The sequence below is a fragment of the Cupriavidus pampae genome, assembly GCF_914271485.1.
Classification (GTDB): domain Bacteria; phylum Pseudomonadota; class Gammaproteobacteria; order Burkholderiales; family Burkholderiaceae; genus Cupriavidus; species Cupriavidus pampae.
The window spans coordinates 282,540-500,296 of record NZ_CAJZAG010000005.1 but is presented as its reverse complement, the minus strand read 5'-3'; the positions used below and the strand labels follow the sequence as shown (position 1 = coordinate 500,296).

Here is a 217,757-nt window from a genome sequence, read left to right as displayed (position 1 = left end):
CCCTTCCCATCCCGAACAGGACCGTGAAACAACTTTGCGCCGATGATAGTGCGGATTACCCGTGTGAAAGTAGGTCATCGCCAGGCTCTTATGCTCAGAACCCCTCAGCGCACTCCGCTGAGGGGTTTTGTTTTTTACGGCCGTCGTTATGGTCGTTATAGCCGTCGATAGGCCGCGAGCGGATTGCGTAGCATGCCGGCCATCGTCAGGCTCGAGGCCGGGTCGGCGAGGTTGACCATCTGCAGGTTATTGCGCAACTGCAGCCGGTTCAGGCATGAGTGCCTGAATTCGGGCTGAAAGAAATCATACCGATCGAACTTGTGGCGCAGCTCGGGATGCGCGGACTGATATTCGTACGCGGTAGCGGCAATCAGCTGCCAGAACTCCCGTTCACTGCAGACACCGTGCTCGACGAGCAGGTGATTCAAGTGGCGAAACACGCCGTCGAACACGTCGATAAACAGGCCGAGCAGCTTGTAATCCTCGGGCACATCGACCGCGAGTCGTGCGACGGCATTGGGCAAGATCGCATCCTTGTCGAGGATCGCGGACTCTTCGGCAATATCCTTCATGAATACGCGCGTAACGCGATGCTGCTCGAGCACCAGAATCAGGTTCTCGCAATGCGGCATGAACACGAGATCGTGCGCATAGAAGCAGTGCATCAGCGGTTCGAGATACGCGCGCAGATAGCTGCGCAACCAGGTGAGCGCCGGCATGCCCGAGCGACGGATCAACGCAGGTAGCAAAGCGTTGCCGGCTGGGTCCACATGCAGCAGCGCGGCCATCGTCATCAGTCGTTCCCCCTCCCTTAGCTTGCCGATCGGGCTTTCGCGCCAGAGTGCGGACAGCATTTTCTTGTATGGGCTATCGCTTTCGAGCGCCGCTTCGTAGTAGCGGTTGCGATAGCCGATCGAGGCAACCTCCCGCAGGATCGAGAAACCATAATCGCGCAGCGTGCCGTCCGCGGTGATCAGTCCGTGGAGATACGCGTTGATCGCCGGCGTTCCCGCCATGTAATGCGGCGATAGTCCTCGCATAAACCCCATGTTGAGCACCGAGAGCGACGTCTTGACGTAGCACTTCTCGGGGTGCGACGTGTTGAAGTACGTCCGCACCGACTGCTGGGCTGCATAGAGGTCGTCTCCATAACCGAGTGCGACGATATTGCGGTTTGCGACATCCGCGGCGAAAGCGATGCTGAGCTTGTTGAACCATTGCCACGGATGCACGGGCATGAACAGGTAGCGCGCCGGGTCGAGGTCCAGCTGCTGCAGCGTCTGGCGGTACGACGCCATGCGCGTGGCGCCGAGCTCGTGCGTCAGCAACTGGTCGTGGTCGAACTCGGGCAACGACGCGAAGTGCGCATGCTCGCGGTGCACCGCAAGCCAGATGATCGCGAAGCGCGAACCGGTTTCGGGCGCGTAGCTCCGGTACTCGTCCGCGTCGAACCCGAGGCGACCATTGTTGGCGACGAAACATGGATGGCCTTCGGTCATCGCCGCTTCGTAGACCTGATAGTCCTGCTCGACGAGTTCCTCCGCGGTGAGGTACGCGCGCGTGTGCTTGTAGGCCGCGCCGAACAGGGTGCTGCTGATCTCGTCGAGGTAGATCGGCAGCTTGTCGGCGGGAATGCCGAGCGTGCGCTTGAAGTCATTGACGAAGGTGAGCGCATCGAGGGGCTCGCCGATGTCGGGCAGGCGCTCGATCGACGTGGGATCGATGCGCCAGTGGTGCAGCGCCATGGTCTGCGCGCGGAAGCGGTAGTGGCGGTCGGCCGTGTCCGCATCGACGCGGTACGTGCGCCAGTTGCCGGCATCGGGCTTGCCGATTGGCGTGGGTGCGATGACGGACTCGTGTGCGAACTCCGCGAGGGCTTTGCGTACGAGCAACCGGTTGACTGTGGCCCAGACGCGCGGGTCGAGGTGATCGACGACGTGCTGCGGCGCGCGCGCGAGCCTGGCCTGCAGGGACACATCAGGTGGTGCATTCATGGGTAACGTCTCCAGAGAGGGATCGAACGAAGTCCGATCGGGTACAGAACGCCAGCCACGCGGTCTTGTGTGGCAGCAGGATCTGACGGTCATAGCGAAAGCCGACCGCGTGATTGAGGCGATGGACCTTTTCGTTGCGTGCGTCCGGTTCGACGATCACGCGCTGCGCGTCGAGCGTGTAGAGCGCGAAGGTCATGACGTGGCGCAGGATGTCGCGCGTGAAGTTGGCGATGCGCGCGACAGGTGGGCCGACCAGAAAGTGCATGCCGATGTCGCCCGGGTGCACCGCGTAGTGGCTGCCGATCGCATCGTGCGCGGGGTCGTAGAACTCGGCGATAAATGCCGGTTGTCCGTCGTACGTGCCGATGCGGGCGCAGCCGTGGCCCGCGGCGTGCTGATCGGCATAGAACTGCCGGGTAGCCGCGAGGGAGAGGTGCTGCATGTTCCAGTACCGCGCATAGTCCATGACGAACCACTGGTGCAACGTGGCGATGTCTTCATCAAGGCACAGGGGCCGGATCGAAAAGCGTGGATTGAGGGCCGCCCGCACCGGCGCGGGTGGCGCGTCGTGGAGGCAGGGGCTGGCGCACCAGCGGTCAGTTGGCATGCTCGGTCTGGCAAGAGGGGGCTGGCGACAGGCGCCGTCGCGTGGGGAAGATCAGGTGACTGGCCACCGCGGTGAGCAACAGGCCGGCTGCGGCGAGCAGGAATGGGCTCGTCATGCCGAGCTGCTCCACCACGTAGCCGGCGCAGAACGACGACAGTAGTACGCCGAGGTTCTGGAAGCCGTTGGCGATGCTGAAATCGCGCGCGTAGGCTTGCGGGGTGCTGATCCGGAACAACGTGACCTCGAGTTTGACGCTGACGCGGAACAACGCCCAGCCGTAGAGGCAGCGGCCAATCAGTATCGCTGTCGCCCACGGTGCCGCCTGCAGGACGAGTCCGACGCCGCCGAGTATCAGGTTGATCAGGGTGCCACTGAGGCCCGTTCGCTTCTGACGATCGAGCCATAGCGCCAGTAGCGCCATCAGGCCTGGAATCGCGAAGACCAGGCCCGTGAGCGTGCGATCGGCAATTCCCGTGGTGGTCTCCCAGTACACCGAGAAGAAGGGGCGGATCAGATAGGCACTGAAGTCGAACAGCAGCATCAGCACGCTGAGCCTGAGCACGCGCGGCAGGGTGCCGTGACGATGGCGCGACGACGAGGCCGTGCTGCCCAGCACACCGACGACCTTGCCGGCGCGTATCACGTGCAGGCACAACGCCATCTGCGCGAAGTCGCCGGCGGCCATGGCGAACAGGCAGGCATCGGCGCCGAATCGCTGCAGCAGCAGACCACCCGCCATCGCGCCGAAGATGCCGGCGAGGTGCACGACCACGGCGAGCAGCCCCACGGTGGCACTGTGGGTTTCCGCGCGTTCGACGCGCATCAGGTACGGAAACATCAGCAGGTAGCTGCTCTTGGTCATGAACATGAGCATCGTCACGGCCCAGAATGCGGCCACGGTTTCCGTCATGACGCTTGCCATCCCCAGCAGTCCCGCGAGGCCTTGCGTGACGAAGACCAGGTGCATGGTCTCGACGTGCCGTGCGACGCGCGCCCAGAGCGGCAACGTCACCATCACGGCGATGGAGATGGTGGCGATATAGGCGCCGACATGCACGGTGCTGGTAACGCCGTAGCGCATGGCGAAGAACTGCGGATAGAACGCGATGAGGATCGCGTCGCTGATCACGCCGCATGCGGACATGATGACGATGGCCAGGCGCAGGCTCATCGCGAGGAGGCGTCCAGCCGGTCGTCCTGTTCGACATGGAAACCAGCGCCATGCGCATCGGCGGGTGGCGTCACGGGCCGCGTTGCCGATGGCTCCATGCCGGTGGCTAGAGCGCCCATTCGCGTGAAGCCGCTGTCCGTGCGCGGCGCGAAATCCTGGAACGTGGTGCGCGCCTCGGCGCGATAGTGATCGACGCCGGTCAGTGCATGCAGCAGCCGTGCATTGCGATGGCAGGCGAGGCCGAGATCCGGATTGGTGATGCCGCCCTGAAAACCCGCGTTCTGCACGAAGATCTCGCTGCCTGCCAGATCGACCGCATAGTTGCTGCCCTGCACGTAGTGCCCTTGTGCGTCCCAGCGAATGCGTTCGCGAATGCCGCGCACGAACGGCGGGATGCGATGCGTGTAGCCGGTGGCCATGACGAGCCCATCGGTCAGGTGGCGATAGCGCTCGCCGAGTTCGTTATGGTGGAACGTGAGCGCAAACCGCTTGCCACTATCATCGACCGCGCAGGACGTCAGTCCCAGATTCGGCAGCAACTGCGTGCGCAGGCCCGGGCGATGACGCGTCTCGTCGAGGAGGTCGTAGATGCGATCGATCAGCGTCTTGTTAATGCCGCTGTAGACGGCACGTTGGCCTTCGGTGGCGCGCTGCTTCATGGCATCGCCAAGCCCATGGAAATGATCGATATAGGCGGGTAGCAACAACTCTAGCGTGAGCTTGGCCGTCTCCATCTGGAAGAAGCGCGGCGCGCGCGTGACCCAGTTGAGCGTATAGCCGTAGATATCGCACTCGCGCAGCAGGTCGTAGTACACCTCGGCGCCGCTCTGGCCGCTGCCGACGATGGTGATCACGCGTTGCTGCTGCAGCCAGGATTTATGCGCAAGATAGTGGGCGGTGTGCACGGGGCCGCGCGAGCCGGTGCGCAGGCCTTCGCAGCAGTCGGGCAGGCGCGGCTCGCTGCCGATGCCGATGACGAGCTGCCGCGTGCGATGGCGGAACGGCGTGCCGCTGTGCGTATCGACGCCGGTCACCACATAGCCGGGGATGGACGCGTCGTAGTGGATGTCAAGCACATTGCGTCGATACCGCACGTTGCGCAGTTGGGCGGCGGCCCACTTGCAGTAGCGGTCGTACTCCTGGCGCGTGAGGTAGTAGTTCTCGCGCACGTAGTACGTGTAGAGGCGTCCTTGCCGCTTGCAGAAGTTCAGGTAGCTAAAGCGGCTGGTGGGGTCGGCCAGCGACACCAGATCGGCGAGGAACGGGTTCTGCAGTGTGGTGCCATCGACGAGCATGCCGGTGTGCCAGCCGAAGGCTTCCTTCTTTTCCAGGAACAGGCTGCGCGTGCCCGGCAACGGATCGGCCAGGCAGGCGAGGCTCAGGTTGAACGGCCCGAGGCCGATGCCGATGAAGTCGTAAGGCGCTTCGTTGATCGAGGTGGTCATGATGGCTCGCGTGGTCAGGAGAATGAGAGCCGCGTATGTCGCGGCCGACATTCATCAAGACGAACGAGCGATCGGTTCCACCAATCCGAATTACGGAAGCGGGAGTGCGCCGAGCGCTTCGCGTGCATCCTGCAGGATGCAGCTCACCATGGCGGGCGAGATGCCGAGCCGCGTGGCGATGTTGCGTTGCGACTGGTCGTAGAAGTAATACTGCGTGAGTGCATCGCGCGTGCGTGGTGGCAGTGCGCGCATGGCATCGCGCAGACAACGCTCGCGTTCGCGCATGCTGGCGATGCGGTCCGGCGAGTTGGTGTCGAGCGGGGTATCCGCTTCAACGAAATCTGATGCGAATAAACGGCGCTCGAATTTCTGCCGCCGATACCCGTCGAGTGCGAGATTACGCACGACACGGCAGACGTAGCTCACTTCATGGAGCCATGGACCATCGGGAGTGTGGAAGAAGAGCTTGATGTAGGCGTCGTGTACGACGTCTTCCGCTTGCGACGCGCAGCCGAGAATGCGCGTGGCGATGTGCAGAAGCTGACGGCGGTGGCCGATGAAGATGTGTGCGATCGCTGCGTTGCCTGCTGGATGTCCAACATGAGTTGGCATGCGTGCTCCATGTGTCGGGCGATGGAGCGGGCAATGCTATGCCACCTTGCGCATGAAACCGCCGATGTCCTTGCCATCGGCGCGGCTAACCAGTGTGCGTGCCTAAATCAGATGTTAGTGCGCGGTGTTACCGCCGGTTCGATGGGCATCGCCGGACGTGTAAAAACTGCCGCGCAAGGTCTTCGTCGTATTGCCGTAACTCGCTGACGGGCTGCGATCAGCGATCGAACGCGATGTTCTGCGCGCGCAACCGGCGCATGCCGCTGTCGAGGTGCGCGCGTGCGCTGTCGGGGTCGCCGATACGCATCTGTTCGTAGGTGCGTTGCGCAATCTCGTGCGGGATGGATTTGAGTGCGCGGCCCGTGCTCATGGCCTTGAGTTGTACCTCGGCCGCGCGCTCCAGGTAGTAGAGATCGTCCCAGGCTTCGGCGATGGTCGGGCCGACCACCATCACGCCATGGTTCTTCAGGAACACGACATCGGCGGTGCCCATGGCTGCCGCAATGCGATCGCCTTCGGTCTCGTCGAGCGCGAGGCCGTTGTACTGCTCGTCGACAACGGTGCGGCCGTAGAACTTGAGCGCGGTCTGGCCCACCCATGCAAGCGGTGGGCCGTCGAGCAGCGCGAGCGCGGTGGCATTGGGCATGTGCGTGTGGAATGCCGCGCGCACGCGCGGCTGCGCGCGATGCAGCCGTGCGTGGATAAAGAACGCGGTGGCTTCCGGCTTGCCTTCGCCGGCGATGACGTTGCCGTCGTAATCGCAGATCAGCAGGTGCGAGGCGGTGATCTCGTCGAACGCGTAGCCAAACGGGTTCACCAGGAACAGATCGTCGTGGCCCGGCACCACCGCCGAGAAATGATTGCACACGCCTTCCTCGAAGCCGTGCTGCGCGGCGAGCCGGAAGCACGCGGCCAGTTCGATACGCGCCTGCTGCACGGCATCGGCGTCGAGGCCCGTGCGCGCGTGCATGCGCGAGGGGTTGGCGGAGGTCAGGGTGTGGGCCACGATGTGTTTTCCTTTTTTGATTACCAGTCGAGCGTTTTGAACAGGGTGGGGACCTCGTCGAGCGTACGCACGATCGCGTCCGGTGTGTAGTCGGGCAGCAGCTTGCGGCCGGTGCCGCGATCGACCCATACGCAGCGGAAGCCAATGTCGCGCGCCGCCGCGTGGTCGAGGTGGGGGCTCGCGCAGATATGCACGACGTCGTCCTTCGAGACACCGAGTTGCTCGTGAGCATAATCGAACAGGCGGCGATTGGGCTTGTAGGCACCGGCCTGCTGTGCGGTGATCACGCGGTCGATGTAGTGACCATTGCCGTCGGCGAGTTGCGCGACATTACCCGCGATGATGTCGTCGTCAGTGTTGGAAACGATGCAGGTACGGAAGCCCATCGCCTTGAGACGGCGCAGCGCGGGCACGACTTCGGGAAACGGCGGCATCGCCGAGATGCTCTGCGTCAGCACCGCGATATCGTCCGGCGCCGGTTCGAGGTCGAAGTCCTCGAGCGCGAGGCGCAACCCTTCGCCGGCCACCGTACGGAAATTGCGATGCGGTGGCAGTTGTTCGAGGCGATGCTCATGCCGGTCGTACACCTCGATCAGGCGTTCGGTATCGATGGATGCGGATGTGCCCTTGCTGTGCAGGATCGTGTCGACGGCTTTCCGCAAGCCTTCGTCCCACTGGATCAGCGTGCCGTAGCAGTCGAAGGTGAGCCAGTACGGGCGGTGTGTGTGTGGCAGGGACATGGTGAATCTCCGAGGGTCAGCGTTTGACTCGAAGCGTAAGCGGCGGCGCCTATATTGGAAAATTAAATTAAAATATGGACATCAGTTGATTATCAAATAAGAGAAGGATGCGTCATGTTCGACGATCTGGTGTTGTTGCGCACGCTGGTGTCGGTGGTAGACGAAGGCAGCTTTACGCGCGCCGGAGACCGCGTGCATCGTACGCAGTCGACGGTCAGCCAGCAGATTCGCAAGCTCGAGGAAGTGGTGGGGCGGCCGCTATTGGTGCGGGATCGTTCCGGGACGCAGGTCACGGCAACCGGGCACGGCGAGTTGCTGGCCCAGTACGCACGGCGTCTGCTGGCGTTGTCGCAGGAGGCCGCGGATGCGATGGCGAGCGATGGGCGAGTGTCGACGGTGCGAATCGGGGTGCCGGAAGACTTCGATGCGCGACGCATGTCGGCGATGTTGTCCGGCTTTGTGGCGGCGCGGCCCGAAGTCCGACTGGAAACCGTCGCCGGCATGAGTACCGATCTGCGACAGAAACTCGCGGGTGGGGAGATCGAGATTGCACTGGTCAAGCGCGAGCCGGGCAGCGGACCGAGCCTGGCTGCGTGGCCGGAGACATTGGTATGGGCGACGGGCGCCAACACCACCTGGGATCGGGATGAGAGTGGGGCGCAACCGGTGCCGCTCGCACTGTTCCCTCAGGGCTGCGTCTATCGGCAGCGCGCGATCCGTTGTCTCGACCAGGCACAACGACGCTGGCGCGCGGCGTTCGGCAGCCACAGCCTGACCGGGATTCAGGCGGCGGTGTCGTCCGGACTCGGCATTTCCGTATTGCCGACCACGGCGCTGTTGTCCGACCATCGCGTCTGCGAGGGCTTTCCGGAGCTCGCGCCGACCGAACTCGCGCTGCTGGCGGGGGATAGTGCCCTGAACAAGGGCCAGCGCTCGCTCGTCGACTTTCTGCGCGACGAGCTTGACCGGGGCGATCAGGGCAACCAAGGCCGTCAGTGACGCCCGCAGCGCATGCCGCGTGCCACACGTGGACTTTATTGATGAGCAGATTTGAACGATTTGTTCAGAAAATCCGGTGTCTCATGGATGATTGCGCGCCGCAAGCTGACGCGTAGCATGCATATGCGGTCATTTCGGCGGCTGCAACGACGTATTTCAACGAATTACACGCCAATTCCTCATAACCGAAGTTTTCCGCAAGCTGGTAGGATGGCGTGCTGCGAACATTTAGGCCAAGTGGAACATCTTTGGTCCAAGTGCCTCAAATGCTGCAGCGCCGCGAACAAGTGACCATCAGATTGGCCCGCCGGAGGGGGAGGGTCGATACGACATAGTCATTGAGGTCTTGTTCTGCGTGGCATACATTGCCGAAGGCGCATGCAACGGTAGCGGTGTCAGATACTGATGATGCCGCGCCGGCGCGAACTGCGAGTCGATGCCCACACCAGAACGGTGCACGAGCCTCGCGCATGGAACGGTAACACTCACAAGCCATGATCGAAGCCAATTTTTCTGAAAACGGGGAGCGGTTCGGCGCGCACCATGCGTGCCCGCGATGCGTACCACTCGAGGCCAGGGCACTGGCGAAAGCAGGGGTAATGGTCACGATCCGCTGATAGCCCGACCGTCATCGACCGGTCATGGGCATGGCTGTTGCTTCGTGCGGCAGCCATGCCCATGACTGGCTGCTCACTTGAAAGCGATGGGCCACGCTGCCCGCCCCAACCGTATTTGCGCGTAACCCCGTGCATGCGGTTCGGCACCGTGGACCACCCGCCTGGCGTATCGCACCAGGCTCCCCAATTCGATTCAGTTTCATCCTCGAGGAAATCGCTATGCAACCAATGCGCGCCAGGCGTGCTTTGATTCCGGCCATGTTGGGCATTGCCATCGCCGTGCTCAGCGCTTGTGGCAAGAAGGCCGAAGCTCCTGCACCCCAGACCCCGCAGGTTCAGGTCGTGACGCTCAAGCCGCAGTCGGTAACGCTGGAAACCCAGTTGCCCGGCCGGACCAATCCATACGCCATCGCGGAGGTGCGTCCCCAAGTGAACGGCATCATCCTCAAGCGGATGTTCAAGCAGGGTACGGACGTCAAGGCGGGACAGCAGCTGTACCAGATTGATCCGTCCACGTACGAGGCCACCTACAAGAATGCCGCCGCGACGCTTGAATCGTCGCGCCTGCTGGCGCAGCGCTACGGCCGGCTGGTCGGCGACGAAGCCGTCAGCAAGCAACAATACGCCGAGGCGCAGGCTTCCTACGAGCAGGCTCAGGCCGCGGTGGATCGCGCCAAGATCGACTTGAAATATACGAAGGTGCTGTCACCGATTACGGGCCGCATCAGCCGCGCGCTGGTGACCGAGGGCGCGCTCGTGACCAACGGCCAGACCACCGCGCTGGCCACGGTGCAGCAGCTCGACCCGATCTATGTGGACGTGACGCAGCCGTCGACGTCGCTGCTGCGACTGAAACGCGAACTGCAGGCCGGCCAGCTGGAGTCGGCAGGTGCGAACGCCGCCAAGGTCACGCTGTTCTTCGAAGACGGCACGTCCTATCCGGAACCGGGTCGCCTCGAATTCTCCGAAGTCTCGGTGGATGAAGGCACTGGCTCGGTGACGCTGCGCGCGGTGTTCCCGAACCCGCGTCATGACCTGCTGCCGGGCATGTTCGTGCATGCGCGCCTGCAGGAAGGCGTGCGCGCCAACGCGATTCTCGCGCCACAACGCGGCGTGACGCGCGACCTCAAGGGCACGGCGACCGCGCTCGTTGTCAATGACAAAGAGGAGGTGGAACTGCGTCAGCTCACCACCACGCGCACGATTGGCGACAACTGGCTGGTGACCGAAGGCCTGAAGGCTGGCGATCGCGTGATCGTCGAAGGCCTGCAGTTCGTGCGTCCGGGCGTCAAGGTCAAGGCCGTCGAAGCCTCGGCCACCGCGCCCGCTCCCGGCGGTGCATCCGCGCCTGCCGCAGCGTCCGCGCCCGCGGCCAAGTCGTGAGCGCGACCGCTAGCATAAGGATTCGCCATGTCTAACTTTTTTATCGAGCGGCCGATCTTCGCGTGGGTGATTGCGCTGGTGATCATGCTGGCTGGCGTGCTGTCGATTCGCGCGTTGCCGGTGAACCAGTACCCCGCGATCGCGCCGCCAACGATCGCCATCTCCGTGACCTACCCGGGTGCGTCCGCGCAGACCGTGCAGGATACGGTGGTGCAGGTGATCGAGCAGCAGTTGAACGGTCTTGACGGCCTGCGTTACATCTTCTCCGAATCGAACTCCGACGGCAGCATGACCATCACCGTCACGTTCGAGCAGGGGACCAACCCCGATATCGCGCAGGTGCAGGTGCAGAACAAGCTGCAGCTCGCCACGCCGCTGCTGCCGCAGGAGGTCCAGCAGCAGGGTATCCGCGTGACCAAGTCGGTGCGGAACTTCCTGGTGATCGTGGGTCTGGTGTCGACGGACAAGAGCACCACGCGTGAGGATCTGTCGAACTACATCGTGTCGTATCTGCAGGATCCGCTGTCGCGGACCTCGGGTGTGGGTGACTTCCAGGTGTTCGGCTCGCAGTACGCGATGCGTGTGTGGATCGACCCGACGAAGCTCAACAGCTTCCAGCTGACGCCGCTCGATGTGAGCAACGCAGTGCGTGCGCAGAACGTGCAGGTGGCTTCGGGCCAGCTGGGTGGCCTGCCTGCCATTCGTGGCCAGCAGCTCAACGCGACCATCATCGGCAAGACCCGTCTGCAGACCGCCGAGCAGTTTGGCGACATCCTGTTGAAGGTCAATACCGATGGTTCGCAGGTGCGGTTGCGTGACGTGGCCGATATCGGCCTGGGCGGTCAGGACTACACGATCAACGCGCAGTACAACGGCGCGCCGGCTTCCGGTATCGCCATTCGTCTGGCCACCGGCGCCAACGCGCTGAACACCGTCAAGGCGATTCACCAGACGCTGGGTCAGCTCGAAGGCTTTATGCCGCCGGGCATGAAGATCGTGTTCCCGTACGACACCACGCCGGTGATCGCGGACTCGATTCACGAGGTGATCAAGACCCTGCTCGAAGCCATCGTGCTGGTGTTCCTGGTGATGTACCTGTTCCTGCAGAACTTCCGTGCCACGCTGATCCCGACGATCGCGGTGCCGGTGGTGCTGCTGGGCACGTTCGGCGTGCTGGCCGCGTTCGGTTACTCGATCAATACGCTGACGATGTTCGGGATGGTGCTGGCCATCGGTCTGCTGGTTGACGATGCGATCGTGGTGGTGGAGAACGTCGAGCGGGTGATGGCCGAGGAGGGCCTGCCACCGAAGGAGGCGGCACGAAAATCGATGGGGCAGATCCAGGGGGCGCTGGTCGGTATTGCGCTCGTGCTGTCCGCGGTGTTCCTGCCAATGGCATTCTTCGGCGGCTCGACCGGCGTGATCTACCGGCAGTTCTCGATCACGATCGTGGCGTCGATGGTGCTGTCCGTGCTGGTGGCGTTGATTCTGACGCCGGCGCTGTGCGCGACGATGCTGAAGCCGATCGAGAAGGGCGACCACGGCGAGCACAAGAAGGGCTTCTTTGGCTGGTTCAACCGTGGCTTTATCAAGACGACGCAACGGTACGAGAGCGGTGTGAAGGGAATTCTGCGGCGCCGCATGCCGTTCCTGATCATCTATATCGCGATCGTCGCGGCGATGGCGTTCCTGTTCACGAAGATCCCGACCTCGTTCCTGCCGGAAGAAGACCAGGGCGTGCTCTACGCGCAGGTGCAGACGCCGCCGGGTTCCACGGCGGAGCGCACGCAGCAGGTGCTTGACCAGATGCGTGAGTATCTGCTGAAGGACGAAGGCGGGGTCGTGGAGTCGCTGTTCACGGTGAACGGCTTCAACTTCGCGGGCCGCGGCCAGAGTTCGGGTCTCGCATTCATTCTGCTCAAGCCGTTCAAGGAGCGTACGGGGGATGCCACGAGCGTGTTCGATCTGGCCAAGCGGGCACAGGCCAAGTTCTTCACGTTCCGCGATGCGCTGGCCTTTGCGTTCGCGCCACCCGCAGTGCAGGAACTTGGTAACGCCACCGGCTTCGACTTCTACATCCAGGATCAGGCCGGTCTCGGTCACGAGAAGCTGATGGAGGCGCGTAACAAGTTCCTGCAGCTCGCCTCGCAGAATCCGGCGATGCAGCGCGTGCGACCAAACGGGCTGAATGACGAGCCGCAGTATCTGCTCGACATCGACGACGAGAAGGCGCGCGCGCTGGGTATCTCGCTGGCCGACATCAACAGCACGGTGTCGATCGCGTGGGGTTCCAGCTACGTGAACGACTTTATCGATCGTGGTCGCGTGAAGCGTGTGTACGTGCAGGGCCGTCCGAACTCGCGTATGTCGCCGGAAGATCTGACCAAGTGGTTCATCCGCAATGGTCAGGGTGACATGGTGCCGTTCTCGGCGTTTGCGACGGGACACTGGGGCTACGGTTCGCCGAAGCTGCAGCGTTACAACGGTGTGCCGGCGGTGGAAATCCTCGGCGAGCCGGCAGCGGGCAAGAGTACCGGTGAGGCGATGAACGCGGTGGCGGAGATCATGAAGCAGATGCCGGCGGGTATCGGCTATTCGTGGACCGGTCTGTCGTACGAAGAGCGTCTGTCGGGAGCTCAGGCACCGGCACTGTATGCCCTGTCGCTGCTGGTGGTGTTCCTGTGTCTGGCGGCGCTGTACGAAAGCTGGTCGATTCCGTTCTCGGTGATGCTGGTGGTGCCTCTCGGCGTGGTTGGCGCACTGATGGCGACATTGCTGCGCGGCCTGTCCAATGACGTGTTCTTCCAGGTGGGTCTGCTGACAACAGTGGGCTTGTCCGCGAAGAACGCGATTCTGATCGTGGAATTCGCGAAGGAATTGCACGAGCAGGGCAAGGGGCTGGTCGAGTCCGCGATCGAGGCGTGCCGCATGCGTTTGCGGCCGATCATCATGACGTCGCTGGCGTTCGTGCTGGGCGTGTTCCCGCTGGCAGTGTCGACGGGTGCGGGCTCGGGTAGCCAGCACGCGATCGGTACCGGCGTGATCGGCGGCATGATCACCGCGACCGTGCTCGCGATCTTCTGGGTGCCGTTGTTCTTCGTCGCGGTGACGTCGCTGTTCAAGGGCCGCAGCAAGCCCAAGGATGACACTTCCCTCGAGAAGGGAGCCCTTTCATGAGAAAAACACTAGTTAGCCTTGCAGCCGGCGCCTTTCTGGCTGGCTGCAGCCTGATTCCGAAGTATGAGCAGCCGGCCGCGCCGGTGGATGCGGTCTATCCGACGGGTGATGCGTATCCCGCAGCCAATGGCAACAATACGGGCGGCGCGCAGGTGCCGTCGGCGGTCGAGCTTGGCTGGCGCGACTACTTCACCGACCCGCGGCTGCAGCGGCTGATCGAGGTCGCGTTGAAGAACAATCGCGATCTGCGGATCGCGGTGCTCAACATGGATGCATATCGCGCGCAGTACCGCATTCAGCGCGCGGAACTGTTCCCGGAGCTCGATGCGACCGGGCAGTACACGGCTCAGCGGGTACTGTCGCCGCTGTCGCAGTCAGGGCAGGGCATCGTCGGCAGGCAGTTTGGCGTGGCGCTTGGCGTTACCGCATGGGAGATCGATCTGTTCGGCCGCCTGCGCAGTCTGAACGAGGCCGCGCTGCAGACGTACTTCTCCAGCGCGGAGGCGCAGCGCAGCACCCATATCGCGCTGGTGGCCAACGTGGCCAATGCGTATCTGACGTTGCGCGCGGATCAGGAGCAGTTGAAGCTCACGCGCGATACGCTGGGGACGTATGAGCGGACGTTCAATCTGACGCGCCGCAGTTACGACGAGGGTATTTCGTCGCGACTCGATCTGCGTCAGGCGCAGACCAGTGTCGAGAATGCGCGGGCCACGCTGGCGCGTTATACGCGTCTGGTGGCGCAGGATGCGAATGCGCTGTCGCTGCTGATCGGTGCGTCGGTGCCGGGTGACCTGCCTGAGGGGCTGGCGCTCGACGACAAGCTGGTGGCGGAAGTGCCGGCGGGTTTGCCGTCGGATCTGCTGCGGAATCGGCCGGATATTCTGTCCGCCGAGTATCAGTTGAAGGCGGCCAATGCGGTCATTGGCGCGGCACGTGCGGCGTTTTTCCCGAGCATCAGTCTGACGGCGTCTGCTGGCACGGCCAGTCGGCAACTGTCGGGGCTGTTCGAGGGCGGGTCGGGTACGTGGCTGTTCAATCCGCAGATCAATGTGCCGATCTTCACGGCGGGCAGCCTGCAGGCCAGCCTCGACTACTCGCGGATCCAGAAGGACGTGACCGTGGCGCAGTACGAGCGCGCGATCCAGTCGGCGTTCCGCGAGGTGGCGGATGGGTTGGCGGCGCGGGGGACGTTCACCGAGCAGTTGCAGGCGCAGGTGCGATTGGTCGAGGCCAGCCAGGATTACTACAAGCTGGCGGATCAGCGGTATCGCACTGGCGTGGATAACTATCTGACGTTGCTCGATGCGCAGCGGCAGTTGTTCTCCGCGCAGCAGAACCTCATTACCGATCGCTTGAATCAGTTGACTGCTGAGGTCAATTTGTACAAGGCGTTGGGGGGTGGGTGGAATGAGACTGCTGCTGCCGCTGCTGGTGCGCCGGCGGGGTCTTGATGTGTTGGGGTGAGGGGATGCGTTTGTGCCCTCACCCCCGGCCCCTCTCCCCGAGGGAGAGGGGAGCAAAGATTGTAGGGGGGCTGCGCCCCCCTACGCCCCCGCTCTCTCACCCGCGCTTCCCGCGCTTCCCACGCTTCCCACGCTTCCCACGCTTCCCACGCACCGGCTTTCCTCGGGGAGGTGGAAGGTAGCAAACCGAACCGCAGCACGTTTTAACGCAGCAGCGTTGATTTGCCGAACAGACTTTCCAGCAGTTCCACCACGAGTTCCGCGGTCTGATTTTGGATGTCGCGGGCGGGGTTCAGTTCGAGTACATCGAGCGAGCCCAGCGCGCCGGTGTCCGCGATCATCTCCAGCGCGAGGTGGGTCTCGCGATAGGTTGGGCCGCCGCGTACCGGTGTGCCGACGCCCGGTGCGATCTGCGCATCGAGAAAATCCACATCGAAACTCACATGCAGGTGCGTGTTGGCGTCCACGCCGGCTAGCGCCTGGCGCATGGTTTCGCGCATGCCGTTCTCGTCGATAAAGCGCATGTCGAACGCGGGCAGGCCCAGTTGGCGCAGGCGGCGCTTCTCTTCAGGATCGACACTGCGGATGCCCACTTGCCGGATATCGTTCGGCTGCATCGCGGGTCGCTTGCCGGACAGCGTGGTGAGCGGCTCGGGGCCGTCGCCGCACAGGCAGGCGACTGGCATGCCGTGAATATTGCCACTGGGACTGGTGCTGCCGGTGTTGGCATCCGCATGCGCATCGAGCCAGAGCACCAGTAGCTGCTTGCCCGTTTCGCGGCAATGCCGCGCGGCCGCGCTGATCGAGCCGATCGCCAGGCAGTGATCGCCGCCCATCAGCAATGGCATACGCCCGTTTGCAAGAATTTCATACGCGCCGTTGAACACCGCGGCATTCCACGCCACGACTTCATCGAGGTGGCGCATGCCGTCGACCGGCGCTTCTCCCGGATTGCCCGGGCCGGTGAGATTGCCGAGATCGGTGACCTGCAACCCGTTGCGCGCCAGCGTGGCGGCAATTTCCGCCACGCGCAGCGCCTCCGGGCCCATCGACGTGCCGCGAATGCTCGCGCCCACGTCAGTTGGGGCACCTATCAGCTGAACTGGTTTCATGAACGCTCCTGTGCTGGCGATGGAATGATGGCAGGTCAATTCCATTTAAGGCGCTGGAGCGCAAAGTGTCAGGTTAGATGCGCGGCTATGGCATGACCGGCGGATGGTAGGGGAGCGTCATCGCCAGTGCCCATAGCATGAACAACACCAGCGGTGCATGCACGAGCAACTGTGTGAACGTGAAGCCAACCACATCCTTTGCGCGAATGCCGAGCACGCCGAGCAGCGGCAGCATCCAGAACGGATTGATCAGGTTCGGCAACGCTTCGGCGGCGTTGTAGACCTGAACGGCCCAGCCGAGATGGACGTGGAGTTCATTGGCGGCCTGCATCACATACGGCGCTTCGATGATCCACTTGCCACCGCCCGAGGGGACGAAGAATCCTAGTACCGCGGAATAGATGCCCATCACGGCCGAGAACGACTCGGTGGTTGCCATCGAGACAAACGCGGAGGCCAGGTGATGCGACAGTGTGGCACCGTCTCCGCCGGTGGCCTTGGTCAGGATAAACGCGATGCCGCCGTACAGTGGGAACTGGATCAGCACGCCAGCCGTGGACGGCACCGAACGCGCGACCGCGCGCAGGAACCGACGGGGGCGCCAGTTCAGCAGCATGCCGAGCATCAGAAACAGGAAGTTGTACGTGTTGAGGTTTGAAATGGCGAGGATCGGATCCTTGGTCGTGAACTCGCTGTAGAGCCATCCCGCACCAAGTGCGACCAGCAACAGGGTGAGCAGCGGGCTGTATTCGAGCCACTCGCCGGGACGTGTCGGTTTGGTGATGGCGTCATCGGTGTCGTCGAGGTCGACCCCCATGTCGGCCGCCGTGCGCGCGCGTGCGCCGGTCGGGGCCGAGAAGTACGCGACCACCAGCGAAGCAACGATCAGTACCCCGGTCATTACCATCGACTGCCACAGGAAAATCGTCTCCGAGAACGGGATCACTCCGGTGATATCGAGCAGCGACTTCGGCAGGCTGGCCGGATTGGCCTGCAACTGCGCAGCCGACGATGACAGTCCGAGTGCCCACGTGGCCCCCATGCCAAGGTACGCGGCCGCGCTGGCTGCGCGATAGTCCATGCGCAGATCGTTGCGGCGTGCGATCGCCCGCACGAGCAGGCCGCTGAAGATCAGACTGATGGCCCAGTTGACGAGCGATGTGCCGAGGCTGATCAGCGCGACAAACGCGACCGCGCCACGCGCCGTGCGCGGCAGCGAAGCGAGCCGTGCGATCAGCATCGAAGCAGGCGGCGAGACCGCGACCACATAGCCTGCGATGGCAACGACCGCCATTTGCATCGTGAACGGAATCAGGCTCCAGAAGCCGTCACCGAATGCGCGCGCCACGCCTTGCGCGGGTGCGCCGATCAGCATTGCGCCAATCGCCACGACGACGACCGCGATCGCCGCGAAGATGTAGGAGTCCGGGAACCAGCGTTCGGACCAGTCTGTGACCCTGATGGCAAGGCGCTCGAGGCCGCCGCGTGCGGATGGCTCGTACGGTGGGGCAGATAGCGATGTGTCTTTCATGGCAATTCCTCCTGGATGCGTGTCGATTCTCGTTCGGGGTTTGATCTCTCAGTTGTTGGCCTCGAAGCAGATCGCTGCTGCCGCGAGGTCTTCCAGTGCCGTCCCCACGGCCTTGAATACGGTGATCTCATCGTTCGATGTGCGTCCCGCGTGCGCACCGCGGCAGAGCGCGGTCAGGTCCGCGCGCACGTCTTCCGCGCGCAACATGCCGGCGGCGATCGGATGCAGCAGGTCGCCGGCCTTCATGGTGGCTTCCGCGGTATCCACGAAGACCGACGTGCCGTGGAAGCACGCGTCATCGGCTTCGCGCATCTGCGGTGTAAAGCCGCCGATGAGGTCGATATGGGTGCCTGGCGCAATATGCCGGCGCTCGATCAGCGGTACCGTGGAGAGCGTGGCCGAGGTGACGACATCCACCTCGCTCAGCACGTCTGCCACGCGTGCGGTCGTCCGCGCATCGATGCCTTCGGCACGCAGGCTTTGTGCCAGCCGTTGCGCCTGGGCGGCATCGATGTCCCAGATATGAATCTGCTCGATCGGCAGTACCGCGCGATAGGCATGCGGCAGCAGGCTGGCAACGCGACCCGCGCCGATCACGAGCAGCTTGCGGGCATCGGCGCGCGCGAGCATCGAGGCGGCCAGCGCGGAGGCTGCGGCGGTGCGGCGCGAGGTGATCTCGTTACCGTCGATCAGTGCCAGCGGCGCGCCAGTGGCCGCGTCATACAACAGGTAAGTCGAATGCAGTCCGGGCAGGCCGCGCCGCGTGTTGCCGGGGAAGATCGAGACGGTCTTTACGCCGATGTAGCGATCGCTCCAGGCCGGCATCAACAGCACGGTGCCTTCGCCCACGCTGTGGTTGTGGCGTAGCGGCACTTCGCATCCGGCGACGAACGCGGCGCGCAGCGACGGGATCAGCGTGGCGAAGGACAGGCGGGAGCGGGTGGTGTTGGCGTCGAGAATCAGCATGTCGTCGTAAGGGTCAGGAAAGAATCGGCACGGGCCACGGCATTGCGCGTCATGCGTCGAGGACCAGATCGCTGGTGGGGACCGCCTGGCAGGCGAGGCATGTGTCCGCATCGTCGGGCTCTTGCCCGTGCAGATGCCGCACCGAGCCGTTCAACACGGTGACCGCGCAACTCTCGCATTGCCCGACGCGGCAGCCGCTCGGCAGCTGCACGCCGTGACGCTCCGAGAAGCCAAGCAGCGAACCGTCCTCGGACTTCCACTCCAGTGCCAGATCGGATTTGGCGAAGCGCACCTGGTAGCGTTGTCCCGCCGCGAGCGTGACGGTGGTCGGTGAGCGGAACACCTCGCGCAGGATGTCGAAGCGTGGCACCCCGCGCGCGATCATGTCTTGCGCGAACGCATCCATCATCGCGGGCGGACCGCACATGTAGATCAGCGGGCGCAGCGCGAGCAGCGCGTCATCGATATGCGCGGCCGAGATGCGGCCGTGTACGTCGTAATCCTTGCCAGGTGCGTCGTCGGGCGTGGGATGCTCGTAGAAATCGATGACCGACAGCGACGGCAACGCCTGCCGCAGTGCGCCCAGGCGCTCGCGGAACGCATGCGCGGCGCGATTGCGGTTCGCGTAGAGCAGCACGATGCGCGGCGGCGCCTGCTGGTCTACGAGCGACTCGAGCAGATTGACGAACGGCGTGATGCCGATGCCGCCGGCCACCAGGACCAGTGGCCGACGCGACTCGCGTGGCATCACAAACGTGCCCGACGGCGCGCGCAGATCGACCACGTCGCCGATGGCGAGCGTGCCGTTGATATGGGTGGAGGCGATGCCGTCGACGCGCGTGCCGTCGGCCGCCATACCCGTCGCGCGGCGCACCGAGATGCTGTAGTGGCGGCGTCGGTCAATGGCGGCGGGACCCGTCAGCGAGTACGAACGCACAATTTCCGTGCCCGCGTTCGTGCGCATCCGGATCGTGATGTGTTGGCCGGGCGAGAAGTCGGGCAGCAGGCCGCCATCGAGCGCTTCCATGCGGACCGTCGTGACGTCGCTCGCTTCTTTCGCCAGTGCGGCCACGCGGAACGGGCGGAAGCCGTCCCACGCGCGGCGGCGATCGTAGGCGGGGTCCACTTCCACGCGGCACCGATAGGCGCGTAATGGCGTGGAGCCGCTGACAGGATCCTGACGTTCCCCGCCCACGAGTGCGTTGTAGTTGCTGTGGCGTCCGCCGAGCGTGTCATAGGCCCCCTGGCCCAGTGCGTCGCAGGCCTGCCACCAGCCGTATTCGCCGACGACCACGGCCGGGTGCAGCGCGGCGTCGATGCGCGCGGCAAAGGTCGCCGCGCCACCTGGTGTGGTCACGCGGACGAGATCGCCGGACTCGATGCCGATCGACATGGCAAGCTCCTGCGAGACATCGAGCGTGGGCCGCAAGGCGCGCCGCCGCAGCGAGGCGTTGCCACGATGCTGGCTGTGGCAGTAGTAGCCACTCTTGGCCGATGTCATGACGAGCGGGAAATCGGCATGATCGTCCGGCCGATGTTCGGCGTGGTCCGGGAGCGGTGCATAGCCATGGTCGAGCAGGCGCTGCGAGTAGAGCTCGACGAGGCCGGTCGGTGTCGCGAATGCCTTCGGCAGCGTGGCGTACTTGCGCTCGGCCGAAGCCATTGGCACGCGAATGCCTTCGGGGTGCGCGCGCAGGGCGGCGACGTCGACGTGCGCGGGCGCGAGCATGTGGTTCCATCCACGTTCGAGGCTGCCATCGAAGAACAGGGCGCCCATGCCGATGCGCGTGGCGAGGTCGAACACGATGTCGTTGTCGGCGCGCGATTCTCCGCGCGGAGTCACCATGCGTTGGCGCAGCTGGATCAGCTGATCCGCTTCCGCGGTGATCTCGAAACCGATGCGCAGGCCTTCGCGTTCCCACGGTGTATTGATCGGCAGGAACACGTCGGCATACTGCGCGCTTGGCGTCATGAACAGATCACAGTGCACGTGGAAGTCGAGCGCGCGCAGCGCGCGGTCGCCGAGTTCGACATCGGGCTGAGACAACAACAGATTGGTGCCGAACGCGACGAGCGTATCGACGCGATAGGGTTGGGCTTCAAGTACGGCATGATAGAAATCGCGTGCCGTGACCCAGCCGTGCACACCTGGCCCAAGCGGGCGCTCGTCGATGCCGAGTGCCTTCGCGTGCTGCGCGGCGGAGAGCAGGTCCAGGCCGTTGACGGCACGATGCGGCGGCTTGCCGTGGACGCGGTTGCCACCTTCCACGTCGAAGCTGCCGGTGAGTGCGTACAGGCACGCGATCGCGCGTTCGGTCTGCGTGGCGTTGTCATGCTGGCCCACCCCCGACCATGCGTGGTATGCGACGCGGCGTGCGGACGCGAGCAGGCTGGCCGCATGGCGGATATCGCCTTCGGGAATCCATGTCAGGCGCGAGGCGACGTCCACGGGATACTGCGCGCAGGCCCGTGCGTAGCGTTCGAACGCGGGTTCGCACGGGATGTCCTGGTCGCTGCCGGCGAGTCGAAGCGGAAACGTGCCACGCAGCGTGATGTGTTCGATATCCGCGGTGGGCGGAAACGTGACCGGCTGGCCGGCCACCGCGTCCCATGCGATAAACGTGTCGGCGTCCGCATCGGGAAGGCCGAGGTCGCGACCGCGCACGAACTGGCCGTTGTCGCCGCGCACGAGCAGCGCGCCATTGGTCCAGCGCCGCACGAATGCGAGGTCGAACGCGTTGGCTTCGATCAGCAGATTGGCGATGGCCATGGCCAGTGCCGCGTCGGTGCCGGGCTTGACGCGAAGCCACTGGTCGGCCTGCCCGGCGAGCGCCGTGCGGCGCGGGTCGACGACGATCATGCGCGCGCCGGCCGCGCGTCCCGCACCGATTGCCTCCGCCTGGGCCAGCCACGTGTTGGTCGGATTGTGGCCCCACAGGAGGATCAGCTCGGCCTGACGGTAGTCGGCCGTTGGAATGCCGCAGCCAAATGTGAATGCGTGCGCGAAATCCTTGTGCCAGTTGCAGATCTCGGTGGCGTAGATGATGTTGGGGCTGCCGTAGCCGCGCACGAACCGCTCGATCCAGTCGATGCTGTCGGTCAGCGGCGTACCGCTCGGCGTGGTGACGGCGAATGCCACGGACTCGGGGGCGCGCTGGCGCGCGGCGGCGAGGCGCGCCGCCACTTCGGTCAACGCCTCCTCCCACGAGATACGTTGCCAGCCCGGATCGGTCGCGCCCTTGGGTTGCGTCCGGCGCATCGGGTACAGCACGCGGTCGGCGCTGTGCACGAGTTCGGGCGCGGACTTGCCCTTGAGGCACATCGCCTTGCCGGTAGGGTGAGTGGGGTCCGGCCGTACCTCGACAAGCGTGTCGCCATCGACCACGTTGATCGTTCCGCACCGCGAACGGCACAACGTGCAGTACCCCTTCTTTTCCTCGACTGTCATTCCAGATCCGCTGCCCATGACTTGTTTCCGGCTTCGATGCTAGCTAGCATGGGCAGGTATTTCTAATTCATAGTTCTGAAATCGCAATATCGATTTTGTAGATGCTCCCCACCCTCAAGCAGATCCAGTACTTCGTGGCCATTGCCGAAACCGGGCAAGTCTCCCGCGCGGCACTTCGATGCCACGTGTCACAGTCGTCGATGACCACCGCGCTCAAGGGGCTGGAGGACATCGTGGGCTCGGCCTTGTTCACGCGTCACGCGTCGGGCGTACGGCTGACCGAGGCTGGCATCCGATTTCTGCGGCATGCGCAGCAGATCGAACAGTCGGTGCAGGAGGCTGTGACCGCGGCAAGCGTCCAGCCCGTGCCGCTGGCCGGCGAGGTACGTGTAGGCGTGACGGAGACCATCACCGCGTATGTGCTGCCGCGCCTGCTGCAGGCGGTCGAGCAGAAATTTCCGCGGCTCGAGTTGCAGATCGTCGAGCGGGAGCGTGACGATGTCGAGCGCGGCATTCAGGAGGGAGAGATCGATATTGCGTTGCTGCTGGTGTCGAACCTGCCCCAGATGGACCAGATCGGCTGCGAGACGTTGTTGCGCTCGCCCCGGCAGTTATGGGGCCATCCCGACCATCCGTTGATGCAGCGTGCCGAGATTCATCTGGCCGATGTGGCCCGGCACGACTACATCCTGCTGGACATGGACGAGCATATCTCCACGGTGATCAAGTATTGGGGGCAGTACGGCCTCGCTCCCGCCATCCGCTACCAAAGCTGCTCGATCGAGGCCGTGCGCAGCCTGGTGGCATCGGGACGCGGCGTGGCGATCCTGTCGGATCTCGTCTATCGCCCGTGGTCGCTGGAAGGGCAGCGCATCGTGCGTCGCGCACTCGCTGACCGCGTGCCATCGATGGACGTTGGTGTAGTGTGGAAGCAGGGGGCCGAAGCCAACGACACGGTGCGGATGCTGCGGGACTTCCTCGGGCTGGCGTTGCGGGAGATTGGTTGAGCGGAAAGCACGCCGGCTTTGTATCGTATTGTGTAACCAGCAAAAATTGAGTTAACAGGTTAATATCGGTGGCATCGGCTCCAGATCAAAGTTTGCGCGCATTGACTATGATGCGTGTCGATCGGAGCGAACGTACTACCTGCTGATAAGGAACCTGCCATGCTCAAATCGATTGTCTCTCTGCTGATTGCTTCGGCCTCGCTGGCCGCCGTGGCACCGTCGCATGCCGCACCGCCAGCCCCGTCGGAGGCCGGGGTGACGCAGTACCGCTCCGTAACAGTCAACGGTCTACGCATTTTCTATCGCGAGGCCGGTCCCGCGAATGCGCCGACCGTGCTGATGCTGCATGGCTTTCCGTCGTCGTCGCGTATGTTCGAGCCGCTGTTTGCGCGGTTGTCCACGCGCTATCACCTGATCGCCCCTGACTATCCGGGCTTCGGGCATAGCGATGCGCCCGCGGCGACGGAGTTCTCGTACACGTTCGACAACCTTGCGAAGGTTATGGACGGCTTTACCGAGGCGATCGGTGCGAACCGCTATGTGTTGTTCATGCAGGACTACGGTGGTCCGGTGGGCATGCGGCTTGCCGTGCAGCACCCGGAGCGCGTGCAGGCCCTGATCGTGCAGAACGCGGTGTCGCATGAGGATGGGCTGGGACCGCTCTGGGTCAAGCGCCGTGAATTCTGGGCGAATCGCGCTGCCAACGAGGCCTCGCTACGCGCGACGTTCCTCTCGCTCGAGACCACGAAGCAGCGGCATATCGGCACCAATCCGCATCCGGAGCGGGTCGATCCCGATCGCTGGGTCGACGAGTTCGCGTTTCTCTCGCGGCCGGGACAGCAGGATATTCAAGCCGATCTGTTCTACGACTATCGCAACAACGTGGCCAGTTATCCCGCGTGGGGCAAGTGGCTACGCGATCATCAGCCGCGCTCGCTCGTAATGTGGGGCAAGTACGATCCGTCGTTTCAGGTGGCCGAAGTCGCCGCGTTCCAGCGCGATGTGCCGAAGGCCGAGGTGCACGTCATCGACGGCGGCCACTTCGCGATCAACGACAAGCCTGACGAGATCGCGAAGCTGGTGGATGGGTTCTTGTCGCGAGGGAATTGACGTACGGGTTACGACAGGATGCCGTCGTTGACACGTACCGATTGTCCGTTGATCCATCCCGAACTGTCGCTGACCAGAAACGCCACGACCTCGGCAATATCTTCGAGCTCGGCCAGCCTGCCGAGCGGGGTCAGGCCATCGTTGGCGTAGATGCGTGCGCCGGTGCCGGTAGGCCCGGGCGCGACCGCGTTCACGCGGATACCGCGCGGCCCGAGTTCCTCCGACAGGCTGCGCGTGAGCGCTTCCACCGCGGCCTTGGAGGCGCAGTACGAGCCGTAACCTGCCGGCGACATACCCACCACGCTGGTGGAGATATTGACGATGCGGCCGTTGTCGCGCATGCGCTGCGCGGCCAGCTTGAGGCCGTTGAGCACGCCGCGCACGTTGATCGCGAACATCCGATCGAAGGTGAGTGCGTCGATGCTGCCGATCGGCAGATTGTTCATGAGGCCAGCGTTGTTGACGAGCACATCGACACCGCCGAATGCGGCAGCGGCTTCGTCGAACAGTTGCTCGAACACCTCCGGGCGCGAGACGTCGCCACGCACGGCAATTGCGCGACCACCGGCGGCGCGGATTGCCGCCACCACATTCATCGCGGCGTCGTCATCGGTGACATGGTTCACAACCACGTCGAGCCCTTGTTTCGCGAGCTTGCGCGCCATCGCGGCGCCAATGCCGCGGGATGCGCCCGTGACGATCGCGGTCTGTTGCGGAAAGCCGCTCATATAGGCGCTTTCCAATCGGGACGAGGCCATGGTTCACACCTTTAGGGCAGGGTAAGGGTGCGCTCAGGCTATGGCTTGGCGGCTGCGTCGGCTTTCGTATTCGCAACCCGGATTTCGCGTCCGAAACGCTTTGTGCAGCCGCATGACGGTCCGTATCGTACCCGGCGCGGACTTATCTGCTGCCGAGGTATGAGTACGGCACGCCAAGGCATGAGTTGGGGAAACCAAGGCAGAATGGCGCGGCGGCGGCGTCGCCGGTACCTTCGGATCATTGCGTTGGCATGGCCAGCGCGCGATGCGAACTACGGATACGACCCATGATTTCTGACATCACCGAAGCACCGCCGCGCGAGGGCGCGATCGACAGCGCGATCCACCGTACGCAGGACTGGCGCGACGTGCAGGCGGACGCGCGCGTCGTGGTGGCGCGCTGGACCGATGCCACACTGCTGGAACCGCGCGAGGTGTCTCACCCTGGACACGACGACCTGCATTGCATCGCGTTGACGCTACGCGGGGCCAACGTGCGGTTCGTCTCACGCGACCGCGTGCTGTGCGACGGGCGCGTGCCCGCGGGGATGATTCAGATCACCGCGCCAGGTACTCCTGTGCGCGTGACGTTTCAATCGGCCTACGACGTCCTGCATCTGTTCGTGCCGCAGAGCGTGCTGGCCCGTTGCTACGAGGCGCGCTTCGGCCACCCGCACGATGGCCCCATCGTGCTCGATGACCCGCGCCCGTTCGGCGATCCCGCAGTCGAACGGCTGGCTCAGGCGCTTGCACTCGCGCACGCGAACGATGCCAGCGTGAGCCATATGTTCTGCGAAAGCGTGACCACGGCGATCGTGGCGCGGCTGGTGGCGCAACACTTCTCGCAGGCGATGATGACGGGGCCGCTGCCATCGCGGCAGCTGTCGCCGTTGCCCCAGTGGCGGTTGCGCCGGGCGATCGAGTTTATCGACGCGCATCTGTCGCGGCCGCTGACGCTCGAGGAAATCGCGCGTAGCGTGGGCCTGACGCGCATGTACTTCGCCGCGCAGTTTCGGCGCGCTACGGGCGTGCGGCCGCAGGAATTCGTGCAGCGACGGCGCGTCGAGCTGGCGCAGGAAATCCTGCGACGCGAACAGTGCTCGGTGCTGGACGTGGCGATGCACTGCGGCTTCCGCTCGCAGGCGCATTTCACCACCGTGTTCAAGCGCTTCGTGGGCCGGCCGCCGCTGGTATGGCGCAACAGTGCCAGCGCCTCAGCGGTGTGATGGCGATCAGAACTGCTCTGCTTGACGTGTGAACAGCAGGCATGCCACGCTCGCTTGCATGGAGGTATGCATGTCATCGAACGTACATAAAACTCGTGGAGGTGTGCCCACTGCTATCGCGCGCGACGTCATCGACGCGTATCTCGAGACCGAGTACTGCGTGGGCGGTGATTTGCCGTGCGTGCTGAAGATCGGAGAACACTCGGCAACGCTCGCGGCGCTGCATCGCCAGCACGGCGCGCATTGCAGTGCATTCGTGACGGCGTGGAATCCTTACAGCGAGGCGGACTCGCCGGCACGGAACGTGGAGCGCCAACAAGCACTGATGACGGCGCTAGCCCAGCGGGGCTTAACCGGTGTACCGGGCATTGGCCAGCATCCGGACAATGGCTGGCCCGGTGAAGAGAGCTTGCTGGTGCCGGGGCTCGGTCTCGATGACGCCTGCGCGCTCGGCATGCGCTTCGGGCAGAACGCACTCGTCTGGAGCGCGGAGGACGCGGTGCCTCAGTTGATCCTGTTGCGCTAGCGCCCTGACGACTTCAGTCCGCGCCGAGACGTTTCAGCACGTCCTCCGCTTGCCGATTGCCCTGGGTTTGCGCGGTGCGCAGTGGTGTGTTGCCATGCCCGCCTTGATGATTCGGATCGGCACCGTGCGCAATCAGCGCCGGCATGATGTCGTAGCGGCCAAACAGCGTGGCGAACGTGAGAGCGGTCTCGCCGCTGTTGTTTTCCTGATTGAGATCGCAACGCGTGTCGAGCAGTACCTTGGCCGAAGCGAGCTCACCCTTGAACAGTGCCCCCATCAATGCGGTATTGCCGCTGTTGTCGCCAAGGCAGGCATCGGCACCGGCCTGCACCAGTTGCTGTACCGTGTCAGGGTGCCCGTTGTAGGCGGCCAGGATGATCGCCGTGAAACCGCGTGGATTGGCGCGATCGATCGGATAGCCAGCCTGTAGCAGGCTGTCGAGCACGTCCCAGCGACCCTGCCGCGCGGCGGCGAACCAATAGTCGTCGAACTGACTCACGCTGACACGCTCGCCGGGCACCAGCGGTGGTGCCTGGACGGGGGTGGAGCTGGCACAGCCGGCCAGCCACAGCGATACGCAGAACGCGGCGGCCGACAGCAGCAGGCGTGTTGGCGATGGCTTCATTGAGGGATGCGAAAGATGCTTTGAAAAAGCGGGCATGCCAGTCGGGGAGCGATCCGGTCATGCCCGCGCAAGGGATGTCGATCAATCGTCCGACAACTTGTCTGACAGCGCCTTGACCTTCGCGCTATCCGCGTTGAGTGCCTTGATCAGCCGCGCCCCGAGGCCGCTGTCGGCCTTGTTGAAATACGACAGCATCGTGTAGCGATTGGCCTCGTTACGCACGTTACGCAGATCGCCGGCCATCGCGGTGACCAGATCGGTCTTGTCCTGCTCCGACAGCGAGCGGAAGAACACGCCCGCCTGCTTGAACGGTTGCTTCTTGTCGATCGCGCGCTGCTGCGTGGTGCCGGAGAGCGGCAGGTTCGAGTACTTGTACTTCGCGTCCTGCGCGATCTCGGCAATCGTCGAGGGTTCGTAGTTGACCTCACCGGTGCGGCCGCTCGCGTTCATCGCGCCGTCTTGATTGTTGTTGCGCACGGGCACCACGGGCCGGTTGATCGGCAGCGAATTGAAGTTCGCGCCCAGCCGGTACATCTGCGTATCCGCGTACGAGAAACCACGACCTTGCAGCATCCGATCTTCCGAGAGCTCGATGCCGGGGACGAGCCGCGAGGGTGCAAAGGCGGATTCCTCGGTGCTTTCGAAATAGTTATCGGGCACGCGGTTCAGCACCATCGTGCCGACCTTGCGCTCGGGCACGCCCACCCATTCCTTGGTGTCGTCGAGCGCGTCAAAGTCGAACTGCTGCAGTTCGGAAGGCTTGAGCACCTGGATATACAGATCCCACTTGGGGAAGTCGCCCTTGCGGATTGCACCGTACAGATCGTTGGTGGTGAGATTCCAGTCCTTGCCGATCGATGCTTCGATCTCGTTCGGGCGCAGACCGTGAATGCCCTGCTGGCTCTTCCAGTGGAACTTGACGTAGTGCACCTCGCCGCGCGCATTGACGAACTTGAACGCATGCACGCCAAAGCCATCCATCTTGCGATAGGAATCCGGCATGCCTGCATTGCTGTACAGGTGCGTCAGCATATTGGTGGCTTCGGGCGTGTGCGCGAAGAAGTCGTATGCCAGGTCGGCGTCCTGCACACCGGTGACCGCGCTGGGCTTGTTCGCGTGCACGAAGTCCGGGAACTTAATGGCGTCGCGGATAAAGAAGATCGGCCAGTTGATGCCGACCATATCCCAGTTGCCCTGCTGCGTGTAGAACTTGATGGCGAAACCGCGCGGGTCACGCGCCTGCTCTGGCGAGCCGCGATAACCCATGACCGTGGAGAAGCGCACGAACACCGGTGTTTTGGTGCCGGGCGCAAACACTTGTGCCACCGACAAGTCGCTGAGATCGGCGCTCGGCACGAACTCGCCGAAGGCACCGGTGCCGCGCGCATGCACCACACGCTCAGGAATACGCTCGCGATCGAAGCGCTGGAGTTTCTCGATCAGGTGGGAATCCTGCAGTAGTACGGGGCCGTTCGGGCCCGCGGTCTGCGAGTTCTGGTTGTCGCCAACGGGAGAACCGTTGTCGCGCGTCATCTGCGCGTGGGCGAGCGGGATGGAAACAGCGAGCGGTGCGATGGCGAGGGAGATTGCGGCACGCAGTGATGTTCTTTTTCGGTTATGCATGAAGTGGTAGCTCGACGGGGACTCGACATTGGGAACGCTACGTCGTGCGACGGAGCAGAGGCAATGTAGTCCCGCATCGGGGGTTCACTCCAATACCGAATTCTAATCAGCGCGATAGCCGATGCCGCTCAGTGCGAACTCGACAATTGCAACACATTCGCGCCAATGCGCGGATCGATTGCACGATCCAGTTTTTCGGGGATCACGGTAACGGTGACCTCGAGCGAGCCGGTGCCGACCTCCATGGCAAGGATGTGGCCACCATAAGTGTCAAACTGCGAATCGCCTGCGACACCGTGCGCGTGGATCGAGGGCTTGCCACCTTTCCATGCAAGACTGCCGACTATGCTCGCCATTTCAACGTTGCGATAGGTCTTCGGGTTGAAGTCCTGCTTGCCCGCATCCCAGAAACCGAACGTGACGTTGGCGAAGCCGATCGCGGACAGGCTCGCGCTCGGCACGTTCTCGCAGATCGCGAATGCTTCGAGTTGCTCGAACACGTTGTCGCCCATACGTAGCACCAGCAGGTAGCCGGTGGGCGTCTTGATGTAGCGCGGCACGCTGTCGCGCGGGTAGTTGCGGTTGTCGGCGCGCGTATCGTGTGCGGCCTTGCATGCGGGCGTGCGGGCGTGCGGGCATCGGCGTGCGCGGATGTGGCGACGGTCAGCATGGCCGCGGATGCCAGCAGTGCGGCGGCGAGTCTTGAAGCATTGAACATGGTTGGGTCTCCGGTTGTTATGAAGTTATGAGATGCCGTGCGCGTCAATGCATCCAGCTGGCGGGCACAAGGATCAATTGCGGGAACAGTACGAACAGGAACATCAGCGCGGTCAGGCTCAGCAGGAATGGCCAGACGCCACCGATCACGCTGTCGAGGCTGCAGCGCGACGTGCCCGCTACGACGTTGAGCACGGTGCCGACCGGTGGCGTGAGCAACCCGATGGCGTTATTGAGCACGAACATCACGCCGAAGTAGACCGGATCGATGCCCGCCTTCGTGATCACTGGCATCAGGATCGGCGTCATGATCAGAATGGTCGGCATCAGGTCGAGCGCGGTGCCGACGATGATCACGAGCACCATGATGATGAACATCAGCAGGATCTTGTTGTCGATAAACGGCTCGAGCAGCATGGTGACCTGCGCGGGAATGTTCGCGATGGTGATGAGCCAGGCCGAGACCAGTGCGCAGGCCACGAGGAACAGCACGGTGCTCGAGGTCTTGGACGCGGTGACGATCAGCGACGGCAGCTCGCGCAGCTTCAGCTCGCCATAGACGAAGCGCCCGACCACCATCGCGTAGACCACGGCAACCACCGCGGCCTCGGTTGGCGTGAAGGCGCCGATCTTCATGCCGCCGATGATCACGATGGGCAGCACCAGTGCCCACACGCCTTCGCGCAGCGATTGCAGCAACTGGCGCGGCGAGAACGGCTGCACCGGGCCCAACGTCTCCTTGCGTGCGCAGAAGTACCAGGTGGCCGCGAGCGTAAGCGCCATCATCGCGCCCGGCGCAATGCCCGCGAGGAACAGCTTGGTGATCGAAATCTGCGCGACTACGCCGAACACGACAATGGCGATCGAGGGCGGGATGACGGGCGCGATAATGCCGCCCGCGGCGATCAGGCCCGCCGCGCGGGGTACGTTATAGCCCGCGTTGCGCATCATCGGGATCAGCAGCGCGGCCACGGCGGCGGTATCGGCGACCGCGGAGCCCGAGATGCTGGCCACCACGGTGGCCGCGATGATCGCCACATAGCCGAGGCCGCCGCGCACATGGCCGACCATGGCGTCGGCCACGCGCACGATGCGACGTGACAGGCCGCCCGCGTTCATGAGTTCACCCGCGAGCATAAAGAACGGCACCGCCATCAGCGGATAGTTGTTGACGCCCTCGAGCATGTTCTGCGCGAGGATCTGCGTGTCGAAGTTGCCGAGATGCAGCATCAGCGCGACACCCGATGCAAGCAGCGCGAAGGCAATCGGCATGCCGAGCGACATGGCGCCCAGCAGCGAGCCGACAAAGACAAAGATGGTCATGATGAGGCTCCCTCGCGGCTCATTCGCCGCTGGTGCCGGACTGCGGCACCAGTTCATGCTGCGCCATGCGGCCACTGACGAGACGCCAAAGCGAGTGCATCAGCATGGCGGCCATGCCAAGGCTGCAGATCAGCAGCGAGGCATAGACGATGCCGAGCGGCACGCCCGTGACCGGTGCGCGGTCATCCATGCCGATCTCGACGAGCTGCCAGGCGCCATGCGCCAGCAGCAGGCAACAGCCCAGCGCGCCGGCGTCGGCCAGCAGACGGCACACGCGCTGCGCGTTCTCGCCCAGGTGCGAGATCACGGTGGACATGCCGAGGTGCGCTTTGTCGTGCATGACCAGCAGCGCGCCAATCAGCGTGAGCCACATGAACAGGAAGCGCGAGGCCTCTTCGGAGAACGCGATGCCGGAGTTGAAGACATAGCGCAACACGACGTTGCCGAAGACGAGCACGATCATCGCGGACATCATCGCGACCATCAGCGCGCGCACGATGCGGACGGGTAGGGGATTCATGCGGTAACTCCTGAGGTAATGCGATAGACGCGCAGCGCGTTGTCGTGCCACACCGCGCGCGCAGTGGTCTCGGGCAGGCCTTCCAGCGCCACCGCAACGGTGGCCACGATTTCGGGCAGCGGCGCGCGCAGGCCGGAGACAGGCAGGTTGCTTGCGAACATGCAGCCCTCCGCGCCAAACAGCGCGAGCGCTTCGCGCATGACGGCGATGTTGCTGTCGCGCTGCCAACTGGCATGAGGCAGCCCGAACTCGGACAGCTTGAGGAAGACGCGCGGCAGACTGGACAACGCCGCCAGACCGCGACGCCAATGCGCGAGGCCCTCGGATGAACGATCCCACGGCAGGCCGGTGTGTTCGACTACCACGGTCAGGTCCGGCACCTCCGCGATGGCTTCAGCGGCTTCCTCGAGGTGCCAGTACGGCACGCGCAGGTCGTAGACGAGGTCGTGCTCGGCAAGCGCTTGCAAGCCGGCGCGCCAGCGCGGATCCTGAAGCGTGCCGGGCTGGCCGCGCAGCGCATCCATGGCCGCGATGCTGGCGGCGGTGCGCGGCTTCGATCGCACGCCGCGCACGAGCTGATAGGCAAGTTGCGCGCGCAGATCGTCGGCCAGCGTGGGGGACAGGAAGTCGGCATGGGCCACCACGGCGTTCGGAAAACCGGCGCGTTGGTGCGCTTTATGCAGCCACGCGGTTTCCGCCAGCGATTCGGCACGATCCCGCTCGGCTTCCACATGGACGGTGGCCGCCAGCGTCACGCCGGGTACCTGCCGCCAATGCGCGAGGTAGTCCTCGGTATCGAAGTCGCGTTGCAGCATCGCGTAGTCGCCGAGGAAGAATGCGTTGGCGTCGTAGCGGTCCTGCAGCCAGGGGTAATGGCCTTCGTCGAGGCGCCACAGATGGTGGTGCGTATCGACGATGGCGATTGGCAACGTTGGCATCATGGTCCTCGCTCAGCGCGGTGTTTCCATGGCGCGCAGCACGGCATCGCCGTTCTTCTGCACATACAACTGGCGCGTCTCATCGCGCACGACGGCGCGAATGCTGGCGACGTCGGGCTGCTCGTTGACCTGTACGCCCTTGGCGCGCAGCTGGGCGATCGCGGAGCGCTCGTTGTCGGCATTGAGCTTGCGCTGATAGCCGGCGGCCGCGGCGGCCTCCTCGAGCAGGATCTTCTGATACTCGGGCTTCAGCGCGTCGAATTTGGCCTTGTTCATCAGCACGACCAACGCGGTGTAGGCGTGCCGCGTCATCGAGACGTACTTCTGCACCTCGTACAGCTTGGCGGACACCATCAGCGTCGGCGGATTTTCCTGACCGTCCACCGCGCCCGACTCGAGCGCGCCGAATACTTCGGCGAATGGCATCGGTTGCGGGCTCGCGCCCAGCAACTGAAAGGCCTTGATATGCGAGGGATTGGGCGTGGTGCGGATCTTGAGCCCGCGAATATCTTCGGCCTTGTTGATCGGCCGCTTGTTGTTGCCGAGGCTGCGGAAGCCGATCTCCCAGAACGCCAGACCCTTGATGCGATGTGTGCCGAGTTCGTCGAGCAGCGAGCGGCCGACCGGGCCGTCGAGCGTGCGATAGGCGCTGGCGCCATCCTCGAACTGATAGGGCAGGTCCAGTACGTTGAGCTTCGGCACCAGGCCAGTCACGAACGGATTGCCGGTGGCGCCGATATCGATGGTGCCGCTGCGCACGCCCGTGACCAGCGTGGTGTCGTTGCCGAGCTGGCTGTTGGCAAAGACCTGAATCTCGACCTCGCCCTGCGTGCGCGTTTTCACCTGCTTGGCGAATTGCAGCGCAGCCTGATGCTGGGAATCGGACTCCGGTACGGTATGGGCAAAGCGCAGCTTGACGCTCTGCGCGAGGGTGGCGGTGCTGGCGGCGGACAATAGCGCTGCCAGCACGATGCTTGCGATCGTGGGTTTCATGGGTGTCTCCTGTGTTTTGATAGACGGCCCGGCTGTTGGGTGCCGGGCGCGTGAATGGCGTTACACCTTCACGTTGGCGTCCTTGACCACGCGCGCCCACTTGACGCGCTCGGTGGTGATGAATTCGGCGAATCGTGCCGAGGTGCCCCCGCCATCCTCAGCCCCGAAGCCCTGCAGCTTCGCCACCACGTCGGGCATCGCCATCACGCGGTTGAGGTCGGCATTCATGCGCGCGACCAGTGGTACTGACATGCGTGCGGGGCCGACCAGGCCGTACCAGGTGGCGGCATCGAAGCCCGGGTAGCCGGACTCCGCGACCGTGGGCACATTGGGATAGGCTCCCGCGCGGTGCGGCCGTGTCTGCGCGATCGCGATCGCCTTGCCGCCCTGCACCTGCGGTGTCGCCGACGTCATGGTCTCGAAGCTGAAGTCGATCTGGCCGCCGAGCAGGTCGGTAAGCAGCGGGCCCGAGCCGCGATAGGGCACGTGCAGGGCATCGACGCCCGCGCGCAGCTTGAACATCTCCAGCGCCAGATGCTGCGCGGCGCCAGTGCCGGACGAGCCGAACGTGATCTTGCCCGGGTTGGCGCGGCACAGCGCGACGACCTCGGCCAGCGTCTTGGCCGGGCCGCCAGTGCGGCAGATCAGCAGATTCGGCGTGACACCGACCAGCATGATGGGCGTGAAGTCCTTCTCCACCGAGTAGCCAATCTTCGGATAGAGGCTTGGCGCGATGGCGTGGTTGCTGATATTGGTCATCATCAGCGTGTTGCCATCCGCAGGCTGATGCGCCACGTACTCCGCGGCCACCACGCCCGCCGCGCCGGGACGATTCTCGACCATCACGGTCGTGCGCCACAACGCGGAGAGCTTTTCGGCGGCTACGCGGGCCATCACATCGGTGCCGCCACCCGGCGAAAAGCCGACGACGATGCGGATCGGTCCACTCGGCAAACTGGGTGACTCCTGCGCGAGCGAGCGCGTGGAGAGCGATGCGGGAAGCGCGGCGGCGAGCGTGACGGTGCCCGCGCGCAGGAAGGTGCGACGTTGCATGATGGTCTCCTCTTGTATCGTGATGGCGATCTGCGTCGCCCGTGCTTCCAGCTACTGACTGATTGCGCTCAATAAACGCCCATTACATCGATTCGGTCAGGATCGCGAGGTAGTCCTCGGGACTGGCCACGCGCGGGTTGGTCTTGTGGCAGTGATCCTGCAGCGCGTACTCGATCACGCGCGGGAAGATCTCCGGATCCACGCCCATGGCGGCGAGTCCCGTCGGCAGGGCCAGCCGCGCGCTCATGTCGGCGATGGCCGCGCCGGGGTCTTCGCCGCGCGGCAGGTCCATGGCCTGCGCCATGCGTTGCAGACGTTCGTCATTGCGGATCGACGGGGCGTCGGCGTTAAAGCGGATGACCGCGGGCAGCAGCACCGCGTTGAGCGTGCCGTGGTGCAGTGTCGGCATCAGCCCGCCCAGTGCATGGCTCAGGCTATGCACGCAACCCAGGCCCTTCTGGAACGCGAGCGCGCCCTGCATCGAGGCGCTCATCATCGACAACCGGGCTTCGCGGTCCTGCGGTTCATTGACGGCGCGTTCGATATGACGCCAGGCACGACGCAGGCCATCGAGCGCGATACCGTCGGCGGGCGGATTGAACGCCGGTGCCATAAAGGTTTCCATGCAATGCGCGATCGCATCCATGCCGGTCGCCGCGGTAAGCGAGCGCGGTAGCCCGAAGGTCAGCTCGGGATCGCAGATCGCGACGCGCGGCACGATATGCGGGGACAGCACGCCGACCTTGCGGCCATCGTCGAGGATCAGCACCGCGCCTCGGCCGACCTCGCTGCCGGTGCCGGCGGTGGTGGGAATGGCGATGACCGGCGCGGTGGCGGCGGTGATGCGCGCCACGCCGCCTTCGATCGCCGCGAACTGGCGCAGCGGGCCATCGTGCGTTGCACAAACCGCGACACCCTTGGCCAGATCGATCGGCGAACCGCCGCCCACGGCGATGATGCCGTCGCAACGGTAGTCGCGGTAAAGCGCGACCGCTTCGCGCATCGCACGCTCGGTGGGATTGGACGGGGTGCCGTCGTAAATCACGGCTTCCATGCCGGGCGGCAGTTGTTCGAGCACGCGTTTGGCAATGCCTGCCGCCTTGACGCCGGCGTCGGTGACGACGAGCGGGCGGGTGATGCTAATGCGCTCGCATTCCTGCGCGAGCAGCGCCACGGCGCCAAAGTCGATCTGGATCTGGGTGATGTAGTTGATCAGGGCCATGCTGTCTCCGGGCGGATGAGTCTGTCGCGAGTCTGTGTTGTGGTGACGAAGTCTAGGAAACATCGGTCGCAGGTCACAACGTGGATTTACTTGAAGCGCCAGCGAAAAAAACTCACAACACCCACGGCCCAGTTTTTCTTGAAGCGCGCGCGAGTTTTTCTCGTTTTGCCGCGCGGGGCGGCGGCCCTAGACTTTCGATGACCGGGCAGCCTGGCGCCGGACGTGAATGACCACACCCACCTATACCAACGACAAACCATGAGACAACCGATCCTCACCGAGCGCGAGGGGCCAATCGCCACCGTCACGCTGAACAACCCAGAGAAGCTCAATGCGCTGGACCTCGGCATGTGGCACGGGCTGACCGAGACCATGACGGCGCTCTCTGCCGATGATTCGGTGCGTTGCGTGGTGCTGCGCGGCGCGGGCGACAAGGCGTTTGCGGCTGGTGCCGATATCGAGGAGTTCCGCACGCGCCGCTTTACGCGGGACCAGGCGCGGGAGTATGGCGAGATCACGCACACCACGATGCGGGCGATCAACGATTGCCGACACCCGACCATTGCGCTGATTCAGGGTGCGTGCGTGGGCGGTGGCCTGGAGATCGCCTCGATGTGCGACCTGCGCATTTGCGGGGAGTCGAGCCGCTTCGGCGTGCCCGTCAACCGGCTCGGTCTGGTGATGTCGTATGGCGAGCTTGGCGGGCTGATGGCGCTGTCGGGCCCCGCGGCTGCGCTCGAGATCGTGCTCGAAGGCCGCGTGTTCGACGCCGCCGAAGCGCGCGACAAGGGGTTGGTCACGCGCATCGTGGCGGATGCCAACGTGCCGGAAGAGGCCTACGCGACCGCGCGCCGCATTGCACAAGGCGCGCCGCTCGTCGCCCGCTGGCACAAGCAGTTCGTGCGCCGGTTGCTGGATCCCACGCCGCTGCGTCCGGAGGAAGCCGACGAAGCCTATGCGTGCTTCGATACCGAGGACTTCCATACTGGCTTCAATGCCTTCGTTGGCAAGACGAAGCCGCAATTTTCCGGACGCTAAATTAAAGGTGTACTCATGACTTTGCCGTTGTCGAAAATCAAGGTGCTCGATGTCAGCCAGATCATGGCCGGCCCGTTCTGCTGCATGTTGCTGGGCGATATGGGCGCCGATGTGATCAAGGTGGAGACGCCGGGGGTGGGCGATCAGACCCGCAAGGCGATGGGCTTCCGGCTCAAGGGCGAGGACAGCGGTGGCTTTCTCGCGCTCAATCGCAACAAGCGTAGCGTGGAGATCGACCTCAAGAATCCGGCTGGCCTCGAGGCGTTCTACGAACTCGTGCGCGGCGCCGATGTGCTGGTCGAGAACAACCGGCCCGGTGTGGCCGCGCGGCTGAAGATCGATTACGCGGTGCTGCGCGAGATCAATCCGCGCCTCGTGTATGCGAGCATCTCTGGCTTCGGGCAGACCGGTCCGTGGTCGCGGCGGCCCGGGCTGGACCTGATCGCGCAGGCGATGTCGGGCGTGATGAGCGTGATGGGGCATCCCGATGCGCCGCCGGTCAAGTCCAGCGTGCCAATCGCCGATCTCGGCGCGGGCTTGTTCACCGCGTACGGCATTCTGAGCGCGCTGATGGGCCGCGAGCATTCGGGGCAGGGCCAGTACGTCGATGCGTCGCTGTTCGAGACCGCGCTGGGTCTGTCTGTGTGGGAGTCGGCCGAATACTGGGGCACGGGGCAGGTGCCGGTGCCGATCGGCAGCGCCAATCGCATGAGCGCGCCGTATCAGGCCGTGCGCGCCGCCGATCGGCATTTCGTGATCGGCGCGGCCAACCCGAAGCTGTGGATGGCGCTGTGCGACGTGATCGGCCGGCCCGACCTCGTGGCCGACCCGCGCTTTGTCGACAACGCGGCGCGCATCAGGCATCGTGATGTGTTGATCCCCGCGATCGAAGCCGAGTTCGCGCGCAAGCCGGCGGACGAATGGGTGGAGCTGCTGCTGGCGGCGGGTGTGCCGGCCGCGCCGATCTACACCTATGACGAGGCGCTGGTCAGCGAGCAGGCGGTGGCGCGAGAGATGGTGCTCGATATCGAGCATCCGGTCGAAGGTTCGGTGAAGGTGCTGGGCTTCCCGGTGAAGATGCATGGCACGCCGCAGCAGGTCCGCCATCCGGCACCGCTGCTCGGGCAGCATACGGAGCAGGTGTTGGGCGAGTTTGGCTTTGACGAGGCGACCATCGCGCGCTTGCGCGAGCAGGGGGCCTTCGGGCGTGTGGCGGAGCCGGCGTCGGTATCGGCGTCGGGTGCCACGCCGGTGCCGCAGCGCAAGATCGCATGAGATAAAGATAAAAATACAGCAGCAAGACAGGAGACAACCATGAACTATGCACACTTGCCGTGGCGCAATCTCGCCGCGTCGATGGGGCTTGCGGCACTGGCGCTCGTACCGTGCGCGCAGCTGGCCGTGGCCGCCGATACCTATCCCAGCAAACGTATTGAACTGGTGGTGCCATGGCAGGCCGGCGGTGGCGCCGATGTCGTGGCGCGCGCGCTGTCCGCGGCAGCTGCAAAACATCTGCCGCAACCGATCGTCGTGCTCAACAAGCCCGGCGCCACCGGCGCGGTGGGCCTCGGCGAGGTGGTGCACGCCAAGCCCGATGGCTACAAGCTCGTGCTGTCATCGAGCGAGCTGACGTTCCTCAACTACATGGGGCTTGCCAAGTTCACGTATCAGGACCTGGTGCCGATCGCGCGGCTCAACGCCGATCCGGCCGCGGTGGCGGTGCGCGCCGACGCGCCGTGGAACACGATCGAACAATTTATTGCCGATGCGCGCAAGCCCGATAGCAATGTACGCGTGGGCAATGCGGGGCAGGGTTCGACGTGGCATATGGCGTCCACCGCGTTGGCGGAAAAGACTGGCGCGCGCTTCAATTACATTCCGTTCGCGGGCGGTGCGCCGGCTACGCTGGCGTTGCTCGGCGGCCATATCGATGCGGTGACGGTGAGCACCGCGGAAGTGGCCACGTATGTCGAGGCGGGCAAGCTCAAGGTGCTCGCCGTGATGGCCGATCGCCGCGTGCCGGGCTATGACAACGTGCCGACGCTCAAGGAGCGCAATATCGATCTGTCGATCGGGATCTGGCGCGGCATCTCGGCGCCCAAGGGCACGCCGCCCGAGGTGCTCGCCGTGCTCAAGACGGCCATTGCCAAGGCGGTACGCGAGCCGATCATGGTGCAGACGCTGGAGAAGCTGCACTTCAGCACCGACACGTACGCCGATGACGTTGCGCTCCAGGCGCAGATGGTGCGCGAGGCCGCGCAGTTCCGTCCGCTGGCCAGCCGCATCGTGGCTCAACAGTAAGTTGCCCAGCAATGAGCGAGATCCTCAACGAACCGTTTGTCGACGCGCACCAGCATTTCTGGAATCTTGACCTGCATTCGTATCCGTGGCTGCAGGGCGAGACCGTGCCGAACTTCCGCTACGGCGATTACAGCGCACTGCGGCGCAACTATCTGCCTGAGGACTATGGCCGCGACACGGCCGCGTGCGCCCCGGCGAAAACCGTGCATATCGAGGCCGAGTGGGCACGCGATGACCCGGTTGCGGAGACGCGCTGGTTGATGGAGGTGGCCGCGCGACATGGCCGGCCGACGGTGATCGTCGGGCACGCGCAGCTTGATCGCGCCGATGTCGCGGAGGTGCTGGCCGGGCATGCGGCGTCGCCGCTGATGCGCGGCATCCGCAACAAGCCGGTCACCGCCGCGCGCCGCGAGGACGCACGGCGCGGCGTGCCGGGGTCGATGGACGACGAACGGTGGCGCCGTGGCTATGCGTTGCTGGCAGAGCATGGCATGTCGTTCGACCTGCAGGCGCCATGGTGGAATCTCGACCAGGCTGCCGCGCTTGCGCATGATTTTCCGGACACGCAGCTCGTGCTGAACCACACGGGATTACCGTCCGATCGCAGCGATGCCGGCCTGCAGGGGTGGCGCGATGCGATGGCGCGTCTGGCGCGCGAGCCCAACGTGGCCGTCAAGATCTCCGGGCTTGGCTTGCCGGGGCGTGCGTGGGCGCAGCCGGACAACGTGCCGGTGATACGCGATGCGATCGACATCTTCGGCCCTGAACGCTGCATGTTCGCCAGCAACTATCCGGTGGACAGCCTGGTGGCCAGCTACGACACGATTCTGGCCGGCTTTGTGGCGGCGATCGAGATCTATGGTGCGCGCGAGCGGCGCGCATTGCTGCACGACAACGCCATTCGTATCTATCGGATGGCGTGACACAACAACTTATCGGAGACCTTTACGTGAACGAACTCAAGACCGGCGTTGTCTTCTCCCGCGCGTTGAACGTGGATCGTGCGCGCACCATCGATTTTCTGGGCGAGGCGCTGCGTATCTATGCCACGCCCGAACTCGTACGAGATCTCGAGCAGACCTGCCTCGATCATTTGCAGACGTATCTGGGCGAAGGCGAAAGCTCGGTTGGCACCGAGGTGTCGATCGCGCATACGGGGGCCACGCCGCTGGGCGGGGACGTGCGCATCGAGGCCGAGATCACGGCCGTCGATGGCCGCAGTGTGACGTTTCGCGTGAGTGCGGCGGATAGTGTGGAGACGATCTGCACCGGCACGCACAAGCGCTTCGTGGTCGATATCGCCAAGCTGGCGGCGCGCGTGCAGAAGAAGACCGACGCGGTGCGCGCGGCGGCCTAGCGTGTGTCGATAGTCAGACCGGCGCGGCGGCGGCCGTCGGCGCCGGTTGTCGCGTCGCGGCGGTTTCCGCGCGAATCCACTCCGTAAAGCAGCGGATGCGGCGATCGTCGAGGCGATCGGCCGGAAAGACCACGAAGTAGGAGAACGCCACGGGCAGCCGGATCGATTCGAACAGTCGCACCAGGCGACCTTCGGCCAGATCCTGCTCGATCCAGTTCTTCTTGATCAGCGCGACGCCCAGTCCGCTGATGGCCGCGTTGATTACGAGGTGGCTCGGCCAGAAGGACGGCCCACGCGTGGCATCGACATCGGTTACGCCGGCATGTTCGAGCCACATCGCCCAGTCGGGATTGCTGACGTCGGTATAGGTGCTGTCGTCGTGCAGCAGCGTGTGATGGCGCAGGTCCGCCGGTGTCTCCAGCGGGTGTTGGCCATTCAGCAGCGATGGCGCGCACACGGGAATCACCTCTACCGGCAGGCACAGTTCCGCGTGCAGACCCGGATAGTCGCCGCGTCCATAGCGGATGGCCATGTCGAAGTCATCGCGCTCGAAGTCGATACGATGGTTCGATGTGGATACCTTCAGATCGATGTCCGGATGTGCGCGCATAAAGCTGTCCATGCGCGGAATCAGCCATTTGACCGCGAACGTCGGCGGCATGTTGATCTTCAGCGAGGGGCGATCCTTGCTCTGCAGACGCTGGGTAGCCTCGGCCAGTTGCTTGAAAGCGAGCTGCACGCTGGGCAGATAGGCCGTACCGGAAGGCGTGAGCACGAGTGCCTTGGCTTCGCGGATAAACAGCTGGACGCCGAGATTCTCCTCGAGCGTCTTGACCTGGTGGCTGACTGCCGACGGGGTGACGAACAATTCTTCCGCGGCGCGCGTGAAGCTGAGGTGCCGGGCGGCAACCTCGAAGGCTCGCAGGGGATTCAGGGGAGGGATCTGTCTCGACATGTTCCGTTCGTCTCGCGTGATGGAGCGTCTTCCCTTATTGCAGCGCAGCAAGGCGGAAGGAGCGCGCACGCCATGCACCGCGCCGGGGCGCGGCGGGACTCTCGGAACATATCAGCAAAGCACCGGGCGGAGAATAGGTGGGTTCCCCCAAGCCTCGCGCCGATGTGTTGCCGGGCGTTACAGCGCCTTGAGCGCGCGCTGCAACACGAACGCGGTGCGGAGCGACAGGTCGTAGGAGCGATCGGTTGCCAGCAGGCGACCGTCGACCCAGACGGACCACACACCGTCCTTGCGCACGCAGGCAACGCGGTTGTCTTCCATCAGGTCCGCATACCAGCGCCATAGCGCTGCGTCCTGGATATTGGCGGTGGCACCGGCGCGAACGCGGCGGGTGCCAAGGTTGGCAAGCTCCTGCATGGGCGATCCTCTACAAAAATATGCGGCCAAACTGCGCGGACGCGCCTTGGCCGCGCATTCATGCCAATGTAGGTCATTGGCGGCTTGCCGGGAATGATCTCTGCGGGGAATGCCTCACACACCTTGGTATGGGTCTGACCATATCCCGACTGTCATAGTTGTTCCGCGGTGTATCAATTCATGTGCGCGTACACCCATTTATCGGCGATCAGGTTGGCTTCTATAGTTCTTGCCAAGGCTAACCATTTGAGGAGTCATCATGTCAGTCGAATCGAAACTCGCCGCGCGTGGGTTGACGCTGCCCGCGCCGCCGCAGCCGCTTGGCAGCTACACCGCGGTCAGCCGCGCCGGCGATCTGCTGTTTGTCTCGGGCCAGCTGCCGCTGCGCGATGGCAAGGTGGTATGGCAGGGGCAGGTTGGCAAGGACCTGACCATCGAGCAGGGCAAGCAGGCGGCTGAACTGGCCGCGCTTAACGTGCTCGCACAGATCCATGCGCATCTGGGAGGCTTCGAGAAGCTGGACCATATCGTCCGGCTCGAGGGTTACGTCACCAGCGCGCCGGGCTCTTTCGATCAACCCGCGGTGCTCGACGGTGCGTCCGATCTGTTTGCCGAGGTGCTCGGCGAGAAGGCTGGTCATGCGCGCGCCGCGTATTCGCAGACGCAACAGCCGGGCAATGCCGCGGTGATTCTGGTGGTGATCGCGCAGGTCAAGGCGGCATAACCAGCAGGCGGTTAGACAAAGCGCCGGGCATCTCAGGATGCCCGGCGCTTTTTGCTTGGTGTCCGCCGCAGGTTACGCCGTGACGGTGTCGGTGAGGGCCGGGAAGCGCGGCACCACATGCGTGGCGAGTTCTTCGAGCACCGCTTCCGCGGGCCGGCTGCCGTACTTGAGGTTGAACAGCACGTGGTTGGCGCCCGCGCGTTCGAGTGCCTCCAGATGGCGCATCAACCAGCTGCGCCCAAGGCGATGTCCGCCGTGGATCGGCGTGGGCGAGACGTCGGGGTCCGCCACGAGGTCGATGTGATACGGCTGCGCGAATGGCTTGAACACGCCAGGCGCCACCATCTCGACGGTGTCGTGCCAGCTGCGGATCAATTCGCTCTGCATGTCCAGGCGGCGCGGATAGGTAATCCACCCGTCGGCCTTGCGCGCAATCCAGTCCACCGATTGCTGGCTGTTACCGGTGACGATCAGCGGCACACGCTGGGCCACGGGCTTGGGCACCGGGTCCGCGCCATCGAGCAGACCGTAAGGACTGCTGATGCGCGGGAAGTTCTGACCCCACGCCGCTTCCAGATAGGCCACCTGCTCGCGGAACAGCGCGCCGCGGTTGGCATGATCGACGCCGAATGCGGGGAATTCGATGGCGCGGTCGCCCGAGGCGATGCCGAGTACGAGGCGGCCATCGGAAAGCTGATCGACGCTTGCGGCCGACTTGGCCGTGTGTAGCGGATGGCGTAGCGGCAGCACGATGGCCGCGGTAAACAGCGCGATCGAGGACGTCTGCCCTGCCACATAGCCGAGCCACGTGAACGGGTCGTAGATCTGCCCGAGGTCGCCAAACGCGGGATCGCGCAGCGGCACGTCGCGCACGCCGAGCGAGGCGAAGCCTGCGGACTCCGCAAAGCGCGCCAGTCGGATCTGATCCTTCATGGTCGGCGCATCGCCGGGATACGACTCGATCGCGAAGAGCACGCCGAGCGTCAGCTTGCCGGGAGCGAACATGCGCGAAAACCCGGGGTTGGATTGAGGCAGTCTTTCTGTGGCAGCGGTCAGCATGACGGGCTCCAGATGGATGATTGATGCCTGTCATTCTGGTCAACGGCTCGCCAATCATCATCGGGGTCGCTCGCAATTCATTTGTTCCGCTGCATTGAGAGTGAAGGCCTGGTGCGCAGGGCATACGCGGCGCTGTTACACCGTGTATGGAGTCATGTTCCGGCCGGACCGTTTATCGGCGCGCGCGCAGCGCCTACATTGCAGTCAACGACGCAGCGATTCATCCGGAGCAGCACCATGCCAGTCACCGACAAGCCGACCCCGCTGGAAGGGTCCCACGCACAGATCCTGCAGACACTGCAGACGTATCTCGACGCCATCTACGACGGCGACGTGGCGGCGCTGCGCTCGACGTTCCATCCCGACGCGCACCTGTTCGCGGAAGTCCGCGGCGAAATCGTGCAGAAGACGTTGGCCGCTTACCTTCAAGCTGTGGGCGAACGCGAAAGCCCCGCCGCGCGCAACGCACCGTATGGCATGTCGATCCTGTCGGTGGAAGTGCTGGGCAAGATCGCCTCCGCCAAGGTGCGTGTGCAACTGGGAGAGAACAACTACTACAACTTCCTCTCGCTGCTGAAGATCGGCTGCGACTGGCTTATCGTCAACAAGCTGTACTCGCACCTGGAGCCCTGATTACCGCGCGCCTGCGTGGCGTCGTGACGCAGGCACGTATCCCCCTCTCCGTTTTGCCGGCCATGGTGCCGGCGTTTTTTTTAAGATTGCGGCAAGCGCGCCAGCAGCTCCACGAAGCTTGCCACGCTGGCGCTTCGCACCGGGTGGTAGTCGATGCCCTGTTGCTGGCAGATGCGCTTGAGCATGCCGACCGAGTCGTGGTCCACGCAATCGACGGGGAAGACGACGATGTCGGCGGCGGCGACCATGGCGGGGAGTAGGCCTTTTCGGTCTTCGAGGCCGCCGTCGTGGTCCTGGAAGTGGCCGCCGGCGCGTTCGACCAGCGTGCGGATGGTGGTGACGGTGCCGGGGCGGCCACCGATGTACAACACGTTCCGGTTATCGAGCGCTGGCAGGTGTGGGGTGTCTTCCGTTGCCACCTGCTGACGGTCGATCATCGTTTCCAGCGCCTGCGCTTCCGAGCGGCTGGCGGCGAGTTGCGCTTGCAGGTGCGCGATCTCCGCGCGCAGAGTGCGCACCGTGTCGTCGGCTTGCGCACGTCGCGCTTCCGCGGTGGCGATCCGCTCTATCTGCGCGCTGATCAGTTGCTGCTGCGCGGCTACCTCAAGCGGCACGGCCTCGCCGCCCGCCATCTCGCGCCCGCGCAGGGTAGCGATCAGATCGCTGGCCTCTTGCAGGGCAGCCGCATGTTCGGCATCGGCTTCCTGCATGCGCAGGTGTTGCCGGGCCACGGTGTCTTTCAACGCTTCGTTATCCGCTTCGAGCGCGACCAGTCGTCGGATATCGGCGCGGTTGGAGGCGCCGACCAGATGGGACAGCATATGCACGTCGCCGAACGCCTTCTGGCGTACGGCAACCGAGCCTTCCGGATGCGTCATCGTGGCCCAGTAGGCGCCGGCCACGTCGCCACTGGCGAGGGCGTTGTCCCACAGCGCCTGCACCGCGTCCGCATCGGATGCCGCGGCGAACTGGCGGATGGCCAGCGCATGACGTTGGTCGAGCGCCTTGTGCAAGGCCTTGGCCCCGGCGCCACCGCGAGTGGCCAGCGTCACCGCCTCGTGATGAACCTCGATATCTGGCGCGGTCGTGTCCAGCGTGATCAGACGCCGTACCAGCTTGCGCAACTCGCCGGTGGACAGGCACGTACCGATGATCGAGCAATGGAACGTGGAATCGAGTTCCGCCAGCGCAGCGCGATGCCGCACCTTGACGTCTGGCGTCGAGGCCGGCTGGGCGCGCGGTGTGCAGCAGCCCGGAGCGTTGCCGTGGAGGGTTGCAGTGCCGAGCACGCTGGCCCGCGCGAGCGCAAAAGGTGGACGTTGCATGGCGTCTGAACGGATCGATCCAGGCAGGCATTGCCGTGGCGTCTGCGAAATATACCATCAGATATAGCGGATGCCGTGCCAAGTCATGGAAGCACCGTTGACGACCGTTGTATATCTGCCTATATTTCGCTGCATGAACCGCTCGTTACTCCTGCTCGACGCCTTCGCCGCTCACCCGGGTGATGCGGTGTCGCGCGCCTTGTCGGGTGTGCTGGAGAGCGCCGTGGCAGGCGGCTTGCCGCGCTTTGCGCAATGGCTCGGACTGCCCGCGGACGAGTTCCGGTGCATGCTCGACACCTTTTTCCCCGGCGCGGCGCAAAGCGGCTGGGAGCCCGACACGCCGCCGGTGGATGCCGCGGCGCTGCCGTGCGAGTTCGATGATCTGGTGCGTATGTTGTGGTTTGGCCGTACCGATCAGGCGGATCCGCGCCATGCACTCTGGGCGGCCCATGCGCTTGCCTGCGGCTGCTTCGGGCAGGGTCACCTATGGCAGGACATGGGATTGTCCGGCCGGCAGGACGTCTCGGTGCTGCTGAGCGGCACGTTTCTGCCAGTTTTCACCGCCAACACCACTGACATGAAATGGAAGAAGTTCTTCTATCACCGTGTCTGCGAGGAAATGGACCTGCACCCATGCCCCGAGCCGTCCTGCAGCGGCTGCGACCATTACGCAGAATGCCATGGCGCAGAGACGGTCTCGGTCGTGTCGACGGCCTTGCTGACGGGCCCCCTGCGCCGGCAGCCGTAATCAAACGTACCGGCGCGCTACCAACGCTCACTACCAACGCTCACTACCAACGCTCACTACCAGGGCAGCGCTTCATGCAGCGGCATCAGGCGGAGGGAAGACTCGGGTTGATAGCCAGGAATCGCGCCAATGCGCCCGGCCACACGGTCCGATGCCAGCAGGTCGAGCAGATCCGCGACCCACGCCGCATCGCGGTCGCTGTTGCGTAGTGCGAGGTAGTACGCCTCGCGCGTGAGCGGCACGAAGCCCAGTCCGAGCGCGTCCGCAGTGGAGCGGAGCCCGAAACCCGCATCGGCATGACCCTGCTGGATCGCTTCACCGACCTGCCGGTTGCTCATCGCGTAATTCTCATAGCCGGAAATCTGCTCCGGGTAGGCGCCTTCCGAGGCGACGACCTGATCGAACAACGCGCGCGTCGACGAACTGCGTTCGCGATTGATAAACCGCACGCGGCGCGAGACGAGGTCCTTCACGCTGCGCACAGCGGTGGTCATGGCCGGTGCCACCATCAAGCCCTGATCACGCCACGCCAGGCGGATCAAGCGCACATCCGAGGGTTTGAGCCACGGGCGAAACGCGGTATGGAGGCGCGTGCCCGGCTGATGGATAGGCGAGACGTGGAAGCCCGCCAGCTCTGCCTGCCGTTCATGCAGGCAGATCAGGCCATCCACGGCGCCGCAGAACACGGTGTCGAGCGACACCGTAGTTTCGGCATGGGTCAGCGACTGGCGCATGACATCGATGGTCGCATCGGGCCGTCCCGAGAATCGCACCTGCGCGCGCGAACCCATGGCGTTGCCAAGGTATTGGTGAAAGTCCGTAGCCGCGGTCTCGATGACCGGTTCGACGGTTTCCCGTATGCGCGCCTCGGCGGCCAGCAGGTCCTCGCCAAAGCGTGTCAGTTCGGCCCCCTTGCCGCGCTGCATGCTGACGACGCTGCGGTCGAGCAGGGTTTCCCACTGGCGGATCGTGCCCCAGGCGTGGCGGTACGACAGGCCCACACTGAGCGCGGCCCGTTGCAGCGAGCCGGTCGCGCGGATGGCGCCCAGCAATGCGAGGAGCGGCCCGGCGGGCTGCGGCCCGGCGCTGCTGGCGTCACTGCCGCCGGTATCGCCGCTGTGGTCGATATGGTCGATATGGTCGATATGGTCGAGGAACGGTGTCAGTTCGAAGCGAAATTTCATGGCGAGCCTGCCTTATGCGAGGAACTTTCCGAAATATACAGCAGAATATATCGGAAAGCAGCAGCGTGATTCCAGTGCGTTGTAGACAACACAGTGGCCGGATGCAGTAGACTGCGCCATGGCCAAGACCAACGCTAAAACGAACGAGAGCACAGCCTCTCAGACCCGGTTCAAATTCCGCGCACGGGTGACGGTGGCGGACGTGGTGGCGATCGGCCCCGGCAAGGTCTCGCTGCTGGAAGCGATTCGCGACCATGGCTCCATTACCGCGGCCGCGCGCAGCATGGACATGTCCTACCGGCGTGCCTGGCTGCTGGTGCAGGAGCTGAACAAGGCGATGCGTTCTCCTGCCGTGGTGTCCGAGCATGGTGGCGAAGGACGGGGCGGTACCACGCTGACGGAAGAAGGCGAAGCGGTGATTCGACTGTATCGGCAGATCGAGAGCATCGCCGCCAAGGCATGCAAGAAGGAAATCGATTCGCTGCTGGCACTACTCCAGTAAGTCGTTCTCGGCCCGTCGTGACCGGCGCGTAGAGTTGCGCTTAGAATCGTGCGATCTTCGACCGAAGCGGAGTTGCATCATGAGAAGGCTCATCGCATCCACGTTCGTCTCGCTCGATGGCGTCATGCAGGCGCCGGGCGGCCCCGAGGAAGATCCCACTGGAGGGTTTGCCTTCGGCGGCTGGACTTTCCCGTTCTGGGACGAGGTTATGGGCCGCGACATGCGTGGCTTCGACGGCAAGGATCGCGAACTGCTGCTCGGCCGCAAGACCTACGAAATCTTCGAAGCGTACTGGCCGTATCAACCGGCTGAAGAGGCCATCGCGCAAACGCTCAACGCGGCGAAAAAGCACGTCGCCTCGCGCACCCTCACCGAAGTCGGCTGGAACAATTCGTCGCTGCTGCGCGGCGAGGTGGCTGCGGCGGTCGCCGCGCTGAAAGCCGAAGCAGGACAAGACCTACAGATCATCGGCAGCGGCAATCTGATCCAGACGCTGCAGGCCGCATCCCTGATCGACGAATACAACGTCTGGACCTTTCCGGTGGTGCTCGGCCGCGGCAAGCGATTGTTCGAGCCGAGCGCCAGGCCCGCAGGCCTGCGCCTGGTTGCCTCGAACGCGTCGACGACTGGCGTGGTGATGAGCACCTATGTGCCGGCCGGCGATGTCGCGGTGGGTACCTTCGAGCAGATTGCGCCGAGCGAGAAGGAACAGGCGCGGCGCGCGCGCATGGCGCGCCATGATTGGTAAGGCGCTGGCCAGCCAATCAGTTCGAGGACGGCGCGAGCTTCCTGTGCATCGGCCGCGTCCGCGCGGCGATTACGCGCACGAGATCCTGCTTCAGCAAATAGACCGAGACGACTAACAGCACCAGATCCTTCAGAAGGAAGGCTGAGACGATCGTCATGGCTGGAAAGCCTCCCGCACCGGCTTCCCATGCGTCGGGCGCAAACGGCATGATCGTTATCGTCGTAATGAAGGTGAACGTAGAGCCGAGCGCCCCCAGAACACCGAGCTTCTTGTTCCAGAAGCCCAGAAACAGCAACGTCCCGAAGGTCCATTCCGCCGTGCCCAGCAACACACTCGTGCCTCCGATGCCGAGGACTGGAATCATCCAGAACGTCAGCGGACCATTGGTGATTAGCGGCAGCAATCCTCGGATCTCGGCGTCAAACCATTTGTCATAGCCAAACCACGCGAACATGATCACCATCGCCGCGCGGAGCAGGTGGTAATCGATGTCTCCCTTGAGGAGGCTCGATCGGTTCAACTTATCTAAAACGTAGTCCATGATTTCTTTCCTTTCGACAGTTCGCATTCGCGATTGAGGTCAGTATGGCTGTCAGGCGTGATACACGTAATGCTCGAACGCCTCGAAAAGATGCCCGAATGTATCAAGCCGAAGCTAAAGCTGGCGTGCGAGGAAATCTTACGTCCACTAACCTGCGAACGCAATTTAAGAAGGTTATCAATAGGTAACCGTGACGCGAGACGGATGGGCAGCTTTTCGAGCTTCCGAAGTGTTACCAGACTCATGGCGTCTGCTTATAGTGAAGTCACACCTAACGTTGGTTGACTTTGAAAAAGGAGCTTTGCCATGAGCCGCATCCATACCCCCGCTGTCGAATCGGCCACCGGCGCAACTGCCGAGGTCTTTGCGGAGATCAAGAAGGCAGCCGGCAGTGTGCCAAACACGTTCGCCAGCATTGGTGCTCACGGTCCCGCGGCGCTGCGGGCGGTGCTGGCAGCCGATGGCGTACTGTCAAAGGGGAGCCTGTCGAAACAGGATCAGGAGACCATCAAACTCGTCGTCAGCGAGGTGGCGGGCTGCGATTACTGCATTGCCGCGCATTCTCTGCTGGGAAAGCTGACTGGCCTGAGCGCGGACACCCTTGTGCAACTTCGTGCCGGTCGGCCGACGGGCGATGCCAGGCGTGACACGCTGGCGGCGTTTGTCCGTACCCTGGCCTCTACGAGCGGCACTCTGCCGAGCGAGCAGTTCGACGCGGTGAAGGCGGCAGGTTACACCGATCAACAATTGGTCGAGATCAGCCTGGCCATTGCAGTCACGGTGTTCACGAACGTGTTCAACCGCATCAACGATACCGCCATCGACTTTCCTTCGGTACCCACGATCGGATAACGAGATGGGGGCGAGAGGCCGCGCCTCTCGCTCGGTTTGCAAGTTATCTAGACCTCATCAAGATAACTTGCAATGCATAATTATGATGGTTATTATTTCGCCGTGGTCGATGTCTGGTGTCAGGCCGGCGGCATGGTGATGCCCGCACGCGCTACTGTTTCCAGGCGGTTTCTACCGAGCTGAAGAGACTGAGCGTGACGAGAGCAATGAAAGAGCGCTTCATGCGCGTACGGGCGTTGACCCAGGATCTGGCGCGGAACCTCTCCGACGCAGACAGCAGTATTCAGCCAATGGCGGATGCCTCTCCCGCGAAATGGCATCTGGCCCACACCACCTGGTTCTTCGAGACCTTTCTATTGCGGGAGTTCGTTCGTGACTATCAGCCTTTCGATCGCCGCTATCACTTTCTGTTCAACAGCTACTACGAGGCGGAAGGCCCCCGCTTGGAGCGAGCGTCGCGCGGGATTCTGTCACGTCCGTCGCTGAGCGAGATTCGCCACTATCGATCGTACGTCGAGCAGGAGATGCTGGCCGTGCTCGACTGGCTGCCTTCGTCCGCGATGGATCTGCTTGAATTGGGATGCCAGCACGAGGAGCAGCACCAGGAACTCCTGCAGACGGACGTCCTCTTTCTGTTTTCGAGAAATCCGCTATATCCGGAGGCCTGGTCGGACGAGTTTGTACCGCGCGTCGCCGCGTCCGTGACACCCCTGGCATGGGTCGAGGGTCGCCCGGGGTTGACCGAGATCGGACACAAAGGGACTGGTTTCGCGTTCGACTGCGAAATGCCACGCCATCGAACGTGGTTAGCACCTCATGCATTGGCAGACCGGCTCATCACGAACGAGGAATGGCTGCAGTTTATCGACGACCGCGGCTATACGACGCCGACCTTGTGGCTTTCCGACGGGTGGGCATGGGTGCGAGACAACGGCATCGAAGCACCGCAATACTGGCGACGTTCGAGCGAGGGCAGTTGGGCGTCCCACTTTGGACTGGATGGCCTGTCTGAACTGCAGCGTGCGGCCCCGGTTTCCCACATCAGCTTTTTTGAGGCGGACGCATTCGCCCGGTGGGCGAATGCACGTCTACCGACAGAGTCGGAGTGGGAATCGGCAGCGGTAGCGGTAGCGCTGGAAGGCTCTGATGCGAATCTTCTCGATTGTGCCGGTGCGGTGGCGCCGCGTCCCGCCACCCGAGGTCGTGGACTTCGGCAGATGTTCGGCGATGTCTGGGAATGGACATCGAGTTCTTATCTGCCCTATCCCGGGTTCCGTACGGCGGCTGGTGCCATAGGCGAATACAACGGCAAATTCATGTCGGGCCAGTATGTTCTGCGTGGAGGAAGTTGCGCCACGCCTCGCGAACATATCAGGGCATCTTATCGAAACTTCTTCTATCCCCACCAGCGTTGGCAGTTCACTGGGCTCCGCCTGGCAAAAGACATTTAAGGATCATGGAGCTTGATTTGGATTTGACGGTTGTGGCAAATGAGTCGGCCTCGATGTTCGGATCGTCGTTCGAGCACGACGTTCTTTCGGGCCTTGCGTTGCATCATCGTGCGATTCCCGCGCGCTGGTTATACGACAGAGCCGGGTCGGAGTTGTTCGAGGAAATTACCAGGCTACCTGAGTACTACCCCAGCAGAACTGAGCGCGCAATCCTGTGCGCGCACGCCAGGCATATCGCCAGCCTCACCGGCTACGGCCGCGATGTGATCGAGTTCGGCTCCGGCTCCTCGACCAAGACGCCCCTGATTCTCGAGGCGGTGGAAGCGGCGGCGTACGTACCGATCGATATCTGTGGCGAGTTTCTGATGTCATCGGTGGTGGCACTGTCGCATCGATTTCCATCGATGCCCATTCATCCCGTCGTTGCCGACTTTACCAAGCCGCTGACGCTACCCAGCATCAGGAGCCGGGGCCGATTGGGATTCTTTCCGGGCTCGACGATCGGTAACCTGGTGCCACCTCTGGCTGTGCGCTTGCTGCAGACGATGGCAACCACTCTCGGTGAAGGGGCGCAACTCCTCATCGGTATTGATCGCATCAAGGAGGCGGGTGTCCTGATCCCTGCTTATGACGATGCCGACGGAGTCACGGCGCAGTTCAATTTGAACCTCTTGCGCCGCATCAATCGCGAATTGCGCGGGACGATACCGGTAGACGCATTCCGACACGTTGCGCGATGGAACGAAGCCGAGTCCCGGATCGAGATGCACCTTGAGGCCAGGGAGGCCGTCGCGTTTTCCGTGGCCGGAAGGCGCTTTCAGATGAGGGCTGGGGACACTATTCATACGGAGAACAGCATCAAGTACGGCCCTCGCGACGCGCGTCTGCTGCTGCGCGCTGGTGGGTGGACACCTCTGGAAGAGTGGAGTGACCCTGACGACAAGTTTGCCGTCCTCCTTGCTGAAGTCAAACCGGTGAGATTTGCGCCTTAGCGGAAGGTTGCAATGAGTCGAGCGGAGGTACTGGATGAGCAAACTGATGTCGGTCAATGTAGGACGTCCGCGCGAAGTCGAATGGAACGGAAAGACGGTGCGTACGGCCATATGGAAGACGCCCCTTCAGGGGCGAGTCCACGTGGGGCGTACCAATATCGCGGGAGACGAGCAAGCTGACCGCCAGGGGCACGGCGGCGAACAACGCGCCGTCCTGGTCTACCAGCTTTCGTCATATCGGTACTGGAGCCAGGCGCTGGAGCGGGACGATTTCGACTACGGCCAGTTCGGAGAGAATCTGACCGTCGAGGGTCTGGAGGATGCCGACGTAAACATTGGCGATCGCTACCGGATCGGTTCGGCGCTCTTCGAAGTCACCCAACCTCGCGTCACGTGCTACAGACTCGGCATTCGTATGGGGCATCCCGAGCTTCCGGCACTACTCGTTTCCCATCGGCGCCCGGGCTTCTACATGCGGGTGATCGAGGAAGGGGAGATTGGTGCGGGGGACGACATCGTGAAGGTGGCTGAAGGGCCGGAGAAGATGTCGGTAGCCGATATCGACAGCCTTCTGTACTCGAGTCGTCATCCTGTGGCGTCGTTAACCAGAGCGCTTCGGATCCCCGCGCTCAGCGTGGGATGGCGGGATTCCTTTGCGGCGCTGTTGAAGGCGGACGGCCTGGTGACCGGCAATGCAGCGCTCGATTCGCTCAAGCGCGGAGACCTCGCCTGGGCCGGCTTCCGCAAGGCAAGGGTGGCGAGCATCGTTCGAGAGAGCGCCGACGTCCGTTCCTTCTGGCTCGAGCCTGTGGACGCGCCCCCGTTGCCGGCAGCCAAAGCTGGTCAGCACATCGCGGTAAGGCAGCCGGCCGACACGTCTGGCACCGGAATGGCTCGCATGTACTCGCTTTCCGCGCCTGTCAACGAGGGGCGATATCGGATGAGCGTCAAGCGCGAGCAATTGGGCGCATTCAGCCGATACCTGCACGCCGAGGTCCGCGTCGGCGCCATTCTGGAGATAGCCGCCCCGCAAGGCGAATTTGTCCTGGGCCCAGAGGAAGGTCCAGTCGTGCTGATCAGTGCCGGGGTCGGTGTGACGCCCTTGTTGGCGATGCTGCACGCGCTGTCGACCCGTCGGCTGTGCGATCGCGAGGTGTGGTGGTTCCACGGCGCCAGAGACGGCAGACATCATGCATTTCGCCAGGAAGTGGAAATTCTGCTTGCGCGAATAGCGGGCGCCAGATCATTCATCTCATATAGTCGGCCGGGGGAAGGCGACGCGCTCGGCGACGGTTTCGACGGCATCGGGCGGCTGAGTATCCTGCATCTCGAGCAGCAGGGTGTGCCTAAGGATGCGGAGTTCTTCCTCTGTGGGCCGGCGGCCTTTATGCGTGACTTCTCCGCCGAACTGGAAGCTTGGGGCGCGGACCCTCAAAGCATTCACAGTGAGCGATTCGGAGGCGCGGCACAACAGTTCCACAGGCCTCACCCCCCTGCTGGCAATAGCGAAGGGGGGCACGCAATTCATTTCGTTCGAAGTGGTCTGTCGGTGCGCTGGAGTAACCGTTACCAAAGCCTGCTGGAATTGGCTGAGGCGTGTGAGGTGCCCGTTCGGTGGTCATGTCGGACCGGCGTTTGCCACAGTTGCCAGGTACGGCAGCTCGACGGTGGCATCGAATACGCACCGGCACCGGTCGCGTTGCCTGCGCAAGGGACCATACTGCTCTGTTGTGCAAAGCCGACGTCCGATACGCACATAGATCTTTAACTCGGCGCTCGACTGTCATCGCGCCCGGCATCCTTGATTTCACCGATGTCGCGCACCCGGTTTTCGCACTAACCTCGTTAAAAGAAGTCTGTCGGTTACCCCGTGATTTGCGGTAAGATTGGTTACCAACCAGTAACCTACTTACCTCCATCACAATGGGCCGTAAATCGTCGAACGAAGTAGCGGAACGAAAAGACATGTCTGATGAGCTTCCTGATGCCATGTTCCTGGCTGACTCACTCGGTCTGGATTTCCTGAATTCGGTGGCTGTGCCTGTGGACTCGCAAGTCGAGTGGCTATCCACAGGCGGCGAGTTCCTGAGCTGGCTCGAGCAGGCGAAGTTGGTGCATCCCGACGTTCTGCAGGAGATTGGAAAGAATGCCGGCCCTGGCGAACTGGATGCGGTAGCGGCGCAGGCAAGAGCGTTACGAGAGTGGTTCCGCGCGTTCGTACGCCGGCATATGGGGAAAAAACTGACTCGGGCAGCCATCGGTGAGTTGGAGCCGCTGAATAGGATTCTTGCCCGGGACGAGGTGTACGGACAACTGACTGTGCGAGACGCGGCCGGAGCGTCCGACGAAATTCCTTCAGGACTGGAGTTCACGCCCCAGCGCCGTTGGCGCAGCCCGGATTCCTTGCTGCTGCCCATCGCGAAGTCTTTGGCTGACCTGGTGTCGGGGGCGGATTTCCGGTACGTGAAGGCTTGTGAAGGCCCGGCGTGCACAGTGCTGTTTCTCGATACCAGCCGCGGACATATTCGCAGGTGGTGCAGCATGTCTGTTTGCGGAAATCGTGCAAAGCAGGCATTGCATCGCGCACGGGTCCGGGCTTCGCAGAAAGATGCCTGACGCGCGGCTACCAGGCTGAAGAACGCAACGCTCGCGGCTCGGGCTGGTGGTCAGCGTGAGCCGCCGGGCCGCAAAGAGACATGCTGCACCAACGCCGTGTACGTGTCAGTGTCCGGTCCTCGAACACTAGCGTGCAGCCAGACCCTTCGCAAGACTTCGTACGCTCCATCGCATCGGCGCATACAAACCGCGCCAACGTCTCGGCGAGCGTGATCAGCAATCCCGCATGGGCGCTGTTGCGTCTTACCATTTCGAGTTGATATGGATAGCCCGGTGTTCGCGTGCCAGGGATCAGGCGTGTGAAGCTGTCGTCCATCCTCAGGACGTCGTTGAGTGGCTGCAGTGCAGCAAGATCGTAGCCCATCACCTTTCGACCTTTCCGTGCCATGACGAAGCCGCGGAACCATTCCCGTAGTGCTTGCGCCTCCGCGGCAGCCTTGTCGAGTTCCTGATCGCTGCAAGCACGTCTGATCTCTTCCGCCCGCCCGGCGTCGATCACACGCGCTTCGGTCATCCACGAAAGCAGTGACGCGCCTGTCTCCAGAAAATCGATCGTCATGCCGGGCAGGCTCACAACCGTGTTGAGAAAGTCCAGCGCGGTCGCATTGCCGATCAGTAATGGTGATGGTCTTGAGTTCATCTCTCTCCCTCTCGCGTGGATTCTCGCTCTGACCATAGGGATGGCCGAGCGCGATCCGAGCCGGTTATCAAGCGTCTGCGGGGGCACCAATCTCCCTTGAATGGGCGGCAACAATCCTGGTGCGAGAACAGGCAATATTTACATCGAAGTTCACCGCAGAACACTTCTTCCGGTGCCACGATCCCTGATAGTTAAATAACCTACCAAAGTGTACGAGGAAAGTTATTTTCATGGAAGTGGTACTTGTAAAGTGCCACACGCAAAGTTAGGATCTTCATCAATGCTCACCTTCGAGCATGGCGAGATCTTGATCGGAGTCTGAAATGCTTTCGCTGGAAGTCGTCTTGCTGGCGGTGTCGAACGTGGATCGAAGCCTGGCGTTCTACAAAGACCAGGTTGGTTTCAATCTGGATGTGGACTATCGTCCGACGGACGACTTCCGCGTCGTTCAGCTAACGCCTCCCGGCTCAGCCTGTTCGATCCATCTGGTGCCGGCCGTCGGCGGTGCGGGTGGCGGAAAGTTCTTTCTTGTGACGGACAACCTCGCGGCAGAACGAGAGCGGCTGCTTCAATGCGGGGTACCGGTCAGTGCCTGCACCCACAAGGATCCGGCTGCCACCTGGGCGGGGGGATTCGCCCCCGGGCTGGATCCTCAGCGTCGCGACTATGCGAGCTTTGCCGAGTTTGCCGATGTCGATGGCAACCGCTGGATCTTGCAGGAGCGCGGCTACCGCGCGTCGTGATCAATCTTTCCTGAAAGGTAATGACATGGGACTCTCATGGCAACAAGGCCCACTTGGGGGCGCCTCGGTCGGCCGGCTTCTGGCACCCGAACCTATTCCCGCCCGGTTGTTGTTCGCGGAACCGTTGCGTAGGCGCATGCGAGTCAGGTTCCGCGATGAATGGATTGCGGATAGCGAAGATGTGCTGTTGCTCCACGAACCGGCGCGTTATCCCGTCGCCTATTTTCCTGTGGCGGATATTCGCTCTGGGGTGTTGGTAAAGGAGGAGCGAGCCACCCAGCATCGGGATCTCGGCAGCACCGAATGGTTTGCTGTCACGTCAGGCGGAAACAGTACACCGCACAGCGCATGGCAACATTCCGCCGCGCCCGATTTCGCCGCAGAGTTTCGCAATCGCGTGGCATTCGCCTGGCGGGCAATGGATGCTTTCTTTGAGGAAGATGAGCGCATCGTGGGTCATGCCGCCGATCCATACCACCGCATCGATATCAGGGATAGCTCCCGTCATTTGCAGGTAAAGCTCCGCGATCGAGTCATTGCGGATACAAAGCGCCCCGTGGTGTTGTTCGAGTCGGGGTTTGCTCCGCGATGGTATGTGCGGCGTGATGACGTCGATATGTCGGCGCTCGTGTTGACTGAAGGCCAGACCTTCTGCCCCTACAAGGGGCTTGCGAGCTATTACGACATCGACGGTGTCAAGAAAGCCGCATGGTCGTATCCGCAGGCATGGCCAGAGGTCCAGAGGGTATCGAACCTTGTGTCTTTCGAGCCGGACAAGGTCGTGGTGTCGCTGGATGGAAAGATCTTGCTGATGGAGCCCGGGCAGAGTGTGACACCGCATGGCGTTGACAGGGCGCTGGATCCTGATGAGATTCTGCGCCGCGGGGGCATGGATCGCTCGCAATAGCTTTTCTACTTAGATTTTAATTCGAGAAATTTCATTGGTTACTGCAATGTAAGTTGATATCAACGCTGTTCGTTATTAGCGTTATATTTTTCTAATTCATGGTAGTTCTTTTAACGCACGATGTAGTCTATTTGCTACATCGTGCATTTTTTTAGCAGAAGGCAAAGGAACGGTTTACCGGTGTTATGGAATTAGGTAGGTTACTCATCGCAGTTAAAAAACTACCGAACACCGGAGAATTATTTTGTCGAGGAATGCATACTACAAGGTCAGGATCGTCGCGCTGATGGTCTGCTCGGCGCTTGTCGCCGCGTGCGATGGAGGTCAAGCCGATGTGCCGAATGCCACTGCACCCACGTCCGCCAGTACGGGCGGTACGACGGGGAGCGGCGGCGCGGCGGGCGGTGGCGGAGGAAACGCGCAGTCGGGGGGCACAGCACCAGACGGAACGCTTCAGTTGCCAATCGAGGTGTTGGGGGACGGCCGCCCGTCGTCTCCCGTAATCGCTCAGGCCGAACTGACGGTCGATGCCGGTCAATTGGCCAATGTGAATCAACTCTGGTTCATGTGTCATCGATGCGCGTTCTTCGGTGCTCCGGAGTTCGAAGCGACCGCCGAACCAGTCACGAAGGTCAAAGCGAGCATGCGCGTTCTGGGGGGTAGCGTGGATAGCGCCGCGTCGCCAATCCCATGGCTGGATGTCGACGAGACGAACATGCGCCTAGCAGATGTCGAGCGTCTGCAAGGCGGGCTGGATCACGGGGGCTTCTATACCGTGCGTCTCACTCTGCCATTGGATGCGGCAATGAAGGCGAGGCTGGTCGCATCCCCAAGGCGCAATGTGGTGCAGTTCCGATTCAACGGCACCGACGGAGAGTCGAACGGCTATCGGATCCTGGGTTTGGAGCTGCGGGACGCTCAGGGAAAGAACCTCGCAACCAATTCCGTCAGGTTTGCCGATATCGGTGCCGAGAAACTCGCGGGTAAGAGCTGGTCCACCGACGTCACTGCGGGGGCCGCATTGTGGAATGCACAGAGCACGATCTTCAAATCATCGATCGTGAAGCGCAAGATCAGGGCGGCGTGCGCGTCCTGCCATAGTGCGACGGGTCGAGATCTGCAGTATTTCAACTACTCCAACTTCGCCATCATCCAGCGCAGCAAATTCCATGGGCTCAGCGAAGAGCAGGGCCGGCAGATTGCGGCGTATCTGAGGTACTCGCAAAGGGAGGTTCCGCACGTCGCACAGGCGGCTCCATGGAATCCTCCCTATCAGCCCGGAGAGGGGTTGGATGCCCGGCCGATTGCCGAATGGGCAGCGGGCGCGGGACTCGGGGCGGTGCTGGAGACTCCCTCGCAGGCGGTGAATGCGATCTTCGGAAAGCATGCGGCGGACGTTACGCCCGCACTGACGCAATCTGACATCGATGCTGTGATGGACCCGAACGCGACGCTGAATACGCGCGAGGTAGCGATGCCGTTGCAGTATCCGGACTGGAACGCCTGGTTGCCAACGATCCACCCCATGGACGTCTGGCCGGAAGGGGCCGACTCATCCGGGTCGTTCGTGTCCGGAGCACGCTTCTCGGCAAGCAGCTTCCAGGACCCCAACGGCGCTGCGTCCCGCATCGATGCCTGGCTCAATGCGAACCGAAACCCTAACGGTGCCTACGGCGATTGGAGCCACCTCACGCCTGCCAAGCGTAAGGAGGCCTACGACATGTTCTACGGCTTTGGCTGGACGACGTACGGCTTTCTTGGGGGCGGGCGTGGCAACCACATCGCACCCGCAGGTGAGTTCGGCGCACAGGTTGGCGCGCGGAATCTGGCAAGCCTTGTCTCGAGCCAGACTGTCGCGAACCAGCCAGCGGCGGCCACCGGGAACGCGTTCATAGAGCGTGCGACGATGAGCCTTTTTCACTGGAACCTGATCAGGCAATGGGACTGGGCGCAGGCGTACGGTCTTGAAGGTAACCAGCAATGGTTCATCGGCGAATACAGCGCTGGAGCCAACACCTGGAAGGGAAGAGGGGAGGCCCGAGGTTGGCCATTCAATACCGTGAGCGCGTTCTTCCTGGCACCACACATGCTGTATCAGACCGATTGGGATCCCGCGGGCAATGTCACCCGGGAATGGTATCTCGCGTGGGAGGCGGGGAACAAAGTGGGCTCCTACTACCGGACGAACATCTGGTACCAGCTCCAGTTGACGATCAATCCCGGCGCGCAGAGCGACTGGGTGAACTATCCAGTGGATTGGCCATATCTGACCGGCTTCGACGACATCCTTGCCAGCGCGATAGGGACGTCGGGCGCCGCCGAGAAGAATGCGTCGATGTTGAGCACAACCCGGCTACTCCAGACCCAAATCAAGGCGGCTCAATACGTCAATAACGCGATCCCGCTTTATGTCGCTACGGATCCGGGCAGCCTTATCAATAACCGTGGGCGGTTCGGCAGGGCGCAGACCCTGAAGCATCTCACGCCCACGCAGGCGATGGACAAGGCCACGGTCAATTTTGGTACCTCGATCACGCCATTCGCGCGGTTAGATGACCTTGCGCCGGGACTCTACCTGAGGATACTCAATGGCTATATCAAGCAGTTCAATGCGCTCTACACCGATACCGACCCTGCCGCGTGGCGACGGTGTGACCCAGCCAACATGGATCTCGGAGAAAGTGAACCCACTGCGGGCTTCGCTTTCTGCGTCGATCGAGCCAAGCGACCTCTGGCGACCTCTACGCGCGGTGGATTTGCCATGAACACTGATATGTACGCGCGCGCGCCGCAGGAGCAGTTGCAGCAATACGGGGTGTGGAAGGCGAGTCAGCTCGGCGCGGATCCCGCTCGCGTGCAGAAGTGGTCGGATTGGGTCGGGCGTCTCTGGCCTTGATTGGCTGGGACGTTCGTGGGGCCCCGACGGTCGTGCAAGGCGCGATCGTCGGGATTACTCAAGCGAGTCTGTGGGCCATACCGCGCCGGTCAACTATCCTCTTCCGGCATCCCGGTTTCCATCCGACGCCATTCCGCGGGGGTATGCCCCATGTGATCCTTGAACGCCCGCCGGAATGCCGCGATCGATTGATATCCGACAAGTTCGGCAACCGCATCCGTGGACATGGAAGGTTTTCGCAAGGCGCCCGCAGCCATGGTCATGCGGATGTCGGTGAGAAGATCGCTTGCGGAGCGACCGACCTTCTCCTGGAAGTGTCGGGCCAGGGTTGCGCGAGACATGTTGCAGCGTTCCGCCAGCGCGGGCAATGTCCATGGGAACGCCGGCTGATCGAACATCGCCATCAGCGCTGGCGCCAGTCTCGGATGTCCTGCCAGCGACAGCAAACCGACGGGCGGTGCCTCCGATTCGCTGGCGAGGCGCAAAACGAGGGCGAACAGCGCCGACGAGAGGCCGTTCAGCATCGCCAGCCCGCCGAGGCCGTCGATCGCCGATTCGCCCCGCATCAAGCCGACAAGACCGATGACCTTGGCTGCAGTATCCGTCGCACTACCGTCCGTCGACCCCACGCCGGCCCGCACGATCAGCGCGGACGGTAAGTAGTTCCGTATAAGCCGCTCGTGCTGAGGATCCACGACGAAGCGGCCACACAGCATTTCCAGGCGCTCGCCGCTCCCCCGATTCTCGCTGACGATAATGTTGGAAACGTCCCGCTTGCGCGCATTCAAAGGGTCCTTGCCGCTTCCGTCATGCAGGGCGTGCGCGGAGCCGTACGACAGCATGACGACGTCGCCCGCCTGCAATGGATGGCGTGCATTGCCGTCTTCGAGTACTGCGGAGCCGGACACGATGACGTGGAATGGCATCTCCCCCGCCGAGGATTGTTCGTAGTTCACGCGCCACGGGCTGCCGTAGAGGCATCGAACCTCCAGGCGGCCTTTCACCCGCATGATGTCGAGAAGATGACTAAGCCAGTCCATCCACGGAACTCCTGTTGTGCATGATTAGGTGGGCGCCGAAAGCGCGTGCGAGGCTGGGAAACCGGAATCGTCAACTCTACGCAGCTCGAGGGTGGATGGCTCTCGCGCCTCCAGAATGAACGCGCCTACGACGCGCGCAAGGTCTCGTCCCTGATCTCTCATCAGTATCGCCGCAGCTGCTGCTTCCTGGACGAGCGATGCGGTCTGCTGGACCACCCGGTCCATCTCGGTCACTGTGGCGTTCACCTGCTCGATGCCCAGGCTTTGTTCATTGGAGGCATCCGCTATCTGGTCGATGAGTGCCGAGACGGATGCCGCGGCTTCGTTGACCTCGTCCATTCTCCGGCCAGCGGCGCCGGCTCGCTCCGACCCCTGCTTCGTGTGTTCCGCGGATACCGCAATCAGCTCCCTGATTTCCCTCGCCGAAGTAGACGCCCTGTTGGCCAGACTGCGCACTTCGCCCGCAACGACAGCGAATCCCTTGCCGTGCTCTCCCGCGCGTGCGGCCTCCACGGCGGCATTCAATGCCAGGATATTAGTCTGGAATGCAATGCCCTCGATGACCCCTGTAATCTGTCCGACCTGACCGGAATGCTCCTCCAGTTGCTGCATGGTGTTCAAGACACTGGTGACTGCCGAGCGGCCGCGTTCGGCAATGAGTCGTGCCTCTTTGGCAAGGTCGCTCACTCGCCTTGCATTCTCATTGGTCAGTCTGACCGCCGACGTCAACTGCTCGATCGTGGCAGCGGTCTCTTCCAGTGATGCGGCTTGATGTTCGATCCGCGTTGCCAGCTCGGCATTCACATCCGCAATCTGGGCTCCTGCCGAACCGACGGCGTCAGAGGATACGCGGACTGCCACTAGCGCTTCACCGATTCGCTGCACCAGTCGGTTGAAAGCTCCAGCGGTCTTCCCGATCTCGTCGGAAGCCAGCACGCGCGCGCGATGACGTAGGTCAAGCGAAGCTTGAGTCGCCTCGATCGTCCCTTGGATTTCGCTCAGGCCACGGTTCAGGCTGAAGAATATCTTCCAACCCAAGGCCGCAGCCACTGCGGCGCCGGCCAACGTGAGGGAGAGCAATAGTCGGAACGAAAGCCTTGCCGCGCGATCGTTGTCTTTCTCCAGGCGAGAGGCTTGCTCCTTCTCATAGCTGTTGAGCTTTGTGACCGCGCTGACCAGATCCCGGGTTGCGGACGACAGCGATGCCAGCGAATGTGTGCGGTCGTCGCCCACGCGCGTCGCGGCGTCCTCTGTGAATCGCTGCTGGGCGGTTCGATATGCGGCGAACGATCTCGTCACGTCATGACGGAATGCACGGTCGCTCTCGTTGAGTGACGGCCCGCTCGTCAGGTCAGCCAACAGCGCATCCAGATGGGCGTAGGCAGAACGTATGCGTTCGTTGCGCAGACGGCGCTGATCGGGGTCTGTTGAAAGTGCGGCAGAGAGGGTGGCCGCACGTAGTTCCGATAACTCGGAAATGACGTCGCTCGTACTCAGGAAAGTCGGTATGACCTTGTCCTGAAGATACGTAAACCGTTCGTTGGCAGACTTAAGCTGCTGTAACCCGAATATCCCGGCAAAAAGTAGTGCACCAAGTGCCGTGGTCAGAGTTATCAGCAAGCTTCTCGAAATTGACATGTAACCGCTCCGTAAACGCACGAAAATTTATCCGGTAAGCGTACACTCGTAGCAATAACTTGGCAAACAATCTAACGTAGGTTACTCTCTTCGGATGGTTTAGCCGGGTGTGCTGCTAAATTTAGTGAAAATTTGTACTTAACGCAGATAACATAGATCCGTTTAACTACCTGTATGTAGGTTACTTAACGGTTATGTGATTCAAGTAGCGCGGCGTAATGGCCGCAATGCGGAGACGAACAAAATGTCATCACGGAAAGTGGTTGTGATTACGGGGGCATCGCAGGGAATTGGCGCTCAGTTGGTGAGGTCGTACCGCGAAAACGGCTATCGTGTGGTAGCCAACTCGCGAAATGTCCAGGCCTCGCATGATGCGGACATTCTCGCCGTGCCCGGTGACATTGGTCACCCGGCGACGGCCGAAGCAATTGTGAAGGCGGCAATCGAAGCATTCGGACGTATCGATTCGCTGGTCAACAACGCGGGAATTTTCATCGCCAAGCCGTTTACTCAGTACACCATCGATGACTACGACGCTGTTACCGGGACGAACGCGCGGGGATTCTTCCTGATTACGCAGCGTGTCATCGAACAGATGATGAAGCAAGGCCATGGCGGGCACGTTGTAAGCATCACCACAACGTTGGTCGACCACGCGCTCGCCGGTGTTCCCTGCATGCTCGCTTCGCTGACAAAAGGCGGGATCAACGCCGCAACCCGCTCACTGGCAGTGGAGTACGCCAAGGTAGGGATTCGCGTGAATGCCGTTGCACCCGGCATGATCCTGACGCCAATGCATTCCCCGGAATCCTACGCAGCACTCGCCGGGCTGCATCCCCTTGGGCGTATGGGCGAGATGCGGGACGTTGCCGAAGCCGTGATGTTTCTCGAGCAAGCGCCTTTCATCACGGGAGAGATCATGCACGTCGATGGTGGCATGAGCGCCGGCCACTGATCGGCATTGCAGGCAACCGCAACAAGGAGAGATGGCAGATGGAACAGTTCGGGCTGATTGGGGTCTTTGTAAAGACGGTCGAACTGAATAGCTTCACGAAATGTGCGACGGCATTGGGACTGTCGACGTCATCGGTTAGCAAATCGATCGCGAGGCTAGAGAATGAACTTGGCGTCAAGCTGCTGGAGCGGACGACGCGCAATGTTGGGCCTACGCCGGACGGCATGACATTCTATCGACGGTGCAAACAGATCTTGCTTGCGCTTGACGATGCCAGGAACGAACTTGCCACCACGAAGGTGACACCTAGCGGCCGATTGCGTGTGGTATTGCCAGAGTGTTATGGCAAGTTCTGGATCATGCCAATACTGAATGCCATCGCGAAACAGTTCCCGGATCTCGTGATCTCGACTCGAATGTCGGACCGCATCATTGAAGAGAGCGACGAAGGTTTCGATGTTGCGGTCGTGATAGGCGAGCCGCCCAACAGACGTTTCATCGCCAGGAAGCTACACGAATCTCGCATTGTCACCGCGGCGGGGCCTGGCTATCTGGACGAATGGGGGACGCCAATGCGGCCGGAGGATCTGGTGGCGCACAACTGCCTGATGTCGCTACGGCCAGGACGGCGCTCGCACGCAACATGGCTGTTTCAGCATGGCGAGGAGGTGTCGGAACATCCATTGATCAAGGGCAACATGTTGATCGACAATGGCGAAGCACTGCTCGACGCCGCCGCTCAGGGTGTCGGCATTGCCCAGGCGCCCGACTATGTCGTCCTTCCCTATCTCACGGATGGCTCTCTCGTGGAAATCCTCGCGGATTATCAAGCCCCAGGTCCCTCCGTGTGGGTGATTTATGCCGCGGCCAAACATCTCGCCAGCCGGGTACGGACGTTCATCGATACCTTGTTCGAAAGCATGGAAAGCCTTCCTGGACAACGCATGGCTTTGCGCTACGCTACCAGCGAGCCGCGTGAAGGCTATTGACTGCCGCGCGCCCATGCCTGCCCCGAGATATCGCCACCCCGTAGCGAAGCAATTTCCGGGGCGGCCTGTATCACGTCCTTTCAATCTCGCGGTACGCCCAGCGATCGCCAAGGCGTGACCCGCCCTCGTATGACTCTACGGCGCGTGCGCCATCAAGGAAGGGGCTGCGAGGGCAATTCGCGTCGAAACGCGCGCCATCCTGGTATGGGGCGGCGGCCCGCGCGCTCTTTCCGTCTTCCGTATAGCCATCGCGGTTGCTGATGCGGGCCTGAGCCGCGCCCGCGATAAATACAGTCGCGAGGGCAATTGCGGAAACGATAGTCTTTGCGTTCATGGCGAAACTCCTTGAGGTCGGTGGTCCGAAGCGGACAAACTTTCTTGCCAGGCCTGGCGATTCATGTCGCCATCCTGTTAAGTGGAAGTCTAGGAGCGAGGCATGATGCGGTGAATGATGTCGTCGCTCGAAATGATGCGCGATCGACTCACCTGATATGCACGCGGAGGGAAACCCCTGATGGCATCCGAGATGCGCGATGGCCCAAGGTCATCCCTGCTGCCATGCAATCAGAATCGGTGGCGGATGCCGATCAACGCTCCAAGTTGGCTTTGCCCGCTGACGGTCTGCTCCGACGTAGTGGTCAATGTATTGGCCACACGCGTGAGCGAGGGACCGAAGCCGCCCAGACCGAGGCTAGAACCATGGCGATTCCAGGAATAGCCGACTACGGTATAAAGGTCAGTGCGCTTTGTGAAGGCATACGACGTTTGCCAGACAAAGCTGAATGGATCGGCGGCAGTGTTCTTGACATCGGTGTAGTAGGCCGCAGCCGTCGTCGACAAGTGCGAAGTGAGTTGGTATTGCAAGCCGAGCCAATAGAGATTGGTGCGCAGCTCACTTGTCTGATAGTTGCCGTAATACCACCGATATCCCGCGTAGACTTTGGCTGGGCCCACGGAATAGATGCCGGCGATGGCCGCCCGACGTTCCGTGTTCTTGTCGAGCGCGATGGTGCTTCCCCGCAGCTCGTCATACACGGCGCGCACGGTCAACGGGCCCGAGGTATAACCCAGTGCACCGCTCATCTCTCTGCCGGCGCGTGAGGCGCCCGGGATTTCGCCTCCGGCGCTGGAGTCGTAGCCTGTGCTGTAGAGCAAGCCATAGTAGATGGATCCGCTCTGGCCCTGCAGCTTCACCGAGTTGTCCGAACGGCTCGACATCCAGCGATCATGCGTGAGCAACGAATAACGCGTGGAGACGGCCAGAGGATCGAACGGCGTGGAGAAGTCGTAGACAAGGTTCTGATGCCGACCAAAGCTCAAGGTGCCGTAGCGGTTCGACAGCCCTACGTATGCCTGGCGCCCGAACAGGCGTCCCCCCTGATTGGAAACGCCGGTATCCGCATCGAACCCATTCTCGAGCTGGAACACCGCGCTTAGCCCGCTCCCGAGGTCCTCGCGTCCGCGCAGTCCCCAGCGCGATGTGGATTGATTGCCTGCGGCGACGCGGAGAATCGAACCACCACCGCCGCCACTTTTGGGCAGATGGTTGATGTATTCGATGCCGTCATCCACGACTCCATAGAGCGTTACGCTGCTTTGCGCGTAGGACCCCATGGGGAAAAAAGACATGGCCATTACCAGGCCGAGGTGCTTCCTCATACTTCGTCAATCCTCGTACTTCGCGTGTGCGAAACTTTCCGTTACTCGATGCGACGCAGATGGATCGAGAGATTCCCCGTCCGCGCGCGCTTTAATGCCGCGAGCGACGGATTCTCACACTGCGTTACACGGATGCACAACGCTCAGAAAGTGGAAAGACAGTTTCCCGGCAGGAAAGAAATGGTGCGATGAAAGCGCGGATGCGGATAAGAGAGGCCCAACGACTACTGCGCGGCGGCGAATCTCGGCACCTCGATCAACGACGAAATCTCGAAGTCTGGCCGAACGCCAAGTTCGTCGAAGGCCGTGCCGCCACGATTGACCCACGCGACGTTGTATCCGAAGTCTTTCGCGCCAGAGGCGTCCCACGCATTCGATGAGACGAAAAGGAGGTCCTCGCGTCTTGCACCGAGTATGTCCACTCCAAGTTCGTATGCGCTGCCATGGGGTTTGAAAACCTGAACGCGCTCGACGCTGATGAGATGCGTAAAGTGGGCCTCGAGGCCGGAATGCTGCACGACTTCGGATATCGAATGCACCGAACCATTGGAGAGAATGGCAATGGGCAAGCCGAGCGCGCTGAGTTGCCGCAGGGTAGGCGCCGTGTCGCTGAACGGCTTCAGTTGCAGATACGCGTCACACAACTCAGCTCGCTGCGAGTCGACGAGCGGCAACGATAGTCGCTTGCACACGTGCAGGAGCGCATCCGCCGTGATAGCTTCGAAGGGTCGATACCGATTCATGAGGCTGCGCAACCAGGTGTACTCCAGTTGCTTTTGCCGCCAGAGCGCGCTGATCTCGGCCCCTCGGCCGGGTACGAGCGCCTCGCATTGCTCAGCCACCGAATGTACGTCGTAGAGTGTTCCGTACAGATCAAACACGACACCTTTGATATTGCGCATGCCAGTCTCCCTTGCTCTTTGGGGGCGCGCGCTCCCGATGCAGGACGATCGGGAGCCGCAGGTCGTATTTCAAACAGACTTCACTTCGCCACCATCCACACGAAGCACCGTGCCCGTCATCCACCGCGCAGCTGGGGAAACGGCGAACGCCATGACTTCGGCGATCTCGTCGGCTTCACCAAACCGCGCGATGCCCGCTTGTCTGAGGAACCCCTCCTTTGCCTGCTCGATGCTAACGCCTTTGATCGCTGCTGCCTTTTCAAGCATCGCCAGCCTCCGTCCGGTCATGATCGCGCCCGGGGAGACGCTGTTGACCTGAACGCCGTCCTCGATACCCCGCTCGGCGAAGGCTTTGGCAAGCGCCTCGATACCTGCGTTGATGGAACCCACCGCTGCCGCGGCTGGTTTCGGAATCTCCGCTGCCGTACCGGAAGTAAATACGACCGCGCCTTTCGACGACTTAAGCGCCTGCCAGGCGGCGATGGTCAGCCGCCGTGCTCCGTGAAACTTGAGCTCCAGGCCCGCATGCCATTGCTCGTCAGTCATCTGGAAAATATCGAGTCCGGGGACCGCGCCCGCGATGTTCAGCAGTGCGTCGATACGACCGAAACGATCGAGCACGCGCTTTACGAGGATGTCGCCCGCAGTGGCATCCATCAGATCGAGTTCCACGGCCAGCGGCGTGCTACCGATCGTCCTGATCTTCTCCGCGACGGCGGACAACTGCTCGCCAGCGCGCGCCACGATTACCACGTTTGTAAAGTCGCAGGCGAGGCGCAACGCCGTCGCCTTGCCGATGCCTGAGCTTGCTCCCGTCACGATAGCTACCGATTCCGACATTGCCTTCTCCTTGGTTGACTGCTGCAGGTGTAACGAACAGCTGCGTAACCTGATAGGGAACGCAACCTCACGTCTTGCAGGCCCAATGTAATCGCAACCGGTGCGGCGATTGTGCTCAAAAATGCAACGATGTTCTACGTTGTGCGGGCGAGAAATCGTGCGGTGAATTCGTTCGTGTCGACCATAATCCGATGGCGGATGAGACGATCGAGCATGTGTTCGAGCGAAAGCCGTCTTGTGTTGCAATAACCCAACAAAATATATTATCAGGGTTATCTTGAACGATTCCAAAACTTACATCGCGGTAACCAAGTGCGGACCTTGTGCGTTCTTGTGACGCCGTCATACCAGAGGTAAGTTCTCGCGTGTCAGACCTGACGATTGCACTACCTGGTGCATGAGCAGCCCATCGGCTCGCTGTCTGATCCGGACGCCATGCACATGGCGTTTGTCATTTCTGCGCGTGTTGCACACGGAGATTGTAGATGCCTGAAGTCGAAGATTACGAGGTCCTCATCCTTGGGAGCGGGCAAGGCGGCAAGCTGCTCGCATGGCACCTGGCAAGAGCGGGGCACAAGGTAGCAGTCGTGGAGCGTCAATGGATTGGTGGCTCGTGCCCGAACGTGGCGTGCCTGCCTAGCAAGAACGAGCTGTGGAGTGCGCGTGTGGCACATCTTGCGCGGCACGCGGGCGAGTATGGCACGCAGACCGGAGACGTCGCGGTCGATATGGCCCGAGTGTGGCAGCGCAAGCAGGCCATGGTCGATTTCGAGGTCGGCTTCCATGTGCAGATGTACCGGGATAGCGGCGCCGAACTGATCCTGGGCGCAGGTCGCTTCGTTGCGCCCAGGACCGTGCAGGTCGCGCTCAATGAAGGCGGCGCGCGAACGATCCGCGCAGAGAAGGTGTTCGTCAATGTGGGGACCCGTGCCGCGATGCCTGCCATCGATGGTCTGGATACGGTCAAGGCCATGACTCATGTGGAGGCGCTGGAACTCGACTATGTACCCTCGAAGGTCATCGTCCTCGGCGGCGGGTACATCGGGATCGAAATGGCCCAAGCCTTCCGCCGCTTCGGTAGCGCCGTGACAGTGATAGAGCCGTCCCCCCAGATCATGAGCCGTGAGGATGCGGACGTCTCGGAGGAGATGCGCGGGATTCTCACTATCGAAGGGATCGACATCGTGACGGATGCGAAGGTCACCAAGGTTTTTGGGCGCTCTGGCAGAGCGGTGACAGTCTGCGTGCGTACGCCGGCTGGCGAGACGTTCGTCGAAGGGAGCGACCTTCTGGTAGCAGCTGGGCGGATTCCCAACACCGCGGGAATCGGGCTGGACCACGCGGGTGTGGAACTGGATAGTCGTGGCTATATTCGGGTGAATGACCGCCTGGAGACGTCGGCGCCCGGTGTGTGGGCAATTGGGGAGTGCGCGGGATCTCCGCAGTTCACGCATGCGTCGGTCGACGACTTCAGGATCGTCCGTGACAATCTCGCCGGCGGCGACCGCAGCACTGCCGACCGGTTGGTGCCTTACTGCCTGTTCACCGATCCGCCGCTGGCTCATGTCGGGTTGAGCGAGCGCGACGCGCAGCAACAGGGTATTGCCGTGCGCATCGCCAGGATGCCGATGGCGCGGGTGCTGCGAACACAGGCTACGTCAGAAGCGCGAGGGTTCCTGAAGGTACTGGTTGCCCGGGATGACGACCGTATCGTGGGCTTCACGATGATCGGCGCGGAGGCGGGCGAGGTGATGGCAACCATGCAGACCGCCATGCTGGCCGGACTGCCGTACCAGAAGCTCCGCGATGCCGTGATTGCGCATCTGACCGTCGCGGAAGCACTGGGACCGCTCCTCGGCAGTATCGCCGCGTCCTCCAGTTAACCCCCCGGGGATGCCGATTGCCTGTCTCCGCACAGGCAATCGGATTCCAGAACCCAGCGTGGCGCGTGTAGTTCTGCCGCAGTAAAGATAAGTTATGTCAGCTCAGTACAATGTCCGTGCAGTGCGCACCAGCAGCCTCCATGCAGACGATTTTCGCCATATGCGGGAGATCCTTTCGCGGACCGGGGACAAGTGGACGTTCGTCGTTCTGGTGGCGTTACGCGAACGCTGCATGCGCTTCAACGACCTGCACCGCACGATCGATGGAGTGTCCCATCGCATGCTGGTAGTGACGCTGAGGCACCTGCAGCGCGATGGATTCATCGCGCGTACCGTTTATCCGTCCGTGCCTCCGCGCGTCGAATATGGACTGTCCGAACTCGGGCATTCCCTGCGTGAAGTCCTCCAACCGGTCGAGGCATGGATGTCGGACAACAGACCCGCTATCGAAGCTTCGCGCCGGGATTTCGACGCGCAGTCGGAGTTGATGGAGGAATGATCCGTCTATCCGGGTCGCAGCACACTGATTCGAGCGAGACAACAATCCATTCCTGACAAGGCTTTGCGACGCCTCCACGTGGTAACCTGTTAAATAACGATTGACAAGTTACGTCGTAAAACTAGGATGGAGGCTCAGACATAGTCGCTCAGGAGGCGTCATGAAGGCAATTGTTCTCAACGGATTCGGCGGGCTGGATGCACTTCAATATCAGGACATCCCGAAGCCGCAAGCGGTACCCGGTACGGTGCTGATCAAGATCAAGGCATTTGGTATCAATCATGCAGAGATGCATATGCGCCGCGGTGAATGGGCAGAGGCGGCGCCCGTCAGCGGCATTGAATGCGTGGGTGTCGTGGAGGCGTGTCCGGGTGGAGAGTTCGCAGTGGGGGCGAAGGTTGCGGCTTTCATGGGCGGACTCGGCAGGACGATCAACGGAAGCTACGCGGAGTACACGCTTGCCTCGGTGCACAACGTTGCGGCGATCGAGTCGGAGCTTCCGTGGGCGGAGCTTGCCGCGATTCCCATCACGTACGCGACGGCGTGGACATGCTTGTTTCGAAACCTCGATTTGCAGGCAGGACAGACTGTCGTCATTCGCGGCGCCACGTCATCATTCGGACTGGCAGCGGTCAATATGGCAGTGAACGCCGGAGCGAAAGTCATTGCAACGAGCATCGATGACTCGCAGTTCGACAAGCTGCGAAAGCTCGGCGTCATGCGCTGCGAGCTTGAGAACCTGCAATTGTCGGAACAGCTTTCCGATAAGGGGCAGATCGATGCAGTGCTGGATCTCGTTGGAAACAGCGTCGTACTCGATTCGTTGAAGATCGTGCGTCGTGGCGGCAAAGTGTGCCTTGCCGGTTGGTTAGGTGGCCTCGATCCGATTCCCGACTTCAATCCGCTTCTGCAGATGGCGAGCGGTGTGTACCTGACCTTCTTCGGCAGCTTCGTGTTTGGATCGCCGCAGTTTCCGGTATCGGATGTGCCGCTGCAGGCGATTGCTGCAGACATTGCAGCCGGACGCTATCAGGCGAAGCCATCGCGCATTTTCCGCTTCGATGATGTCCGGGAAGCGCATCGAGTGATGGAAGCCAATGAGGCGAACGGTAAGATGGTCGTCGTGCACGACGACGCGTGAATCCGAGGGCGGCGTGGCCGGCGTTGCGTTGGCCGCGCTATCCGAGGTCGGGGTTGGTGCGCAGGGATTCGGTTAGCCAGTCCATGAAGGTCCGCACCGCCGAATTGATGTGGTTGCGGTTTGGATAGACGATCGATAGCGGGACCGACGCGGTGGCTTCGTGCGGAAGGATTTCGACGAGCCTTCCTTCACGGATGTGCTCGGCGACATAGAACCGCGACGGTTGAATGATGCCAAGTCCGCGGACTGCGCTTTCGATATAGGACGAGCCTTCGTTCACGGCCAGCCTGCCCCTCATGGCGATCGCGATCGTCTGACCGTTGTCGAGAAATTCAAACGGAAGGATGCGCCCCGTGCGGGGGGACGCATAATTGACGGCGACATGCTGTTCGAGATCGGCCACGGTCTTTGGTATGCCGCAGCGCTTCAGATAGGTTGGGGACGCACAGGTGGTGATGCGCGCATTCGCCACGCGGCGAGCGACGAGGCTCGATTCCTCAAGTGCGCCGGCGCGAAGCACGAAATCCACACCCTCCTGAATCAGGTCGATGTTTCGATCCGCAATACCAATACGTACATCGATATCAGGATATTGCTTGTAGAACGCTTCGAGTGTCGGTATCACCAGGGCTCTGGCAATCGAGCCGGACGTGTCGATGCGTACCGTGCCTCGCGAGACGGTGCGTGTCTGCGTCAGTTGCGCCTCGACTTCGGCGAGGTCAGTAAGAATCTGCTGGCAGCGCTCGTAATAGAGCTTGCCCGCGTCAGTCAGGCTGACCTGTCGCGTACTGCGGCTGAGCAGCCGCACGTCGAGCTGTTCCTCCAACGTCTGGATGGTGCGGCTGACCGACCCGCGTGGAATGTCCATCAGGTCCGCTGTTTTGGAGAAACTCTGTGTCTCCGCTACCTTCGCGAAAATCCTTATTGCTTCAAGCCGGCCCATGGGTGTGCCCTGACATCGCATACGTGGAGCGGACAGTGTAGCAACTGTGCATTGGAGATGGCATCAGCGCGGCTCAAACCACGGCTACGGGCGACGTTTTTCGATCGAGCTCCGCAAGGTAACTGTGGATCTGCGCAACGGCCGCTGCGCCTTCGCCAACAGCTGCGGCAACGCGCTTGGTCGATCCGGCACGAACGTCGCCGATCGCGAAGACGCCGGGTACGCTGGTTTGCAGCGTATAGGTATCGCCGTCTCCGCTCTGCTGGCATGCTTGCCGCGCGGCATTTCCGGTCAGAACGAAGCCCTTGTCGTCTTGGTGTACGTTGCAAGAATGTAGCCAATCGGTGTTCGGTGCGGCGCCGATGAACAAGAACACATGCCGTATCGGCATGGTTAGCACCTGCTCTCCTTTGGCACGCACTCGGTAGTTCACCGACTCCAGCCAGCCTTCGCCCTCCATGCCGACGATCTGCGCGTGGGTGTACAAATGGACGTTTGGCAAAGTCTTCAGGCGGTCAATGAGATAGCGCGACATCGATGCCTTGAGTCCGTCCCCACGTACCAGTATATTGACCTGAGCGGCATGGGCGGACAGATACACCGCTGCCTGACCAGCGGAGTTACCGCCGCCAACCAGCATGACATGCTCGTCCTTGCAGAGTTTGGCTTCCACTGGCGACGCCCAATAGTAGACGCCCCGACCTTCGTACTTATCCAGGCCGACGATATCCGCGCGACGATACTGCGCGCCGCTGGCAATCACGACCGTGCGCGAGGGGATCTTGCGACCGTCGCGGAGTTCGATCTGGATGGGCGTCTCGTCGCAATGTAGTGCCTTGACTTCCAGTGGGATGGCCACGTGTGCGCCGAATTTCTGGGCCTGCACGTAGGCGCGACCGGCAAGCGCCTGACCCGAGATACCGGTGGGAAAGCCGAGATAGTTCTCGATGCGTGCACTGGCTCCTGCCTGGCCGCCCGGCGCCTTGCAGTCCATTGCAGCCACGGACAGACCTTCCGACGCCGCGTACACGGCGGTTGCCAGGCCAGCGGGGCCCGCACCGACGACGATCACATCGTACACATGCCCTTGATGAAACTCCGGCACGATGCCAAGGCACGAAGCGAGTTGTCCCTCGTCAGGCGCGCGGAGTATCGAGCCATCGGGACAGATCACCATCGGGAAATCGCTTTCCGGGGCATTGCTGATGTCAAGCAAGCCGATGGCTTCGCGATCGGCGTCCACATCGAGCACTTTGTGCGGGTAGGTGTTCCTCCGCAAGAACGCCTGCAGCGCCAGCAGCAACGGTTGCGTGCCCCGACCCACTAGCACCAATCCGCCACCGAGTTCTATCAGGTTGACGCGCCGCAATATCATCGCGCGCATGATGCGCTCGCCAAGATCTGCTTCCGCCACCATCAGCGCGCGCAGGCAAGCCGGCGGTATCACCAGGGTCGTAGTGTCCTCGAGCGCGACGCAATCGACGATAACGGGCTTGCCGCTCAACTGTCCCACTTCGGCGACGGTTTGCCCCGGAGCTGCCTCGTTGATGACGTAGCTTCCGCCGAGTCCATCGCGCTGTACCACTTTGACTTTCCCCGTAAGGACCACATTCATCCCCGGACCAGGATCGCCAATCTGGAAAAGAAAGTCTCCGGTGGCCCACGCACACACACGTCCAAACGGACGAATACGATCCACTTCGGCGGACGTCAGTGTGGGAAACATCTGATGTCGGCGAGTCGTCAGGACCGAGTAGGGCGCAACAAGCCCGTCGATGGGATCCACCGAGGGGTGTGGGACAAGCGTGGCGCTCTCTTCGATCTGCATATCGTCCATTTACCGTCATCCGCCGACGCCGCATACGAAAGGCGCCAGTCCACGCGCCGAGAGTACTGATGACAATATAACTTGTCAATTAATACTATGGTGGTTATTGAATTGGATCCGTAGATGAGTGAAGACGTTGGCCGTCAGGGGGGGCGAGACACTAGCATTTGGTGATAAGTCGAGATGTGAAGAGCTAAGTGGCGATGTGGTTTCTAATCGACGAAAGCAAGTTTGCCCATGGTTTTATCCTTCGGCCAACATGTTTAGTAACCGTCACAAACCATGTGACTAGGTTATTGTCGTGTTACCTCTGGCGTGTAGCGTCACGCCGATAACGAGAAACCAGGACATCACGCAAACACTATGTCTCTACCCGTCAATAACGACAGTAGCAACTCCTCGATCAACGACACTCTGAAGAAGAACAGCGCGAGCGCGAAAGATATTCAGAGCGACTTCCTGAAGATGCTCGTCACGCAGATGAACAATCAGGATCCCCTGAATCCGATGGACAACTCGCAGCTGACTTCGCAACTGGCGCAGATCAGCACAGTCAACGGGCTGGAGAACGTCAATGAGACGTTGAACGCCCTGCTAGCGCAGACGGCAGCGACTCGAGCGATGGACTCGGCCAGCCTGATTGGCCGCTCGGTGATGGTGCCAGGCTCGAAAGTCGCGGTGGCCGACGGTGTGGCAGCCAGGATCGCCGTGGACATCCCAAGTACTGCCGACGCCGTGCAGGTGCAAGTGCTGGACAAGAATGGCAGCGTCGTGCGGACGATCGACATGAAGGGTCAGACCGCTGGTGTGCATGACATCGAGTGGGACGGCAAGAACGACCAGGGGGGCACCGTGCCAGACGGCGAATACGCATTCAAGGTGACCGGCACGGCTGACGGAAAGGATGTCGGCCCCGTCGCGTTGGTCAGCGGCAAGGTCCGCGGTATCAGTGGCGATAGCACCGGGGTGCTTGTGAATCTGGAGGATGGTACGTCGGCCAATGTGGACGACGTCCGTCGCATCTCGTAGCGATCGATTCTTTGAATCGGTTCGCATGAGGCGGACGGATATCGCATAGCAACCTTCAAAGGGGAAAATTATGGGTTTTGGTCAAGGTGTAAGCGGCCTGAACGCCGCAGCGGCGAATTTGGACGTGATTGGCAACAACATTGCCAATGCCAACACGATTGGCTTCAAGTCGGCGACCGCACAGTTCTCGGACGTCTATGCTGGCTCGAAGATCGGTTTGGGCGTTAGTGTGAATTCGGTCGTGCAGTCCTTCAACAACGGCACCATCGCCGCTTCCGGTCGCGACCTCGATGTGGCTATCAGCAATGGCAGCGGATTCTTCCGACTGGTTGATCCGGAGGGGCAGGTGTTCTACTCCCGTAATGGGCAGTTGAACAAACTGGATGACGGTCGTCTGGTCAACGCCAGTGGGCTTCAGGTGACAGGCTACCCCGCCGGCCAGACCACGGGCGTGCCACAACCGATCACCATCAGCAACGCTCAGTTGCCGCCGCGCGCTACCTCACAGATTACCGCTCAGTTCCAGCTGGACTCGCGCGGTACGGTACCACCCGCGGCATTTGTTTCGACGCCTGCCGCACCGCCGACGCCCGCTGTGCCGCCGACTAAAGACATGTACAACTACACCACGCCGATCACTACCTATGACTCGCTTGGCAACAAGGTACAGCTCACCGCCTATTTCTCGAAATCGGGCGCCGCGCCGACGGTGGGAGGCGGTACCGACTGGACCATGCGGGTACTGGATGCCAACGGCAATGTCGTGGGCGGGACCCCGGTAACACTGTCGTTCGATAATGCCGGCATCATGCAATCCACCACGCCAGCCAATCCGTCACTGACGTTACCGGCCGCCAACGGCGCCTCCGCGATGAGCATGACGATAAACCTTGCCGGCACCACGCAGTTCGGTGCGGACAACGATCCCAAGTCGATCGTGCAGAATGGCTTCGCGTCTGGTGCCTTGCTGGGCTTCTCCGTGCAGGAGGACGGCACCATCCTTGGGTCGTATTCCAACGAGCAGACCCGTTCGCTTGGCACTATTGCGCTGGCTCGCTTTGCCAACGACGAAGGCCTGAAGCCCGAAGGCAACAATGTATGGTCCGCCACCGGCGCCTCGGGCCCCGAGCTGCTGGGAGCCGCTGGCGGTGCGGCGGGTACGCTCGAGTCTAACCACGTGGAGAGTTCGAATGTGGACCTGTCGAACGAGCTGGTGAACTTGATTGTGGCGCAGCGAAACTACCAGGCAAATGCGCAATCCATCAAAGCCCAGGATACCGTCCTGCAGACGCTCGTGAATATTTGATAGACGCTGTCATAGCTGTCGGGGCACATTCTGTCGTGCCCCGACAGCACTGTTCGTCGCGGCTACGATGCGGTCAACGGCCCAACACCTCGACGATCCGCTGGCCGATATACTCGCCATGCGTTTCCAGCGCAAAATGGCCTGTATCCAGCAGCTCGACCACGGCGTTCGGGTTGTCGCGCCGATAGGCTTCCGCGCCGGGCGGGATAAAGAACGGGTCGTTCTTGCCCCAGATCGCCAGCGTTGGAATCTGCGCCTTGCGGAAGAATGCCTGGAACTCCGGATATAGCTTGAGGTTGTTCGCGTAGTCGAGGAACAGATCCATCTGGATGTCCTTGTTGCCGGGACGCTCGAGCAACGCTGCGTCGAGCGTATAGCCCTCCGGGGCAACGCTGTCCGGGTTGGCCACGCCATGCACGTACTGCCACTTGGTGCCTTCAAAATGCAGCACCGCGTCGGCGACGACCTTACGATTGGCGGCGCTTGGGTCCGCCCAGTAGTTGCGGATTGGAGCCCATGCGTCACCGAGTCCTTCCAGATAGGCATTGCCGTTCTGCGACACCAGGCCCGTCACGCGCTCCGGATGCGCGACTGCCAGGCGCAGGCCGGTCGGCGCGCCGTAGTCGAACACATACATCGCATAACGTTGCAGACCGATGGCGTCGACAAACGCCTCGACTGTCTTGGCGAGGTTATCGAAGCTATAACGGTAGTTGCGGGCGTCAGGCACTTCGGTAAAGCCGAAGCCGGGCAGGTCTGGTGCAATCACGTGGAAGTGTTGCGCAAGCTGAGGAATCAGATGGCGGAACTGGTGCGACGAGGTCGGGAACCCGTGTAGCAGCAGCATCGTCGGCAGGGCGTCGTCGCCGGCCTCACGGTAGAACACGCGCACGCCGTCGGCGTCTGCGAAACGATACTGGACTTGCGAATCAGGTTGCGCGGTCACGCTCATGGCTGGCTCCGGAATAGGTTCGGTGGACGGCATTGGCGCCGCTTGGGAACGAATTCTAGGCTTTCTGAGTAACCTGTCAAGATGAATTTAGAAGGTTACATAGGGGGCTAGACCTCGCCATCACCTGCCTCACGGCGCCGAAACGCCGCCACCTTGTGGCGATTGCCGCAAAGCGCCATGCTGCACCAGCGTCGCCGATGCGAGCGCGTACGGTCGTAGAACCAGAGGATGCAGCTATCGCTCTCGCATTTCCTGACCAGCGTGAAATCACCGTGGACGAACAGATCGGCAATAGCCTCGGCCAGCGGCACGAGGTAATGCGCGGCGGTCTCCATCGTATAGACGCGCGTCATCACGACGTTGCCGTCGCCATCGAGCTGCGTCGCAAGATGACTGCCACCCGCGGCAAGCGCCACGTTGAGCCAAGCGAGATCGAGTTTCTTGCCGGCCTTGTGCCGCGCTATCGCCTGGCGCAGCGGCTCGCGCAGCGCGCGCGCGCCGTCGAGCAGGCCTTTTGGCGGCGTCCGCGCCGGCGCGCCTTCGGGCAGCAGACCCGCGCGGCCGAGCCATGCCATCACATCGGCATCGGATTGCCAGTAGTCGGTGGGTTCGCCGTCCACGATGCCAACCGTATTGATCAGATCGAGCGCGACGTGATCGGCCAGCAGTCGTGGCATGGTGTGCACGTCATCGGCGTGCGAGTTGGCGTCAGAAGCGGGGTCAGTCTGAGAAGGCGCGCGAGGTGCCATGGTGTCCTCCACGAAGAGGACACCATTCTAGCGTCGATCGGACTCTGTAACCATCAATCGAATTGATTGAAAGTTACGAGATTGCAGCGTCTACTTTGCTGCGGCGCAGCGCGGCTACATCATGCGATGCGAGAAATGTCCGTGTCGCGCATCGCCCAGCAGCGCGCCGAATTCCTCGGTGGTCATATGCACGACTTCTTCCCGGTCACCCGACTCGAAGTAGACGTCGCCGTGCAGCAGCAGGCTGTCATCCACCCAGGTGGGTGTGCCCTGCAACATGCCAACGGGTGGCAACGCATCGAAGGCGCAGTCCCGAAAGACTTCGCGCACGCCATCGCCATGCACGCGTTTGAGCGTGCGGCCGCTTTGCGCGCAGATCTCTGACAACCTCAGACGATGCGTGGAGGGCAGGACGGCGATGACGTAGCCGCGTTCGTCCTCCAGCAACACGGTCCGCGCGAGCCGATCGCCGGGAATACACGTATCGGATATGGGAGTCGGACCGCGGGCGCGGCGTACCGTTTCGAAGCGAACCTGTTTGCGGGTAAGGCTCCGCGCCAGCGTGATAGCCATGGTCATGACGCAACCTCCGAGCGATTGAGCGCTGCAGTTGTCTTGCGTATGGCCACTATAGGTCAGGTGCCGCGCACCATTCGGTGGGTACTAACCCGAGCATGATGCGATCCTTTTCGGGCTCATAGCAATGCACTATCGGGCCGATTACAAAGCTCACATGTTGTTGACGCGGCGTCTCTACTATATTTCGTGTGCGGCGGTCTGGCCGCTCCGGCCAGGTATGACGGCGTTGACGCGAAAGATCAGAAGAATACGTGCGGTAGTCCCCCAAAGGAGAGAGCATGTCTGACGAAAAGTGTCCCTTCAACCACGCTGCCGGTGGCGGCACCACCAACAAGGACTGGTGGCCAAAACAGTTGCGGCTGGATCTGCTGAGCCAGCATTCCGACAAGTCCAATCCCCTGGGCAAGGATTTCAACTACGCCGAGGCATTCAAGAGCCTCGACCTCGCCGCGGTCAAGAAGGACCTGACCGCGCTTATGACGGACTCTCAGGACTGGTGGCCTGCGGACTTCGGCCACTACGGTGGATTGTTTATCCGGATGGCATGGCACAGCGCGGGCACCTATCGCATCGGCGACGGGCGCGGAGGCGGTGGGCGCGGGCAGCAGCGCTTCGCACCGCTCAACAGCTGGCCGGATAACGTCAGTCTGGACAAGGCGCGGCGCTTGCTGTGGCCGATCAAGCAGAAATATGGGCAAAAGCTGTCGTGGGCGGACCTGCTGATCCTGAGCGGCAATGTCGCGCTGGAGTCGATGGGCTTCAAGACGCTTGGGTTCGCAGGTGGTCGCGAGGATACCTGGGAGCCGGATGAAGACGTGTACTGGGGTGACGAGAAGACGTGGCTCGGCGGCGACGTGCGCTATGGCAAGGGCGCGGCGGGCAAGTATGACGACGCGGCGGTGCTTGTGGCGGACGAGGACATGCACGGGAAGGAAGTCAGTCGCAACGAACCCGGGCGTCATCTCGAGAATCCGCTTGGCGCGGTGCAGATGGGTTTGATCTATGTGAATCCGGAAGGCCCCGAGGGCAATCCCGATCCGCTGGCGGCTGCCATCGATATTCGCGAGACATTCGCCCGTATGGCGATGGACGACGAAGAAACCGTCGCGCTGATCGCGGGCGGCCACACCTTCGGCAAGACGCACGGCGCGGGCCCCGCCGATAACGTCGGCGCGGAACCCGCGGGCGCGGCGCTCGAGTTGCAGGGGTTGGGTTGGCAAAGTTCGTTCAAGAGCGGCAAGGGCGCGGATGCCATCACCAGCGGGCTGGAGGTCACGTGGACCACCACGCCGACCAAATGGGGCGGCGGCTTCTTCGAAAATCTGTTCGGCTACGAGTACGAGCTGACCAAGAGTCCGGCCGGTGCCAACCAGTGGGTGGCGAAGGGCGCTGGCGAAACCGTTCCGCACGCGTTCGACCCGTCGAAGAAGATCAAGCCGACGATGCTGACCACCGATCTGTCGCTGCGCTTCGATCCGATCTACGAGAAGATCTCGCGGCGGTTCAAGGACGATCCGGCGGCGTTCGCAGATGCTTTTGCGCGAGCCTGGTTCAAGCTCACGCACCGCGACATGGGGCCACGCGCACGGTATCTCGGACCGGAAGTGCCGGCCGAGGAAATGCTGTGGCAGGATCCGATCCCGGCTGTGGATCATCCGCTGGTCAATGACAGCGATGTGACGGCACTCAAGCAGAAGATCCTTGCTTCGGGCCTGTCGGTCTCGCAGCTCGTGAAGACGGCCTGGGCGTCGGCCTCGACGTTCCGTGGTTCGGACAAGCGGGGGGGCGCCAATGGCGCGCGCATTCGGCTGGCGCCGCAGAAGGATTGGGTCGCCAACGAACCGGATGCGCTTGGCAAGGTGCTAGGGACCTACGAAGGCATTCAACGCGACTTCAATGCCGCACAGTCTGGCGGCAAGAAGATCTCGATGGCCGATCTGATCGTGCTGGGCGGCGCGGCCGGTATCGAGAAAGCCGCGGAGAGTGCGGGTACCAAGGTGACGGTGCCATTCTCGCCGGGCCGTATGGATGCGTCGCAGGACAAGACCGATGTCCATTCGGTCGGCGCGCTGGAGCCGGTCGCCGACGCGTTCCGCAACTACATCAACCCGCGCGTGCGTGTGCCTGCCGAACACATGATGATCGACCGGGCGCAGTTGCTGACGCTGACCGCTCCGGAGATGACCGCGCTGATCGGCGGCCTGCGCGTGCTCGATGTTCACACCGGCAAGGATGCACATGGTGTGTTCACCGACAAGCCAGGAACGCTGACTAACGACTTCTTCCGCAATCTGTTCGATATGAACGTGGAGTGGAAGCCGGTATCGCGCGATGTGTACGAGGGGCGCGATCGCAAGACTGGCAACGTCAAGTGGACCGGTTCGCGCGTTGACCTCGTGTTCGGCTCGCACGCGCAATTGCGCGCGCTGGGTGAGGTCTATGCGAGTACGGATGGCGCCAGCAAGTTCGTCAAGGACTTCGTGGCGGCGTGGGCCAAGGTGATGGACCTCGATCGCTTCGATCTGCGGAAGTAGCGGCCAGTCAAACCAACGGTAGTCCCTGCGGCCCGTCCTTCGCGACGGGCCGTTTTTATCACTAGCGCTAGTCCGCACAGCGGTGGATCTCCACCGTGACGTGGACGATTTCCTCGTGGATGCGCAGGGCGCCGCGGACCTGTGCCGCCGACAACGTGGCGTCGTGGGTCACGAGGCTGACGGCGCAGGAGAATTTGTCCTTGCCTACGCGCCAGACATGAAGGTCGGCAACCTGTGTGCCTTCGGGGCCTACGTTGAAGGTTTCAAGAACTTCACGGATTTCGCCCACCACGGGATGATCCATCTCGCGATCGAGCAGCACCACGCCGGTTTGCCGCAGCAGCCCGAAAGCCCAGATGCCGACCAGCACCGCGCCGACGATGCCCATGATCGGGTCGAGCCAGCTCCAGCCCAGCCACCAGCCGCCGGCCAGTGCCACGATGGCGAGTACGGACGTGGCCGCATCGGCCAGCACGTGGACATAGGCCGAACGCAGGTTCAGGTCGTGATGCGCGTGCCCTTCATGATGATCGTGCGCATGATGATGGTGGCCATGATCATGCCCATGGTCGTGCGCGTTGCCGAGAACAAGCGCGCAGACGAGGTTGACCACCAGGCCGATGACCGTGACGACCATGGCCTCCTTGTAGTGGATGGCCTGCGGGCTGATCATGCGCTCGACGGAGCCGAACACCATAAGCCCCGCAATACCGAGCAGAACGATGGCGCTGGCGAACCCGGCCAGCACCTCGATCTTCCACGTGCCGAAGGAGAAACGCGCGTCGTTGGCATAGCGGCGGGCGGCGGCGTACGCGAAGGCGCTCAACCCGATGGCCAGCGCGTGGGAACTCATATGCCAACCGTCGGCCAGCAGGGCCATCGAGTTGAACCACAGGCCGGCGGCGATTTCCACGAACATCGTCACGGCGGTGATCACCATGACCAGCCGCGTGCTGCGCTCGGCGGCCCGATTGCCCGCATCGAAGACGTGGTGATGCGTCCAGGGAGAGAGATCGTGTGTGTGCATGGTGATGGCTCGGATGGCTCGGATGGCTCGGATGGCTCGCGGATGTGATCTTGCAGCGTATCAGAGCCGCGCGCGCAGTTGGGAGTACTACTACGATCGTCAGGTTTACTGTTCGCCCGGATTCACTAGACTTCTCGCACGACATTCCCGGTGGCGGAATGTCGGCACAGCGGAGTGGGACGATGAGCGACGAACAGAAGGCGGGTGGGGCGCCCATGCAGATGGCACTGGAGATCGTTGTGCTGCCCGTGGCGGACGCGGATCGCTCCAAACAGTTCTATACCCGGCTGGGCTGGCGGCTCGATATCGACTTCAAGGCCGACGATGGGTACCGCGTCATCCAGTTCACGCCGCCGGGCTCAGGATGCTCGGTCATGTTCGGCAAGAACATCACGACGGCGACACCGGGCTCGGTGCGCTCGCTGCATTTGGTGGTATCGGACGTTGCCGCTGCGCGCGAAGATCTGCTGCGACGCGGGATCGAGGTCAGCGAGCCATTCCACGACACCAGCGGCGTGTTTCATCATGCCGATGGCAAGTGCCAGGTCAGCGGCTTCAACCCGCAGCGCAAGAGCTATACGTCCTATATCTCGTTCAGCGATCCGGACGGCAATGCCTTCGTGATCCAGGAGATCACGGCACGTCTGACGGGCCAGGAGCAGGTAGGCGATTCACGCTTCACCGACGAAGTCATCCGCGCGATTCACGCCACCACGCCCGACTGATCGCCCGACTGATTGCCCGAGCAGTCTCACATGGGCTTGATAACCATCAGCGCGAACACGGCCACCATCGCCAGGAACGCGGGATAGCCCAGCAGTTCCCAGCGCCGCGCATAGTGCCAATACTGCTCCGGCAGCGCGGCACCCTGCGCGTGCGCGGCAATGGCCATGCGGTGCATGCGGATCTGGTACCACACCACCGGCAGCCAGCATGCGCCCGCGAACACGTACAGCAGCCCCGATGCCACGATCCACAGCGAGTTCAGCGGATAGCCGGCCATATGGAGCATGTATGCGCCGGACAGCGGCTGCACGATCACGGCAGGCGTGGTGAACCACCAGTCGGCGCGTACCACCAGCCGCGACACGACCGCGATGGCCTCTACCGAGCCCGAGCGATTAGCGAAGAAGAGATAGAACGCCGTGCCAAAGCCAGTGCCCACCAGCAGCACCGACGAGACGATGTGAATCACCTTGACGACGAGGTATTCCATGATGGTTGCTCCGCGTAGAGGATGACGAGAATGGCGAGTATCGGCAGGTTCTTGAGCAGCGGACCGAATGGATGCCACAGGAACTCGGGCAGCGCCGCGGCGATGATCACCGAGTAGCCGACGATCAGTGCGGCCTGCGCGGCCCAGAGCTTTTTGCCTGGCCAGAGCAGACTGGCTACGCCCAATGCCGCATCCACAGCAATGGCGCCATACAGGGCAGCGGTCGCGTAGGCGCCATGCAAGCCGACGGCTTCGAGCATGGCCATGCTGCGGTCGAGCGGGTACGCGAATAGCGTGATCAGTGCAGTGGCCAGCCAGACGATGGCCAGCACCACGCGCAACAACGGTGCGCGCCATGTCGCCAGTGCGCGTTGGCGCAGACCGTCGGCATCGGCACGCGGAATAAATCGTTCGATGGCCAGTGGCGGACGTCCCAGCCACTGAGTGATCGCTGTCATATCGCCATGACTGCCGGCCTGCAGCATGCGCCAGTTGTCCGGGGTCAGGGTCGACCCGGGTATGTGTCCGGCCACACGCGCGGCCAGCGACATCATCGCGCCGGGAATGGTGATCCACGCCGCCGGCCCGAACTGCATGCCGCGTCGATATGCGGCAAGCATCGCCGCGTACGACAGACGGCTGGTGCCGACCAGTTCCAGCGATTGACGTGGCGGTGTGGCGGGATCGATTGCCGCGACCACGGCGGCGGCGATGTCATCGATATGTACCGGCTGGAACTGCGCATCGCCCAGGCCGGGCACCGGAATCGCCGGGAGGCTCGCCAGATTGCGGAACAACGTGGCGGAGTCGCCGTCCTCCGCATAAATCAGCGAGGGGTACAGGATCTGCCACGGTACCGGGAGACCGCGCAGGACCTCGTCCGCTGCATGCTTGCTGCGGAAGTAGGGCGTGGTGCTGGTGGGTGCGCCTAGCGCGGAGATCTGGATGACGCGGCCGACAGCCGCTGCGGCGCAGGCGCGGAACAGCGCGACGGGCGCCAGGTGATGCAGGGCGTCGAAACGGTTGGTCTTCGACTCGACGATAATACCCACCGCGTTGATGACCACATGCATGCCGCGCACGCGGGGCAGCCAGTGCTCGACCGTGGTGTCCGTGCTGAAGTCCATGGCCATATCGCGTGCCGACTCCGGCTTGCGCATGCCGCGGATCACGTCATGGCCTAGTGCTGACAGATGCGCGCAGAGCGCGCTGCCCACCGTCCCCGTGGCGCCGCAAACCAGGATTCTGAGCCGCGTACCGTCGCGCCGCGTTGCGTGTGATACTTCCGATATCCTATTCATACAGTTATTTCAGTATTAACAGAAATTAACGGGCCAAAAAGAAGCGGGTCTGGTGCCCGCTTCCATCGGTCTTCACTTGCGAGCCATCAACTGCGCCGGCGCACCACCTTGCTGATCTTTGCCGTCACGCCCAGCGTCTTCATCAGGGTCTCAGGCTTGAGGCGCAGCATCTCATCGGACAGCGTGCTCATGGTCTCGATGAACTTCAGTGTCTCTTCGATGCGCTGACGCGTGCCGTCGTCTTCCTTGCTCATCGCCGGATTGTCGAGGCATTCCTGCAGTGCCACGGCCGTCGGGTCGATCTCTCGTTGCCGCCGTCCCGCCACGATCAGCTTGAACAGTTCCCAGACATCGGTGGACGTCTCGAAGAAATCGCGCCGCTCGCCCATGAGGTGTACCACCTTGACGAGATGCCAGCTCTGCAACTCCTTGAGGCTGTTGCTGACGTTGGAGCGTGCCACGCCGAGCGTCACGGTGATCTCTTCCGCGTCCATGGGGCGGCCTGCCAGATACAGCAGCGCGTGGACCTGGGCAACGGTGCGGTTCACGCCCCAGCGCGAGCCCATCTCTCCCCAGTGCAGCACGAAACGTTCGGCGATCGGTTTCAGTTCCATGCGTCGTATTCTATTCTTTCGGTTATTTCTGTCAAGAGAGAAATAACTGCCCGGAATCCGGACGGACCGACACCCGTTGGCCGTGCTGCTGCAACTGGCCTTCGTCGAGCGTTGCCGCGCCCGCGGGATCGACGTCGAAGTCGATGCGCAGCATTTGCGCGACGCGTGCATCGTCGATCGGCAATTCCCAGGTGAGAAATGCCTGCGTGTTGTCTTGCCCGGCGGGGAAATCGGCGGCATCGAAGCCACTGCCGGTGCGTGGGATCACCGCGTGTGGCTGGCAGGTATCGAAGATCAGCATGGTGCCGCGCCGCAACGGAATGCGCAGATCGAGCCACGGGAAATGCACGTCCTGCCCTTTGTCCTCGCTGAGGAACAGGTTGCAGAACGCCATGCCGCCATAGTCGCCGTCATGGTGGTAGCGCGCGCCGCGGCAGATCATCAGCGCGATATCGCTTGCGGTGAGCAAGCCCGGTAGTCCGAGGCCTCCGGCCCAGGTGGAGGCGGCACGCACGCAGTGCGTGTATTCCGGCCAGCGTGTACGCGCTCGCGCGAGCGGCAGTTCGCTGACATCGCCGGGATCGAGCATCATGTGTTGCGCGATCTCGCGCTCCCAATCGGCCAGCAGGCGCGTGGGTGCCGGGGCGATTTCGACCACGCCCGACATCACGCGCTGGCTTACGGACCGGCTGCGCAGCGTCTCGCCACTCCAATAGTGGCAGGCCAGGCCGTCAGGCAGGGCGGAGGAAGATGGGTACAAGGGGTCGTCACGCATCGGTGGAGTGTAAACGGGAAGTCACGACGTGGATGTGACGACGGCGGTGTACTAGACTCAAGCTTCGTCTGATTCTCAATGCTGGGAGGCAACCATCATGAGCTCCAGTCCTTCGACGCCTGTCGTCCGCGATGTACCCATCGGTCTGAATGAAACAGGAATGCGAAGGGAGTTCGACAGCATGGGCGAGGTGCCCGTGGCCGCGGACCGCTACTGGGGGGCGCAGACGCAACGCTCGTTGCAGCACTTTGCGATTGGCGACGATCGTATGCCGAAGGCCGTGTATCACGCGTATGGATACGTCAAGAAGGCGTGCGCGCTGGTCAATCACACGGCGGGGCGTTTGCCCGAATGGAAGAAAGACGCCATCGTGCGGGCGGCGGACGAGACGATCGCCGGCAAGCTCGACGATCACTATCCGCTCTATGTCTGGCAAACCGGCTCCGGTACCCAGAGCAATATGAACGTCAACGAGGTGATCTCCAATCGTGCGATTCAGTTGCTTGGCGGCACGCTTGGTACGCAGGAGCCCGTTGGTCCCAACGACGACGTGAACATGGGGCAGTCGTCGAACGATACGTTTCCCACGGCCATGCATATCGCCGCGATCGAGATGATCGACACCGTGCTGGTGCCGCAAGTCAGCCAGCTGGCGGACCTGATCGAGCGCAAGGCCGATGGATGGAGCGACGTGGTCAAGATCGGCCGCACGCATCTGGAAGATGCGGTGCCGCTGACGGTGGGGCAGGAGTGGCACGGCTGGGCCGCGCAGATTCGCGATGCGATTGTCGATATCGAGGGGTGTCGTGGCGGGCTGTATCAACTGGCCGTGGGAGGCACCGCGGTGGGCACCGGGCTCAATGCGCCGAAGGGGTTCTCCGAGGCCGTGGCCGCGCAGATCGCGCAACTGACCGGCAAGCCGTTTATCACCGCGCCGAACAAGTTTGCCGCGCAGGGCTCGCTCGATGCCATGGTGCGCGCGCATGGCACGCTGCGCAATCTGGCGGTGGTGCTGATGAAGATCGCCAACGATATGCGCTGGCTGGCGTCGGGGCCGCGCTGTGGGTTGGGCGAGCTCAAGCTGCCCGACAACGAACCGGGCTCGTCGATCATGCCGGGCAAGGTGAATCCCACGCAGTGCGAGGCCATGGTGATGATCTGCCTGCAGGTGATGGGCAACGACTCCGCCGTGGCGTTTGCCGGCAGCCAGGGCAACTTCGAGCTCAATGCCATGCGGCCGGTCATTATCAACAATTTCCTGCATTCGGCACGAATTCTCGCCGACGGTTGCGACAAGTTCCACAAATACTCGGTGGAAGGCACCGATATCAATCGCGAGAAGATCCAGCAGTACGTTGAGGGCAGCGTGATGCTGGTGACTGCGCTGTCGCCGGTGATTGGCTATCAGAATGCGGCGCATATCGCGGAGACAGCCATCGCCGAGGGGCTCACGCTCAAGCAGGCCGCGCTGGCTTCGGGCAAGGTGGACGAAGCCCTGTTCGATCGCACGATCAAGCCGCTCGACATGGTCGGCCATGGACTCGCCGGGGCTTGAGCTAGAGACGCATGGGGTTGCCGTCGCACAGGTAGCGCATATTGCGTTGCGCATGGGCCGCTCGATGATGGCGAACGGTGCCGATGCCGCGCATACCAGCGCAGCGATGGCCACGCTGGCCGCGCGTCTTGGCTATCGCGCGCATGTGCTGGTGTGCGTCGATGGGCTGGTGTTGACGCTCGAGAACGACAGCGGCTTTCGCACCAAGGTGGGCGCAACGTTCACCGGTGCGGCCGTCAATGTCGGTACGCTCGCCGTGCTGGCCGACATGCTGCGCTATGGACCTGCCGCGTTCGATGCCGTGGCCTACGAGCGCCTGCCGTGGGAGCGCCGCGGCTATCCCCATTGGCTCGTAATTATCGGCGTTGGCGTGGCGGCTGCCGCGTTGGCGCGGCTGTTCGGCGGCGCGTGGGAGGTGGTGGCGGTCTCGCTGGTAGTGGGCATGGTCACGCAGGCGGTACGGATGCTCCTGGCGCGCTCCGAAACCAATGCGGTGGCGGGCGCGGCCGTCTGCGCGTTCGTGGGTGGCAGCGTTGGCGCGCTTGGCATGAAGCTATTTCCCGGGATCCCGCCGACGCTTTGTCTGGTGGCTGCCGGCATGATTCTCGTCCCCGGCGTGCCACTGCTCAACGGCGTGCGCGACACGTTGTCAGGGCATGCTGGCGTGGGCATCGCACGGCTGCTGACTGGCACTGTCACGGTGCTGGCGATTGCTCTGGGATTACTGCTTGCCGCGGGCTTGTTCGACGACAACCTGCCGTTGAATGGCCCGGTGACCATGCTGAGCATCGGCGAGGACTTGTTGTTTTCGGCGCTCGCCGGAGCCGGCTATGCATTGCTCTTCAACGTGCCGCCGCGCATGGCCTGGGCCTGCGTCGTCTGCGCGATGGTTGGACATGGGCTGCGCACTGGACTCGAGACATTGGGCATCGGACTGGCGGCAGCGTCGCTGGCCGGTGCCTTCGCGGCCACGCTGCTGGCGCGCGGGCTGGCGCATCGGCTTGGCGTGCCAGCGGTGACGTTCGCGTTTCCGGGCGTGGTGGCGATGATTCCCGGCTCGTATGCGTTCCGCGCGGCGATTGGCGGCCTGCAATTGATGAATGCGGGCGAGCACGCGTCGCTGGCGGTTATCGGTAGCACGCTGGGTCTGGCCGTGACGGCCATCGTGGTGACCACGGCGATTGCCACCGGGCTGTGCCTCGCGTTGGCTTCGTTTCCCAGTTCCCCTCACCGTCTGTTCGAATCGAAAGGAGTATCGAGATGATCCGTTGTGTGCGCATGTGGACTGGCGAGGACGGCAACTCGCTATTCGAGGAAGGGCATCTGGAACTCGTGGAGGGCGCGCGCGGTGACGCGGTGGGCCAGCCCGTTGCCGTGACGGCGTTGTCGTTTCAGGAAACGCGCACGGGCGGTTCGTATGCCTGGCATCAGGACCCGGTGCCGCGCTATGTCATCACGCTGTCGGGCACGCTCGAGTTCGAGACCAAGTCGGGCGCGACGTTCGTGATTCGCCCCGGTGACATCCTGCTGGCGCAGGACAACAGCGGATCGGGGCACAAGTGGCGGCTGATGGACGATCAACCGTGGCGCCGCGCTTATGTGGTCTATCAGGACGGCACGCCCCTGCGGTTCGTGCCCGGAACGAGCGAGGCATCATGAGCCAGAACGATATCGACAACCCGGATGTCGTGCTGATTGGCGCCGGCATCATGAGCGCAACGTTTGGCACGTTGCTGAAGAACCTCGAGCCATCGCTCAGCATTGTCATGCTGGAGACGCTCGACGATTGCGGACAGGAGAGTTCGCAGGCGTGGAACAACGCGGGCACGGGCCACGCCGCGAACTGCGAGCTCAACTACACGCCGCAGCGCGCGGATGGCACCGTCGACATTCATGAGGCGTTAGAGGTCAATACGGAGTTCGATCTCTCGCGGCAATTGTGGTCGTATCTTGTGAGCAAGGGCGCCATTGCCGATCCGCAGGCGTTCCTGCACGCATGTCCGCATATGAGCTTTGTCTGGGGTGAGGAGAACGTGGACTTTCTGCGTGCGCGCTTCAGGGCGATGTCCGCGCACCACTGTTATCACGGCATGGCGTATAGCGAGAACCACGCGCAGATCGAGGAGTGGGCACCGTTGATCATGGCCGGTCGCGATAACGCACAGCCGGTTGCGGCCACGCGCATCAATTCGGGCGCGGACGTCGACTATGGGACGCTCACGCATCTGCTGGTTGCGCACCTGCAGGCGAGCGGAGGTTTCGCGGTGCATTACCGGCATCGCGTGACTGGCATCGCGCATGCCGATGGCGGGCGCTGGCGGGTGACCGCCAACGATGAAGCCAGTGGCGGCAAGCGCGAACTGACCGCTCGGTTCGTGTTCATCGGTGCCGGTGGGGGCGCGATCGATCTGCTGCAACGCGCGAATATTCCGGAGGGGCATGGTTATGGTGGCTTCCCGGTAAGCGGAATCTGGCTGCGTTGCGACGACGAGGCGATCAGCGCGCGGCATCATGCCAAGGTCTACGGCAAGGCCGCGCATGGCTCGCCCCCGATGTCGGTACCGCATCTGGATACGCGCATCGTGCAGGGCAAGCGGTCGTTGCTGTTCGGCCCCTATGCGGGATTCTCGAGCAAGTTCCTCAAGCACGGTTCGTACTTCGACCTGTTCCGCTCGATCGAGCCCGGCAACGTGTTGCCGATGCTCGCGGTGGCGCGCGACAACCTGCAGCTGGCCGAATACCTGATCGGCCAGGTCTTGCAGACCAGCGCGCACCAGTTCGCCACGCTCAAGGATTTTTATCCGCAGGCCCAGCGCGAGCACTGGAAGGAAGCGGTGGCAGGGCAGCGGGTGCAGATCATCAAGCCAGAACCGAACCACTCGGGCGCGCTGGAGTTCGGCACGGAACTGGTCGCCAGCGCGGATAAGTCACTGGTCGCGCTGTTGGGCGCATCGCCGGGCGCGTCGACGGCTGCGGCGATTGCGGTGAAGGTGCTGGAGAAGTGCTTCGACAACGAGTTGGCGACGGGAGGATGGACCGACAAGCTGCGCGCCATCATTCCCACGTACGGCATCGATCTGAAGACCGACGCCAACGCATGCATCGCCATCCGCGCGTCGACGGCGAAGGTGCTGGGGTTGGAGGTGGCCTGAGGTTGGTAAGTGGAAGCTTCGGTGAGTGTCTACAGAATCAAGATTCCGCCATTGTGGGGAGGAAGTGGCGGTGGCACTGTGTTGTCGAATTCACCGGAGATTGATGATGAGAATGAAAGTACCGATGAGCGACAGCCTTCGCAAGATGCGCAGTGACCCGAATGGCCTGAAGGCGTTGTGGGAGTTTATGGCCACCGCCAAGCTTCATGAAAGACAAGTCATCACCTATAAGGACCGATATGGTCAACAGGTGACGATTACCCTGACGCGTGGTGGGTTCTAGGGACAGACCGTGAACGTCGCGCTTCCTGCTATCGTCTTGTTCCTGCTCATCGCGCCTGGCTTCATCTACCACCATTTCAGCGAGGCGCGAGAGATGCGCCAGGCGGACATGACGCCGTTTGGCACAACGGTACTGAAGTCCGTTTTCTTTGCCGCCGTGCTGAATGGCGTCATCGGTCTCATCGGTGCTTATGGTCTGGGATTTCAGCTATACCTCGGCGATGCGGTGCGACTGCTGTCTGGAACTGCCGCTGCGAGTAGCGTACCCGACGTGCGATATCAATGGCTCAATGAGCATCCATTGCCGGTCATGTCGTACTTTCTTGCTACTCACGCACTTGCCCTAGCTGCCGCGATCCTGCAAAAGCATGTAGTGCATCGGTGGGGGCTAGATCGGACTACCAGCAGGTTTCACCGATACTTTCGGCGGCAAGCCCCGTGGTACTACCTGTTCAGCGGCATTGATCGCAAGAAGGGTGTTGAAACCTTCGGCGTCTTGAGTTAGCGCATTCGTTGCCGTCAATGGAGTGACGAGCCTGTACACCGGCCTTCTCGAGGACTATGAGCTGAGAGACGATGGTCAGCTCGATCGGATTATCTTGTCGGGTGTTAAGCGATCCTCGTTTGAAAGCGATGACTCTGTTTCGTGCAACATCGTAGGAGACAGTCTTCTCATGACTTTGCCCTTCGCTCCCGCTGTAACGAAGGAGCGTCTTTTATCCTGTCAACTGTGACCTCATGATTCTTCAGGCCAGTGAATTGACCGCCCTGCACGTGGCATTCATTGATCTATAGAATCCACAGAGCTTATCGCTACGGTCAATCCCCAACTTCGAACTGCGGGTTCCATGCGGCTTCCCATAGGTTGCCGTCTGGGTCTTGGAAGTAGCCCGCGTAGCCGCCGTAGAACGTATCGTGTGCGTGCTTGGTGATTGTGCCGCCGGCGGCTTCGGCTTGTTTCAGAACCGCGTCGACTTCCGCCTTGCTCGATACGTTGTGGCCGAGCGCGAAGGCGGTGGGGCAGGGTGGGCTGGGTGGCAGGCCGCTGTCCCAGGCGATATCAGCCCGTGGCCATAGCGCCAGTCTGAGGCCGCCCTGCAATTCGAAGAACGCCACCGCGCCATGTTCGAACTCGCGGCCGATGATGCCTTGTGTGGGCAAGCCCAGGCCATCGCGGTAGAAGCGGACGGCGCGCTCGAGGTCGGTGACGCCGAGGGTGAGGACGGAGATGCGAGGTTTCATGACGGCTCCTGCAGGCGATGTCGTGAGTGTACCGAAGCGGTATAGCACCCCAAGGTGTGAATCACCTGCACGTATCTCAGCGCATCAAGGCCCGAGGCAGTCTCTGGGCAAAGGAAAAGCCCGCCGTTGCAGCCGGTCCAATGACCGGGAACGGCGGGAGAGGGGCGCTATTACGGCTTGAAAAACGGTACCGGCGTCATGAGCTTGTTCTCCTGGCTGACGATATAGGCGGCCTCGGCGCTCAGCTTCAGGTACTCGGCCCACGCCGGGTCCTTCTGCAGCGACTGACGTTTGGCCTCGCGATCGGCCGCGCTCTCGTACACCCAGATATGGGTGTAGCTGTTGACGTTGCCAGTATCGGTTTGCAGGTAGGCCAGCGGCTTGCCGAGGTGGCGGCTCTGCGTGGCGAAGCCATGCTCGGCATACAGCGCCAGATGCTTCTTCATGGTGCCGGGGCGGCAGGTGTAGGTGCGAACGTCGTACAGCATGGGTGTCAGTCCTCGGAAGGTAGCGGATGTTGAGCGGAATCAGTCGACTGTGGCGCCGGATTGCTTGACCAGCACGGCCCAGCGCGCCACTTCCTGATTCACGTATTTCTGGAACGCGGCCTGGTCATCGCCAACGGGGTCGGCACCGAGGCCTTTCAGGCGTTCCTTGACGGCGGGATCGGCCACGCTCTGGACGATAGCCTGCGAGAGCTTCTCGACCACGGCGGGCGGCGTGCCGGCGGGGACAAACAGGCCGAACCACGAACGTGCGGACATGCCGGCGTAAGCAGTTTCCGAGAACGCCGGCACATCGGGCAACGCGGCATGGCGCTTGGTGCCGGTAACTGCCAGCGCGCGCAGCTTGCCACCTTGTACCTGCGACAGGACTTCCGGCAGATTGGCGAACATCACCTGTACCTGCCCACCCATCACGTCGTTGAGTGCCTGCGAGCCGCCCTTGTAGGCGACGTGCGTCATCTTCGCGCCGGTCAGCGTGCTGAACTGCTCGCCGGCCAGGTGGGATGCAGTGCCGGTGCCGCCCGATGCATAGTTGACGCGACCCGCATTCGATTTGGCGTAGCTGGCGAGTTCACTCACTGACTTTGCCGGCACGGAGGGGTTCACCACCAGCAGCAGGGGCACCGAAGCCAGATTCGACAGCCCCACGAAATCCTTCGTCAGGCTGTAGTCGAGCTTTTGGTAAAGCGAGGCGTTGATCGCGTGGCTCGAGGTGGCCATCAGCAGCGTGTAGCCGTCCGGCGCCGAGCGCGCGGCCGAGACCGCGCCGATATTGCCGTTGGCGCCAGCCTTGTTCTCCACCACGATCGATTGGCCCAGTCGGGTCGACATGGCCTGCGCCACGGTGCGTGCGATCACGTCGGTGGCGCCACCAGCGGCAAACGGCACGATGATGCGCAAGGGGCGATCGGGGTAGTCCGCCATCGCATTGAACGTGGTGATGGCCAATGCAGTGGCCACGGCGAAGCTCCGTAACGGAGCGATGGCTTTGAACATGTCTGTCTCCTGTGCCTATGTATTCTTATGGCAATCCCGGGGTGTGGCCCGGTTTGCTCGAATGCACGATACTTTACGCGGCGATGGCGTACCAGCGTTAGGACGGATCAGACGTTGGGTTGGACTTTTTCGCGCGTCAGGCGAGCGGACTGCAGTATTTCTTGCGGAAATCGCCTGGGGTGAGCCCGGTCTGCTTCTTGAAGAAGCGCGCGAAATAGGCCGGGTCCTCGATATTGAGGCGGAACGCGATCTCGGCGATGCCCGTCTCAGTATTACTGAGCCAGCGCTTGGCTTCCAGCACCACGCGTTCCTGCACGACCTGGCTGGCCGTGCGCGCCAGCGTGCGCTTGACCGCATCGTTGAGCTGGCGTTCGCTCACGCCCAGCGCTTCCGCATACAGACCGATGGTGCTGAAGGTCAGGTAGTGCGTGTCCACCAGCATGGTGAAGCGGCGCGTGAGCGCCTGATGTGGTCCCACGCCGCCCGCAGGCTCGTTGTCGGGGCACAGGCGGCGCAGGCGTGTCAGCAGAATCAGCAGGGAGGCCTGCACTACGTCGGCAAAGCCCGGCGCGCGATCGCGGGCCTCACGTTCCATCTCGTCGAGCAGCGGCAGCATGCCGTCATGCTGGTCCGGCGTGAGGTAGAGCGCGCTGTTGCCACGCGTGGGATGGAAGAATGGAAACTTCGCCACGTCGTCGGCGCGCGGAAACATACGCGCGAAGAAGTCGATGCTGAAGTTCAGCACGTAACCATACGGCTTGACCGACGACGTCCACGCGTGGACCTGGCCGGGCGAGAGAAAGAACACGCTATGGTCACGCACGTCGAAATGCGCGAAGTCGAGCATATGCGTGCCGCTGGCTCGCGTCATCCACAGCAGGTGGTAGTAGTTGTGCCGATGCAGGAAGCCACGCGGGATATCGTCCCGATCCTCGAGCCGCACGAGATCGAAATAAAACGACCCCTCGCCCGCGAAATCCGAAGTCTCGAAGGTGGGAAACTCAGCGGAAGGGCTGGCAAGGAGGGTGTCGGGCAAGCGCGGGGTTCCTGACGAGAGGCGCCGTGGGCGAAAGCGCCATCGTATCGTAAAAGTTGGAGGCGGCCGTCAGACCGCGAGTCGCTCCCGCAGCCATCCGATAAAGATATCGGTGTCGCGCTGCAGGTCAGGCTGAAAGTCGCGCGCGGCCGGTATCGCCATCCATCCCTGCGGAAACTCGGTAAAGCCGTACGGCGCGACCAGGCGGCCGCTCTCGAGCTCGTCGTGTACCAGCCGGCGTTCGACGAGGGCGACGCCGAGGCCGGCGAGCGCGGCCTGTACACACAGATGCGTGTGCGGAAAGGTTGGACCGGGGGCGGGTGCGATCTGTTTGCCGGTCAGAGCTTCCCATTGATCCCATGCGCTCGAGGTGAAATCGTGCGTGATGCGCGTGCCGGTTCGCACCGAGCGGCGATAGGCGGGGGCGCACACGGGTCCAAACCTGACGGGTGCCAGCGGTATCGCACGCTCGCGCTCCGCGGCGGGATAGGACGAGAGATCCCACGCGATCAGCACATCGGCACCTTCGGAGCGGATCTCCCTTGCCGACGTCATCGAGAGGCGAATCCGGATATCCGGCCGTACGCGATAGAAGTCAACGAGAGCGGGCACCAGCCATCGCATGGCGAAGGTTGCGCTGCATGCCACGTGCAGCGTGGGGCCGCGAGCTTGATCGACGACGCGCGCGTAGCCCTGCTCCAGTTGATCGAATGCTGACCGTACCACCTTGAACAGCGCGTGACCCTGCGCGTTGAGGCGCACGCCTGTGCCGTCTCGTTCAAACAATGCGCAGCCGGCGTGTTCCTGCAATTGCCGCAGTTGGTGACTGATCGCGCCGTGGGTGCGGTTCAGCGCCTCGGCGGCGCGCGTCACCGAGCCGGTCCGGGCGGTGGCCTCGAACGCGGGCAGCGAAGAAAGGGGTGGGAGATGGCGCATCGCGGTATTCGTGAGAAAAACTAACCAAAAAGGAAAATAACTCGATTTTGCATGCGGCGAAACCTTTGTACGCTGACACCGTTGCCAATTTTCATCACGAAGGGGTTTTCATGAGTTTGATAGATGCGGTGGTAGGGTACGAGGTGCTGGATAGCCGGGGCAACCCGACCGTGGAAGTGGAAGTCACGCTCGCGGATGGCGCGACTGGGCGCGCGACGGTGCCGTCGGGTGCGTCGACGGGCGCCAACGAGGCCGTGGAATTGCGCGATGGAGACCCCACGCGCTATCTGGGGCGTGGCGTTCTGCAGGCGGTCGCGGCAGTCAATGACGAGATCGGACGCGCTCTGGCGGGGCGGGATGCGATGGATCAGCGTGCCATCGACCTGACCATGATCGCGCTCGACGATACGCCGAACAAGGGGCGCCTCGGGGCCAACGCGCTGCTGGGCGTGTCGCTTGCCGTGGCGAAAGCCGCGGCCGCGTCGGCGCGCGTACCGTTCTACCGGCATGTCGGAACGATGGTTGCGGATAGCGAAGCCATCCTGCCGGTACCGCTGATCAATATCATCAACGGTGGTGCGCATGCGGACAACGCGCTCGACTTTCAGGAGTTCATGATCGCTCCGGTTGGCGCGCGGACGTTCGGCGAGGGCATTCGTATGGCCGCCGAGGTTTTTCATACCCTGCGTGGGCTGATCGCGGCGGCTGGTTTCAATACCAACGTCGGCGACGAGGGTGGCTTTGCGCCGGACCTCCGTACTGCGGAGGAGGCGTTGGATCTGGTTGTGGCGGCGATCGAGCGGGCAGGCTACCGCGCCGGCGACGACATCGCCATTGCCATTGACCCCGCGGCCAGCGAACTGTACGACGGCGGGCGCTATATCTATCGCGGCGAAGGTGTCGAGCGCTCGATCGACGAACAGGTGGCCTATCTCGCGGCGTTGACGTCGCGCTATCCGATTCGTTCGATCGAAGATGGCATGGGCGAGCATGACACCACGGGTTGGCAACGGCTGACGTCACGCCTCGGCGGCACGACGCAACTCGTTGGCGACGACGTGTTCTGCACGCATCCACGTCTGCTGCGCGAAGGCATCGAGGCGGGCGTCGCTAACGCGATCCTGATCAAGCCCAACCAGATCGGTACCCTCACCGAGACGCTGGACACGATGGCGATCGCGCGTGCAAGCGGTTACGCCGCGGTGATGTCGCACCGCTCCGGAGAGACCGAAGACGTGACCATCGCCCACCTTGCGGTGGCGACCGGTTGCGGCCAGATCAAGACCGGCTCCCTGTCGCGCTCGGACCGGACGGCCAAGTACAACGAATTGTTGCGCATCGAGCGTGCGTTAGGCGATCGCGCGCGCTATGGCGAGATGCCGCTCCCGCGTGTCATGCGTTGAGTGATTCGGCGACAACGTAAGCCGCGTTGCATCAGACCAATGCATCAAGCGCGGAACGGTCGAAGGTCAGGATCCTGTCGTCAGCGCCGTCCCTGATCTTCGACACCCAGTCGGGATCCGCGGCCAGTGCGCGCCCGACGGCGACCAGGTCGAACTCACCGTCATCGAGGCGACGCAGCAGTGCATCGAGTGAAGCAGATTTGTGTTCGGCGTACTGCTCATCGCCGTTACGGGCACGTAGCGCGTGCATGAAATCGGGGCCTTCCAGTCCGACGGAACCCACGGTAATGGTCGGCAGTCCGGTGATTTTCTTGGCCCAGCCGGCGAGATTGAGAGACGAACCTGCGAACTCCGGCTCCCAGAAGCGGCGCGTGGACGCATGCAGGATGTTGACGCCCGCATCCTTGAGCGGCAGCAGAAAAGCTTCGAGCTCTGCTGGTGACTGGGCAAGACGTCCGCCGTAGTCCTGCACTTTCCATTGGGAGAAGCGCAGGGAGATGGGGAACTGGCTTCCCACTTTCGAACGAATCGCCCTGACCACTTCCGCTGCAAACCGCGTGCGCGCCGAGATGCTTCCGGCATATTTGCTGGGGACACCGTTGGTCTTGTCCCAGAAGAACTGATCGATCAGGTAGCCGTGGGCGCCGTGTACCTCGACGGCATCGAAGCCGATGGCGCGCGCGGTTTGCGCGGCGTCCGCGAAGGCGGCAATCACGTCGGCGATATCGCTTTCGGTCATGGCGCGCGAGTTACCCGGCACGGCGGAAGGGCCTTCGGTCGGCGCGTCCGGATTGGGTCCGGTGCCGGGTGCGCGTTGCATCCCCATATGCCACAACTGTACGGCGATCTTCCCTCCCACGGCATGCACGCCTTCCACTACCCGAAGCCATCCCGCGATGCTTTGGGCGGCGTAAATGTTCGGGATGGCTGCGTCGCTCGATGCAGCCGGCCGCCCGATCGTCGTGCCCTCGGTAATGATGAGTCCAACGCCCCCTTCGGCACGGCGCCGGTAATACGCCGCAACGTCGTCACTGGGCACCCCGCCAGGGCTCGCGCGACGCGTCATCGGCGCCATGACGACGCGGTTGCTCAGTTCAAGGCCTGGGATGGCGAAGGGCGAAAACAGATTGGTGTGCTGGCTCATGGTGGATAGAAGATCAGGAGATGCGATAGCGGGAAGCTGGTCGGGCGGATTGCGAAGCGCGAAAAAGTTTCTCGCGCGCGGCCTCGTATGCCTGCAGAAGTCCGACGTCTTCGACGGATGGCATCGTGATGGTCTCGCCTTGCTCGAGTCCGGACAGTGCGGCATCGACCACGTCCTCTGCCGTCATCACGGTGCCGACAGGCAAGTGAGAGGCCGGGACGCCGGCGATGTCCCAGATTTCGGTGTCGGTCGCGCCTGGCAGGACCAGTTGCACCCTGACGTTGGTGCCGGCCACTTCCTCCTGCAGGCCGCGCGTGAAGTTCGACACGTATGCCTTGGTGCCGCTGTAGACGGAACTGATGGGGTATGCGTGCAGCGACAGCACCGAGCTGATGTTGACGAGGGTGCCGTGATTCTTCCTTTTGAAGACGGGCAGGATGGCGTACGAAAGCCGGACCAAGGCCTCCACGTTCAGCGCATTCATTGTCTGATGCTTGCTGAGCTCAGCATCATTGAAGCCAGACAGCGTTGCCACGCCGGCGTTGTTGATCAGTGCCGTAATCGTGCTGTCCTCCGCCAATACCTTCATGACCCGCTCCAGGTCCGACGTTCTGGTCAGATCTGCGGAAAGATAGTTGGCGCTGATGCGATAGCGCGAGGAGAGTTGGCGGGCACGCTCTGCCAGCCGCCCGAGACGGCGTGCAACCAGCAGCAGGTCATAGCCTTGCTTTGCCAGACGCTGTGCGTAGACCATACCGATACCCGAGGACGCACCTGTGACGACTGCCGTGCCCTTGCTTCCTGCTTTGTGATTCATGAGTTTGCTCCCGCTTCCTTAAACATGATGATTGTCATGTTTGTGGATTTATCATGATGTACGTAATGATTGAAGTCAAGGACGACTTTGGATGCGAGAGCAGTGGCTGCCTAACTCGAAAGTATGATTGTCATCATGTAAAACGGATTCCTATATTGGTGACGCGACTCATCGCTACCAACAAAGGAATCTGATCATGGCAACCTACCTCGTCAACCATCTGCGCATCCCGGGCGACATTCCGAATGACGCAGGCCTCTCTTACCTCGAGCAAGTCGAAGCTACCGTGGCGCCGTTCGGCGGGCGGTGGCTGGCGCAGGGGCCGGGGGATGTGGTGGAGGGCGCGTGGCCGGGATCGGTGGTCCTGATGGAGTTTCCGACACGCGAGGCGGCAAACGCGTGGTATCACTCGGCCGCGTATCAGGCGATTCGTCCGCTGCGCATCAAGAATGCGATCTCGGACATCATCCTGATCGATTCGCTGCCGGAGGGTTTCACGATCAAGGCTTTCGCGGAAGGCATCCGCGACGCACTCAGCAAGGGCTGAGCAGGAGTCGCGCTATTCCAGCGGCCGCAAGTCGGCCGCCTCCTCCAACCACTTCATGGTGCTGGAGGTAATCTCTTTCGCAAGTGCCTCATCGTTGACGGTGCGTGCAATCATCACAGCGCCCATCATGGCCGCCCACATGCCGATCGCGGCGCGACGCCGCGTGCGTGGGCCCGCGCCGGGCGCGCTTTTGGCGAAGGTGGCGATCTGCTCTCGCACTTTCTCCGTGATGATGTCGCGCGTGGCCTCGGAGGTTCTCGCGGTCTCCGTGCCGACCGCCGCAAACAGGCAGCCGCCGCCGCGGTTCTCGCGGTGATCGTTCGACAGGTACTCCTTGGCGAATGCAAACAGCGATGCGTGCTCTTGCCCGTCCTCATCGTTCAGAACGTAGTTGCACGTCTGTGCGATGAGATCTTCCTTGGACGCGAAGTAGCTATAGAAGGCACCATGCGTCAGACCGGCGGCGGCTGATACTTCCGCAACCGTTACGCTCTCGAATCCGCGCTCACGAAAAAGTCGCGAGGCTTCGGACAGGAGCATCTCCCGGTTCTGCGCAACGCGTTCTCGACTGACCTTCATGGCGTAGCCCTCCTTGTTGGGCATCATTTATGACAATCGTAATGATTGTACGCCACTAAGGTCAGTTCAACGTGCCATAAAAACTCAGAAGCCAAAGCTGCTGAGGCCTGGATGATCTTCGGGACGTTGACCGAGGGGCCAGAAGAACTTGCGGTCGGCCTCCTTCATCGGCACATCGTTGATGCACGCATGGCGCACCGCCATCAGGCCGTTCTCCGCGAACTGCCAGTTCTCGTTGCCGAACGAACGGAACCAGTTGCCCGCATCGTCATGCCACTCGTAAGCGAACCGCACGGCGATGTGATTGTCGGTGAACGCCCACAGCTCCTTGATCAGACGGTATTCCAGCTCGCGATCCCACTTGCGTTGCAGAAACGGCACGATCTGCTCGCGCCCCGTGATGAACTCGGCGCGATTGCGCCAGCGGCTATCGACCGTATAGGCGAGGGACACTTTCTCCGGGTTGCGCGAATTCCAGCCGTTCTCACCGGCGCGCACCTTTTGCGTGGCGGTCTCGAGCGTGAAGGGAGGGAACGGTGGAATTGGGGTGTTTTCAGACATGAGAGCTCCGTGAAGTAGGGTGGCCGTCGCATAGCACACGCGCGGCAGTTGCGTATGACAACTGCTCTGATTCTGTCGCGCGATGGATACGGTGGCCTTGCTCTGACGCCAAACGATTTGAGAATCGCCCGAAGGAATTTTTCTTCGCGGGCGGTGGGTGCCTCACGGGATGCCTGGGTGTCGGCTTCGTGAATGAAGCTAGCCGACACCGAACATGTTGATCACTGGCCCGCGGGAAACCATGTACTCACTTCGCGGGGTCCTTGCAGGGGCGGATGTATCGCGCGTCCACAGGAAGTTTGGCGGGAGCATTGTCGGAGCCTGGCTCTATCTTCGTAACCACGAGCTTGCATGCGTGGTATGTCCAGTCGACCGTGGCCTCATAGTCTGCGCCTGGTATGGGCGTCCATAGCGCGCCGATGCTGCAGCGGTACATCGTGGAAGTCGTCATCGCCATGATGAAGGTCGAAAGCAAGAACGGCTCGCCAGCGCGGATATAGGCTTCCGTGGACCGGCTTTTGCCGCTCGCGTCTCTGCCGGGTATTCCCAGATTGGTGTCGTAGTGAACCAAGGGGTTGTCCAGCAATGCTAAGCGTTGATCGCCCTGTCCCACTTCCTGCCGATAGCAAGATTGCACATTCGACGCGGGATACACGCTGAATTCGGTGCTTTCCGAGGGGCCCGTCCTTGCCATCCGTAATCTGGCGCGGTCTCCCGATTGGGGCTCGGGGTATTTAGTCACGCAAGCGCTGAGCGCAAGCGTGCATGCAAGCAAAGCTACCAGTTCTGTTCTTAATTTCATGACCTGCTTGTCCAGCGGGGCGGCCAGCCGACGGCCTTAAGACCTTTCCATCGACGTTAGAGGCGAAATTCTGAACCCCGCTTCGGAAGGGGAGCGCTCGTGCGACGGTACTTACGAATCACTCTCCGCCGGGTGCGAAGTGGCAGTCAAAGAAGGCAACTTTATGCATAGAATTAGTTTCACTAATGATGTGCGGCTGAACTTGGACAAGAATGGCCACTACATTAGTATCACTTCAAAAGAAACAGAGGAGACAGTTGTGGACGAATCGTATCGCCTTGACGTCCGCTCGCTGCGCGTATTCGATGCGGTGGCTGCCGAGGGCAGTGTGTCGCTCGCAGCAGGCAAGCTTGGCGTGACCCAGTCGGCGGTGTCGCAGGCTATCGCGCAAATCGAGGAGATCTTAGGGACGAAGGTACTGGATCGTAGCCGCCGGCCGGTGAAGCTCACCTCGGCTGGGCTGGCACTCCGGCGCAACGCGCACAGTGTCATCGATGAGATGGACCGCTTGCTGGCGCAGGTCCGCGAAGCCGATCAATCGCAACGTCCCGCTATCCGCATCGGCATGATCGACTCCTACGCGGCTACGGTCGGACCGTTGGCGGTGAAGGAGGCGATTGTCCAGGGCAACCAGGTCCTGCTGTGGTCCGGTCTTGCCTATAGCCATGCTCAGGCGCTGTTGCAGCGTCAGCTCGACATCATTATTACCTCCGATCCAATGGAGGACATGGACAAGCTGGTTCGCCGGCCGCTGTTCACCGAGCCATTCCAGTTGGTCCTTCCGGCATGCCGGCGTGACCAGTTCCCCGTCGGTGACCTGCAAGTGCTCGCCCGCGAACTGCCGCTCGTTCGCTTCAGCACGCGCTCGCACTACGGTGCGCTGACAGAGCGATACCTGCGCCGGTGCGGCGTGACGGCTGCACGGCATCTGGAGATCGATGCGTCCGACGTGGTCCTGGCCATGGTGGCCGCGGATCTTGGCTGGGCCATCACCAGTCCGTTGGTATTGCTGCAAAGCCGCGCCTACCTCAACGACGTCCATGTGCTGCCGATCAGCGGGCCTGCACTGACGCGGACGGTCTATCAGATCTCCCGCGCGGGGGAATACGAGGAAACCGCTGAATATTTTTATCAAAGCAGTCGTCGGATCCTGGAGAACGTCCTGTTCCCGGAGATCCGGGCCCTGGTACCTGGCCTGGGCGCCAAAGTTCATCTCAATTAAATAAAAGGCAGGAGACAAGCATGACCATGACACGCCGGAACTTCCTACTGGCGGCGGCAGCGAGCGCCCTGGAATTGCCGCTCGCTACGGCGTATGCCCAGCAGAAGACTGTCATCAACTACGGCGGATCGGCCTGGCTTGGCCACTATCCCGCCTATATCGGCATCAAGAGCGGCATGTTTGCCGCCAACGGGCTGGAGGTGAATTGGCAGTCGTTCGGCACCTCGAGCGCGCGGCTCGGTGGCCTTCTGTCGGGAGGCGTCGATATCGCCGGCACCGGTATCGTTTCCGCACTGGCGCTGATGGCACGCGGTTCGAAGCATTTGTCCGTGATCGGCGCTGCCGAAGATTTTGGCAAGGTCGAGGGTTTGTTCGTCCGCAACGACGTGCAATCGGTACGCGACCTCAAGGGCAAAAAAATCGGCGTCACGTTTGCATCGAGCGCGCATCTGCTGGTGCTGGATCTGCTGACCGGCGCTGGGCTGAATCCCGAGCGCGACGTCAACCTCGTCAACGTGCCGGCGCCCGAACTGACCGCCGCATTCCAGAGCCGTCAGGTGGACGCGGCGGCCGCCTGGACGCCGCACTTCACGAAGATCCGCGCGATGCCCGATGTCAGGCTGTTGGCCGACGATACGAGCTTCAGCCTGTACAAACAGTTTGGCGTGACGCCTGGCCCCGACGTGCTGGTTGCTCGCCGCGCTTTCGCCACGAAGCAACCCGAGGCGGTCCGCAAGTTCCTGCAAACGTATTTCCAGGCGGCCGTGATGCTACGCGACAAGCCCGAAGAAGCTGCGTGGTACCTCACCGAGCTGACGGGCCTGTCGATGGCGGATCAAGTCTCCACCATCAAAGAGGCAACGTGGTACGACCTGGGGCAGCAGAAAGCCTTGCTTGCCGCCGACTCGAAATTCGCGACGGGCCTGCAGAAGCTGTCCGACCTGCTTGCGACTCACAAGCAGCTCGACAAATCCCCGCCAGTGCGCGAGTGGATCGACACGTCCTATCTCTGATCTCAACACACGGCAAGCATCATGGCACAGACAACTCACCCCTCGACGCCGGTCGCGTATCCAGCCAAGCGTCGGCCCGGTCCCCCACACCTGCTGACAATCAGCATCGCCTCGGTCATCGTCTTTCTCTCCGTTTGGGAGCTTGCATGCCGCCTGGGCTGGATCGATCCGATCTTCCTCCCTTCACCGAGCCAGATTGCCGAACTCGGCATGCGGATGTTCGCCGAAGGCACGCTGTTGGGGCACGTGCTGGCCTCCACGCGGCGCGTAATGGTCGGGTTTATCGCCGCGGCCGCCATTGCGATTCCGCTTGGCATCCTGCTTGGTACGACCGCGCGGGCACGAGCTGTGTTCGATCCGATCCTGTCGTTCCTGCGCCCGCTCCCGTCGATGAGCTGGATTCCGTTGTCGCTGCTTTGGTTTGGCATCACGGAAACACAGAAGTACAGCATCGTCTTCATGGGTACCTTCGCACCGGCGTTGCTTTACGTCATCGAAGCGACACGCAGCATCGATCCCTTGCTGATCCGTGCGGCACGCAACCTCGGTGCCAATCGTTGGCAGGTCATGCGTGAGGTCATCCTGCCGGGCAGCCTGGCGCAGATCATCACCGGCTTCAAGGTCATTCTTGGTCTGTCGTGGACCTGCGTGATTTCTGCCGAACTGGTGGCAGCCAAAGAAGGGCTTGGCTTCCTGATCATGAATGGCAAGGAGTTCTTTCAAACCGACGCCGTCATGTTGGGCATGGTGATGATCAGCGTGACCGTGCTCGTGATCGATGTGGTTTCCCGCAAGCTGGAATCGAGGATTCTGAAATGGCAGCAGTAAAGCAAACGATGATCTCCATCGAACACGTGACGAAGTCGTTCGGTGACTTCAAGGCGCTCGATGGCGTGGACCTCAGTGTGCGCAAGGGTGAGTTCCTGGTGATCCTGGGCGCGTCGGGCTGCGGCAAATCCACGCTGCTCAACATGATCGCCGGCTTCGAACAGCCGAGCACGGGTCGCGTGGTGGTCAATGGTCGCCAGGTGAACGATGTGGATCCGCATTGCGGCATGGTGTTCCAGCAATATGCGTTGTTCCCTTGGCTGTCCGTGCTCGACAACGTGGCTTTCGGACTCAAGATGAAGGGCATGGGGCGCGAAGAACGACGGAACGTTGCACAGCGCTATGTGGAAATGGTTGGGCTCAAGGACTTTGCCAACAGTTATCCCAAGGCACTGTCGGGTGGCATGCGCCAACGCGTCTCCATTGCCCGGGTGCTGGCCAATGATCCGGACGTCATCCTGCTCGATGAACCGTTTGCGGCGTTGGATGCGATGACGCGGCAGGTCCTTCAGGAGGAGCTGCTGGAGATCTATCAGAAGAGTGGCAAGACCATCGTCTTTATTACGCACTCGATTGACGAAGCGCTGATGCTGTCCACGCGCATGGTGATCATGGGCGCGCGGCCCGGACGCGTGGTTTGTGACATCGAGAACGACTTGCCGCTGCCGCGCGATGCCGCCGTGCAACTGTCACCGCGCTTCAACGAGTTGAAGTCGCAGATCTGGAACACCGTGCAAGCCGAAGTCATGAAGGCACTCGGAACACCCGCAGCATCCTAGAAGACGCCAGGGCCTGGCGCGACCAAACCATGCATACCGAAACTCAAGGTCGGACGCCGAATGTGGCGTCCGCGATTGCCCCTTCCTATTTTCAGCCTTCCGGATGGAATGCGATGCTGCCGAAACGCCGGCAGAGTCCGAAGCCTGCGACCACCCGCTTCGGCACGATCGTGATCGGCGGTGGCTTCACCGGCCTGGCTGCGGCTCGCCGTGTGGCGGAGCTGCGGCCCAATGAGGAAGTGCTGGTGCTGGAGGCATCCACCGTCGGCGAGGGTTCGTCCGGACGCAACTCCGGTTTCATCATCGACCTGCCGCATAACACGAAGATGGGCGGGCATACCAGTCCGGCCGAGGTGGCACGCAAGCAGATCCGGATGTACGAGGCGGGACTGCGCTGGCTCGAAGGGCTGGTGCGCGAACATGGCATTGACTGTGGCTGGAACCCCGTGGGCAAATTTCACGCGGCGGCCAGCGAGGCGGGCGTGAAGAATCTGCAAGCCGTGCTGCAGCAGTATCGTGACTGGGGTATCGCCTATACCGAGTACGACCGCGCGGGATTGGCGGCACGGCTTGGCACTGACTACTACCAGTACGGCTATCACTCGCCGAACAACGTGTTTGTGCAGCCCGCGGCGTTGATCCGTGGTCTCGCCGACACGCTGCCTGCGAATGTCACGCTGGCAGAAGGAGAGTCGGTCATCGCGCTGGGGCAAGCCGCACCCTTCGAAGTCACCACATCCAGCGGTCGTTACATCGCGGATCAGGTGATTGTCGCCAACAACGGTTTTGCTAAGGCGCTGGGTATCCTGCGCGACAGGCTGATCACGATCTACACCTACGCGGCCGTGACGCCGCGTCTGCCGGAAGCGGAGCTCGCCAAGCTGGGCGATGCGCGCGAATGGGGCGTGATTCCTGCCAATCGACTGGGCACCACGCTGCGACGTATTCAAGATGGCCGCTTCATGGTGCGGAGCGACTACTCCTACGAGCGTGAGCAATCTCCCGACCGCACGCTGGCGTTGCTGACGGATTGCTATCGCCGCCGCTATCCGCAGATGGCATCTCACGGCTTCGAGTACGTCTGGGGTGGCACCACCGCGCTGACGCGCAACGGCGCGACCTACTTCGGTAGCCTGCGCCCCGGATTGTTCGCCTCGCTGGGCTGCAACGGGGCAGGGGTGTTGAAAGGCACGATGTACGGCAAGCTGCTCGGCGAAATGGCGGCCGGGGCCACGTCATCGTTCCTGACCGACGCGCTCAGTCTCGAAAAGCCGAATTGGCTGCCGCCCGAACCATTCAGGCGGGCCGGTGTGATGTCGGCCATCAAATACCAGGCTTCTGTCGCTGGCCTGGAACGCTAATTCAATCGTTCGTTATCAGAGAGACTTCATGTCAGAAATTCAACGCTACCGAGTAGGACAACGCTACTCGCAGGTGACGATTCATCAGGGTGTGATCTATTTGGCTGGACAGGTGGCGAGTGATGTCACGCAGGACGTGCAAGGTCAGACGCGGCAGGTGTTAGCGTCCGTCGATGCGCTGCTTTCCGAGCACGGATCGGACAAGGGGAAGCTGCTGTCCTGCCAGATTTTCCTGAGCGACATGTCGCAGATTGCGGCGATGAACGAGGTGTGGGACGCCTGGGTGGTGCCGGGACAGGCGCCCCCACGTGCCACGGTGGGCGCGGCACTGGCCTCTGCCGAGAAGCTGATCGAGATCGTGGTGACGGCCGCGCGCTAGGTCGCCTGTCGCCAGCACGACGCGCGTGGCTCGATGCCATCGTCCGTCGTCGCGGCGATATAGTTCAACCCTTGCCCGGCGTCCGTAGCAACATGAAAAACGGTCGGACTACGCCAGCCAGCAGCTTTCGATCGGGATTGGTGCGAGCCAGAACTCGAATGCCCAGGATAGCGCTCAGAGCCAGACGTGAAAGGTCGGTCGGGGATTGCGACGTGAGAATTGACCCTTCGCGCTGCCCCGCGGCGACGCAGTCGCGGACGCATTTTTCAATTCCATCAAAGACGTCGCTTACAACATCTCGAAGATCCTGGTCGTGCGGCGCTACCTCCAGCGCCGTGTTCACGACAAAGCATCCTTTGTGAAGCTTGTCGGCGAGCACGTCGTCGACGTTTGCCTCAAAGTACCGCTCCAGTGCGCGTAGACGCGAGTCGTCGCTGTTCAGGATCTTCGAGCAAGCCTCAACCGTCTGACGAACATAACGATCCAGCGCGAGGCGGTAGATCGCTTTCTTGTCACCGAACGCGTTGTAGAGGCTCGGTGTAGTCATTCCGGTGCAATCGGCGAGGTCGCGCATGGATGTCGCCTCATAGCCGTGATTCCAGAAGCGTTGCAGGGCGGCCTCGAGCGCCGAGTCTTCGTCAAACTCCCTAGGTCTGGCCATCTCGATCCTTTGTTCAATGGTGGGGGCGAGTCATTGTGCGAGATTTTATCACGATCGTCACAAAAATCTGTTGATGGTTTTAGAACGATCGTCATAGAATGCGGCCAGTGGTCAATCCCAAAAACTAAGAGCCTGGAGCAAGCAAATGAGTGAGCACGCCCGCGTAGATGGAATTTATCCCTTCCCTGCCGGAATGAAGACGCAGACAGTCGAGATCAATGGCGCGTCCATCCACGTGCGGGTCGGTGGCAGTGGGCCGGCGGTCGTGATGCTGCACGGCTTTGGCACAACCGGTGACATGTGGGGTCATCTGGCAAGCGCACTGATCAATGACCACACGATTGTCGTGCCCGATCTGCGCGGGCTAGGCCTGTCGTCGAAACCTGATGGTGGCTATGACAAGAAGAATCAGGCGGCTGACGTCATCGGCGTCCTCGACGCCCTGGGTGTGCAGACAGTCGAACTGGTGACGCACGACATCGGCATCATGGTTGGCTTTGCAGTTGCCGCGATCTATCCCGAGCGCGTGCGCCGCTGGGTGGCAATCGATGCGCCACTACCTGGTATCGGACCCTGGGACCAGATCACACGGGATCCTGCCATGTGGCATTTTGGCTTCGGTGGTCAGGACATGGAGCGTTTGGTCAGCGGTCGCGAGCGCATCTATCTGGATCGCTTCTGGAACGAGCTTTCCCGGGATCCCAAGCGGTTTGATGAAGCAAAGCGCCGGCACTATGCGGCGCTCTACGCGCAACCCGGTGCAATGCGAGCGAGCTTTGCCCAGTTCCTCGCGTTCAGCCAGGATGCGGTCGACAATAGGGCGCTCCTTGCGCGGAGCAAGCTCAAGATGCCGGTCCTGGCCCTGGGCGGGGAAGCGACCTTCGGTCCGATGATCGGCCCGGTGCTGCGCTGTGCCGCTGAAAACGTCGAGGATGTCACCATTCCAGACTGCGGGCACTGGATCACGGAGGAGCAGCCGCAGGCGACGACGGACCTGGTTGTCGGCTTCCTGCGTCGCGGTTCGTAGACGTCAAATGATGTTCCCCGACGCCACTACGTAAGATTCAAGCCGCCGTCCGATAACAGGATTTCTCCGGTGAGGTAATCGGACGCAACCAGCATGGCAACCGCCTGTGCAATATCTTCTGGTTTCGCCGATCGCTTCATTGGAGCTCGTGTTCTCCACAGTTCTTGTGCTTGCGTCCAGTCCGCGGTCAGGGGCGTGTCCACCAGCCCCGGAGCGACGCCATTGACTCGAATATCGGGTCCAAGCGATAGCGCCAGCAGTTTGGTCATGTGGTTGAGCGCGGCTTTGGTGGCCGAGTATGGAATTGACGCGCCCTTAGGCCGTACACCCGCGTGCGAACTGATGTTGATCACGCTGCCGGGTCGTCCCCGACGAGCGGCGTCTCGTAACGCGGGTTCCGCTTCCGCAATCAAACGAAACGGCGCGATCACGTTGACCTCGTATAGCTCTTGCCAAATAGCAGGCGTTGCCGCGCTCAGGTCCGCATGAGGGATGACACGACTGATCCCCGCGTTGTTGACGAGCACGTCGAGTCTTCCCCAACATGCGACAGCTTCCCGGACAAGCCGCACTCTGTCCGCGTCGTTAGCCAGATCGGCCTGAACGTAGATCGCCGAATCCAGTTCGCGGGCCATCGCTTCCCCGTTTTCCCTTGAGCTCCGCGAATGCAGAACAACTGAAAATCCATCACTTGCAAGCCGTCGAGCAACGGCAGCGCCGATGCCAGAGGTCGAACCTGTGACAAGCGCTACGGGACGCTGAATCGTCATAGACACACCGATTGGTTCGGGGAAATATCGATTGTTGACGATATCTGTTTCAGTGTCCAATGCACTGCGGCAATTGTTATCAGCGCGCCTGCAGATCTCGGCCGCCAATTTTCACAACAACAAATGAGGAGACAACCTTGAAGACGCTAAAGACACTACAAAAGGCGCTGACATTCGCGATGATGTGTTCTGCCGCGACGGCTGCCACCGCGCAGACGCGACCCGTTGTGCAGTTCGTTGCCACGGGCGGCACCATCGCGATGAAGGTCGACCCGGTTACCAAAGGCGTGGTGCCTGCCATCTCTGGCGACGACCTGATGCAGACCGTTCCAGACGCCGGAAAGTACGCCACCATCGAGGTCAATAATTCTTCGGCAATGTCCGCCAACTACATTGAGCCGAAATGGTGGACACGCCTGACGAAGGCGGTGGACGACGCGTTGGCGCGGCCTGAAGTGGCCGGGGTGGTGATCGCGCACGGTACGGACACCATGGAAGAAACCGCCTATTGGCTGGACCTGACGGTGAAGTCCGATAAGCCAGTGATCCTGATCGGCGCACAACGCAACGCGTCTTCCCCCGATTTCGACGGACCACGCAACCTGCTCAACGCCATTCGCATCGCGACGACGCCTGAGGCCAAGGGCAAGGGCGTCATGATTGCGATGAACAATCAGATCAACGCCGCACGCACTGCGACCAAGACCCATACGCAGGATGTCGAGACGTTCAAATCGGGCGACTTCGGATTCCTCGGCGAGGTGTGGGAGGACAAGGTGCAATTCTCGCGCGCACCGCTGCGCCGTCAGCACATTGATATCGGCAGCGGGGAGATGCCGCGTGTAGAGATTTTGCCGATGTTCGGCGGCGCCACCGGCGAGCTACTGCGCTACGCGGTGGATCAAGGCGCCAAGGGCATCGTCGTGCAGGCCACGGGCATGGGCAACATGAACGTCTCGATGTTCGAAGCGGTCAAGTACGCGCTCAGCAAGAACGTACCGGTCGTGATCGCGACCCGCGTCCCCAACGGCCGCACCATGCCCGTCTACGGATTTCAGGGCGGCGGCAAGACGACCTTCGATGCGGGCGCGGTCATGGCGGGTGATCTCAATCCGCAGAAGGCACGGCTCCTGTTGATGCTGATGATGCATCAGGGGAAGCAGAGCAAAGCGGAATTGCAGGCGGCATTCGATCGCTGAATCGATGCAGCGGGGGCTGCAGTACGTATGTATGCGGCCTCACGCATCGGTTCGTCGAGGCAAGTCGACGAACCGGGTCTGTGGGCCGTTGCCGACCGTTCTGCGCCATCCAATGCTCTGATATGGACGGCCGCAACGCAAAGAACGGACGATGAACCTTGCTCAAACTCCGACAGTTCACTTCGCGTTAATAGAGCCGTCGGGTGTCTCGCCGGTCTCAGGGTAGGTCTCGTCAGTCTGTAGACCAGCGCCAGCGAAAGATCCTCGAACCGGCTTGGACTGAGTTCTTCGAAGTGGAGTCGATTTGTAGTCCTGCTTGGTATTGCCATCACAATCTTCCAAGGTGGGATCCAATGAGACGGTAACTAGTGTTCCGCTGCAAACAGGGGTAGTGCTGGCTTTGGATAACGTCCGATTCCATCGGCAATGGTGTTCTAACGCCGCTTCGGGTGCCTAATCTCTTCCTTGAAATCTTTGGTGAAAGCTTCCGCCAAAAGGAGTCTGGGTCCAGGACTCGGGAAGATGATTGCGTATCGCGAAGCTAGCTCTTCTCGTAGTGGTCGCACGACGACGTCATGCGCTGAGAACAGCTCCGCAGCCCAACGTGACACCAGCGTGATTCCTGCCCCGGCGGCTACAAGTCCGCATGCCACCAAGGAATGGGGTGTTTCTACGATGACGTTTGCCGCAACACCAGCGTTCGAAAACGCGTCGTCAATCTGGTGGCGCAGAAAACTGTGCTGAGACAGCAAAATCAGCCGTTCATTGGCAAGGTCCTTAATAGAAATTGCCCTCTTCGTGGTGAGTCGATGACCGATTGGCAGTATCGCGACGGCTGGGCTGGGATCCAGCGTCTCCGTCGAGATTGCGGGTCGCGACAGCGGCAGTTCGATCAAGCCTACATCGAACTGACGTGTAGCAACGAGATCCGCAACCTGGCGGGACGGAAGGCTTTCGATGTAGACGGAGACATTTGGTCGGGTCGACAGAAAGCGAGTGATGGCCTTGGGCAGTAGCCACTGAGAAATCGAAGGTAGCGTCGCAATGCGTAGCGCCCCTGCTCGCTGGTTACGGATGTCTTCGGCGATCTGGGAGATCCGTTCGAGGCTGCCATAGATTGGCTCGATCTCACGGTATAGGGCCTCCGCCTCCGGCGTCGCCACGAGCTTGCGTCCCCTGCGCTCGAAGAGCTTGTACCCGATACGCAGTTCAAGGAGGGCGATTGCTTTGCTGACCGCAGGCTGCGTCACGTTCATCAGTTGCGCTGCTCCGACCACGGTGCCCGTGCGCATGACGGAGTAGAAGGATTCAACTTGGCGCAGATTGACGGTCTTCTTCATACATAACTTTCTGGAATAAGCAGGCTGAAAAGAATGAATTGTTATGCAGAGGTGGTGCTTCTAAGATTCATCCACCCTGGACCCAAATCTTAGCGGCAAACCGGGGTATGGATATATGGACAACATGCCCCCCAAACTCAAACATGACAAGACCGATCTGCCGCAGATGTTGCAACGCGGCGCGGGCAACACACTGGCAGTGGCCGGACTCACCGCGTTCGCGATGCTCGTATGCCTCCCTGTGAGCGCGCAGGAGTCGACGCAGTCGTATCCAACACGCCCAATCAAACTGGTAGTGGGGTTTCCGCCGGGCGGATCCTCTGACGCGACCGCGCGGTTGCTGGGCGCTGCGTTGAGCGTGAAGCTCGGTCAGCAGATTGTTGTGGAAAACAGGCCGGGCGCGAACTCCATCATCGCTACTCAGTATGTGAAGAGCCAGCCCGCGGACGGCTACACGCTTTTGTCGGTCTCCTCATCGTTTGCCATCAACCCAGCCCTTCAGAAGCTGAACTACAACATCTACAAGGACTTCGCACCGGTCGCGCTGCTCGGCGTCATTCCGCTATGGCTCGTCACGCCCGCCAGTATTCCGGTGAAATCCATTCCCGATCTGGTCTCGATGGCTAAGGCACAGCCGGGAAAGCTTCCCTATGCGAGCTATGGCCCGGGAAGTGCTGGTCATTTGGCATCTGAGTTGCTGTTGTCCAAGACGGGCATCAACATGATCCACGTGCCCTACAAGGGCAGCGGCCCTGGGCTAATTGACCTGATGAGCGGGCAGGTGACAATGATGATGCCCACGGTCGCGTCGTCAATCAACCTCGTCAAGGACGGGAAGCTTCGCGCCATCGCCGTGTCGAGCAAGAGTCGCGTCTCAGCGGTTCCCGACGTCCCGACCATTTCGGAGTCGGGAGTACCCGGGTTCGAACTCGTGGCGTGGGAGTCCATTCAGGCTCCGGCAGGCACACCCGCACACATCATCAATCGATTAAACACGGCCATTCGAGAAGTGTTGGCAACGCCAGACTTCCGCGAAAAGCTCGTCAAGCTCGGCATCGAACCGGATTCGGGCAAGACCCCCGTGGAGGTCGCTACGTTTATTCGTAGCGAAGCCGACAAGTTCGAAAAAATTGTCCGCGAGCGGAATATCAAGGCGGAATAGGTCATGAGTACTGATCACATCGACACGCTCGTCATAGGCGGAGGCGTGGTGGGCCTATCTGTGGGATATGGACTTGCCCGCAGCGGCGATGCTGTATGCGTGCTGGACGGAAGCGACGACGCCTTTCGTGCATCGAGAGGGAATTTCGGTCTCGTCTGGGTCCAGAACAAGGGGCTGGGTCGTCCGGCCTATGCACGCTGGACTATGCAGGCGGCGCGCGAGTGGCGAGCACTCGCGACAGAGCTGCAGGACCTCACGGGAGTTGATGTCCAACTTCAGCAGCCTGGCGGAATCAGCATGAGCTTTGATGAGAAGACCCTCGCCGAGTCTGCGGGAAAACTCTCAGCTTTAGGTGAGCAGCTCGGTATCCACTATCCATACGAGGTCCTCGATCTACCGAGCCTGCGTCGGCTCATCCCAGAAACCGGCCCGGATGTCGTGGGTGCGATTTACTGCGAGCTCGATGGTCATGTTAGTCCGCTGCGGACATTGAGAGCGCTGGTCCAAGGCTACAAGGCTCTCGGTGGTCGCTTGGTGACTGGCGTAGGCGTTGGGAAAATTGAGCACCGGGCAGGAGAATTTCGAGTCAAGGCTGGAGACCGCATGTTCTCAGCTTCGCGCGTGGTGCTCGCTGCTGGGCTGGCGAATAGAGAGCTTGCACCTCAGGTAGGACTAAGCGCCCCCGTGCGGCCGGTACGAGGCCAACTCCTGGTTAGTGAAAAAGTGTCGCCATTTCTGCGGTACCCATGCCACTACGTGCGGCAGACGGACGAAGGGGTTGTGCAGATCGGTGACTCGAAGGAGGAAGTGGGGATGGACGATGGCACAACGTTGCCGGAGCTAGCTCGCATTGCGGCACGCGCAGTGCGCAGCTTCCCGATGCTGGCAAATGTCAACTTGGTTCGCACCTGGGGAGCGCTACGTGTCATGACCCCGGATGGCTATCCGATTTACGACGAGTCCATTGAGTGCCCGGGAGCTTTCGTTGTGACGTGCCACAGCGGCATCACGCTGGCACCAGCACATTCCGGTCCGCTCGTGGAATGGATCCGTACCGGCACCGAACCGGTTGAAGTTCGGGATTTCAAGGCAAGGCGCTTCGATGTTCAAGTCAATCAAGTTATCGCCCACTGAGCTGCCGCGGTCTGTCGTCATCTACGTGGATGGAGAAAAGGTACATGCGCACGCGGGCCAGACCCTGGCAACCGCATTGCTTGGCGCAGGAACTGTGCCCTTTCGAAAGACGGCAGTATCGGGAGCCCCACGGGCGCCGCTGTGCCTCATGGGCGTATGTTTCGACTGCATCGTAGAAGTCGACGGCGCTCAGAGCGTGCAATCTTGTATGGTCGAGGTGCGAGAAGGAATGCGGGTGAGGCTGCCGTCAGGCGCCCGGCGTGTGGAGGCAGCAGCATGAAATCAGGGAACAATGCGCCCTCCAGCGAGGAAAGGCGGAGCAGTGGAAGTTTCACCCATGACCTCATTATCTTGGGTAGCGGTCCTGCGGGGATGTCTGCAGCTACCGTTGCGGCAGCCTGTGGACTACGAACCATCGTGCTTGATGAACAGTCTCGCGCTGGCGGACAGATATACCGGAATGTCACCGTCGCGCCCGAATCGGTGAAAGAGCTGCTGGGTCGGGACTATTGCCATGGCGCATCCTTGGCAGAACGCTTTGAAAAATCAGGGGTCGAGGTTCGGTATGGCACTTTGGTGTGGGATGTCGCGCGCGATCTGACTGTTACCGCGCAGCAGTCAGGACGCTCGTTTAAAGTCCGTGCTCCCCAATTGATAGTTGCCACCGGAGCAATGGAGCGCCCCTCGCCGTTACCGGGTTGGACGCTACCAGGAGTACTCAATGCTGGTGCGGCACAGATCGCACTCAAGACCGCCGCCCAAGTCCCGGACGGCAAGGTTGTGTTGGTGGGAAATGGCCCATTGCTACTGTTGGTCGCATGCCAACTGCTAGACGGAGGAGCGGCTATCGCCGGCATCATCGAGACAAGCCCCGCCGCAAACAAGCGACGTGCGTTGAAGCATCTGACACTAGCTGCGACGTGTCCGAAGATTCTCGGAAAGGGTCTACGGATGCTATGGAGGCTGCGTCGAGCGGGTGTTCGCTTTGTCAGGCACGTGGAAGATGTTCGCATTGAGGCCACAGATGACGGCCAACGTATGCGAGCGGTGTCGTTCCTCGAGGGAGGCGCAGCACAACGTATCGAAGCCGATGTTGCCTTGCTTCATCACGGCGTCGTGCCTAATACGCAGATAACCAGGCTCTTGCGCGTGGACCACTCGTGGAGCGACGAGCAACTGGCGTGGCATCCGACCACCGACGCGTGGGGTGAGACGTCTTTGTCTGGGCTCCGAATAGCCGGCGATGGTGCGGCGATCGCGGGCGCTTTGGCTGCGGAAGCCAGTGGTGCCATCGCTGCGATAGGGGCTGCGGTTGCAATCAGGAAGCTGGACGCAAAAAGGGGCGACGAACTCGCGAAGTCTTGGCGCTCCGCACTAAAGCATCAGCAGCGTGTGCGTCCATTTCTAGATGCCCTTTATCGCCCCCCCGAATGGCTCGTTGATTGTGCGGACGATACCGTTGTTTGCCGATGTGAAGAGGTGACCGCGGGACGCGTCCGTGATATGGCCAGATTGGGCTGTGAGGGCCCCAATCAGACTAAGTTCTTTAGTCGCTGCGGGATGGGCCCCTGTCAGGGGAGGATGTGCGGACTCACCGTGACCCAGATACTTGCCAATACCCACCATCGTGCGCCGAATGAGATTGGCACCTATCGCATTCGTGCCCCGATCAAGCCGATAAGTCTTGGTTCTCTGGCCGCCCTTGCGAGCGCTCCCAATCAAACCTTACAGAAGAAGGAGTTTAAGTCGTGATAGAAATCCAGAGACACCATACGAATTCACGTCTGAGCAAGATTGTCCGGCATGGCGGACTAGTGTATCTGTGCGGACAAACCGCCAAAGGAAGTGTTTCTGCTACCGGCGATATCACTGCGCAAACAAGCGAGGTCTTGTCACGTGTCGAGGCGTTACTCACTGAGGCGGGAAGCAGTCCTAGTCGGCTTCTATCTGCGACGGTATACCTGCGCGACATCAAGGATTTCGCAGGAATGAACGCTGTATGGGAGGAGTGGTTGGCAGACAGCAATGCGGAGTCACCTGTTCGTACTACTGTCGAGGCAGCGCTCGCCACGGAAGGGCTACGAGTTGAAGTAACTATAGTGGCCGCTGAAGGAAACACGACTGCATAGGAGTCAGATCCCTTTCGATCGCGGTCAAAACTCCTGCCCGTGCAGTACATCTCGCTGCCACTTACGAGAGCCAAGAGCTAGTTCCGGGTTCGGCCAATAGCTGACCCTGGCCGCCTCCAATCCTACGACCGCAACCGATTCCACAGCGGTCGTATTGCAACCTCCGCGCACAGCATTTCAGCACAAAGCATGAGGGGCCAAGAAGATCGAGAGAGCCAGTGCGGCGCGTTGCCCGGTGCTGACGGCATGGATCTTCTGGGTCGGAACAGAAACGCGATTCCGGCATGCAGCGCAGCAACGTAAAACATGAAGCATGCAATCGACAGAGATGTGTAGCGACCCAACACGTCGACGAGGCTAGCAGATCGCTGACAGAGAAATGGAGAGTGCAGCGCTATGACCGGGCGGGATTGGTGCCGCCGTGACAACTCTATGAGCACCGCCCCGGACCTACTGCCTGTCTGGTGCATTCCCTATGATCGACGCATCGCAGTGTCACTGCGAACGCATCCTTCACCTACTCCTTCGATCATAGGAATCGCCATGGCCAACGCTGTTATCGACTCGCTTGTGAGCCGTCGTACCATCAGTCTCTACGATCCAGCCTTTACTCTGAGCGACGACCAGATTCGTGAGCTGGTACGTGTCGCCACCACCGCGCCGACGTCTTTCAACTTTCAGAACTGGCGCTTTATCGCAGTGCGTACGCCTGACGCCAAGGCGCGGCTGAGGGCAGTTGGTTGGGATCAGCCCAAGATCACCGAGGCTGCTGTTACCTTTGTTATCTGTGGCCAGTTGGCCGACCATCGCGTGTTACCGGAGCGTCTGGCACCCGCTGTGGAGGCGGGCATCATGCCGGCGCAGTTTGCTCAGGGCTTCGAAGATGCGGCGCGTGGCCTGTATCAGGATCACCCACAACTCCAGCGCGACGAGGCGATACGCAGCGGTGCCATCGGCGCGACCGCGTTGATTTATGCAGCGCATGCGTTGGGTTTCGGTTCGTCGCCGATGATCGGCTTCGACGCGGAGGCGGTGAGACGTGAATTCGAGCTGGCTGATGACGAGGTGCCAGTGATGCTGTTGTCCGTAGGGGCAGCCCGCCCGGAGAACTGGCCGCAGAAGCCGCGCCGACCTTTGGCAGAAGTACTCGATTTCGCGTAATGCCTGCAAGGTGTCCGTAGTCAGAAGCTCAGCGCTACGGACACCACGACGATCTGATTGTGCGCAGCGGGGTTGAACCAGTAGACGGCACCGGAAACGTGTTTGCCCTTTAATTGGGTAAACACCCCTCGCTGCAAATCTCGGCCGTTGTCGGGCACGCGCGTGCGCTGTGCCGCCAGGCCCAGCCTTAGCCAGTCACGTGGGCGCCAGGCCAGTTCGGTCCATGCATAAACATAGCCAGATGGCTCGGCGTTCGGCACATACTCCAATTCGACATACGCATCGAAATTGCGGCCCGTCAGCGTAGCCTCGAATCCGCCGATGATGCCGCTGGTGCTACCGGTGACACCGCCCAGAATCGGTGTGAGATCCAGGCGCAGCGTGTCTCCCCAGCCCAGGTTGTAGCCGAGGAAGAATGAATAGGCATCCATGCCTTCATAGTTGCTGCGGGCTTCCACGTGAAAGGCGCCACGCTTGGCGATGGCGATGCCGGTCACATAGGTTTCACTTCCCTTCGGCACATTGAGGAACGCTGATATCGCGCCGCTCCATGCCGGCGTCTCCGCGGTCGCGGCATTCGCGGCATCTTCGGCTGCGTGCAATGGCAGCGGCGCGGCGACCGCTACCAGGGATAGGCAAAGGCAAAGCCAAAGGCGGTAAAGGCAGCAGCAGCGAGTAGCCAGTCGCGCTGCCATGCCATCGCCCGGCATGGTCAACCTCCCAACGCGATGATCGCTATGGTCAGCCCAATGCCGACCAACGTCATCACCGCGCCCGCTATCCATCCGCCGAAGCCGGCATGGCGCCCCAGTGCGATGCCAGCCCCGAACAGCATCAGAATGGTCAGCACGCGCGACACCAGTAGTGCGGTGGAGACTTCAGAGAAGATGATGAAGGGCAAGGCCACAGGGAACGTGGCAACCACAACCAACAGGAAAATACCGACGGCGGCAAGAAAATCCTGAGCCCCCAACGTTGGGCGCGTAGGCAAATGGACGCTGCGCGCCAGGCGGCCGCGCATCGCTTCCAGTTCGGCATCGTCTATCAGCGTACTCAAACCAGGCGATAACGCGTCACGCAAGTGCGCGATGGCATTGGCCGGATCGGCGGCATTGTTCACGGCTTTGACCAGCGACAGCCTTCGCCCGCGCTCGGTCAACGTGCGCACCAGATACATCACGGCGTCAGCCAACCCCCACGCCAGGTTGCAGCCTAGCGCCGTGTAGAACATCGTCCGTGGGGCATCTGCCGGCGCTCCCACGGCCGACACCGCGCCGACGAAGGTCAGGGCCATGAATAGGCCGAAGCACATCTCACATACCCGGTCGACAGTATCGAGCAGGCGTGGCCGTGCCTCAGTGGCTTGGGGATCAGAGGACGTAGTCAACATGGCTTGTCCCGGCTGGTGGCCGTAGAGCGGAGGCTCATGAGGTGAGGACACGGTAGCCCGATCAATGCTGGCCTGCCATTGGACCAAGGGCCAAGAGGCGCAGGCCTCTCGTTTCCGTGCGACCGGACTTGGACGCTGTCAGTCGATCCAGCGGTATTGCACGGTCAGCGAGATGGCCTTGTAATCGCCGCCAGCATGCGTGATCCAGCCTTTGGACGCACTGACCTTGGCCGCCCAGTTCGTTGTGAAGGGCACCGATAGCGTGAGTCCGTAGCGTGTATCGGCGCGACGGTCGTCACTGCGGACACCGTTCAGTGTCGTAGCGCCTCCGCTATAGAAGCCAGCATCGGCGGCAAGCCACAGGCCGGGCCGGAACTGGTATCCACCATGCAGCTGTACGACGGTCAGCGGGCTCTGTTGGCGTTGCCTGTTGCCCAGAAATTCGTCGTTGTCGGTAAAGAACCAGACGCCGAGTGAGCCTTCCGCGAACCAGTTGCCGGCCGGCATCGAGACCCCGATCTCCGGCTTGAATGCCCAACGGTTTGTGCCGATATTGACGAGTCTGTTGGCGTGGTATTGCCCGCTTGGCGTTAATACCGTCAGGCTTGCGCCAAGGGTGGTAGCGGGCGGATGCCGGACAAACTCGGCCGGTGTTTTTGCCTCGCCGCCCAGAAGATTGACCGCAAAACGCAGAGACATATCGCCGACGCCGGCCCGATAAACGCTGTTCGGCGCATCGAAAACGTTCCCAGCGACGTGGGCACGGGAGTAGGGCAGCACGATGCCAGCGGAAGCGGTACGGCCAAGCAGGTCGAACACCTGCACATAGCCCATCGCAAAGATGTCGATCTTGGACTTGACGTCAGTGATCGGCAGAGAGGGGTCGGTCAGTACATCGCCGCCAAGCCTTGCATAGCTTGCGAGCACGAAATGTGTGCCAACCGGTGCCGCCGAATAGGCGCGTGGTTCGAGTTCCTGCGCCATACCGGCGTCAGCGAGGACGCCAAAGCATGGCAACAGCCACCCGACCCAGCGCGCTGGCGCGGCAGGTCTGTCCCACCCTGGCATCTATGTCTCCTCTTGGCTATCCCGCCTTGGAAACTCTAGAACGCGATGCTCAACAGAGCGAGTAGTAACTACCCAGAGGATGGGAGCAGTAGACGCTGTCTTATTCCCCGGCGGGCGCTTCCGCTTTGAGTGTGGCCAGAGCATCCACCAGCCGTTTGGCATCCAATTCGTCCTCGACATAGATTTTTGCCAACGACCGGCTTGTGGCGGATCGCGGCTCGACCACGAATGAGCTGTTCTTCTGATAGAGATACGTCTCGGCAATCGAGCGGTAATAAATTCGGGTGCCTTTGCGGATGGTGGTGGTCTGCGCGTCAGCGGCAGCGCCGGGCGTGGGTACCGTCTTGACGCCGCGACCATATTCCACGTATCGATCGGTGACCTGAACCAGTTCCGGACGTCGCTTGCCCGGCTGCTCGTACAACACGCGCTGCACCACGGCCTGCGGATTGCTGATCGTGGCGGGCTGGTAATCCACGCGCGTCGCGCAGGCGCCCAGCATCAGGATCGGGAGAAGCGCTAACAGGCTTTTCATCGGTGATTGGACTCTAAAGCGTTGATTCGGGTGCGCAGATTATCAAGCCGCTTTAGTGCCGCGTGGCCCCAATAAGAGGGGTGTTGCCATGCGGCGACAGTATTTGCTTTTCTATTGGTGATTGAATGCGGCGCTAGCCGAGATCCCCGCCCCCAACGGGCACCACCGTTCCGGTCATATACGACGCTTCATCCGAGGCCAGGAACAGGATTACGCCGACTTGTTCGTCGATCGAGCCATAACGATGCATCAGGCTCGATGAGACGGTCTGATCGACGATCGCCCGATACCACACCGCTTCCTGATCGCTCTGCATTCCCGCGTTGCGCGGCACCTTGCGCGGCGGCGCTTCGGTGCCGCCGGTTGCCACCGCATTCACGCGAATGCCATCGCCCGCATGTTCGAAGGCCAGGCTCGCGGTCAAGGCGTTGACGCCGCCTTTGGCTGCCGCGTACGGCACGCGGTGAATGCTTCGTGTCGCAATCGACGACACATTCACGATCGTCCCGGACCGGCGCGCGATCATGCCCGGCAGCACGGCGCGGCAGCCCCAGAGCGTGGGAAACAGCGAACGCCGGATCTCCGCTTCAATCTCGTCTTCCGCGTAGTGCTCGTACGGTTTGGCCCAGATGGTGCCGCCGACGTTGTTGACGAGGATATCGACCGCGCCCAATGTCTCGGTAGCGGCAGCCACCATATGCCGCGCACCGGCAAACGTCTCCAGATCGGCGTGGACGGCGATTGCAGTGCCACCGGCCGACACGATCTCCGCTGCCACTTCGTCCACCAACGTGGCCCGGTCCACCAGCGCGACGCTGGCCCCTTCAGCCGCCGCGCGGAGGGCGACCCCGCGGCCAATCCCCTGCGCCGCACCGGTCACGATCATGGTGCGGCCCGCAAATCTCGATGCATAAGCCATCATGCCTCCGCGCTCGCCGAGAACTTCTCGTAGTAGAAATTGGCCGGAGAGATGCCCGAGCGCTGCAGCCACTCGCGTACCGCCTCCACCATGGCCACAGGGCCGCACAGATAGATATCCACATCGCCGTCGTTCAGCCATGCGGGATCGATATGGGCGGTGACGTAGCCCTTGCGCTCATGGGTGCTGCCACCATCGGCCACACATGTGCGGTAGCTGAAGCCCTCAACGGCCTGCGTTGCGACGTCCAGCCGATCGGTGGCGACGAGGTCGATGTCGTTCGTCACGCCATACACCATGCGCACCGGCTGTTGGCTACCCTGTGCGGCCAGCACGTCCAGCATCGACAGGAACGGCGCGATGCCCGTACCGCCAGCGAGGAACAATACCGGTCGCGTGGTCGGACGCAGATAGAAGCTCCCATACGGACCCGAGAACGCCATGCGCTGGCCGCTCTGCGCCCGAGCGGAAAGATAGTCGCTCATGCGTCCCTGCGGCACGTTGCGCACCACGAACGCCGCGCGCGCGGCACCGGGCGCCGAACTGAACGAGTAGGCGCGCGTGAGATCGCTGCCCGGAATTTCTACATTGACGTATTGCCCCGGCAGAAAGCTCAGCGCCGCAGGATCGTCGAGGTCGATCGCAAAGCTGATAGTCGAATCGGACAACGGTGCCACGTCGGCGATCGCACCCTCGTATCTGGCCACACCGGTCTTGCAGGCGCTGGACGATGCCGGCACCCGGATCACGCAATCGGAGCGCGGCCGCGTCTGGCACGACAGCACATACCCCTGCGCGGCGTCCTCCGCGGTCAGCGCGTCTTCGATATAGCTCGATTCCGGCAGGTCATAGTGGCCCGACTCGCAGAGCCCGCGGCAGGTGCCGCATGCGCCGTCACGGCAGTCGAGCGGGATGTTGATCTTCTGGCGGTATGCGGCGTCAGCCAGCGTTTCATTCTCGGCGCAGGAAATAAAGCGTGTCACGCCGTCTTCAAATTGCAGAGCGATGGTATGTGCCATGGCCGGGTCCCTCCGTAATGCAGGCGAATCAGATGTGATAGATGTCGATGACCTGATGGATGTAGTCGTTCTTGAGCACGACATACTTGTCCAGAATGCGCGGAGCCTCTCCAGCGCCAGAGAAATCGATCACGTAGCGCGACATGCCGAAGTAGCTGAAGTTGGTCTGATAGCGGTGCGCCAGCGTGTACCAGTTGAACCGTACCGTGGCCGTCGAACCCTCGACGCGCTCGATCTCGATATTGCTGAGGTTATGACTGGTGCGCGTGTCGGGAATCGTGGCGCTCGAACGCTCGGTCTTGATGCGAAAGATGCGATCCTCGAGGCCCTGGCGGTTCGGATAAAAGATCAGCGAGATCTCGCGCTCGGGATCGGTGACGAGCTGGCCGTCGTCATCCCAGCAGGGCATCCAGAAGCGCGCTTCAGGGTGGTAGCAGGTCAGCCAGTCGTCCCATTGCTCGTCGTCGAGCAGGCGCGCCTCGCGGTAGAGAAAGGCCGTGACGTTGGCGATATCGACAGTCGAGCTCATGCCGCTTCTCCCAGCGGTGTGGCCGGCTGCTGCTGTGCCACCGCGCGCTTCATCGTCTCCAGCCAGTAGCGATGCTGAATCGTGTAAAGCCCTTCGTCCTCGGTGCGAAGTCCGCTCATGACCGGCTTCAATCCAATCTGTTGGGCGGCCTCGTCGGCGCCCTCGATCCAATGCGTGGCGCCGCGGCACATGTCGTTCCACGCAAGCGCCTGACCTGCATAACCCTGCTGGCACGCGCGGAATTCTTCGAGATCGTCGGGCGTGGCCATGCCGCTGACATTGAAGAAGTCCTCGTACTGGCGGATGCGACGCGCACGTGCTTCGTCCGATTCGCCCTTCGGTGCGATGCAGTAGATCGTCACCTCGGTGCGGTCCACCGACAGCGGGCGCAGCAGACGGATCTGCGAGCCGAACTGATCCATCAGATAGACGTTCGGATACAGGCACAGATTGCGCGAGTTCTGGATCATCCAGTCGGCGGTAGCCGGGCCGCAGCGCTCGGCAAACTCGTCGCGGCGCGTAAAGTTGGGACGGTCCTCGGGATTGGCCCAGCGCGACCACAGCAGCATATGGCCGTGATCGAACGCATAGAAGCCACCGCCTTGCTTGCCCCAGTTGCCGGCATCCATCGCGCGGATCTTGTCCTCGCGTTCGTTCTGCTGCTTGCGCTGATTGGTGGTGGCGGCGTAGTTCCAGTGCACCGCGGACACGTGATAGCCATCGGCGCCATTCTCGGCCTGCAGCTTCCAGTTGCCCGCGAAGGTATAGGTCGATGAGCCGCGCAGGACTTCCAGTCCATCCGCCGACTGGTCGACGATCATGTCGATGATGCGCGCGGCATCGCCGAGGAACTGCTCGATCGGCAGCACGTCCGCGTTGAGGCTGCCAAACAGAAAACCACGATAGTTGGCAAACTTCGCAACCTTCTTCAGGTCATGCGAGCCTTCCTTGTTGAAGCACTCGGGATAGCCGGCCTGATCCGGGTCTTTCACCTTCAGCAGCTTGCCGCTGTTGTTGAAGGTCCAGCCGTGGAACGGGCAGGTGTAGGTGGCCTTGTTGCCGCGCTTGTGGCGGCACAGCATCGCACCACGATGGCTGCAGGCGTTGATGAATGCGTTGAGCTCGCCCTGACGATTGCGTGCAATCACGATCGGCTGTCGACCGATATGCGTGGTGTAGTAATCGTTGTTGTTGGGGATCTGGCTTTCATGCGCAAGGTAGATCCAGTTGCCTTCGAAGATGTGCTGCATCTCGAGGTCGAAGAGCGCTTCGTCGGTAAAGGCGGCGCGGTGCAACCGATAGTCGCCGGTCGCCTTGTCCTCGACCAGAAAGCGTTCGAGGCTGGCCACGGTGTGGGCTGCGTGCTGAGGTTGTTGAGCTTGCTGAGGGCGAGCGGTGCCCGCCCCGGTATCCAGATGGATCGGGATCATGGTTGTCTCCTGCCAGGGGGGTGCCGGGCGTCTGTCGCGCCGGCTGGTGTGGGGCTTAGGCGGCGGCGCGGATGCGCTCGACTTCGGCAGCGGGCGCTTCGGCCACGTCGCGCAACAGGCGGAAATCGAAGTCGATGGACGCGAACGGCTTGCTCAGCTGCAATCGGTCGAGTTGCGCGTGGTCGTCGATGCGATTGACCTTGGGCACCAGCCCGTCGCGGCTGGCAAAGGCGAAGTCGTCCCACAGATAAGCGTCGCCATCGATATTGATCTGCGTGGTCAGCTTGCGATGGCCCGGTGCGGAGACGAAGAAGTGAATATGCGCGGGGCGCTGACCATGGCGGGCCAGCAGATCGAGCAGGCGCTGCGTGGTGCCTTCCGGCGGGCAGCCGTACCCCTTCGGCACATTGCTGCGGAACTGATAGCGGCCCCTGGCATCGGTGACGATGGTGCGGCGCAGGTGGAAGTCCGGCTGCGATTTGTCGAAGAACGAGTAGTTGCCAAGCAGGTTGGCGTGCCAGACCTCGACGCGGGCGCCGGGCAGCGGCTTGCCAGCGGTGTCGTAGACCGTGCCTTGCATAAAGAGCACCTCGCCCCGATCGGCTTCGCTGCCATCGTCGAGTCGCGCATAACCGGTGGACTCCGGCGCACCGGCCACGTACAGCGGGCCTTCGATCGTGCGCGGCGTGGCGCCGGTCAGGCCAGCGCGGGCTTCCGCTTCATCGGCGCGGATATCGAGAAAACGCTCGAGCCCGAGGCCGGCGGCCAGCAGGCCGAGCTCGTGCGTGGCACCGGCTTCGGCCAGATACTCCACGCCCTTCCACACTTCGCTCGGGCTCAGGTCCAGGTCTTCGATCGCCTTGAACAGATCCGTGGTCAGGCGCACGACTACCTGCTGCACGCGTGGGTTGGGGCGGCCTTGCGTGGCCGTATCGACCAGGAACTGCTGTACCAGCGCTGCGATGTCAGCGTGCGTCATTGTCTCGCTCCGATATGTCTCTTTAGTGGGATCTACCGGTCGGTCACTTTATGCCTGGCGGGTATCAAACTCGCTGCAAGCTTGCTGTCCGACTTGTTGCGGAGCATAGTTGACGGGTATCTGGCACGTCCAAGACTGAATGAGTATCTGGACAATACCGAGAAGGTATGAAGATGGAACTGAGACATTTGCGCTACTTCGTGGCGGTGGCGGAGGAACGCAACTTCACGCGCGCCGCCGAAAGGCTGCACATTGCGCAGCCGCCGTTATCGCGGCAGATCCAGCAACTCGAGGAGTCGCTCGGCGTGCCGCTGTTCGAGCGCAACGCACGTCCGCTGAAACTGACCGACACGGGCCGCTACTTCTACACGCATGCGATGCAGTTGCTGGCGCAGACCGCCGAGCTCGAGGCCATGACGCGCCGTGTCGGCAAGATCGAGCGCGCGATGTCGATCGGTTTTGTCGGCTCCACGTTGTATGGCATGCTGCCCCGCATCATTCGCCGCTATCGCACCGAGCATGCCGATATCGAGCTGGCGTTGCACGAAATGTCGACGATGGATCAGATCAAGGCGCTCAAGGAAGGGCGCATCGATGTGGGCTTCGGGCGCATTCGCCATGACGATCCGGCCGTGCGGCGCGTGGTGTTGCGCGAGGAGCGGATGATCGTGGCGCTGCCGCAGGGGCATCGGTTGTCGGTGGGCCGCACGCAGTTGAGCCTGCACGACCTGCTGGACGACACGCTGATCATTTTTCCGAAGGCGCCGCGCCCGAGCTTTGCCGATCAGGTGCTGGCCGCTTTCCACGATCGGGCGCTGCAGCCGCGCCGCATTCAGGAAACGCGTGAACTGCAGATTGCACTGGGACTGGTCGCGATGGGCGAGGGCATCGCCGTGGTGCCGAGCAGTGTCTATGGTCTGAAGCGCGACGATGTGACCTACCTCGAGCTGGACGATCCCAAGCTGGTATCGCCGATCATCATGAGCATGCGCGCGCTTGACGAGTCCGCGGACCTGCGTGCGATGCTCGACCTGATCTATCGCCTGTACGAGGAAATCGGCATGGATTACCTGCCACCGGCGCAGGAGTGATTCATGCCCCCTGGGCTTTTACCCACGCAATGGTCCGCAAGAGTTGCGGCGAGGTATCACCCGCGCGGTAGCTCATGATCACCGGCGACACGAAGCCGGGCGCCACGATGGGCACGTAGCGGACGTCGTCGCGATGCAGCCGTTGTACCGATGACGGCACCAGCGTAATGCCCAGTCCCGCAGCCACCAGTCCCAGCGCGGTCTGCAACTCGTTGGCCTCCTGCACCACGCGCGGTTGCAACCCTTGCGCGCGGAATAGCGACAGGACGTGATCGGCATAGCTTGGCCGAGGTCTGGCCGGATAGAGAATCAGCGGCTGGCGGGCGAGATCCGCGGCGTCGAAGGGCGCGGCCGGTGGGGCGGTGGTGATGGGCATGGCCGCCACCAGTGTCTCCGCCATGACCACTTGCTGGATGATGGCGGGATCGTTGAACGCCAGGCGCCCGAAACCGAGATCGATGCGGCCGGACTTGAGCGCGTCTACCTGCTGGACCGTGATCATCTCGGTCAGGCCGACTTCCACCTCGCTGTCGTCACCACGCAGTTCCCGAATCAGCTCGGGCAAGACCCCATATAGCACCGACGGCACGAAGCCGATGCCGAACCAGCGTTTCTCGTTGCGGCCGATGCGCCGGGTGCCTTCCAGCGTTTCTTCCAGCCGCTGCGTCAGTTGCAGCGATTGCTCCAGCAGGAAGCGGCCGGCTTCGGTCAGCTTTAATCCCCGCGCGACGCGATCGAACAGCGCCACGCCCACTTCTTCCTCGAACTGTCGGATCTGGCGCGATAAGGGCGGCTGGGCCATATGGAGCTTTTCCGCCGCGCGCGTCACGTTGAGTTCCTGGGCGACGGTCTGGAAATAGCGGAGGTGGCGGAGTTCCATGGTGCGATCGAGGGTTGCTGAGGCATACCCAGCGGGTATGAATCGAGACATCTTCGGTCTTGGACGCTTGTGAAGTCAAGGTCCATACTCGGTGCAACGCGTGATCTTGCATGGAGAAGGTATGACGGCAACAATTTCTGCGATCGAGGCCATCCTGGTCGATCTGCCCACGATCCGGGCCCATCAACTGGCCATGACCACGATGCAGCAGCAGACGCTGGTGATCGTGCGTCTGCGCTGCAGCGACGGCGTGGAGGGCATGGGCGAGGCCACCACGATTGGCGGCCTGTCGTATGGCGAGGAAAGCCCCGAGAGCATCAAGCTGACGATCGATACCTATCTGGCCCCCGCGCTCGTGGGGCAGGACGCCTCCAACGTGCATGGCGCGATGGCACGGCTGAACAAGGTGGCGCGCGGCAACCGCTTTGCCAAGTCCGCGCTGGAGTCGGCCATGCTCGACGCGCAGGGCAAGCGGCTGGGCGTGCCACTTGCCACGTTGCTCGGCGGCGCGGTGCGTGACACGTTGCCAGTGTTGTGGACCTTGGCCAGCGGCGACACGGGCCGCGATATCGAGGAGGCCGAAGGTCTGCTCGAACAACGCCGCCATAACACCTTCAAGCTCAAGATCGGCCGGCGCAGCGTGCGTGACGATGTGGCGCATGTCTCGGCGATCAAGCGCGCGCTGGGCGATCGCGCGCGCGTGACGGTCGACGTCAACCAGGCGTGGAACGAAGCCGAGGCGGCCGTAGGCATTGCCGCGCTCGAAGCGGCGGGCATCGATCTGATCGAGCAGCCCACGCCGCGTGAGCATCGCGCGGCGCTGGCACGGTTGGCCGCGCGCTTTGTGGTGCCGATCATGGCCGACGAGGCCGTGACCGGACCCGAGGATGCGATGGAACTGGCGCGCCTGGGCGCGGCGGATGTGTTCGCGCTCAAGATCGCCAAGTCCGGCGGGATCTTTGGCATGCTGCGTACGGCGGCCGTGGGCGATGCGGCCGGCATCGCGCTGTATGGCGGCACGATGCTGGAAGGCGCCGTGGGTACCATTGCCGCGGCGCATGGCTTCTGCACGCTGCCGCAACTGGCGTGGGGCACCGAGTTGTTCGGCCCGCTGCTGGTGAAGGACGACATCGTGACCGAGCGTCCGGTGTTCAAGGACTTCGCGCTGCATCTGCCGCAGGGGCCGGGGCTGGGCCTCGCCATCGACGAGGACAAGCTGGCTCACTACCGTCGCAAGGTTTAATCCGCTTTCTTATTCCTATCGGAGACATAACTCATGCTGTTCCTCGTCAGGATGGATGTGCAGGTGCCACACGACTTGCCCGCCGACGCGTTTGAAGAGATCAAGGCCCGCGAGAAGGCTTATTCGCAGGATCTGCAGCGCCAGGGCAAGTGGCAGGCGCTGTATCGCGTGGTGGGCGAGTACGCCAACTACAGCGTGTTCGACGTGGAGTCGAACGACGAACTGCATACGTTGCTGTCGGCGTTGCCGTTGTTTCGGTACATGAAGCTGCACGTTACACCCCTGGCCAAGCATCCCTCGTCGATCCGCTGATCGGCAAACAATACAAGACATACGGAGACAAACGCGATGAAGTCCTTGCCGCAACGCCCGGCGCGCCTGCTGGTGCCGTCCGTCATTGCCGCTGCGCTGCTGATGGCGGCCGCGGCGCCGGCGCATGCCGCCTATCCCGACCATCCGATTCGCTGGGTGGTGCCGTTTCCCGCGGGCGGGGCGATGGACAACATCGCGCGCACACTTGGCGAAGACATGTCGAAATCGCTGGGGCAGGCGATCGTCGTGGAGAACCGTCCCGGTGCGGGCGGCAATATTGGCGCGGAGATGGTGGCGCGAGCGCCGGCGGACGGTTACACGCTGATCATCGTGGCCAACGGCATGGCGGTGAATCCGGCGTTGTACGGCAAGCTTTCCTATGACCCGATCAAGGACTTCGCGCCGGTGTCGCTGCTGGCGGTGGTGCCGAACGTGCTGGTGACCAGCAAGGCAAAGAATCCGGTCAAGACGGTTGCCGAAGTCATCGCCAGTGCCAAGGCCAAGCCGGGCAAGTACAGCTATGCCTCGGCGGGCAACGGTACGTCGATCCATCTGGCGGGCGAACTGTTCACGTCGATGGCGCACGTGGACCTGCTGCATATCCCGTACAAGGGGTCGGGCCCGGCGATGACGGATCTGCTCGGCGGGCAGGTGGACTACATGTTCGACAGCATCACGTCGGCCAAGCCGCATATCGATAGCGGCAAGCTGACGGCCATCGCGGTGACCACCAGCGTGCGGTCGTCCGCGCTGCCCAATGTGCCGACGGTGGCGGAAGCGGGTGTGCCGGGCTATGAGTTGTCGCCATGGTTTGCCACATTCGTGCCGGCGAAGACGCCGCAGGCTGTGGTCGACACGCTCAATCGCGCCATGCTGGAAGCGCTGAAGAAGCCGGCCGTGCAGCAACGGCTGGCAGCGATTGGCGCGGAGCCGATCGGTAGCACACCGGCGCAGCTCAGGGACCATCTGGCAAAGGAAACCGTCAAATGGGGCGTGCTGATTCGCGAGCGCGGGATCAGGGGGGACTGAGGTCCGAGTTCTACTAAGGCAGTATTGCGGACGGCCGCGGTGTGAACCATGCTGGTTCTTCGAAGACCACATTCCACGGTCTGGGGGGATGGTTCATGAGAGCGAGCAGGCATTCGTTTGTCCGCCTTTTGTGCGGTGCGATGTCTTTGGCTGCGGCGATGTTCGTGACGAGCTTGTCCGCAGCCGACAAGCCAAAACCCAGCGTCGCGGTCGATGCCTCGGGCAACCTCCGTGTGCCGGATGCCTATCGGACTACGTACAACTATCTGGGTACCTGGGCGGTGGCCAAGGATCAGGGCGCCGGTTCGGAGGAGTTGCATGTGGTCTATGCCTCGCCGGGCACGATCGACGCCTATCGCAAGAGCGGCAGCTTTCCGGACGGCACGGTGCTGGTGAAAGAGGTGTACATGGCCGCCACCGAGCCGATGACCACCGGCACCGTCAGTCATTCGGAGAAACTCCGTGGCTGGTTCGTGATGGTGCGCGACAGCAAGGGGCGCTACCCGCAGGGCGATACGTGGGGCGATGGCTGGGGCTGGGCCTGGTTCGACGACGGCAAGCCGACCGTGGCGTCGCGCAATTTGCCGACGAAGAGCGGGGTGCCGATGCCCACGTCCAATTACAAGCAGAACTGTCTGGCGTGTCATACGCCGGCCAAGGCCACCGAGTGGATCTATATTCAGGGCTATCCGGCGCTGAAGAAGTAGGCGTTATTTCTGTTCGTCATGGCTGCACCACCGCGGCCACCGCCGCCAGGATCTGCTCGCGCAACCACGTGACACCGGCATCCGCCTGAGCCCGGCGCGTGTGGATGAGGTCGATATCGAAAGCGGTATCCGTCAGGGCCTTGGGCAATTCGTAGATCTGTACCTCCGCCGGTGCCAGCTGTTGTGCCGCGCGCCGGGCCATCGTCGCCACCAGATCGCTGCTCGCTACCGCGAGGGGCAGGGCGACGATATGCGAGAACGTTGCCGCCACGCGGCGATGTTGGCCCAGGCGCTCGAGCTTGCCGTCGATTACGCCACGGCGCGAGCCATCGTCGCTGGGCACGAATAGCGCGTGTGGCAACCGCAGATACGTCGCGAGATCGATCGTGCGGCGACGCCGCGTGCCGCTCAGCAGCGGATGCTCGCGGTGCGCGATGCAGACAAAATCCTCCTGATACAACGTTGTCCTGACCATGCGCTTCGGCGTGCTCAGGTGGCCGCTGATGGCGACGTCGGCCACACCGTGATCGAGCTGATCGTGGATGGTTGCACGATCGAGCGCCATCACGCGCAGATCGATATCCGGCGCGGCGAGACGCAGGCGGGCAATCAGATGCGGCAGCAGCACGATGTCGGCGTAGTCGCTGGCGGCGATGGTGAAGCGCCGACCTGCGGGGACGGCCGGGTCGAACGCCACCGATTGGCCCATGGCCTGACGCACATGGTCCAGCGCAAGTGTGATGGCGGGCATCAGCGCATGGGCCAGTTCGGTGGGTTGCATGCCGGCGGTGCCGCGTACGAACAGGTCGTCACCGAACAGCGCGCGCAGGCGCGTCAGCGCGTTGCTCACGGACGGCTGCGCACGGTTGAGCCGCTGGCCGGCCAGCGTGACATTGCGCGTTTGATATAGCGCCTCGAACGTGACGAGGAGGTTCAGGTCTACTCGCGATAGATTCATTTGGTGAATGTAATGGATGACGAATATCCATTTCAAGAATGCCGATGCAGTGCGTACGATATCCGCTTCTGATGACTTCGTGCACAGGTGCGTCGTGGACACCGTATTGGTTACCGGGATCGAGCCATTCGACGGCGAGACGTTGAATCCTTCGTGGGAGGCGGTGCGTGCCATGGACGGTCGCGTAGTGGGTGGCGCGCAGATCGTGGCGCGGCAACTGCCGTGCGTGATTGGCGAGGTGCGGCAGACGCTGATCGGGCATATCGAAGCGGTCGATCCCGTGTTGGTGTTGTGCCTTGGGCAGGCTGGCGGACGGTGCGATGTCTCGATCGAGCGCGTGGCGATCAATGTCGTCGATGCGCGCATTCCCGACAATGCCGGGCGGCAGCCGGTGGACGAACCTGTGGTCGCGGGTGGACCGGTAGGGTATTTCTCGGCGTTGCCGATCAAGGCGCTGGTGCGGGCCCTGCGCGCGGCGGGGATTCCTGCGTCGGTGTCGCAGACGGCGGGCACCTATAACTGCAATGCCATCTTCTATGCGCTGCTGCATTACATCGCGACCGAGCGGCCGGCATTGCGGGGTGGGTTTGTGCACGTGCCCTATCTACCGGAGATGGCCGCGCATCATCCGGGCGCGCCCAGTCTCGATGTACGGACGTTGATCGCGGCGATCGAGGTCATGGTGGCGACGTCGCTGTCCACGGCGCAGGACGTGAAGTACGCGGCGGGGGCCACGCACTGATGTCGCTTGTCGCTGCGGCTAACGACCCCGAAAAGTTGAGTTCGGCCACGAGTCCGTGGACCGTGGCGATCACCGGGCTCGTTTGCCTCGTGGTCTCGCTTGGCATCGGCCGCTTTGCGTTCACGCCGTTGTTGCCGATGATGCTGCACGATGGCACGGTCACCCTCGCACAGGGTGGGGCGCTCGCGACCGCAAACTACATCGGCTATCTGGTGGGCTCGCTGCTCGGACTGGTCTGGCGCGTGGACTCGGCACGCGCCGCGCGGTTTGCGCTGGTGCTGACGGTGCTGCTGACACTGGCGATGGCATTGCCCGGAACCCTCGCAATATGGATGGTCTGGCGCGCGCTGGCTGGTGTCGCAAGCGCGCTGGTCATGATTCATGCCACCACGTGGTGCATGCAGCGGCTAGCCGGCCTTGGCCGTTCGAACATGATTGGCCTGATGTTCTGCGGCACCGGTATCGGCATCGTGCTGACCGGTGCGCCGGCCGTCGCGATGGCCGCAATGCAGTGGAGCGCGCGGCAGGGCTGGGCCTGCTTCGCGGTGATTGGTGCATTGCTGGTGGCGGCGATCTGGCGAGTCCTGACGCCACGACCTGCGGTGGCGGCTTCCACGGCGCAAAGCACGAGCGCGCCACCGTTGTCATGGCGCGCACCACGCACGGTGGCGCTGACCGTTGCCTACGGGCTGGCCGGCTTCGGCTACATCATCACCGCAACCTTCCTGCCCGTGATCGCGCGGCAGGCGCTGCCGCAGAGCTTGTGGGCACATCTGTTCTGGCCGCTATTCGGCGTCGGCGTAACCATCGGCGCCGCGCTGGTCACGCGAGTCGGCACGCAGCGCGATAACTGGCGCCTGCTGACGGCGCTGTACATCATGCAGGCCACCGGCGTAGCCCTGGCCGCGAGCTGGCAGTCGGTGACCGGACTCGCCCTGAGCAGCCTGCTGGTCGGCCTACCGTTCACCGCCCTGATCGCCCTCTCGATGCGCGAAGCCCACCGCCTGGCGGGCCCCCGCTCGCCACAACTGATCAGCCTGATGACAGCCACCTACGCCATCGGCCAGATCGCCGGCCCCCCACTAGCCGCCACCACGATCACACACACCGGCAGCTTCGGCCTGTCGTTGACGATTGCCGCCGGGGCACTAGCGGTGGGGGCGGCGATCTGTTGGCGGACGCGTCCTAGAACATGTCCGCGGCCTGCTGACCGGTAGCTTCCACAGAAGTCTCGCCTGCCGTCCTCGACGGGATATACGGCCCGGTCAGCATCGTCGCGTAGCTCTGGCCAGGGCCGACCATCGGAAACACGTCCGCGTCCTGATCGACCATCACCTCGAGGAACGCGGGGCCACGAAACGCGACGAACGCGCGCAGGCGATCGTCGAGGTTCTCGATGGCTTCCACGCGCTCGGCGAACTCGAAGCCATCGGCCAGCGCCGTCTGCACGAAGTCCTTGCGGTGCAGCGATTTGTCGCTCACGCACAGGCGGCCCTCGAAGTAGAGGCGCTGCCATTGCCGGATCATGCCGTCGCCACGATTGTTGAGCAGCAGCACCTTGATGGGGACGTCATAGGTGCTGGCGGTCTCGAGTTCGCCGAGGTTCATGCGGATGCTGCCATCGCCGTCGATATCGATGACCAGCGCATCGGGCTGCGCCAACTGCGCGCCAATCGCGGCGGGCAGGCCGAAGCCCATGGTGCCCATGCTGCCCGAGGTCAGGAACGTGCGAGGCTCCCTCACATCGAAAAACTGCGCGGCCCACATCTGATGCTGGCCCACGCCGGTGGTGATGATCGCGCGCCCGCCGGTGATCTCGCTCAAGCGCTCCACCACACGCTGCGGCTGGATATGGATGCTGTCGCGGTTGTAGCTCATGCGATAGGTGCGCTTGAGCTCGGCCACGGCATCGATCCACGCCGCATGCCGATGAGCAACCGGACCGTGCTCCATCAGCGACAGCAACGCGCGCTTCGCATCGCCCACGTGGCTCCAGTGCGTTTTCTTGACCTTGTCGATCTCCGCCTCATCGATGTCGATGTGCGCCACGCGGCGCGCATTCGGCGCAAATGAATCGGGGCGGCCGCCTGCCACGCGATCGTCGAAACGCGCGCCCACCGCGATCAGCAGGTCGCAATCCTCCACTGCGTAGTTGGCGCACGCGGTCCCGTGCATGCCCAGCATGCCGAGATACAGCTCGTGCTTCGCGGGCATCGCGCCCAGTCCCATCAGTGTGCTGACCACCGGCAGGCAGTAACGCTCGGCGAAGTCCTGCAGCTCGCGGGTCGCATCAGCACTCGCGATGCCGCCGCCGACGTAGAGCAGGGGCCGTTTGCTGTCCTGCAGCAACTGGAAGAACTGGGCGCGCTTGTCGTCATCGAGGTGCGCGCCCTTTGCCACCGAACGCAGACGATCCGAGTAACCGCGAAACTCCAGCGTACCCGCACCGATATACGGGCCGAACCAGTTCTGGATGTCTTTCGGCACATCCACCACCACGGGGCCGGGGCGGCCCGTGCGAGCCACCTCGAATGCGGTACGCAGCGTCTGCTCGAGCTTGGCGGGATCCGTCACCAGGAAGACCTGCTTGGCGCAGGCCGACATGATGTTGAAGACCGGGGCTTCCTGAAACGCGTCCGTGCCGATCGCGGCGCGCGGCACCTGGCCGCAGATCAGCACCACGGGCACCGAATCGCCGTTGCAGTCGGCAATCGGCGTGACCGCATTGGTCGCGCCAGGGCCCGACGTCACCATGAACACGCCCACCTTGCCGCTCGCACGCGCGTAGCCGGCGGCCATAAAGCCCGCGGCCTGCTCGTTGGCCGGGACCACCAGCCTGATCTGCTGCGAGGGATCGTCCTGATGCATTTCGTTGAAGCGAAAGACCGCATCGTAGGTCGGCAGAATCGCGCCGCCGCTGTAGCCGAATACCGTATCCACGCCTTGCTCGCTGAGTACGCGCAGGATGATATCGGCGCCGGACATCACTTCGTGTTCGATCGATGTCTCGTCGAGGGTGGCGGGGGCTTGCATGGGGCTTCTGCGTTTGCGGGTCACGGCGGGCTCACTTCAAAAACTGCGGAATGTCTCGCAGAGTATGCCGAGCTTTGTGTCTGGGCAGGGATCAGGATGGCACGCTTGCAGGCCAAAAAGATGCTCGTTCTGGCCACTACGTCTTGCACTTGCGTCTGGCTAATTTTCCTAACAAGTTGGCCCGATTGGACGCTCAGTTCAAGCGCGAAAAAATCGCCCGCATCGTAAAGTCAATTCACGTAAATCGATCTCGAAGGTAGCAAGGGAAATTCATGCTCACGGGCCCTCCACTCACCAGCAACGTTGACACGCCAGCGCCACCCCAGGCGTCCGTTGCACCCGCGGCGCCCGCATTCACGTTGCGCCTCGCCACTGGGTTGATCGGCGTGCTGCTCGCATCGATGCTCGCGATCCTCAACGAGCAGGTGACCGCACTCGCGCTGGCCGATATTCGCGGCGCGTTCCTGATCGGCCGTGACGATGGCACGTGGCTGACTGCATTGTTCGAGGCCGCCAACGTGGCGACCATGGCGTTCGCGCCGTGGTTCGGCATCACGTTCACGCTCAAGCGATTCACCGTCGGCGCGGTGATCGCCACCATGTTGTTCGGCGTGCTGTGCCCTTTTGCGCCGAACCTGACCAGTCTCTACGTGCTGCGCGTGTTGCAGGGGATCTCCGGTGGTTGCCTGCCGCCGATGTTGATCGTCGTGGCGCTGCGCTATCTGCCGCCGAAGGTGAAGCTGTACGGCCTGGCCGGTTACGCGATGACCGCGACCTTCGGTCCGGCGCTCGGCACGCCCCTGGCGGCACTGTGGACCGAGTATGTCAGCTGGAAGATGGCGTTCTGGCAGATCGTCCCGCTTGGGCTGCTGGCCTGTGCGGCGACGCAATGGGGGCTGCCCGAAGATCAGCCGCGCCTCGAACGGCTACGGGCGTTCAACTGGATGGGCTTCCTGACCGGGGCCCCCGCGCTTGTGATGCTGGTCATCGGCCTGCTGCAGGGCGATCGCCTCGACTGGTTCGAGTCGGACTTTATCTCGCTGATGCTGATCGGCGGCATGGCGTTGCTTGTGGTGTTTCTGCTGAACGAATGGTTTCAGCCGGTGCCGTTCTTCAAACTGCAACTACTGGCGCGCCGCAACTTCGCGCACGGCCTGACCACGCTCGCGGGCGCGGTGATCCTGCTCGTGGGCGTGGCCGCCATCCCGGGCCAGTTTCTTGCGCAGGTCCATGGCTACCGTCCTTTGCAGACCACGCCGCTGTCGCTGCTGGTTGCGGGGCCGCTGCTGATCACGCTGCCATTGACGGCCGCGCTGCTCAATCTGAAGAAAGCCGACCATCGCTGGGTGATGGCGATCGGGCTCATGCTCATGATCGCCACGTGCCTGCTGGGCAGCTTCATGACCTCCGAATGGATTCGCGACAACTTCTATACGTTGCAGGCGCTGCAGATCCTGGCGCAACCAATGGTCATCGTGGCGATCCTGATGGGCGTGACCACGGGACTGCCGCCGACTGAAGGGCCGTTCGCTTCGGCCATGTTCAATTCGCTCAAGGGCTTCGCGGGTGTGGCGGCGACCAGCCTGCTCGAAGGCCTCGGCACCGCGCGCGAGCACTTCCACTCGCACATGCTGGTGGATCAGCTCGGCAATCAAGGTGTGGCCGTCGGGGATCGCTACGACACGCCCGCCGCGCTGGCCCAGCTTGCCCATCGTGTTCACGAGCAAGCCCTGGTGCTGACCTCCGCTGATCTGTATCGCGTCATGGCCTGCATTGCCGTTGCGTTGCTGATTCTCGTATCGCTGCTGCCCGTGCGCATCTATCCGCCCTGGTGCACGACGCCGCCATCTTCCAAAAATTAAGGGACGTTTTCATGTCAACCGCTACTCGCCCCCCTCTCAACATCGCTCCTCTCAAGGTTGTTCGTATCGTTGCGGCGCTCGTCATCCTTGGCATTCTCGTGTGGGCCTGCGTGAAGCTGCTGGGCAAGCCCGGTACCGAATCCACCAACGATGCGTATGTCGTGGCCGACTTTACGCTCGTGGCGCCACGCGTGCCCGGGCAGATTCTCGAGGTGCATATCGAGGACAACCAGTGGGTCAAGCCCGGCGATCTGCTGGTACGCATCGACGACCGCGACTTCAAGGCGGCGCTGCAAAGCGCGCAGGCCGACGTGGTGGCGGCGCAGGCCTCCGTGGCGAACTACGAAGCGGAGATCGCGCGCCAGCCGTCGTTGATCGAGCAGGCCCGTGCGCGCCTGCGCGCCGATGACGCATCGATCGAATTCGCACGTGCCAATGCCGCGCGTTACCGCAATCTGTCGGAAGCGGGTGCTGGCACCACGCAGGAGCAGCAACGCTCGAGCAGCGCGCTGGCGGAGTTGCTCGCGCAGCAGGCGCAGAATCGCGCCGTGCTGAGCACCACGGAGCAGAACCTGCCCGTGCTGCGCACCCAGCGCGACAAGGCCGCCGGTGCGCTGGCGCGCGCGGAGGCCGTGCAGGAGCAGGCCAAGCTCAATCTGTCGTACACCGAAATCCGCGCGCCGATCGCCGGCAAGATCGGTCGCCGCTCGGTGCGCGTCGGTGCGTATGTCACGGCGGGCACGCCGCTGGCGGCCATCGTGCCGATCTCGGACGCATACGTTGTGGCGAACTTCCAGGAAAACCAGATCGCGAACATGTCTCCCGGCGACAAGGTGAGCATCAAGGTGGACAGCTTTCCGGGTACCGAGATCCATGGTCACGTCGATAGCCTTGCGCCGGCCACCGGCGTGAGCTTCGCACCGATCGCGCCGGATAACGCCACGGGCAATTTCACCAAGATCGTTCAACGTGTGCCGGTGAAGATCACGATCGATCGCGGCCAGAAGGCCACGCTGGAGCTGAGCGTGGGCCTGTCCGTGGATGCGACGGTGGACCTCGGCTCCCACAGCGGCAATCAGAAACTGGCGGGAGGTGGAAAATGAGCACGGCAAACCTTGCCTCGCGTCCCTTGGGGGCGTGGTTGGCGGCGTTGACGTTGTGCGCGCTGGCAGGCTGCGCCGTCGGGCCCGACTTCCAGCGGCCCGAGTCGTCCACGCCAGAGGTGTTCAAGCGCACCGAAGCGGCCCAGGCACCGAGCCGGGCGGTGGAGGCCGAGTTCAAGGCCGAGTGGTGGACACTGTTCAACGATCCGGTCCTGAACGCGCTGGAGGCGCGTCTGGTCGAGTCGAACCTTGATCTTGCCGCGGCGTCGGCACGCCTCGTGCAGAGCCGCGCCGCACTGAAGATCGCAGGCGCCGCGCAGTTTCCCAAGGTCGACGCGGCCGGATCGTACTATCGCGAGCGTGGCAGCCCCAACGGCATCCTGTCGCTGCTGGGCAATCCTCCGGTCGGCACCCAGTCGCAGTCCGCATCGGGCGATTCGCCGTTCGCGGTGGCGCCGCTACCGGGCGAGAAGAGCTCGCCGCCCTATGACCTGTGGCAGTTTGGCTTCGATGCCTCATGGGAACTTGATATCTGGGGGCGGGTACGTCGTACTGTGGAAGCCGCGTCGGCGCTGACGGCAGCGTCCTACGAGGATCGCAATGCCGTCCTCCTGTCCGTACGCGCGGAACTCGCCAAGGACTATGTGGACTTGCGCGATACCCAGTCGTTGCTGGACATTGCGAAGCAAAACCTCAAGATCGCGCGCGATAGCGAGACCCTCACGCAGGTGCGCCAGCGCGAGGGCGTGATTACGGACCTCGACGTGGCCAATGCTTCGGCACAGGTGGCGACGATCGAAAGCCTGATCCCCACGCTGGAAGCGCGCGCCGATGCCGAGATCAATGCGATCGGCCTGCTGCTGGCGCAGGAGCCCGGCGCGTTGCGCGAGACGCTGGCCGAGGGCGAACTGCCGTCGCTGCCCGCCAAACTGCCGATCGGCTTCTCGTCCGAGTTGCTGCAACGGCGGCCCGATATCCGCCGCGCGGAAGCACAGTTGCATGCGGCCACTGCCTCGATCGGCATGGCCAAGGCCGACTTCTATCCGCGCATCCAGCTGAACGGCAGTGCGGGCTTCCAGAGCCTTCAGTTGTCGAGTCTGGCCGACTGGGCCTCGCGGCAGTTTGTGGTCGGGCCGTCGATCACGCTGCCGATCTTCGAAGGCGGACGCCTGACGGGCACGCTGCGTCTGCGCGAAGCGCAACAGCAGGAGGCGGCAATCGTCTACAGGCAGACGGTGCTCAGGGCATGGAGCGAGGTCGATGACGCCCTGGTCGTGTACGACGCCGAACAACGCCGCCGCGACCGGCTTGCCGCAGTGGTCAGCTTCAACCAGAAAGCGCTGACGGTGGCGCAGCAGCGCTACAAGGCCGGTGCGGTCGACTTTCTCGAGGTGCTCAATGTCCAGAAGCAACTGTTGCAGGCGCAGAGCAGTCTCGAGCAGAGCCGCGCGGCGACGGCGGCCAATCTGATCGGCCTGTGCAAGGCGCTGGGCGGTGGGTGGGAGACGGTGTACGCGAAGCTCGAGGACTAAGTACGCGTTTTGGGCCACGGTGGCCCAAAACAGCGATGGTTGTTGTCGGATGGCAAGAAGTGCCGTGATTGATATCGCGGCGCCACTTCTATACTCGCGTCGTGCACCGGGTAGAGGGGAGGCCGCGGTGTCAATCCCATGACAACACCATATGCAAACACTGCAAGACACCGCTCAATCAAGGGACCAGCACGAGATCTCGATCCGGCATCTGCCAGTCAATCTGTTCGCTTCCGTCATGGGGATTTCGGGGCTCGCGCTGGCGTGGCGGGTCGCCGCGCATCAGTACGGTGTCGGCGCGCTCGTCTCCGACTTCGCCAGTTCGCTGGCGATCGGGCTGTTCGTGATCCTGGCCGTGTCGTATCTGTGCAAGGCGATCCGCTATCCGCAGGCGGTGCTCGGTGAGTTTCGTCATCCCATTGCGGGCAACTTCTTTGGCACGGTGCCGATTGCCGTGCTGCTGATCTCGTCGCTGATCGCGCCGGTGGCACCGGTGTTGGCGGAAGTCGTCTGGACCGTCGGTTCGATTGCCACGATCGTGCTGGCGTTCACGATCTTCAGCCGGCTGGTGAAAGGGGAGATCGATGCCGGCCATGCGTTGCCCGCATGGCTTATCCCCGGTGTGGCGACGCTGGATATCGCGGTGGCAGGCGGCACGCTGCCGATGGAATGGGCGCGCGAGCTCAATATCTTCTCGCTGGCGATTGGCACCATCATTGCGCTGGTGTTCTTCACCATGATCGTGTCGCGGCTGATCCATCACGACAAGTTGCCCAGCAATATGGTGCCATCGCTGATGATCATGATCGCGCCGTTCGAGGTCGGTTTTCTGGCCTATACGAACTTCACGCGGGAAATCGACGCGTTTGCGGCGGTGCTGTTCTACTTCGGACTGTTCCTGTTCCTGGCGCTGTTCGGCAAGGTCTTTCGGCGCAGCATTCCATTTACGGCGGGTTGGTGGGGTGTGAGTTTCCCGGTGGCCGCGCTGACCAACGCCGCGCTGAAGTACGCCGAGGCGACCAAGGTGTGGCCCCTCGCGGTGCTCGCTCTCGTGCTGCTTGCGTTCCTGACCGTGGTAATCGTGGTGCTGCTGGTCAGGACCATCCGCTCGCTGACGAATGGCCAGCTGCTGTCGGGACGCTGAGGGACGTTGAGGGAGCGAGGGGCTTAGCGCTTCGGCGTGGTCGTCAGACGCAGCATCGCGGCGCCTTGCTCGTCCAGGCGCGGCGCATGCTGCGGGTGCGGCTCCACCAGTTCCTGCAGGCGCTGGTTCTCGTGCAGCAGTCGCAGCCGAAAATCCTTCGGCGTAATGTCGAGGCGCCGCGTGAAGATCATGCGCATATGCGTGGAACTGTGGAAGCCGCTGCGGAACGCGACGGTCTTCAGCGGAATGTCGGTCTGCTCGAGCAGCTTCTTGGCAAAATCGACGCGCACCTGCTCGACAAAGACCGACGGGGAGACCTTGGCGTGCTTGGCAAAGGTGCGGCTGAACGTGCGGCGGCTCACGCCGACGGCGTCGGCCAGTTCCTCGATCGAGAACGCGTCGGCGATATGGTCGTTGACGTAGCGCAGCGCCTTGCTGACCACCGAGTCTTCCTGCGGGCCCACCGCGAGGTACGGGCTGTATTGCGACTGACCCCCATCGCGGCGGATATAGACGATCAGACGCTTGGCCACCTTGATGGCCAGCGCATGACCGTGGTCCTCCGCAATTAACGCAAGGCAGAGGTCGAGCGCTGCCGCGACGCCGCCGCACGTAAAGACGTTGTCATCGCGCACGAAGATGCGATCCGGCCGGACGTGCGTGCGGGGGAAGTGTTCCTGCAGGCGTTTGGTTTCGGTCCAGTGCGTGGTGACTTCACGGCCATCGAGCACGCCCGCATGGGCGAGCAGGAAGACGCCATTGCAGATGCCGGCAAAGCGGCGGCTCGTGGTTGTCTTGTCGCGCAGCCAGGCAACAAAGGTCGGATCGGGTTGCATGGCCGGCGTGCGCGGCCCGCCCGCCACCAGCAGCAGATCGCATTGCTCGGCGTAATGCGTGTAGTCCATCGCGACGCCCAGCGTCATCCCGTTGGAGCACGTGACGCCGTCGGAGCGCACGCCCACGATCGAGATCTCGTAGCGCTTGCTCGCAGGCAGGAACGCATTGGCCTCGGAGAACACGTCCATGGGGCCGGCGACGTCCAGGGCCTGAACGCCGTCAAATACAACAACAGCTAGCTTCATCTGGGATGCACTACTTCAGGGGCGCGATATTCGAGAATATCAGATGTTGCCATTGAAGCAGCCTGTTGCGGCGCATCAGCGGAACGGTTGATCGGCATGCTGTGTGTCTTCCGTCGCATGACGGAATGCGCGATAGGCTTCCACCAGTTCGAGCAGGCTGAAGCCGAGGTTGCGGCCGCTCGGATTGGGCAGGACCCAGACCCGGGACGGTCCAAGCCGGGCGGCCTGCGGGCCCCAGTCGATCGTGCGTTGATGGGAGAGCGAGGTATAGGCGGCCTTGCCGAGAAACGCGATATAGGCGGGCCTGAACTGTTCGAGCCGCGCTACCAGTGACGCCGCGCTCCCGGTGTACTCGTGCGTCGACAACTCGGCCGCGCTCGCGGTGGGACGGCTGACGACCGTGGTCAACCCATAGCCGTAGTCGAGCAGGCGATGCCCTTCGGACGGAGAGAGTCGGTGGTCCGTGAAGCCGGCAAGGTGCATGGTCTGCCAGAACCGGTTGCCATTGCCCTCGAAATGAAAGCCGGTTGCCGCAGCGCGCAGGCCGGGATTCAACCCGCAGAAGACGCCGATCAGTCCCGGCCTCAGCAAATCCTCCAACCCTGTCACTTGTCTGTCCTGTCATTTGCCGGCGCGTCGATGCCTCACGGCGTGACTATAAAGAAGTCCGCCGCTGTGCGGTGTACGAGAGACCTTCAATGCCGGCCAAAATCGTTCGATTTCGGGCCACGCCGATGAGGACGATGCCAACGCATAGCCGGTTCAGGCCAACTTGTTGCCGTTAGCGGCGATGTGCATTTCAGCAGGAAAACCGCGACCTAGAATCAACGCGTAGGTTTTCTTCTGGAGACGCAAATGTCGGCAGTTCCGAATGAAGTCATGAAGTACATCCCCGACGCGCAGGGCGACGACGATCCCGGCGAGACCGCCGAGTGGCTCGATGCCTTGAATGGGGTCATCGCGAACGTGGGCTCGCAGCGTGCGCATTATCTGATCCAGAAGCAAATCGAATTCACCCGCATCAACGCCGAGCATGCGCCATTCTCGTACGACACGCCGTACGTCAATACCATTCCGGTCGGCATGCAGCCCGTCATGCCCGGCGATCAGGCCATTGAACATACGATCCGCTCGTATATGCGATGGAACGCGGTGGCAATGGTGCTACGCGCCGGGCGCGAGACCAATGTCGGTGGCCATATCGCATCGTTCGCCTCGGCGGCCACGCTTTACGACGTTGGCTTCAACCACTTCTGGCATGGCGCGACCGCCGCGCACGGCGGCGATCTGGTGTTCTTTCAGGGGCATTCGTCGCCAGGCATCTATGCGCGCGCGTTCCTCGAAGGCCGGCTGTCGACCGCGCAGCTCGACAACTTCCGCCAGGAGACTGGCGGTGGCGGCATTCCGTCGTATCCGCACCCATGGCTGATGCCGGACTTCTGGCAGTTCCCGACCGTATCGATGGGGCTTGGTCCGATCATGGCCATCTATCAGGCGCGGTTCATGAAGTACATGCAGGCGCGCGGCATCGCCGTGACCGAAGGCCGCAAGGTGTGGGCCTTCCTCGGTGACGGCGAGATGGACGAGCCCGAATCGCTCGGCGCCATCGGCATGGCCGGCCGCGAGCGCCTGGACAACCTGATCTTCGTGATCAACTGCAATCTGCAACGGCTGGATGGGCCAGTGCGTGGCAACGGCAAGATCATTCAGGAGCTGGAGCATCTGTTCGGCGGCGCCGGCTGGAATGTGGTCAAGCTGGTATGGGGCAGCCGCTGGGATGCCTTGCTGGCGCGCGACCACGATGGCGCATTGATGCGCCGCATGATGGAAGTGGTCGACGGCGAGTATCAGACCTACAAGTCGAAGTCCGGTGCCTACGTGCGCGAGAAGTTCTTCAATACGCCGCAACTGAAGCAGATGGTCGCCGACTGGACCGACGACGAGATCTGGCAGTTGAACCGTGGCGGCCACGATCCGCACAAGATTCATGCGGCCTATGCCAAGGCCACCACGTCCAACGGTCGACCGACCGTGATCCTGGCCAAGACCATCAAGGGCTATGGCATGGGCGAGGCGGGGCAGGGCCTGAACAACACGCATCAGCAGAAGAAGATGCAAGTAGAGCAACTGAAGAAGTTTCGCGATCAGTTCCGCCTGCCACTCTCGGACGAGGCGTTGTCCGAGGTTCCATATCTGTCGTTCGAGGAAGGTTCGAAGGAGCGCGAGTATCTGCACGCGCGGCGCGAGGCGCTCGGCGGCTACGTGCCATCGCGGCGCCAGAAGGCCGAATCGCTGCCGACGCCGCCGTTGAGCGCGTTCGACGCGCTGCTCAAGGGCACCGGCGAAGGCCGCAAGATGTCCACGACCATGGCGTTCGTGCGCTTTCTCAGCGTGCTGCTCAAGGACAAGGCGCTTGGCAAGCGGATCGTGCCGATCGTGCCGGACGAATCGCGCACGTTCGGCATGGAGGGCTTGTTCCGGCAGATCGGCATCTGGAATCAGGATGGCCAGCGCTACGAACCCGAGGATTCCGGCCAGTTGATGTTCTACCGCGAGTCGGAAAGCGGCCAGATCCTGCAGGAAGGCATCAACGAGGCTGGCGGCATGTCCGACTGGATCGCCGCGGCTACCGCGTACTCGGCGCACGGCGAAGTCATGATCCCGTTCTTCGTCTTCTACTCGATGTTCGGCTTCCAGCGCGTGGGCGATCTGGCCTGGGCCGCCGGCGATATGCGCTCGCGCGGCTTCCTGCTGGGCGGCACGGCCGGCCGCACCACGCTCAATGGCGAGGGTCTGCAGCACCAGGACGGCCATTCGCTATTGCAGGCTTCGACGGTACCGAACTGCATCAGCTATGACCCGACCTTTGCCTACGAGCTCGCGGTGATCATGCAGGATGGATTGCATCGTATGGTGACGGAGCAGGAGGATGTCTTCTATTACGTCACGTTGATGAACGAAAACTACGAACAGCCGCCGATGCCGCAGGACCCGGGGGTGGCCGAGGACATCGTGCGCGGCATGTACGCGTTCCGCCGTTCGACGGCCGACGCTGCGCTACCGCGCGTGCAACTGATGGGCGCGGGCACCATCTTCAACGAGGTGATTGCCGCGGCCGAACTGCTCGAGCGCGACTGGGGTGTGGCCGCCGACCTGTGGAGCGTGCCGGGCATTACCGAACTCGCGCGCGAAGGGCACGCCGTCCAGCGCTGGAACCTGCTGCATCCCACCGAGCCGCAACGCGTCTCGCATCTCGAGCGCCTGCTGCAAGGAGCGCCCGGCCCCGTCATTGCCTCCACCGACTATGTCAGGGCGCTGACCGAGCAACTGCGGCCTTTCGTGCGGCAGCGCTTCGTCGTGCTGGGCACCGACGGCTTCGGCCGCTCCGACACGCGCGAGAAGCTGCGCGATTTCTTCGAAATCGACCGGTATTGGATCACGGTCAGCGCGCTCAAGGCGCTCGCGGACGAGGGCACCATCGATGCGAAGGTGGTGGCGGATGCGTTGCGGCAATACGCGTTCGATCTGGACAAGCCGAACCCGGCAAAGGTGTAAGTTGGCGCAGGAACGATTGGCCAGAAATCGCAAGCAGATGGCCGCTAATGGTCACAGCAATTCACGCGAGCGATAGCTGGCCAACCTAGACTTCAATCAAGATGAAGTCAGGACAAGGTTGGCATCATGATTGAAGAAGGTAATACCTCATTCTTGTTTGGCGGCAACGCTCCTTATGTCGAGGAGCAATACGAGGCGTATCTGACGGATCCGTCTTCGGTATCGGAACCCTGGCGCGACTACTTCAATGCGCTGCAGCGCGCGCCGGCCGTGGATGGCTCGAATGCCGGTGATGTCGCGCATGCCCCGGTGCTGTCGCGCTTTCTGGCATTGGCCAAGCAATCTGGTGCCAGGGCCGGCGGGGCGTCTAACGGTCCGAAGACCGTGCGCAAGCAGCTGGCGGTGCAGGCCATGATCCTCGCCTATCGCATGGTGGGCACGCGCAACGCGAATCTCGACCCACTGCGCTGGACACCGGCGCTGCCGGTACCCGACCTGAGTCCGGCGTTCTACGGTCTGACGGCGTCGGACATGAAAGCCACATTCGATGTGTCTGGCACCGGCTTCGCGGCAGATGAGTTGCCGCTGGATGCGCTCGTCGACGCATTGAAGGACACATACTGCGGCACGCTGGGCGCCGAGTACATGTACCTGACCGATCCGCATCAACGCGACTGGTGGCAGACGCGGCTCGAGTCGACGCGCGCGAAGGCGACGCTCGATGACGGCGACAAGCGCCATATCCTCGAACAACTGACCGCCGCCGAAGGGCTGGAGAAGTACCTCCACGCTCGCTATGTAGGGCAGAAGCGCTTTTCACTGGAAGGTGGCGAGTCGCTGATCGTCATGCTGGACGAACTGATTGGCTACGGTGCCACGCGAGGTGTGAAGACTTCGGTGCTCGGCATGGCCCATCGTGGACGGCTGAACGTCATGGTGAATATCGTCGGCAAGTCGCCTGCGGCGCTGTTCGACGAGTTCGAAGGCAAGACCGCGAATCTGCTGCCGGCTGGCGACGTCAAGTACCACAAGGGCCATACCGGTATGCGGCAGACCCCGTCCGGTCCGGTCGAAGTGACCATCGCGTTCAACCCGTCGCATCTGGAGATCGTCAACCCAGTGGTGCAGGGCATTGCGCGCGGCCGCGCGGAAGCGCTGGGACTGCCCGACAGCGCGGTGCTGCCCGTGGAGATCCATGGCGACTCGTCGATCTCGGGGCAGGGCGTGGTGATGGAGACCATGAACATGTCCGGCACGCGCGCCTATGGCACGGGCGGGACCATCCATATCGTCGTCAACAACCAGGTGGGCTTTACGACTTCGGACCCGCGCGATACGCGGTCGTCGTTCTATTGCACCGATATCGCCAAGATGATCGAGGCGCCGGTGCTGCATGTGAATGGCGACGACCCCGAGGCCGTGATCGCGGCCACGCGCCTGGCGATCGACTTCCGCGCGACGTTCCACAAGAGCGTGGTCATCGAATTGCTCTGCTTCCGCCGGCATGGCCATCAGGAGCAGGACACGCCGAATATCACGCAGCCGCTGATGTATCGCTCCATCGCGGGGCATCCCGGCGTGCGGGCGTTGTATGCCGCCAAGCTCGTCGATGAGAAGCTGGTGACCGCCGAGGACGTGGAGCACTACACGCGCGCCTACCGCGATCGCCTGGAGCACGCCGAGCCGGCCGACGATGCGAGTGCGGACGCGGCGTTCGCCATGAAGAAGACGGCGGCCGCGGTGCCACAGGTGTCCATGGATGATCTGCAGGCGCTGGCGCGCCGGATCACCGAAGTGCCAGCGGGCTTTACGTTGCATCCGCTGGTCGAGAAGGTGGTTGCCGCACGGCGCGAGATGGCGGAAGGCAAGCGCGCGCTCGACTGGGGCATGGCCGAGCATCTGGCATTCGCGTCGCTGCTGTCGTCGGGCACCAGCGTGCGCCTGAGCGGACAGGACAGCGAGCGCGGCACCTTCAGTCATCGTCATGCGGTGTTCCACGATCAGCAGCGCGTGGCGCGCGGCCAGGGTGTGCATGTGCCGCTGGCAGGCGTTACCGCGAATGGGGCGAAGCTCTCGATCGCCAACTCGATTCTCTCCGAAGCTGCCGTGCTTGCCTTCGAATACGGCTACTCGCTGGTCCGTAAGGATTCGCTGGTGTTGTGGGAGGCGCAGTTCGGCGACTTCGCCAACGGTGCGCAGGTGGTCATCGACAATTTCCTGTCGGCCGGCGCGGTCAAGTGGGGCCAGCATAGCGGCGTCACGCTGCTGCTGCCGCACGGTCAGGAAGGCCAGGGGTCCGAGCACGCGTCGGCGCGGCTCGAGCGCTATCTGCAGCTCTGCGCCGAGCACAACCTGCGCGTGGTCCAGCCGACCACGCCAGCGCAGATCTTTCATCTGCTGCGCGAGCAGGCCACGGGCAAGGATCGGGTGCCACTGGTGGTGATGACGCCAAAGTCGTTGCTGCGGCATCCGGAAGCGACCAGCAGTCTCGATATGCTGGTGCACGGCAAGTTCGAGGCCGTGCTGACCGAGCCGCGCACGGCGGAGCAGGCCGCGCGCGTCGAGCGGTTGATTCTCGCCACGGGCAAGGTCTATTACGAGCTGCTTGCGCGCCGCAAGGCGCTGGGCAAGGACGATATCGCGTTGATGCGCGTGGAGCAGCTTTATCCGTTCCCGGCGCAGCAGATTGCCGCGGAGCTCGCACGCTATCCGCATCTGACGGAAGTCGTCTGGTGTCAGGAAGAGTCGCGTAACCAGGGCGCCTGGACCTTTGTGGTCGAGAAGCTTTGGGAACTAGTCAAGACACCTGCCACGCTGCGCTATGTAGGCCCGCCCGAGAATGCCTCGACCGCGCCGGGATATCCGTCGATGCACGTCGAGCGTCAGCGGCAATTCCTGGCTGCGGCGCTGGAGTCGTAATGGGCAAGAGACCACCAGTGGATACCGCCGAAAGTGGCGGCGAGCGTGGCGACGAGAGTTGCGACGAGGCATCTCTCGCCGCGCGGACGCTCAAGGTGGTCGGTGACAGCTGGACGTTGATGCTGGTCGAGGAAGCACTGGCTGGAACGCGCCGGTTCGGCGCGTTCCAGAAGAACCTCGGCGTGGCCACCAACATCCTGAGCGCGCGGCTGCGCGTGCTGGTCGACCACGGCATTCTTGAGATGCGTGCCTGTGCGGACCGCAGCGACTGGCGCGAGTATCACCTGACCGACAAGGGCAGGCAGCTCGGACCCGTGATCGCAGCCATGCGGCAATGGGTCGGCGAGCACGTGGCGCGCCCCTCCTGAAGTTTCCCCTCCGAATCCGCGCAACTTCATCACGTCACCACGTCATCAGGCGATGGCGCTGGGCGGGCTTTACCTATTTCCAACAACAAGGAGAATATCGTGACTACCCCATCCGCTCCGGCCGATAGTCCTCACGCACCCGCGGTGGCATCGCGAGGCAAGATCCTCATGATGGCCATCATTGCTGGCGCGGTCATCACCAATATCTATTGCACGCAACCGATTCTGCCGCTGATTGCGACGGGGCTGCGCATCGATGTGACGATGGTGGATCTTGTCGCGGGCGCCGCATTGCTGGGCTTCTCGACGGGACTGGCGCTGCTGCTGCCGCTCGGCGATCGTTTCGATCGCCGCAAGCTCGTACTCACCCAGATCGCACTCGCGTTCGTGTTCGCTATCCTGGCCGCGCTGTCGCCCGGTGTCTGGGCACTGATCGGCGCCTCGTTTGGTCTTGGCATCGTGAGTTGCGTGCCTCAGCAACTGGTGCCGTTCGCGGCCGTCATGTCGCGTCCGCAGGAACGGGGTCGTTCGGTCGGCACGGTCGTCAGCGGCATCATGGTCGGTATTCTGCTTGGCCGCACGATCGCCGGCGTGGTGGGTGCGGCGTATGGCTGGCGCGCGGTGTATGGGATGGAAGCGGCGTTCATGATCCCGGTGTGGATCGCCGCCGCGATGCTGCTGCCGCGCGGCGTGCCGTCGACGAACCTGTCGTATGGCCGGCTGCTGGCCTCGCTCTGGCCGCTCGCGCGCGACAATCGTCCGATTCGGGAGTCGATGATCATTCAGGCGCTGCTGTGGGCGTGCTTCAACGCGTTCTGGGTCAACCTCGCCGCGTTGCTCGTCAGCGGGCCGTGGCATCTCGGCAGCGCATGGGCGGGTGCCTTCGGCATCATCGGTGCGGCGGGCGCGCTGGCGGCGTCGCTGGGCGGCCGCGCGGCGGACCGGCTCGGTTCCCGTCGGGTGATTGGTGCCAGCATCGGCATCGTGATCCTGTCGTTCGTGATCCTGGCAGGCGCGGACTGGTCGCTGGTGGCATTGATCGTTGGTGTGATCGTGCTCGACATCGGCGTGCAATCCGGGCTGGTCTCCAATCAGACCCGCGCGTTCGCGGTCGATCCCAAGGCGCAGGGCCGTATCAACAGCCTGTACATGACGGCGACGTTCTTCGGCGGCGCGGTCGGCACCGCGGTCAGCGGCTGGATCATGAGCCAGTACGGCTGGACCGGCATCGTGGCCTTCGGCATCGCACTCGGCCTGCTGGCGGCGGTGCTGCACTGGGCTGGCGGCAGGAAGTCGAATCTGCGCGTACCGGGCGGTGATCTTTCGGCGAGCTGAAATGGAGAACGGGCACCTTCAACCGCAAGGTGCCCGCCTGGAAAGTGTCGAAGCCCTCCACGCATGGAGGGCGTGTCGTTTAGAAGCGGTGCCGCACCCCCATCACCACGCCGAGCTGATCCTTGCCCGGCTGCACGTTGTAGACCGCGGTAGTACCGCTGCCGCTGTTGAAGCCATTCACGCCCAGTTGCGAGTTCTGCTTGTTCATCGAGTAGGACACCGACGCGTAGACGTCGGTGCGCTTGGAGAACGCATAGTCGCCGGTCAGCAGGAATTGCCACGGATCCGAACCGGTCTGCCGGAAGTCCTGATAGTAGGCAGCACCGGTCAGCGAGAACGCCGGGGTCATCCGGTAGACCGCGCCGAGCCAATAGAGATTGGAACCCGCATCGGCGGCCTGCGCACCCGGCAGTCTTGCGCCGTCATACGCCTTGGCCATGCGATACCCCGCGAACGTCTTGAGGTTGCCCACGGTGTAGCTGCCGGCCACCCCGATACGGCGCAGCACCGGTGCCTGATTCGTCGCGGTGCCAACGTGAAGGTCGTCATAGGTCACGCCTACCGAGACCGGGCCGGACGCATAGTTGATGAAGGTGCCGAACTCGCGTCCGAACACATTGCTGCCCGCCACCTCGTTGCCGTTGGACTGGAACGAGTAGAACGCCTGCGCGTTGATCGGGCCGAACTGGCCGACATACTTGAGGGCGTTGTCCGCACGCGAGCCGAACTCCGGTGCAATGGCCAGAATGCCGTAGTGGTCGGCAATCACGGTCGGATCATAGGCACTGCCGAACTCGCGAATCGAGGTTTGCTGGCGACCGAGGAACAGGCTGCCGTACTTGCTCTCCAACCCTACGTTCGCCTCGCGGCCAAACAGACGGTTCGACTGGCCCGAGTTGCCCGTGTCGATATCGAAGCCGCTCTCCAGGCGAAAGATCGCCTTGAGGCCGCCGCCGAGGTCCTCCACGCCGCGCAGACCCCAGCGCGATCCCGACTGATTGCCCGACGTGACACGCGCCAGGCCGTTGCCGTTCTTCCCGGCGTTGGTGAGATATTCAATCCCGGCATCAGCCACTCCATACAGCGTCACGTTCGACTGCGCATACGCGACATTGGCCAACATGGAAGCGGCGGCTACCGCTAATACCTTCTTCATTACATCTCCAGATGATTGTTGTAAAACTACTTTAAAAACCGAGTTAAATGATAGAGACGCCGCACTCCATGAATTGCGGCAATTGCATGGTTATTGGGCCAACATCTGTCCGACACTGGCCATGACGGGCGCGAGGGTCTCGTTTGCTCGTAGAATTTGATTCGAGGCAAGCCGCGCTTGCGCGCCAGAGGGGAGATATCTTGAACACGAAGAAACTGGATGAATTTGCCGACTGGGGCGATTGGGAAAATTTCTGCCGAGTGGTGGAGGCCGGCAGCTTCACCGCAGCCGGGGATATCGCGGGCATTCCAAAGCAATCGATCAGCTTCTCGATTGCGCGGCTGGAGGCACGGCTTGGTAATCGGCTACTCGATCGCAGCACGCGCAGGGTTCGCGTGACGGATATCGGTCAGACGTTCTACGCACGCATCGCGCCACTGCTGAACGATCTGCGCGAAGCGGACAACGACGCCAAATCGACGCAGCAACAGGTCTCGGGCACATTGCGTGTGGCGGCGCCGTATGAGACCGGTTGGCTGCATCTCGCGCCAGCGCTCGTTCGATTGCTGAAGGCGCATCCGGCGCTGAAGGTGGAAGTGGACGATACAAGGAAGATTCCCGATCTGATCGAGCAGCGTTACGACATCGCATTCGTCAAGACCGATACGAGGCTGCCGGACAGTTCAATGGTGAGCAAGCATGTGGTCGCGATGGAGCGTGGGTTCTATGCCGCGCCGGAGCTGATCGCCGAGCGTGGCCTGCCGCGCACGCTGCAGGAGATCGCGTCGTGGCCGATGATCGTGGACCCCGACGACAGCGAGTGGGAGCTGCTCGATGGCGACCGCGAAGTGGGCCGTATCTCTCTGTGCCCGTGTATCCGCACGCCGAACGTCGAGCTGCGCGTGCGCGCGGCGATCGCGGGCCTGGGTGTAATAAGAATGCTGCCGGCCTATATCAAGGACGATATTCGGCGCGGCGAGCTGATCAGATTGTTTCCACATCAATATTCGTCTCCGCTGGAGGTCTATGCGCTGACGCCAGCGCGCAGACTGGTCCCGCCGAAGGTGCGCGCGTTACTCGATGCGTTCGAGGATCCGGCGAAAATCGATAGCTGAAGAGCGATCGCTGAAGAGCCTCAGCGATCGCAGGCGGGCTTATGCGCCTTCCGTGTACGGATCGCGCGGCTCGTTGACAGCGCGGCTTGCGCTGGCATTGATTGCGGATTGCGTGGCGGCCTTGCCGATGCTGCCATCGAGGCGCGCATGATCGGAGACGACTTGCGAGGCGCCGGCGGTCGAGACGAGCGCGGCCATGCCAACACTCACGAGTACTGCATTAAAGAAAATCTTCATGATGAATTCCCTGAAATTGATTGGAATTGCGGCAATGCCCGCACAGCTAATGTAGGGGTCGTCGAGGTGCCGAACAACAACGCACCGTAGACACACTGTCGCTGCGCGTGGACAACATTTCGCAAAAAAATCAGGGACGATCGAACGTCTGCCGGTAGGCGAACAGGCCCGGCGTACCGCCGGTCATGATGAATAGCGCGCTGCTGCCTGCGGCAATCGCGCCGCGGCGGATATCGTGCAGCAGACCGGCAAACGCCTTGCCGCTATAGACCGGATCCAGCAGCAGGCCTTCGGTTTGCGCCAGCAGGCGTACCGCCTCGAGCATGCCGTCGGTTGGAATGCCATAACCTTCACCGAGCTGGCTGCCGTCGATGCGCACGGCATCGGCTGCCACCGAGGACTGGAACCGCAGTTGTGCCTGCACCTGCGCGATCAAATCGCGTGTCTTCGTGATTGCCACGTCAAGCGGGCTCAGCACCGTGAACGCCTGGATCCGCTCGGGCTGTGCATTGGCCATGGCGAGGCCGATCGCAAGGCCCGCATGCGTGCCAAAGCTGCCGCTCGGAATCACGATATGCGAGAACGCTTCGCCACGCTGCGCTTCCTGTTCGAGCAATTCCCGCGCACCCGACACGTAGCCGAGCGCGCCGATCGGCGTCGAACCGCCCAGCCCTGCGACGTACGGCTTGTAGCCGAGGGTTCGCAATTCGTTGGCCCGTTCATGTGCGAACGCGAGCGCGTCGGTGCCGCGCGGCACCTCGTGCACGGTCGCGCCGAACAGCTTGTCCAGCAGCACGTTGCCGTTCTGCGTATAGCCGTCGCCGTCATAGCTCACCATTGGTGCCAGCACGAGTTCGCACTTGAGACCCAGACGCGCGCATGCGGCCGCACTGAGGCGCGCGTGGTTCGACTGCAATCCGCCGGTGGTCACGAACGCATCGCAGCCCTGCGCGAGCGCATCGCCAAGCAGATATTCGAGCTTGCGAAGCTTGTTGCCGCCGCCGCCCACGCTCATCAAATCGTCACGCTTGACGTAGAGCGCAACGTCGCTGCGCAGCACCGATTCGAGCCGGTTCAGACGCTGGATGGGTGTGGGTCCGTCGATCAGCCGGACACTGCTGATGGCGTCCAGCGAGTTGAATAGAGCGGTCATGGTCGTTCCTCGGAAAAGCTTTCTCAATGCGCGGGGCGGAAGGCCGCCCCGTTTGGCTTCAGCCGCATGCCACTGGCCAGCGACTTCCACGGCAGATCGGCCGGATCGGCGGCCATCGGTCCCGGTGCCTTGGCCACGAGAATCGCTTCGGCGATCGGTCCAAAGTCGGCGCGGAAATGCACCGAGCTCTTGTTGACGAGGATCTTCATGCGTTCGGGCACGATGCCGGCCATGCGAAACAGGTTGCGATCGTTCATCGACGTCTTGGCGCTCGACACCACCACGCTTACGCCGCCGATGCGCAGGCATGCCGTGGGCCCGACGTCGACCTGCGAGCCGGTCATCATCGGACCCTCGAATATGCAGCGACCATCGGACAGGTGGACCACTTCGAACGCTGCATATAGCGGTGCGTCACCGGCCACGCCTGATTGCCCGCCCAGGGCGCAGGTGATGGTTGCGCCGACGCCCGCTTCATGCGCGAGCCTGGCCACGGCCGGGTCGTAGAGCAGACCTAGCGCCGCATCGACGGCATGGTTGTCGATCAGCGCGCGCAGCATGCCCGTGGTGTTGGAGTCGGCGCCGCCAAACGGGTTGTCCTGGGTGTCGGCGATGACCACGGGGCGACTCGCGCCGGTGGCGATGCGCATCGCTTCGCGTACGGCAACGTCGGGTGCCAGCAGCTCGATCGACCATGCGGCCTCGTCGTCGGCGATCGAGGCATACAGCGCATCGACGGCGCGGCGCGCGGCGCTGGCATCTTCCGCATACCCCCATACGACCGGGCCGCAACCGGGGAAATCGGCGGCGGGAAAGCCCGGTGTGAATGACATCGACGCCATGCCCATGCCGGCCTCCAGCGCGGCGATACGCTCATACACCTGCTGTGCCGGTGCCATCAATGTGCACATCGCATTGACCGGAATCAGAAACGGCAGGCGCCGTGACACGCGCGTCAGCCGCTGTTCCGAGGCAATCTTCGCCAGGAGGCGCGCGCATGCGCGGCCGGTGTCGGCCATATCGACATGTGGATAGGTGCGATAGGCCACCAACCCATCGGCCATTGTCAACATGCGCTCGGTCACGTTGGCGTGGAGGTCCAGCGAGGCGACGATTGGCACCCGCGCGCCCACGATCTCGCGCAACCGCGACAGCAACTCGCCTTCGCCATCGTCGATATGCTCCGCCACCATCGCGCCATGCAGGTCGAGGTAGATCGCATCGGGCGCAAGTTGCACGGCGGCCTCGGTGATCTCGCCCGCGATGCGCTCGTAGGCCTGGCGCGTGACATGTGCGGATGGGCTCGCCGCGGCCCACACCACTGGCAATAACGTATGGCCGAGGGCCAGTGTCTCCGCGATAAAGCCGCCCGCCGGAATGTTGACGTCCTGCAGCGCGAGCATGGCATCGCCACGCGACATCGCGGGAAAGCCTTCGCCGCGCACGAAGTTGTCGTAGTCGGCGCGGCTTGGCGCGAAGGTATTGGTCTCGTGTTGAAAGCCGGCGATCAGTATCCGCATGATGGGTGATGAAGACTCGGTGACAGATTTAAACGGTGGCGGCCGCGCGGCCGGGCTTGTTGGCCAGCAGCGCGGCCGCGCCGCACACCAGCAGCACGACCATCGGTGCCAGGCTCAGCGACAGGCTGCCGGTGGCGCCCTTGACCCAGCCGATCAGCGTCGGGCTCAGGAAGCCGCCGATCAGGCCGATCGAGTTGATCAGCGCAATGCCCCCCGCCGCGGCTTCGCCTTTCAGGTATTCCGATGGCATGGCCCAGAACACGGTATAGGCGGTCCATATCAGCGCGGTGGCGAGCGTGATGCTGATCAGCGATACATACAGATTGCCGATGCTCAAGGCCGACACCGCCAGCGCCACGGCGCCGAGCAATGCGGGGATGGCGCTGTGCCAGCGTCGCTCGCCGCGTGCGTCGGAGCGCCTGGCCACGACATACATCGCAACCACGGCCACCAGATACGGTACGGCCGAGTAGAAGCCCAGCGTCATCAGGTCGGCGACGCCCGATGCCTTGAGAATCGTCGGCAGCCAGAAGCTGATCGCATAGATGCCGCAGATCACGCAGAAATAGCCGAGGGCCATCACATAGATGCGCGGATCGGCTGAGACCTGCCGGAAGCCGTGATGCTTTCCGCGCCGGCTGCCAAGCTCCGCGCTGACCATGGCCTTCTCGCTTGCATCGAGCCACTTCGCGCTGGCCACGTTATCGGCCAGGCAGCAGTACACGACGATGCCGAGCAGCGCGCACGGCACGCCCTCGATCAGGAACATCCATTGCCAGCCGGCCAGTCCATGCGCGCCCGCCAGCGAAGTCATCAGCCACGTGGAAAGCGGCGCGCCGACGATGCCGCTGATCGGCGCGGCGGCCATCACGATGGCCATCACGCGCGCCAGCCGCGCCTGGGGATACCAGAGCGTCAGGTAATACACCATGCCCGGCGCGAAACCCGCTTCGAATACACCGAGCAGGAAGCGCAGGACGTAGAACATCGTGACGTCACGCGTGAACATCATCGCGGCGGACGTCAGGCCCCACAGCACCATGATCCGGCTCAGCGTCTTGCGCGCGCCGATCCTTGGCAGCAGCAGGTTGCTGGGAATCTCGAACACCATGTAGCCCAGAAAGAAGATGCCGGCGCCAAGGCCGAACGCGGCATCGCCCAGACCGATGTCCGCCTGCATCTGTAGTTTGGCGAAGCTGATGTTGACGCGATCGAGGTAAGCAAACAGATAGCAAAGCATCAGGAGCGGCAGGATCCGCCAGCTGATCTTGCGGTAGACGCCGGCGTGGTCGCCGATCAAAGCGGTGGGGGACGGTGCGTGCATGTGGCTCTCGGGTGGTAGTGGAACTACGACACAGCTGCTCACAACGCCGCGATAGTAGTAGCGCGAGGGGGTGATTGAAATAGCAACTTAAGTTGATTAGAGTTGCCTTTTTGGCAACACCTCAAAGGGGGTGCTCCATGAACGACGTGAACCAGCGGCGGCTGCGTTACTTTCATGAAGTGCTGACGCTGGGCTCGATTCGCGCCGCGGCCGATCGGCTCAATACGGCGCCGTCCGTCATCACGCGGCAGATCCGTCTGCTCGAGGAGGAAGTCGGCAGCGTGCTGTTCGAGCGCGCACCGCAGGGCATGGTGCCGACCGAGGCAGCGCATCATCTGCTCGAGTACTGGCGCGGCTGCCAGACGCAGAAGCAGCATCTGGAGGACCAGTTGAACCAGATGCGCGGACTCGAGCGCGGCCACGTGCGCGTGGCGATCGGCGAGGGCTTCGTGGACAGCCTGATGGACGACGTGCTCGGCGAGTTCTCCGATCGTTACCCGAAGCTGGAAGTGGTGGTCAGCGTGGTCTCGGTGAGCGATGTGGTGGCCGAGGTCATCGACGATATCGCGCACGTGGGGCTGGCCTACAACCCGCCAGTGGCCGCCGATGCGCACTGCCGCGTGAGCGTGCCGCATCCGGTGAAGCTGTTGGTGGGCGCATCGCATCCACTGGCGCGGCGCAAGGGACCCGTCACGCTCGATCAGGTGCTGGCGCACCCACTGGCGCTGATGAGCAAGGACTTTGGCCTCGGCCAGTTGATCCAGGCCGTGATGTATGCGGAGAAGGTGCGCGTCGCGCCGACGCTGACCGCCAACTCGCTGGTCGTGCTCAAGCGCTTTCTACGCGCGGGAAAGGGCGTGACCTTCGCGCCTGAATTCGGCGCCGTGCGCGAACTGGCATCGGGCGAGCTGGTGGCGCGGCCGATCCACCATCCCATGTTTCAGGCCGCGCAGGCCAAGCTGCTGGTGCGCGCGGGTCGGCCGCTGTCGCCCGCGGCCGATACGCTGCGCAAGTGGATGCTGTCCCGCATGACGGCGTTCGCGCGCGCCAGGATCGTGGATTGAACCGCTAGTCCGCCTTGGTCAGCGCGGCGACGAGCTCGGCCAGGCTCGATACCGTGAGGTCGGGCCGCGCCTCCGCGGCACCTTCGCCGGACAGGCCCAGCAGGCGGCCGGGTCGGTTGATCCACGCGCTGCGCAGGCCCAGCTTGTTCGCGGGCGTGATGTCCGCGCGCAGGCTCTGACCCACGTGCAGGATGCGTTCGCGCGGCACACCGAGGCGGCCCAGCTCGCCAATGCCGGTGTCGAAGTGTGGCCAGTCGGGTTTGTAGGCGCCCACGCGCTGCGCGGTCACCACCACATCGAAGCGGAAATCGAGGATGCGGCACGACGTTTCGAGCGAGGCCACGTCGATATTGCTGAGCGCACCGATCCGCGCCGACTGCTGCAGGCGCACCAGTCCATCGTGACTGTCGGCAAAAGCGGGCCACGTATGCGGACTGGCCGCGAACTGGCGGCGCCGGTCTTCGTTCACGGGCACGCCGAACTCCGCGCAGATCTGGTCGAAGCATTTCTCCAGCACCACGGGATAGAGGTGCGCGGGTCGTTCCTTCTGGATGCGCGCGCGGGCGCCATCGAAGGCCATGACCAGGGTCTGCGCATCGGCGGCGACGCCGTGCTCGGCGGCCCAGCGCAGCAGGAAGTCGGCGATGGATGGCTCCCAGTCGATCAGCGTGCCGTAGACATCGAATGTGATGGCGTCGAAATCGGACAAACGGAGGTCGGGGAGGTGGAGGGAAGTCATGTCGGAAGCCTTGTCGTCATAGTCGGGTTGCTTCACAAAATAATCGATTATCGATAATTTTGGAAGGAAGAAATCGTTTGGCGGGTCGTTCAGCAAATCCCGTGCAACTGTCCTATAATCATTGACATTGCAACTATTGATTGGGCAATAAAATGACCTCCGAGTCACGCGAAGGGCAGGACGGCACCGCGCTAGCGAAGCCCGGGCAGGTGCTGCCGTTCCGCGAATCGCTGATGGCGATGCTGGGTATCGCATTCGTTGTCATGCTGGTGGCGCTCGACCAGACCGTGGTCGGCACCGCGCTGCCAACCGTCGTCGCAGAACTGCAAGGGTTCGAGTTCTACGCGTGGGTCGCCACCGCGTATCTGCTGACTTCCGTGATCACCGTGCCGATCTTCGGACGGCTGGGCGACGACTACGGGCGCAAGCCGTTCGTGCTGGCCTCGATCATCGTGTTTATCGCCGCCTCCGCGCTCTGCGGCATGGCCAACAGCATGCAGTTCCTGGTCGTGGCGCGCGCGCTGCAGGGCATTGGCGGCGGCATGCTGGTGGGTACCGCGTTCGCTTGCATTCCCGATCTGTTTCCCGACCCGCATGTGCGGCTGCGCTGGCAGGTGATGATGAGTACCGCGTTCGGCCTGGCCAACGCGGTGGGTCCCTCGCTCGGCGGCGTGCTGACCGAATGGTATGGCTGGCGTGCGGTGTTCTACGTGAACCTGCCAGTCGGCCTGCTCGGCCTGTGGTTCGCCTGGCGTTATCTGCCGCATCTGCGCCCGCAGGCGCGCACCGGCTCGACGCGTGTCGACTGGTTCGGCGCGTTCCTGATCGCAGCCGGGCTCGGCACCATGCAGTTGTCAGTGGAGTGGCTACCCGAGCGCGGGCTCGATCTCGTGACCGTTGGTCTGCTGGTCCTGTCGATCGCGTCGTTCGTGTCGCTATGGCGCTGGTCGCTACGCTGCCCCAATCCGATCCTGCCGCTCGAGATGTTCCGCAATCCGGGCCTCGCGCCGCTGTTCCTGCTGGCCGTGCTGTCCGGTTTCGTGATGTTCTCGCTGTTGCTCTATGCGCCGCTGCTGTTCCAGGGTGGATTCGGCTACTCGCCGAAGGAGGCCGGTCTCGTGATCACCCCGATGGTGGTGTGCATCACAGTCGGCAGTATCGTCAATGGCCGTATCATCACGCGTATCCCGTTGCCCAACAGCATGCTCTACGCGGGTTTCGCGCTGCTCGCGCTGGCCTGCCTGGGCCTGACGCAGGCCACGCGCGGCATGGACCATCACCTGTTGCTGGGGATCATGTTGCTCGGTGGGCTCGGGCTTGGCTTTATCATGCCGAACCTGACCGTGTTCGCGCAGCAGACCGCGGGCCGCGCGCAGCTCGGCATCTCCACCGCGATGCTGCAGTCGCTGCGCATGGTCGGCGGGATGATCGGTACCGCGCTGGTCGGCACGCTGGTGACGCGCAGCTATACGGGTGGCGTGGAGCGCGCGCTGAATTCCGCGGGCGCGCTGGACTGGGCGACGCGTATGAGCGATCCGCAGATTCTGATCGACCGCGCCGCGCAAGGGGCCTTGCTTACCCAATTGCAGCAGGCAGGGCACAATGGAGCCCTGCTGCTCGAGCAGGCACGGTTGTCGCTGGTTGGCGCGATCCATCTTGGCATGGCGCTGGCGGCGGTTATCGCGATCATCGGCATCTGGCGCTCGCGCCGTGTGCCGCCGGTCAAGCTCGTGCGCGTGCACGAGCCGGTAATGGCGGCGGATTGATCAGCAACTGAGCGGCAAACTGAGCTGACTGGAGAATGGATTGGAACTGGAGCGACAAAGCCTGGCCGTATTGCAGCAGTTCGGACGCACCTACCGCGCGTGGGCCTCGGCGTTCGAAGGGCGCATTGGCCTTCCCATGCCGCGCTGGCGCATTCTGTACGCGTTGTACGGCCACGAGGGCGCGATTGCGCAGAAGCCGCTGGCCGATCGCGTCGGCATGGACCCGGGCGCGCTCACGCGCCAGCTCAAGGCATTGCAGGAGTTGGGCTGGGTCGAGCGCGCGACCAGCGAGCGTGACAATCGCATGACCAACGTCACGTTGTCGGCGGTGGGGCGGCAGATCGTCGAGGAGGCACTGCCACGCCGCGCCGAGTTCCTGCAGGACGTGCTGACGAACGTCACCGAGACCACCATGCACAACCTGTCCAAGGGGTTGGGCGAACTCGAGGCCGGCATCGCCGAAGCGGTGGCCCGCACCCAGGCGCAGCGCGACGCGGCCTGAGGTTTCTCTTCCGTCGATACGACGTCCCGCCCGCGGCCATCAATGACTGAACAGTCGCGCGATGGCGTCCGGATTCGACGGGAAATACAAATGCACATAGGACGCCGTGAGCGCGCCCGCGCGGTACACCGCTTCGCCGGGTTTGCCGTCGCGCGGTGACACCGCACGCGCGGCCGGAGTCAGCGTGGTATCGGTCTTCGAGTAGTGGAACGTGTGACCGCGCACCGTGCTGCCGTTGCCACTACGGTCGCCACTACCGTCATTGCTACCGTCGTCACGGCTCAGCCATGGCAGCGTGATGGCCTGATGGCCGAGCGCCGCGAGGCGTGACTGCATGCGCACGGTGCCCGGCAGTACGCCTGCCATTGCGTGCGCGTTGCCTTCCTTGTCGATCAGCGTCTCGAACAGCGCCATCATGCCGCCGCACTCGGCCAGCATCGGCATGCCGCTCGTGCGCGCGCGCCGCAAGGCTTCCTGCATCGACGTGTTGGCGGCCAGCGTGGCCGCATGCAGTTCGGGATAGCCACCGGGCAACCACACCGCATCGCAGATCGGCAGCTCGGCATCGCGCAACGGGGAGAACAACACCACGCGCGCGCCGAGCGCCTCGAGCGTGTCCACGTTGGCGGGATAGATAAAGCGGAACGCATCGTCGCAGGCCACCGCGATGGTCTTGCCTTCAAGCCGGCGTGCCGGTACCGCGGGCTCTGGCACATCCTCGAACATCACCGCCGGTGGCAACTGCGCAACCGGCAGCGGTTCGAGCAGGTCGGCCAGACGGTCGAGGCGTGCCATCAGATCGGGCAGCTCGTTGGCGCTGTAAAGCCCCAGATGCCGCTCCGGCAGCGCCACCGCCGGATCGCGCGCGAGCGCGCCGGCCCATTGCCCCGGCTCGCGCAGGCTCGTGCGCAGCATGTCCGCATGGCGCGCGGACCCGACGCCGTTGGCCAGCACGCGCATATCGGCGAACGGCTCACCATAGTGCGCAAGGCCGTAGGCGATCGCGCCAAAGGTCTGCGCCATGGCGCTGGCCTGGATCACCGTGAGCACGGGCAGGCCGAAGCGCCGCGCGATATCGGCGCTGCTCGGGTCACCGTCATGCAGTCCCATCACCCCTTCGACGAGGATGACGTCGGCACTGCGCGCGGCCTGGGCCAGGCGCATCCGTGCATCCTCGGGCCCTGTCATCCAGAGGTCGAGCGAGTGCACGGGCGCGCCGCTGGCGGCGGCCAGCCACGTGGGATCGAGGAAATCGGGGCCGGACTTGAAGACCCGCACCGAGCGGCCCTGCCGCGCGTGCAGGCGCGCGAGCGCGGCGGTGACCGTGGTCTTGCCCTGGCCCGATGCCGATGCGGTGATCATCATCGCGGGCACGGCCCGGCGCGGGGCATGGCTGCCTGCGCGGGCAGTGTCGCTGTCGTGGGGCACGGGCGGGGTGGGGGAGTGGGTGGGTTGTACGGACATGTCTTCAGGCGCGGCGCACGATGATGCTTAGGGTACCGAGTGTGCGCGGGGGCACCACCATGCGAGCGCCCGATTATATCGGCTCCGCCAGTTACGCATGGCCTCGCCCGTCATCCCTGTCGTCTCTATCGTCCCTGTCGTGGTGCGCGTCGATGCCGCCATCATTGGCCGCGCGGCAGCACCATGCCCTGCAGTGCCGCGCATTCGAACAATTCGCGATCGTTGCTCACGCCGAGTTTGCTCATGGCGCTGTTCTTCTGTCGGCTGATGGTCTTGACGCTGCGGCACAACGTCGCGGCGATCTCGGTCACCGTACGGCCGGTCAGGTACAGGCGCAGGACTTCCATCTCGCGCGTCGACAGTGGCTGCGCGCCCATGCGCCCATAGGGCAGCATGGTGCGCAGATCGGTCGGTGCCAGGGCGCGCAGGGCCGACTTGCCGATATAGGTGAAACCGCGCTGCGCGCGCGCGATGGCCACCACCACCTCGGCCAATGGACAGTCCTTGAGCAGCAGACCATGGACGCGCGCATCGAGGATCGCGCGCAGCACGAGCGGGTTGGTGATCATCGTCAGCACGACCACGGCGACCGCCGGATGCCGGCGTCGCAAGGTGAGGAGCAGGCGGGCGCCATCGAGCGCGGCCACGCCCGGCATGTGATAGTCGGTGACGATGACGTCGGGCGAGAGCAGGTCCACCTCGTGCAACAGATCGGTGGCGCTGTTGACTTCGCCGCAGACCTCCCAGCCAGTCTGCGTCTGCAGCCTGGCGCCGATTGCCGCCGTGATGACGGGATGATCGTCGGCCAGCAAAATCCTCAATGTCCTCAATGACATCCGGTGACTCCTATCTTCCGGCGCGACGATGCCCACATCAAAAAAAGCGCGCCGCACGGCAGAGCCCGTGCGGCGCCAACGACGCAGCAACTGCGCGACATGCACGTGCTCGGACCAGGTGGGAGACGATACGGAGCACGGCAATGCCCGGCGAGCATACTTGCGGGCGGTTGTCGTGGGAGTGAGACGATTCGCAAAACGCATGCCAATTTGCGGCATTACGTCATGTCGAATGAGACAAAGCGGGAGAGATTTCAGGAAGGGGAAGGGCGGGCCATCCCCCGGGAGCTAGGCGGCAACGGGCTGAGCGCCCTCCTGATGGTGGCTGCGTTCGTCGATGGCCTTGAGCGGGTCGCGCAGCACCGCCGCGCCAACTTCCATGACATCGCGTAGCACGCCGCTGTCGGGCATCCGCTCTGGCATCCAGAAATGCAGCGCGGCCCAGCCTGGGAAATTTGCTGGCGGTGCCAGCAGACGCGTTTTGCGATGGCGCGTGACGAGCGGCACGTTGAAATCCAGCACAGGACAGATACCACCGGTCGCATGCAGCAGCGTGATCTGCGTATGCCATGACGGCACCACGGTCTCACGATGGCCGGGCGAGTTCGCCTGGCGCGCGAGGAACGTGTGCAATGGACTGCTGGCTTCGCAATCTTCCTGCAGGAGGATCCAGTCGGTCTCCGCGTCCTCGTGGCCATCGGCGCGCGCGGCGCCGACCAGGCGGCGTGGTGTGGCCAGCAGGCTGTGCAGGATCACGCGATCGGGCAACTGCGCGCCGTCAACGACGAACGCGCAGTCGAGCTCGCCCGTGTGTAACCGGCTCGCAAGCATGGCGTCCGCAATGACGGGGCGCGTAATAAAGCTGTCGCGCGGAAACCGCTCGCACAACGTGGTCAGGATCTCGGTGATAACGGGATCGCCGATCGATGACGAGAACCCGATCGAGATGCGGCGCCCTGGCTGGCGACGCGCGCCATTGGCGCGTTGCGGCCGGACGAGCTGATTCCACCGCGTCAGAATCTGTCGTGCCGTTTGTTCAAGCCTCAAGGCATGGGGCGTGGGCTCGAGTCTGCCATTGCGTTTGATGAACAGCGGATCGCCGGTGATTTCGCGCAGCCGCGCGAGACCATACGCGACCGTGGGCACGCGGCCTTGCGTGCACGCGGCCACGGCACTGAGGTCGCGGTACTCCATCAGGAGCACGAAGACGTGCAAAAGCTTGATGCTGACGTGCCGCATGCTGAATTCTCCCTGTCCATGGTCGTAACTGTCTTCTTGTTATGGGGTGGGGCGATATGCAATGCGCGCGCTGCTCGCTGATGAGGCTCTCACGGCAAGCGTCGGATCGTGTTTCGGCGGCGCAAAACACGGACATGCGAGGCTTTTTCTAAATTTAGTTGTCCGAGCCATCTTAATACATGAATTTCAAACTTTCTAGGAAACGGGGCTTGGTGGCGACCAATTATCACAATCCGGTGTCTGCCTCCGTAATGCGATGCGAGTAGTTGAGCTCCCCGCAAAGCTAGTGTGGAGGCGGCTCTCCGAGCAGGCATCAAATTTCAACGTGAACCAAGAGGCATTTACTAGTTCACTAGACACCAGAGATCGGTTCTGCGCCGGCAGAAGCTGGTAATTGATTTTTTCCAATTTGGAACAACGAAATTAAAAAGTTCTAATTCACTGCGAATCGGCCCCCTCCGCCACCAGGGTGGGCATGGCCGTCGACGATCAAATTGCTTAACTCGCGGCGCGAAGACACTGAATTGCTTTCGGTGCGCGCGGTGGATTAACGTACGGCAAGGGTTGGACGCCGGCCCTTGGATCCATGTTGCGGCGAGCGGAGGCGGAGCGTGAACAGACGGTATTCCGAGGAACAGATCCGCAGATATCTTGCCGAGGCTGCCAACGGTGTGCCGGTACGGGAGCTATGCGCGCGCTACGGGTTCAGCGATGCTTCGTTCTACGGATGGCGTGCGCGTTATGGCGCGCCCGATGTCTCCGGCGGGACGTCGAGCTCGGAGCGCCGCAGGTTGCGCGAGCTCGAGGAAGAAAACGCACGACTCAGAAACCTGTTGGCCGATGCGTTGCTCAGGCTCGAATTGCTGCGCCACCGCACGCCTCGCCAGCGCAGCGGCAGACATCATGATGAACGCGACGAGATCAGCGAGAGTGGCGACTAGCACGACGACAGCGCGGTGGCACCTGGCGTGCGTGGTGGGGCTGGCCCTGGTCGCATGCGTGGTGAACGATAGCGTGCTGGCACAAGGTCAGCCGCCATCGGCACCACCGGTCTATGGTGGTGGGCGTGGCAATTCACCGGGTGGGCTGCCGGACATTCCACCGCCGCCGCGCATGCTCGATCAAGGCACGGCGAACGCCGAGGGCGAAGGCAAGCCAGTGACGTCGCAACGCCAATACTGCCTAGGGCTGCGCGACAAGATCAACACGCTTGCCGCGCCCGAGCGCCAACGCGTGGAAGACGTCTATCGGCGGGAGTGTGCGCAGCAGGGCCGATGAAGTCCGCGCCGGCCACCTTGGAGATCGACGATGTCACCACGCTTGATGCGTATCGTGTTGCCGCTGCTCATGCTGTTGGCGATGCCGATGTTGCCCGCCCCTGCCCATGCCCAGGCGAAGCTTGGCAATGCCCAGCTCGATCAGTTGCTGGCCCCCATCGCGCTGTATCCCGATGCGCTGCTGTCGCAGGTGCTGATGGCCTCGACCTATCCGGCCGACGTGGCCGCAGCCGCGCAGTGGTCGAAGTCCAACGCGTCGTTGTCCGGCGATGCGGCCACCAAAGCGGTGCAGGCTGAAACGTGGGACCCGAGCGTGCAGTCGCTGGTTGCGTTTCCTTCGGTGATCGACATGATGGGCCGGCAGCCGCAATGGGTGCAATCGGTTGGCGACGCATTCCTCGCGCAACCGGATGACGTGATGAACGGTGTACAGCGCCTGCGCGCGCAGGCGCAGAAGGCGGGCTCGCTGAAGACCACGCCGGAGCAGAAGGTCACCACGCAGCAAAGCGGCGGCACGACCATCGTGCAGATCGAGCCGGCCAATCCGCAGGTGGTCTACGTGCCCACCTACAACCCCACGGTGGTGTACGGGGCGTGGGCGTATCCCGCCTATCCGCCGGCCTACTATCCGCCGCCACCGGGTTCGGTGTTCGCGACGTCGCTGGTGGCCGGCATTGGCTTCGGGCTCGGCGTTGCCGCCGTCAACTCGCTATGGGGCGGTTGCGACTGGAACCATCACGACGTCAACATCAACGTGAACCGCTACAACAACATCAATGTGAATCGTCAGCTCGACGTCAATCGCGGGAACGTGAACTGGCAGCACAACCCCGCGGCGCGTGGCAGCGTGCCGTACAACAATCCGGGCGTGGCCAATCGCTACGACGCGCAGCGGCAGCAGGCGCTGGCCAATCGGCAGCAGGGGACGCCGGGCGGGCAACGCCTGGGGCAAGGCGGCGCGGGTCAGCAAGGCGGGCAGCAACTGGGCCAGGGCGGGGCGGGGCAACAGCGGCTTGGTCAGGACGGCGCTGGGCAGCAGCGGCCTGGGCAGGGTGGCGCGGGACAGCAGCGGCTTGGCGCACAGGGTGGCGGCGTGCAGGCGCAGCCCGGCGGGGCTGGTGGGGATCGCAATGCCGCGCGCGATCGCGCGGCGCAGTCGTTCCAGGGCCATACCGGGCAATCGATTGCCGGTCACGGTGGTGCCACCGGTAGCAACCCGCGGCCCGCCGGTGCGGAGCGGCAGCGTGCGGATGCGACCGAGGCGCGCAATCGCGCGCACACCGCCAATCGCGACAGCGCGCTGCGCGATGCAGGCAACGGTCAGCGGCTGCAACAGCAGGGCTCGCGCATGGGCCAGCAGCAGGGCGGGTTGCAACGCACGGGTGGCAATGCGGGCGGCGGGGGAGGCTTCAGCGCGCCGCATGGTGGCCAACGCGACTTCGGTGGTGGCGGTGGCGGTCATGTCGGTCACGGACGGAGATGAGCATGATCGGGACCAGGGGCAGGACCAGGACCAGAATCCGCTTCGCGCGCGCACGGGCAACGGTGGTGAGGAGCATGGCGACGTTGCTGTGGGCGGCGGCGGTGTTCGTGGGCGTGTCGGCGGCGCCATCGTCGGCGCTTGCGCAGCGGGTCTACAACAGCGCGGAGGCCGCATCGGACGCGCTTGGCGATGCCATCGCGCGCAGCGACCACGACGCGTTGCGACAGGTGCTTGGCGAACGCTACCGCATGCTCTTGCCCCCGGAGGGCATCACGCAGGACGATATTTACGACTTCCTCGGCGCCTGGGCCGCGCACCATGCCGTCGAGCCGGCGTCCGACAATGTGAAGCGCATCGCCGTCGGCGACAGCGGCTGGACCTTTCCGGCGCCGATCGTCAAACGCGCGGGCGGCTGGCAATTCGACGTCAACGCGGGCCATCAGGAAGTGCGCAGGCGGCGGATCGCGCGCAATGAACTGGTGGCGATGGATTCGCTTCTGCAGCTCGCGGACGCCCAGCAACGCTACGCGCAGCAGGTTGGCAACGGGCAGTTCGCCAAGCGGCTCGTCAGCTCGCACGGCCGCACCGACGGGCTGTACTGGCCCTCCGACACGGAGGCCGATGCCAGCCCGATTGGTACCGACGCGTTGGCGATGGGACCCGACGTACCGCCGGAGGATGCCTATTACGGCTATCGTTTCCGCGTGCTGTCGCCCGGAACAGGCGCCAACGGCACACGCTTCGCCTTTATCGCCTGGCCGGCGCGGTACGGCGAAAGTGGCGTCCACACCTTTTTGATCGACGGCGAGCGAAATTTTTACGAACGCGATCTGGGTGCATCGACGGCGAGCCGTGCGGCCGGCTTGCGCACTTTTTCGACCGACGGATGGCGGCGCGTGGCCGACAAATAGCGTTGGCGCCGCATTTCCTTATGATGAAAAGGCCCGCGAGTGACGTCGCGGGCCTTTTTAATGTTGCAAGATGAATACATTGCCGCACTGGGGTGAGCCATGCGCCGCCAGCGCTTGTGTTATGCTGCATCGCACAAATATAGGAGGGGATCCGTTCGAAAGGCGAGCAGTAGGAGTCTCACATGGCGAAAAGCCTGACCTCGGACTGGGAAACGCAGTGGCTACAAATCGGCCACGCGCAGCACCAGGCCGCGAAGCAATTGAAAACATGGCTGCGTCGCTTCGATGCGTTCCAGCCCACCCCCCCGCTCCGACCGGTGCCGCCGGTCGGCGAGCATGCGCCCGGATCGTTGCCCGGCGCATGGGAATCTCACCGACTCAGCCTGGAACCGCTGCCGGGTGAACTCGTCCCGCAGCTGTCTTACCGTCTATATGTTCCCTCGCGCGCCTTGACGCGTGAGCATGGTCCGATGCCGGTCGTAGTCATGCTGCATGGCTGCCGGCAGACACCCGAGGCGCTGGCCGAAGGCACGCGCATGAACGCGCTGGCCGAGCGCGAAGGCTTTATGGTGGCGTATCCGCAACAACCGCTGCGGCGCTCGGTGCATCGCTGCTGGCAGTGGTTCGACCTCGGTGCCGAGGAAGGCGGGCGCGAGGCGCAGGCGGTGGCGGCGCTGATCGACGAACTGGCCGCGCGGCCCGATGTGCGGGCCGGCGAGATCTATCTGGCCGGCTTGTCGGCGGGCGCCACGATGGCGGCGCTGGTGGCACTGCGTTACCCGGACAAGGTGGCAGCGGTAGGCCTGCATTCGGGCGTGGTAATCGGTGCGGCGGACTCGCCGCACGCGGGCTTGCGCGCCATGGAGCATGGCTCGGCGACCGATGCGCTGGTATTGCTCGATGCGGCTGGCGTGACGCCGGGTGGCCCCACGATGCCGGCGATTGTCGTGCATGGACTCGATGACAACGCCGTGCACCCGGTCAATGGCCGGCTGCTGGCGCGCCAGTTCCTGGCCTATAACGGCATGGGGGACCGCCTGTCGGTGGCGATGCCGCCCAAGGTGCCGGCCATGGCGGAGGTGGGCGTCGAGGCGGCCAACGAGGGTGCGACGCTGCCGCGCGGCAACTATCGCGAGGCGCGCTTCGGTCGCTCGAACAAGGATCTGGTGAAGCTGGTGGAGGTCGCGGGGCTGGACCACGCGTGGAGCGGCGGCGACGAGCGCGTCGAATATCACAGCAGCACCGGACCGGATGCCAGCGCGATGATGTGGGAGTTTTTCCGCGGACATCGGCGCGGGAAGTAGCATGAAAAAGGGGGAAGAGGCGCAAGCCCCTTCCCCCTTTCACCTTCAGCGCTCTGTAGCGTCCTCAGGCAGCCTTCTTCACGAACAACGCGGTGACGATGCCGATCAGGCAGACAACGATCACGTAGTGCGCGGGCGCCAGCGGGTTGCCCTTGAGCATCAGCGTGACGATCATCGGCGTCAGGCCACCGAAAATCGCATATGACACGTTGTACGAGAACGAGAGGCCCGAGAAGCGCACCTGTGCCGGGAACGCGTTGACCAGCACGTAAGGAATCGCGCCGACGGTGCCGACCATGAAACCGGCCAGCGAATAGAGCGGAATCAGCAGATCCGGATGGGTGCCGACGGTCGTGTACAGCAGGTACGCGGTAGCGGCCAGCAAGATTCCGCCCACAAACAGCGTCCGGCGCGCGCCGAAGCGATCCGCCAGGATGCCGGCGACGACGCAGCCGATCGAGAGCGCCAGCGTGGCGAAGCTGTTGGCGACCAGCGCGGTGCGGCCATCGAAGCCGAACAGCTTCTGCAGGAACGTCGGCGTCATCAGGATCACCACCACGATGCCCGCGGACAGCATCCACGTCAGCAGCATCGAGACGGCCACGGCGCCACGGTGATCGCGCACCACGGACTTCAGCGGCATTTCGGCGGCCAGCGCCTTGCGCTGCTTCAGTTCGGCGAAGACCGGTGTCTCGTGCAGCCACTGACGCAGGTACATCGAGGCAATCCCGAACACACCGCCCAGCAGGAACGGCACCCGCCAGGCCCAGTCGTGCAGCTCGACCGGCGTGAAGATCGAATTCATGCCGGTGGCGACCAGCGAGCCGAGCAGGATGCCGGCGGTCAAGCCAGCGGTCAGCGTGCCGCACGCATACCCGACATGCCGCTTCGGCACGTGTTCCGACACAAAGACCCAGGCACCCGGTACTTCACCACCCACCGCGGCGCCCTGCAGCACGCGCAGCAGCAGCAGCGCGAGCGGCGCGAGCAGGCCGATCGAGTGGTAGGTCGGCAGCAGACCCATGGCCAGCGTCGGAACCGACATCAGCAGAATGGACAGCGTGAACATCTTCTTGCGGCCAAGCAGGTCGCCGAAGTGCGCCATGATGATGCCGCCGAGCGGGCGAGCCAGGTAACCGGCGGCGAAAATGCCGAAGGTCTGGAACTGGCGCAACCAGTCCGGCATCGACGGCGGGAAGAACAACTGGCCGATGACGGTGGCGAAGAAGACAAAGATGATGAAGTCGTAGAACTCGAGCGCACCGCCGAGGGCGGCTAGCGCAAGCGTCTTGTAATCCTGCCCGGTCAGGGGGCGCGCGGCATGATCCGGCGCGCCTACTGTCCCGGCAGTGCTGCTGGAGGTAGACATGAAAAAGCTCGCATTGTGGTGTCACATACGAAGCGCGCTACACGGATGGCGTGGGGCGGAGGGCACGAAGGATGGCGTGCTCGGCCAGGCGCGCGGCGGCGGATATGCCAGCCGGCCTGAAGGGGGGTCGCTTCGCGAAAGGCGTAACGATACCAGAAGCGCCCGTTTTCCCTTTTTGGAATGCCGGAATGTTTTGAAATGGTCCTTTGCCTTGCCATAATCCGTTGCCATAATGCTAAAAAAAGTGAAATCCGGGGCACACCACCCGCCAGCGATTTCCAGGGCACCTTTCCGAGCCAATGCAAGGGGTCATTTTTTCTGGGTAACCATGTCATTCAAGGATTCCATCGGCGCTGCCGCGCGAACGGCCGGAGCCAGGGCCAATGCCACGCCACGACGGCGCCTCGCGTTGCGCGTGCTCCTCGGCATCGTGATCGCGATCGTGCTGTTCGGTCTGGCTGGATATTTCGGCGGGCCGCCGCTGGTGAAGTATCTGGTCGAGAAGCAGGCGACCGAGGCGTTGGGCCGCAAGGTCACGCTGGGCGCCGCGCAGGTGCGGCCGTTCGACCTTGCAGCGACGCTCAATGACCTGACCATCTTCGAGCCCGATGGCACCACGCCAATGGTCACGCTGGGCGAGGTGGATGCGAACGCGTCCGTCGCCTCGCTGTGGCATCTGGCGCCGGTGGTGCACAGCCTGCACGTCGACAAGCTGTCGGTGCACGTGGTGCGCGACGCGCAGGGCCGCATGAATTTCGCCGATGTCGAGGAGCGCTTCGCGGCCGCGCCGCCCAAGCCTGCCGACGCCAAGCCGGCACGGTTCTCGATCAGCAATATCGCGGTGACCAACTCGACGTTCGTGTATGAGGACAAGCCTCGCGACACGATCCAGCGCGTCGAGAATTTCACGCTGACGCTGCCGTTCCTCTCGAACCTGCCGCACGACGCGTCCATCAATACGCGGCCGACGCTGTTCGCGAAGATCAACGGCTCGCCGCTCTCACTCGAGGGCACCTCGCAGCCGTTTGCCGATACGCGCGAGACCAACCTGAACGTGAATCTCGATGCGCTCGAAGTGCCGACCTACATGGCCTTCGCGCCGCGCCTCAAGGACGCGGAGATCAAGAGCGGGCTGATCGATACGCGGCTCGTGGTGGGCTTCCGTCAGGACAAGGACAAGCAGGACCTGTCCGTCTCTGGCACCGTGGTGCTGCGCGATGCCGATATCGTCACGCACGCAGGGGCGCCGATCATCAAGGCGGGCCGGCTGGCCATTGATCTTGACCGCGTCGAGCCGCTGGCCAATCGTGCGAGCATTCGCAGCATCGATCTGGAAGGGCTGGCCCTGCAGGCGATTCGCCGCGCGGATGGTTCGCTGAACCTTGCCACGGCGTTTCTGCCGGAGAACACTCCCGCACCCAAGGCAGTGCCGGTCGCTGCCACCGCGCCAGCCTCTGCGCCTGCGGCCCCCGCTTCGGCTGCGGCAGCACCGCCGCCTGCGCAGGCGGAGCCGTTCAGCTACGCGATTCAGCGCATTACGCTGAAGGACGCGAAGCTTGGCTTCCAGGACGAGCTCGCGCCGTCGGGCCCGGGCAAGCTCGACATCGGCCCGGTCAATGTCGAGATCGCAAATCTTGCCAGCGCTGGCGACAAGCCCGCACAACTCAACGCCAAGGTCACGATTGCCGACGGCCAGACGCTCGACCATACCGGCGAGCTCGCGCTGCGGCAGGGCACGCTTGCCGGCACGCTGAAGACCACGGGTCTGCGCCCGCAGGGGTTTGCCGCCTGGTGGCCGCGCGAGCTGCAGAGCCAGTTCGGCGACACCGGCATCAATGCGGAGCTGCACTACCGCATGGCGTGGACGCAGCCGACGTTCCAGTTCGTGCTGGAGAAGTCCCGGCTCGAACTGTCGCCGGTCTATGTGGCGACGCGCGAGCCGATCGCACTGCCGGCCAGCCCTGCCGCGCAGGCTGACGATACGGCTGCCGCCGGCGACAGGGCGGGTGACCGACCACGCGAGCGGGCCCGCAATGACAGCCGCAATGGCAGCCGCAATGGCGCACGCGCAGGGGCCGCCGGCGAGGCGCGCGACACAGCCGCCGAATCGCAGCGCGAGGTCACGCGCGCGCAGCGCGGCAGTGGCCGCGAGCGCAGGACCGTGGCGCAACGGCGTGCCGCCGACGTCGAAGGCGCGCAGCTGCCGCTGGTGCGCGCGGAGAAGCTTGTGCTCGAGGACATCAACCTCGATCTGGCGAAGCAGACCTTTGACAGCAGCGCACTCTCGCTGGTACAGCCGCAGATCGCGGCCACGCGCGACCATAGCGGGCAGCTGCTCGAAATGGCGCGCATCTGGGCCGTGCAGTCCGAACGTGTGAAGGCCGCGCCGGCACGCGCTGCCGCTGCGCCGCCGCAGGGCAGCGCCACGGCCAATGGCGCCAACAAGACCAATGGCGGCGCCAACGCCAATGCCACTCCCCCGGGATGGAAGGTGCGCATCGGCAAGGTCAACGTCGACGGCGGTGCCGCGCGGCTGGCGGACTACGAGCCCGCCGAGGCCAATCGTGGCCGGCCTGTGATTCACCAGTACCGCAATATCGGCTTCTCGAGCGGCACGGTGACGTGGCCGCTGACCAACGCGGCGCTTCCCGTGACGCTGCATGCGGAGTCCGGCCGCCGTGGCGTGATCGGCCTCGAAGGCAACCTGATGCCCACCACGCCAGGCGCGCAGATGCAGCTCGACGTGCGTGAGATCGACCTCGCGCCGCTGCAGCCATATTTAGCTGACCGCTTCAATGCGGCCCTGCGCGGCGGCACCATGACCGTCAAGGGCAAGCTGGACGTCAACGCGCCCGCGGGCAAGCCGATCGCCGCGCATTTCGCCGGCAACGCGCTGGCGGGCAACGTGCGCACGGTCGATCGCATCAGTGGCGACGACTTCCTGCGCTGGCGCTCGCTCGCGGTGACCGGTATCGACTTCGCCATGGACGAGGCGCGCGGCCCGATGCGCGTGGGCGTCAACAACATCGCGCTGTCGGACTTCTATGCGCGCGTGATCCTGAATGCGAACGGACGGCTGAACCTGCAGGACGTAATGGCTGGTGGCAGCGAACGCGGCCAGCCGGCGCCGTCCACCAGCCTGACGCAGGCGAATGCCGCGTCGGCACCAGCAGCATCGGCACCTGCGGCGGCACCCTCAGCCACGGCCACCAAGGAAGCCAAGGCCGCGGGCCCCGCACCGCAGATCCGGCTCGGCGGCGTGTCGATCAACAAGGGCAACATCAATTTCTCGGACTTCTTCGTCAAACCGAACTACACGGCCAACCTGACCGACATGAAGGGCTCGATCTCCAAGGTGTCGTCGTCGGACCCGACACCCGCGGACCTCGTGCTCAATGGCCGGCTCGACGACGACGCGCCGGTGAGCATCAGCGGCAAGCTCAATCCGCTCGGCGAGCAGCTGTTCCTCGATATCGCGGCGAAGGCCGCGGGCGTGGAGCTCACGCGTCTGACGCCGTACGCGACCAAGTACGCGGGGTATCCAATCACCAAGGGCAAGCTCACGGTGGACGTCGCGTACAAGATCGAGAACGGCAAGCTCGATGCGCGCAATCACCTCTACCTCGATCAGCTCACGTTCGGCGAGCGCGTCGACAGTCCCGATGCGACCAAGCTGCCCGTGCTGCTGGCGGTGTCGCTGCTCAAGGACCGCAATGGCGTGATCGACGTGAACCTGCCGGTGTCGGGCTCGCTGTCCGATCCCGAGTTCAGCATCGGCGGCGTGATCGTGCGCGTGATCGTCAACCTGCTGACCAAGGCGATTACCTCGCCGTTCTCGCTGATCGCCTCCGCATTCGGCGGCAGTGGCGAGGAGCTTGGCTATATCGAGTTCGCGCCCGGCAGCGCCACGTTGTCGAAGGACGCGCAGGAGAAGATCGCCACGGTGGCCAAGGCGCTCAACGACCGTCCGTCGTTGCGGCTCGAGATCAGTGGCCGTATCGATCCCGCCACCGATGCCGATGGCGCGCGCCGCGTATGGCTGGACCAGCGGGTGGCCGAGCAGAAAGAGCGCGAGCTGCGCCGCAGCGCGCGCTCGGGTGGCCAGGCCGCGGAGGACGAGGGCGGTGAGCAGGGCGCGAAGGTCACGGTGTCGCCGCAGGAATATCCGAAGTATCTGGAAGCGGTGTACAAGCGCGAGTCGTTCAAGAAGCCGACCAACATGATCGGCCTGACCAAGTCGCTGCCGACGGCGGAGATGGAGAAGCTCCTGCTTGCGAATGCGCCGGTCACCGAGACGGAACTGCGGCAGCTGGCCGAGCAGCGCGCGCTGGCGGTCAAGCAGGCGCTCGAACGCGAGGGCAAGGTGCCCGATGCCAAGCTGTTCCTGACCGCGCCGAAACTTAACGCGGAAGGCATCAAGGACAAGGGCGGCCCGAACCGCGTGGACTTCTCGATCCGCCAGTAGGCGGCAGGGGCCTGTCAGGTACCTCCAGACGCAAAAAACGGGCCGCGGCCAAGGCGCGGTATCATGCGGCCCGTTCCATCGAATTCATTTACGGAGAGACGTTTTGCAGCAGGAAGCCGTCGCTTACAAGACTTGGGTATGTGTGATTTGCGGTTGGGTGTATGACGAAGAGCAGGGATGGCCTGACGATGGCATCGCCCCGGGCACCCGGTGGGAAGATATTCCCGTCGACTGGCGTTGCCCCGAATGCGACGTCGGCAAGGAAGATTTCGCGATGATCGAGTTCTGATTCGATCGCAATCCGCGATCAATCCGCGATCAATCTCGGGCAATCAGCCGTTTCAAACGCCGGAGTCCAACGGACAAGGCGTTCACCGCTCTCCGATGCCACGCATACGGAGAGTGCGGTGGTCTTTCGGCCTGCCGCTATATCAGCAGCGGTAGCGCTTCCAGAACCAGAATACCCATGACCAGGCCAATGATCACGCCGGCACACCGGCAGCTGATCCTCAACGCCTTGGCGGCGACGGGTACCGCGCCCATCGCCAGCAATCCGACAAGTGCCATCGGAGCCAGAAATACAAGATCGTGCGCCTGAAGATGGAACATGGCGGTCTCCTGTCTTGTGTCTTTGTGCTTCCAGTATAGGCCGTGTGTGGCGAATACAAGGCAGTTGGTCTCAGGGTTGTCCCTATCTTTTTGCTCGCAGGTGGCGTGCCCGATTCATGCGCGTTCCATGGCGCGGAATCATGCGCCGCGTGTCCTATGCTGGACTCACGAAGCCATGAATTCAGTACTAATGCGAAGCCATCAAGAGGAGACCATCATGGAACTTCATATGCATTCGCACCATTACGTGCGGCGCCTGCCGGACTGGAGTGCGGCAGCCGTATCGGGCGTTGCCGCGGGCGCGTTCCTGATCGTGCTGGAATTGTTCTGGGCCTCGATGCTGTCCGGCGTGAACCCATGGGTGCCGACGCGCATGATCGCGGCGATCGTAATGGGTCAGGACGTGATGCAAAACTCGCTGTTCAGCATCGGCACCGTGGGCGCGGCACTCGTCATCCATTTCGTGCTCGGTGCGGTACTCGGCATGGTGCTGGGCGCGATCATGGCGCCGTTCCACCTCGACTCGAGCCCGGGCATGGCGGTACTGGCCGGCGCGGTATTCGGCATGATCGTGTACCTGTTCAACTTCTACGTGATGACCAGCGTGTTTCCATGGTTTGTGGATGCGCGCGGCTGGCACACACTGATCGCCCACATGCTGTTCGGCATGGTGATGGCCATCTGCTACTGGAAGCTCGAATCCAGAGACGTGATGCACTGATAGCGGCACTGATGCAATTGCGGCAGCACTTGCCGCAATTGCGACCTATGCACTACGCTTGAACCACTTGTGCGTGGGTCGTGCGTCTCTTTTGCGACGGCGTCTGCGTAGAGGAGGGTGGGTATGGCCATCGCCATTGCGCTCGTGGTCCTCGTTGTCGCTTCGGTGCTCTTTCATTTCCTGAGCCCGTGGTGGGCAACGCCGCTGGCGTCCAACTGGAAGCAGATGGACGACACGCTGACCATTACCCTCGCCATCACCGGCGTCTTCTTCGTCGTCATCAATCTGCTCCTCGGCTACATCGTCTGGCGCGATCGTCATCGCGAGGGGCATCGCGCGCACTACGCGCCTGAAAATCGCCGGCTCGAATGGGGCCTGATTGCCATCACCACGGTCGGCATCATCGCGTTGCTCGCCCCCGGGCTGTTCGTCTACGCGGACTACGTGCGGCCGCCACAGCAGGCGATGGTGCTCGAGGTGGTAGGGCAGCAGTGGCAATGGGCCTTCCGTTTTCCGGGGCGCGGCGGGCAGCTCGGCACCTCCGACATGCGCTTTGTCAGCGCGACCAATCCGCTAGGCGTCAACCCTGGCGATCCCAACGGGCAGGACGACGTGATCGTGGTTGGGCCCGAGGTGCATCTGCCGCTGAACCAACCTATCAAGGTACTGCTGCGCTCCAAGGATGTGCTGCATGACTTCTATGTGCCGCCATTTCGCGCGCGCATGAACATGGTGCCGGGCATGATCACCTCGTTCTGGTTCACGCCGACGCAGACCGGGCGCTTCGACATCCTGTGCGCGCAGCTTTGCGGCGTGGGGCACTACAACATGCGAGGGCACGTCGTCGTGGATGAGCCGGCCGCGTTCGAGGCGTGGCTCGCCAAACAGCAGACCTTCGCCATGACGCAGGTGCGGGCGATCGCACCGGTGGCGGCGGCCCCTACGGCAGGCGCGGGGGCCGTTGGTGGCACGGGCGGTGCCGGCGTGGCGGCCGCGGCCGATCTGATCGAGATGGGGCGCTCGCTGGCGCAGAGCAAGGGCTGCGTGGGTTGCCACAGTATCGATGGCGCGCCCGGCGTGGGGCCGACGTGGAAGGGGCTCTACGGCAAGACCGAGACGTTCGTCGACGGCAGTACGGCCACGGTCGACGATGCATTCCTGAAGCAAGAGATCGAGGACCCGCATGCGCGGCTGGTCAAGGGCTTCGGGCCGCTGATGCCGAAGCTGCCGGTGACCGAGGCCGAGGTGGCCGCGTTGACGGCCTATATCCGCGCGCAGGGCGCCGCCGCGGGTGGGGCGCCACAGGCGGGAGCAAAGTAGACCAAGGGAGGTCACGCATGAGCCATGCCGAAGCATCTCCGGACCACGGCCCACAGAGTTTCTGGACGCGTTATGTCTGGAGCCAGGATCACAAGGTGATTGCGGTCCAGTACACGATCGTCGCGATCTTCGTCGGACTGATCGGCGTCACGCTGTCCAACCTGATGCGCCTGCAGCTCGGTTTTCCCGGGCAGTTCTCGTTTATCGACGCCAGCCGCTATTACCAGTTCGTCACCATGCACGGCATGATCATGGTGATCTATCTGCTGACAGCACTGTTTCTCGGCGGGTTTGGCAACTACCTGATCCCGCTGATGGTCGGCGCGCGCGACATGGTGTTCCCGTACCTGAACATGCTGAGTTTCTGGGTGTACTTTCTGTCGGTGCTGGTGTTGCTGTCGAGCTTCTTCGTGCCGGGCGGACCCACCGGCGCGGGCTGGACGCTCTATCCGCCGCAGGCGATCCTGCCAGGCACACCTGGCTATGACTGGGGCATCATCCTGATGCTGGTTTCGCTGGTGATCTTTATCGTCGCCGCGACCATGGGCGGGCTCAACTACGTGACCACGGTGCTGCAGGCACGCACCGAGGGCATGACGCTGCTGCGCATGCCGCTGTCGGTGTGGGGCATCTTCATGGCGACGATCCTCGCGCTGCTGGCATTTCCGGCGCTGTTCGTCTCGGGCGTGATGATGCTGCTGGACAAGACCCTCGGCACGAGTTTCTTTATGCCGGCGATGGTCTCGATGGGGCAGCAGCTCGACTACAAGGGTGGCAGTCCGCTGCTGTTTCAGCATCTGTTCTGGTTCTTCGGGCATCCCGAGGTCTATATCGTGGCGCTGCCCGCGTTCGGCATCGTGTCCGATCTCGTCAGCGTCCATGCGCGCAAGAGCATCTTCGGTTATCGCACCATGGTGTGGGCGATTCTCGCCATCGGCCTACTGTCAGTCGTGGTGTGGGCACACCATATGTTCGTCAGCGGCATGAACCCGTACTTCGGCTTTTTCTTCGCGACGACCACGCTGATCATCGCGGTGCCGACGGCGATCAAGGTCTACAACTGGGTCATCACGTTGTGGCGTGGCGATATCCACTTCTCGGTGCCGATGCTGTTTGCGATCGCATTTATCAGCACCTTTGTGATCGGTGGGCTCACGGGGCTGTTCCTCGGCAATGTCAGCGTGGACATTCCGCTGTCGAACACATACTTCGTGGTCGCGCATTTCCATATGGTGATGGGCGTGTCGCCGATCCTCGTGGTGTTCGGCGGCATCTATCACTGGTACCCGAAGGTCACGGGTCGCATGCTCAACGACACGCTGGGGCGTATCCATTTCTGGATCACGTTCGTCGGTACCTACGCGATCTTCTTCCCGATGCACTACCTTGGCATCCTCGGCATGCCGCGCCGCTATTACGCCTACGAGAACTACGCGTTCATTCCGGAGTCGGCGCACGTGATGAACATGTATATCTCGATCGCGGCCTTTATCGTGGCCGGGGCGCAATTGCTGTTCGTGTTCAATCTCGGGTGGAGCCTGGTCCGGGGGCGCGCGTCGGGTCCCAACCCATGGCGTGCCGCCTCGCTCGAATGGCAGACGCCGGACACGCCGCCCGCGCACGGCAATTGGGGGCCGCATCTGCCCGTGGTGTATCGCTGGGCCTACGCGTACAGCGTGCCCGGCGCGCGCGAGGACTTTATCGCACAGAATGCGCCGCCCGAAGCGGGCGGGCCGGAACCGGAGCCGCATTCCAGCCGGGGAGCCGTGGCATGAGAACCGAATCGAACTATGCGTCCGGGGGTGCCGGTGGTGGGGCCACCTCCGGCGATACGCGGCCGGGCATGCCCACCCCGATGCCCGGCAGCACGGGCCTGTGGTTCTTCATGGCGGTAGTCACGTCATTGTTCGCGCTGTTCCTGGCCGCGTACATCATGCGTATGGACAGCCCCGATTGGCATCGTGTCGCGCTGCCGTGGCAGACGTGGCTCTCCACCGCGTTGTTGGTCGGAGCCTGCGTGTCGATGCAGGCTTCCGCGCATCTCGGCCGCGTAGGGCGCATGGCGCCCGCGCGTATCGCCCTGCGGCTCGGTGGCGTGGGGGCGATGGCGTTCGTGGCCTCGCAGTTATGGGCGTGGCACGCGTTGTACGCGATGCATGTGGTGCCCGCCAACAATCCGGCCGGCAGCTTCTTCTATCTGCTCACGGCCATGCACGGTCTGCACATGCTGGGCGGCATTGTCGCGTGGGCGATGGTCGCGACCGATCGTGGCAGCGGGCCGCGCACGCTGAGGCGTATCGCGCTGTGCGCGCGATACTGGCACTTCCTGCTGGCGGTCTGGGTCGTGCTGGTCGCCGCGCTCGGCTGGCTCACGCCCGAGCTCGTGCGCTATCTGTGCGGCACCGCTTGAGGTACGCCAGGAAAGGAGATGCCATGACCGCGCCGCTTTCTACCGCACAGGATCCGCTCGCCAGGTTGCCCGAAGGGGTCCGGGGCCTTGTCGCCGACTGGTCTTCCGATCAGCGCGCGTTCAAGGTGTCCTGGGGCAAGGCGATGATGTGGATCTTCCTGTTGTCGGATACGTTCGTGTTCAGCTGCTTCCTTACGGGCTACATGACCGTGCGGATGTCCACCACGGTGCCGTGGCCGAATCCGAGCGAAGTGTTCGCGCTCGAGTTCGGTGGGCAACCGGTGCCCCTGATCCTGATCGCGATCATGACGTTCGTGCTGATTACCAGCAGCGGCACCATGGCGATGGCCGTCAACTTCGCCTACCGGCGCCAGCGTCGCGAATGCGCGATTCTGATGCTGATCACCGCGCTGTTCGGCGCGATGTTCGTCGGCATGCAGGCATTCGAATGGACCAAGCTGATCGTCGAGGAGGGCGTGCGACCGTGGGGCAACCCGATGGGGGCCGCGCAGTTCGGCTCCACGTTCTTCATGATCACGGGCTTTCACGGCCTGCACGTGTCGTGCGGCGTGATCTACCTGATAGTGGTGGCGCTGCGGGTGCTGGGCGGGCGCTATGAGCGCACCGGCAACTACCAGATCGTCGAGATTGCCGGGTTGTACTGGCACTTCGTGGATCTGGTGTGGGTGTTTATCTTCGCGTTGTTCTACCTCTGGTGAGGTGTGCCATGGAACTCAACAACCCCGCCATCCCATCCTCGCCCGCCACGCAGGCCACGCCGCATGGCCAGCAGCATCCCATCGGCCTCTACCTGAAGGTGTGGCTGCTGTTGTTCGTGCTGTCGATGATGTCGTACGCGGTGGACTACTTCCACGTGCAGGGGTATCTGCGCTGGGGCTTGATCCTGATCTTCATGGCGGCGAAGGCCGGCCTGATCATCGCAGTGTTCATGCATATGGCATGGGAGAGGATGGCGCTGATCTGCGCCATCCTCCTGCCGCCGCTGTGTCTGCTGGTACTTGTGTGGCTGATGGCCGAGGAGGCCAACTTCACGTTCCTGACACGCGGGGAGTTCTTCCGATAACAGCGTTTCCGATGACGTTCAGACCTGCGTGATGAACTTGGTCACGAGGTAGCCATCGAACGTTTCCTGGCCGCCTTCGCTGCCAATGCCCGAGTCCTTGATGCCACCGAACGGCGTTTCAGCCAGTGCCATGCCGAAATGGTTGATGTTGACCATGCCGGCTTCGAGGTTGTTCGACACATGGTTCGCCGTCTTCAGCGAATTGGTGAACACGTACGAGGCCAGGCCGAACGGCAGGCTGTTGGCGCGACGCAGGACTTCCTCGGTGTCCTTGAAGCGCACCACCGGTGCCACCGGGCCGAACGGCTCGTCAGTCATCAGCTTGGCGTCGTCGGGCAGGTCGGTCACCACAGTCGGGGCGAAGAAGTAGCCCTTGTCGCCGATGCGCGAACCGCCGGCCACAACCTTGCCGCCGCGGTGATTGGCGTCGTCGAGGAACTGCTCCATCGAGGCGATGCGGCGCTCGTGGGCCAGCGGACCCATCTGCGTGCCGTCCTCGAGGCCATTGCCGACCTTGATCGAGCCGATGACTTCGGTAAAGCGTGCGAGGAACTTGTCATACGCGCCTTGCTGCACGTAGAAGCGCGTCGGCGATACACACACCTGACCCGCATTACGCAGCTTGAAGCGGGCGAGCATCTCGGCGGCCGGCTCGATATCGGCATCGTCAAACACCAGCACCGGCGAATGGCCGCCCAGCTCCATCGTGACGCGCTTCATGTGCGCGCCGGCCAGCGCGGCCAGCTGCTTGCCCACGGGCACCGAGCCCGTGAACGAGATCTTGCGCACGATCGGCGATTCGATCAGATACGTCGAAATTTCGCCCGGCACGCCCCACACGATGTTCAGCACGCCCGGGGGCAGGCCTGCATCGTGGAACAGCTGCGCCAGCGCGACCACGGCGCTCGGCGAGTCCTCGGGGCCCTTGAGGATCAGCGTGCAGCCCGCGCCGATGGCCGACACCATCTTGCGGATGGCCTGGTTGAACGGGAAGTTCCACGGCGTGAACGCCGCGCACACGCCGATCGGCTCGCGCACGACGAGCTGGCGCACATTGGGCTGGCGCGGCGGAATCACGCGGCCATAGATGCGGCGGCATTCCTCGGCGTGCCATTCGGCATGCTCGGCGCAGATCATGACCTCGGCCACGGCCTCGGCGAGCGGCTTGCCCTGATCGAGCGTGATATTGCGGCCGATGTCCTTGGCGCGCTCGCGGGTCAGTTCCGCTACGCGGCGCAGGATTTTCGAGCGCTCGAGCGGCGAGGTCTTCTTCCAGGACTCGAATGCCCGCTGGGCGGCGGCAAGCGCGCGGTCCAGGTCGGCGCGGGAGGCGTGCGGCAGCTTGCCAATGACTTCCTGGGTGGCCGGGTTGAGCACGTCCTGCTCGCGCCGGTCGCCGCCCTTGACGAATTCCCCGTCGATATAGAGGGCGAGATCCTGGTACATGCGTGTCTCCTGAGGTGCGGCACCGCAACATGGGCGCCGGCGGGTGGGCGAAAACGAAACCGCAAGCTTACCCCGAGCGCGTGTATTGCGCACCATCGGCACCACACCCGTATGGGGCGTGCCTCGGTGTCCCCCCTCCATACCCCCCTTCGCGTCGGCCGTGCACCGACATGGTTCGCCGTGCCATCCACCTATAATCGGTCGAATGAAACCAGATGCCAGACTTACGACCGGCCCGATCGGCCGCACGCTTCTCGCCTTCTCGCTGCCGGTACTCGGCAGCAACGTGCTCCAGTCCCTCAATGCCTCCATCAACGCCGTCTGGGTCGGGCGCTATCTTGGTGAGGCCGCGCTCACGGCAACCTCCAACGCGAACATCGTCCTGTTCTTCCTGCTCGGCGTGGTGTTCGGCATCAGCATGGCCAACACCATCCTGATTGGTCAGGCCGTCGGCGCGCGCAACATCGGGGAAGCGCGGCGCGTGGTCGGCACCGGCACCACCTTCTTCGTGCTGCTGTCGGTGTTTGCCGCGGCGCTCGGGTACGTGTTCACGCCGGCCATCCTCGCGGCCATGAATACGCCAGCCGACGCAACCCCGCTGGCCGAGGTGTACCTGCGCGTGATCTTCATCGCGCTGCCATTCATGTACTTCTACAACTTCGTGATGATGGCGCTGCGCGGCGCGGGCGATTCGCGCACGCCGTTCTACTTCATGCTGCTGTCGGTGGTGCTGGATGTGGTGCTCAATCCCGTGCTGATCTTCGGCGTGGGCCCGATTCCGGCGCTCGGCATCGCCGGCTCCGCGCTGGCCACGCTGATCGCGCAGGTGACCAGTCTGTTCGCGATGATCTGGCTGCTCTATCGCCGCAAGCATTTCCTGCTGCTGCATCGCGGTCAGTCGCATCTGCTGCGGCCAAACGGTGCCATCCTGCGCGCGCTGGTGATGAAGGGCCTGCCGATGGGCCTGCAAATGGTGGTGATCTCGTCGTCGGCCATCGTCATGATGTCGCTGGTCAACACCTACGGCTCGCAGACCACGGCCGCCTACGGCGTGGCCTCGCAGCTATGGACGTACGTGCAGATGCCCGCGCTCGCGGTGGGCGCAAGCGTGTCTTCGATGGTCGCGCAGAACGTCGGTGCCGGGCTGTGGTCGCGCGTGACGCGCATCACGCAGGTCGGTCTGCTGTTCAATGTGGCGATGACCGGCGCGATGGTCGCGCTGCTGTACGGGTTCAACCGCCACTCGCTGACCCTGTTCCTCGGCGACGACAGCCTCGCGATCTCCACCGCCCAGCACATCAATCACGTGGTGCTGTGGTCGTTCATCCTGTTCGGCTTCACGATCGTGATCTTCGGCACCGTGCGTGCCACCGGCGCGGTGATGGCGCCGCTCGTGATTCTGTTCGTCGCGATGTGGGGCATCCGGCTGCCGTTCGCATGGCTGCTCGGCCCGCATATCGGCGCCGAATCGATCTGGTGGAGCTTTCCGCTCGGCTCGGTGGTCTCGGTCGTGCTGGCGTGGGGCTATTACCGCTTTGGCAATTGGCGCCGCAGCCATATCCTGCCCGACGAGCCGGCGCCCACCGCGATGGGTCAGGCGGCCGATACCAGCATGGGCACGCCATGCGAGGACGCAGCGAAGACCGTGCTGCCTGCCCCTGCTGAAGTAGGGCGATAGTCTTCAGACATACAGCGCAGTTTCACATGGGAGACATTTGCACTTCGGTGCAAATGTTCGCCCCATTTTCTGGCGTGTAAGCGAATCGAAAGCTTCGATCCGCGCATTACGCGGCCCTTCGCTTTCAATCGCCTTTCGACGCACCGCACCATACGTACGCGTATCGTACATAGATGTATCACAGCGTGATACATCGACAAAAAGCCCTTGTTTTCAGCGCTCATCGTGAGGTCTCGGTGAATACCCTAAACACCAGACAACTGAAAGGCGCCTGAAAGATCGCGTCTCTACTGTTCGTCCCATCCTGCCGACCGTACCTTTTCTGGTGTGTGCTCGCATGACGCGCCAGAGCCGGCGTGTACGCGAAGCGGCAAGGTTTGATAAACGTTGAGGAGATTCGCTTTGCGCATACGCAGCCAAAAGGATTTTGCCTCCGGCCTGATGTTCATTCTGGTCGGTCTGAGCTTTTCCTTCGTCGCCCGTACTTATTCGATGGGAACCGCCGCGAAGATGGGCCCCGGTTACTTTCCGTTCCTGCTGGGCCTGGTTCTGGCCCTGCTCGGCGTGATCGTGACGTTCGGCTCGCTGAGCGTTAAGGGTGAGGAAGATCAACTGGCCCGCTGGGACCTGAAGACGCTGTTGTGGATTCTGGGTTCGGTGGTGCTGTTCGGCCTGTTGCTCAAGCCGCTCGGCATGGTGTTGTCGGTGTTCGTGCTGGTGGTGGTGTCGTCGATGGCGAGCCACGAGTTCAGCTGGAAGGGCGCGCTGTGCGCGGGTGTCGTGCTGGTGCTGATCAGCCTGGGTGCCTTCGTCTACGGTATCAATCTGCAGATGCCGGTGTGGCCGGCCTTCATCACAGGCTAAGGAGCACACGTAAATGGAATTGTTCGATCACCTTGCCCTGGGCTTCTCCACGGCATTGACGCTGCAGAACCTCGCATACGCGTTCCTGGGCTGCGTGCTCGGGACGCTGATCGGCGTGCTGCCGGGCCTCGGCCCTCTCGCGACCATCGCGATGCTGCTGCCGGTCACGTACTCGCTGCCGCCGGTGGCTGCACTGATCATGCTGGCCGGTATTTACTACGGCGCGCAGTACGGTGGCTCCACCACCGCCATTCTGGTGAACCTGCCGGGCGAATCGTCGTCGGTGGTGACTACCATCGATGGCTACCAGATGGCACGGCGCGGACGCGCTGGCGTCGCGCTGGCAACCGCTGGCCTGGGCTCGTTCTTCGCTGGTTGCGTGGCGACGCTGATCCTGGCCGCATTTGCCACGCCGCTGTCGGAACTGGCGTTCAAGTTCGGTCCTGCCGAATACTTCTCGCTGATGTGCCTGGGCCTGATCGGTGCCGTGGTGCTGGCTTCGGGCTCGCTGCCGAAGGCCGTTGCGATGATCGTGCTGGGTCTGCTGTGCGGCCTGATTGGTACTGACGTGAACTCGGGCGCGGCGCGCTTCTCGTTCGACGTGCCTGAACTGACCGACGGTATCGACTTCGTGGCTCTGGCAATGGGTATGTTCGGTTTCGCGGAAATCATCGCGAACCTCGAGCAGAAGGAAGCCCGCGAGACGTTCACGAACAAGGTGACGAACCTGTTCCCGACCAAGGAAGACTTCCGACGCATGATCCCGGCCGTGCTGCGTGGCACGTTCCTGGGTTCCGCGCTGGGCATCCTCCCGGGCGGCGGTGCGGCACTGGCTTCGTTTGCAGCCTATTCGCTGGAAAAGAAGACCTCGAAGTACGCGCATGAATTCGGCAAGGGCGCCATCGAAGGCGTGGCGGGTCCGGAGTCGGCCAACAATGCGGCCGCACAGACCTCGTTCATCCCGCTGCTGACGCTGGGCATTCCGCCGAACGCGGTGATGGCGCTGATGGTCGGTGCAATGACCATCCACAACATCCAGCCGGGTCCGCAGGTGATGACCAGCAACCCCGCGCTGTTCTGGGGTCTGATCGCCTCGATGTGGATCGGTAACCTGATGCTGATCATCCTGAACCTGCCGATGATCGGTATCTGGGTGAAGCTGCTGACCGTGCCGTATCGCTTCCTGTACCCGGCCATCCTCACGTTCTGCTGTATCGGCGTCTACTCCGTGAACAACCAGACGTTCGACGTGTTCATGGCTGCTGCCTTCGGCGTGATCGGCTACCTGTTCCTGAAGCTCAAGTGCGAGCCGGCCCCGCTGCTGCTTGGCTTCGTGCTGGGACCGATGATGGAAGAAAACTTCCGTCGTTCGCTGCTGCTGTCGCGTGGTGACTTCGGCGTGTTCTTCACGCGTCCGCTGTCGCTCGGTCTGCTGATCGCCGCTGGCGCACTCGTTGCCGTGGTGGCACTGCCGTCGATCAAGGCGAAGCGCGAAGAAGCGTTCCAGGAAGAGTAAAGCGCGCTGCGCAACGGAACTACGCCCGCCTCGGCGGCGGGTGCGTGTTTAAACTTAGCAACGCAAGCTTTAGGGGTGCCACGCGCACCCCGCTTTTTTGGCGTGTCAGCATGATAACCACCATGAGCCCGCCCCCGTTGGACCGGGTTGTATTCCGGCTTTACATCCTGAAGCTCGTACAGTCCAGTCCATCGACGGTGTTCAACCTCGTCGAGCGGCTGCGCGCGCGCGGCATCGACAAGAACATCCGCGCACTGCGGCCAATCCTGCGCAGCCTGATGATGGCGCGCGCGATTACCGCGGAACTCGTGGAAGGCAACGGCCGTGTCTACTGCATTACCGATGCGGGACGCGCCGAGCTCGATGCCTACCTGTCGCACCTCGCGGTGCTGCGGGACGATGTCGGGGATGTGGAGGAAACAAAAAACGCCGCTTGAAGCGGCGTTTTTTGTTGGTGACGAGGTACTTACTGCGCGGCCGGCGCTGAAGCTGCCGCCACCGGGGTCAGCGGTTGCGTCACCAGTTCGGTCGAGTTGCCCGCACCCGTGCTGCTCGTCGCGACCAGCACCTTGATGCGGTTCGGCACCACGGCGCCAATGCCATCCACCGGGATCGTGGTGATCAGCCAGTCGGCATTGTTATTCAGCGTCAGTGCACCCGAGTCGAAGATCACGGTCTTGGTACCGGCAGTGGTGATACGCAGGCGGTACGTACCCGAGTCGAAGTAGATCGAATCGGCGCCCGAGGGCGGGTTGGCGTTCTTGTACGCAATGGCGCCCAGCGTCGGGCCGACCGTTGTCAGGTCGACCGCCGGCGCGGTGATGTACATGTCGATATTCTGCGAGTTAAGTGCCGCATTGAAGCCGCGCACGCGTGCCTTGTCCGAGATCAGGCCCTTGTCGTACGGGTCGTCGATCGTGACCAGCTCCGCGCTGGTCGCGCCCGGCGTGGCGATCAGCGAATACTTGTGGCCCGTGGCGCCGTTGATCGTGGTCTGGCCGATCACGGTCTGCGTGCCGGCGAGTTTCAGCTGGAACAGGTTGTTGTCCTTCGAGATATCGAAGTACGCCGAGACGAACTTGTAGGGGGCGTTGGAAACCTGGGTCGGTGCGCCGTTCTGGGTCAGGTCGACGTTCACGCCCACCGGAACCGTGTTCAACAGTCGCACGGACGGCTGGGAGATGCCCAGGCGGTCATCGACGCCGTCATCGCCACCACCGCATGCCGCCAGCAGCGCCGTTGCCGCTACTACTAGTCCTACCGTCAGTTTGTTCTTGAAATTTTTCATGAAAATCACCTCGCCGTTGTGGAAGAAGGGCGCGAAGCAGCCGTGCCGGGGCAGCGGTGAGGCAGCTGAAGCAAGTCGCGCATGCCGTGATGCAACGATATGCATCGCGGCACGCGCGGTGCAGACGCGCACCTCCGATATCCATGTCGGAGGAATCCCACAGTTTGGTTACATTGCGGACACAAGCGTGCGCCCGCAAAATGCCGCGAGGGCAGGCGGGGCAAGGGATGCGCGCCGCGCGGCAAATATTTCACCGCGCGAGGCATGCGGAAAAAATTACACCATCACGACTTGATTACGACCGGCGCGCTTGGCCTGGTATAAGCCGCTATCGGCTGCTTCGACGATGCTGCTGAAGATGCTGTCGGGTTCCGGCACGATGACCGCGCCGCCGATGCTGACCGTCACGTACTCGCTGTTCGGTGAGCCGCTATGCGGGATCTTCAGGCCCTCGATCGCGCGCCGCACCTTCTCCGCGAGCAGCCGTGCGCCGCCCGGCGACGTCGACGGCAGGATCATCGAGAACTCCTCGCCGCCGAAACGCGCGGGCAGGTCGGCCGGACGCGTGCAGTTGTCGCGAATGACGCCGGCCACCTGACGCAATACCTCGTCGCCGGCCACATGACCGTAGGTGTCGTTGTACGCCTTGAAGGCGTCGACATCGAGCATCAGCAACGCGAGCTGCGTTTGTTCGCGTTGCGCGCGCCGCCATTCGGCACCGAGGTACTCGTCGAAGTAGCGCCGGTTGGAGAGGCCGGTGAGGCCGTCGGAGTTGGTCAGGCGCTGCAGCTCGAGGTTGGTCTCGAGCAATTGCTGCTGGCTCTGCCGCAGCGCGCGATAGGCTTCATCGCGCTGGAGCAGGTTCAGATACGAGCGCGAGTGGTAGCGAATGCGCGCGATCAGCTCGATGCTGTCGGGCAGCTTCACGAGGTAGTCATTGGCGCCGGCGGAGAACGCCGCGCTCTTCATGGTCGGCTCTTCCTTGGTGGAGAGCACGATGATCGGGATATCGCGCGTGCCGGGATTCTCGCGATAGCGCCGCACCAGCGTCAGGCCGTCGGTGCCGGGCATCACGAGATCCTGGAGGATGACCGTCGGTTGCGTGCGTTCGGCCACGGCCACCGCTTCCTCGGGCTGGGCGCAGTAGTGAAAGTCGATATCGGACTCGCCCGCAAGCGCGCGCCGGATGGCTTCGCCGATGATGGCCTGGTCGTCGACCAGCAGCACCATCGACAGGTACTCGCTGTTGGCCGCCGCATCGGCCTGGTCGTTGTGTCTTGACATGATTGCTTCCTAATCTTTTCTTTATCGCCCTTTGACATGCGTCATCAGCATGTCGGGCGTCCCCCGCCGCAGGCCTTGATCAAGCGCGCCGCGATGCGCGGCAATGGCAGGATATCGCTGGCCGCGTCGAGCGCCGCCGCTGCCTTGGGCATGCCATACACCGCGCTGGTCGCCTGGTCCTGCGCAATCGTCAGGTATCCGCGTTCGCGCATCGCGCGCAGGCCGAGCGCGCCGTCGCGACCCATCCCGGTCAGCAACACGCCCACCGCTTCGCCGCGCCAGTGCTCCACGACGCTTTCGAAGAACACGTCGATCGAGGGTCGGTACAGCGAGTCTGCAGGATCGGCGGTATAGGCAAGCTGCGCGCCCGCGACCAGGCGAAGATGGTCGTTGGTACCGGCCAGCATCACCGTGCCGGTCTGCGGCGTTTCGCCCGCGCGCGCCAGGCGCACTGGCAACGGGCATTGCGCGTCGAGCCATTCCGCCATGCCCTGCGCGAACGCTTCATCCACGTGCTGTACGATCACGACCGCGCCGCCAAAGTTCTCGGGCATCTCCGCCAGCAGTGAGGCAAGGGCCGCGGGGCCGCCCGCACTGGCACCGATCGCCACCAGCCGCGGTGCGGCCGGCAGCGGCGTGGCGCGCCGGATCGCATGTGGCATGGCGCTGCGTCCCGCGAGCAGGCGGCCGATATTGCGCAGCTTGCGCAGCAGCGGTCCTGCCACGAGTTGCGCGTCGGGTTCGGTCAGAGTAGGGGTGTCCACCGCGTCGATCGCGCCATGACCCATTGCATCGAACACCTGCGCCGCGTTGCGGCCGAGGTCGGTGGTCACGACCACGATCGCGCATGGGGTGGCCGCCATGATGCGGCGCGTGGCCTCCACGCCGTCCATCACCGGCATCAACAGATCCATGAAGATGACGTCGGGCGTGCGCGAGGCCGCCATGCGTATGGCCTGTTCGCCGTCGCCCGCCACCCAGATGATCTCGTGGGTGGCTTCGAGCGACACCGCGCGGCGCAGCGCCGCGACGGCCAGCGGTGAATCGTTGACGATACCGATCTTCATGCCCGTGCCTCGCCGATCAGGTCCTGCACCGCGTCGAGTAGCGCCGCGTCATGGAAACTGCCTTTGGCCAGATAGTAATCCGCGCCGGCCTGCAGGCCGCGTTCGCGGTCCTGTTCACGGTCCTTGTACGAGACGATCATCACCGGCAGCTGTTGCAGACCCGGTTCCGACCGAATGCGTCCAACCAGTTCGATGCCATCCATGCGCGGCATATCGACGTCGGTGATGACGAGGTCGAACTGCTCCGCGCGCAGGACGTTCCAGCCGTCCATGCCATCGACGGCGACGGCGACATCATAGCCTCGCCCCGCCAGCAGCTTGCGTTCGAGCTCGCGTACGGTCAGCGAGTCGTCGACCACGAGCACGCGCTTGCGTCGCAGCTGCGCGGTCTCTGGACCGACCTGCCGCACACGGGACAGACGGCCATCGGCAACCAGCTTTTCCACCGAGCGCAGCATGTCTTCCACGTCGAAGATCAGCACAGGTGTGCCATCGTCGGTCAGGCTGCCGGCCGCGATGTCCTTGATCTTGCCGAGCGCGGGCGCGAGCGGCTGCACGACCAGCGTGCGCTCGCCGAGCAACCGGTCCACGGCCACGCCGTAGACACGGTCGTGCTCGCCGAGCACGACCACCGGCATTGCGGCGTCGTCATGCGCGCGTTCGGGGCGCTGCAGCAGTTGCGCCGCGCTGACCAGACCGACTGGCCGGCCGTCGTGACGGAAATGCTGTTGCGATTCGATCTGCTCGATGTCATCGCGACGCACGCTGGCGGCGCGCAGCACATGGCCGAGCGGGAATGCATACGCTTCTCCGGCGACTTCGACCAGCAACGCGCGCACGATGGACAGCGTGAGCGGCAGCTCGAGGTGAAAGTGCATGCCGCTGCCGGGCTGCTGCGTCACGCGCAGGTTGCCGCGCACGCCGCGCACCATGTCGTGCACTGCATCCAATCCGACACCACGGCCGGAGACCTCGGACACGGTCTCGCGCAGGCTGAAACCGGGCAGCAGCAGGAATTCGAGCATTTCCGCCTGCGACAGGCGCGCGGCGGTGTCGGGTTGCGCGAGGCCGCGCCGGACGATGGTTGCGCGCAGCGCGTCGAAGTCCACGCCCGCGCCGTCGTCGAAGATCTCGATCACGAGCCGGCCAGCGTTATGGCGGGCATGTAGCGAGATGCGGCCTTCCTCGGGTTTGCCGGCGGCGCGGCGCACGGCGGGGCTCTCGATGCCGTGATCCACCGCATTGCGCAGCAGGTGCGCGAGCGGGGCGTCGAGCTGGTCGAGGATGTCGCGATCTACCTGCGTGTGTTCGCCCGAGAGTTCGAGGTGCACGGACTTGCCGAGCGCGCGGCCGAGATCGCGCACCATGCGCGCATAACCGGTGATGCCATCGGACAGCGGGCGCATGCGGCAGGAGAGCGCGGTGTCATAGAGCCGGCGCGATAGCCGGCTGGCGCGATGGTCGTACTGATCGAGCTCGTCGGCGCGCTGGGACAGTTGATCGCTGGCGTCGCCCAGCATGCGGCGAACCTCGGCGAGCGCCGCACCCATGCGCGCCACGCTGGCTTCGGGGCTCGACAGCAGCGCCTGCATGCCGTCGATGGCCTGCATCGCGCGCATCTGCTGGCGCCGCGTTTGCTGCAGCGCTACGCCGAACGGATGCAGCCAGTGCGTTTCCACCATGGCCTCGCTTGCCATGGTCAGCACGCGGTCGAGGCGGTCGGCATTGACGCGCAGCATGCGCTCCTGCGTGCCGTCGGACTCGCCGCTGAACGCCGCATCGTCGCGCGGGGTAGCGTGGGGCCGTGCCGCTGTCGGTGCTGACGTCCCTGCCGGCTCGGGCTGGTCGGCTCCGGCCGCGCCGTCGTGCGCAGACGCGCGCGGCTGCACCGATGCTGGCAATATGGCAGGCGTGGTCGCGGGGTCGGACTCGGACACAGGGCCGGCGGGAGCCTGAACGCCCCCAGCCGCCGGCGCGCGCACACGCGGCACTGGCGCGGCGGCGGTGTCGTCGAGCACGGCGGCCATATGCGCGACGAACGCGTCGATCTCTTCGCGGCCGTCGGTCTCGGACCAGTCGAGCTTGCCGCCGGGCGGATGGCCGATGCGTTGCAGCAGATCGGTGCCTTGGAGCAAGGCGTCGATATGGGCGGCCGACAGCAGCAGGCCACCGCGTTGCGCAGCCACCAGGCAGTCTTCCATCACATGCGCGACGCGCACGCCGCCATCGAGGCCGACGATGCGCGCGGCGCCCTTGAGCGAATGCGCGGCGCGCATGCATGCCTCGAGGTGGTCCGCCGCCACCGGATCGCGCTCGAGCGCGAGCACGCCGGCATTGAGGACTTCCGCCTGGGAGTCAGCCTCGAGCGCGAACAGCTCGAGCATCGATGCATCGCGCAACTGTTCGGGGTTCATGACAGGCTCCGTGACAGCGCCTGACGCAGCATGGCGGCGTCGAGCAGACCGATCGTGTGGCCAGCGTGATCGAACAGGGCCTCCGTATAGTGCGACGACGCGCGCGCGATGGTCGCGGGCAAGGGCAGCAGCGCGGTAGTGGCCACCCGGTGCACGCCGGCGACCTCGTCGACTGGCAGGGCGAGCGCCTGGCGGCCCTGACCGAGAATCAGGAAGCGGGCGCCCCCCGCGCGCTGCGAATCCGCCTGCGAATCGGCCTGCGAATCGGCCTGCGAATCGGTATTGGCACCGGCGCTGGTATCAACGGCGGCGCCCGCATCGAACAACAGCGCGAGCGAAAGACATGGCAGCAGCGCGCCGCGCACCGGTGCCACGCCGAGCAGGGCCGCGTGGCGCCGATGCGGCAGCGAATGGACGCGGCTCGGTGCGGTGACTTCGCCGAGCACGACGGTCGGCAGCGCCAGCCATTCGTCGCCGACGCGGAACACCAGGCATGAGCGACCGCGCGCATCGGCGCTGCGAGCATCGTCGGCGGCGGCTTCGAGCCGCGCCACGTCGATCGGCGCGTCGACGGCCAGGGCATCGAGCAGCGCGACTGCCGCATGCGCGTGCACGGGGCAATTGCGGCAGTGCACGTACGTGGCGAGCTCCGGGCAACTGCCGTCGCCGGAAATGCCGATGCGACGCCAGCAGGCGTCGATAGCGTCGGCACTTGCGTTCAGCACGCTCGGGGCGTCGGGGACGTTGATGTGGGGCTCAGCCATGGTTCAAGCGTGCATGTCGCTGCGCGCGCTGGCGCAGACGCGTGGCGGCGGGCGCATCGCCCACGCTGTCCAGCAGGGCGGCGAGGTGATAGAGCGCTTCCTCGTGGCCGGGATCGAGGTAGACCGCCTTGCGATAGGCGGCCTGCGCATCGCTGGTGCGCGCGGCCGCATCGTGCAGCACGCCGAGCAGGCACCAGGCGTCGGCCGATTGACCGTGCGTGTCAAGATAATCGAGGCACGCGGTGGTGGCTTCCGCGAGCTCGCCCCGGTCCGCACGCGCGGCGATGTCAATCAGGGCCGTGACGGCGGCGCGGTCAGCAGCGGCGATGCGCTCTGCCATGTTGTTGCTACCACCGCCGGAGGTGACGATGCTCGCGGTCGCTGTCGGAGGCGCCGTTGTGCGCGCGGCCATCGCGGCTACCGGGCGCATGTTCCGCGCGGACGCGGAAGGCGGCGGAGCCGCAGACGCCACCGAGGACGCGAACAGCCCGGATGCCTTGGCTGCCACGGCAGAGACCGGCGGCCACGACGCATTGCTCGCCGCGAGCGGATCGCCAGCCACCGGATGAAACGCGAAAGCCAGCGGCACGCCGGTGCCGCGCAACCCCTCGCGCGTGAGCAGACTCGCCTCGGCCGGGCCCACGAACAGCATGCCGTCGGCAACGGTCAGTCGTGTCAGCGTCCGCACCGTGCGCCGCTGCGTGTCGGCATCGAAATAGATCAGCAGATTGCGGCAGAACACAAAGTGATACGGCGGTTCGTTGGCCAGCAGCAGCGGGTCCATCAGGTTCCCGCGCAGCAGTCGCACCTGCGCGCGCACACGGGCATCGATCTGGTAACCGCCGGGAATCGACGCCGAGGCCGGCGTGAAATGTCGGTCGCGATAGTCGAGCGGCAGGCCCCGGAACGCATTGGGACCATACAGGCCAATGCGCGCGCGTTCGAGCGAGCGGGCGCTGATATCGATGGCATCCACGCGGAAACGATCGGCCGGAATGCCGGCGTCCAGCAGTGCCATCGCGATCGAATACGGCTCTTCGCCGGTGGAACAGGGCACACTGAGCACGCGCAGCAGCGGGGGCTCGCCCATGCCGCTGCCGCCAGCGCCAGTCTCACCCGATCCGCCAAATACACGCTGCGCGGCGGCGCGCGCAAGCGCGAGCAGGGCCTCGCGGTGGCGGAAGAACCAGGTCTCCGGCACGATCACAGCCTCGATCAGCGCCTGCAGTTCGTCCGGGGCGGCGTGCAGCACGTTCCAGTACGCGGCGGTATCGTGCGCACCCACCGCGAGCTGGCGGTCGCGCACGGCGCGGGCCACGGTGCCAGGACCGACGGTGTCGGCATCGAGCCCGATCCGCTCCTTGAGCAGCGCGGCGATCTGGATGCCGATCGGCGTGGCAAACATGATGGGGTCCGTCATGCGTGGACACCCCCAGCATCCTCGGGAAACAGCAGCGCGCGCACGTCGTCGGGCAGAAGTGCCGACACGGTAATCCATTGCACCAGTCCGCGCGTATCGTGCCGCACCGGGCCGAGATAGCGCGCGGTGCCCGGATCGATGCCGCCATCGACGAACGACTGCTCGTCGCAACGCAAGGTCTCCGTGGCGAACTCGAGCCGCAGGCCCAGCAGCCGAGGCGCGGCCTCGCTACCGTCGTTCGGGCCGCCTCCATCCTGGCCACGATAATGCACAAGCACCGTGCGCGAGCTGGTGCGCGGGACCACCGGAGTGCCGGTAGCCAGCGCGGCGATATCGATGACCGGCACCGGCTTGCCGTGGCGCACCATCAGCCCCGCGACCCAGCCCGGCGCGCCCGGAATCTGCTTGAGCGCGGTCAGCGGCAACACCTCGGCGATCTCGGCGGCGTCGAGCGCGTAGTGGTCGCAACCGATGCGGAACAGCAGGAACAATTTCATCGCGGGCGACTGTTGCGGGACGAGTAACGAAGGCGGCGGCGCTGAGGCCGCCGCGCTCAGACCTTGAAGCGGGAAACGCCGCTACGCAGCTCGTTGGACACCAGCGTCAGCTCGTCGATCGCCTGGCTCGACTGGCGCAGCGACTCCACGGTCTGTTGCGCGGCCTCGGACAGCTGCATCAGCGCCTGGTTGATCTGCTCGGCACCGCCGGCCTGCGCCTGCATGCCTTCGTTGACCATCTGCACGCGCGGCGCCAGCGACTGGATCTGGCCGATGATCTGCGACAACTGGTCGCCCACCTGCGTGACTTCGGACATGCCCCGGCGGACTTCCTCCGAGAACTTGTCCATGCCCATCACGCCGGCAGCCACCGCCGACTGGATCTCGCGCACCATCTGCTCGATGTCGTACGTGGCCACGGCGGTCTGGTCCGCCAGACGCCGGATCTCGGTGGCGACCACCGAGAAGCCGCGGCCATACTCGCCGGCCTTCTCGGCCTCGATCGCGGCATTGAGCGACAGCAGGTTGGTCTGGTCGGCCACCCGGGCGATGGTGGTCACTACCTGGTTGATATTGCCGGCCTTCTCGTTGAGCGTCGCCAGGCGGGAGTTGACCGAACCGGCGGCGTCCATCACGTGGTGCATGGTGGTTTCCATGCGCGACAGGCCCACCTGGCCCGTGCCAGCCAGACCCGCGGTCTGCTCGGCCGCGTGCGAGACCTCGCTGATGGTGCGCACGAGGTCGCGCGCGGTGGCGGAAATCTCGCGCGAGGTGGCGCCGATCTGCGTGGTGGTGGCGGCGGTTTCGGTCGCGGTGGCCTGTTGCTGGCGCGCGGTGGCCGCGATCTCGTTGACCGAGGTCGTGACCTGGATCGCCGAGCGCTGGGCCTGGCCCACCAGAGACGTCAGTTCGCCCGACATCTGGTTGAAGCCTTCCTCGACCGCGAGGAATTCGTCGCGGCGGGCGAGGTTCATGCGCTGGCGCAGATCGCCGCCACGCATGGCCGTGAGCAGCGAGACGATGCTGCGCATCGGCACGGTGATGGCCCGCAACAGCAGGTAGCCGCATACCGCGGCGGCCAGTACGGCAATGCCCAGCGCCACCTCGATGCTGATCTTGGCGGCATCGACGGCGGTGACGATGCTTGCCGCGGCGCGGTCGTTGACGGCGGTGTTGTCGTCAACGAGCTGCTGCAGCGCCTTGCGGCCGTCGAACCAGAGATCGTGGGCGTTGCCACGCAGCGCCGCCTCGGCCGTGGCCGTGTCCTTCCAGCGCAGCGGGTCCATGTAGGGCAGGGCGGCCTGGTCGTATTTGGCCCGGATCTGCTTGAACGCTTCGAATCGAACGCGATCTTCCTCGCGCACGATGGATGCCTCATACATTTGTTCCAAACGATCGAAACGCTGAATCGTGTCCTTGGTCTGCGCCAGCAGCCGGCCCCGCTGGGCCTCGTCGGCGGCGGTCACGGTCTGCCAGGCGAGCACGTAGATCTCCCCCCAGACGCCACGCAGGCCGGCGCTGTAGGTCAGCCCCGGCAGCGCGTCGGTGCGCATGACCGTGGTCTCGTGATCGATCTTGTTCAGGCGGTCGTACGCCACTACGGCCATGAGCGTCATGACCAGCAAAATGAAGGTAAAGCTTGTCAGGATGCGGGTGCGGATGGTCCAGTGCTTCACGATGATGACTTTGTTAGGACTGTCGATTCTTGCGGCCCGGGCCGGTCGCCGGGTAACTATTCTGACCGGGCGGAACGTTGCGGCGTAGGGTACGCGAACCCCCAACCCATTTCAACGACGCCCGCAAGCCGCGCCCCGGCGCCGTTGCGCGGTTGCGCCGTCGATTTGAGACGCTTGATTTTTCCATGGTTTTCGTCACACTTGCCAAATAGCTGAAGCGCGCACAATGTCATTCACAACAGATAGGGCAGGAATGGTGGCCAAGTCGGAGGCAAAGGCGACTGGCGCCTTGCCGCCGGCGGACCTCGATCCGCTGACCGGCGTGGTCGCCCGCCAGGCATTCTTGAAGCGGCTGGAAACGCGTCTTGCAGACGCGTCGCCCCGTTTCGCCTTGCTGCTTGTGGGCATCGACGATTTTCGCGCGTTCAACGACATGCACGGCCATGCCGAGGGCGACCTGATCCTGCAGCATGTGGCCCGTCGCCTCAAGGATGCCTCGCCGCGCGATGCGGTCATCGGCCGCGTTGGCGGCGACGAGTTCGGCGTCCTGCTGACGTCCATTTCTGACCCCACTTTGGTGCGCCACGTGAGTGCCGCGATCCAGTCGATGCTGTCCGCACCGTACGAGATCGCCGGCCGGCGCCACCACGTTCTGGCGAGCGTGGGCGCCTGCGTGCTGCCGGCTGGCGGGGATACCGCCTCGGACGTGCTGGCTGCCTCCAGCCTGGCGCTGGCCCGGGCCAAGCACGACGGCGGCCGCACCATTCGCTTCTTCAAGCCGCAGATGCGCACGGACGTGACCACGCGTCTGTCGCTCGTGCAGGCGCTGCGGGAGGCGTACGCCCAACGGCAGTTCGAGCTCCTGTATCAGCCGCAGGTCGATCTGCGCGATGGGCGCGTGCTCGGGGCCGAGGCGCTGATGCGCTGGCGTCATCCGACGCTCGGGCTGCTGACGCCGGCGGCGTTTATCGATGCATTGGCCGCCAGCAGCGTGGCCAGCGATGTCGGCATGTGGCTGCTGCATACGGCCTGCGCGCAGGCGCGCGCGTGGTCGCTGCAGTTTGGCGACGAAGCGCCACGCGTGGCCATCAACCTGTTTGCCGCGCAGCTGGCCGAAAGTCGGCTGCTGACCGAGGTCCGTCACGTGCTGCGCGCGCTCGAACTGCCGCCCGCGCTGCTCGAGATCGAGATTACGGAGACCATTGCGCTGCAGCAGGGCGATGACGTCTCGGACCAGCTTCAGGCGTTGCGCCGCGATGGCGTGACGCTGACCTGCGACGATTTCGGGACGGGCTACGCATCGCTCTCGTTCCTGAAGTCGTTCCCTGTCGACCGGCTCAAGATCGACCAGTCCTTTATCCGCAATGTCGTCGATGACGGCGTGGATGCCGCGATCGTCAACTCGGTGATCACGGTTGGCAAGAGCCTGGGCATCGGCGTTGTGGCCGAAGGCGTGGAAACCGTGGGCCAGCGCGACTTCCTGCTCGCGAACGGATGCCACGAGGCGCAGGGCTACCTGTATGGCCGGCCGATGGCGCCGGACCGCCTGACCGACTTCCTGCGCAACCAGCCGCGCTGAATTTGCGCTGAATCTTGCGACTTGGTGCAGCGCAGCAGGCGTCGTCAATGTCTTTCCGAGTGCAAGACTTGTTTCCGCGTGCGTCCGCGTGGCTGGTGCGCGCGCGGCGTCGTCACCCGGCTACCCGCCCGGGGTCAGCCTTGGCGGGTAAGCCTGTGCTCATGCGCACGTTCAGGGGGAAATACGCCCTTACAAAGTCCATCCGGGCGCTAGCGCCTTGCGCTCCATTCCGCATATAGGGTGACAATACTACTGCCGCCCATTGTTTTGATCAGTCGGGCGGTCCTGACCAAGACTTCGAAGCATGCGCCCCTTTTCCTCTCCTATCGATTCCCTGCGCCCGTCGCGCTCGGCATGGCGGCTCGCGCCTGCGGTGCTGGCCAGCATGATCGCCGTGTCCGGCGTGGCCGTCGCGCAGGGCGTGGCGCCGCCGGGCTACGGGTTTACGCAGGGACAGGGCCAATACGGTCAGGATTATGGTCAGCCGCCGGGAGACCCCTCGGGCAATCCGCTTGGAGACCCCAACAATGCGGCGTTGGCAGCCGACCCGTCCTCGCGCGTGGCCACGCTGACCGATGCGGCCGGCAATATCAGTTTTGCGCCGGCGGGCTCCGACACGTGGGCGGCCACCGGCCTGAACCGGCCCGTGACCACTGGAGATCGGCTGTGGGTCGATCCGGGCGGTCGCGCCGAACTCCATGCGGGCTCCACGGCGGTGCGGCTGGCGGGGGCGACCGCAGTGTCGGTGCTCAACCTCGATGACGACACCACGCAGGTCAAGCTCACGCAGGGCACCCTGCAATTGCGCGTGCGGGCGTTGCCGCAGGGGCAGACGGTGGAAGTCGATACCCCGAATCTCGCGTTCGTGCCGACGGAGGTGGGCGATTATCGGTTGGACGTCGCGCCCGATGGCAGCGCGACCACGGTCACGATGCGGCATGGTCGCGCCGTGCTGTATGGCGATAACCGTTCATCCGAGATGGAGCGGGGCGAACGTATTCGCTTTACGGGCACCGACCTGGACGATGCTGGCGCGGGCAACCTGGCGCCGACCGATGCGTTCGATCGCTGGGTTGCCGAGCGCGATGCGCGGGAAGACCGGTCGGTGGCGGCGCAGTATGTGCCGCGCGACATGACGGGCTATACCGCGCTCGATGACTATGGCGACTGGCAACAGGACCCCGACTATGGCGCGATGTGGTTCCCGCGCGCGGTGTCGCCGGACTGGGCGCCTTACAGCGTGGGGCAGTGGGCATGGGTGGCGCCATGGGGCTGGACCTGGGTCGATGACGCGCCGTGGGGGTTTGCGCCTTCGCACTATGGACGCTGGGCTCATGTCGGCAGCCGTTGGGGGTGGGTGCCGGGGCCGGCCAATGTGCGGCCGTATTACGCGCCGGCGGTGGTCGGCTTTATCGGCGGTGGTTCGACGCAGATCCGGATTGGTGGTGGGCCCGGCGTGGCTTGGTATCCGCTGGGTCCGGGCGAACGCTATCGGCCGATTTATCGGTCGAGTCCGACGTATCTGTCACGGATCAATCGCGGGCCTGTGCGTGAGTGGAACGGGCGGGGTGATCGCGATCGCTGGTTCAATCGTGGCGTGCCGGGCGCGATCAGCGGCATGCCGGCACGTGGGTTTGTCGAAGGGCGACCTGCGGCGCCTTATCGCGGCGGGACGCATGCCGAGGAGTGGCGGCGGATTCCCGGTGGCGAGGTGCATGGCGGGCCGGCGATTGCGCCGGTCAAGAACAGCCTGATCGGCGGTGCGCCGGTGCGCAATTTGCCGCCGCAGGCACGGCAGACTTTCGACCGCGAGGCGATTGCCGCGCGCGCGCCGGGGCGTATGCGGACCGACGATCTGGCGCGGCGCTTTGCGCGCGAGGGGGGTACGGCTGGCGCGGGGCCGGCGTGGCGGGGGCCGCAGACGCCCGATACACGCCAGCCGGGCCGCGCGCCGCAGCCGGTGGCGCAATACTCGGACGTACGGATTAGCCAGGCCGCGCAGCGGCCACGGGATCGGCAGTCGCAGCAGGGGTTTGTGGCGGCGCCGGGGGCCGATAACAGCCGCAGCTATTCGACGCGCCCAGACCAGATGCGCGGGCTGCCGGCCGAGGCGCAGCGGCAGCAGCAGGCGATGCAGCGGCAGCAGTTCGAGCAGCAACGGCAATTGCAGGAGCAGCAGCGGCAGCAGCCGGACTTTCAGCGGCAACAGCAGCAGGCGCTGCAGCGACAGCAATTCGATCAGCAACGGCAGTTGCAGGACCAGCAGCGGCAGCCGCAGGATTTTCAGCGGCAACAGCAGCAGGCATTGCAGCGGCAGCAGTTCGAGCAGCAACAGCAGTTGCAGGAGATGCAGCGGCAGTCGCTGGATATGCAGCGGCAGACGCAGCAGGCACTGCAGCGCCAGCAGATGGAGCAGCAGCGCCAGCTCGGCGATCAACAGGCCGCCACGGAGCGGGCGCGGCAGGATCAGCAGCGTGCGTTCGCGCAGCAGCGGCAGCAGCAGGATGACCAGCGCGCGGCACAGCAGCGCGCGCAGGCGGACCAGCAACGGGCGCAGGACCAGCAGCGGCAGCAGCAGGATCAGCAGCGTGCCGCAATGCAACGGGCGCAGGCGGATCAGCAACGGGCGCAGGACATGCAGCGGCAGCAGCAGGATCAGCAGCGCGCGGCACAGCAGCGGGCGCAGGCGGATCAGCAGCGGGCGCTGGACCAGCAGCGACAGCAGCAGGACCAGCAACGGGCGGCAATGCAGCGCGCGCAGGCGGATCAGCAGCGGGCGCAGGACATGCAGCGGCAACAGCAGGAACAGCAACGCGCGGCGATGCAGCGGGCACAGGCGGATCAGCAGCGCGCGCTGGACATGCAGCGGCAACAGCAGAGTCAGCAGCAGGCGGCGATGCAGCGCGCGCAACAGGAACAGCAACGGGCGCAGCAGGAACAACAGCGGCAAATGTCGATGCAGCGGCAGCAGCAGGAACAGCAGCGACAGGCATTCGAGCAGCAGCGCCAGCAGCAGCAACAGCAACTACAGCATCAGCAGCAGCAGCAACAACAGCAGCAACGCCAGTTCCAGCAGCAGCGCGGCCAGCAGGCCCGCAACGACGATCGCCGTTGATACGCCGGGATGCCCTCACCCCCGGCCCCTCTCCCCGAGGGAGAGGGGAGAACACAGTTGGTGATTGCGGTCCCCCCTCACCCCCGACCCCTCTCCCCGCCGGGGAGAGGGGAGCCAACCGATGGCGTTTGCAGAGCCAACACTTGCCCGCAAGTAACCGGCGATTAGGTCGCGCCAAATATGCCGCTGGTTGGTTCCCCTCTCCCCGAGGGAGAGGGGCCGGGGGTGAGGGCGCACGCATATCAACTCCGCAGCCTGATCCACGGCACCGCGTTCAGCGCCGCAAAAATCGCCAGCCCCACTACCAGCGCCGCAAAGAACCCACCAAGCTCCCCGTGCCATAGCGTCTGCGTCAGATACCCCAGCACCACAATCACCGCCACCCGCGACACCGCGGCGATGACTGACCAGCCGAGGCGGCGGGCGCCCTGGGCGGCGAAGTACAGTGCCAGCCCCAGGCCAAACAACCCATACGCTGGCGCCACTGCGCGCAGATACGCCGCGCCCATGCGAATCGCTTCGTCATCCTGCGTGAACAGCGACAACCACGCGCTCGGCCAGATTGCGGCGGCCAGGCCGATGACCTCGCATAACGCCGCGGCGACCAACGCCCCGGTCCACGCCACACGCCGTGCGCGCGCATGCTGGCCCGCGCCCGTGTTCATGCCGACCATCGCCACCATGCCAGCACCAAAACCGAAAATCAGCGGCACCAGCAAATACTCGAGCCGAATGCCAAGCCCGAAACCCGCCAGTGCGTGCGGCCCATGCATGCCAACCATCGCAGTGGCCGTGATTACAGACAGGTTGATCATCAAGCTATTCACCGCGGCGTAAACACCGACGCCAAGAATCTCCGCAAACAGCGACCACCGCAGCCGGTGCGCAAACGACAGCCGAATGCCGCCATAGCCGCGCAGCAATGCCACCAGCAGCACCACAAAACCCACCGCGTAATAGCAAACCAGCGCAAGCCCAGCCCCTGCAATGCCCATCGGCGGAATCGGCCCGGCACCAAAGATCAGCACCGGCGACGCCACCACCAGCACCAGCACCCCGCCCGTGACCACCGCCGCGGGCAGCATCATGTTGCCGGTGCCGCGCAGAATGCTGGCGAACGCATTGAGCAGCCACAGAAACGTGGTGCCGATAAACACCGCATTGGAATAGGTGACCGCCGCCGCAAGCGTGCTGTCACGCCCGCCGAGCGCACTATAGATATAGGGGCCGAGCGTAAGCATCGCCACGCTGAGCACCACCCCGAACACGATGCCAATGACCGTGGCATGCAGCGCAAGCGCCTCCGCCTCCGCGTGCCGTCCCGCGCCCAGCGCCCGCGCGATGGCCGACGAAATCGCCCCGCCAACCGCACCGGCAGACAACATCTGCATCGCCATGACCAGCGGCACCACCAGCGCCGCCCCAGCCAGCGCGGGCACGCCAAGCTTGCCGACGTAATAACTCTCGAGGAAATTCGCCGTCGCCTGTGCGAGCATGACCACGATATTGGGGCCCGCCAGACGCAGCAGCGTCGGCAGGATGGGATCGTTGAGCAACCGCGCGGCGCGTGCGTTGGGACGCGCAGTGGGAGCGGCAGCAGCAGGGGCGGGAGTCGGTTCAGTCATACCGCGTATCGGAATTGGATTCCAGTCGAAGACCGCCGAAATCGGGTGGGAATGCGCGAGATTCTATAGTGCCGCCCAAATTCCTGCTTGCCGCGGTTGCGATTTGGATTGCAGTGCAGTACATTGTTCCGCAAATATGCGCCAATCAGGCCGCAATCTGGAGGCACGACATGTCTGGACCAAACAATGAGGCAACGGTGAAAGCGCAGTTCTGTTTCGACTTCGGCAGCCCCAACGCGTATCTGTCGCACAAGGTACTTCCGGCCATCGAAGCCCGTACCGGCGTGACCTTCGAATACGTACCGCTGCTGCTCGGTGGGCTGTTTCGCCTGACCGGCAACCGTTCCCCGGCGGAGGCATTCGCGGGTATCAAGAACAAGCAGGAATACGGTCGGCTGGAGATAAAGCGCTTCCTCACGCGGCATGGCCTGCACGCGTTCCGCCCGAACCCGCATTTCCCGGTCAACACGCTGCAGTTGATGCGCGGCGCGGTGGCCACGCGTATCGACGGCCATTTCGAGCGTTATGTCGAGGCGATCTTCAAGGCGATGTGGGAAGACGGCAAGAAGATGGACGATCCGGCGATCTTCGCGGCCACGCTGACCGAAGCCGGCTTCGACGCCGAGGCATTCATGCATCGCATTGGCGAGGCCGACGTCAAGCAGACGCTGATCGACAACACTCAACATGCCTTCGATCGCGGCGCGTTTGGCTCGCCGACGTTCTTCGTCAACGACGAGATCTACTTCGGCAAGGACACGCTGCCGTACGTGGAAGAGGAAATCCTGCGCGTGAAGGGTTAAAAAAAGCTATCGGGGGCCATTCAGCGGCCCCCGACTGCTTATTGCTTCCGCGCCTGCCAGAACACCACGCGACGCTGCAACGCGCGCACGATCTCCGCGCCGATCAGGCCTGTGACCGCCAGCAGGATGACCCCCGCAAACATCGTGGCAAGGCTCATGCTGACCGAGGACGAGGCAATCAGATAGCCAAGCCCCTTCTGCGCGGAGAGGAACTCACCCACCACCGCGCCGATCAACGCAAGCGACACACCGATCTGCAGCCCGGCAAAAATATCGCCGAGCGCCGCCGGCAGTTTGACGTGCCACAGCAGGAACAAGCGCGACGCACTGAACGCACGACACGCTTCCAGTAGTTCCGGATCGGTCCGGCGAATCCCGTTGACGGTGTTCACGAACAGCGGAAAGAAGCAGACGAGCGCGACCAGCACGATCTTCGATGCAGCCCCGAAGCCGAACCAGACCAGAATGATCGGTCCCAGCGCAACTTTCGGCGTGGCCTGCAAACCGACCAGCACCGGATAGACGAAGCGCTCGAAGGTCTCCGATTCGGCCAGCAACGCACCGAGCGCAATCGCCAGCGCGCAGCCGATCGCGTACCCACTCAGCGTATTGACCAGCGTGGCCCAGATATGCGGCCACAGGCTGCCGCTGACAAAGCCCGCCGATAGCGCATCGAACACAGCCGAAGGCGGTGGCAGCAGGTAGTCCGGAATTTGCCACCAGCGCACGGCCAGATGCCACACGAGCAGCAGCACGCCGAGGCTGATCAGCGGATAAATCGGTGCCGGCAGCAGTTTAGATCGGCGAGGCATTGAAGTGTCTCCGCAGGTGTTGGGTCGTCGCCGTGAAGGCGGGCGTGTCGAAGGTATCGAGCGTGCGCGGGCGCGGCAGGTCGATCTGCAACGACTCCACAATGCGCCCCGGACGCGGCGACATCACCAGCACCCGATCGGCCAGAAACACCGCTTCCGGAATACTGTGGGTGATAAACAGCACCGACTTGCGCTGCACGCTCCAGATTTCCTGCAGCGCGAACGTCAGCGTCTCGCGCGAGAGCGCGTCGAGCGCCGCGAACGGTTCGTCCATCAGCAGCAGATCCGGATCGGGCAACAACATGCGTGCAATACCGACGCGCTGCTGCATGCCGCCCGACAGTTCGAATGGATAGGCTTTTGCAAACTGCGCCAGGCCCACGAGTTCCAGCAGTTCGTCGGCGCGCCTTCCGGCTGCGCGCAGATCGAGCCGTTGCGTGCGCGCGGGCAGCAGCACGTTGTCACGCACCGTCTTCCATGGCAGCAGATTCGGCTTCTGGAACACCACGCCGGCGCGGCGGCTCGGCCCCTCGATCGGCTTGCCATGCAGTTGCAGCGTGCCGGTGGTGGCCGGCATCAGCCCAGCCGCGAGACGCAGCAGCGTGGACTTGCCGCAGCCCGAAGGACCAAGCAGCGCGACAAACTCGCCGTCGCCAATCGCCAGATCGATATCCTTGAGCGCCTCGGTCTCGCCGCTGCGCGTCGGATACGTCAGGCCCACACGCTGTGCGTCGAGCGCGGGAGATACGAGCATCGCGGCCGTCATGCGCGCGCGTCCTGTGCTACTGCCGCAGCGAGAAACGCCTGCACCGCCTGCCACGATTGTGCGCTGGCGCGTGCATTGGCTTCCGCCGTGCCACCGCCATCGAGCAACAGACCCGCCACTGGATGCGGCTTGACGATCAGCGTGGCGGGCAACTGCGGCACGCCGATCGCATGGCCGGCACCGGTACCCACCACATGCTGCACAGGCCAGCGCGAACCATGCTCGCGCAGCGTGCGCTCGATCTGCTCGCTGTACAACGTCGACGGCCAGAAACCATCGTCGGTGCCCGAGATCAGCAGCACCGGACCGCGGATGTCTTCCACCGGAATGCGCGCGGCCGCGACAAACGCGGCATTGCGCAGCACCGAGTGAAACGCGGCGGCCTGCCGCACGGGTTGCCCCGGTGCGGGCGGCGCATCGAACGCGGACCAGTCGGCATCGGGATTGCCGCGCCACACGTTCGGCAGCGGCTCGCCGCGCCAGGTCCATGCGGTGGCATCGCGCGGCGCGCCGGGCTTGCCCGCGCGCAACGTGCCATTGACGACCGCGCTTGGCACGTAGGCGATGACCGCGGAGACCAGCTTCGGGAAGCGCGCGCCCAGCAGCAGCACCAGTTCACCACCGCGCGACACGCCCGATACCGCGACAAAGCCGCGTGCGGGGGCTAGCGTCGCGTGCATCCACTGCAAAGCCGTCTCGAAATACTCGAGCGGCATGTCGTCGATATGATCGGGCCGTCCGGGCGCCTTGAAGTAACCGAGCGCCAGCGCCGTATAGCCATGCGCGGCATACAGCGCCGCGCGTTGCTCGTGCATGCCGCCGCCCGAACCGGCCAGCACCAGCACCGCGGGGTGCGGGCCGTCGCCGGCAGGGGTGTACAGCGTGCCCGTCAGGCCGGCCTCGCGAATCGGGCGTTGGGTGACGCCCGGCGCGAGAAAACGTAGCGTATAGCCTGTCGACACGGTGCCGCCATGCTCTCCCGTGGCCGTCAACGCGATCTCGAGTGGTGCGACGTCTTCACTGAGTTCAGGACGCGTGGGCGCCTGCAAACGACGCATGGCCCAGACCGGCGCGGTCGCATCGGCGATATTCCAGTCGCCCGCGACCGGCGTCGCGCGTGCGACATCGATCTGCCCCGCAGCGTCGGCAATCAACTCGGCATGGCTTTGCCACTGGCTGCCATCGGGATGCGCAAGCGAGGCGTCGAGCGACACGCGCTCGCCCGCCCGAAAGCCGCGCAGCACGATCTCGCGCGGCACATCGACCAGCGCATCCGTGGGCGTCACGGAAAGGGTCACGTTGCTCATTGCGCCGCCTTCGCACGGCGCAGCAGGGCCGCGCGATCGAAGTCCGTGAACGCCGGCACGAACTCGTTGCCGAAGATCTTCTGCAGCGGCACATCGGCGCTCGGATACTCACCGGCCTTGGCCATCGCATCGATACCGCGCTGGATCGCGACCAGATCATATTGCCCCGGCACGCGCGCGGCGCCATCGGGCGTATGCAACACGCGGCGCAGACGGCGGCTCAGCAGCTCGGTGGCCTCCGCGAGGTTCTTCGCTTCGTCACCAGCCGGCTTCGACTCGGGGTTGTGTTTCCAGAATGCCTTGACGCAGAACGTCGGATTGGCCTCGCACACGAATTGCGCCTGCGTATAGGCGCGGCCGAAACGGCGGACCAGGTCGGGTTGATCGCGCAACGTATCGACGTGCGCGATAAAGCCATTGCCAGCGGTCTCCTGAAACACCGCCGGATACGCGATGCGGCGGATCTTCACGCCCGAGAACTCGAGCTGATCGTCCCAGCTGCTGTTGAAGTTGAGCGCATCGACCTTGTGCGTGCGCAGCGCCTGAAAGCCGGCACCGAGCGCGCCCACCGCGACGTACTCGACGTTCTTGCCTGGCTCGAGGCCCGCCGTGCGCAGCGCCGCGCGACCACCGGGGATGGTGCCCCACGTCAGCGCGCCGACGCCGATCTGCTTGCCCTTGAGGTCGGCCAGCGTCTTGATCGGCGAATCCGCGAGCACCGCGAATTCCATCGTATTGCCGGGCACACCGTTGTAGAAGTAGCGCAGCGGCAGCGGATCCTTGCCCGAGAAGTAGCTGGCGATCACAGGCTCGGAAGTCGGATAGCCGAACGTTACGCGCTTGCCGGCCACTTGCGGCAGCAGTGCGCCCGCGCCCTGGAACACGATGGTCTTGACGCTGAGGTTGGCTTCCTTGAACAGCCCCAGTTCCTCGGCGGCGGCGTAGGGCGCGCCGTCATGGACGGCCGGCGGAATTGCCAGCGCCACCGTGACCTCGTCGAGCGCGAACGCGGGCGCCGCGCATGCGGCAAGAAGGGTGAGTGCCGCGGCGCGCGCCGCTGGCTGCTTGAAGGACATCGAATGACTCCTGCGGTTAATGATGGGCGCCAGCGAGGCGCTGCAAGGCGTCCTCGGTGAGGGCGCGTCGGTCGATTTTTTGGGTGGCCGCGAGCGGTAGCGCATCCACGAACCAGATGCGGCGCGGATGCTCGTACGCCGCCAGTTGCGTCAGCGAGAACGCCTTGAGGTCCTCCTCGCTGGGCACGACGTGTCCAGGCCGCGGCACCACGAACGCCACGGGCTTGGTGCCCTTGATGTCGTCGGGCACCGGCACCACGCTGGCCTGCTGCACGGCAGGATGGCGTTCGAGCGCCTTCTCGATTTCGCCGGGATACAGGTTCTCGCCGCCGCTCACGAACATGTCGTCGCGTCGGCCGACGAAAGTGTAGAAGCCTTGCGCATCGCGCCGGAACACGTCGCCGGTCACGTAGAAGCCATCGGACGTTAACGGCGACAGCTCGGGCCGCTGGTGATAGCCGAGCATCAGGCCGGGACTCTTGAGCTCGAGCACCCCCTCATCGGCAGGCTGGCCCCGCTCGTCGATCAGCCGCATCTGCACGGCCGGATGCGCGGCGCCCACGGCCTGCGTGGGGGTGGGCAGACCTTCGGGATGCGGGCCAAATACCACCGGCCCACCTTCGGTGGTGCCAAACGCATTGATCACGCGCGCGTTGGGCAGCAGCTTGTGGATCTGCTCGAGCAGGCTCGGGCTGACCGGCGCGGAACCCATGCGCACTACGCGCACGCTGCCGAGATCGGTCTGCGCGAGCAGTTCGCGTTCGCGCAGCATCATCGCGATCATTGGCGGCACCGCGGTCAGCCACGTGCAGCGATAGCGCGCGATCGCGCGGATATACGCGGCGGCCTGGAACTGCGGCAGCAGCACGGCCGGTGCATGACTCGCAAGCGTCAGCAGAATCAACGCGAGCGCGTTCATGTGATACAGCGGCGCGGCGATCAGCACGCGCTCGTCGGCCAGGGGCGTGGCGGCCTGACGCGTACGCACGACCCAGCGATGGCTCGCGTGGCTCAGCAGCACGCCCTTCGGCCGGCCGGTGGAACCCGACGTGTAGAGAATCAGGGCCAGATCGCGCGCGTCCGGCTCAAACGCTTCAAACGGGCCGGGCTGCGGGAGTGCCGCAAACTCGGGCGAGCCAAACAGGATGTGCGGCAGCGCGGCCGGTACCTGCGCCGCGCGCGCGTCGTCGCACAGCACGAGGCGCGCACCGCTGTCGCCGAGGATGTACTCGACGATCGCGGGCGGCAGCTTGAAATTGACGGGCACCGCCACGAGCCCGGCACGCACGATGCCGAGCAGCGAGACGACATAGGCCACCGAGTTCACGCCCAGCAGTGCAACGCGTTCGCCCGGTACCAATCCGCGCGCGAGCAGACCGCGTGCGAGCGCGTCCGCACGTGTGTCGATCTCGCCAAAGCTATGTTCGGTGGCATGGCCGTCAAGGTCGAGCCCGACAAGCGCAATCGCGTCGCGGTCGGCGTGCCGATCGATGATGCGGCCCAGATTCAGGCTCTCGTCCATCGCGATTCTCCGGCCGCGCTCAGGCTGCGGGCGTCGAATAGACGCCGCGGCCGCTGGCCACGAGACGTCCTTCGGCATCGAACACATTGGCCTCTGCCACCGACACCTGGCGACCGGTCTTGATGACCTTGCCGACAACCTTGAGGTCGCCGCGCGCCGCACGGTGATAGTCCACACGCAGGTCGATGGTCGGCACGCCCTTGCCGGTATGCGAGACCAGCGCCCAGTCGGCGCCGAGGTCCACCAGCGCGGCCAGGATGCCACCGTGGATATAGCCGCCTTCGACATTGACGACCCACTCGTCGCGGAACTTCGCGGTGATCGTGATCTCGCCGTCGGCAACGCTCTGGACTTCGAGGCCCAGCCACTGGTGATAGGGGCCGCGCAGCAGGCGGGCTTGTACGTCGGCGGCGGTCGGCAGGGTAGTGTTTTCGGACATGGTGTGTGCGGGGGAAAAGGTAATGAAAGAGGGCAAGGCAGCCGGTGTCGACACACGACACCGGCGCAGGGCATCGATGCGTATCAGGGCGTGACAATCACCTTGCCGAGCACCGCGCGATCGCGGATCAGCGCGAGACCATCGGCGGCACCGGTCAGCGGCACCACGCTGTCGATCACCGGATCGAGCTTGCCTTCGGCCACCAGCGCGAGCAGCGCCTTGAGGTTGTCGTCATAGAAGCTGTTCGAACCCTTGATGTTCAGCTCGAAGCTCCACACGTAGCGCAGGTCTTCCTTCGGATCGTGGCCCGCCGTGGCGCCGCACACCAGCAGCGTGCCGCCACGCTTCAGGCTCTTGATCGAAGGCAGCCACGTATCGCCGCCGGTAAAGTTGACGATGACGTCCACGCCGCCGTCGAAGTTGCGGCGTTGCGGCTTGCCGTAGCGCTCGATGACCCATTTGCCGAAGTCCACTTCGCGATAGTTGACGACATGGTCGGCGCCGATGGCCTTGAGCTTTTCACCCTTCTCGTCGCTGCCCGCCGCCGCAATGACTTCAGCACCAAGCATCTTCGCCAGCAGCACCGTGGCGGTACCCACGCCACCGCTCGCACCAAGTACCAGCACCTTGTCGCCGGCCTTGACCGTGTTGTGCGTGATCAGCATGCGGTGGGCGGTACCGTAGGCCACCGGCAGCGCGGCGGCCTGCTCGAAGGTCACGTTGTCGGGCAGGGCGATCAGCTGCTTGGCATCGACGCGCGCGTACTCGGCCATGCCGCCGTCGACCATCTCGCCCATCAGGCCCACGCCGGGCTTGAGCGGGTTGACCAGCACGCGGTCACCGATCTTCCAGCCGGACACACCGTCGCCGAGCTCGGTGATGGTACCGGCCAGATCCAGGCCGATCACCACCGGAAACGGCACCTTGATGCCGGGCATGCCCTGCACGGTGAACACATCGTGATAGTTGAACGAGGACGCACCGACGCGGATCACGACGTGACCTTCGCCGGCCGTGGGCACCGGCTTGTCGGTGACGACGCGCAGTTGATCGAGGGTACCGTGCGCATCGAGCACGAGCGCTTGCATGGTTTGAGTCACGAGAATTCCTTGCTGGGGGAGGGGAAAGAAAAAGGGCTGACTTGATCGACTTAGTTGATCGAATTACTTGAGCGATTTCGATTGCTCGTACGGGCCGCGCGCGAACAAGTCGTCCTTGAGTTCGCCCTTGACCAGGCCCGACTCGACGAACACCGCATGCTGGCGGCGCAGCGTGTCGATATCGGCCGGCTCGAAGGCCACGCGGTTCATGTCGTTCCAGTGGCTCACGTAGACCTTGGCATCGTCAGCCGGCAGGTTGGCCTTCTTCTGCAGGATCTGCACCACTTCATCGCGGTTGGCATTGCCCCACGCGAGCGTGTCGCGCAGCGCGGCAATCACGCGAGCCACCACTTCGGGCTGCTTGTCGACCAGTTCCGTGCGCACGGCACCTACGCCGATATAGGGCACGGCGTCGGACTTCGTCAGCTTCTTCCATTCATCGGCGAAGGTGCTGAGCTTGCGCACCGGCAGTTCGTCGCCGAGCTGGCCCACGGTCACCGAACGCAGCGCGGCCGCGTCCACCTGCTTCTGCACGAGGAACTGCGCCAGGCGCGATTCATTGCCACCGATCAGCGAGAACTCGCTGCTCTTGATCTGATAGTTGCCTGCCAGCACGGCGCCTGCGATCACGGCCACCGACGAGCCCGCCGGCGACATGCCGATCTTCTTGCCCTTGAACTCGGCGATCGACTGGATCGGCGAGTCCTTCGGCACCACGAACTGCACGTCGGCAGGCTGCGTGGCCGCGAAAATACGGATCGGCACACCGGAGGCCGCGGTGCCGAACACGCCGGCCACCGGCGCGCCGAACGCGAGGTCGATCGAACCGGCCGCGAGCGCGCGCAGCGGGGCATTCACGTCAGGAAAGTGCACGAACTCGGCCTTGATGCCGCGCTTGGCCAGGAAGTCCTTGGCTTCGAGCACGGAGCCGTAGCCCAGGCTCACGCCGCTGGTCCAGTAGCCGATCTTGACGGTGTCGGCCGCGCTGGCGGCCGCGGAGACCAGTGACAGGGCGGCGAAGGTCGCGGACAAGGCCGCGGTAAATAGCTTGCGCATGATGATCATCCTTGTACTTGGAGCAAAGAGGGGGTGTTACGTGAGGGGGTGCGTGCGGGCGTCTTCCAGCGGAACAACCAGCGTTCGGCAGGCTTGAGCACGCCGCCTTCGAGCAGCAGCATCAAACCGACCAGCAGCACGGTCCAGGCGAAGACCTGATCGGTCTGCACGAGGTCCGCGGCCTGACGCAGCCGATAGCCGATGCCACTCGAAGAGCCGATGGTCTCGGCCACCAGCGAGACGCGCCAGCCGAAGCCGAATGCGAGCCGTGCGCCGGCAAAGAAATGGGGCAGGATCGTGGGGCCGTAGATCTTCCGCAGGATTTGCACCCGCGACATGCGGAAGCTGCGCGCGAGGTCCACGTATTGCGCATCGACGGTCTTGGCGCCTTCCCACACGTTGGTGAGGATCAGCGGCATCGCGGTCATGAACACCACGAACACGGTGGTGGCGTCCGAGATGCCGAACCAGATGATCGCGAAGATCGCCCAGATGGCCGACGACACAGTATTGAACACGGTGAGGATCGGCTCGAAGAAGCGCGCGAGCACGCGGCTGCCGCCGAGCGCGAGGCCGAGGCCGGTGCCGACAACGGTGGCGATCAGGAAGCCGCTCAGCACGCGGCGGCAGGTGGCGGAGACATCGGCCACGAATGTGTCGCTGTGCCACAGCGCGACCAGCGCGTTGGCCACCTTGGAAGGTCCCGGCAGCACGAACGATGGCACATGCGACGCACCCCACCACCACAGCGCGAGGAAGATGGCGACGAGCAACAGGCGCTGCGCGATCAACTGCAGGGCACGATTCTGGATGACGGCTGACATGACGTGACTCCTCACGCGGCGGCCCGCAGCACGCGGACCTGTTCGGCCACGACCGGTGTCGTGGGAATGCGCGGACGCACGAGCGTGGCGAGATCGACCACATCGGCTACGCGGCCCGGGCGCGCGGCAAGGCGCACCACGCGGTCCGCCAGCACCACGGCTTCTTCCATGTCGTGCGTGACAAAGACCACGGTCATACGATTGCCGGCCTGGATGCGCAGCAGTTCTTCATGCATCTGGCTGCGGGTGTGCGGATCGAGCTTCGAGAACGGTTCATCCATCAGCAGCACGTCCGGCTGCACGGCCAGGCTGCGCGCGAGGGCCACGCGGCTGCGCATGCCACCCGACAGTTCATGCGGCCACGCGTCGGCGCGGCCATGCAGGCCGACCAGCGCGAGCATTTCGTCGGCACGGCGATCGCGTTCGTTGCGCAGCATCGGCGCGGCTTCGAGGCCGAACGTCACGTTGTCGCGCACGGTGCGCCATGGCAGCAGGCGGTCTTCCTGAAACATGTACGCGACGCGGCGCCAGTCTCGTACCTGCGTCGACGGCACACCTTCCACATACAGCTGGCCCGCATCGGGTGTGACCAGACCGGACAGGATATTGAGCAGCGTGCTTTTGCCGCAGCCTGACGGGCCGACCAGCGCGAGCACTTCGCCCGCGTTCACGGCGAGGTCGACGTTGTCGAGCACGGTGGTCGCGCCGAAACGCTTCGTAATGCCGGTGGCGGAGAGCACAGGCTGGTGTTTGGCCATACTCATCGCACACCTCCGGCGACCACGAGTGGCAGATAGGTGCCGGCCTGCGAGAGACTCGCGTAGACCTTTTCCATCGTCTGCGTGCGGAACGTTTCGATATGGCGGCGCGCGATGGTTTCCGCGGCGCGTTCGTCGCGGTCCTCGAACGCCTTGATCATCGAGTTGTGGTCATGGCGAATCTCGGGCTTGACGCGCTGCACGTTGAAGCCGAGCGCGACCAGTCGCGACATCTCGTCCATCAGCCCCGACAGCGTGCGCAGCAGGCGCTCGTTGCCGGTGGCCTCGGCGATCGCGAGGTGGAAGGCCTTGTTGGCATCCATGAACACGTCGATGCGATGCGGCAGCGGGCCGATATGTTCGACGCGGCAGGCGGCTTCGAGTCGATGCAACTGCTGTGTATCGACGCGATTGACCGCCAGCCGCGCGGCCATCGGTTCCAGCTGCACGCGCAGCGCGAATACCTCTTCAACGTCCTTCAGCGTGATGGGCGCCACCTGATAGCCCTTGCGCGGCCGCGCAAACACGAGGCGTTCGTGCGCGAGCCGGGTCAGCGCGATGCGGCAGCTGTTCTTGCCAAATCCGTACGTGGCCATCAACTCGCCCTCGGTCACCATCGACCCGGGGACGAGCCGGCACGTCAGGATGTCGCGGCGGATGGCGGTATAGGCAGCGAGGCCCAGACTGACACTGTCAGTGTCAGCCGGTTCGGTGGGGTGCCGGAATTGCGGATCACTCATGGGTTCATTGACTCCTGTGAGCCGCTCACAGAGCGTGGCAGTTACTCTCAAGAAGAGAGGCAAAGCTTACGACTGAGGGCGTTATGAACAAACGAAGCGTTTCTCAGAAGCACATGTAATGCCTGATGGTTGTGGGCTGCTCACTGTTTCAGGGTGGCCGGGTGAGTTGTCTGCATCGAGCAGAGGGAACGAGCGCAGGCCCCGCGCCAGCTGGCGGGCGATGGCCCCCCGCGTTGGGAGGGCATATGTCTGCGCTGTGAGCGGGTCAGGCTTTCGCTTGCGGTAACGCGCGTCATACATGACGTGCACCAGCGCCGGGAGGGCGGCGCACGGAATCGTGCTGGGCTGCTCACCGATGCCATTCGCGATGGCATCCAATCAGGTGCGCGGGCGTGACGAGCGGCTCTCGCCTCGGTGCTGAAAAAATCGCTTGACACTATATCGCGTGCGATATAAATTTCAGACATGCCCAGTGACGTACGGAGAACACGATGAAACGGCCCGAATCGAATGCCCTGGCGCTCGACGCGCAGCTGTGCTTCGCCGTGTATTCCACATCGCTGAGCTTCAACAAGGTGTATCGCAAGTTGCTGCGACAGCTGGACGTGACCTATCCCCAGTATCTGGTGCTGCTGGTGTTGTGGGAGAAGGAAGGCGTCAATGTCTCCGAGATCTGCGAACGCCTCGCGCTGGAGACCACTACGCTCACGCCGTTGCTCAAGCGGCTGGAAGCGCAGGGTTTGGTCAAGCGGACACGATCGACGGCCGATGAGCGGCAGGTCATCGTGACGCTGACTAAACAGGGTGAGGCGCTGCGCGAGAAGGCCGCGGGCATTCCGGCATGCGTGGCGGAAGCCACGGGCCTCAGCGCAGCGGATATTCGCGAGATGCGGAACCGGATGCTGAGCTTGCGCGGCAGCCTCAGCGATTACGCCTGATTGAAAACGTACGAGTAGCAGAAGACAGCGCGTGCCGGACGTGGCGGATAACCACCAAGGCATTTTTTTTGAAGCATAAATATCGCGTGCGATATAAAGACGTGCGATATTAAACGGAGCCCATCATGTCCAAGAAGAACGAAAGCAACGAAACCGTAGCGGTACCTGCCCGTCGTTCCCTGTTGCTCGGTAGCGCCCTCGGGGCCGCCGGCGCGCTGCTGGCCACGCAGGCGGTGGTCGCGAGCGCGGCGGGACAGCCCGGTGTCAGGGCGGCCGCGGCAGGTGCCAATGGCGGTGAAACGATTACGACCAAGGATGGCGTCCAGCTGCACTACAAGGACTGGGGCACGGGCCAGCCCGTCGTGTTCAGCCATGGCTGGCCGTTGTCGTCGGACAGTTGGGAATCGCAGATGCTGCACGTGGCCAGCAACGGCTTCCGCGCGGTGGCTCACGATCGGCGCGGCCATGGCCGCTCGAGCCAGCCGTGGAACGGCAATGACATGGATCACTACGCCGACGACCTCGCGACCGTAATCGAGACACTGGACCTGAAGAACGTGATCCTGGTGGGCTTCTCGACCGGTGGCGGTGAAGTGGCGCGCTATATCGGCCGCCACGGCACCTCGCGGGTGGCGAAGGTAGTGCTGGTGTCAGCCGTGCCGCCGCAGATGTTGAAGACGGCCGCGAATCCGGGCGGTCTGCCGATCGAAGTATTCGATGGCCTGCGCAGCGCGCAACTCGCCAATCGTTCGCAGTTCTATCGCGATATTCCGTCGGGTCCGTTCTATGGCTTCAACCGTCCCGGCGCAAAGGTGTCGCAAGGCCTGATCGACTGGTGGTGGGCGCAGGGCATGCAGGGCGGCCACAAGAATACGTACGATTCGA

General features: G+C 63.3%; 201 protein-coding genes, 1 rRNA gene and 1 pseudogene (1 of these 203 only partly in view). 100 read left to right on the top strand and 103 right to left on the bottom strand.

Going from position 1 to position 217,757, the window contains the following annotated elements:
• Positions 1 to 86: ribosomal RNA gene (gene rrf, locus LDO41_RS34490) — 5S ribosomal RNA — on the top strand; the annotation flags it as partial.
• A gap of 69 nt (positions 87 to 155) precedes the next feature.
• On the opposite strand, the gene LDO41_RS15385 is transcribed toward rrf, so the two are convergent.
• The 7 genes from LDO41_RS15385 to LDO41_RS15355 all read right to left on the bottom strand — a co-directional run bounded on the left by LDO41_RS15385 (position 156) and on the right by LDO41_RS15355 (position 7,575).
• Complete coding sequence (locus tag LDO41_RS15385; RefSeq protein ID WP_223989607.1) at positions 156 to 1,994, bottom strand: IucA/IucC family protein; 1,839 nt, start codon at positions 1,992 to 1,994, stop codon at positions 156 to 158.
• Positions 1,978 to 2,601, bottom strand: coding sequence for a GNAT family N-acetyltransferase (locus tag LDO41_RS15380; protein WP_223989606.1), 624 nt, complete (start codon positions 2,599 to 2,601; stop codon positions 1,978 to 1,980). Before LDO41_RS15380 ends, LDO41_RS15385 begins: the two co-directional genes overlap by 17 nt.
• Positions 2,591 to 3,772, bottom strand: a complete 1,182-nt coding sequence (locus tag LDO41_RS15375; RefSeq protein WP_223989605.1) for an MFS transporter — start codon at positions 3,770 to 3,772, stop codon at positions 2,591 to 2,593. Before LDO41_RS15375 ends, LDO41_RS15380 begins: the two co-directional genes overlap by 11 nt.
• Positions 3,769 to 5,217, bottom strand: a complete 1,449-nt coding sequence (locus LDO41_RS15370) for a lysine N(6)-hydroxylase/L-ornithine N(5)-oxygenase family protein (RefSeq protein ID WP_223989604.1) — start codon at positions 5,215 to 5,217, stop codon at positions 3,769 to 3,771. Before LDO41_RS15370 ends, LDO41_RS15375 begins: the two co-directional genes overlap by 4 nt.
• Before the next feature lie 90 nt (positions 5,218 to 5,307).
• On the bottom strand, positions 5,308 to 5,829 hold the full coding sequence (locus LDO41_RS15365; RefSeq protein ID WP_223989602.1) for a sigma-70 family RNA polymerase sigma factor: 522 nt from the start codon (positions 5,827 to 5,829) through the stop codon (positions 5,308 to 5,310).
• A 217-nt stretch (positions 5,830 to 6,046) separates the two neighbouring features.
• Positions 6,047 to 6,835: an aldolase gene (locus tag LDO41_RS15360; RefSeq protein ID WP_223989600.1), complete on the bottom strand. Its 789-nt coding sequence runs from the start codon at positions 6,833 to 6,835 to the stop codon at positions 6,047 to 6,049.
• Between the two features lie 20 nt (positions 6,836 to 6,855).
• Positions 6,856 to 7,575, bottom strand: coding sequence for a haloacid dehalogenase type II (locus tag LDO41_RS15355; protein WP_223989598.1), 720 nt, complete (start codon positions 7,573 to 7,575; stop codon positions 6,856 to 6,858).
• A 114-nt stretch (positions 7,576 to 7,689) separates the two neighbouring features.
• On the opposite strand from LDO41_RS15355, the gene LDO41_RS15350 reads away from it, so the two are divergent.
• From LDO41_RS15350 to adeC, 4 genes are all read left to right on the top strand, one after another.
• Positions 7,690 to 8,574, top strand: a complete 885-nt coding sequence (locus LDO41_RS15350; RefSeq protein WP_223989595.1) for a LysR substrate-binding domain-containing protein — start codon at positions 7,690 to 7,692, stop codon at positions 8,572 to 8,574.
• Between the two features lie 836 nt (positions 8,575 to 9,410).
• Positions 9,411 to 10,574: an efflux RND transporter periplasmic adaptor subunit gene (locus LDO41_RS15345; RefSeq protein ID WP_290370890.1), complete on the top strand. Its 1,164-nt coding sequence runs from the start codon at positions 9,411 to 9,413 to the stop codon at positions 10,572 to 10,574.
• Positions 10,575 to 10,601: 27 nt separating this feature from the next.
• On the top strand, positions 10,602 to 13,751 hold the full coding sequence (locus LDO41_RS15340) for an efflux RND transporter permease subunit (protein ID WP_223989593.1): 3,150 nt from the start codon (positions 10,602 to 10,604) through the stop codon (positions 13,749 to 13,751).
• A complete protein-coding gene (gene adeC / locus LDO41_RS15335; RefSeq protein WP_223989591.1) occupies positions 13,748 to 15,205 on the top strand; it encodes an AdeC/AdeK/OprM family multidrug efflux complex outer membrane factor in 1,458 nt (485 codons plus the stop codon). The genes LDO41_RS15340 and adeC overlap by 4 nt, the downstream gene beginning before the upstream one ends.
• A 215-nt stretch (positions 15,206 to 15,420) precedes the next feature.
• Here the strand turns inward: adeC and rocF are convergent, their stop codons facing one another.
• The 4 genes from rocF to LDO41_RS15315 form a co-directional block, all read right to left on the bottom strand.
• Positions 15,421 to 16,329, bottom strand: coding sequence for an arginase (rocF, locus tag LDO41_RS15330; RefSeq protein WP_223989590.1), 909 nt, complete (start codon positions 16,327 to 16,329; stop codon positions 15,421 to 15,423).
• A gap of 85 nt (positions 16,330 to 16,414) precedes the next feature.
• Entirely contained in the window at positions 16,415 to 17,860 is a 1,446-nt protein-coding gene (locus tag LDO41_RS15325) for a short-chain fatty acid transporter (RefSeq protein ID WP_223989588.1), read from the bottom strand.
• 48 nt (positions 17,861 to 17,908) lie between these two features.
• Positions 17,909 to 18,826 (bottom strand): bifunctional Delta(1)-pyrroline-2-carboxylate/Delta(1)-piperideine-2-carboxylate reductase, encoded by a 918-nt coding sequence (gene lhpI, locus LDO41_RS15320; RefSeq protein ID WP_223989586.1) that lies wholly within the window; start codon positions 18,824 to 18,826, stop codon positions 17,909 to 17,911.
• 49 nt (positions 18,827 to 18,875) lie between these two features.
• A complete protein-coding gene (locus LDO41_RS15315) occupies positions 18,876 to 22,274 on the bottom strand; it encodes a molybdopterin-dependent oxidoreductase (protein WP_223989584.1) in 3,399 nt (1,132 codons plus the stop codon).
• A gap of 101 nt (positions 22,275 to 22,375) precedes the next feature.
• Between LDO41_RS15315 and LDO41_RS15310 the strand changes: the two genes are divergently transcribed.
• The gene (locus LDO41_RS15310; protein WP_223989581.1) at positions 22,376 to 23,281 is read left to right on the top strand and encodes a LysR family transcriptional regulator; all 906 of its coding nucleotides are present in this window, start codon (positions 22,376 to 22,378) and stop codon (positions 23,279 to 23,281) included.
• 159 nt (positions 23,282 to 23,440) lie between these two features.
• A complete protein-coding gene (locus LDO41_RS15305) occupies positions 23,441 to 24,391 on the top strand; it encodes an alpha/beta fold hydrolase (RefSeq protein WP_223989579.1) in 951 nt (316 codons plus the stop codon).
• A gap of 8 nt (positions 24,392 to 24,399) precedes the next feature.
• Here LDO41_RS15305 and LDO41_RS15300 read toward each other — a convergent pair whose 3' ends face one another.
• Positions 24,400 to 25,149, bottom strand: a complete 750-nt coding sequence (locus tag LDO41_RS15300; RefSeq protein ID WP_223989577.1) for an SDR family oxidoreductase — start codon at positions 25,147 to 25,149, stop codon at positions 24,400 to 24,402.
• 287 nt (positions 25,150 to 25,436) lie between these two features.
• Here LDO41_RS15300 and LDO41_RS15295 point away from each other — a divergent pair, with 287 nt between their 5' ends.
• On the top strand, positions 25,437 to 26,375 hold the full coding sequence (locus LDO41_RS15295; RefSeq protein ID WP_223989575.1) for a helix-turn-helix domain-containing protein: 939 nt from the start codon (positions 25,437 to 25,439) through the stop codon (positions 26,373 to 26,375).
• Positions 26,376 to 26,445: 70 nt separating this feature from the next.
• Positions 26,446 to 26,901: a DUF3293 domain-containing protein gene (locus LDO41_RS15290; protein ID WP_223989573.1), complete on the top strand. Its 456-nt coding sequence runs from the start codon at positions 26,446 to 26,448 to the stop codon at positions 26,899 to 26,901.
• A 13-nt stretch (positions 26,902 to 26,914) separates the two neighbouring features.
• Here the strand turns inward: LDO41_RS15290 and LDO41_RS15285 are convergent, their stop codons facing one another.
• From LDO41_RS15285 to LDO41_RS15245, 9 genes are all read right to left on the bottom strand, one after another.
• Entirely contained in the window at positions 26,915 to 27,526 is a 612-nt protein-coding gene (locus LDO41_RS15285) for an ankyrin repeat domain-containing protein (protein ID WP_223989571.1), read from the bottom strand.
• Positions 27,527 to 27,607: 81 nt separating this feature from the next.
• Positions 27,608 to 29,149, bottom strand: a complete 1,542-nt coding sequence (locus tag LDO41_RS15280; protein WP_223989569.1) for a catalase — start codon at positions 29,147 to 29,149, stop codon at positions 27,608 to 27,610.
• A 128-nt stretch (positions 29,150 to 29,277) separates the two neighbouring features.
• Positions 29,278 to 29,709 (bottom strand): PPC domain-containing DNA-binding protein, encoded by a 432-nt coding sequence (locus tag LDO41_RS15275; protein WP_223989567.1) that lies wholly within the window; start codon positions 29,707 to 29,709, stop codon positions 29,278 to 29,280.
• A 202-nt stretch (positions 29,710 to 29,911) separates the two neighbouring features.
• The gene (locus tag LDO41_RS15270) at positions 29,912 to 31,189 is read right to left on the bottom strand and encodes a TRAP transporter large permease (RefSeq protein WP_223989565.1); all 1,278 of its coding nucleotides are present in this window, start codon (positions 31,187 to 31,189) and stop codon (positions 29,912 to 29,914) included.
• Between the two features lie 19 nt (positions 31,190 to 31,208).
• Positions 31,209 to 31,709: a TRAP transporter small permease gene (locus LDO41_RS15265; RefSeq protein ID WP_223989563.1), complete on the bottom strand. Its 501-nt coding sequence runs from the start codon at positions 31,707 to 31,709 to the stop codon at positions 31,209 to 31,211.
• A complete protein-coding gene (locus tag LDO41_RS15260) occupies positions 31,706 to 32,647 on the bottom strand; it encodes an amidohydrolase family protein (protein WP_223989652.1) in 942 nt (313 codons plus the stop codon). The genes LDO41_RS15265 and LDO41_RS15260 overlap by 4 nt, the downstream gene beginning before the upstream one ends.
• Before the next feature lie 12 nt (positions 32,648 to 32,659).
• Complete coding sequence (locus LDO41_RS15255) at positions 32,660 to 33,640, bottom strand: TRAP transporter substrate-binding protein (protein ID WP_223989560.1); 981 nt, start codon at positions 33,638 to 33,640, stop codon at positions 32,660 to 32,662.
• A gap of 60 nt (positions 33,641 to 33,700) precedes the next feature.
• Positions 33,701 to 34,693 (bottom strand): Bug family tripartite tricarboxylate transporter substrate binding protein, encoded by a 993-nt coding sequence (locus LDO41_RS15250; protein WP_223989558.1) that lies wholly within the window; start codon positions 34,691 to 34,693, stop codon positions 33,701 to 33,703.
• Between the two features lie 82 nt (positions 34,694 to 34,775).
• Positions 34,776 to 35,915: an iron-containing alcohol dehydrogenase gene (locus LDO41_RS15245; protein WP_223989556.1), complete on the bottom strand. Its 1,140-nt coding sequence runs from the start codon at positions 35,913 to 35,915 to the stop codon at positions 34,776 to 34,778.
• 258 nt (positions 35,916 to 36,173) lie between these two features.
• On the opposite strand from LDO41_RS15245, the gene LDO41_RS15240 reads away from it, so the two are divergent.
• The 5 genes from LDO41_RS15240 to LDO41_RS15220 are packed head-to-tail and all read left to right on the top strand — an operon-like array spanning position 36,174 to position 40,611.
• Complete coding sequence (locus LDO41_RS15240) at positions 36,174 to 36,953, top strand: enoyl-CoA hydratase/isomerase family protein (RefSeq protein WP_223989554.1); 780 nt, start codon at positions 36,174 to 36,176, stop codon at positions 36,951 to 36,953.
• Positions 36,954 to 36,968: 15 nt separating this feature from the next.
• Positions 36,969 to 38,228 (top strand): CaiB/BaiF CoA transferase family protein, encoded by a 1,260-nt coding sequence (locus LDO41_RS15235; RefSeq protein ID WP_223989550.1) that lies wholly within the window; start codon positions 36,969 to 36,971, stop codon positions 38,226 to 38,228.
• 39 nt (positions 38,229 to 38,267) lie between these two features.
• Positions 38,268 to 39,254 (top strand): tripartite tricarboxylate transporter substrate binding protein, encoded by a 987-nt coding sequence (locus LDO41_RS15230; RefSeq protein WP_377741482.1) that lies wholly within the window; start codon positions 38,268 to 38,270, stop codon positions 39,252 to 39,254.
• Positions 39,255 to 39,265: 11 nt separating this feature from the next.
• Positions 39,266 to 40,177 carry an amidohydrolase family protein gene (locus LDO41_RS15225; protein WP_223989540.1) on the top strand — a complete coding sequence of 304 codons (912 nt, stop codon included), beginning with the start codon at positions 39,266 to 39,268 and terminating at the stop codon, positions 40,175 to 40,177.
• Positions 40,178 to 40,203: 26 nt separating this feature from the next.
• Entirely contained in the window at positions 40,204 to 40,611 is a 408-nt protein-coding gene (locus LDO41_RS15220; RefSeq protein WP_223989539.1) for a thioesterase family protein, read from the top strand.
• 13 nt (positions 40,612 to 40,624) lie between these two features.
• Here the strand turns inward: LDO41_RS15220 and LDO41_RS15215 are convergent, their stop codons facing one another.
• Positions 40,625 to 41,566 carry a transcriptional regulator GcvA gene (locus LDO41_RS15215; RefSeq protein WP_223989537.1) on the bottom strand — a complete coding sequence of 314 codons (942 nt, stop codon included), beginning with the start codon at positions 41,564 to 41,566 and terminating at the stop codon, positions 40,625 to 40,627.
• Between the two features lie 177 nt (positions 41,567 to 41,743).
• Positions 41,744 to 41,983: a hypothetical protein gene (locus LDO41_RS15210; RefSeq protein WP_223989535.1), complete on the bottom strand. Its 240-nt coding sequence runs from the start codon at positions 41,981 to 41,983 to the stop codon at positions 41,744 to 41,746.
• Positions 41,984 to 42,242: 259 nt separating this feature from the next.
• Here LDO41_RS15210 and LDO41_RS15205 point away from each other — a divergent pair, with 259 nt between their 5' ends.
• Complete coding sequence (locus LDO41_RS15205) at positions 42,243 to 42,707, top strand: RidA family protein (RefSeq protein WP_223989533.1); 465 nt, start codon at positions 42,243 to 42,245, stop codon at positions 42,705 to 42,707.
• 72 nt (positions 42,708 to 42,779) lie between these two features.
• Here the strand turns inward: LDO41_RS15205 and LDO41_RS15200 are convergent, their stop codons facing one another.
• Complete coding sequence (locus LDO41_RS15200; RefSeq protein ID WP_223989531.1) at positions 42,780 to 43,766, bottom strand: LLM class oxidoreductase; 987 nt, start codon at positions 43,764 to 43,766, stop codon at positions 42,780 to 42,782.
• A gap of 237 nt (positions 43,767 to 44,003) precedes the next feature.
• Here LDO41_RS15200 and LDO41_RS15195 point away from each other — a divergent pair, with 237 nt between their 5' ends.
• Positions 44,004 to 44,399: a nuclear transport factor 2 family protein gene (locus LDO41_RS15195; RefSeq protein ID WP_223989529.1), complete on the top strand. Its 396-nt coding sequence runs from the start codon at positions 44,004 to 44,006 to the stop codon at positions 44,397 to 44,399.
• 80 nt (positions 44,400 to 44,479) lie between these two features.
• Here the strand turns inward: LDO41_RS15195 and LDO41_RS15190 are convergent, their stop codons facing one another.
• Positions 44,480 to 45,724, bottom strand: coding sequence for a DUF2325 domain-containing protein (locus LDO41_RS15190; protein WP_223989527.1), 1,245 nt, complete (start codon positions 45,722 to 45,724; stop codon positions 44,480 to 44,482).
• Positions 45,725 to 45,809: 85 nt separating this feature from the next.
• Between LDO41_RS15190 and LDO41_RS15185 the strand changes: the two genes are divergently transcribed.
• Positions 45,810 to 46,472, top strand: a complete 663-nt coding sequence (locus tag LDO41_RS15185) for a nitrogen fixation protein NifQ (RefSeq protein ID WP_223989525.1) — start codon at positions 45,810 to 45,812, stop codon at positions 46,470 to 46,472.
• A gap of 56 nt (positions 46,473 to 46,528) precedes the next feature.
• Here the strand turns inward: LDO41_RS15185 and LDO41_RS15180 are convergent, their stop codons facing one another.
• Entirely contained in the window at positions 46,529 to 47,656 is a 1,128-nt protein-coding gene (locus tag LDO41_RS15180; protein WP_223989523.1) for a substrate-binding domain-containing protein, read from the bottom strand.
• A gap of 118 nt (positions 47,657 to 47,774) precedes the next feature.
• Between LDO41_RS15180 and LDO41_RS15175 the strand changes: the two genes are divergently transcribed.
• Both LDO41_RS15175 and LDO41_RS15170 read left to right on the top strand, forming a co-directional pair.
• Positions 47,775 to 48,158 carry a winged helix-turn-helix domain-containing protein gene (locus LDO41_RS15175; protein ID WP_223989522.1) on the top strand — a complete coding sequence of 128 codons (384 nt, stop codon included), beginning with the start codon at positions 47,775 to 47,777 and terminating at the stop codon, positions 48,156 to 48,158.
• Between the two features lie 79 nt (positions 48,159 to 48,237).
• Complete coding sequence (locus tag LDO41_RS15170; protein ID WP_223989520.1) at positions 48,238 to 48,906, top strand: dihydrofolate reductase family protein; 669 nt, start codon at positions 48,238 to 48,240, stop codon at positions 48,904 to 48,906.
• Between the two features lie 16 nt (positions 48,907 to 48,922).
• Here LDO41_RS15170 and LDO41_RS15165 read toward each other — a convergent pair whose 3' ends face one another.
• Positions 48,923 to 49,447: a DUF417 family protein gene (locus LDO41_RS15165; protein WP_223989518.1), complete on the bottom strand. Its 525-nt coding sequence runs from the start codon at positions 49,445 to 49,447 to the stop codon at positions 48,923 to 48,925.
• A 306-nt stretch (positions 49,448 to 49,753) separates the two neighbouring features.
• Here LDO41_RS15165 and LDO41_RS15160 point away from each other — a divergent pair, with 306 nt between their 5' ends.
• From LDO41_RS15160 to LDO41_RS15140, 5 genes are all read left to right on the top strand, one after another.
• Positions 49,754 to 50,299 (top strand): carboxymuconolactone decarboxylase family protein, encoded by a 546-nt coding sequence (locus LDO41_RS15160; RefSeq protein ID WP_223989516.1) that lies wholly within the window; start codon positions 49,754 to 49,756, stop codon positions 50,297 to 50,299.
• A gap of 206 nt (positions 50,300 to 50,505) precedes the next feature.
• Positions 50,506 to 51,750 (top strand): ergothioneine biosynthesis protein EgtB, encoded by a 1,245-nt coding sequence (egtB, locus tag LDO41_RS15155; protein ID WP_223989514.1) that lies wholly within the window; start codon positions 50,506 to 50,508, stop codon positions 51,748 to 51,750.
• Between the two features lie 5 nt (positions 51,751 to 51,755).
• Positions 51,756 to 52,742, top strand: a complete 987-nt coding sequence (egtD, locus tag LDO41_RS15150) for an L-histidine N(alpha)-methyltransferase (RefSeq protein WP_223989512.1) — start codon at positions 51,756 to 51,758, stop codon at positions 52,740 to 52,742.
• A gap of 34 nt (positions 52,743 to 52,776) precedes the next feature.
• Complete coding sequence (locus tag LDO41_RS15145) at positions 52,777 to 54,510, top strand: MOSC and FAD-binding oxidoreductase domain-containing protein (protein ID WP_223989510.1); 1,734 nt, start codon at positions 52,777 to 52,779, stop codon at positions 54,508 to 54,510.
• Positions 54,511 to 54,707: 197 nt separating this feature from the next.
• Entirely contained in the window at positions 54,708 to 55,358 is a 651-nt protein-coding gene (locus LDO41_RS15140) for a CGNR zinc finger domain-containing protein (RefSeq protein WP_223989508.1), read from the top strand.
• Positions 55,359 to 55,365: 7 nt separating this feature from the next.
• Here the strand turns inward: LDO41_RS15140 and LDO41_RS15135 are convergent, their stop codons facing one another.
• The gene (locus LDO41_RS15135) at positions 55,366 to 55,998 is read right to left on the bottom strand and encodes a CGNR zinc finger domain-containing protein (protein WP_223989506.1); all 633 of its coding nucleotides are present in this window, start codon (positions 55,996 to 55,998) and stop codon (positions 55,366 to 55,368) included.
• 323 nt (positions 55,999 to 56,321) lie between these two features.
• Between LDO41_RS15135 and LDO41_RS15130 the strand changes: the two genes are divergently transcribed.
• The 3 genes from LDO41_RS15130 (at position 56,322) to LDO41_RS15120 (ending at position 60,544) form a co-directional block, all read left to right on the top strand.
• Positions 56,322 to 56,741, top strand: a complete 420-nt coding sequence (locus LDO41_RS15130; protein WP_223989504.1) for a VOC family protein — start codon at positions 56,322 to 56,324, stop codon at positions 56,739 to 56,741.
• Between the two features lie 136 nt (positions 56,742 to 56,877).
• Complete coding sequence (locus LDO41_RS15125; RefSeq protein ID WP_223989501.1) at positions 56,878 to 57,648, top strand: DUF427 domain-containing protein; 771 nt, start codon at positions 56,878 to 56,880, stop codon at positions 57,646 to 57,648.
• A 244-nt stretch (positions 57,649 to 57,892) separates the two neighbouring features.
• Entirely contained in the window at positions 57,893 to 60,544 is a 2,652-nt protein-coding gene (locus LDO41_RS15120) for a hypothetical protein (RefSeq protein ID WP_223989499.1), read from the top strand.
• Between the two features lie 89 nt (positions 60,545 to 60,633).
• Here the strand turns inward: LDO41_RS15120 and LDO41_RS15115 are convergent, their stop codons facing one another.
• Both LDO41_RS15115 and LDO41_RS15110 read right to left on the bottom strand, forming a co-directional pair.
• Positions 60,634 to 61,584 carry a cupin domain-containing protein gene (locus LDO41_RS15115; RefSeq protein ID WP_223989497.1) on the bottom strand — a complete coding sequence of 317 codons (951 nt, stop codon included), beginning with the start codon at positions 61,582 to 61,584 and terminating at the stop codon, positions 60,634 to 60,636.
• 24 nt (positions 61,585 to 61,608) lie between these two features.
• Positions 61,609 to 63,210 (bottom strand): annotated as a pseudogene (locus LDO41_RS15110) (methyl-accepting chemotaxis protein); the annotation flags it as partial.
• Positions 63,211 to 63,466: 256 nt separating this feature from the next.
• On the opposite strand from LDO41_RS15110, the gene LDO41_RS15105 reads away from it, so the two are divergent.
• Complete coding sequence (locus LDO41_RS15105; RefSeq protein ID WP_223989493.1) at positions 63,467 to 64,177, top strand: SDR family NAD(P)-dependent oxidoreductase; 711 nt, start codon at positions 63,467 to 63,469, stop codon at positions 64,175 to 64,177.
• Positions 64,178 to 64,215: 38 nt separating this feature from the next.
• The gene (locus tag LDO41_RS15100) at positions 64,216 to 65,166 is read left to right on the top strand and encodes a LysR family transcriptional regulator (protein ID WP_223989492.1); all 951 of its coding nucleotides are present in this window, start codon (positions 64,216 to 64,218) and stop codon (positions 65,164 to 65,166) included.
• A 70-nt stretch (positions 65,167 to 65,236) separates the two neighbouring features.
• On the opposite strand, the gene LDO41_RS15095 is transcribed toward LDO41_RS15100, so the two are convergent.
• From LDO41_RS15095 to LDO41_RS15080, 4 genes are all read right to left on the bottom strand, one after another.
• The gene (locus LDO41_RS15095) at positions 65,237 to 65,500 is read right to left on the bottom strand and encodes a hypothetical protein (protein ID WP_223989490.1); all 264 of its coding nucleotides are present in this window, start codon (positions 65,498 to 65,500) and stop codon (positions 65,237 to 65,239) included.
• Positions 65,501 to 65,730: 230 nt separating this feature from the next.
• Complete coding sequence (locus LDO41_RS15090; RefSeq protein WP_223989488.1) at positions 65,731 to 66,825, bottom strand: porin; 1,095 nt, start codon at positions 66,823 to 66,825, stop codon at positions 65,731 to 65,733.
• A 224-nt stretch (positions 66,826 to 67,049) separates the two neighbouring features.
• A complete protein-coding gene (locus LDO41_RS15085) occupies positions 67,050 to 67,727 on the bottom strand; it encodes a haloacid dehalogenase type II (RefSeq protein WP_223989486.1) in 678 nt (225 codons plus the stop codon).
• A gap of 69 nt (positions 67,728 to 67,796) precedes the next feature.
• Positions 67,797 to 68,567: an SDR family oxidoreductase gene (locus LDO41_RS15080; RefSeq protein WP_223989484.1), complete on the bottom strand. Its 771-nt coding sequence runs from the start codon at positions 68,565 to 68,567 to the stop codon at positions 67,797 to 67,799.
• Positions 68,568 to 69,052: 485 nt separating this feature from the next.
• Here LDO41_RS15080 and LDO41_RS15075 point away from each other — a divergent pair, with 485 nt between their 5' ends.
• The 3 genes from LDO41_RS15075 to LDO41_RS15065 all read left to right on the top strand — a co-directional run bounded on the left by LDO41_RS15075 (position 69,053) and on the right by LDO41_RS15065 (position 72,090).
• Entirely contained in the window at positions 69,053 to 70,450 is a 1,398-nt protein-coding gene (locus LDO41_RS15075) for a mercuric reductase (RefSeq protein WP_223989482.1), read from the top strand.
• Positions 70,451 to 70,610: 160 nt separating this feature from the next.
• Complete coding sequence (locus LDO41_RS15070; RefSeq protein WP_223989480.1) at positions 70,611 to 70,949, top strand: winged helix-turn-helix transcriptional regulator; 339 nt, start codon at positions 70,611 to 70,613, stop codon at positions 70,947 to 70,949.
• A 160-nt stretch (positions 70,950 to 71,109) separates the two neighbouring features.
• Positions 71,110 to 72,090, top strand: a complete 981-nt coding sequence (locus LDO41_RS15065; protein ID WP_223989479.1) for a zinc-binding alcohol dehydrogenase family protein — start codon at positions 71,110 to 71,112, stop codon at positions 72,088 to 72,090.
• A 37-nt stretch (positions 72,091 to 72,127) separates the two neighbouring features.
• Here the strand turns inward: LDO41_RS15065 and LDO41_RS15060 are convergent, their stop codons facing one another.
• Together LDO41_RS15060 and LDO41_RS15055 are read right to left on the bottom strand one after the other, a co-directional pair.
• The gene (locus tag LDO41_RS15060; protein ID WP_223989477.1) at positions 72,128 to 73,033 is read right to left on the bottom strand and encodes a LysR family transcriptional regulator; all 906 of its coding nucleotides are present in this window, start codon (positions 73,031 to 73,033) and stop codon (positions 72,128 to 72,130) included.
• Between the two features lie 73 nt (positions 73,034 to 73,106).
• Entirely contained in the window at positions 73,107 to 74,861 is a 1,755-nt protein-coding gene (locus tag LDO41_RS15055) for an FAD-dependent oxidoreductase (RefSeq protein ID WP_223989648.1), read from the bottom strand.
• Positions 74,862 to 75,224: 363 nt separating this feature from the next.
• On the opposite strand from LDO41_RS15055, the gene LDO41_RS15050 reads away from it, so the two are divergent.
• Both LDO41_RS15050 and flgE read left to right on the top strand, forming a co-directional pair.
• Positions 75,225 to 75,890, top strand: coding sequence for a flagellar hook assembly protein FlgD (locus LDO41_RS15050; protein ID WP_223989475.1), 666 nt, complete (start codon positions 75,225 to 75,227; stop codon positions 75,888 to 75,890).
• 70 nt (positions 75,891 to 75,960) lie between these two features.
• Entirely contained in the window at positions 75,961 to 77,196 is a 1,236-nt protein-coding gene (flgE, locus tag LDO41_RS15045) for a flagellar hook protein FlgE (RefSeq protein ID WP_223989473.1), read from the top strand.
• Between the two features lie 73 nt (positions 77,197 to 77,269).
• Here the strand turns inward: flgE and LDO41_RS15040 are convergent, their stop codons facing one another.
• The 3 genes from LDO41_RS15040 to LDO41_RS15030 form a co-directional block, all read right to left on the bottom strand.
• The gene (locus tag LDO41_RS15040; RefSeq protein WP_223989471.1) at positions 77,270 to 78,148 is read right to left on the bottom strand and encodes an alpha/beta fold hydrolase; all 879 of its coding nucleotides are present in this window, start codon (positions 78,146 to 78,148) and stop codon (positions 77,270 to 77,272) included.
• 107 nt (positions 78,149 to 78,255) lie between these two features.
• Positions 78,256 to 78,825 carry a CGNR zinc finger domain-containing protein gene (locus tag LDO41_RS15035; RefSeq protein WP_223989469.1) on the bottom strand — a complete coding sequence of 190 codons (570 nt, stop codon included), beginning with the start codon at positions 78,823 to 78,825 and terminating at the stop codon, positions 78,256 to 78,258.
• 186 nt (positions 78,826 to 79,011) lie between these two features.
• Complete coding sequence (locus LDO41_RS15030) at positions 79,012 to 79,476, bottom strand: aminoacyl-tRNA deacylase (RefSeq protein ID WP_223989467.1); 465 nt, start codon at positions 79,474 to 79,476, stop codon at positions 79,012 to 79,014.
• A 278-nt stretch (positions 79,477 to 79,754) separates the two neighbouring features.
• On the opposite strand from LDO41_RS15030, the gene katG reads away from it, so the two are divergent.
• Complete coding sequence (katG, locus tag LDO41_RS15025) at positions 79,755 to 82,010, top strand: catalase/peroxidase HPI (RefSeq protein ID WP_223989465.1); 2,256 nt, start codon at positions 79,755 to 79,757, stop codon at positions 82,008 to 82,010.
• 67 nt (positions 82,011 to 82,077) lie between these two features.
• Here katG and dmeF read toward each other — a convergent pair whose 3' ends face one another.
• Positions 82,078 to 83,037: a CDF family Co(II)/Ni(II) efflux transporter DmeF gene (dmeF, locus tag LDO41_RS15020; RefSeq protein ID WP_223989463.1), complete on the bottom strand. Its 960-nt coding sequence runs from the start codon at positions 83,035 to 83,037 to the stop codon at positions 82,078 to 82,080.
• A 182-nt stretch (positions 83,038 to 83,219) separates the two neighbouring features.
• Here dmeF and LDO41_RS15015 point away from each other — a divergent pair, with 182 nt between their 5' ends.
• On the top strand, positions 83,220 to 83,762 hold the full coding sequence (locus LDO41_RS15015) for a VOC family protein (RefSeq protein ID WP_223989461.1): 543 nt from the start codon (positions 83,220 to 83,222) through the stop codon (positions 83,760 to 83,762).
• Between the two features lie 26 nt (positions 83,763 to 83,788).
• Here LDO41_RS15015 and LDO41_RS15010 read toward each other — a convergent pair whose 3' ends face one another.
• The 4 genes from LDO41_RS15010 to LDO41_RS14995 all read right to left on the bottom strand — a co-directional run bounded on the left by LDO41_RS15010 (position 83,789) and on the right by LDO41_RS14995 (position 86,943).
• Positions 83,789 to 84,256 (bottom strand): DUF2269 family protein, encoded by a 468-nt coding sequence (locus LDO41_RS15010; RefSeq protein ID WP_223989646.1) that lies wholly within the window; start codon positions 84,254 to 84,256, stop codon positions 83,789 to 83,791.
• Positions 84,229 to 85,554, bottom strand: coding sequence for an SDR family oxidoreductase (locus LDO41_RS15005; protein ID WP_223989458.1), 1,326 nt, complete (start codon positions 85,552 to 85,554; stop codon positions 84,229 to 84,231). Before LDO41_RS15005 ends, LDO41_RS15010 begins: the two co-directional genes overlap by 28 nt.
• Before the next feature lie 86 nt (positions 85,555 to 85,640).
• Complete coding sequence (locus LDO41_RS15000; protein WP_223989456.1) at positions 85,641 to 86,168, bottom strand: GbsR/MarR family transcriptional regulator; 528 nt, start codon at positions 86,166 to 86,168, stop codon at positions 85,641 to 85,643.
• A 31-nt stretch (positions 86,169 to 86,199) separates the two neighbouring features.
• Positions 86,200 to 86,943, bottom strand: a complete 744-nt coding sequence (locus LDO41_RS14995) for a hypothetical protein (RefSeq protein WP_377741501.1) — start codon at positions 86,941 to 86,943, stop codon at positions 86,200 to 86,202.
• A 160-nt stretch (positions 86,944 to 87,103) separates the two neighbouring features.
• On the opposite strand from LDO41_RS14995, the gene fumC reads away from it, so the two are divergent.
• The 6 genes from fumC (at position 87,104) to LDO41_RS14965 (ending at position 92,437) form a co-directional block, all read left to right on the top strand.
• On the top strand, positions 87,104 to 88,498 hold the full coding sequence (gene fumC, locus LDO41_RS14990; RefSeq protein WP_223989452.1) for a class II fumarate hydratase: 1,395 nt from the start codon (positions 87,104 to 87,106) through the stop codon (positions 88,496 to 88,498).
• Positions 88,479 to 89,762, top strand: coding sequence for a threonine/serine exporter family protein (locus LDO41_RS14985; protein WP_223989450.1), 1,284 nt, complete (start codon positions 88,479 to 88,481; stop codon positions 89,760 to 89,762). Before fumC ends, LDO41_RS14985 begins: the two co-directional genes overlap by 20 nt.
• Positions 89,759 to 90,157, top strand: a complete 399-nt coding sequence (locus tag LDO41_RS14980) for a cupin domain-containing protein (protein ID WP_223989448.1) — start codon at positions 89,759 to 89,761, stop codon at positions 90,155 to 90,157. Before LDO41_RS14985 ends, LDO41_RS14980 begins: the two co-directional genes overlap by 4 nt.
• Positions 90,154 to 91,650 carry a malate dehydrogenase (quinone) gene (gene mqo / locus LDO41_RS14975; protein WP_223989446.1) on the top strand — a complete coding sequence of 499 codons (1,497 nt, stop codon included), beginning with the start codon at positions 90,154 to 90,156 and terminating at the stop codon, positions 91,648 to 91,650. The genes LDO41_RS14980 and mqo overlap by 4 nt, the downstream gene beginning before the upstream one ends.
• Before the next feature lie 124 nt (positions 91,651 to 91,774).
• A complete protein-coding gene (locus LDO41_RS14970; RefSeq protein ID WP_223989444.1) occupies positions 91,775 to 91,933 on the top strand; it encodes a hypothetical protein in 159 nt (52 codons plus the stop codon).
• Between the two features lie 9 nt (positions 91,934 to 91,942).
• Positions 91,943 to 92,437 (top strand): hypothetical protein, encoded by a 495-nt coding sequence (locus tag LDO41_RS14965; protein ID WP_223989442.1) that lies wholly within the window; start codon positions 91,943 to 91,945, stop codon positions 92,435 to 92,437.
• Positions 92,438 to 92,751: 314 nt separating this feature from the next.
• Here the strand turns inward: LDO41_RS14965 and LDO41_RS14960 are convergent, their stop codons facing one another.
• The 5 genes from LDO41_RS14960 to LDO41_RS14940 form a co-directional block, all read right to left on the bottom strand.
• Positions 92,752 to 93,174 (bottom strand): VOC family protein, encoded by a 423-nt coding sequence (locus tag LDO41_RS14960; RefSeq protein ID WP_223989440.1) that lies wholly within the window; start codon positions 93,172 to 93,174, stop codon positions 92,752 to 92,754.
• 170 nt (positions 93,175 to 93,344) lie between these two features.
• A complete protein-coding gene (locus LDO41_RS14955; RefSeq protein ID WP_223989438.1) occupies positions 93,345 to 93,662 on the bottom strand; it encodes an NIPSNAP family protein in 318 nt (105 codons plus the stop codon).
• Positions 93,663 to 93,701: 39 nt separating this feature from the next.
• Positions 93,702 to 94,676 (bottom strand): Bug family tripartite tricarboxylate transporter substrate binding protein, encoded by a 975-nt coding sequence (locus tag LDO41_RS14950; protein ID WP_223989437.1) that lies wholly within the window; start codon positions 94,674 to 94,676, stop codon positions 93,702 to 93,704.
• A 136-nt stretch (positions 94,677 to 94,812) separates the two neighbouring features.
• Positions 94,813 to 95,712, bottom strand: coding sequence for a helix-turn-helix domain-containing protein (locus LDO41_RS14945; protein ID WP_223989435.1), 900 nt, complete (start codon positions 95,710 to 95,712; stop codon positions 94,813 to 94,815).
• Between the two features lie 69 nt (positions 95,713 to 95,781).
• Positions 95,782 to 96,648, bottom strand: a complete 867-nt coding sequence (locus tag LDO41_RS14940) for a LysR substrate-binding domain-containing protein (RefSeq protein ID WP_223989433.1) — start codon at positions 96,646 to 96,648, stop codon at positions 95,782 to 95,784.
• 110 nt (positions 96,649 to 96,758) lie between these two features.
• Between LDO41_RS14940 and eno the strand changes: the two genes are divergently transcribed.
• Positions 96,759 to 98,051, top strand: a complete 1,293-nt coding sequence (eno, locus tag LDO41_RS14935; protein WP_223989431.1) for a phosphopyruvate hydratase — start codon at positions 96,759 to 96,761, stop codon at positions 98,049 to 98,051.
• Between the two features lie 31 nt (positions 98,052 to 98,082).
• On the opposite strand, the gene LDO41_RS14930 is transcribed toward eno, so the two are convergent.
• Positions 98,083 to 99,195, bottom strand: coding sequence for an NADH:flavin oxidoreductase (locus tag LDO41_RS14930; RefSeq protein ID WP_223989429.1), 1,113 nt, complete (start codon positions 99,193 to 99,195; stop codon positions 98,083 to 98,085).
• A 13-nt stretch (positions 99,196 to 99,208) separates the two neighbouring features.
• Positions 99,209 to 100,012 (bottom strand): SDR family NAD(P)-dependent oxidoreductase, encoded by an 804-nt coding sequence (locus LDO41_RS14925; protein ID WP_223989427.1) that lies wholly within the window; start codon positions 100,010 to 100,012, stop codon positions 99,209 to 99,211.
• Between the two features lie 196 nt (positions 100,013 to 100,208).
• Between LDO41_RS14925 and LDO41_RS14920 the strand changes: the two genes are divergently transcribed.
• A complete protein-coding gene (locus LDO41_RS14920) occupies positions 100,209 to 100,559 on the top strand; it encodes a DUF1330 domain-containing protein (RefSeq protein WP_223989425.1) in 351 nt (116 codons plus the stop codon).
• 12 nt (positions 100,560 to 100,571) lie between these two features.
• Here the strand turns inward: LDO41_RS14920 and LDO41_RS14915 are convergent, their stop codons facing one another.
• From LDO41_RS14915 to LDO41_RS14905, 3 genes are all read right to left on the bottom strand, one after another.
• Positions 100,572 to 101,165 (bottom strand): TetR/AcrR family transcriptional regulator, encoded by a 594-nt coding sequence (locus tag LDO41_RS14915; RefSeq protein WP_223989423.1) that lies wholly within the window; start codon positions 101,163 to 101,165, stop codon positions 100,572 to 100,574.
• 57 nt (positions 101,166 to 101,222) lie between these two features.
• Positions 101,223 to 101,699 (bottom strand): nuclear transport factor 2 family protein, encoded by a 477-nt coding sequence (locus LDO41_RS14910; protein WP_223989421.1) that lies wholly within the window; start codon positions 101,697 to 101,699, stop codon positions 101,223 to 101,225.
• Positions 101,700 to 101,946: 247 nt separating this feature from the next.
• Positions 101,947 to 102,501, bottom strand: coding sequence for a hypothetical protein (locus LDO41_RS14905; RefSeq protein WP_223989419.1), 555 nt, complete (start codon positions 102,499 to 102,501; stop codon positions 101,947 to 101,949).
• Positions 102,502 to 102,760: 259 nt separating this feature from the next.
• Here LDO41_RS14905 and LDO41_RS14900 point away from each other — a divergent pair, with 259 nt between their 5' ends.
• From LDO41_RS14900 to LDO41_RS14875, 6 genes are all read left to right on the top strand, one after another.
• The gene (locus LDO41_RS14900; RefSeq protein ID WP_223989417.1) at positions 102,761 to 103,723 is read left to right on the top strand and encodes a LysR family transcriptional regulator; all 963 of its coding nucleotides are present in this window, start codon (positions 102,761 to 102,763) and stop codon (positions 103,721 to 103,723) included.
• A gap of 20 nt (positions 103,724 to 103,743) precedes the next feature.
• Entirely contained in the window at positions 103,744 to 104,736 is a 993-nt protein-coding gene (locus LDO41_RS14895; RefSeq protein ID WP_223989415.1) for an ABC transporter substrate-binding protein, read from the top strand.
• A gap of 21 nt (positions 104,737 to 104,757) precedes the next feature.
• Positions 104,758 to 105,564, top strand: a complete 807-nt coding sequence (locus LDO41_RS14890; RefSeq protein ID WP_223989413.1) for an ABC transporter permease — start codon at positions 104,758 to 104,760, stop codon at positions 105,562 to 105,564.
• Entirely contained in the window at positions 105,552 to 106,343 is a 792-nt protein-coding gene (locus LDO41_RS14885) for an ABC transporter ATP-binding protein (protein ID WP_377741510.1), read from the top strand. The genes LDO41_RS14890 and LDO41_RS14885 overlap by 13 nt, the downstream gene beginning before the upstream one ends.
• 113 nt (positions 106,344 to 106,456) lie before the next feature.
• A complete protein-coding gene (locus tag LDO41_RS14880; protein WP_223989411.1) occupies positions 106,457 to 107,704 on the top strand; it encodes an NAD(P)/FAD-dependent oxidoreductase in 1,248 nt (415 codons plus the stop codon).
• Positions 107,705 to 107,732: 28 nt separating this feature from the next.
• Positions 107,733 to 108,083, top strand: coding sequence for a RidA family protein (locus LDO41_RS14875; RefSeq protein WP_223989409.1), 351 nt, complete (start codon positions 107,733 to 107,735; stop codon positions 108,081 to 108,083).
• Positions 108,084 to 108,147: 64 nt separating this feature from the next.
• Here the strand turns inward: LDO41_RS14875 and LDO41_RS14870 are convergent, their stop codons facing one another.
• Positions 108,148 to 108,744, bottom strand: coding sequence for a TetR/AcrR family transcriptional regulator (locus LDO41_RS14870; RefSeq protein ID WP_223989407.1), 597 nt, complete (start codon positions 108,742 to 108,744; stop codon positions 108,148 to 108,150).
• Between the two features lie 145 nt (positions 108,745 to 108,889).
• Between LDO41_RS14870 and LDO41_RS14865 the strand changes: the two genes are divergently transcribed.
• Positions 108,890 to 109,771, top strand: a complete 882-nt coding sequence (locus tag LDO41_RS14865) for an alpha/beta fold hydrolase (RefSeq protein ID WP_223989405.1) — start codon at positions 108,890 to 108,892, stop codon at positions 109,769 to 109,771.
• A 26-nt stretch (positions 109,772 to 109,797) separates the two neighbouring features.
• On the opposite strand, the gene LDO41_RS14860 is transcribed toward LDO41_RS14865, so the two are convergent.
• On the bottom strand, positions 109,798 to 110,541 hold the full coding sequence (locus LDO41_RS14860) for an SDR family NAD(P)-dependent oxidoreductase (protein ID WP_223989642.1): 744 nt from the start codon (positions 110,539 to 110,541) through the stop codon (positions 109,798 to 109,800).
• Positions 110,542 to 110,720: 179 nt separating this feature from the next.
• Here LDO41_RS14860 and LDO41_RS14855 point away from each other — a divergent pair, with 179 nt between their 5' ends.
• On the top strand, positions 110,721 to 111,740 hold the full coding sequence (locus LDO41_RS14855) for an asparaginase (RefSeq protein WP_223989640.1): 1,020 nt from the start codon (positions 110,721 to 110,723) through the stop codon (positions 111,738 to 111,740).
• Between the two features lie 434 nt (positions 111,741 to 112,174).
• Here LDO41_RS14855 and LDO41_RS14850 read toward each other — a convergent pair whose 3' ends face one another.
• The gene (locus tag LDO41_RS14850) at positions 112,175 to 113,080 is read right to left on the bottom strand and encodes a LysR family transcriptional regulator (RefSeq protein ID WP_223989403.1); all 906 of its coding nucleotides are present in this window, start codon (positions 113,078 to 113,080) and stop codon (positions 112,175 to 112,177) included.
• 115 nt (positions 113,081 to 113,195) lie between these two features.
• Here LDO41_RS14850 and LDO41_RS14845 point away from each other — a divergent pair, with 115 nt between their 5' ends.
• The 6 genes from LDO41_RS14845 to LDO41_RS14820 all read left to right on the top strand — a co-directional run bounded on the left by LDO41_RS14845 (position 113,196) and on the right by LDO41_RS14820 (position 118,666).
• Entirely contained in the window at positions 113,196 to 114,242 is a 1,047-nt protein-coding gene (locus LDO41_RS14845) for a tripartite tricarboxylate transporter substrate binding protein (protein ID WP_223989401.1), read from the top strand.
• Positions 114,243 to 114,245: 3 nt separating this feature from the next.
• Positions 114,246 to 115,376: an NAD(P)/FAD-dependent oxidoreductase gene (locus tag LDO41_RS14840; RefSeq protein ID WP_223989399.1), complete on the top strand. Its 1,131-nt coding sequence runs from the start codon at positions 114,246 to 114,248 to the stop codon at positions 115,374 to 115,376.
• Positions 115,345 to 115,656 carry a (2Fe-2S)-binding protein gene (locus tag LDO41_RS14835; protein WP_223989397.1) on the top strand — a complete coding sequence of 104 codons (312 nt, stop codon included), beginning with the start codon at positions 115,345 to 115,347 and terminating at the stop codon, positions 115,654 to 115,656. Before LDO41_RS14840 ends, LDO41_RS14835 begins: the two co-directional genes overlap by 32 nt.
• Positions 115,653 to 117,128 carry an NAD(P)/FAD-dependent oxidoreductase gene (locus tag LDO41_RS14830; protein WP_223989395.1) on the top strand — a complete coding sequence of 492 codons (1,476 nt, stop codon included), beginning with the start codon at positions 115,653 to 115,655 and terminating at the stop codon, positions 117,126 to 117,128. Before LDO41_RS14835 ends, LDO41_RS14830 begins: the two co-directional genes overlap by 4 nt.
• Positions 117,128 to 117,505 (top strand): RidA family protein, encoded by a 378-nt coding sequence (locus LDO41_RS14825; protein WP_223989638.1) that lies wholly within the window; start codon positions 117,128 to 117,130, stop codon positions 117,503 to 117,505. Before LDO41_RS14830 ends, LDO41_RS14825 begins: the two co-directional genes overlap by 1 nt.
• Before the next feature lie 543 nt (positions 117,506 to 118,048).
• Positions 118,049 to 118,666 (top strand): nitroreductase family protein, encoded by a 618-nt coding sequence (locus LDO41_RS14820; RefSeq protein WP_223989392.1) that lies wholly within the window; start codon positions 118,049 to 118,051, stop codon positions 118,664 to 118,666.
• A gap of 20 nt (positions 118,667 to 118,686) precedes the next feature.
• On the opposite strand, the gene LDO41_RS14815 is transcribed toward LDO41_RS14820, so the two are convergent.
• The 9 genes from LDO41_RS14815 to catA all read right to left on the bottom strand — a co-directional run bounded on the left by LDO41_RS14815 (position 118,687) and on the right by catA (position 126,535).
• Entirely contained in the window at positions 118,687 to 119,361 is a 675-nt protein-coding gene (locus LDO41_RS14815; protein ID WP_223989390.1) for a hypothetical protein, read from the bottom strand.
• 17 nt (positions 119,362 to 119,378) lie between these two features.
• Positions 119,379 to 120,056, bottom strand: a complete 678-nt coding sequence (locus LDO41_RS14810) for a hypothetical protein (protein ID WP_223989388.1) — start codon at positions 120,054 to 120,056, stop codon at positions 119,379 to 119,381.
• A gap of 138 nt (positions 120,057 to 120,194) precedes the next feature.
• Positions 120,195 to 121,040 carry a transporter gene (locus tag LDO41_RS14805; RefSeq protein ID WP_223989386.1) on the bottom strand — a complete coding sequence of 282 codons (846 nt, stop codon included), beginning with the start codon at positions 121,038 to 121,040 and terminating at the stop codon, positions 120,195 to 120,197.
• A gap of 184 nt (positions 121,041 to 121,224) precedes the next feature.
• A complete protein-coding gene (locus tag LDO41_RS14800; protein ID WP_223989384.1) occupies positions 121,225 to 121,659 on the bottom strand; it encodes a hypothetical protein in 435 nt (144 codons plus the stop codon).
• 133 nt (positions 121,660 to 121,792) lie between these two features.
• The gene (locus tag LDO41_RS14795; RefSeq protein ID WP_223989636.1) at positions 121,793 to 122,578 is read right to left on the bottom strand and encodes a 1,6-dihydroxycyclohexa-2,4-diene-1-carboxylate dehydrogenase; all 786 of its coding nucleotides are present in this window, start codon (positions 122,576 to 122,578) and stop codon (positions 121,793 to 121,795) included.
• Complete coding sequence (benC, locus tag LDO41_RS14790; protein WP_223989382.1) at positions 122,578 to 123,597, bottom strand: benzoate 1,2-dioxygenase electron transfer component BenC; 1,020 nt, start codon at positions 123,595 to 123,597, stop codon at positions 122,578 to 122,580. Before benC ends, LDO41_RS14795 begins: the two co-directional genes overlap by 1 nt.
• Before the next feature lie 28 nt (positions 123,598 to 123,625).
• Positions 123,626 to 124,126, bottom strand: coding sequence for a benzoate 1,2-dioxygenase small subunit (benB, locus tag LDO41_RS14785; RefSeq protein WP_223989380.1), 501 nt, complete (start codon positions 124,124 to 124,126; stop codon positions 123,626 to 123,628).
• On the bottom strand, positions 124,123 to 125,556 hold the full coding sequence (gene benA / locus LDO41_RS14780) for a benzoate 1,2-dioxygenase large subunit (RefSeq protein WP_223989378.1): 1,434 nt from the start codon (positions 125,554 to 125,556) through the stop codon (positions 124,123 to 124,125). Before benA ends, benB begins: the two co-directional genes overlap by 4 nt.
• Positions 125,557 to 125,611: 55 nt before the next feature.
• Positions 125,612 to 126,535: a catechol 1,2-dioxygenase gene (catA, locus tag LDO41_RS14775; protein ID WP_223989375.1), complete on the bottom strand. Its 924-nt coding sequence runs from the start codon at positions 126,533 to 126,535 to the stop codon at positions 125,612 to 125,614.
• Positions 126,536 to 126,708: 173 nt separating this feature from the next.
• Between catA and LDO41_RS14770 the strand changes: the two genes are divergently transcribed.
• Positions 126,709 to 127,626 carry a LysR family transcriptional regulator gene (locus LDO41_RS14770; protein WP_223989374.1) on the top strand — a complete coding sequence of 306 codons (918 nt, stop codon included), beginning with the start codon at positions 126,709 to 126,711 and terminating at the stop codon, positions 127,624 to 127,626.
• A 1-nt stretch (position 127,627) separates the two neighbouring features.
• Here LDO41_RS14770 and LDO41_RS14765 read toward each other — a convergent pair whose 3' ends face one another.
• Positions 127,628 to 128,506: a LysR family transcriptional regulator gene (locus LDO41_RS14765; protein ID WP_223989371.1), complete on the bottom strand. Its 879-nt coding sequence runs from the start codon at positions 128,504 to 128,506 to the stop codon at positions 127,628 to 127,630.
• Positions 128,507 to 128,627: 121 nt separating this feature from the next.
• Between LDO41_RS14765 and LDO41_RS14760 the strand changes: the two genes are divergently transcribed.
• From LDO41_RS14760 to LDO41_RS14745, 4 genes are all read left to right on the top strand, one after another.
• Positions 128,628 to 129,749: a muconate/chloromuconate family cycloisomerase gene (locus LDO41_RS14760; protein ID WP_223989369.1), complete on the top strand. Its 1,122-nt coding sequence runs from the start codon at positions 128,628 to 128,630 to the stop codon at positions 129,747 to 129,749.
• A 33-nt stretch (positions 129,750 to 129,782) separates the two neighbouring features.
• On the top strand, positions 129,783 to 130,061 hold the full coding sequence (gene catC / locus LDO41_RS14755; protein WP_223989366.1) for a muconolactone Delta-isomerase: 279 nt from the start codon (positions 129,783 to 129,785) through the stop codon (positions 130,059 to 130,061).
• A 36-nt stretch (positions 130,062 to 130,097) separates the two neighbouring features.
• Positions 130,098 to 131,090, top strand: coding sequence for a tripartite tricarboxylate transporter substrate binding protein (locus tag LDO41_RS14750; RefSeq protein ID WP_223989364.1), 993 nt, complete (start codon positions 130,098 to 130,100; stop codon positions 131,088 to 131,090).
• 164 nt (positions 131,091 to 131,254) lie between these two features.
• Positions 131,255 to 131,797, top strand: a complete 543-nt coding sequence (locus LDO41_RS14745; RefSeq protein ID WP_223989362.1) for a cytochrome P460 family protein — start codon at positions 131,255 to 131,257, stop codon at positions 131,795 to 131,797.
• 16 nt (positions 131,798 to 131,813) lie between these two features.
• Here the strand turns inward: LDO41_RS14745 and LDO41_RS14740 are convergent, their stop codons facing one another.
• Entirely contained in the window at positions 131,814 to 132,755 is a 942-nt protein-coding gene (locus tag LDO41_RS14740; RefSeq protein WP_223989360.1) for a LysR family transcriptional regulator, read from the bottom strand.
• Positions 132,756 to 132,849: 94 nt separating this feature from the next.
• Between LDO41_RS14740 and pcp the strand changes: the two genes are divergently transcribed.
• Both pcp and LDO41_RS14730 read left to right on the top strand, forming a co-directional pair.
• A complete protein-coding gene (gene pcp, locus LDO41_RS14735; protein WP_223989358.1) occupies positions 132,850 to 133,497 on the top strand; it encodes a pyroglutamyl-peptidase I in 648 nt (215 codons plus the stop codon).
• The gene (locus LDO41_RS14730) at positions 133,497 to 134,714 is read left to right on the top strand and encodes a YbfB/YjiJ family MFS transporter (RefSeq protein ID WP_223989356.1); all 1,218 of its coding nucleotides are present in this window, start codon (positions 133,497 to 133,499) and stop codon (positions 134,712 to 134,714) included. Before pcp ends, LDO41_RS14730 begins: the two co-directional genes overlap by 1 nt.
• Here the strand turns inward: LDO41_RS14730 and ilvB are convergent.
• Entirely contained in the window at positions 134,683 to 136,482 is a 1,800-nt protein-coding gene (gene ilvB / locus LDO41_RS14725) for a biosynthetic-type acetolactate synthase large subunit (RefSeq protein ID WP_223989634.1), read from the bottom strand. The genes LDO41_RS14730 and ilvB overlap by 32 nt on opposite strands.
• A 320-nt stretch (positions 136,483 to 136,802) precedes the next feature.
• Here ilvB and LDO41_RS14720 point away from each other — a divergent pair, with 320 nt between their 5' ends.
• From LDO41_RS14720 to LDO41_RS14705, 4 genes are all read left to right on the top strand, one after another.
• Positions 136,803 to 138,392, top strand: a complete 1,590-nt coding sequence (locus LDO41_RS14720; protein WP_290370888.1) for an MFS transporter — start codon at positions 136,803 to 136,805, stop codon at positions 138,390 to 138,392.
• An 11-nt stretch (positions 138,393 to 138,403) separates the two neighbouring features.
• Positions 138,404 to 139,495, top strand: a complete 1,092-nt coding sequence (locus LDO41_RS14715) for an HlyD family secretion protein (protein ID WP_223989354.1) — start codon at positions 138,404 to 138,406, stop codon at positions 139,493 to 139,495.
• A complete protein-coding gene (locus LDO41_RS14710; protein ID WP_223989352.1) occupies positions 139,492 to 141,027 on the top strand; it encodes an efflux transporter outer membrane subunit in 1,536 nt (511 codons plus the stop codon). The genes LDO41_RS14715 and LDO41_RS14710 overlap by 4 nt, the downstream gene beginning before the upstream one ends.
• A 151-nt stretch (positions 141,028 to 141,178) precedes the next feature.
• On the top strand, positions 141,179 to 142,171 hold the full coding sequence (locus tag LDO41_RS14705) for an SLAC1 anion channel family protein (RefSeq protein ID WP_223989350.1): 993 nt from the start codon (positions 141,179 to 141,181) through the stop codon (positions 142,169 to 142,171).
• Between the two features lie 23 nt (positions 142,172 to 142,194).
• Here the strand turns inward: LDO41_RS14705 and LDO41_RS14700 are convergent, their stop codons facing one another.
• Together LDO41_RS14700 and mug are read right to left on the bottom strand one after the other, a co-directional pair.
• Positions 142,195 to 143,253 carry a GlxA family transcriptional regulator gene (locus LDO41_RS14700; RefSeq protein WP_223989348.1) on the bottom strand — a complete coding sequence of 353 codons (1,059 nt, stop codon included), beginning with the start codon at positions 143,251 to 143,253 and terminating at the stop codon, positions 142,195 to 142,197.
• A 75-nt stretch (positions 143,254 to 143,328) separates the two neighbouring features.
• On the bottom strand, positions 143,329 to 143,862 hold the full coding sequence (gene mug / locus LDO41_RS14695; protein WP_223989346.1) for a G/U mismatch-specific DNA glycosylase: 534 nt from the start codon (positions 143,860 to 143,862) through the stop codon (positions 143,329 to 143,331).
• Between the two features lie 246 nt (positions 143,863 to 144,108).
• Between mug and aceE the strand changes: the two genes are divergently transcribed.
• The 4 genes from aceE (at position 144,109) to LDO41_RS14675 (ending at position 151,430) form a co-directional block, all read left to right on the top strand.
• A complete protein-coding gene (gene aceE, locus LDO41_RS14690) occupies positions 144,109 to 146,808 on the top strand; it encodes a pyruvate dehydrogenase (acetyl-transferring), homodimeric type (RefSeq protein ID WP_223989344.1) in 2,700 nt (899 codons plus the stop codon).
• A gap of 126 nt (positions 146,809 to 146,934) precedes the next feature.
• Positions 146,935 to 149,727: a 2-oxoglutarate dehydrogenase E1 component gene (locus tag LDO41_RS14685; protein ID WP_223989342.1), complete on the top strand. Its 2,793-nt coding sequence runs from the start codon at positions 146,935 to 146,937 to the stop codon at positions 149,725 to 149,727.
• Positions 149,728 to 149,744: 17 nt separating this feature from the next.
• Positions 149,745 to 150,095, top strand: a complete 351-nt coding sequence (locus LDO41_RS14680; protein ID WP_223989340.1) for a winged helix-turn-helix transcriptional regulator — start codon at positions 149,745 to 149,747, stop codon at positions 150,093 to 150,095.
• A 99-nt stretch (positions 150,096 to 150,194) separates the two neighbouring features.
• Positions 150,195 to 151,430, top strand: a complete 1,236-nt coding sequence (locus LDO41_RS14675) for an MFS transporter (protein WP_223989338.1) — start codon at positions 150,195 to 150,197, stop codon at positions 151,428 to 151,430.
• Positions 151,431 to 151,509: 79 nt separating this feature from the next.
• On the opposite strand, the gene LDO41_RS14670 is transcribed toward LDO41_RS14675, so the two are convergent.
• Entirely contained in the window at positions 151,510 to 152,586 is a 1,077-nt protein-coding gene (locus LDO41_RS14670) for a porin (RefSeq protein WP_223989336.1), read from the bottom strand.
• Between the two features lie 200 nt (positions 152,587 to 152,786).
• Between LDO41_RS14670 and LDO41_RS14665 the strand changes: the two genes are divergently transcribed.
• Positions 152,787 to 153,701 carry a LysR family transcriptional regulator gene (locus tag LDO41_RS14665; protein WP_223989335.1) on the top strand — a complete coding sequence of 305 codons (915 nt, stop codon included), beginning with the start codon at positions 152,787 to 152,789 and terminating at the stop codon, positions 153,699 to 153,701.
• 39 nt (positions 153,702 to 153,740) lie between these two features.
• Here the strand turns inward: LDO41_RS14665 and LDO41_RS14660 are convergent, their stop codons facing one another.
• The 4 genes from LDO41_RS14660 to LDO41_RS14645 form a co-directional block, all read right to left on the bottom strand.
• A complete protein-coding gene (locus LDO41_RS14660) occupies positions 153,741 to 153,938 on the bottom strand; it encodes a hypothetical protein (protein ID WP_223989333.1) in 198 nt (65 codons plus the stop codon).
• Positions 153,939 to 154,068: 130 nt separating this feature from the next.
• Positions 154,069 to 155,091: a D-cysteine desulfhydrase family protein gene (locus LDO41_RS14655; RefSeq protein WP_223989330.1), complete on the bottom strand. Its 1,023-nt coding sequence runs from the start codon at positions 155,089 to 155,091 to the stop codon at positions 154,069 to 154,071.
• Positions 155,092 to 155,114: 23 nt separating this feature from the next.
• Positions 155,115 to 156,611 (bottom strand): M81 family metallopeptidase, encoded by a 1,497-nt coding sequence (locus tag LDO41_RS14650; protein WP_223989328.1) that lies wholly within the window; start codon positions 156,609 to 156,611, stop codon positions 155,115 to 155,117.
• 28 nt (positions 156,612 to 156,639) lie between these two features.
• Positions 156,640 to 157,935: an MFS transporter gene (locus LDO41_RS14645; protein WP_223989326.1), complete on the bottom strand. Its 1,296-nt coding sequence runs from the start codon at positions 157,933 to 157,935 to the stop codon at positions 156,640 to 156,642.
• Between the two features lie 137 nt (positions 157,936 to 158,072).
• Here LDO41_RS14645 and LDO41_RS14640 point away from each other — a divergent pair, with 137 nt between their 5' ends.
• Entirely contained in the window at positions 158,073 to 158,999 is a 927-nt protein-coding gene (locus LDO41_RS14640) for a LysR family transcriptional regulator (RefSeq protein WP_223989323.1), read from the top strand.
• 4 nt (positions 159,000 to 159,003) lie between these two features.
• Here the strand turns inward: LDO41_RS14640 and LDO41_RS14635 are convergent, their stop codons facing one another.
• Entirely contained in the window at positions 159,004 to 159,774 is a 771-nt protein-coding gene (locus tag LDO41_RS14635) for an HAD family hydrolase (protein WP_223989322.1), read from the bottom strand.
• Between the two features lie 116 nt (positions 159,775 to 159,890).
• On the opposite strand from LDO41_RS14635, the gene LDO41_RS14630 reads away from it, so the two are divergent.
• Entirely contained in the window at positions 159,891 to 161,504 is a 1,614-nt protein-coding gene (locus LDO41_RS14630; protein WP_223989320.1) for an MFS transporter, read from the top strand.
• A gap of 40 nt (positions 161,505 to 161,544) precedes the next feature.
• The gene (locus tag LDO41_RS14625; protein WP_223989318.1) at positions 161,545 to 162,006 is read left to right on the top strand and encodes a MarR family winged helix-turn-helix transcriptional regulator; all 462 of its coding nucleotides are present in this window, start codon (positions 161,545 to 161,547) and stop codon (positions 162,004 to 162,006) included.
• A 39-nt stretch (positions 162,007 to 162,045) separates the two neighbouring features.
• On the opposite strand, the gene LDO41_RS14620 is transcribed toward LDO41_RS14625, so the two are convergent.
• The 3 genes from LDO41_RS14620 to LDO41_RS14610 all read right to left on the bottom strand — a co-directional run bounded on the left by LDO41_RS14620 (position 162,046) and on the right by LDO41_RS14610 (position 165,545).
• Positions 162,046 to 163,371, bottom strand: coding sequence for a cobyrinate a,c-diamide synthase (locus LDO41_RS14620; protein ID WP_223989630.1), 1,326 nt, complete (start codon positions 163,369 to 163,371; stop codon positions 162,046 to 162,048).
• A 260-nt stretch (positions 163,372 to 163,631) separates the two neighbouring features.
• Entirely contained in the window at positions 163,632 to 164,306 is a 675-nt protein-coding gene (locus LDO41_RS14615; protein ID WP_223989316.1) for a response regulator transcription factor, read from the bottom strand.
• A gap of 288 nt (positions 164,307 to 164,594) precedes the next feature.
• Positions 164,595 to 165,545 (bottom strand): LysR family transcriptional regulator, encoded by a 951-nt coding sequence (locus tag LDO41_RS14610; RefSeq protein WP_223989313.1) that lies wholly within the window; start codon positions 165,543 to 165,545, stop codon positions 164,595 to 164,597.
• Positions 165,546 to 166,156: 611 nt separating this feature from the next.
• Between LDO41_RS14610 and LDO41_RS14605 the strand changes: the two genes are divergently transcribed.
• The 5 genes from LDO41_RS14605 to LDO41_RS14585 all read left to right on the top strand — a co-directional run bounded on the left by LDO41_RS14605 (position 166,157) and on the right by LDO41_RS14585 (position 170,520).
• The gene (locus LDO41_RS14605) at positions 166,157 to 166,486 is read left to right on the top strand and encodes a transposase (protein WP_223989311.1); all 330 of its coding nucleotides are present in this window, start codon (positions 166,157 to 166,159) and stop codon (positions 166,484 to 166,486) included.
• Complete coding sequence (locus LDO41_RS14600) at positions 166,476 to 166,823, top strand: hypothetical protein (protein ID WP_223989309.1); 348 nt, start codon at positions 166,476 to 166,478, stop codon at positions 166,821 to 166,823. The genes LDO41_RS14605 and LDO41_RS14600 overlap by 11 nt, the downstream gene beginning before the upstream one ends.
• A 69-nt stretch (positions 166,824 to 166,892) precedes the next feature.
• Positions 166,893 to 168,305, top strand: coding sequence for a DUF3300 domain-containing protein (locus tag LDO41_RS14595; RefSeq protein WP_223989628.1), 1,413 nt, complete (start codon positions 166,893 to 166,895; stop codon positions 168,303 to 168,305).
• Positions 168,306 to 168,379: 74 nt separating this feature from the next.
• Positions 168,380 to 169,216: a DUF2950 family protein gene (locus tag LDO41_RS14590; protein WP_223989307.1), complete on the top strand. Its 837-nt coding sequence runs from the start codon at positions 168,380 to 168,382 to the stop codon at positions 169,214 to 169,216.
• Positions 169,217 to 169,398: 182 nt separating this feature from the next.
• Entirely contained in the window at positions 169,399 to 170,520 is a 1,122-nt protein-coding gene (locus tag LDO41_RS14585; protein ID WP_223989305.1) for an extracellular catalytic domain type 1 short-chain-length polyhydroxyalkanoate depolymerase, read from the top strand.
• Between the two features lie 64 nt (positions 170,521 to 170,584).
• Here LDO41_RS14585 and LDO41_RS14580 read toward each other — a convergent pair whose 3' ends face one another.
• Complete coding sequence (locus LDO41_RS14580) at positions 170,585 to 171,889, bottom strand: MFS transporter (protein ID WP_223989303.1); 1,305 nt, start codon at positions 171,887 to 171,889, stop codon at positions 170,585 to 170,587.
• Positions 171,890 to 172,217: 328 nt separating this feature from the next.
• On the opposite strand from LDO41_RS14580, the gene LDO41_RS14575 reads away from it, so the two are divergent.
• Both LDO41_RS14575 and LDO41_RS14570 read left to right on the top strand, forming a co-directional pair.
• Positions 172,218 to 176,354, top strand: coding sequence for a DUF748 domain-containing protein (locus LDO41_RS14575; RefSeq protein ID WP_223989301.1), 4,137 nt, complete (start codon positions 172,218 to 172,220; stop codon positions 176,352 to 176,354).
• 103 nt (positions 176,355 to 176,457) lie between these two features.
• A complete protein-coding gene (locus LDO41_RS14570) occupies positions 176,458 to 176,643 on the top strand; it encodes a rubredoxin (RefSeq protein ID WP_223989299.1) in 186 nt (61 codons plus the stop codon).
• Positions 176,644 to 176,780: 137 nt separating this feature from the next.
• Here LDO41_RS14570 and LDO41_RS14565 read toward each other — a convergent pair whose 3' ends face one another.
• A complete protein-coding gene (locus LDO41_RS14565; protein WP_223989297.1) occupies positions 176,781 to 176,963 on the bottom strand; it encodes a hypothetical protein in 183 nt (60 codons plus the stop codon).
• A 217-nt stretch (positions 176,964 to 177,180) separates the two neighbouring features.
• Between LDO41_RS14565 and LDO41_RS14560 the strand changes: the two genes are divergently transcribed.
• The 6 genes from LDO41_RS14560 to LDO41_RS14535 all read left to right on the top strand — a co-directional run bounded on the left by LDO41_RS14560 (position 177,181) and on the right by LDO41_RS14535 (position 182,498).
• Positions 177,181 to 177,684 (top strand): hypothetical protein, encoded by a 504-nt coding sequence (locus LDO41_RS14560; protein ID WP_223989295.1) that lies wholly within the window; start codon positions 177,181 to 177,183, stop codon positions 177,682 to 177,684.
• Between the two features lie 123 nt (positions 177,685 to 177,807).
• A complete protein-coding gene (locus LDO41_RS14555; RefSeq protein WP_223989293.1) occupies positions 177,808 to 179,004 on the top strand; it encodes a cytochrome c oxidase subunit II in 1,197 nt (398 codons plus the stop codon).
• 17 nt (positions 179,005 to 179,021) lie between these two features.
• The gene (gene ctaD / locus LDO41_RS14550) at positions 179,022 to 180,779 is read left to right on the top strand and encodes a cytochrome c oxidase subunit I (RefSeq protein ID WP_223989291.1); all 1,758 of its coding nucleotides are present in this window, start codon (positions 179,022 to 179,024) and stop codon (positions 180,777 to 180,779) included.
• Complete coding sequence (locus LDO41_RS14545; protein ID WP_377741526.1) at positions 180,776 to 181,414, top strand: cytochrome c oxidase subunit 3 family protein; 639 nt, start codon at positions 180,776 to 180,778, stop codon at positions 181,412 to 181,414. The genes ctaD and LDO41_RS14545 overlap by 4 nt, the downstream gene beginning before the upstream one ends.
• Positions 181,415 to 181,437: 23 nt before the next feature.
• Positions 181,438 to 182,133: a heme-copper oxidase subunit III family protein gene (locus tag LDO41_RS14540; RefSeq protein WP_223989289.1), complete on the top strand. Its 696-nt coding sequence runs from the start codon at positions 181,438 to 181,440 to the stop codon at positions 182,131 to 182,133.
• Between the two features lie 8 nt (positions 182,134 to 182,141).
• Complete coding sequence (locus LDO41_RS14535; RefSeq protein WP_223989287.1) at positions 182,142 to 182,498, top strand: cytochrome C oxidase subunit IV family protein; 357 nt, start codon at positions 182,142 to 182,144, stop codon at positions 182,496 to 182,498.
• Between the two features lie 18 nt (positions 182,499 to 182,516).
• Here the strand turns inward: LDO41_RS14535 and LDO41_RS14530 are convergent, their stop codons facing one another.
• Positions 182,517 to 183,944, bottom strand: coding sequence for an NAD-dependent succinate-semialdehyde dehydrogenase (locus LDO41_RS14530; protein WP_223989285.1), 1,428 nt, complete (start codon positions 183,942 to 183,944; stop codon positions 182,517 to 182,519).
• A 205-nt stretch (positions 183,945 to 184,149) separates the two neighbouring features.
• On the opposite strand from LDO41_RS14530, the gene LDO41_RS14525 reads away from it, so the two are divergent.
• The 4 genes from LDO41_RS14525 (at position 184,150) to LDO41_RS14510 (ending at position 188,439) form a co-directional block, all read left to right on the top strand.
• Positions 184,150 to 185,622: an MATE family efflux transporter gene (locus LDO41_RS14525; protein WP_223989283.1), complete on the top strand. Its 1,473-nt coding sequence runs from the start codon at positions 184,150 to 184,152 to the stop codon at positions 185,620 to 185,622.
• 402 nt (positions 185,623 to 186,024) lie between these two features.
• Entirely contained in the window at positions 186,025 to 186,486 is a 462-nt protein-coding gene (locus LDO41_RS14520; protein ID WP_223989281.1) for a tripartite tricarboxylate transporter TctB family protein, read from the top strand.
• 13 nt (positions 186,487 to 186,499) lie between these two features.
• Positions 186,500 to 188,002, top strand: a complete 1,503-nt coding sequence (locus tag LDO41_RS14515) for a tripartite tricarboxylate transporter permease (protein WP_223989279.1) — start codon at positions 186,500 to 186,502, stop codon at positions 188,000 to 188,002.
• Positions 188,003 to 188,124: 122 nt separating this feature from the next.
• Positions 188,125 to 188,439: a PadR family transcriptional regulator gene (locus tag LDO41_RS14510; RefSeq protein ID WP_223989277.1), complete on the top strand. Its 315-nt coding sequence runs from the start codon at positions 188,125 to 188,127 to the stop codon at positions 188,437 to 188,439.
• A gap of 29 nt (positions 188,440 to 188,468) precedes the next feature.
• Here the strand turns inward: LDO41_RS14510 and LDO41_RS14505 are convergent, their stop codons facing one another.
• Positions 188,469 to 189,290: a DUF4397 domain-containing protein gene (locus LDO41_RS14505; RefSeq protein ID WP_223989275.1), complete on the bottom strand. Its 822-nt coding sequence runs from the start codon at positions 189,288 to 189,290 to the stop codon at positions 188,469 to 188,471.
• On the opposite strand from LDO41_RS14505, the gene LDO41_RS14500 reads away from it, so the two are divergent.
• Positions 189,289 to 189,585 carry a hypothetical protein gene (locus LDO41_RS14500; RefSeq protein ID WP_223989272.1) on the top strand — a complete coding sequence of 99 codons (297 nt, stop codon included), beginning with the start codon at positions 189,289 to 189,291 and terminating at the stop codon, positions 189,583 to 189,585. The genes LDO41_RS14505 and LDO41_RS14500 overlap by 2 nt on opposite strands.
• Here LDO41_RS14500 and LDO41_RS14495 read toward each other — a convergent pair.
• The 7 genes from LDO41_RS14495 to LDO41_RS14465 are packed head-to-tail and all read right to left on the bottom strand — an operon-like array spanning position 189,567 to position 198,412.
• On the bottom strand, positions 189,567 to 190,574 hold the full coding sequence (locus LDO41_RS14495) for a response regulator (RefSeq protein ID WP_223989269.1): 1,008 nt from the start codon (positions 190,572 to 190,574) through the stop codon (positions 189,567 to 189,569). The two genes, LDO41_RS14500 and LDO41_RS14495, sit on opposite strands and share 19 nt — an antisense overlap.
• Before the next feature lie 44 nt (positions 190,575 to 190,618).
• Positions 190,619 to 191,641: a chemotaxis response regulator protein-glutamate methylesterase gene (gene cheB, locus LDO41_RS14490; protein WP_223989267.1), complete on the bottom strand. Its 1,023-nt coding sequence runs from the start codon at positions 191,639 to 191,641 to the stop codon at positions 190,619 to 190,621.
• Entirely contained in the window at positions 191,638 to 194,055 is a 2,418-nt protein-coding gene (locus tag LDO41_RS14485; RefSeq protein WP_223989265.1) for a hybrid sensor histidine kinase/response regulator, read from the bottom strand. The genes cheB and LDO41_RS14485 overlap by 4 nt, the downstream gene beginning before the upstream one ends.
• Positions 194,052 to 194,819: a chemotaxis protein CheW gene (locus LDO41_RS14480; RefSeq protein WP_223989263.1), complete on the bottom strand. Its 768-nt coding sequence runs from the start codon at positions 194,817 to 194,819 to the stop codon at positions 194,052 to 194,054. The genes LDO41_RS14485 and LDO41_RS14480 overlap by 4 nt, the downstream gene beginning before the upstream one ends.
• A complete protein-coding gene (locus LDO41_RS14475; RefSeq protein WP_223989260.1) occupies positions 194,812 to 196,239 on the bottom strand; it encodes a CheR family methyltransferase in 1,428 nt (475 codons plus the stop codon). The genes LDO41_RS14480 and LDO41_RS14475 overlap by 8 nt, the downstream gene beginning before the upstream one ends.
• Entirely contained in the window at positions 196,236 to 196,736 is a 501-nt protein-coding gene (locus LDO41_RS14470; RefSeq protein WP_223989258.1) for a chemotaxis protein CheW, read from the bottom strand. The genes LDO41_RS14475 and LDO41_RS14470 overlap by 4 nt, the downstream gene beginning before the upstream one ends.
• Before the next feature lie 56 nt (positions 196,737 to 196,792).
• Entirely contained in the window at positions 196,793 to 198,412 is a 1,620-nt protein-coding gene (locus LDO41_RS14465) for a methyl-accepting chemotaxis protein (protein ID WP_223989256.1), read from the bottom strand.
• 253 nt (positions 198,413 to 198,665) lie between these two features.
• On the opposite strand from LDO41_RS14465, the gene LDO41_RS14460 reads away from it, so the two are divergent.
• Together LDO41_RS14460 and LDO41_RS14455 are read left to right on the top strand one after the other, a co-directional pair.
• On the top strand, positions 198,666 to 199,991 hold the full coding sequence (locus tag LDO41_RS14460; RefSeq protein WP_223989254.1) for a putative bifunctional diguanylate cyclase/phosphodiesterase: 1,326 nt from the start codon (positions 198,666 to 198,668) through the stop codon (positions 199,989 to 199,991).
• Between the two features lie 304 nt (positions 199,992 to 200,295).
• Complete coding sequence (locus tag LDO41_RS14455; RefSeq protein WP_223989253.1) at positions 200,296 to 203,106, top strand: DUF6600 domain-containing protein; 2,811 nt, start codon at positions 200,296 to 200,298, stop codon at positions 203,104 to 203,106.
• 242 nt (positions 203,107 to 203,348) lie between these two features.
• Here the strand turns inward: LDO41_RS14455 and LDO41_RS14450 are convergent, their stop codons facing one another.
• Positions 203,349 to 204,731: an MATE family efflux transporter gene (locus LDO41_RS14450; RefSeq protein WP_223989251.1), complete on the bottom strand. Its 1,383-nt coding sequence runs from the start codon at positions 204,729 to 204,731 to the stop codon at positions 203,349 to 203,351.
• Between the two features lie 170 nt (positions 204,732 to 204,901).
• Here LDO41_RS14450 and LDO41_RS14445 point away from each other — a divergent pair, with 170 nt between their 5' ends.
• Positions 204,902 to 205,534: a 2-hydroxychromene-2-carboxylate isomerase gene (locus LDO41_RS14445; RefSeq protein WP_223989249.1), complete on the top strand. Its 633-nt coding sequence runs from the start codon at positions 204,902 to 204,904 to the stop codon at positions 205,532 to 205,534.
• Between the two features lie 38 nt (positions 205,535 to 205,572).
• On the opposite strand, the gene LDO41_RS14440 is transcribed toward LDO41_RS14445, so the two are convergent.
• The 11 genes from LDO41_RS14440 to LDO41_RS14390 all read right to left on the bottom strand — a co-directional run bounded on the left by LDO41_RS14440 (position 205,573) and on the right by LDO41_RS14390 (position 215,934).
• A complete protein-coding gene (locus LDO41_RS14440) occupies positions 205,573 to 206,346 on the bottom strand; it encodes an ABC transporter permease (protein ID WP_223989247.1) in 774 nt (257 codons plus the stop codon).
• Positions 206,330 to 207,112: an ABC transporter ATP-binding protein gene (locus LDO41_RS14435; protein WP_223989245.1), complete on the bottom strand. Its 783-nt coding sequence runs from the start codon at positions 207,110 to 207,112 to the stop codon at positions 206,330 to 206,332. The genes LDO41_RS14440 and LDO41_RS14435 overlap by 17 nt, the downstream gene beginning before the upstream one ends.
• A complete protein-coding gene (locus tag LDO41_RS14430; protein WP_223989242.1) occupies positions 207,109 to 208,419 on the bottom strand; it encodes an acyl-CoA thioesterase/bile acid-CoA:amino acid N-acyltransferase family protein in 1,311 nt (436 codons plus the stop codon). Before LDO41_RS14430 ends, LDO41_RS14435 begins: the two co-directional genes overlap by 4 nt.
• Entirely contained in the window at positions 208,416 to 209,495 is a 1,080-nt protein-coding gene (locus LDO41_RS14425) for an ABC transporter substrate-binding protein (protein ID WP_223989240.1), read from the bottom strand. Before LDO41_RS14425 ends, LDO41_RS14430 begins: the two co-directional genes overlap by 4 nt.
• 16 nt (positions 209,496 to 209,511) lie before the next feature.
• Positions 209,512 to 211,017 carry a class I adenylate-forming enzyme family protein gene (locus LDO41_RS14420; RefSeq protein WP_223989238.1) on the bottom strand — a complete coding sequence of 502 codons (1,506 nt, stop codon included), beginning with the start codon at positions 211,015 to 211,017 and terminating at the stop codon, positions 209,512 to 209,514.
• Positions 211,018 to 211,036: 19 nt separating this feature from the next.
• Complete coding sequence (locus LDO41_RS14415) at positions 211,037 to 211,456, bottom strand: PaaI family thioesterase (RefSeq protein WP_223989236.1); 420 nt, start codon at positions 211,454 to 211,456, stop codon at positions 211,037 to 211,039.
• 83 nt (positions 211,457 to 211,539) lie between these two features.
• Positions 211,540 to 212,544, bottom strand: coding sequence for a zinc-binding dehydrogenase (locus LDO41_RS14410; RefSeq protein ID WP_223989624.1), 1,005 nt, complete (start codon positions 212,542 to 212,544; stop codon positions 211,540 to 211,542).
• A 75-nt stretch (positions 212,545 to 212,619) separates the two neighbouring features.
• Positions 212,620 to 213,612, bottom strand: coding sequence for an ABC transporter substrate-binding protein (locus tag LDO41_RS14405; RefSeq protein ID WP_223989235.1), 993 nt, complete (start codon positions 213,610 to 213,612; stop codon positions 212,620 to 212,622).
• 5 nt (positions 213,613 to 213,617) lie between these two features.
• Positions 213,618 to 214,436: an ABC transporter permease gene (locus tag LDO41_RS14400; RefSeq protein ID WP_223989234.1), complete on the bottom strand. Its 819-nt coding sequence runs from the start codon at positions 214,434 to 214,436 to the stop codon at positions 213,618 to 213,620.
• Between the two features lie 11 nt (positions 214,437 to 214,447).
• The gene (locus LDO41_RS14395; RefSeq protein ID WP_223989232.1) at positions 214,448 to 215,200 is read right to left on the bottom strand and encodes an ABC transporter ATP-binding protein; all 753 of its coding nucleotides are present in this window, start codon (positions 215,198 to 215,200) and stop codon (positions 214,448 to 214,450) included.
• Entirely contained in the window at positions 215,197 to 215,934 is a 738-nt protein-coding gene (locus LDO41_RS14390; protein ID WP_223989230.1) for a GntR family transcriptional regulator, read from the bottom strand. Before LDO41_RS14390 ends, LDO41_RS14395 begins: the two co-directional genes overlap by 4 nt.
• Before the next feature lie 491 nt (positions 215,935 to 216,425).
• Here LDO41_RS14390 and LDO41_RS14385 point away from each other — a divergent pair, with 491 nt between their 5' ends.
• Positions 216,426 to 216,872, top strand: coding sequence for a MarR family winged helix-turn-helix transcriptional regulator (locus tag LDO41_RS14385; protein WP_223989228.1), 447 nt, complete (start codon positions 216,426 to 216,428; stop codon positions 216,870 to 216,872).
• Between the two features lie 125 nt (positions 216,873 to 216,997).
• Positions 216,998 to 217,757 carry the 5' portion of an alpha/beta fold hydrolase gene (locus LDO41_RS14380; RefSeq protein WP_223989226.1) on the top strand. 233 nt of this gene lie beyond the right edge of the window, so the window shows 760 of its 993 coding nt (coding positions 1-760); it begins with the start codon at positions 216,998 to 217,000; its stop codon lies beyond the right edge, outside the window.

Excerpts from the sequence above, each read along its gene's own strand:
- LDO41_RS15235 (WP_223989550.1), top strand. The coding sequence starts at position 36,969 with ATGACTTTGCCGTTGTCGAAAATCAAGGTGCTCGATGTCAGCCAGATC.
- LDO41_RS15310 (WP_223989581.1), top strand. The coding sequence starts at position 22,376 with ATGCTCCCCACCCTCAAGCAGATCCAGTACTTCGTGGCCATTGCCGAA.
- LDO41_RS15255 (WP_223989560.1), bottom strand. The coding sequence starts at position 33,640 with ATGAAACCCACGATCGCAAGCATCGTGCTGGCAGCGCTATTGTCCGCC.
- LDO41_RS15210 (WP_223989535.1), bottom strand. The coding sequence starts at position 41,983 with ATGCAGGAGCTTGCCAACCTTGGCACCCGCCGCGTTCGCGCCGGTGCC.
- LDO41_RS14565 (WP_223989297.1), bottom strand. The coding sequence starts at position 176,963 with ATGTTCCATCTTCAGGCGCACGATCTTGTATTTCTGGCTCCGATGGCA.
- LDO41_RS14450 (WP_223989251.1), bottom strand. The coding sequence starts at position 204,731 with ATGACTGAACCGACTCCCGCCCCTGCTGCTGCCGCTCCCACTGCGCGT.
- benC (WP_223989382.1), bottom strand. The coding sequence starts at position 123,597 with ATGGCACATACCATCGCTCTGCAATTTGAAGACGGCGTGACACGCTTT.
- LDO41_RS14390 (WP_223989230.1), bottom strand. The coding sequence starts at position 215,934 with ATGAGTGATCCGCAATTCCGGCACCCCACCGAACCGGCTGACACTGAC.
- LDO41_RS14580 (WP_223989303.1), bottom strand. The coding sequence starts at position 171,889 with ATGTCTACCTCCAGCAGCACTGCCGGGACAGTAGGCGCGCCGGATCAT.
- LDO41_RS15200 (WP_223989531.1), bottom strand. The coding sequence starts at position 43,766 with ATGCTGACCGCTGCCACAGAAAGACTGCCTCAATCCAACCCCGGGTTT.
- LDO41_RS14685 (WP_223989342.1), top strand. The coding sequence starts at position 146,935 with ATGATTGAAGAAGGTAATACCTCATTCTTGTTTGGCGGCAACGCTCCT.
- mqo (WP_223989446.1), top strand. The coding sequence starts at position 90,154 with ATGAGCCAGAACGATATCGACAACCCGGATGTCGTGCTGATTGGCGCC.
- LDO41_RS15325 (WP_223989588.1), bottom strand. The coding sequence starts at position 17,860 with ATGAAAGACACATCGCTATCTGCCCCACCGTACGAGCCATCCGCACGC.
- rocF (WP_223989590.1), bottom strand. The coding sequence starts at position 16,329 with ATGAAACCAGTTCAGCTGATAGGTGCCCCAACTGACGTGGGCGCGAGC.
- LDO41_RS14670 (WP_223989336.1), bottom strand. The coding sequence starts at position 152,586 with ATGAAGAAGGTATTAGCGGTAGCCGCCGCTTCCATGTTGGCCAATGTC.
- LDO41_RS14770 (WP_223989374.1), top strand. The coding sequence starts at position 126,709 with ATGGAACTGAGACATTTGCGCTACTTCGTGGCGGTGGCGGAGGAACGC.
- LDO41_RS14875 (WP_223989409.1), top strand. The coding sequence starts at position 107,733 with ATGTCAGAAATTCAACGCTACCGAGTAGGACAACGCTACTCGCAGGTG.
- LDO41_RS14400 (WP_223989234.1), bottom strand. The coding sequence starts at position 214,436 with ATGTCAGCCGTCATCCAGAATCGTGCCCTGCAGTTGATCGCGCAGCGC.
- LDO41_RS15160 (WP_223989516.1), top strand. The coding sequence starts at position 49,754 with ATGAGCCGCATCCATACCCCCGCTGTCGAATCGGCCACCGGCGCAACT.
- LDO41_RS15165 (WP_223989518.1), bottom strand. The coding sequence starts at position 49,447 with ATGGACTACGTTTTAGATAAGTTGAACCGATCGAGCCTCCTCAAGGGA.
- LDO41_RS14970 (WP_223989444.1), top strand. The coding sequence starts at position 91,775 with ATGAGCGACAGCCTTCGCAAGATGCGCAGTGACCCGAATGGCCTGAAG.
- ilvB (WP_223989634.1), bottom strand. The coding sequence starts at position 136,482 with ATGTCCGGCGCCGATATCATCCTGCGCGTACTCAGCGAGCAAGGCGTG.
- LDO41_RS14655 (WP_223989330.1), bottom strand. The coding sequence starts at position 155,091 with ATGACCGCTCTATTCAACTCGCTGGACGCCATCAGCAGTGTCCGGCTG.
- LDO41_RS14615 (WP_223989316.1), bottom strand. The coding sequence starts at position 164,306 with ATGTCATTGAGGACATTGAGGATTTTGCTGGCCGACGATCATCCCGTC.
- LDO41_RS15175 (WP_223989522.1), top strand. The coding sequence starts at position 47,775 with ATGGCCAAGACCAACGCTAAAACGAACGAGAGCACAGCCTCTCAGACC.
- LDO41_RS15350 (WP_223989595.1), top strand. The coding sequence starts at position 7,690 with ATGTTCGACGATCTGGTGTTGTTGCGCACGCTGGTGTCGGTGGTAGAC.
- LDO41_RS15040 (WP_223989471.1), bottom strand. The coding sequence starts at position 78,148 with ATGAGCGTGACCGCGCAACCTGATTCGCAAGTCCAGTATCGTTTCGCA.
- LDO41_RS14795 (WP_223989636.1), bottom strand. The coding sequence starts at position 122,578 with ATGGCTTATGCATCGAGATTTGCGGGCCGCACCATGATCGTGACCGGT.
- LDO41_RS14700 (WP_223989348.1), bottom strand. The coding sequence starts at position 143,253 with ATGAAGCTAGCTGTTGTTGTATTTGACGGCGTTCAGGCCCTGGACGTC.
- LDO41_RS14750 (WP_223989364.1), top strand. The coding sequence starts at position 130,098 with ATGAAGTCCTTGCCGCAACGCCCGGCGCGCCTGCTGGTGCCGTCCGTC.
- LDO41_RS14460 (WP_223989254.1), top strand. The coding sequence starts at position 198,666 with ATGGTGGCCAAGTCGGAGGCAAAGGCGACTGGCGCCTTGCCGCCGGCG.
- LDO41_RS15070 (WP_223989480.1), top strand. The coding sequence starts at position 70,611 with ATGCGGGAGATCCTTTCGCGGACCGGGGACAAGTGGACGTTCGTCGTT.
- LDO41_RS14705 (WP_223989350.1), top strand. The coding sequence starts at position 141,179 with ATGCAAACACTGCAAGACACCGCTCAATCAAGGGACCAGCACGAGATC.
- LDO41_RS15250 (WP_223989558.1), bottom strand. The coding sequence starts at position 34,693 with ATGCAACGTCGCACCTTCCTGCGCGCGGGCACCGTCACGCTCGCCGCC.
- LDO41_RS14650 (WP_223989328.1), bottom strand. The coding sequence starts at position 156,611 with ATGCGGATACTGATCGCCGGCTTTCAACACGAGACCAATACCTTCGCG.
- LDO41_RS14480 (WP_223989263.1), bottom strand. The coding sequence starts at position 194,819 with ATGGCTGAGCCCCACATCAACGTCCCCGACGCCCCGAGCGTGCTGAAC.
- LDO41_RS15245 (WP_223989556.1), bottom strand. The coding sequence starts at position 35,915 with ATGGCCCTGATCAACTACATCACCCAGATCCAGATCGACTTTGGCGCC.
- LDO41_RS15060 (WP_223989477.1), bottom strand. The coding sequence starts at position 73,033 with ATGGGCCGGCTTGAAGCAATAAGGATTTTCGCGAAGGTAGCGGAGACA.
- LDO41_RS15230 (WP_377741482.1), top strand. The coding sequence starts at position 38,268 with ATGAACTATGCACACTTGCCGTGGCGCAATCTCGCCGCGTCGATGGGG.
- LDO41_RS15340 (WP_223989593.1), top strand. The coding sequence starts at position 10,602 with ATGTCTAACTTTTTTATCGAGCGGCCGATCTTCGCGTGGGTGATTGCG.
- LDO41_RS14620 (WP_223989630.1), bottom strand. The coding sequence starts at position 163,371 with ATGATGATCACCGCATCGGCATCGGGCCAGGGCAAGACCACGGTCACC.
- LDO41_RS14820 (WP_223989392.1), top strand. The coding sequence starts at position 118,049 with ATGGCCAACGCTGTTATCGACTCGCTTGTGAGCCGTCGTACCATCAGT.
- LDO41_RS14415 (WP_223989236.1), bottom strand. The coding sequence starts at position 211,456 with ATGTCCGAAAACACTACCCTGCCGACCGCCGCCGACGTACAAGCCCGC.
- LDO41_RS15375 (WP_223989605.1), bottom strand. The coding sequence starts at position 3,772 with ATGAGCCTGCGCCTGGCCATCGTCATCATGTCCGCATGCGGCGTGATC.
- LDO41_RS15240 (WP_223989554.1), top strand. The coding sequence starts at position 36,174 with ATGAGACAACCGATCCTCACCGAGCGCGAGGGGCCAATCGCCACCGTC.
- LDO41_RS15265 (WP_223989563.1), bottom strand. The coding sequence starts at position 31,709 with ATGAATCCCCTACCCGTCCGCATCGTGCGCGCGCTGATGGTCGCGATG.
- LDO41_RS14555 (WP_223989293.1), top strand. The coding sequence starts at position 177,808 with ATGGCCATCGCCATTGCGCTCGTGGTCCTCGTTGTCGCTTCGGTGCTC.
- LDO41_RS14715 (WP_223989354.1), top strand. The coding sequence starts at position 138,404 with ATGTCAACCGCTACTCGCCCCCCTCTCAACATCGCTCCTCTCAAGGTT.
- LDO41_RS15290 (WP_223989573.1), top strand. The coding sequence starts at position 26,446 with ATGTCATCGAACGTACATAAAACTCGTGGAGGTGTGCCCACTGCTATC.
- LDO41_RS15055 (WP_223989648.1), bottom strand. The coding sequence starts at position 74,861 with ATGCAGATCGAAGAGAGCGCCACGCTTGTCCCACACCCCTCGGTGGAT.
- LDO41_RS15000 (WP_223989456.1), bottom strand. The coding sequence starts at position 86,168 with ATGGAACTGAAACCGATCGCCGAACGTTTCGTGCTGCACTGGGGAGAG.
- LDO41_RS15280 (WP_223989569.1), bottom strand. The coding sequence starts at position 29,149 with ATGCATAACCGAAAAAGAACATCACTGCGTGCCGCAATCTCCCTCGCC.
- LDO41_RS14420 (WP_223989238.1), bottom strand. The coding sequence starts at position 211,017 with ATGGACGAGAGCCTGAATCTGGGCCGCATCATCGATCGGCACGCCGAC.
- LDO41_RS14930 (WP_223989429.1), bottom strand. The coding sequence starts at position 99,195 with ATGAGCCAGCACACCAATCTGTTTTCGCCCTTCGCCATCCCAGGCCTT.
- LDO41_RS14950 (WP_223989437.1), bottom strand. The coding sequence starts at position 94,676 with ATGTTCAAAGCCATCGCTCCGTTACGGAGCTTCGCCGTGGCCACTGCA.
- dmeF (WP_223989463.1), bottom strand. The coding sequence starts at position 83,037 with ATGCACACACACGATCTCTCTCCCTGGACGCATCACCACGTCTTCGAT.
- LDO41_RS14430 (WP_223989242.1), bottom strand. The coding sequence starts at position 208,419 with ATGAGCAACGTGACCCTTTCCGTGACGCCCACGGATGCGCTGGTCGAT.
- LDO41_RS15190 (WP_223989527.1), bottom strand. The coding sequence starts at position 45,724 with ATGCAACGTCCACCTTTTGCGCTCGCGCGGGCCAGCGTGCTCGGCACT.
- LDO41_RS14645 (WP_223989326.1), bottom strand. The coding sequence starts at position 157,935 with ATGCACGCACCGTCCCCCACCGCTTTGATCGGCGACCACGCCGGCGTC.
- LDO41_RS14730 (WP_223989356.1), top strand. The coding sequence starts at position 133,497 with ATGTCGCTTGTCGCTGCGGCTAACGACCCCGAAAAGTTGAGTTCGGCC.
- LDO41_RS15380 (WP_223989606.1), bottom strand. The coding sequence starts at position 2,601 with ATGCCAACTGACCGCTGGTGCGCCAGCCCCTGCCTCCACGACGCGCCA.
- LDO41_RS15135 (WP_223989506.1), bottom strand. The coding sequence starts at position 55,998 with ATGAACTCAAGACCATCACCATTACTGATCGGCAATGCGACCGCGCTG.
- LDO41_RS15015 (WP_223989461.1), top strand. The coding sequence starts at position 83,220 with ATGAGCGACGAACAGAAGGCGGGTGGGGCGCCCATGCAGATGGCACTG.
- LDO41_RS14440 (WP_223989247.1), bottom strand. The coding sequence starts at position 206,346 with ATGCCTCGCCGATCTAAACTGCTGCCGGCACCGATTTATCCGCTGATC.
- LDO41_RS14500 (WP_223989272.1), top strand. The coding sequence starts at position 189,289 with ATGAAAATCACCTCGCCGTTGTGGAAGAAGGGCGCGAAGCAGCCGTGC.
- LDO41_RS14885 (WP_377741510.1), top strand. The coding sequence starts at position 105,552 with ATGGCAGCAGTAAAGCAAACGATGATCTCCATCGAACACGTGACGAAG.
- LDO41_RS15385 (WP_223989607.1), bottom strand. The coding sequence starts at position 1,994 with ATGAATGCACCACCTGATGTGTCCCTGCAGGCCAGGCTCGCGCGCGCG.
- LDO41_RS15035 (WP_223989469.1), bottom strand. The coding sequence starts at position 78,825 with ATGCCACGACTGCTGGCCGATCACGTCGCGCTCGATCTGATCAATACG.
- LDO41_RS14995 (WP_377741501.1), bottom strand. The coding sequence starts at position 86,943 with ATGCGTGACGACCCCTTGTACCCATCTTCCTCCGCCCTGCCTGACGGC.
- LDO41_RS15365 (WP_223989602.1), bottom strand. The coding sequence starts at position 5,829 with ATGCCAACTCATGTTGGACATCCAGCAGGCAACGCAGCGATCGCACAC.
- LDO41_RS15100 (WP_223989492.1), top strand. The coding sequence starts at position 64,216 with ATGGAACAGTTCGGGCTGATTGGGGTCTTTGTAAAGACGGTCGAACTG.
- adeC (WP_223989591.1), top strand. The coding sequence starts at position 13,748 with ATGAGAAAAACACTAGTTAGCCTTGCAGCCGGCGCCTTTCTGGCTGGC.
- LDO41_RS14880 (WP_223989411.1), top strand. The coding sequence starts at position 106,457 with ATGCTGCCGAAACGCCGGCAGAGTCCGAAGCCTGCGACCACCCGCTTC.
- LDO41_RS14660 (WP_223989333.1), bottom strand. The coding sequence starts at position 153,938 with ATGAAGATTTTCTTTAATGCAGTACTCGTGAGTGTTGGCATGGCCGCG.
- LDO41_RS14920 (WP_223989425.1), top strand. The coding sequence starts at position 100,209 with ATGGCAACCTACCTCGTCAACCATCTGCGCATCCCGGGCGACATTCCG.
- aceE (WP_223989344.1), top strand. The coding sequence starts at position 144,109 with ATGTCGGCAGTTCCGAATGAAGTCATGAAGTACATCCCCGACGCGCAG.
- ctaD (WP_223989291.1), top strand. The coding sequence starts at position 179,022 with ATGAGCCATGCCGAAGCATCTCCGGACCACGGCCCACAGAGTTTCTGG.
- LDO41_RS14710 (WP_223989352.1), top strand. The coding sequence starts at position 139,492 with ATGAGCACGGCAAACCTTGCCTCGCGTCCCTTGGGGGCGTGGTTGGCG.
- egtD (WP_223989512.1), top strand. The coding sequence starts at position 51,756 with ATGGAGCTTGATTTGGATTTGACGGTTGTGGCAAATGAGTCGGCCTCG.
- LDO41_RS14475 (WP_223989260.1), bottom strand. The coding sequence starts at position 196,239 with ATGACGGACCCCATCATGTTTGCCACGCCGATCGGCATCCAGATCGCC.
- LDO41_RS15185 (WP_223989525.1), top strand. The coding sequence starts at position 45,810 with ATGGAAGCACCGTTGACGACCGTTGTATATCTGCCTATATTTCGCTGC.
- LDO41_RS14515 (WP_223989279.1), top strand. The coding sequence starts at position 186,500 with ATGGAATTGTTCGATCACCTTGCCCTGGGCTTCTCCACGGCATTGACG.
- LDO41_RS14850 (WP_223989403.1), bottom strand. The coding sequence starts at position 113,080 with ATGAAGAAGACCGTCAATCTGCGCCAAGTTGAATCCTTCTACTCCGTC.
- LDO41_RS14925 (WP_223989427.1), bottom strand. The coding sequence starts at position 100,012 with ATGAATCACAAAGCAGGAAGCAAGGGCACGGCAGTCGTCACAGGTGCG.
- LDO41_RS15075 (WP_223989482.1), top strand. The coding sequence starts at position 69,053 with ATGCCTGAAGTCGAAGATTACGAGGTCCTCATCCTTGGGAGCGGGCAA.
- LDO41_RS14740 (WP_223989360.1), bottom strand. The coding sequence starts at position 132,755 with ATGAATCTATCGCGAGTAGACCTGAACCTCCTCGTCACGTTCGAGGCG.
- benB (WP_223989380.1), bottom strand. The coding sequence starts at position 124,126 with ATGAGCTCGACTGTCGATATCGCCAACGTCACGGCCTTTCTCTACCGC.
- LDO41_RS15130 (WP_223989504.1), top strand. The coding sequence starts at position 56,322 with ATGCTTTCGCTGGAAGTCGTCTTGCTGGCGGTGTCGAACGTGGATCGA.
- LDO41_RS14980 (WP_223989448.1), top strand. The coding sequence starts at position 89,759 with ATGATCCGTTGTGTGCGCATGTGGACTGGCGAGGACGGCAACTCGCTA.
- LDO41_RS15260 (WP_223989652.1), bottom strand. The coding sequence starts at position 32,647 with ATGCCAACGTTGCCAATCGCCATCGTCGATACGCACCACCATCTGTGG.
- LDO41_RS15140 (WP_223989508.1), top strand. The coding sequence starts at position 54,708 with ATGTCTGATGAGCTTCCTGATGCCATGTTCCTGGCTGACTCACTCGGT.
- cheB (WP_223989267.1), bottom strand. The coding sequence starts at position 191,641 with ATGAAGATCGGTATCGTCAACGATTCACCGCTGGCCGTCGCGGCGCTG.
- catC (WP_223989366.1), top strand. The coding sequence starts at position 129,783 with ATGCTGTTCCTCGTCAGGATGGATGTGCAGGTGCCACACGACTTGCCC.
- LDO41_RS14870 (WP_223989407.1), bottom strand. The coding sequence starts at position 108,744 with ATGGCCAGACCTAGGGAGTTTGACGAAGACTCGGCGCTCGAGGCCGCC.
- LDO41_RS15105 (WP_223989493.1), top strand. The coding sequence starts at position 63,467 with ATGTCATCACGGAAAGTGGTTGTGATTACGGGGGCATCGCAGGGAATT.
- LDO41_RS15080 (WP_223989484.1), bottom strand. The coding sequence starts at position 68,567 with ATGTCGGAATCGGTAGCTATCGTGACGGGAGCAAGCTCAGGCATCGGC.
- LDO41_RS14560 (WP_223989295.1), top strand. The coding sequence starts at position 177,181 with ATGGAACTTCATATGCATTCGCACCATTACGTGCGGCGCCTGCCGGAC.
- LDO41_RS14985 (WP_223989450.1), top strand. The coding sequence starts at position 88,479 with ATGGACTCGCCGGGGCTTGAGCTAGAGACGCATGGGGTTGCCGTCGCA.
- catA (WP_223989375.1), bottom strand. The coding sequence starts at position 126,535 with ATGACGCACGCTGACATCGCAGCGCTGGTACAGCAGTTCCTGGTCGAT.
- LDO41_RS14405 (WP_223989235.1), bottom strand. The coding sequence starts at position 213,612 with ATGCGCAAGCTATTTACCGCGGCCTTGTCCGCGACCTTCGCCGCCCTG.
- LDO41_RS14435 (WP_223989245.1), bottom strand. The coding sequence starts at position 207,112 with ATGACGGCCGCGATGCTCGTATCTCCCGCGCTCGACGCACAGCGTGTG.
- LDO41_RS15305 (WP_223989579.1), top strand. The coding sequence starts at position 23,441 with ATGCTCAAATCGATTGTCTCTCTGCTGATTGCTTCGGCCTCGCTGGCC.
- LDO41_RS14470 (WP_223989258.1), bottom strand. The coding sequence starts at position 196,736 with ATGAAATTGTTCCTGCTGTTCCGCATCGGTTGCGACCACTACGCGCTC.
- LDO41_RS15115 (WP_223989497.1), bottom strand. The coding sequence starts at position 61,584 with ATGGACTGGCTTAGTCATCTTCTCGACATCATGCGGGTGAAAGGCCGC.
- LDO41_RS14445 (WP_223989249.1), top strand. The coding sequence starts at position 204,902 with ATGTCTGGACCAAACAATGAGGCAACGGTGAAAGCGCAGTTCTGTTTC.
- LDO41_RS14835 (WP_223989397.1), top strand. The coding sequence starts at position 115,345 with ATGTTCAAGTCAATCAAGTTATCGCCCACTGAGCTGCCGCGGTCTGTC.
- LDO41_RS14810 (WP_223989388.1), bottom strand. The coding sequence starts at position 120,056 with ATGTTGACTACGTCCTCTGATCCCCAAGCCACTGAGGCACGGCCACGC.
- LDO41_RS14510 (WP_223989277.1), top strand. The coding sequence starts at position 188,125 with ATGAGCCCGCCCCCGTTGGACCGGGTTGTATTCCGGCTTTACATCCTG.
- LDO41_RS14865 (WP_223989405.1), top strand. The coding sequence starts at position 108,890 with ATGAGTGAGCACGCCCGCGTAGATGGAATTTATCCCTTCCCTGCCGGA.
- LDO41_RS14640 (WP_223989323.1), top strand. The coding sequence starts at position 158,073 with ATGAACGACGTGAACCAGCGGCGGCTGCGTTACTTTCATGAAGTGCTG.
- LDO41_RS14765 (WP_223989371.1), bottom strand. The coding sequence starts at position 128,506 with ATGGAACTCCGCCACCTCCGCTATTTCCAGACCGTCGCCCAGGAACTC.
- LDO41_RS14815 (WP_223989390.1), bottom strand. The coding sequence starts at position 119,361 with ATGGCAGCGCGACTGGCTACTCGCTGCTGCTGCCTTTACCGCCTTTGG.
- LDO41_RS15355 (WP_223989598.1), bottom strand. The coding sequence starts at position 7,575 with ATGTCCCTGCCACACACACACCGCCCGTACTGGCTCACCTTCGACTGC.
- LDO41_RS15315 (WP_223989584.1), bottom strand. The coding sequence starts at position 22,274 with ATGACAGTCGAGGAAAAGAAGGGGTACTGCACGTTGTGCCGTTCGCGG.
- LDO41_RS15090 (WP_223989488.1), bottom strand. The coding sequence starts at position 66,825 with ATGAGGAAGCACCTCGGCCTGGTAATGGCCATGTCTTTTTTCCCCATG.
- LDO41_RS15095 (WP_223989490.1), bottom strand. The coding sequence starts at position 65,500 with ATGAACGCAAAGACTATCGTTTCCGCAATTGCCCTCGCGACTGTATTT.
- LDO41_RS15145 (WP_223989510.1), top strand. The coding sequence starts at position 52,777 with ATGAGCAAACTGATGTCGGTCAATGTAGGACGTCCGCGCGAAGTCGAA.
- LDO41_RS14805 (WP_223989386.1), bottom strand. The coding sequence starts at position 121,040 with ATGGCGCAGGAACTCGAACCACGCGCCTATTCGGCGGCACCGGTTGGC.
- LDO41_RS14505 (WP_223989275.1), bottom strand. The coding sequence starts at position 189,290 with ATGAAAAATTTCAAGAACAAACTGACGGTAGGACTAGTAGTAGCGGCA.
- LDO41_RS15215 (WP_223989537.1), bottom strand. The coding sequence starts at position 41,566 with ATGTCGAGACAGATCCCTCCCCTGAATCCCCTGCGAGCCTTCGAGGTT.
- LDO41_RS15005 (WP_223989458.1), bottom strand. The coding sequence starts at position 85,554 with ATGAATAGGATATCGGAAGTATCACACGCAACGCGGCGCGACGGTACG.
- LDO41_RS14905 (WP_223989419.1), bottom strand. The coding sequence starts at position 102,501 with ATGAAATTAAGAACAGAACTGGTAGCTTTGCTTGCATGCACGCTTGCG.
- LDO41_RS14840 (WP_223989399.1), top strand. The coding sequence starts at position 114,246 with ATGAGTACTGATCACATCGACACGCTCGTCATAGGCGGAGGCGTGGTG.
- LDO41_RS14915 (WP_223989423.1), bottom strand. The coding sequence starts at position 101,165 with ATGATGCCCAACAAGGAGGGCTACGCCATGAAGGTCAGTCGAGAACGC.
- egtB (WP_223989514.1), top strand. The coding sequence starts at position 50,506 with ATGAAAGAGCGCTTCATGCGCGTACGGGCGTTGACCCAGGATCTGGCG.
- LDO41_RS15270 (WP_223989565.1), bottom strand. The coding sequence starts at position 31,189 with ATGACCATCTTTGTCTTTGTCGGCTCGCTGCTGGGCGCCATGTCGCTC.
- LDO41_RS14575 (WP_223989301.1), top strand. The coding sequence starts at position 172,218 with ATGTCATTCAAGGATTCCATCGGCGCTGCCGCGCGAACGGCCGGAGCC.
- LDO41_RS14895 (WP_223989415.1), top strand. The coding sequence starts at position 103,744 with ATGACCATGACACGCCGGAACTTCCTACTGGCGGCGGCAGCGAGCGCC.
- LDO41_RS15300 (WP_223989577.1), bottom strand. The coding sequence starts at position 25,149 with ATGGCCTCGTCCCGATTGGAAAGCGCCTATATGAGCGGCTTTCCGCAA.
- LDO41_RS15225 (WP_223989540.1), top strand. The coding sequence starts at position 39,266 with ATGAGCGAGATCCTCAACGAACCGTTTGTCGACGCGCACCAGCATTTC.
- flgE (WP_223989473.1), top strand. The coding sequence starts at position 75,961 with ATGGGTTTTGGTCAAGGTGTAAGCGGCCTGAACGCCGCAGCGGCGAAT.
- lhpI (WP_223989586.1), bottom strand. The coding sequence starts at position 18,826 with ATGCTGATTCTCGACGCCAACACCACCCGCTCCCGCCTGTCCTTCGCC.
- LDO41_RS14545 (WP_377741526.1), top strand. The coding sequence starts at position 180,776 with ATGAGAACCGAATCGAACTATGCGTCCGGGGGTGCCGGTGGTGGGGCC.
- eno (WP_223989431.1), top strand. The coding sequence starts at position 96,759 with ATGAGTTTGATAGATGCGGTGGTAGGGTACGAGGTGCTGGATAGCCGG.
- katG (WP_223989465.1), top strand. The coding sequence starts at position 79,755 with ATGTCTGACGAAAAGTGTCCCTTCAACCACGCTGCCGGTGGCGGCACC.
- LDO41_RS14485 (WP_223989265.1), bottom strand. The coding sequence starts at position 194,055 with ATGAACCCCGAACAGTTGCGCGATGCATCGATGCTCGAGCTGTTCGCG.
- LDO41_RS14845 (WP_223989401.1), top strand. The coding sequence starts at position 113,196 with ATGGACAACATGCCCCCCAAACTCAAACATGACAAGACCGATCTGCCG.
- LDO41_RS14495 (WP_223989269.1), bottom strand. The coding sequence starts at position 190,574 with ATGTCAAGACACAACGACCAGGCCGATGCGGCGGCCAACAGCGAGTAC.
- LDO41_RS14595 (WP_223989628.1), top strand. The coding sequence starts at position 166,893 with ATGCTGTTGGCGATGCCGATGTTGCCCGCCCCTGCCCATGCCCAGGCG.
- LDO41_RS14955 (WP_223989438.1), bottom strand. The coding sequence starts at position 93,662 with ATGCTGTACGACGTTCGCACCTACACCTGCCGCCCCGGCACCATGAAG.
- LDO41_RS14535 (WP_223989287.1), top strand. The coding sequence starts at position 182,142 with ATGGAACTCAACAACCCCGCCATCCCATCCTCGCCCGCCACGCAGGCC.
- LDO41_RS14525 (WP_223989283.1), top strand. The coding sequence starts at position 184,150 with ATGAAACCAGATGCCAGACTTACGACCGGCCCGATCGGCCGCACGCTT.
- LDO41_RS14855 (WP_223989640.1), top strand. The coding sequence starts at position 110,721 with ATGATGTGTTCTGCCGCGACGGCTGCCACCGCGCAGACGCGACCCGTT.
- LDO41_RS14395 (WP_223989232.1), bottom strand. The coding sequence starts at position 215,200 with ATGAGTATGGCCAAACACCAGCCTGTGCTCTCCGCCACCGGCATTACG.
- LDO41_RS15370 (WP_223989604.1), bottom strand. The coding sequence starts at position 5,217 with ATGACCACCTCGATCAACGAAGCGCCTTACGACTTCATCGGCATCGGC.
- LDO41_RS15295 (WP_223989575.1), top strand. The coding sequence starts at position 25,437 with ATGATTTCTGACATCACCGAAGCACCGCCGCGCGAGGGCGCGATCGAC.
- LDO41_RS14590 (WP_223989307.1), top strand. The coding sequence starts at position 168,380 with ATGGCGACGTTGCTGTGGGCGGCGGCGGTGTTCGTGGGCGTGTCGGCG.
- LDO41_RS14385 (WP_223989228.1), top strand. The coding sequence starts at position 216,426 with ATGAAACGGCCCGAATCGAATGCCCTGGCGCTCGACGCGCAGCTGTGC.
- LDO41_RS14940 (WP_223989433.1), bottom strand. The coding sequence starts at position 96,648 with ATGCGCCATCTCCCACCCCTTTCTTCGCTGCCCGCGTTCGAGGCCACC.
- LDO41_RS15030 (WP_223989467.1), bottom strand. The coding sequence starts at position 79,476 with ATGACCATGGCTATCACGCTGGCGCGGAGCCTTACCCGCAAACAGGTT.
- LDO41_RS14630 (WP_223989320.1), top strand. The coding sequence starts at position 159,891 with ATGACCTCCGAGTCACGCGAAGGGCAGGACGGCACCGCGCTAGCGAAG.
- LDO41_RS14540 (WP_223989289.1), top strand. The coding sequence starts at position 181,438 with ATGACCGCGCCGCTTTCTACCGCACAGGATCCGCTCGCCAGGTTGCCC.
- LDO41_RS14585 (WP_223989305.1), top strand. The coding sequence starts at position 169,399 with ATGGCGAAAAGCCTGACCTCGGACTGGGAAACGCAGTGGCTACAAATC.
- LDO41_RS14960 (WP_223989440.1), bottom strand. The coding sequence starts at position 93,174 with ATGAAACCTCGCATCTCCGTCCTCACCCTCGGCGTCACCGACCTCGAG.
- LDO41_RS14530 (WP_223989285.1), bottom strand. The coding sequence starts at position 183,944 with ATGTACCAGGATCTCGCCCTCTATATCGACGGGGAATTCGTCAAGGGC.
- LDO41_RS15125 (WP_223989501.1), top strand. The coding sequence starts at position 56,878 with ATGCGAGTCAGGTTCCGCGATGAATGGATTGCGGATAGCGAAGATGTG.
- LDO41_RS15345 (WP_290370890.1), top strand. The coding sequence starts at position 9,411 with ATGCAACCAATGCGCGCCAGGCGTGCTTTGATTCCGGCCATGTTGGGC.
- LDO41_RS14760 (WP_223989369.1), top strand. The coding sequence starts at position 128,628 with ATGACGGCAACAATTTCTGCGATCGAGGCCATCCTGGTCGATCTGCCC.
- LDO41_RS14860 (WP_223989642.1), bottom strand. The coding sequence starts at position 110,541 with ATGACGATTCAGCGTCCCGTAGCGCTTGTCACAGGTTCGACCTCTGGC.
- LDO41_RS14830 (WP_223989395.1), top strand. The coding sequence starts at position 115,653 with ATGAAATCAGGGAACAATGCGCCCTCCAGCGAGGAAAGGCGGAGCAGT.
- LDO41_RS14890 (WP_223989413.1), top strand. The coding sequence starts at position 104,758 with ATGGCACAGACAACTCACCCCTCGACGCCGGTCGCGTATCCAGCCAAG.
- LDO41_RS14410 (WP_223989624.1), bottom strand. The coding sequence starts at position 212,544 with ATGCAAGCGCTCGTGCTCGATGCGCACGGTACCCTCGATCAACTGCGC.
- fumC (WP_223989452.1), top strand. The coding sequence starts at position 87,104 with ATGCGAAGGGAGTTCGACAGCATGGGCGAGGTGCCCGTGGCCGCGGAC.
- LDO41_RS14610 (WP_223989313.1), bottom strand. The coding sequence starts at position 165,545 with ATGCGGCACGTCAGCATCAAGCTTTTGCACGTCTTCGTGCTCCTGATG.
- LDO41_RS14720 (WP_290370888.1), top strand. The coding sequence starts at position 136,803 with ATGCTCACGGGCCCTCCACTCACCAGCAACGTTGACACGCCAGCGCCA.
- LDO41_RS15205 (WP_223989533.1), top strand. The coding sequence starts at position 42,243 with ATGTCAGTCGAATCGAAACTCGCCGCGCGTGGGTTGACGCTGCCCGCG.
- benA (WP_223989378.1), bottom strand. The coding sequence starts at position 125,556 with ATGATCCCGATCCATCTGGATACCGGGGCGGGCACCGCTCGCCCTCAG.
- LDO41_RS14800 (WP_223989384.1), bottom strand. The coding sequence starts at position 121,659 with ATGAAAAGCCTGTTAGCGCTTCTCCCGATCCTGATGCTGGGCGCCTGC.
- LDO41_RS15170 (WP_223989520.1), top strand. The coding sequence starts at position 48,238 with ATGAGAAGGCTCATCGCATCCACGTTCGTCTCGCTCGATGGCGTCATG.
- LDO41_RS15180 (WP_223989523.1), bottom strand. The coding sequence starts at position 47,656 with ATGAAATTTCGCTTCGAACTGACACCGTTCCTCGACCATATCGACCAT.
- LDO41_RS14910 (WP_223989421.1), bottom strand. The coding sequence starts at position 101,699 with ATGTCTGAAAACACCCCAATTCCACCGTTCCCTCCCTTCACGCTCGAG.
- LDO41_RS15065 (WP_223989479.1), top strand. The coding sequence starts at position 71,110 with ATGAAGGCAATTGTTCTCAACGGATTCGGCGGGCTGGATGCACTTCAA.
- LDO41_RS14455 (WP_223989253.1), top strand. The coding sequence starts at position 200,296 with ATGCGCCCCTTTTCCTCTCCTATCGATTCCCTGCGCCCGTCGCGCTCG.
- LDO41_RS15195 (WP_223989529.1), top strand. The coding sequence starts at position 44,004 with ATGCCAGTCACCGACAAGCCGACCCCGCTGGAAGGGTCCCACGCACAG.
- LDO41_RS15285 (WP_223989571.1), bottom strand. The coding sequence starts at position 27,526 with ATGAAGCCATCGCCAACACGCCTGCTGCTGTCGGCCGCCGCGTTCTGC.
- LDO41_RS15085 (WP_223989486.1), bottom strand. The coding sequence starts at position 67,727 with ATGCGCAATATCAAAGGTGTCGTGTTTGATCTGTACGGAACACTCTAC.
- LDO41_RS15050 (WP_223989475.1), top strand. The coding sequence starts at position 75,225 with ATGTCTCTACCCGTCAATAACGACAGTAGCAACTCCTCGATCAACGAC.
- LDO41_RS14425 (WP_223989240.1), bottom strand. The coding sequence starts at position 209,495 with ATGTCCTTCAAGCAGCCAGCGGCGCGCGCCGCGGCACTCACCCTTCTT.